Annotated in this window: 175 protein-coding genes, 2 tRNA genes and 1 pseudogene (1 of these 178 only partly in view); 101 read left to right on the plus strand and 77 right to left on the minus strand. The window is 64.3% G+C overall.

All coding sequences use genetic code 11. The annotated features are described in order from the left end of the window. Positions 1-298 precede the first annotated feature (298 nt). The 3 genes from secB to EPB08_RS00740 all read left to right on the plus strand — a co-directional run bounded on the left by secB (position 299) and on the right by EPB08_RS00740 (position 4988). Positions 299-790: a protein-export chaperone SecB gene (secB, locus tag EPB08_RS00730; protein ID WP_130617153.1), complete on the plus strand. Its 492-nt coding sequence runs from the start codon at positions 299-301 to the stop codon at positions 788-790. Between the two features lie 18 nt (positions 791-808). Continuing rightward, a complete protein-coding gene (locus EPB08_RS00735; RefSeq protein ID WP_130617154.1) occupies positions 809-1837 on the plus strand; it encodes an NAD(P)H-dependent glycerol-3-phosphate dehydrogenase in 1029 nt (342 codons plus the stop codon). Between the two features lie 124 nt (positions 1838-1961). Further along, complete coding sequence (locus EPB08_RS00740; RefSeq protein WP_130617155.1) at positions 1962-4988, plus strand: DEAD/DEAH box helicase; 3027 nt, start codon at positions 1962-1964, stop codon at positions 4986-4988. A 632-nt stretch (positions 4989-5620) separates the two neighbouring features. Here the strand turns inward: EPB08_RS00740 and EPB08_RS00745 are convergent. From EPB08_RS00745 to EPB08_RS00755, 3 genes are all read right to left on the minus strand, one after another. Then, the gene (locus EPB08_RS00745; RefSeq protein ID WP_130617156.1) at positions 5621-6325 is read right to left on the minus strand and encodes a hypothetical protein; all 705 of its coding nucleotides are present in this window, start codon (positions 6323-6325) and stop codon (positions 5621-5623) included. A gap of 95 nt (positions 6326-6420) precedes the next feature. Continuing rightward, positions 6421-6753 (minus strand): hypothetical protein, encoded by a 333-nt coding sequence (locus tag EPB08_RS00750; protein WP_130617157.1) that lies wholly within the window; start codon positions 6751-6753, stop codon positions 6421-6423. Positions 6754-6881: 128 nt separating this feature from the next. Then, complete coding sequence (locus tag EPB08_RS00755; RefSeq protein ID WP_130617158.1) at positions 6882-7565, minus strand: HAD family hydrolase; 684 nt, start codon at positions 7563-7565, stop codon at positions 6882-6884. Positions 7566-7802: 237 nt separating this feature from the next. On the opposite strand from EPB08_RS00755, the gene EPB08_RS00760 reads away from it, so the two are divergent. After that, positions 7803-8102 carry a type 1 fimbrial protein gene (locus EPB08_RS00760; protein WP_130617159.1) on the plus strand — a complete coding sequence of 100 codons (300 nt, stop codon included), beginning with the start codon at positions 7803-7805 and terminating at the stop codon, positions 8100-8102. Between the two features lie 25 nt (positions 8103-8127). On the opposite strand, the gene glk is transcribed toward EPB08_RS00760, so the two are convergent. From glk to EPB08_RS00780, 4 genes are all read right to left on the minus strand, one after another. Continuing rightward, positions 8128-9147, minus strand: a complete 1020-nt coding sequence (gene glk / locus EPB08_RS00765; RefSeq protein WP_130617160.1) for a glucokinase — start codon at positions 9145-9147, stop codon at positions 8128-8130. A 219-nt stretch (positions 9148-9366) separates the two neighbouring features. After that, the gene (locus tag EPB08_RS00770) at positions 9367-10761 is read right to left on the minus strand and encodes a c-type cytochrome (protein ID WP_130617161.1); all 1395 of its coding nucleotides are present in this window, start codon (positions 10759-10761) and stop codon (positions 9367-9369) included. Continuing rightward, the gene (locus EPB08_RS00775) at positions 10758-12533 is read right to left on the minus strand and encodes a GMC family oxidoreductase (RefSeq protein WP_130617162.1); all 1776 of its coding nucleotides are present in this window, start codon (positions 12531-12533) and stop codon (positions 10758-10760) included. Before EPB08_RS00775 ends, EPB08_RS00770 begins: the two co-directional genes overlap by 4 nt. Further along, positions 12530-13243, minus strand: a complete 714-nt coding sequence (locus EPB08_RS00780) for a gluconate 2-dehydrogenase subunit 3 family protein (protein WP_130617163.1) — start codon at positions 13241-13243, stop codon at positions 12530-12532. The genes EPB08_RS00775 and EPB08_RS00780 overlap by 4 nt, the downstream gene beginning before the upstream one ends. A 215-nt stretch (positions 13244-13458) precedes the next feature. On the opposite strand from EPB08_RS00780, the gene EPB08_RS00785 reads away from it, so the two are divergent. Beyond that, positions 13459-14361, plus strand: coding sequence for a cation diffusion facilitator family transporter (locus tag EPB08_RS00785; protein WP_130617164.1), 903 nt, complete (start codon positions 13459-13461; stop codon positions 14359-14361). Between the two features lie 352 nt (positions 14362-14713). Here EPB08_RS00785 and EPB08_RS00790 read toward each other — a convergent pair whose 3' ends face one another. Both EPB08_RS00790 and EPB08_RS00795 read right to left on the minus strand, forming a co-directional pair. Next, positions 14714-15562, minus strand: a complete 849-nt coding sequence (locus tag EPB08_RS00790; protein ID WP_229238163.1) for an alpha/beta hydrolase — start codon at positions 15560-15562, stop codon at positions 14714-14716. Between the two features lie 124 nt (positions 15563-15686). Further along, the gene (locus EPB08_RS00795; RefSeq protein ID WP_130617165.1) at positions 15687-17948 is read right to left on the minus strand and encodes a TonB-dependent receptor; all 2262 of its coding nucleotides are present in this window, start codon (positions 17946-17948) and stop codon (positions 15687-15689) included. A gap of 205 nt (positions 17949-18153) precedes the next feature. Between EPB08_RS00795 and EPB08_RS00800 the strand changes: the two genes are divergently transcribed. Beyond that, complete coding sequence (locus EPB08_RS00800) at positions 18154-22752, plus strand: DEAD/DEAH box helicase (protein ID WP_130617166.1); 4599 nt, start codon at positions 18154-18156, stop codon at positions 22750-22752. Between the two features lie 202 nt (positions 22753-22954). Here EPB08_RS00800 and EPB08_RS00805 read toward each other — a convergent pair whose 3' ends face one another. Beyond that, entirely contained in the window at positions 22955-23326 is a 372-nt protein-coding gene (locus EPB08_RS00805; protein WP_130617167.1) for a nuclear transport factor 2 family protein, read from the minus strand. Positions 23327-23495: 169 nt separating this feature from the next. Between EPB08_RS00805 and EPB08_RS00810 the strand changes: the two genes are divergently transcribed. Further along, positions 23496-23571: transfer RNA gene (locus EPB08_RS00810), tRNA-Ile, on the plus strand. Between the two features lie 173 nt (positions 23572-23744). Here EPB08_RS00810 and EPB08_RS00815 read toward each other — a convergent pair. Next, positions 23745-24281 (minus strand): very short patch repair endonuclease, encoded by a 537-nt coding sequence (locus tag EPB08_RS00815; RefSeq protein WP_229238164.1) that lies wholly within the window; start codon positions 24279-24281, stop codon positions 23745-23747. Between EPB08_RS00815 and EPB08_RS00820 the strand changes: the two genes are divergently transcribed. From EPB08_RS00820 to EPB08_RS00860, 9 genes are all read left to right on the plus strand, one after another. Beyond that, positions 24247-25833, plus strand: coding sequence for a DNA cytosine methyltransferase (locus EPB08_RS00820; RefSeq protein WP_130617168.1), 1587 nt, complete (start codon positions 24247-24249; stop codon positions 25831-25833). The two genes, EPB08_RS00815 and EPB08_RS00820, sit on opposite strands and share 35 nt — an antisense overlap. A gap of 5 nt (positions 25834-25838) precedes the next feature. After that, positions 25839-27347 carry an ATP-binding protein gene (locus EPB08_RS00825; RefSeq protein ID WP_165418346.1) on the plus strand — a complete coding sequence of 503 codons (1509 nt, stop codon included), beginning with the start codon at positions 25839-25841 and terminating at the stop codon, positions 27345-27347. Between the two features lie 2 nt (positions 27348-27349). Beyond that, positions 27350-28330 (plus strand): PD-(D/E)XK motif protein, encoded by a 981-nt coding sequence (locus tag EPB08_RS00830; protein WP_130617170.1) that lies wholly within the window; start codon positions 27350-27352, stop codon positions 28328-28330. Beyond that, positions 28323-31268, plus strand: coding sequence for a Z1 domain-containing protein (locus EPB08_RS00835; RefSeq protein WP_205746244.1), 2946 nt, complete (start codon positions 28323-28325; stop codon positions 31266-31268). Before EPB08_RS00830 ends, EPB08_RS00835 begins: the two co-directional genes overlap by 8 nt. Positions 31269-31428: 160 nt before the next feature. Then, positions 31429-32877 (plus strand): restriction endonuclease, encoded by a 1449-nt coding sequence (locus EPB08_RS00840; protein ID WP_130617172.1) that lies wholly within the window; start codon positions 31429-31431, stop codon positions 32875-32877. Between the two features lie 943 nt (positions 32878-33820). Further along, complete coding sequence (locus EPB08_RS00845) at positions 33821-34162, plus strand: HigA family addiction module antitoxin (protein ID WP_130617173.1); 342 nt, start codon at positions 33821-33823, stop codon at positions 34160-34162. 60 nt (positions 34163-34222) lie between these two features. Continuing rightward, on the plus strand, positions 34223-37240 hold the full coding sequence (locus tag EPB08_RS00850; protein ID WP_130617174.1) for a TonB-dependent receptor domain-containing protein: 3018 nt from the start codon (positions 34223-34225) through the stop codon (positions 37238-37240). A gap of 821 nt (positions 37241-38061) precedes the next feature. Continuing rightward, positions 38062-38352 carry a hypothetical protein gene (locus tag EPB08_RS00855; RefSeq protein WP_130617175.1) on the plus strand — a complete coding sequence of 97 codons (291 nt, stop codon included), beginning with the start codon at positions 38062-38064 and terminating at the stop codon, positions 38350-38352. Further along, positions 38349-38654, plus strand: coding sequence for a hypothetical protein (locus EPB08_RS00860; RefSeq protein WP_130617176.1), 306 nt, complete (start codon positions 38349-38351; stop codon positions 38652-38654). The genes EPB08_RS00855 and EPB08_RS00860 overlap by 4 nt, the downstream gene beginning before the upstream one ends. 565 nt (positions 38655-39219) lie before the next feature. Here EPB08_RS00860 and EPB08_RS00870 read toward each other — a convergent pair. The 3 genes from EPB08_RS00870 to EPB08_RS00880 all read right to left on the minus strand — a co-directional run bounded on the left by EPB08_RS00870 (position 39220) and on the right by EPB08_RS00880 (position 42380). Continuing rightward, on the minus strand, positions 39220-39972 hold the full coding sequence (locus EPB08_RS00870; RefSeq protein WP_130617178.1) for a helix-turn-helix domain-containing protein: 753 nt from the start codon (positions 39970-39972) through the stop codon (positions 39220-39222). A 79-nt stretch (positions 39973-40051) separates the two neighbouring features. After that, positions 40052-41539 carry an amidohydrolase family protein gene (locus EPB08_RS00875; RefSeq protein WP_130617179.1) on the minus strand — a complete coding sequence of 496 codons (1488 nt, stop codon included), beginning with the start codon at positions 41537-41539 and terminating at the stop codon, positions 40052-40054. A 364-nt stretch (positions 41540-41903) separates the two neighbouring features. Next, positions 41904-42380, minus strand: coding sequence for an Lrp/AsnC family transcriptional regulator (locus tag EPB08_RS00880; RefSeq protein WP_130617180.1), 477 nt, complete (start codon positions 42378-42380; stop codon positions 41904-41906). Positions 42381-42640: 260 nt separating this feature from the next. Between EPB08_RS00880 and EPB08_RS00885 the strand changes: the two genes are divergently transcribed. The 12 genes from EPB08_RS00885 to EPB08_RS00940 all read left to right on the plus strand — a co-directional run bounded on the left by EPB08_RS00885 (position 42641) and on the right by EPB08_RS00940 (position 58840). Further along, complete coding sequence (locus tag EPB08_RS00885; protein ID WP_205746246.1) at positions 42641-44083, plus strand: MFS transporter; 1443 nt, start codon at positions 42641-42643, stop codon at positions 44081-44083. 139 nt (positions 44084-44222) lie between these two features. Then, positions 44223-45386 carry a pyridoxal phosphate-dependent aminotransferase gene (locus EPB08_RS00890; RefSeq protein WP_165418347.1) on the plus strand — a complete coding sequence of 388 codons (1164 nt, stop codon included), beginning with the start codon at positions 44223-44225 and terminating at the stop codon, positions 45384-45386. A 15-nt stretch (positions 45387-45401) separates the two neighbouring features. Beyond that, on the plus strand, positions 45402-45887 hold the full coding sequence (locus EPB08_RS00895) for a RidA family protein (protein WP_130617183.1): 486 nt from the start codon (positions 45402-45404) through the stop codon (positions 45885-45887). Positions 45888-45931: 44 nt separating this feature from the next. Next, positions 45932-46408: a RidA family protein gene (locus EPB08_RS00900; RefSeq protein ID WP_205746247.1), complete on the plus strand. Its 477-nt coding sequence runs from the start codon at positions 45932-45934 to the stop codon at positions 46406-46408. 41 nt (positions 46409-46449) lie between these two features. Further along, positions 46450-47964, plus strand: coding sequence for a S10 family peptidase (locus EPB08_RS00905; protein WP_205746248.1), 1515 nt, complete (start codon positions 46450-46452; stop codon positions 47962-47964). Positions 47965-48030: 66 nt separating this feature from the next. Then, positions 48031-49542 carry a S10 family peptidase gene (locus EPB08_RS00910; protein WP_165418348.1) on the plus strand — a complete coding sequence of 504 codons (1512 nt, stop codon included), beginning with the start codon at positions 48031-48033 and terminating at the stop codon, positions 49540-49542. A gap of 175 nt (positions 49543-49717) precedes the next feature. After that, complete coding sequence (locus tag EPB08_RS00915) at positions 49718-50974, plus strand: aminotransferase class V-fold PLP-dependent enzyme (protein WP_130617185.1); 1257 nt, start codon at positions 49718-49720, stop codon at positions 50972-50974. Positions 50975-51119: 145 nt separating this feature from the next. Further along, a complete protein-coding gene (locus tag EPB08_RS00920; protein WP_130617186.1) occupies positions 51120-52832 on the plus strand; it encodes a M61 family metallopeptidase in 1713 nt (570 codons plus the stop codon). Positions 52833-53169: 337 nt separating this feature from the next. Further along, a complete protein-coding gene (locus EPB08_RS00925) occupies positions 53170-55482 on the plus strand; it encodes a TonB-dependent receptor (protein ID WP_130617187.1) in 2313 nt (770 codons plus the stop codon). A 211-nt stretch (positions 55483-55693) separates the two neighbouring features. Continuing rightward, positions 55694-57739, plus strand: coding sequence for an amidohydrolase family protein (locus EPB08_RS00930; protein ID WP_130617188.1), 2046 nt, complete (start codon positions 55694-55696; stop codon positions 57737-57739). A 25-nt stretch (positions 57740-57764) separates the two neighbouring features. Then, the gene (locus EPB08_RS00935; protein ID WP_130617189.1) at positions 57765-58235 is read left to right on the plus strand and encodes a hypothetical protein; all 471 of its coding nucleotides are present in this window, start codon (positions 57765-57767) and stop codon (positions 58233-58235) included. A 209-nt stretch (positions 58236-58444) separates the two neighbouring features. After that, positions 58445-58840, plus strand: a complete 396-nt coding sequence (locus EPB08_RS00940; protein WP_130617190.1) for a helix-turn-helix domain-containing protein — start codon at positions 58445-58447, stop codon at positions 58838-58840. Positions 58841-59083: 243 nt separating this feature from the next. Here EPB08_RS00940 and EPB08_RS00945 read toward each other — a convergent pair whose 3' ends face one another. Further along, positions 59084-60004 carry a LysR family transcriptional regulator gene (locus EPB08_RS00945; protein WP_130617191.1) on the minus strand — a complete coding sequence of 307 codons (921 nt, stop codon included), beginning with the start codon at positions 60002-60004 and terminating at the stop codon, positions 59084-59086. 693 nt (positions 60005-60697) lie between these two features. On the opposite strand from EPB08_RS00945, the gene EPB08_RS00950 reads away from it, so the two are divergent. Together EPB08_RS00950 and EPB08_RS00955 are read left to right on the plus strand one after the other, a co-directional pair. Beyond that, positions 60698-61033: a hypothetical protein gene (locus tag EPB08_RS00950; protein ID WP_130617192.1), complete on the plus strand. Its 336-nt coding sequence runs from the start codon at positions 60698-60700 to the stop codon at positions 61031-61033. Between the two features lie 230 nt (positions 61034-61263). Continuing rightward, positions 61264-62196 (plus strand): helix-turn-helix domain-containing protein, encoded by a 933-nt coding sequence (locus EPB08_RS00955; protein ID WP_130617193.1) that lies wholly within the window; start codon positions 61264-61266, stop codon positions 62194-62196. Between the two features lie 50 nt (positions 62197-62246). Here the strand turns inward: EPB08_RS00955 and EPB08_RS00960 are convergent, their stop codons facing one another. From EPB08_RS00960 to dgcN, 7 genes are all read right to left on the minus strand, one after another. Next, a complete protein-coding gene (locus tag EPB08_RS00960; protein ID WP_130617194.1) occupies positions 62247-62474 on the minus strand; it encodes a hypothetical protein in 228 nt (75 codons plus the stop codon). Between the two features lie 428 nt (positions 62475-62902). Further along, positions 62903-63121 carry a hypothetical protein gene (locus EPB08_RS00965; protein WP_130617195.1) on the minus strand — a complete coding sequence of 73 codons (219 nt, stop codon included), beginning with the start codon at positions 63119-63121 and terminating at the stop codon, positions 62903-62905. 179 nt (positions 63122-63300) lie between these two features. Further along, positions 63301-64611, minus strand: coding sequence for a sensor histidine kinase (locus EPB08_RS00970; protein ID WP_130617196.1), 1311 nt, complete (start codon positions 64609-64611; stop codon positions 63301-63303). Positions 64612-65042: 431 nt separating this feature from the next. Further along, positions 65043-66587 (minus strand): tetratricopeptide repeat-containing sulfotransferase family protein, encoded by a 1545-nt coding sequence (locus EPB08_RS00975; protein WP_205746249.1) that lies wholly within the window; start codon positions 66585-66587, stop codon positions 65043-65045. A 167-nt stretch (positions 66588-66754) separates the two neighbouring features. Next, positions 66755-69886, minus strand: a complete 3132-nt coding sequence (locus EPB08_RS00980; protein ID WP_165418349.1) for a TonB-dependent receptor — start codon at positions 69884-69886, stop codon at positions 66755-66757. A gap of 551 nt (positions 69887-70437) precedes the next feature. After that, on the minus strand, positions 70438-71643 hold the full coding sequence (gene gltS, locus EPB08_RS00985) for a sodium/glutamate symporter (RefSeq protein WP_130617199.1): 1206 nt from the start codon (positions 71641-71643) through the stop codon (positions 70438-70440). A gap of 61 nt (positions 71644-71704) precedes the next feature. Further along, complete coding sequence (dgcN, locus tag EPB08_RS00990; RefSeq protein ID WP_130617200.1) at positions 71705-72742, minus strand: N-acetyltransferase DgcN; 1038 nt, start codon at positions 72740-72742, stop codon at positions 71705-71707. Positions 72743-73066: 324 nt separating this feature from the next. Here dgcN and EPB08_RS00995 point away from each other — a divergent pair, with 324 nt between their 5' ends. From EPB08_RS00995 to fdhE, 7 genes are all read left to right on the plus strand, one after another. Continuing rightward, positions 73067-73966, plus strand: coding sequence for a LysR family transcriptional regulator (locus EPB08_RS00995; protein WP_130617201.1), 900 nt, complete (start codon positions 73067-73069; stop codon positions 73964-73966). A gap of 197 nt (positions 73967-74163) precedes the next feature. Further along, positions 74164-74310 carry a hypothetical protein gene (locus EPB08_RS20955; protein ID WP_165418350.1) on the plus strand — a complete coding sequence of 49 codons (147 nt, stop codon included), beginning with the start codon at positions 74164-74166 and terminating at the stop codon, positions 74308-74310. A gap of 322 nt (positions 74311-74632) precedes the next feature. Then, positions 74633-75226, plus strand: a complete 594-nt coding sequence (locus EPB08_RS21435) for a molybdopterin-binding domain-containing protein (RefSeq protein WP_130617202.1) — start codon at positions 74633-74635, stop codon at positions 75224-75226. A gap of 12 nt (positions 75227-75238) precedes the next feature. Further along, on the plus strand, positions 75239-77707 hold the full coding sequence (gene fdnG / locus EPB08_RS01005; protein WP_486598942.1) for a formate dehydrogenase-N subunit alpha: 2469 nt from the start codon (positions 75239-75241) through the stop codon (positions 77705-77707). Positions 77708-77717: 10 nt separating this feature from the next. Then, the gene (fdxH, locus tag EPB08_RS01010; protein WP_130617204.1) at positions 77718-78629 is read left to right on the plus strand and encodes a formate dehydrogenase subunit beta; all 912 of its coding nucleotides are present in this window, start codon (positions 77718-77720) and stop codon (positions 78627-78629) included. Beyond that, positions 78626-79276 (plus strand): formate dehydrogenase subunit gamma, encoded by a 651-nt coding sequence (locus EPB08_RS01015; RefSeq protein ID WP_130617205.1) that lies wholly within the window; start codon positions 78626-78628, stop codon positions 79274-79276. The genes fdxH and EPB08_RS01015 overlap by 4 nt, the downstream gene beginning before the upstream one ends. Then, entirely contained in the window at positions 79273-80223 is a 951-nt protein-coding gene (fdhE, locus tag EPB08_RS01020; RefSeq protein WP_130617206.1) for a formate dehydrogenase accessory protein FdhE, read from the plus strand. The genes EPB08_RS01015 and fdhE overlap by 4 nt, the downstream gene beginning before the upstream one ends. A 9-nt stretch (positions 80224-80232) precedes the next feature. On the opposite strand, the gene EPB08_RS01025 is transcribed toward fdhE, so the two are convergent. Continuing rightward, positions 80233-81285, minus strand: coding sequence for a permease (locus EPB08_RS01025; protein WP_130617207.1), 1053 nt, complete (start codon positions 81283-81285; stop codon positions 80233-80235). A 261-nt stretch (positions 81286-81546) separates the two neighbouring features. Between EPB08_RS01025 and selA the strand changes: the two genes are divergently transcribed. The 3 genes from selA (at position 81547) to EPB08_RS20960 (ending at position 85011) form a co-directional block, all read left to right on the plus strand. Next, on the plus strand, positions 81547-82971 hold the full coding sequence (selA, locus tag EPB08_RS01030; RefSeq protein WP_130617208.1) for an L-seryl-tRNA(Sec) selenium transferase: 1425 nt from the start codon (positions 81547-81549) through the stop codon (positions 82969-82971). After that, positions 82968-84962, plus strand: coding sequence for a selenocysteine-specific translation elongation factor (gene selB, locus EPB08_RS01035; protein WP_130617209.1), 1995 nt, complete (start codon positions 82968-82970; stop codon positions 84960-84962). The genes selA and selB overlap by 4 nt, the downstream gene beginning before the upstream one ends. Further along, positions 84915-85011, plus strand: a tRNA-Sec gene (locus EPB08_RS20960). The genes selB and EPB08_RS20960 overlap by 48 nt, the downstream gene beginning before the upstream one ends. A gap of 17 nt (positions 85012-85028) precedes the next feature. Here EPB08_RS20960 and selD read toward each other — a convergent pair. Then, the gene (gene selD, locus EPB08_RS01040; RefSeq protein ID WP_130617210.1) at positions 85029-86069 is read right to left on the minus strand and encodes a selenide, water dikinase SelD; all 1041 of its coding nucleotides are present in this window, start codon (positions 86067-86069) and stop codon (positions 85029-85031) included. Between the two features lie 183 nt (positions 86070-86252). Here selD and EPB08_RS01045 point away from each other — a divergent pair, with 183 nt between their 5' ends. Both EPB08_RS01045 and EPB08_RS01050 read left to right on the plus strand, forming a co-directional pair. Continuing rightward, positions 86253-87128, plus strand: coding sequence for an EamA family transporter (locus EPB08_RS01045; protein ID WP_130617211.1), 876 nt, complete (start codon positions 86253-86255; stop codon positions 87126-87128). A 275-nt stretch (positions 87129-87403) separates the two neighbouring features. After that, complete coding sequence (locus EPB08_RS01050; RefSeq protein ID WP_130617212.1) at positions 87404-88018, plus strand: peroxiredoxin; 615 nt, start codon at positions 87404-87406, stop codon at positions 88016-88018. A gap of 93 nt (positions 88019-88111) precedes the next feature. On the opposite strand, the gene EPB08_RS01055 is transcribed toward EPB08_RS01050, so the two are convergent. The 4 genes from EPB08_RS01055 to EPB08_RS01070 all read right to left on the minus strand — a co-directional run bounded on the left by EPB08_RS01055 (position 88112) and on the right by EPB08_RS01070 (position 91670). Next, positions 88112-89839, minus strand: coding sequence for a tetratricopeptide repeat-containing diguanylate cyclase (locus EPB08_RS01055; RefSeq protein WP_229238166.1), 1728 nt, complete (start codon positions 89837-89839; stop codon positions 88112-88114). A 62-nt stretch (positions 89840-89901) separates the two neighbouring features. Then, entirely contained in the window at positions 89902-90189 is a 288-nt protein-coding gene (locus tag EPB08_RS01060; protein WP_130617213.1) for a hypothetical protein, read from the minus strand. A 190-nt stretch (positions 90190-90379) separates the two neighbouring features. Then, on the minus strand, positions 90380-91204 hold the full coding sequence (locus tag EPB08_RS01065) for an SAM-dependent methyltransferase (RefSeq protein ID WP_130617214.1): 825 nt from the start codon (positions 91202-91204) through the stop codon (positions 90380-90382). 85 nt (positions 91205-91289) lie between these two features. Further along, positions 91290-91670: a DUF5329 family protein gene (locus EPB08_RS01070; protein ID WP_165418352.1), complete on the minus strand. Its 381-nt coding sequence runs from the start codon at positions 91668-91670 to the stop codon at positions 91290-91292. Positions 91671-92077: 407 nt separating this feature from the next. Here EPB08_RS01070 and EPB08_RS01075 point away from each other — a divergent pair, with 407 nt between their 5' ends. Next, a complete protein-coding gene (locus EPB08_RS01075; protein WP_324615116.1) occupies positions 92078-93535 on the plus strand; it encodes a phospholipase D family protein in 1458 nt (485 codons plus the stop codon). A gap of 27 nt (positions 93536-93562) precedes the next feature. Here the strand turns inward: EPB08_RS01075 and EPB08_RS01080 are convergent, their stop codons facing one another. After that, positions 93563-94369, minus strand: a complete 807-nt coding sequence (locus EPB08_RS01080; RefSeq protein WP_165418353.1) for an SGNH/GDSL hydrolase family protein — start codon at positions 94367-94369, stop codon at positions 93563-93565. A gap of 213 nt (positions 94370-94582) precedes the next feature. Between EPB08_RS01080 and EPB08_RS01085 the strand changes: the two genes are divergently transcribed. The 5 genes from EPB08_RS01085 to EPB08_RS01105 all read left to right on the plus strand — a co-directional run bounded on the left by EPB08_RS01085 (position 94583) and on the right by EPB08_RS01105 (position 102065). Beyond that, positions 94583-95002, plus strand: coding sequence for a hypothetical protein (locus EPB08_RS01085; RefSeq protein ID WP_130617216.1), 420 nt, complete (start codon positions 94583-94585; stop codon positions 95000-95002). Positions 95003-95730: 728 nt separating this feature from the next. After that, entirely contained in the window at positions 95731-98925 is a 3195-nt protein-coding gene (locus tag EPB08_RS01090; protein ID WP_130617217.1) for a TonB-dependent receptor, read from the plus strand. A 67-nt stretch (positions 98926-98992) separates the two neighbouring features. Then, on the plus strand, positions 98993-101362 hold the full coding sequence (locus EPB08_RS01095) for a GH92 family glycosyl hydrolase (RefSeq protein WP_130617218.1): 2370 nt from the start codon (positions 98993-98995) through the stop codon (positions 101360-101362). Between the two features lie 128 nt (positions 101363-101490). Further along, positions 101491-101661, plus strand: coding sequence for a glycosyl transferase family 39 (locus EPB08_RS01100; RefSeq protein ID WP_130617219.1), 171 nt, complete (start codon positions 101491-101493; stop codon positions 101659-101661). 167 nt (positions 101662-101828) lie between these two features. Then, entirely contained in the window at positions 101829-102065 is a 237-nt protein-coding gene (locus tag EPB08_RS01105; protein WP_130617220.1) for a hypothetical protein, read from the plus strand. A gap of 38 nt (positions 102066-102103) precedes the next feature. Here the strand turns inward: EPB08_RS01105 and EPB08_RS01110 are convergent, their stop codons facing one another. The 4 genes from EPB08_RS01110 to EPB08_RS01125 form a co-directional block, all read right to left on the minus strand. Next, the gene (locus tag EPB08_RS01110; protein ID WP_130617221.1) at positions 102104-103846 is read right to left on the minus strand and encodes a M61 family metallopeptidase; all 1743 of its coding nucleotides are present in this window, start codon (positions 103844-103846) and stop codon (positions 102104-102106) included. Positions 103847-103935: 89 nt separating this feature from the next. Continuing rightward, positions 103936-106212 (minus strand): TonB-dependent receptor, encoded by a 2277-nt coding sequence (locus tag EPB08_RS01115; protein ID WP_165418354.1) that lies wholly within the window; start codon positions 106210-106212, stop codon positions 103936-103938. A gap of 175 nt (positions 106213-106387) precedes the next feature. Then, positions 106388-107632 carry an aminotransferase class V-fold PLP-dependent enzyme gene (locus EPB08_RS01120; protein ID WP_130617223.1) on the minus strand — a complete coding sequence of 415 codons (1245 nt, stop codon included), beginning with the start codon at positions 107630-107632 and terminating at the stop codon, positions 106388-106390. Positions 107633-107644: 12 nt separating this feature from the next. Further along, complete coding sequence (locus tag EPB08_RS01125) at positions 107645-108133, minus strand: RidA family protein (RefSeq protein ID WP_130617224.1); 489 nt, start codon at positions 108131-108133, stop codon at positions 107645-107647. Positions 108134-108376: 243 nt separating this feature from the next. Here EPB08_RS01125 and EPB08_RS01130 point away from each other — a divergent pair, with 243 nt between their 5' ends. After that, on the plus strand, positions 108377-109171 hold the full coding sequence (locus EPB08_RS01130) for a helix-turn-helix transcriptional regulator (RefSeq protein ID WP_165418355.1): 795 nt from the start codon (positions 108377-108379) through the stop codon (positions 109169-109171). A 150-nt stretch (positions 109172-109321) separates the two neighbouring features. Next, entirely contained in the window at positions 109322-111415 is a 2094-nt protein-coding gene (locus EPB08_RS01135) for a TonB-dependent receptor family protein (RefSeq protein ID WP_130617856.1), read from the plus strand. Positions 111416-111442: 27 nt separating this feature from the next. Here EPB08_RS01135 and EPB08_RS01140 read toward each other — a convergent pair. Next, a pseudogene (locus EPB08_RS01140) lies at positions 111443-111631 on the minus strand (amidohydrolase); the annotation flags it as partial. A 195-nt stretch (positions 111632-111826) separates the two neighbouring features. Between EPB08_RS01140 and EPB08_RS01145 the strand changes: the two are divergent. Then, the gene (locus EPB08_RS01145; protein ID WP_130617226.1) at positions 111827-113509 is read left to right on the plus strand and encodes an AMP-binding protein; all 1683 of its coding nucleotides are present in this window, start codon (positions 111827-111829) and stop codon (positions 113507-113509) included. 6 nt (positions 113510-113515) lie between these two features. Here the strand turns inward: EPB08_RS01145 and EPB08_RS01150 are convergent, their stop codons facing one another. From EPB08_RS01150 to EPB08_RS01165, 4 genes are all read right to left on the minus strand, one after another. Then, positions 113516-115339 carry a sensor domain-containing phosphodiesterase gene (locus EPB08_RS01150; RefSeq protein ID WP_229238169.1) on the minus strand — a complete coding sequence of 608 codons (1824 nt, stop codon included), beginning with the start codon at positions 115337-115339 and terminating at the stop codon, positions 113516-113518. A gap of 152 nt (positions 115340-115491) precedes the next feature. Continuing rightward, positions 115492-115869 carry a peptidase C13 gene (locus EPB08_RS01155; protein WP_130617228.1) on the minus strand — a complete coding sequence of 126 codons (378 nt, stop codon included), beginning with the start codon at positions 115867-115869 and terminating at the stop codon, positions 115492-115494. Positions 115870-116051: 182 nt separating this feature from the next. After that, a complete protein-coding gene (gene zapE / locus EPB08_RS01160) occupies positions 116052-117173 on the minus strand; it encodes a cell division protein ZapE (protein WP_130617229.1) in 1122 nt (373 codons plus the stop codon). Positions 117174-117236: 63 nt separating this feature from the next. Beyond that, positions 117237-117926 (minus strand): alpha/beta hydrolase, encoded by a 690-nt coding sequence (locus tag EPB08_RS01165; RefSeq protein ID WP_130617230.1) that lies wholly within the window; start codon positions 117924-117926, stop codon positions 117237-117239. 57 nt (positions 117927-117983) lie between these two features. On the opposite strand from EPB08_RS01165, the gene EPB08_RS01170 reads away from it, so the two are divergent. After that, complete coding sequence (locus tag EPB08_RS01170) at positions 117984-118580, plus strand: acyl carrier protein phosphodiesterase (protein ID WP_130617231.1); 597 nt, start codon at positions 117984-117986, stop codon at positions 118578-118580. Between the two features lie 790 nt (positions 118581-119370). Here the strand turns inward: EPB08_RS01170 and EPB08_RS01175 are convergent. Further along, positions 119371-119892, minus strand: a complete 522-nt coding sequence (locus EPB08_RS01175; protein ID WP_130617232.1) for a c-type cytochrome — start codon at positions 119890-119892, stop codon at positions 119371-119373. A gap of 353 nt (positions 119893-120245) precedes the next feature. Between EPB08_RS01175 and EPB08_RS01180 the strand changes: the two genes are divergently transcribed. From EPB08_RS01180 to EPB08_RS01205, 6 genes are all read left to right on the plus strand, one after another. Further along, complete coding sequence (locus EPB08_RS01180) at positions 120246-121502, plus strand: efflux RND transporter periplasmic adaptor subunit (RefSeq protein ID WP_130617233.1); 1257 nt, start codon at positions 120246-120248, stop codon at positions 121500-121502. Positions 121503-121681: 179 nt separating this feature from the next. Beyond that, the gene (locus EPB08_RS01185; protein WP_130617234.1) at positions 121682-124918 is read left to right on the plus strand and encodes an efflux RND transporter permease subunit; all 3237 of its coding nucleotides are present in this window, start codon (positions 121682-121684) and stop codon (positions 124916-124918) included. 369 nt (positions 124919-125287) lie between these two features. Continuing rightward, positions 125288-128413 carry an efflux RND transporter permease subunit gene (locus tag EPB08_RS01190; RefSeq protein ID WP_130617235.1) on the plus strand — a complete coding sequence of 1042 codons (3126 nt, stop codon included), beginning with the start codon at positions 125288-125290 and terminating at the stop codon, positions 128411-128413. Positions 128414-128704: 291 nt separating this feature from the next. Then, positions 128705-130933, plus strand: coding sequence for an NADP-dependent isocitrate dehydrogenase (locus tag EPB08_RS01195; RefSeq protein ID WP_130617857.1), 2229 nt, complete (start codon positions 128705-128707; stop codon positions 130931-130933). A gap of 214 nt (positions 130934-131147) precedes the next feature. After that, on the plus strand, positions 131148-132368 hold the full coding sequence (chrA, locus tag EPB08_RS01200; protein WP_130617236.1) for a chromate efflux transporter: 1221 nt from the start codon (positions 131148-131150) through the stop codon (positions 132366-132368). 77 nt (positions 132369-132445) lie between these two features. Beyond that, a complete protein-coding gene (locus EPB08_RS01205) occupies positions 132446-133522 on the plus strand; it encodes a TraB/GumN family protein (protein WP_130617237.1) in 1077 nt (358 codons plus the stop codon). 90 nt (positions 133523-133612) lie between these two features. On the opposite strand, the gene EPB08_RS01210 is transcribed toward EPB08_RS01205, so the two are convergent. Then, on the minus strand, positions 133613-134557 hold the full coding sequence (locus EPB08_RS01210) for an aldo/keto reductase (RefSeq protein ID WP_130617238.1): 945 nt from the start codon (positions 134555-134557) through the stop codon (positions 133613-133615). A 131-nt stretch (positions 134558-134688) separates the two neighbouring features. Between EPB08_RS01210 and EPB08_RS01215 the strand changes: the two genes are divergently transcribed. Beyond that, positions 134689-136896, plus strand: coding sequence for a beta-glucosidase family protein (locus tag EPB08_RS01215; RefSeq protein WP_130617239.1), 2208 nt, complete (start codon positions 134689-134691; stop codon positions 136894-136896). Positions 136897-136953: 57 nt separating this feature from the next. Here EPB08_RS01215 and EPB08_RS01220 read toward each other — a convergent pair whose 3' ends face one another. After that, positions 136954-137148, minus strand: coding sequence for a hypothetical protein (locus tag EPB08_RS01220; protein WP_130617240.1), 195 nt, complete (start codon positions 137146-137148; stop codon positions 136954-136956). 95 nt (positions 137149-137243) lie between these two features. Between EPB08_RS01220 and EPB08_RS01225 the strand changes: the two genes are divergently transcribed. From EPB08_RS01225 to EPB08_RS01235, 3 genes are all read left to right on the plus strand, one after another. Then, positions 137244-138149 carry a LysR substrate-binding domain-containing protein gene (locus EPB08_RS01225; RefSeq protein WP_130617241.1) on the plus strand — a complete coding sequence of 302 codons (906 nt, stop codon included), beginning with the start codon at positions 137244-137246 and terminating at the stop codon, positions 138147-138149. Positions 138150-138456: 307 nt separating this feature from the next. Next, complete coding sequence (locus EPB08_RS01230) at positions 138457-139344, plus strand: class I SAM-dependent methyltransferase (RefSeq protein WP_130617242.1); 888 nt, start codon at positions 138457-138459, stop codon at positions 139342-139344. 46 nt (positions 139345-139390) lie between these two features. Continuing rightward, the gene (locus EPB08_RS01235) at positions 139391-139924 is read left to right on the plus strand and encodes a pseudouridine synthase (RefSeq protein ID WP_130617243.1); all 534 of its coding nucleotides are present in this window, start codon (positions 139391-139393) and stop codon (positions 139922-139924) included. 141 nt (positions 139925-140065) lie between these two features. On the opposite strand, the gene EPB08_RS01240 is transcribed toward EPB08_RS01235, so the two are convergent. Continuing rightward, on the minus strand, positions 140066-140854 hold the full coding sequence (locus EPB08_RS01240) for a TatD family hydrolase (protein ID WP_130617244.1): 789 nt from the start codon (positions 140852-140854) through the stop codon (positions 140066-140068). Positions 140855-141183: 329 nt separating this feature from the next. On the opposite strand from EPB08_RS01240, the gene gspE reads away from it, so the two are divergent. From gspE to hrpB, 12 genes are all read left to right on the plus strand, one after another. Beyond that, entirely contained in the window at positions 141184-142917 is a 1734-nt protein-coding gene (gene gspE / locus EPB08_RS01245) for a type II secretion system ATPase GspE (RefSeq protein WP_130617245.1), read from the plus strand. A gap of 159 nt (positions 142918-143076) precedes the next feature. Beyond that, positions 143077-144294 carry a type II secretion system inner membrane protein GspF gene (gspF, locus tag EPB08_RS01250; protein WP_130617246.1) on the plus strand — a complete coding sequence of 406 codons (1218 nt, stop codon included), beginning with the start codon at positions 143077-143079 and terminating at the stop codon, positions 144292-144294. A gap of 32 nt (positions 144295-144326) precedes the next feature. Further along, complete coding sequence (gene gspG / locus EPB08_RS01255; protein ID WP_130617247.1) at positions 144327-144752, plus strand: type II secretion system major pseudopilin GspG; 426 nt, start codon at positions 144327-144329, stop codon at positions 144750-144752. A gap of 11 nt (positions 144753-144763) precedes the next feature. Continuing rightward, positions 144764-145261 (plus strand): GspH/FimT family pseudopilin, encoded by a 498-nt coding sequence (locus EPB08_RS01260; protein ID WP_130617248.1) that lies wholly within the window; start codon positions 144764-144766, stop codon positions 145259-145261. Beyond that, entirely contained in the window at positions 145258-145707 is a 450-nt protein-coding gene (locus EPB08_RS01265) for a type IV pilus modification PilV family protein (RefSeq protein ID WP_130617249.1), read from the plus strand. The genes EPB08_RS01260 and EPB08_RS01265 overlap by 4 nt, the downstream gene beginning before the upstream one ends. Further along, entirely contained in the window at positions 145704-146408 is a 705-nt protein-coding gene (locus EPB08_RS01270) for a prepilin-type N-terminal cleavage/methylation domain-containing protein (protein WP_130617250.1), read from the plus strand. The genes EPB08_RS01265 and EPB08_RS01270 overlap by 4 nt, the downstream gene beginning before the upstream one ends. Then, on the plus strand, positions 146405-147268 hold the full coding sequence (locus EPB08_RS01275; RefSeq protein ID WP_130617251.1) for a type II secretion system minor pseudopilin: 864 nt from the start codon (positions 146405-146407) through the stop codon (positions 147266-147268). The genes EPB08_RS01270 and EPB08_RS01275 overlap by 4 nt, the downstream gene beginning before the upstream one ends. Continuing rightward, positions 147265-148425, plus strand: coding sequence for a PilN domain-containing protein (locus EPB08_RS01280; RefSeq protein WP_130617252.1), 1161 nt, complete (start codon positions 147265-147267; stop codon positions 148423-148425). The genes EPB08_RS01275 and EPB08_RS01280 overlap by 4 nt, the downstream gene beginning before the upstream one ends. Further along, positions 148422-149048 (plus strand): type II secretion system protein GspM, encoded by a 627-nt coding sequence (gspM, locus tag EPB08_RS01285; protein WP_130617253.1) that lies wholly within the window; start codon positions 148422-148424, stop codon positions 149046-149048. Before EPB08_RS01280 ends, gspM begins: the two co-directional genes overlap by 4 nt. Beyond that, positions 149045-149764, plus strand: coding sequence for a general secretion pathway protein GspN (locus EPB08_RS01290; RefSeq protein WP_130617254.1), 720 nt, complete (start codon positions 149045-149047; stop codon positions 149762-149764). The genes gspM and EPB08_RS01290 overlap by 4 nt, the downstream gene beginning before the upstream one ends. Before the next feature lie 3 nt (positions 149765-149767). Next, a complete protein-coding gene (gspD, locus tag EPB08_RS01295) occupies positions 149768-152152 on the plus strand; it encodes a type II secretion system secretin GspD (protein WP_130617255.1) in 2385 nt (794 codons plus the stop codon). 85 nt (positions 152153-152237) lie between these two features. After that, positions 152238-154754, plus strand: a complete 2517-nt coding sequence (gene hrpB / locus EPB08_RS01300) for an ATP-dependent helicase HrpB (RefSeq protein WP_130617256.1) — start codon at positions 152238-152240, stop codon at positions 154752-154754. A gap of 97 nt (positions 154755-154851) precedes the next feature. Here hrpB and EPB08_RS01305 read toward each other — a convergent pair whose 3' ends face one another. Then, the gene (locus EPB08_RS01305) at positions 154852-155319 is read right to left on the minus strand and encodes a hypothetical protein (RefSeq protein ID WP_130617257.1); all 468 of its coding nucleotides are present in this window, start codon (positions 155317-155319) and stop codon (positions 154852-154854) included. A 184-nt stretch (positions 155320-155503) separates the two neighbouring features. Between EPB08_RS01305 and EPB08_RS01310 the strand changes: the two genes are divergently transcribed. The 7 genes from EPB08_RS01310 to EPB08_RS01340 all read left to right on the plus strand — a co-directional run bounded on the left by EPB08_RS01310 (position 155504) and on the right by EPB08_RS01340 (position 164576). Then, the gene (locus EPB08_RS01310; RefSeq protein ID WP_130617258.1) at positions 155504-156292 is read left to right on the plus strand and encodes a CPBP family intramembrane glutamic endopeptidase; all 789 of its coding nucleotides are present in this window, start codon (positions 155504-155506) and stop codon (positions 156290-156292) included. A gap of 183 nt (positions 156293-156475) precedes the next feature. After that, the gene (locus EPB08_RS01315) at positions 156476-158458 is read left to right on the plus strand and encodes a serine hydrolase domain-containing protein (protein WP_229238170.1); all 1983 of its coding nucleotides are present in this window, start codon (positions 156476-156478) and stop codon (positions 158456-158458) included. A gap of 2 nt (positions 158459-158460) precedes the next feature. After that, the gene (locus tag EPB08_RS01320; RefSeq protein ID WP_205746251.1) at positions 158461-158835 is read left to right on the plus strand and encodes an MliC family protein; all 375 of its coding nucleotides are present in this window, start codon (positions 158461-158463) and stop codon (positions 158833-158835) included. Positions 158836-159059: 224 nt separating this feature from the next. Next, positions 159060-162032: a TonB-dependent receptor gene (locus tag EPB08_RS01325; RefSeq protein ID WP_130617259.1), complete on the plus strand. Its 2973-nt coding sequence runs from the start codon at positions 159060-159062 to the stop codon at positions 162030-162032. Between the two features lie 26 nt (positions 162033-162058). Continuing rightward, complete coding sequence (locus EPB08_RS01330; RefSeq protein WP_229238171.1) at positions 162059-163078, plus strand: hypothetical protein; 1020 nt, start codon at positions 162059-162061, stop codon at positions 163076-163078. A gap of 63 nt (positions 163079-163141) precedes the next feature. Next, positions 163142-164095 carry a prolyl aminopeptidase gene (pip, locus tag EPB08_RS01335; RefSeq protein WP_130617260.1) on the plus strand — a complete coding sequence of 318 codons (954 nt, stop codon included), beginning with the start codon at positions 163142-163144 and terminating at the stop codon, positions 164093-164095. A gap of 130 nt (positions 164096-164225) precedes the next feature. After that, positions 164226-164576: a UBP-type zinc finger domain-containing protein gene (locus tag EPB08_RS01340; RefSeq protein WP_130617261.1), complete on the plus strand. Its 351-nt coding sequence runs from the start codon at positions 164226-164228 to the stop codon at positions 164574-164576. A gap of 48 nt (positions 164577-164624) precedes the next feature. Here EPB08_RS01340 and EPB08_RS01345 read toward each other — a convergent pair whose 3' ends face one another. From EPB08_RS01345 to EPB08_RS01380, 9 genes are all read right to left on the minus strand, one after another. Further along, positions 164625-165005, minus strand: a complete 381-nt coding sequence (locus EPB08_RS01345; protein WP_130617262.1) for a potassium channel family protein — start codon at positions 165003-165005, stop codon at positions 164625-164627. Positions 165006-165058: 53 nt separating this feature from the next. Next, the gene (locus tag EPB08_RS01350; RefSeq protein WP_205746252.1) at positions 165059-166084 is read right to left on the minus strand and encodes a DUF2955 domain-containing protein; all 1026 of its coding nucleotides are present in this window, start codon (positions 166082-166084) and stop codon (positions 165059-165061) included. A gap of 35 nt (positions 166085-166119) precedes the next feature. Continuing rightward, positions 166120-167244 carry an HlyD family secretion protein gene (locus EPB08_RS01355; RefSeq protein WP_130617264.1) on the minus strand — a complete coding sequence of 375 codons (1125 nt, stop codon included), beginning with the start codon at positions 167242-167244 and terminating at the stop codon, positions 166120-166122. Next, positions 167241-168776 (minus strand): TolC family protein, encoded by a 1536-nt coding sequence (locus EPB08_RS01360; RefSeq protein WP_130617265.1) that lies wholly within the window; start codon positions 168774-168776, stop codon positions 167241-167243. Before EPB08_RS01360 ends, EPB08_RS01355 begins: the two co-directional genes overlap by 4 nt. A 29-nt stretch (positions 168777-168805) precedes the next feature. Then, positions 168806-169912, minus strand: coding sequence for an AI-2E family transporter (locus EPB08_RS01365; RefSeq protein WP_130617266.1), 1107 nt, complete (start codon positions 169910-169912; stop codon positions 168806-168808). 334 nt (positions 169913-170246) lie between these two features. Next, positions 170247-170540 carry an MmyB family transcriptional regulator gene (locus tag EPB08_RS21340; protein ID WP_165418356.1) on the minus strand — a complete coding sequence of 98 codons (294 nt, stop codon included), beginning with the start codon at positions 170538-170540 and terminating at the stop codon, positions 170247-170249. After that, complete coding sequence (locus tag EPB08_RS21345) at positions 170504-170761, minus strand: MmyB family transcriptional regulator (protein WP_267873340.1); 258 nt, start codon at positions 170759-170761, stop codon at positions 170504-170506. The genes EPB08_RS21340 and EPB08_RS21345 overlap by 37 nt, the downstream gene beginning before the upstream one ends. Positions 170762-171133: 372 nt before the next feature. Continuing rightward, positions 171134-171646, minus strand: a complete 513-nt coding sequence (gene msrA / locus EPB08_RS01375; RefSeq protein WP_130617268.1) for a peptide-methionine (S)-S-oxide reductase MsrA — start codon at positions 171644-171646, stop codon at positions 171134-171136. 187 nt (positions 171647-171833) lie between these two features. Then, the gene (locus EPB08_RS01380; protein WP_130617269.1) at positions 171834-172409 is read right to left on the minus strand and encodes a CGNR zinc finger domain-containing protein; all 576 of its coding nucleotides are present in this window, start codon (positions 172407-172409) and stop codon (positions 171834-171836) included. A 65-nt stretch (positions 172410-172474) separates the two neighbouring features. Here EPB08_RS01380 and EPB08_RS01385 point away from each other — a divergent pair, with 65 nt between their 5' ends. The 4 genes from EPB08_RS01385 (at position 172475) to EPB08_RS01400 (ending at position 176573) form a co-directional block, all read left to right on the plus strand. Then, positions 172475-173359, plus strand: a complete 885-nt coding sequence (locus tag EPB08_RS01385) for an EamA family transporter (RefSeq protein ID WP_130617270.1) — start codon at positions 172475-172477, stop codon at positions 173357-173359. 14 nt (positions 173360-173373) lie between these two features. Further along, positions 173374-174345 carry an aldo/keto reductase gene (locus tag EPB08_RS01390; protein WP_130617271.1) on the plus strand — a complete coding sequence of 324 codons (972 nt, stop codon included), beginning with the start codon at positions 173374-173376 and terminating at the stop codon, positions 174343-174345. Positions 174346-174393: 48 nt separating this feature from the next. Then, positions 174394-175071, plus strand: coding sequence for a methyltransferase family protein (locus EPB08_RS01395; protein WP_130617272.1), 678 nt, complete (start codon positions 174394-174396; stop codon positions 175069-175071). A 182-nt stretch (positions 175072-175253) separates the two neighbouring features. Next, positions 175254-176573 (plus strand): OprD family outer membrane porin, encoded by a 1320-nt coding sequence (locus tag EPB08_RS01400; RefSeq protein WP_130617273.1) that lies wholly within the window; start codon positions 175254-175256, stop codon positions 176571-176573. Between the two features lie 51 nt (positions 176574-176624). On the opposite strand, the gene EPB08_RS01405 is transcribed toward EPB08_RS01400, so the two are convergent. Next, positions 176625-177500, minus strand: coding sequence for an AraC family transcriptional regulator (locus EPB08_RS01405; RefSeq protein WP_130617274.1), 876 nt, complete (start codon positions 177498-177500; stop codon positions 176625-176627). Between the two features lie 138 nt (positions 177501-177638). On the opposite strand from EPB08_RS01405, the gene EPB08_RS01410 reads away from it, so the two are divergent. Then, positions 177639-178619 (plus strand): alpha/beta fold hydrolase, encoded by a 981-nt coding sequence (locus tag EPB08_RS01410; protein ID WP_130617275.1) that lies wholly within the window; start codon positions 177639-177641, stop codon positions 178617-178619. Between the two features lie 62 nt (positions 178620-178681). Here EPB08_RS01410 and EPB08_RS01415 read toward each other — a convergent pair whose 3' ends face one another. Continuing rightward, positions 178682-179341, minus strand: a complete 660-nt coding sequence (locus tag EPB08_RS01415) for a MarC family NAAT transporter (protein WP_229238172.1) — start codon at positions 179339-179341, stop codon at positions 178682-178684. A 587-nt stretch (positions 179342-179928) separates the two neighbouring features. Here EPB08_RS01415 and pflB point away from each other — a divergent pair. From pflB to EPB08_RS01430, 3 genes are read left to right on the plus strand one after another with little or no spacing between them, the layout of a single operon-like run. Next, a complete protein-coding gene (gene pflB, locus EPB08_RS01420; RefSeq protein ID WP_130617277.1) occupies positions 179929-182184 on the plus strand; it encodes a formate C-acetyltransferase in 2256 nt (751 codons plus the stop codon). Between the two features lie 9 nt (positions 182185-182193). Continuing rightward, a complete protein-coding gene (pflA, locus tag EPB08_RS01425) occupies positions 182194-183051 on the plus strand; it encodes a pyruvate formate-lyase-activating protein (protein WP_130617278.1) in 858 nt (285 codons plus the stop codon). Between the two features lie 19 nt (positions 183052-183070). Then, entirely contained in the window at positions 183071-184660 is a 1590-nt protein-coding gene (locus EPB08_RS01430) for an aspartate:alanine exchanger family transporter (protein ID WP_130617279.1), read from the plus strand. 54 nt (positions 184661-184714) lie between these two features. Here EPB08_RS01430 and EPB08_RS01435 read toward each other — a convergent pair whose 3' ends face one another. The 12 genes from EPB08_RS01435 to EPB08_RS01490 form a co-directional block, all read right to left on the minus strand. Next, positions 184715-185896, minus strand: a complete 1182-nt coding sequence (locus EPB08_RS01435; protein ID WP_130617280.1) for an acetate/propionate family kinase — start codon at positions 185894-185896, stop codon at positions 184715-184717. Positions 185897-185900: 4 nt separating this feature from the next. Further along, positions 185901-186839 carry a phosphate acetyltransferase gene (locus EPB08_RS01440; protein WP_130617281.1) on the minus strand — a complete coding sequence of 313 codons (939 nt, stop codon included), beginning with the start codon at positions 186837-186839 and terminating at the stop codon, positions 185901-185903. A gap of 123 nt (positions 186840-186962) precedes the next feature. Beyond that, positions 186963-187499 (minus strand): GNAT family N-acetyltransferase, encoded by a 537-nt coding sequence (locus EPB08_RS01445; protein WP_130617282.1) that lies wholly within the window; start codon positions 187497-187499, stop codon positions 186963-186965. Positions 187500-187762: 263 nt separating this feature from the next. Then, entirely contained in the window at positions 187763-189037 is a 1275-nt protein-coding gene (locus EPB08_RS01450) for an MFS transporter (protein ID WP_130617283.1), read from the minus strand. 179 nt (positions 189038-189216) lie between these two features. Continuing rightward, on the minus strand, positions 189217-190020 hold the full coding sequence (locus EPB08_RS01455; RefSeq protein ID WP_130617284.1) for a class I SAM-dependent methyltransferase: 804 nt from the start codon (positions 190018-190020) through the stop codon (positions 189217-189219). A 164-nt stretch (positions 190021-190184) separates the two neighbouring features. Beyond that, positions 190185-190907, minus strand: coding sequence for a c-type cytochrome (locus EPB08_RS01460; protein WP_130617285.1), 723 nt, complete (start codon positions 190905-190907; stop codon positions 190185-190187). Between the two features lie 199 nt (positions 190908-191106). After that, positions 191107-193347 carry a nitric-oxide reductase large subunit gene (locus tag EPB08_RS01465; RefSeq protein ID WP_205746253.1) on the minus strand — a complete coding sequence of 747 codons (2241 nt, stop codon included), beginning with the start codon at positions 193345-193347 and terminating at the stop codon, positions 191107-191109. Between the two features lie 188 nt (positions 193348-193535). Further along, entirely contained in the window at positions 193536-193970 is a 435-nt protein-coding gene (locus tag EPB08_RS01470; protein ID WP_130617287.1) for an RrF2 family transcriptional regulator, read from the minus strand. Positions 193971-194096: 126 nt separating this feature from the next. Continuing rightward, entirely contained in the window at positions 194097-194927 is an 831-nt protein-coding gene (locus EPB08_RS01475) for an alpha/beta fold hydrolase (protein WP_130617288.1), read from the minus strand. Positions 194928-195278: 351 nt separating this feature from the next. Further along, the gene (gene speC / locus EPB08_RS01480) at positions 195279-197531 is read right to left on the minus strand and encodes an ornithine decarboxylase (protein ID WP_130617289.1); all 2253 of its coding nucleotides are present in this window, start codon (positions 197529-197531) and stop codon (positions 195279-195281) included. A gap of 170 nt (positions 197532-197701) precedes the next feature. After that, a complete protein-coding gene (locus EPB08_RS01485) occupies positions 197702-198556 on the minus strand; it encodes a ribonuclease H-like domain-containing protein (protein WP_130617290.1) in 855 nt (284 codons plus the stop codon). Beyond that, positions 198553-200973 carry a DEAD/DEAH box helicase gene (locus EPB08_RS01490; protein WP_130617291.1) on the minus strand — a complete coding sequence of 807 codons (2421 nt, stop codon included), beginning with the start codon at positions 200971-200973 and terminating at the stop codon, positions 198553-198555. The genes EPB08_RS01485 and EPB08_RS01490 overlap by 4 nt, the downstream gene beginning before the upstream one ends. A gap of 365 nt (positions 200974-201338) precedes the next feature. Here EPB08_RS01490 and EPB08_RS01495 point away from each other — a divergent pair, with 365 nt between their 5' ends. The 6 genes from EPB08_RS01495 (at position 201339) to EPB08_RS01520 (ending at position 210699) form a co-directional block, all read left to right on the plus strand. Beyond that, the gene (locus EPB08_RS01495) at positions 201339-202004 is read left to right on the plus strand and encodes a response regulator (protein ID WP_130617292.1); all 666 of its coding nucleotides are present in this window, start codon (positions 201339-201341) and stop codon (positions 202002-202004) included. Next, positions 202001-203398 carry an ATP-binding protein gene (locus EPB08_RS01500; protein ID WP_130617293.1) on the plus strand — a complete coding sequence of 466 codons (1398 nt, stop codon included), beginning with the start codon at positions 202001-202003 and terminating at the stop codon, positions 203396-203398. The genes EPB08_RS01495 and EPB08_RS01500 overlap by 4 nt, the downstream gene beginning before the upstream one ends. A 170-nt stretch (positions 203399-203568) precedes the next feature. After that, a complete protein-coding gene (locus tag EPB08_RS01505) occupies positions 203569-204876 on the plus strand; it encodes a TolC family protein (protein ID WP_130617294.1) in 1308 nt (435 codons plus the stop codon). Next, positions 204873-205919: an efflux RND transporter periplasmic adaptor subunit gene (locus tag EPB08_RS01510; RefSeq protein WP_130617295.1), complete on the plus strand. Its 1047-nt coding sequence runs from the start codon at positions 204873-204875 to the stop codon at positions 205917-205919. The genes EPB08_RS01505 and EPB08_RS01510 overlap by 4 nt, the downstream gene beginning before the upstream one ends. After that, a complete protein-coding gene (locus tag EPB08_RS01515) occupies positions 205916-208981 on the plus strand; it encodes an efflux RND transporter permease subunit (protein WP_130617296.1) in 3066 nt (1021 codons plus the stop codon). Before EPB08_RS01510 ends, EPB08_RS01515 begins: the two co-directional genes overlap by 4 nt. Before the next feature lie 107 nt (positions 208982-209088). Continuing rightward, complete coding sequence (locus EPB08_RS01520; RefSeq protein ID WP_165418357.1) at positions 209089-210699, plus strand: ArnT family glycosyltransferase; 1611 nt, start codon at positions 209089-209091, stop codon at positions 210697-210699. A gap of 39 nt (positions 210700-210738) precedes the next feature. Here the strand turns inward: EPB08_RS01520 and EPB08_RS01525 are convergent, their stop codons facing one another. From EPB08_RS01525 to EPB08_RS01535, 3 genes are all read right to left on the minus strand, one after another. Then, complete coding sequence (locus EPB08_RS01525) at positions 210739-212481, minus strand: GGDEF domain-containing protein (RefSeq protein WP_165418358.1); 1743 nt, start codon at positions 212479-212481, stop codon at positions 210739-210741. 95 nt (positions 212482-212576) lie between these two features. Continuing rightward, positions 212577-212885, minus strand: coding sequence for a hypothetical protein (locus tag EPB08_RS01530; RefSeq protein ID WP_130617299.1), 309 nt, complete (start codon positions 212883-212885; stop codon positions 212577-212579). Between the two features lie 150 nt (positions 212886-213035). Then, positions 213036-213842, minus strand: coding sequence for an SAM-dependent methyltransferase (locus EPB08_RS01535; protein WP_229238173.1), 807 nt, complete (start codon positions 213840-213842; stop codon positions 213036-213038). Positions 213843-214305: 463 nt separating this feature from the next. Here EPB08_RS01535 and EPB08_RS01540 point away from each other — a divergent pair, with 463 nt between their 5' ends. Further along, positions 214306-215163 carry a fumarylacetoacetate hydrolase family protein gene (locus EPB08_RS01540; RefSeq protein WP_130617300.1) on the plus strand — a complete coding sequence of 286 codons (858 nt, stop codon included), beginning with the start codon at positions 214306-214308 and terminating at the stop codon, positions 215161-215163. Between the two features lie 57 nt (positions 215164-215220). Here the strand turns inward: EPB08_RS01540 and EPB08_RS01545 are convergent, their stop codons facing one another. After that, on the minus strand, positions 215221-216786 hold the full coding sequence (locus tag EPB08_RS01545) for a S53 family peptidase (protein WP_130617301.1): 1566 nt from the start codon (positions 216784-216786) through the stop codon (positions 215221-215223). A gap of 185 nt (positions 216787-216971) precedes the next feature. Between EPB08_RS01545 and hemB the strand changes: the two genes are divergently transcribed. Continuing rightward, complete coding sequence (gene hemB / locus EPB08_RS01550) at positions 216972-217964, plus strand: porphobilinogen synthase (RefSeq protein WP_130617302.1); 993 nt, start codon at positions 216972-216974, stop codon at positions 217962-217964. 234 nt (positions 217965-218198) lie between these two features. Here the strand turns inward: hemB and EPB08_RS01555 are convergent, their stop codons facing one another. Further along, entirely contained in the window at positions 218199-218516 is a 318-nt protein-coding gene (locus EPB08_RS01555) for an antibiotic biosynthesis monooxygenase (RefSeq protein ID WP_130617303.1), read from the minus strand. Positions 218517-218587: 71 nt separating this feature from the next. Between EPB08_RS01555 and soxR the strand changes: the two genes are divergently transcribed. Then, complete coding sequence (gene soxR / locus EPB08_RS01560; protein ID WP_425598235.1) at positions 218588-219100, plus strand: redox-sensitive transcriptional activator SoxR; 513 nt, start codon at positions 218588-218590, stop codon at positions 219098-219100. A 92-nt stretch (positions 219101-219192) separates the two neighbouring features. On the opposite strand, the gene EPB08_RS01565 is transcribed toward soxR, so the two are convergent. The 3 genes from EPB08_RS01565 to EPB08_RS01575 are packed head-to-tail and all read right to left on the minus strand — an operon-like array spanning position 219193 to position 220464. After that, positions 219193-219573: a tautomerase family protein gene (locus EPB08_RS01565; RefSeq protein ID WP_130617304.1), complete on the minus strand. Its 381-nt coding sequence runs from the start codon at positions 219571-219573 to the stop codon at positions 219193-219195. 16 nt (positions 219574-219589) lie between these two features. Beyond that, entirely contained in the window at positions 219590-220141 is a 552-nt protein-coding gene (locus tag EPB08_RS01570; RefSeq protein WP_130617305.1) for a DUF4865 family protein, read from the minus strand. Continuing rightward, complete coding sequence (locus EPB08_RS01575; RefSeq protein ID WP_229238174.1) at positions 220138-220464, minus strand: carboxymuconolactone decarboxylase family protein; 327 nt, start codon at positions 220462-220464, stop codon at positions 220138-220140. The genes EPB08_RS01570 and EPB08_RS01575 overlap by 4 nt, the downstream gene beginning before the upstream one ends. Positions 220465-220573: 109 nt before the next feature. Here EPB08_RS01575 and EPB08_RS01580 point away from each other — a divergent pair, with 109 nt between their 5' ends. Both EPB08_RS01580 and EPB08_RS01585 read left to right on the plus strand, forming a co-directional pair. Then, positions 220574-221461 (plus strand): LysR substrate-binding domain-containing protein, encoded by an 888-nt coding sequence (locus EPB08_RS01580; protein WP_130617307.1) that lies wholly within the window; start codon positions 220574-220576, stop codon positions 221459-221461. Positions 221462-221563: 102 nt separating this feature from the next. Further along, positions 221564-223405 carry a monovalent cation:proton antiporter-2 (CPA2) family protein gene (locus tag EPB08_RS01585; RefSeq protein ID WP_130617308.1) on the plus strand — a complete coding sequence of 614 codons (1842 nt, stop codon included), beginning with the start codon at positions 221564-221566 and terminating at the stop codon, positions 223403-223405. 175 nt (positions 223406-223580) lie between these two features. Here EPB08_RS01585 and EPB08_RS01590 read toward each other — a convergent pair whose 3' ends face one another. Further along, entirely contained in the window at positions 223581-227045 is a 3465-nt protein-coding gene (locus tag EPB08_RS01590; RefSeq protein ID WP_130617309.1) for an ankyrin repeat domain-containing protein, read from the minus strand. A gap of 71 nt (positions 227046-227116) precedes the next feature. Beyond that, a complete protein-coding gene (locus EPB08_RS01595; protein ID WP_130617310.1) occupies positions 227117-227407 on the minus strand; it encodes a YcgL domain-containing protein in 291 nt (96 codons plus the stop codon). Between the two features lie 306 nt (positions 227408-227713). Here EPB08_RS01595 and EPB08_RS01600 point away from each other — a divergent pair, with 306 nt between their 5' ends. Beyond that, complete coding sequence (locus EPB08_RS01600) at positions 227714-229153, plus strand: OmpP1/FadL family transporter (RefSeq protein WP_130617311.1); 1440 nt, start codon at positions 227714-227716, stop codon at positions 229151-229153. Positions 229154-229320: 167 nt separating this feature from the next. Here the strand turns inward: EPB08_RS01600 and EPB08_RS01605 are convergent, their stop codons facing one another. Beyond that, positions 229321-230686, minus strand: partial view of a coniferyl aldehyde dehydrogenase gene (locus EPB08_RS01605; protein WP_130617312.1) — the 3' portion only. Its footprint extends 47 nt past the window's final position; 1366 of the gene's 1413 nt are visible here — the last part of the coding sequence; the start codon falls outside the window, past its right edge; the stop codon is at positions 229321-229323.

The raw sequence follows: 230686 nt of genomic DNA on the forward strand, positions 1-230686 counted from the left end.
GCGCCCTGGGGCGCGTTTGCCCCCCGTTAGCCAGGGCGGCATCGGCCCAGCGGCGCAAGCGCCACGCGATGCTGGAGATGGAGCTTTTCGCGTCTGCCGTAAGGCCCGCATCGCGTTGCGGGGGTGCCCGAAGAGTCGGGTCGGCATGGTCGAGCCGCGTATTCTCCCCCAGAAACAGCGCTGTGCGCAAGTTTTGCTCAATCGGGCACCTGTCCGCATGGCGGCCCGCGGGGATGTGTGAAAGAATCAAACTCTTTGCGTTTTCACGTACAGCACACTTTTCGAAGAGGAATACCCCATGGCAGACGTCGCCGCCAACGGCCAGGCCAACGCGCCGCAGCTCGTGCTGCAGAAGATCTATGTGAAGGACGTCTCCTTCGAGGCACCCAACGCGCCGCAGATCTTCCAGGAGGTGGGCGAGACCGAGCAGCAGCCGCAGGTGCAGCTGAACCTCGGCCAGAAGTCGGTGGACCTGGGCAACGACATGTATGAAGTCGTGCTCAGCCTGACCCTGACCTGCACCCTGGGCGAGCGCACGGCTTATCTGGCCGAAGTGCACCAGGCCGGCGTATTCGGCATCGCCGGTTTCGCCGAGGAAGACCTGGCCGGCATCCTCAGCAGCTACTGCCCGAACCTGCTGTTCCCGTATGCGCGCCAGATGCTGTCGTCGCTGGTGCTCGAGGGCGGCTTCCCGCCGTTCCTGCTGCAGCCGATCAATTTCGATGCGCTGTATGCCGAACAGCAGCGCCGCATCCTCAGCGGCAGCGCCGCCCCGACGCTCAACAGCTGATCCGCAAGGGCCAAGCTCATGGTTGAGCGTCCGACCCTTGCCGTCCTGGGTGCCGGCTCGTGGGGCACCGCGCTGGCGGCCTTGGCCGCCCGCAATCAAGTACCGACCCGGCTGTGGGGGCGTGATGCCCCTGCGCTGGCAGCGATGGCGCAAACCCGTCGCAACCAGCGCTACCTGCCCGACGTCGAGCTGCCTTCCGAGCTGACTTACGAGCCTGACCTCGCCGCCGCACTGCGTGGCGCCGAGGTCGTGTTGATCGTGGTGCCCAGCCATGCGTTCGCCTCCATCCTGGAGGAGATCGCCCCGTGGCTGGAGTCCAATGCGCGCATCGCCTGGGCCACCAAGGGCTTCGAGCCGGGCACCGGCCGTTTCCTGCACGAACTGGTGGCCGAACGCTTCCCGGGTCGTGCGGCGGCGGTGGTCACCGGTCCGTCGTTCGCCAAGGAAGTGGCCTCCGGCATGCCGAGCGCCGTCACCGTGCATTCGGACGACGCTGCCTTCGCCCATGAGATGGCCCTGTTGCTGCACGCGCCGAACTTCCGCGCGTATTCCGGCAGCGATGTGCTGGGTGCCGAGCTTGGTGGCGCGATGAAGAACGTGCTGGCGGTCGCCACTGGCGTCGCTGACGGCATGGACCTGGGCCTCAATGCCCGTGCCGGCCTGATCACCCGCGGCATGAACGAGATGCTGCGCCTGGGCGTGGCCCTCGGCGCCCGACCGGAGACCCTGATGGGCCTCGCCGGCCTGGGCGACCTGGTGCTGACCTGTACCGGTGACCTGTCGCGCAACCGTCGCCTGGGTCTCGCACTGGGTCGCGGCAAGGCCATCGATGAGGCAGTGCGCGAGATCGGCCAGGTGGTCGAAAGCGTGCTCACCGCCGATGAAGTGATGCGCCTGGCCACCAAGCACGGCCTGGACCTGCCCATCAGCAGTGGCGTGCGCGCCGTGCTGCATGGCGAGGTCACCCCGGGCGAAGGCCTCAAGATGCTCATGAGCCGCGAGCAGAAGCCGGAATACCCCAAGGGCCTGTTCACGCCCGCCGCGTAAGTTCGGTCCCAACGTGTTGCCCTTCGACTCTGAACGCCCGGTATGAAAAAACCGGGCGTTGAGACGCGCACACGTGCAATAGCCTTGCTAAGCTGAATCTTTTGGTCGCCCTAGCGGACCGCGCATGCAGTCACCGGACGATAAACGGCACGATCGTCAGACCCAGTCACGCAGCGACAGCGGCGATGCGGCGCTGCCCGGTGTCTGGCGGAAGCTGCTCGCCTCGCAGGCAGGCGCGGCGCCGCAGGAACGCGGCGTGCTCGGCTTCTTCCTCGAGGTGGTGCCGGAGGAGGGGGCGTCCTACGCACACGTGGATGTCGCGCCCGTACTGCTGACCGTGGCCGAACAGGGGCGCTTCGTGCGTCCGTCGCCGCTGGACAGCAAGCACCTCGGCCAGCAGCAGCTGGAACCCCACGAGCAGCGCCTGGCCGCCACCGTACTCGGCCTGCCGCAGAGCCTGCGCAAGAGCCGCAGCTATGCGCGGCTCGCCGGCCATGTCGGCGATGCGCTGCTGGCGGAAATCCTCGATACCTCGCCCTGCTTCCTTGGTGGCCTGGCCGGCCTGCGCCTGTCGCGCGGCAAGGGGCACCAGCTCAACTGGCAGTGGCACCTGGAGAATGACGGCAGCCAGCGCCTGCAGCCGTGCCTGCCGACCAACCATCGCGTGCTGCGCATCGATGCCCTGTGGTACCTGGACGCCGAGCGCGCCGAGATGGGTCATCTGGAAGCGCCGCTGGAAGAGACCCAGTGGCTGGACCTGCCGCCGCTGAAGCACGAATACAGCCAGACCCTGCGCACCGCGCTGCCGCAGAGTCGCCTCTCGCACCGCCTGCCGCTGCCGCAGGTGCTCGGCGAGATGCGGCGCGCCGAACTGTCGCCCAAACCCGTGCTCACCCTGCATGCGCTGACCCGTCACGCGCGCCTCGCCGCTGGTACGCCGCCGCTGGCCTATGCGCGCCTCGCCTTCGACTACGCGGGCGAGCGTCTGCCCGGTCGTGGTGGCGAGCCGCTGGTGCGGCGTGTGCGCAATGGCCAGCTGGTGGAGATCACCCGTCGCCGCGCCGAAGAGCTGTCCACCATGGAGCAGCTCGAGCGCGCCGGCCTCACGCCGGGCGTGGATACCGAAGGCCTGCCCTGGGATCTCGCCGACACGCTGCCCGACGACGCCTGGCTGTTTCCGGGCAAGGGCTATGCGGGTGCGCTCGAAGTGAACACGCCGGCGCGCTGGCTCGCGCTGCGTCCGAAGCTCGAGGGCGAAGGCTTCCTGCTCGAATACGCGCCCAGCTTCCCGTTCGAAGTGCTGGAAGGCCCGGTGCGCTGGTACGGCAACGCGGTGGAAGACACCGACGACCATGCCTTCGACCTGGAAATCGGCATCGAACTGGAAGGCAAGCGCCACAACCTGCTGCCCGCCGTGGCGCAGGCGCTGGCCGATCACCAGTTGAACCTGAGCCCGGTGCCGAACGAGCCCGAGGATGCCGTGTGGTACGCCCCGGTGGACGAGCGCCGCCGCGTGCCCGTGCGCCTGAAGGAGCTGCGCGGCCTGCTGGCGCCGCTGGCCGAATACCTCGAACGCCCGCGCCACAAGCTGCACCTGCCGCGCGTGCAGGCCGGCCGACTGGAAGAACTGGTCGAAGCACTGCCCAGCGGTGGCGAACTGGTCGCACCGGAAGCACTGCGTGGTTTCACCGCGCGTCTTCGCGATGCGGCCGAACGCGCCAGCGATGCCGTACCCGAAGGCCTCACTGTCGAATTGCGCCCGTACCAGCGTGAAGGCCTGCGCTGGTTGAATGCGCTCGCGGAGGCCGGTGTCGGCGGCGTGCTGGCCGACGACATGGGCCTGGGCAAGACGCTGCAGCTCATCACGCACCTGCTGGCGCTGAAGGAGCGCGGTGCGCTCACCGAGCCGGCGCTGGTCGTGGTGCCCACCAGCCTGATTCCGAACTGGCAGGCGGAAATCGCACGCTTCGCGCCGTCGCTGCGTGTGCTCGCGCTGCACGGCCCGCAGCGCGGCGGCGATTTCTCCCAGCTGGGCGCACAGGACATTGTGCTCACCAGCTATGCGCTGCTGCCGCGCGACGTGGTGACGCTGCGCAAGCAGCCGTTCGCGCTGATCGTGCTGGACGAAGCGCAGCAGGTGAAGAACCCGCGCACGCAGGCACGTCGTGCCGTGCTGAGCCTGCGCGCACCGCGCTGCGTCTGCCTCACCGGCACGCCGCTGGAAAACCATCTGGGTGAGCTGTGGTCGCAGGTCGACCTCGCCGTGCCCGGGCTGCTCGGTGACGAAGGCGCGTTCCGCCGCCACTACCGCATTCCGATCGAGCGTCATCGCGACACCGATTGCCAGGATCGCCTCAACCGTCGCCTCGCACCGTTCATCCTGCGTCGCACGAAGTCGCAGGTGGCGAACGAGCTGCCGCCCAAGACCGAGATCACGCGCCGCGTGGTGCTGGAAGGTCGCCAACGCGAACTCTACGAAAGCCTGCGCCTGTCGCTGGCGGACGAACTGCGCGAGGTGATCGCGCAGCGCGGCATCGCGCACAGCGGCATCGTGGTGCTCGACGCGCTGCTGAAGCTGCGCCAGGTCTGCTGCGATCCGCGCCTGGTGAAACTGGAAGCGGCCCGTGGCGTGCGCGATTCGGCCAAGTTCGAATTGCTGATGGACATGTTGCCCGCGCTGCTCGCCGAAGGCCGCAAGGTGCTGCTGTTCTCGCAGTTCACCGAAATGCTCAAGCTCATCTCGCACGAGCTGGATCGCCGCCGCATCCGCTACGTCACGCTCACCGGTGAAACGCGCGACCGCGCCGAGCCGGTGCGCCAGTTCCAGGAAGGCGAAGCGCCGCTGTTCCTGCTGTCACTGAAGGCCGGCGGCGTGGGCCTCAACCTCACCGCCGCCGACACCGTCATCCACTACGACCCATGGTGGAACCCCGCCGCCGAAGCGCAGGCTTCCGATCGCGCGCACCGCATCGGCCAGGACAAGCCGGTGTTCGTGTTCCGCCTGATCACCGGCGGCACGGTGGAGGAGCGCATCGAGGAGCTGAAGGCGCGCAAGGCGGAGCTGGCGGAGGCGGTGTTGGAGGGTGGTGGCACGCGGGAGAGGTTGAGCTTTGATCAGGCTGACCTGGATGCGTTGTTGGCGCCGGGTTGAGTCCTGCTTCTCTTCGCCCTTCGGTTCGAGGGACGTTTGGATAAACGTTGCCGCCGCTCCTAAGCCGAACCTACCCCTGTAGGAGCGCACCCAGTGCGCGATAACCCCGCACCTCAGTTTTCATACGTCCACCGCGTTTTTGTGGGAGCGCACCCTGTGCGCGACGGCCTTTCGCCTCGGTCTTGAGGCTCGGTGTTACCGCGAATTGGGGCCTCGGCCTTCGGTTGACGCGCTACCGCCAGGGTGCCGCCTACGCGGCGGGCGTTTCGATCTCCTGCCGGAGCTCGAGTCACTTTTCTTTTGCTGGCCCAAAAGAAAAGTAACCCAAAGAAAATGGCCTTGAGAGCCAGGGCTCATAGCGGTATGTGGGATAGAAGCGTAGGGTGACTGCGGCAAGCCGAATCAGGAACGTGCTACCTCGAAGGGAGCTGCTACACCGCAACGCGCCGTCGCGGAGAGGGCTTAAGACAGTTCGATCGAACACTTGGATATCGCGTCACCACCACACTTCTCCCTCTCCCCCTTGGGGAGAGGGCTGGGGTGAGGGGTCAATCTAGCGATCCGCTCGCATCACTGCCTCACTCAAATCGCTGCCCCGATCGCCAGCGCAATCTCAGACCCGGCTCACCAACTCAGTTGTGTTCGTCGCCAGCAGGCAGTCCGGCCGTCGGCGTCAGTTCGCCCACCATCACCGTGCCATGCAGCCCCTGGAAGTAGTCGTCGGCTTGCTCATGCAATTGCCTGGAAAGCGTGAGGGCCGCCTGGGGCATGGGAGCAAATCCGCTGATATAGGCACTGCCGCCGTGGTTGGTGGCGACGTCGATCTGCTCAACCTCACGGTCAAAGCGCCGCATGGCGCGCTTGCCGGCCACGTGGTCGCCGTACTTGGCGAGCAGTTGCACGTACAGCTCGTTGGCCCGGGCTATCTCGTCCTCGCTGCATTTGGCACGTGCGCGGGTGTAGTCGAGCATGAAGCCCCGGCTTTTGCGCTCGGCGGCCAGTGCCAGCCAGGCGAGGCCCAAGGGCTTGTCGATCGGTGTGCCCTGGAGGTCACCCTGGCTGTAAGCCAGGCCCAGGGAGTGCTGCGCGTCCTTGTTGGCCCAGTAGGAGGCGTGCTCCAGCATGCTGATCGCCTGTTGCGGGTTATTGCGCTGCAGGTGGTAGCGCGCGCGGCAGGCGTAGTAGTCGCCTGGCAGCAGGCGCTCCAGCCCGTCAGGGCAGTAAATGGGCGGTCCCTGGTCGGCGTCCGCCGCCGAGGCGGTGCGGATGCTGGCGAGGCCAGCGGTCGACAGCAGGATCAGCGACAACAGCGCCCAGGCATTCCGATTGCGCATCATCAGGCTACCCCCGTAGTGACAGGGCCAACATAAATGACGCGCAAGCCTGGCGCAAGAAATTGCTGGCGGTGGCTGCTATTGCCCGGGCAGGGGTCTTACATCGCCGGTCGCGTGCGCAGCAGTGAATCCACTGCCTGCTGCCATTGCGGTGATCCCGGCGGCGACTGCGGAGCTTCCTGCCCCAGCTTGCGCTGCACGGCATGGTTCCATTCGGCGGAACCGCGATCCGGCCCGTGACCGTCGTCGTCGGACACATGCAGGCGCTGATCCACCCATGCGTACCATTGGATGGATCCCAACGTGGCGTTGCCAGGTGCGCTGCTGCTTTCCGCGGACTGCGGCTTGGGCGGGTTCTGATCGGGCGGCGGCGATGCCGGCGAGCATGCCGCGAGCAACGCGAGAGGAAGCAGGGCGAGGTATCGACGCATGTCGGCCTCCTGATTGCAGAATCAGTCTCGAGACTAACAACAACCACGTGCGTGGCGATGAATCGCGCCTGACATGCGTGTCACTTTCGTGAATGAAGACGCTGCATCGCTCGCGTTTTTACTTCGCGCTAACGTCGCGCAGCCACTTCGTCGATGTGCTTGAGCAGATCGGCGGGATCTTCGTACACACGGAATGCGCCGGCATCTTCCAGTTCTTCCTGGCCGTAGCCGCCGGACAACAGGCCCACGCCGAGTGCGCGTGCACGCTGTGCCGCGAGCATGTCCCAGATGCTGTCGCCCACCACCAGGCTGTGGTGGATGTCCGCGCCAAGTCGCTGTGCGGCGGTGATGAACAGATCGGGATCGGGCTTGGCATAACGCACCTGGTCGCGCGTCACCACGGGCACCTTCGATGGATCGACACCAAGCGCTTCGAGGTTGTGCGCGGCGGTCTGCATGCGACCGCTGGTGGCGATCGCCCAGGGGATTTCTTCCTCGGTGAGGAACGCCAGCAATTCGCGCGCACCGGGCAGCGGACGCACCGAGCCCTGCGTGGCCTGCCGGTTGTATGCCTCGGCGTGCCAGGTGCGCAGGCGCATCAAGCGGTCTTCGGTGATCTCCATGCCGGTTTCGCGCAGCAGCATGTTGGCGAACAGGCCGCCGCTCATGCCTATCTTGCGGTGGATCCGCCACACCGACAGTTCCACGCCTTCGCGATCCAGCGCTTCCTTCCACGCCAGCACGTGCTGGTAGACGCTGTCGACCAGCGTGCCGTCGAGGTCGAACAGGAAGGCGGTATCACTGCGCGGCATGGCGAATGGGCCCGGTCGAAAAGGGCCCACAGAGTAGCACCCGCGCAGGCACTTCCCCGTCAATGTGATTCGCAGCACATCGCGCTGTAGGCGCATGGTCGAGCTGACAGACAGCGTGATGCGCAAGGCGCACGCTGCATGCGTCGACCGAGCTCATTCGCCGGAAACGACGCATCGCTGACCGCGAACTCGACGAATGGCACGCGCGACACACGATCATTCAGTCGGAGAAAGATCATGGCACGCAAACGTGTATTGGCTTTCGTGGCATTGGCCGCCTGCATCGGCACGGCGGGAGCACAAGGTGCGAGTGGCCGGCTGACGTTCGAGGGCCGCATCGTGCAATCGACCTGCAACGTCGAGCAGCCGCAGCTCGGCAGGGAGCGAGGTGTTGGTTGCGGTCAGGAAGGCGTGCGTTCGATCGACATGGAGCGCATGCTGCCGGCAGCGCAGGCCGCCGACAGCGCCATGCTCGATTACTTCCTCGAGCGCAGCCAAGGTGATGCGAAGTTCGCGCTGACGCGCCAGTACCGGTGACTGGCGCCAGCGGCTGGCGGTGGCGTCAGCCGCCCGGGACCAGCGGCTTGCCGGCGTCGAGCACCGCGAGTGCGGCGGCGCCGAGCAGGCCGGGTTCCGGATGCATCATCGCCACCGTGGGCACCTGTTCCATGGTTTCGCGGAAACGGCCCTTGGCCTCGAAACGCTCGCGGAAACCGCCACGCTTGATCCACGGCAACAGGATGGGCAGCACGCCGCCGGTGAGGTACACGCCGTCCCAGCCACCCAGGCTGAGCACCAGATCACCGGCGACGCTGCCGAAGATGCCGGCCAGCGTTTCCACCGTGCGCACGCACAGCGGATCGGTGCCCGCCTCGGCGCGCGCCGTGATGTCCTCGGGCGAGTATTCCTCGGCCACCTGGCCGGCGATATCGGCGAGCGCGAGGTAGAGGTTCACCAGGCCGTTGCCGCAGATCATGCGTTCGTTGGAGACGCGGCCGAAGCGATCGTTGAGGCGATGCAGGATCTCCACGTCTTCCGCCGTATGCGCGGCGAAGCCGGCGTGACCGCCCTCGGTCTCGAGCACGATCCAGTTGCCTTCGCGGCGCAGCAGGCCCGCCACGCCCAGGCCGGTGCCCGGGCCCATCACCACGAAGGTCTGCGGCTCGCGCTGGCCCAGCGTGGGCATCGCCTGCCCACCCACCGAGGAAAGCTGGTCGTGCGTAAGCAGCGGCACCGCCATCGCCTGCGCGGCGAAATCGTTGACGAGGTGCACCGACTCCATGCCCAGCTCTGCCTGCAGCGAATGCGCCGCGACCAGCCAGGGATTGTTGGTGACCTTGACCGTCTCGCCTTCGCTTACACGGCCAGCGGCCGCGATGACGGCGCGCGACACGGTGTGGCCGGTGTCTTCGAAATACTGGCGGATGGCTTCGGCCAGCGAGGAATGGTCCTTCACGCGGTAACGGCGCACGCTGTCGTCCATCAGCGGCGCGGCGCGACCCGGATCGGCCAGGGCGAATCGCACGTTGGTGCCGCCAAGATCAGCGAGCAGCGTGGCGGCGGCACGGGAAGGCGTTCTCATGGACGATCCTGAAGCGGGGGAGACAGTAAGGGTGACTCCCTTGGGCGGATTCGTCCAGTGGTGCGGTGCAGCGCGCGCCGCTTTTTAACCATTCGATACCGAATGGCACACGGGGCCCATGCATCCACGCCGCCGCTTGGCCGTCTATCAGGCCGCGCAGGCAGCGATCGCCATCGTCACGCAAGGCACCGGCAGCGACGTGCGCCGATGCCCGTTGGGTTATGGCTTGGCAGCGGGCATCGCGGCGCGTGGATCGTAGCCGGTCATCAGCGGATGGCCCGTGGGTGGCAGGTCGCGCAGCCGCGACACATCCGGTGCCCGCACCTCGTCGCCGCGATTGCCCCAGCTGGCGCGCACGAAGGTGAGGATTTCGGCGATCTGCTGATCGCTCAGGCGGTCGCGGAACGCCGGCATGCTGAACTGCGCGGGCGCGTCACGCCCCACCGGCATGGTGCCGCCGTGCAAGACGAGGCGGATGGCCGAATCCGCACTAGGGCCATTGAGCACGGGATTGCCGGCCAGTGCGGGGAATACCTCGCCGTAGCCGTGTCCATCGGTGCGATGGCAGGTGGCGCAGTTGTCGACGTACAGCTGCGCGCCCGTCGCACCGACATTGCCACTCGTCAGCGCCTTGCGGGTGGCCTCGTCATAGGTGATGGCGTTCTCCTGCCGCGCGGGCGGCAGGGTCTTGAGGAAGTGCGCGATGGCGGCGAGATCCTCGTCGCTCATGTGGCGGGTGCTGTGCTCGATCACTTCGCCCATGCCGCCGAATACCGCGCTGCGCTCGCTGCGGCCGTTCTTCAGCAGCGCCACGATGTCTTCCTCGTTGACGCTGCCCAGGCCGCTGGCCAGTTCGCCGCGCAGGCTGGGTGCGACCCAGTTGTCGTTGGCACCGCCGCTGAGATAGTCGGTGCCGTCGGTGGGCGTGAGCGCCTTCTCCTGCAGGGTGAAGGCACGCGGCGTATGGCAGGCACCGCAATGGCCCAGGCCTTCCACCAGGTATTGCCCCCGGGCCAGCGCCGCATCACCGGTCGCTGCGGTTTCCACGGTGGACACCTTTGGGGCAAACAACCAGCGCCAATAGGTGAGCGGCCAGCGCATCGACAGCGGCCACGGGATGCCTTCGGCGTGATTGACCTGCTCCACCGGCGCCACCTTGTGCATCAGGTAGGCGTACAGCGCCTGGATATCCTGGTCACTCGCCTTCGCGTACGAGGGGTAGGGCATCGCCGGATACAGCGTGTGGCCCTCCGCATCGATGCCACGGCGCACGGCGCGCTCGAACTGGCCGTAGGTGTAGTGGCCGATGCCCGTGGTGGGATCGGGCGTGATGTTCGTGCTGTAGATGGTGCCGACCGGCGAGGCGATCGGCAGGCCGCCGGCGAACGGCTTGCCGCCGGGTGCGGTGTGGCAGGCCGCGCAATCGCCGAGGCGGGCGACGTATTCGCCCTGCTTGATCAGGTCGTCATTGGGTGCCGGTGCGCTGGCGGAGGCATTGCCGCCACCGCCGCGAAACACCAGCGTGGCCAGCCACGCCAGTGCGATCAGCACGACGATCACCACGACGGCACGTATCAGGCCGCCACCCTTGCGACGACGCGAGCGGGCGTTCATGCCTGCACCAGGGGGCCGGGATTCTTGAGGTAGGTCTCACGAATGGCCTTGGTCGACATGTACGTCAGGCCGCCGATGAGCCCGGTGGGGTTGTAGCCGAGGTTCTGCGGAAACGCGGACGCGCCGGTGACAAACACGTTGTGCACGTTCCAGCTCTGCTGGAAGCGGTTGAGTGCGCTGGTCTCGGGCGAAGCGCCCTGGATCACGCCGCCGGTGGTGTGCGTGGTCTGGTACTGGCGCACGTCGTAGTGATCGCCAGCCTTGCGGATGGTCTGCGAGGTCTGGCGCGGCTTCATCGCATCGGCGATCTCCTGCGCGCGATCGGTGAGGAAGCGCGTCATCTTGTATTCGTTGTCGTGCCAGTCGAAGGTGAGGCGCAACAGCGGCAGGCCGAAGCTGTCCTTGTAGGTCGGGTCGAGATCGAGATAGCGATCGCGATACGCCATGACCGAGCCGTGCGACTGCACGCCTGTGGTGTGCAGGTAGCTGTCCTTCGCCGCACGCTTCCACTTCTCGCCCCAGCCCGGCGTGCCCGGTGGCAGCAGCAATTGCTGGATCGGACGGCCGCCGGTCTGTCCGCCAAGGATGTAGCCACCGCCGATAAAGCCGTGCGGCCCGTGGTCGAAATGATCGGAATTGAACTCGTCGATGATCTGGTTGCCGCCCGAGCCCGCGCCGATGAAGGGATTGATCGCCACGTCCTTGTCGTAGAAGACGGTGACGTTGCTCATCATCTGGTACGCGTAGTTCTTGCCGATCACGCCCTTGCCGGTGTTCGGGTCATAGGGCGTGCCGATGCCCGACAGCAGCATCAGGCGCACGTTGTGCATCTGGAACGCGGCGACGATCACCAGGTCCGCCGGCTGCTCCACTTGCTGTCCCTGCGCGTCGATATAGGTGACGCCGGTGGCGCGCTTGCCGGTGTTGTCGAGATTGATCCGGGTGACATGGCTCTGCGTGCGCAGCGTGAAGTTCGGCTTGCGCATCAGCACCGGCAGGATCGTGGTCTGTGGCGAAGCCTTCGAGTACATGAAGCAGCCGAAGCGCTCGCAGTAGCCACACAGGTTGCACGGCCCGAGGCGTACGCCGTGCGGGTTGGTGTACGGCCGCGATGCGTTCGACGAGGGCTGCGGAAACGGCTTGTAGCCGCGCGAGCGCGCCGCATCGGCGAACAGCTTGGCGCCGTAGTTGTCGGCCACCGGCGGGTTCGGATACTCGCGCTTGCGCGCGCCTTCGAACGGATTGCCGCCTTCCTTGATCTCGCCATTGAGATTGCCCGCGCGGCCGGAGGTGCCGCACAGGTATTCGAACTGGTCGAGGAAGGGTTCCAGTTCGTCGTAGGTGACGCCGTAGTCCTGGATCTGCATGTCGTCCGGCATGAACTTCGAGCCATAGCGCTGCCGGTTGTGGCTCTCGAACACCAGGTCTTCCGGCGAGGGACGATAGTGCTGGCCGTTCCAATGGATGCCTGCGCCGCCCACGTTGTTGCCGAGCAGGAACGAGCCGTACTGCCGGTAAGGCACGGCCGTTTCGGTGAGCGCGTGGCGGATGGTGATGGTTTCCTTCGCCAGCGGCTGGAACAGGTCACCGCGAATGCCATAGGCCAGTTCGTCCGCATTGTGCGGATAGGTGAAATCGGGCGAGGTGTCGCGATAGGTGCCGCGCTCCAGCGCAAGCACATTGAGGCCGGCTTCGGTGAGTTCCATGCCCATGATCGCGCCGGTCCAGCCGAAGCCGACGATCACCACGTCGACCGGTTTCATGCGGATCATGTCTTGTCTCCCTGGATGGACACGGGGCCAAACGGGTAGACCTTGCCCGGCTGCACGATCCAGTCGGCATAGTCGGCACGCGCACCGGGAAAGCCGATCATCTTCCACGCGCCCATATGCTTGTTGCCGCCGTACATCGGGTCGGCGAAATAGCCTTCCTTGGTATTGGTCAGCAGCTGCGTGAAGAACGCGTTCGCGGGCACTTGGTCCAGCTTGATCTCACCCTTCTCCAGCTGGTGCAGCACGCCGTCGCGTTCTTCCGCCGACAGCGCGGCGAACTTCTTGTTGTGCTGCTTCTGGCACCAGTCGTCGACGGCGGCAATGGCGGTGCGGTAGAGGTCGCGAGGCGTGAAGCGCAGCTGGTAGCCGAGCGTCGGCGCTGCATCGGGCACGAACGGACCCTGCATGTACCAGTAGCCGCCGTGGCCGTAGCTGTCTTCCATCTGGCGGTCGATGAATTCGGGCACGCCTGCTTCCACTGCACCGGGGCCGTCCTCGTTCGGAGGGATCAGCCGGTCCACCGCAGCCTGCAGGAATTCCCACTCCGCCGCATTGAAATACTTTGGCGAGTAGGCCGCGCCTGCAGCTGGTGCCGCACTGCCTTGTGACTGCGCCAGGGCCGAGCCGCCCAGCAAGCTGACGGCTGGCACCGCTACCATCGATTGCCGCAGGAAGTCGCGACGCGACGGCGAGCTAGGCTTGTTCGACATGGCGTTCCCCAGGGCAATCGCGTGGAAGCAAAAGTCATGCTGGCGCGCACCATGGGAGCAAAACGTGAAAAGGGAGCATGGGTCGATGCGTCCACGCATTCACGAAGCATCGACTGCACATCGCCACATATAATCCTCAGGAAAGTCGTCGGGCCATGAGCCACTGTCACGTGGCGCGCCCGCCGCACCGGGGAACCTCCAGGGGCTGGCACTGCATGGACACCACACGCGAACAACGCCAGCTCCGCCTGTCCATCGTCGTCACCTTCGTGGTCGGTGTGGCCTGCGTCGCCGTCGGCCTGCTGATGCGTTCGCAGGCGATTGCGTTCGATGGCTTCTACTCGCTGGTTGACGTGGTGCTGACGGGCGGTTCGTTGCTGGTGTCGCGACTGGTGGCCAGCGAAGGCAGCCGGCGCTTCCAGTTCGGCTACTGGCACCTGGAACCGCTGATGGTGGTGTTCAACGCCACCGTGCTCACCGCCATCTGCAGCTATGCCGCCTTCACCGCGCTGCACGATCTGCTCACCGGCGGCCATGAACTCGCCTTCGGCCTCGGTGCTGCATGGGCGGCCGTCATGGGCGTGGTGAGCATGGGCATGGCGTACCAGATGAATCGCCAGTCGAAGCTGCTGGGTTCGGTGCTGGTGCAGCTCGATGCGCGCGGTTGGTTGATCGGTGGTTGCATCAGCATCGCGGTGTTGATCGGCTTTGCGCTGGCCGCAGTGATCAAGGGCGGCCCGCTCGATCATTGGACCCGCTACATCGACTCCTCGATCCTGTTGTTGCTGGTGATCGTGCTGTTGCCGTTGCCCTTGAGCAGCCTGTGGCAAGCCCTGCTCGAAGTGTTGCAACTCGCGCCCGACGCATTGGACCAGCGCGTACGCGCAGTAATGCAGGCGATGGTGCACGAACGCGGCTACCTCGATTTCTCCAGCTACGTCGCCAAGATGGGCCGCATGCGTTTCATCGACATCCACATCCTGGTCGACCCGACGCGCCCGCTGGGTACCATGGATGCGATTGACGAAGTGCGCAGCGAGATCGCGCATCGCCTCGGTAGTGATATCCGTGTGGAGTGGCTTACCATCGTGTTCACCGGTAAGCGGGAGTGGTTGTAGGGCCCTTCCTCAATCTCCTTGTAGGAGCGCACCCAGTGCGCGATCGCGGCGCCTCGTCGTTACCACTCCGTAGGCTTTTCGCGCACTGGGTGCGCTCCTACAGGGAAAGACAGTGCTGCTCTTGTGGGAGCCCACCCTGTGGGCGACTGCGGGGCCTCGTCGTCACCGCGCCGTAGGTTTGTCGCGCACAGGGTGCGCTCCCACAACGGCGGAAGACTTCCGGCTCCACTAGGGGCTGCCCCGCTCTTGTAGGAGCGCACCCAGTGCGCGATCGCAGAGCCTCGTCGTCACCGCTCCGTAGGCTTTTCGCGCACTGGGTGCGCTCCTACAACAGGCAGAGGGATGAGGGGCCTTACGCCCGCTTCTGCAACCAGTCGCCCATCTGCTTCAACACCTGGCTTCTTGCCGGCTCCGCCTCGTTGAACAGCTCGTGGTACAGCGAGTCGAAGTAGCGGGTGGTGAGGTGGTTGCCGGCCCAGGCGGCGGCGGAGAAATCGCGGCTGCCCGACGGATCCACCAGCTTGTCCGAACCCGCCACCAGCAGCAGGGTGGGCACGGCCAGCCGGGGTGCGTCGCCGATGGTGGTGTCGCCGGTGCGGAAGATGAAATCGGCCAGCCTAGGCGTGATCCAGCCGTGGCGCAGCGGGTCGGCGCGATAGGTCGGTTCCACTTGCGTGTCGTGCGAGAGCTTGTCGAACGGCAGCCCGTTCGGCAGCGGCAGGTTCGGCGTCACCTTGGCCAGTACCCCGGCCAGGCGCTGCATGAACTTCGATTCCCAGGTCCGCAAGGCCGGCGAAGACAGCACCATCGCCGACGGGCGGATGCGTCGGTCCAGCACGGCTCGCGCGGCCACCAGACCGCCCATGCTGTGGCCGAGCAGCAGCGGCGGGCGGGGAAGGGAGGCGGCGTAGCCGTTGTAGACCGTGGCCAGGTCTTCCAGCAGGTCGTCCGGATGGCTCAGGCTGCCGCGGGTGCCGGGCGTCTTGCCATGGCCGCGCTGGTCGTAGCAGCGCACCGAGTAACCGCGGGTATGGAACCACTGGGCCAGCCGCTCGTAGCGGCCGCTGTGCTCGCCCAGCCCGTGGACGATCAGCACCGCGTCATGCGCCCGCGTGTGCGGCCAGTCGCGCACGAACAGCGTCTGGCCATCGGGCATGGTGAGCAGCTGCCCATCGTCGCGGTGGTCGCCCGGGTGGTTCACACGATGGCCTTATCGGGAAAGATCAGGATTCTGCATCAAGCCGGTGCGCCGTGGAGCATGCGGCGCAAAAAAGAAGGGAGCGGCCAGGCCGCTCCCCTCCAGGGATCCTCGTCGCCGGTGCCGCTTAGAAGTCGGCCCGGAACTCCACGCCCAGGATGCGCGGGTCGTTGACGAAGGCGGTGCGGTTGTTGAAGTCGATCGCACCCGTGATGTAGGTCTTGTTGGTGATGTTGCGGCCGTACAGGGCGATTTCGCGCTTGCCGAAATCCCAGTTGTAGCCCACGCGCACGCCACCCTCGAGCATCGGCTTGCCGCGGAACTCTTCCGACTGGTACAGGAAGAAGTTCACCTCGCTGCGGTAGCTCCAGTCGGTGTAGAAGAAGAACTCGCCGCTCTCGCCGTACGGGATGCCGTAGCGCGCCGTCATGTTGCCGATCCACTTGGGCGCGTTGGGCAGCGGGTTGCCGTCCACCAGCGCGTTGCCTTGCGCATTGAGCGGGTCGAGCACCGTGCAGCCGGCGCCGCACACGGCCACGGCCAGGTTCGGGTCCTTCAGCTCGGTGTGGTTGTAGCTGCCGCCGGCGGTGAGCACGAAGTTCGGCGTGACATAGGCTTCGAGGTCGAACTCGGCGCCGTAGCCTTCCGTCTTCTTCGCGTTGATAAGGCGCGTGACATTGATGTCGCCACCCACCGCAGTGAGCTGCTGGTTGTGCATGGTGTAGTCATACACGTCCGCGTTGAAGCGCAGGCGGTTATCCATGCCCGTGGTCTTCACGCCCAGCTCGTACGAGGTGATCGTCTCGGGCTTGGCCTGCGAGATGAAGTCGGCAAACAGCACGCGGCCCTGCACGCTGGGTGCGCGGAAGCCATTGGCGATGCGGCCATACACGTTGACGTTCGGGTTGAGCGTCCACGTACCGGTGAGGTCGCCGCTCCAGCGCGCATCGTGCGGATCGGCGCCCAGCGACAGCGGGCCCGCGCCGATCGGCGACAGGATGCGGTCCACGTGGAAATCGCGCGAGTCGTGCGAGTAACGCGCACCGGCGCGCACGTCGAAGTCGTCCGTCAGGCGATAGTCCACCGAACCGAACCCCGCCCACGCACGCGTGGTTTGGCTCTGCTGCGCATAGCCGTCCATCGCGTGGTTGTTGAGCGTGTTGTAGTCGTAGTTGACGATCGCGATGTCTTCGTAGAAGTAGTACGCGCCCACCTGCCAGTTCAGCTGATCCTGCGGATTGCTGGCGAGGCGGAATTCCTGCGTGATCTGGTTGTCGTGCGGCAGTGCATCGGCCGTCTCGGACGGGAACGGCGTGACGTACTGGTTCTGGCTCGGGTTCAGCGGAATGGCGATGCCGCCGTCCACGTCGCCCAGGCTGTACGTGGTGGCCTTCTCGAAACCGGTGATCGAGGTGAAGGTGTAGTCACCCAGGTTCCAGGTGAGGTGCGCGTTGCTGCCCCACGAGAACAGGTGCTGGCGGTTGCGGCCGTCCTGGTACACCACGTCGCGGTTGAAGCCCGGTACCAGGCTGTCGCTGCCCAGCGGGATCGCGTTCGCGCGGTTCACCATGGCGCTACCGTCCAGCCAGCGCGCGTGCGCGTTGAGCAGCGCGTTGAATCCATCGTTGTCGTACATCGCCTGCAGGCGGATGGCGCGGTCGTTATAGCCACCCAGCGCATCCTTCTCGCCGGTGTAGCCGTTGTCGATCCAGCCGTCGCGATGCTGCGCCAGCGCCGACACGCGGCCCGACCAGTGGCCGCCCAGCGAACCACCGAGCGCGGCCTCAGCATTTGCCGTGCCCTTGCTGCCGTACGACACGCGGGCGTAGCCGCTTGTGTCCTGGCTCGGCTTCACCGAATCGAACTTGATCACGCCGGCCGGCGAGTTGCGGCCGAACATGGTGCCCTGCGGACCGCGCAGCACTTCCACCTGGTTCAGGTCGAACAGCGGGAAGCCCTTGAGGATCGGGTTCTCCTGCACGATGTCGTCGTACACCATCGACACCGGCTGCGACGCATTGAGGTCGAAGTCGCTGTTGCCGAGGCCGCGGATGTAGAAGCGCGGGAACTCACGGCCATACGAGGTTTCGGCGTACACGCTCGGCGCACGGCCGGCGAGCTGCAGCACGGTGTCGCCGGACTGGCCGTAGTTGTCGAGCTGCGCCGGCGTCAGCACCGTCATCGAGATCGGCACCTTCTGCAGATTCTCGACGCGCTTTTCAGCGGTCACGTTCACGGTGGCCAGCTCAACGGGCTTGCTGTTCTTGGCGTTCGTGGTCTGTTGTGCCGTAGCGTCCTGTGCGTTGGCGGAGGAAGCAGCACCCAAGGCAAGGGCACTGGCAATGGAAAGGGCAAGCACGGCGAAGCGCGTCGGGCTGGCGGCGGTCATTGGAATATCCCCGGATAATTGGAAGGCAACGGCAAGCAAAAAAAGGCGCCGCAAAAAACATACTTCGGCGTACGGCGGCGTCACGCCATTGTCATCGAAAAATGGTGCGACGCGAAAGCGAATAATTTCGAACGGTGTTGCCATTTGGGCCCACGGGCCCCATCTCGGGTTACTCTGGACCCGCCTGCCGGTCACGGCTAAACCCATGCCACTGCACGATTTTCATCCCGCCGTTGCGGCCTGGTTCCAAGGCGCGTTCAGCGCGCCCACCGCACCGCAAAAAGCCGCCTGGCCGTCCATTCGAGCCGGCCAGCACACGCTGGTGGCCGCCCCGACAGGTTCAGGCAAGACACTCACCGCCTTTCTCGCCGCCATTGATACGCTGGTGCGCGAAGGCGTGGAAAACGACGGCACGCTGCAGGACATCACCTCGGTCGTCTACGTGTCGCCGCTGAAGGCACTGTCCAACGACATCCGCATCAACCTGGAAGCACCACTCGAAGGCATCCGCGCGCAACTCGCCGCGATGGGCCTGCCCGACGTGGACATTCGGACGGCCGTACGCACTGGCGACACACCGCAAGCCGAACGCAACTGGATGCGCAAGCAACCGCCGCACATCCTGGTGACCACACCCGAGTCGCTGTACATCCTGCTTGGCTCCGAATCGGGTCGGCGCATGTTGTCGGGCACGCGTACGGTGATCGTGGATGAGATTCACGCGCTGGCGTCGAGCAAGCGTGGTGCGCATCTGGCGTTATCGTTGGAGCGGTTGGAGTCGTTGTGTCAGCGGAGGCTGCTGCGCATTGGTTTGTCGGCGACGCAGAAGCCGATTGAAGAAGTCGCCCGCTTTCTAGTCGGGTCACACGCCTCGCTCCCTCTCCCCTCCGGGGAGAGGGCTGGGGTGAGGGGCCAATCTAGCGACACCGGCCGTTCAAAGCGAAACGCCGCTCTTACAACCGAAGCCGCAAGCCCCGCACCCTCATCCGACCCTTCGGGCCACCTTCTCCCAAAGGAGAAGGGGAAGGGCAACGTCAACGTCAACATCATCGACGTAGGCCACACCCGCGAGCGCGACCTCGCCATCGCCGTCCCACCCGTCCCACTCGAATCCGTGATGTCCAACGACTGCTGGGAGTTGGTCTACAACCAACTCGCCCAACTCGTCGAAACCCATCGCACCACACTCGTCTTCGTCAACACGCGCCGCATGGCCGAGCGCGTCTCCCGCCATCTCTCCGAACGCCTCGGGAAGGAAGCCGTCGCCGCCCACCACGGCAGCCTCGCCAAGGAGCAACGCCTCGACGCCGAACAACGCCTCAAGCGCGGCGACCTCAAGGTGCTGGTTGCCACCGCCTCACTGGAACTCGGCATCGACATCGGCGACGTCGACCTGGTCTGCCAACTCGGCTCGCCACGCTCCATCGCCGCCTTCCTGCAACGCGCCGGCCGCTCCGGTCACGCCGTGGATGGCACGCCAAAAGCGCGCCTATTCCCCACCACGCGCGACGACCTCGTCGAATGCACGGCCCTGCTCGACTGCGTTCGCCGCGGCGAACTCGACACCCTGATCCAGCCCCCGCAACCGCTCGACGTACTCGCCCAGCAGATCGTCGCGGAAGTGGCCTGTCAGGAATGGAACGAAGACGCGCTGTTCGACACGCTGCGTCGCGCCTATCCCTATCGCCAACTCACGCGCGAGCAGTTCGACGCCACCGTGCGCATGCTGGCCGATGGCTTCACCACGCGTCGTGGTGCACGTGCCGCGTACATCCATCGCGATGCCGTGCACAAACAACTGCGCGCACGACGCGGCGCACGCCTCACTGCCGTCACCTCCGGCGGCGCCATTCCCGACACGGCCGACTACCTCGTCGTGCTCGAACCGCAGGCCACCATCATCGGCACGGTCAACGAAGACTTCGCCGTGGAAAGCCTGGCCGGCGACGTGTTCCAGCTGGGCAATAGCAGCTACCGCATCCAGCGCGTGGAGCGCGATCGCCTGCGCGTGGAAGACGCGCAAGGCGTGCCGCCGAACATCCCGTTCTGGCTAGGCGAAGCACCCGGCCGCACCGCCGAGCTGTCGCACGGCGTATCGCGCCTGCGCGAAGAGATCGCCACGCGACTCGACGAAGGCGGCGTATCCACCGTCATGCACTGGCTGATGCATACGCTGGGTATGAGCGAGTCGTCCGCGCAGCAGCTTGCCGATTATATGGGCGCCGCCAAGGCCTCGCTCGGCGTGCTGCCCACGCAGGACACCATCGTGTTCGAGCGCTTCTTCGACGAATCCGGCGGCACCCAGCTCATCATCCATACGCCGTGGGGCAGCCGCATCAACCGCGCATGGGGCCTCGCGCTGCGCAAGCGCTTCTGTCGCCAGTTCAACTTCGAACTGCAGGCCGCCGCCACTGAAGACGCCATCGTGCTGTCGCTCTCCACCAGCCATAGCTTCCCGCTGGAAGAAGTGGCGCGTTACCTGCACTCCAATACCGCCGAGCACGTACTGGTGCAGGCGCTGCTCGATGCGCCGCTGTTCCCCGTGCGCTGGCGCTGGAACGCCACCACCGCGCTCGCCTTGCCGCGCTTCCAGGGCGGCCGCAAGGTGCCGCCGCAACTGCAGCGCATGAAGAGCGAAGACCTGCTCGCCACCGTTTTCCCCGACCAGGTGGCGTGCCTGGAAAACATCGTGGGCGAGCGCGAGATTCCCGATCACCCGCTGGTCAACCAGACCCTGCACGACTGCCTGCGCGAAGCGATGGACGTCGACGGCCTGCTGCACATCCTGCGCGGGCTGGAAGAAGGCTCCATCCGCGTCGTCGCGCGCGACCTTGCCGCACCCAGCCCGCTTGCCGGTGAAGTACTCACCGCCGCGCCCTACGCCTACCTCGACGACGCCCCGCTGGAAGAACGCCGCACCCAGGCCGTGCAATCCCGCCGCTGGACCGACGCAGACAGCGCCGACGACCTCGGCCGCCTCGACGAAGACGCCATCGCCTCCGTCCGCGAAGAAGCCTGGCCGCAAGTCCGCAGCGCCGACGAAATGCACGAAGCCCTGGGCATCCTCGGCGGCATCACCCAACAAGAAGCCGACACCAACGAAGGCTGGAACGACTGGCTTAAAACCCTGGCCAAGAACCATCGGGCGACGCGCTTATCTCCCTCTCCCCTCCGGGGAGAGGGCCGGGGTGAGGGGCCACTCTTGCCCCAGTCCAACGTTTGGACCACAGCCGAAAAACTCCCCCAATGGCAATCCCTCCACCCTGACGCCCCCCTGCACCCACCCATCTCCGCCCCAGCCGAATACGCCGCCCAACCCTGGACCCGCGAAGACGCCCTGCTCGAACTCGTCCGCGGCCGCCTGACCGGCCTCGGCCCCGTCACCGTGCCGCAGCTCGCCGCCTCGCTGCAGGTGCCCGCCACCGACATCGACCTCACCCTGCTGCGCCTGCAATCAGAAGGCTATGTGATGCAGGGCCACTTCACGCCCGGCACGCCGGACATCGAATGGTGCGAGCGTCATCTGCTCGCGCGCATCCACCGCTACACCATCGGCCGCCTGCGCCGCGAGATCGAACCGGTCAGCCGGCGCGACCTCATGCGCTTCCTGTTCGAATGGCAGCACGCCGCGCCCGGCGCGCGCCTCACCGGCCCCGATGCACTGCCCGCCGTGCTCACCCAGCTCGAAGGCTACGAAGCCGCGGCCGGCGCCTGGGAAACCGAAGTGCTGCCCGCGCGCATCGACGACTACTCCATCACCTGGCTGGACGACCTGTGCCGCGCCGGCCGCATCAGCTGGAGCCGCCTGCGCAGCGGCAATGGCGGTGGCAGCGGCCCCGTGCGCGCCACGCCCATCGTGCTGCTGCCGCGCCGCAGCGTCCCGGTGTGGGCCAGCACCGCCGCGAACGCAGGCGAAGTGCAGGACACCCCGGTGTCCTCGCGCGCCCAGGCCGTGCTCGACACCCTGCGTGACGAAGGCGCCTTGTTCTTCGACGAACTGATGCACGCCACGCACCTGCTGCGCACCGAACTGGAAGACGCCCTGGGCGAACTCGTCGCCGCCGGCCGCATCACCGCCGACAGCTTCGCCGGCCTCCGCGCCCTGCTGCTCCCCGCCGCCAAACGCGACGCCCACCGCCACCGCCGCCTCCGCCGCCACATGCTCACCGGCGTAGAAGACGCCGGCCGCTGGTCGCTGGTGCGTTCAAGCTCTTCCTTCTCCTCCGGGAGAAGGTGGCCCGAAGGGACGGATGAGGGTGCGGATCTTGCGAAACCCCCAGCCAGCGCCGGCAAACCCGACCCAGAAACCCTAGAGCACATCGCCCGCACCCTCCTACGCCGCTACGGCGTCGTCTTCTGGAAGCTGCTCGAACGCGAAGCCCCCTGGCTCCCCAGCTGGCGCGAACTGCTGCGCGTCTACCACCGCCTGGAAGCCCGCGGCGAAATCCGCGGCGGCCGTTTCGTGGAAGGCCTGGTCGGTGAACAGTTCGCCCTACCCGAAGCCATCGCCCGCCTGCGCGCAGTACGCCAGCAAGACCCGCAAGGCGAACTCGTCTGCCTCAGCGGCTCCGACCCCCTCAACCTGGTCGGCACCGTCCTTGCCGGCAACAAACTCCCCGCCGTCACCGGCACCCGCGTCCTCTACGAAGACGGCGTCCCCGTAGCCGCCCTGGTCGCCAACAAAACCCAATGGCTGATCGACGCCACCACCGCGCAACAGGCCCACTGGCGCAACGCACTCCTACGCCGCGCCGAACCCGATCACCTGATAGCCGACACCCGCTCGGCAGGCCTCAGCCCCTAAGCGGGCGAGGCGCTAAATCCCGCCGTTCCCGCTTTTTGCCCGTCATTCCCGCGAGGCGCTTTTCAACAGCCGTAGGCTGGTCAAGCGGGACTGCGCATAGCGCAGAACGCCCGTAGGGGCGGCCCCGAAGGGGCGAGCGCAGCGAGTCATCCAGTGACTTTGGCTCTAGGCCCGCAAACACACAGGCCCACACCGTGAACCCTCACTCACTGTAATCCCCGATATAAACCAACAACCCATCCCGCGCCCGAAACTCACTGCGCCCATTCAACGTAATCGACTGCCCGGCGCGCACCCCATTGGGCAGGTCCACTGCAAACGTCCCGTCGAACAGGATGTGCGCCGTCGCCGTCCCATCCCGCTCCTCGTAAGCCAGGATCAACTGCCGCCGCGCGGAAAACAGATAACTCGAACTCGACGCCAGGTGCCGCAACTCATCGGCCCCCTGGGTGCGCACGCTCATCACGCCGGCCGTGTAGTTCTCAAACACCACTTCGCGATGCATCGTCGCCAGCATGCCGTCGACGTCCATGCGGTTATAGGCAGCCAGGTACCGCTCAATCAGCTCGCGCATGCCGCACCCTTCATCCACAAGCGCCACCACTCGGCGCGTTGGTGGAAAGTCTACGTCACCCGCGCCACCAAGCCGAAATCCCGGCCCGGCGGCAGCCCCGCCAGGTCGACGCCCACCCCCGCTCCCGCTACCATGACCGCCCCACGCCGGCGCAACGCCGGCAGGCAATGGGCCTATAGCTCAACGGTTAGAGCAGGGGACTCATAATCCCTTGGTTCCAGGTTCGAATCCTGGTGGGCCCACCATATCGGAAAGGTCGTTTGACCCTGATTCGGGCGCAAGAAGGATTTCAAGCGCAGGTGCTGGTGACTCAATAGCAAGGGTGATGACACTTGGTATCATCCTGCGAGACTGGACCAGCTCAGTCTTGGAGCAAAAGACGCCGGGACGCCAAGGGGGAATAGTGGGCGATTGCGATTCACCTACCCGAAACTATCAGTGGCCGGTCTTTAACCTCGGATCCGGCCTCTTCGATCTCGATGCTGTCGTCGCGCATCGTGAGCCAAGTGGCGAGAAGTTCTCCAACGTGATCTGCGTCGCGCCGCAAGGCACATTCCCAGACCACGGCAAGTCGCCAGCCAGCGTCTATCAGTGTCTTCAATGCAGAGGCATCGCGTTCCCGATTGCGCTGAAGCTTTGCGTCCCAGAAGGCTGTGCGGGTTTTGGGAAGTCGGAAATAGCTGCATCCGTTATGGCGATGCCAGAAGCAGCCATGTACGAACACAACTGCTCCCCACTTTGGGAGGACGAGATCTGGTCTTCCAGCGAGTCCCTTGGGATGCAGGCGATATCGGAAACCTTCCCGCCAGAGGCGCTTGCGTACCGCCATCTCAGGCAGCGTGTCCTTTCCTCGGATACGCGACATTAGAGCCGAGCGCTTTTCGGCGCTCATTTTGTCAACCATGATTTGAGTCCAGATCTTGTCTGCAGCCCGCAAATCCAGCTCCAGCTCCATCGGCATCATTGATATTTTCGCAGGCCCGGGCGGTCTCGGCGAAGGCTTCAGTAGCTTCGAGTGCCGCCCAGGCGTTCGTCCGTTCAGCCTCGAAGTCTCTGCCGAGATGGAATCGTCTGCCCACGCTACATTGACCCTGCGTGCATTCTATCGGCTGCTCAGCCAGAGCGAAGGGAGGCTCCCCAAAAAGTACCTGGAGTTTCTTCGCCAGTTTTCTCTTGCCGACAAACTGTCTCCGAGCGCCCATTTTGGCGAGGGCCCTCTTTCCTCGCTGTGGAAGCAGGCAGAGAGTGAAGCACTGAGGTTGACACTCGGTCTTCCCGAGCACAACGCAATTCTGCATCAGCGCGTCGCATCGGCGAAAAGGAAGGGAGGTGCACTCGTCGTCATCGGCGGCCCCCCGTGCCAGGCTTACTCAATCGTCGGCAGAGCAAGAAATGCCAAGGATGAAGCGTTCAAGCTACATGGCGATAAGAAGCACTTCCTTTACAGGGAGTACCTCGAGATATTAGCGAGCTACTCCCCTGACGCTTTCATCATGGAAAACGTGAAGGGAATCTTGTCGTCAACTGTCGGAGGCCGGGATATGTTCCGGCAAATTCATCAGGACCTATCGGATCCGGCCGCGGCGCTGGGGGCTTCGGTTACCAGAAGTTCTGTGCGGCCGGAGTACCTCCTATTGCCAGTGGCCCTCAACAACGGCGACTCGCGCGATTCGTCGGCAGCTGCCAAAGACCCTATGGATTTCGTGATCCGCTGCGAAAACCATGGGGTTCCGCAGGCCCGCCATCGCGTAATTATCATGGGAATACGAGTTGATCATGCGGCTAAGGCACTGACGGCTCCCGGGTTGACGATGCCGAAGGAGCAGATAACAGTCGCCGATGCTCTCGTTGGCCTGCCGCGACTACGTAGCGGATTGAGCGACCAGTTCGACTCTGGAGAGGCGTGGCGCGAAGTTGTCGGACGTCAGTGCAAGCTTGTTAAGCGGGTAATTGGAAAGAGCGATTTGAAGCTGAGGGAAAAGCTGGAATCACTAAGATTGCCTTCGCTGCATCGAAGTTCAACTCAGTACACAGGCAAGGAGCCAGTTCAATTGAAGGGGATTCATGCCAAGAAGCAAGATGTTCTCCTGAACCATGAAACGCGGAGCCACATGGAAAGCGATCTTGCGCGCTACTTATTCAGCTCGGCATTTGCTGCGGTCCATGGCATATCACCTACGAGCGCTGAGTTTCCTCTTGAATTGGCTCCTGATCATGGCAACTGGTTTTCCGGGAGTTTTGCGGATCGATTCCGGACGCAACTGAGAGGGCGCCCGTCCAGTACTGTCACCAGCCATCTCTCCAAGGACGGCCATGCCTTTATCCACTACGATCCATCCCAATGTCGAAGCTTGACTGTCCGCGAAGCGGCTAGGTTGCAAACTTTCCCTGACGACTACCTCTTTTTGGGAAACAGGACGCAGCAGTTCGTGCAGGTTGGAAATGCTGTTCCCCCAATGATTGCTCGACAGATCGCAGCTGTGATCTGGTCCATCTTAGGGAAATGAATCCAATGAAAACCCCTTCTGGCGAAATGGATCGACTGAACGACGGTTCTCTTCCACCAAATGCCGAGCAACTAATCAACGCGCTTCGCCAGATCGGCTACAGCTTCGAACAAGCTGTGGCGGATCTCGTGGACAACTGCATCAACGCAAAAGCCGGTAAGGTCCTCATTCGGATAATCCATGATGACAACACGATCCAGAAAATTCTGATCGTAGACGACGGACATGGCATGGCCGAGTCTCTACTGAGGAAGGCGATGCGTTTCGGCGCACATGAAGATGCCGGTGACCTGTCCCTAGGAAAGTTCGGGATGGGGATGAAGCTCGCATCCTTCAGTCATGCGAAAACTCTTTCGGTCTTCACTAGGTCTGGTGGGGTATCAGCCGGACGACGATGGACTGTTGAAGGTATTTCTAGGAACTGGTCCTTGGAGACGATACCTCCTGTCCAAGTTCAGGCGGCTATGGAGGGTGACTTCCTGAGCTTGGATGTTTCGCGATGCGGAACTTTGATTGAATGGAGCCGCATTGATCGACTCAGCTCGAGCAAGAATGGTGTGAATGCCACAATCAGCCAGCTATTTGCGCGCTTCAAAGTTCATGCAGGTCTACACTTTCATAGATTCATTGAGACCGGCAGATTGGTCATCCAGATGGATTCGCAGCATATTCGCAGCGTCGAGCCAGACCGCGCGATCAACATTCCTGCGCTCAATCCCTTCAAGTACGATGCGAGCGGGTCGGGAGAGTATCCAAAAGCATTTCCTGTTGAGTTACCGCAAATTGGCGCTGTTTCGGCCAGTGCGCACATTTGGCCCCCAAACAACAAGAGTCCTGAATACAAACTGGGTAACCGTGCTGCTTCTAGGCAGGGCTTCTATTTCTATCGCAATGACCGTCTGATTCAGGCCGGGGGTTGGAACGGCGTCGTTGAACACGAGACGGAGCCTCACACATCGCTGGCGCGCGTGGCTATTGATCTGCCTGACTCGATGGACGAGCACTTTGGCCTGAACGTGCAAAAGTCCGTCGTCATCGTGCCACCCACCTTTGTCGACGCAGTGCAGAAGTCCAAATCAGCAGACGGCGCGCTATTTTCGAAGTACAGGACTCAGGCCGAGCGAACGTATCGAAAAAAGGACGCGCGCGCGCAAAGTGATTATCCATTGACTCCGGGCGGCGCCATTGCAAACGATTTGGCTAGGCGTGCGATTGAGGTTCTGGCTGATGGGGGGAAGACCAGGCAAGTGGATATCGTCTGGGGAGACCTTGATGATCCCGGCGCTCTCTTTGAGGTCGACCGGGAGGGGATGCGGTTGCTGCTAGACAAGCGCATGAGAAAGAAGCTGTTGGGTGGTCGGCGTGCATCTTCCACGGATTTACCTGTCTTGAAGCTGCTTCTCTTCTTTCTCCTTGAAGAAGACTTCGATAAGTCGAGGCAATCTGCGTCGCGTCGCAAGCGACTCGTGGCGATATCTGAGTTGCTGTCGGCTGCGCTCAAGCAGGAATCATAAGGGTGGCCGCTACGCAGCTGCTGCTCAGTTGGCCGACACTCAAGGAGATGTACATCTCTAAGGGAGTTCCGTTTGAGCAGTCTGTCTTGGCCGACAAAAAGCTGTCGCTGGTCTTCGACTCCGATCCTGGCCGTCTTGGCATACGTGTCAGCGCCCACAAGGATCGTAAGTCTCCAGAAGTTGGCCCTCTCCGGAACATAGTTATAAGAAAGGTCTTCCTGCATGGGGAGAGCTACGTTGAAGTGCTCACCGAAGTACCAGATCTCTTTCGATCAATCTATGCATTGATATCCGACATGCTGCTTCGGCTCCAAGATGAGGGGGGCGACTGCCTGGAAGCGCTGGCACTCAGCTTGGCTGATTTCGATGCTTTGCTGGAAAGGTCGACCCTTCTCTCGAGAGAAAAGGTTGTAGGACTCTATGGTGAGCTATGGGTATTAGAACTAATCCTTAAGGAAGGTATTTCGAGCGTGGATTGCTGGATTGGTCCACAGAAGCAATCGCATGACTTCCGTCTCGGTAGTCTGGAGCTGGAGGTGAAGACCACTACCTCCAACGTCAGGGTTCACACTATCCACGATTTGAACCAACTAAGACCCTCGCCCGAACATAGGCTGGTCTTGGTCAGTTTGACCTTGGGGTCAGCGGGATCCGGTGTCGGCAGATCGCTCGACGAGCTGATCTCGGACGTCCGATTGATCGTGACAAAGGATGCGGTGTCATCTTCAATGTTTGAGCAGATGCTGAAGACCTCTGGTTATGTGCAGGGTGAGCCGGAATGCACTGCTCGCTATCAGATTTCCGCTGCCCCGATTGGTGTCGAGATATGCGTCGACTTTCCGAGTCTGAGCTATGACGGGCTCGCAAGCGCTCTTGGCAGTGAGGTAGTAGCAAGGCTCAGCGATTTCAGGTTTGCCCTTAACTTGGAAGGTCTGGGTAACCCATTCGATGTTTCCCAACTCATGGCCCAAGGCGATGAATAAATTGGAATCAACTAGAGTCGCGGAAGTACTTGAGGCCGTACTTCAAGGAATGTCCAAACTGGGCCCGGCACCCTTGGAGTCACGTGTCAGATCTGAGTTGGAGGACCGTGAAGTCACAGCAGACGTGGAGGGTGCAATTCGGCATGTCTGGGACGTGGTTTCCGCTGGAGATCCAAATACTCCGATCCACTCCATCATTGCGAGCTACATTCGTCAATGGGATGCAACAGATGACACCGGATGGCCCAGAGACACTCAGCGGCTTACTCCCGAACGCCGAGCTCTCATCTTCGCAAGGTTGAAACTTGGTGAAGCGGAGGTAAGGGCGCTTCTTGAATCGGTGCCGATCGCGAAGAGCTTCAGTGCCGCTGTTCTGATCGCAAATGAGCACAGCCAGTGGTATACCGAAGAGCGGAAGTTACGCACGCGGACCTACTACTGGTCCAGATACGAACGGTATCTGCACGAGCATGGAAACTGGGATGAAGCCGCGACCCAGGCGCTCAATGAATCCACTGACAAGATCCTACAATGTCTTTCCGATCCCGAGCGCCAAGACGCGTTTGCTGTCCGTGGACTGGTGGTTGGCTACGTTCAAAGTGGTAAGACAGCAAATTTCACGGCCGTTATCGCCAAGGCGCTGGACGCTGGTTATCGCTTAGTGATTGTGCTCGCCGGAACCTTGGACAGCCTTCGTTTCCAGACTCAGCGGCGCTTAGACAAAGAACTGGCCGGTCGAGAACAGATTCTTCGAGATCAGGAGGACGGGCAGCCGCATGAGTACAGCGGTGATCAAGACTGGATGTCGTTCACGTTCTATGGATCGTTGCCAAGTGAGCAAGGCGCCTTTGACCTCAAACGCATCACGACTTCTACGTCCGATTACAAGAAGTTGGGGATGGGCCGCGATGTGCTCAGGTTCGAGAAGAAGTATCCGGACAGGCCGTTGAACCATCCGGATAACCTTCGTGCAAGTTCAGCGCGGCTGATCGTGGTCAAAAAGCACCCCGCGGTGATTAAGAAGGTGATATCGGACATCAAGGGTCTGAAGGTGAATCTAGACGAGATTCCGGTACTCGTCATTGATGACGAGTCTGACCAAGCGTCTGTAAACACGGTTAGCCCGCAGAAGTCGAATGGAGCAAAAGCAGAGAAGTCTAGAACCGCGACCAACAAAGCAATCGTTGATTTGCTGGCAATGTTCAAGCGTTCGCAATACGTTGGTTATACGGCGACACCTGCTGCCAATACGCTTATCAATCCCGGCGATACCGAGGACCTATTTCCAAGGGACTTCATCGAGCTTCTCCCTAGACCGACGAACTACATGGGCGTTTCGGATTTCCACGACTTCGATGAGGATTTCAATCCTTTGGACGATGAGGAAATCGAAAAGCTAGGATACCGTTCGAACAAGAAGGCTTTCGTCCGCCAGATTGAAGGGGCTGACGATTCGGATGTTTTCAAGAAGGCACTCGACGGGTTCTTTCTCTCTGGTGCAATGAAGCTCTTCCGAGCGGGCAAGGACCCCAAGTCGGTAGGTGTTCGTCATCACACCATGCTGATACACCGTGCCGTGGCGCAGGATGCGCATGAAGATGACCGTGAGCGCGTATTGCGATTGCTGGAAGAGAACGAGTATCGAAAGCGTGTCGCTTTTCAGCGGCTATGGAAGCTCTGGAAAGAGGATTTTGAGCCGGTCTCGCTTGCTCAGGAGCCAAGTCTCGCGCGTCCGACGGCTTTCGAGGAGCTAGAGCCCTTCATTGCGCAGGCGTTGGAGAGGTTCGAATCGGCTAAGAAGCAAGTGCTTATTGTCAACGGAAAGGATGACCATAAGGACGATATGCCTGACTTCGACAAGGAGTCTGTCTGGAACATCCTGGTTGGTGGCGCAAAGCTTTCCCGAGGGTATACCGTCGAAGGACTGACGATTAGCTATTTTCTCCGCAAGGCTGCAGCAGCTGACACTTTGATGCAGATGGGGCGCTGGTTTGGCTTCCGTCGCGGTTATCGAGACCTCGTAAGGCTGTTCATCGGAACCCAGGTTCCAGCGGGAAGGAAAGCAACTGCAGACTTGTACGAGATGTTCGAATCCATCTGCATGGATGAAGAACGTTTCCGGAAGCGTATTGGCCTCTATTCGAGGGAGAATCCCCCAATTCGGCCAATTCAAGTGCCGCCGCTTGTTCCAATGGGAATGCTGATTCCTACTCAGAAGAACAAGATGTACAACGCCCAGATCCAGATGGAAAACTACGGCGGCAAGACCGCGGAATCCGGAAGGGTGTCCTTTAAAGGTCCGGACCGAGAGGGCAATGTACATGCACTTGAAGCACTCATCGATCAAATCACCGGGTCCGATGAGGATCTCTCTGGGAAAACCGCTGACGGCACGAAGCGTAGCCTGCGAGGCAGGATTTACCAGGTTGACTCGAGTCGCTTTGTAGGTTTCCTTAAGGAATATGTTTGGGGTACAAGCGAAAGCCAGTTCAGCTCGGTTATAAATTTCTTGCTGGGGACGGGTGATGAGTCACCTGGGGTCGACAAGTGGCTGATCGCGCTATTGGGGAAGCCGGCCGCACACGCAAAATGGAAGCTGGGTGCACATGAAGTTGGCGCCTTCAATCGTGGCGTTGTAGACGATCGCTTCAAAGTCTTCTCCGAAGCTCGACACAGGGATATTGCCAGCCATCTGACAGGCAATTCGATATTGTTGGATCCGAGCGAATCGTTGCGAAGATCGACAAGTGGTCGGCAGGGCGTCTGCTTGGTCTATCCGACAGTTCCGAATGATTTCCAGGGAGCACAAGTTACGGACAAGCAGATCAACCTCGGCTTGAGTCTGACTTTTCCAAAGAACAGGATTCCTCAAAGGATCAACTGGCGCGTCAAAGATCCGAAGGTTTCGGTAGCCTTTGTCGAGCGCGATTCGGACTAACGTGAGGGGCTTGTGGCTTGCAAAACCCAGGTCAGGGTGGACTTTCCATGAATGCCTTGGGAGAAGCGCACTCTGACCCCGAGTTTCAGTTCATTGACCCAGTTTGGGAGCGGCAGCGCCAAGCAGCCAAGTCGCTCGCGAACTGACGGCTGAGCATCAAATGAATCCAGAAGCGACAAAGCTCAAGGCCATCGAAGTCTTTCGGAACTGGGAGCCGATACAGGAAGAAACGTTCCTCGACCTTGTCTACGGACAAACCGAAGCTCTAATAAAGATCCCATTGCCTTCGCATGGTCGAACAAATTCGTACCTAGATCTCTGTAGTGATTTGCTCGACGCTTCGTATTTTTGCGAGACGCTAGCCGTAGAGTTCGATTGCGGAAAGCTTGAAAGAAAGTACGATAAGTACGACGACTTCTTTTTGCTGTCAGTTGGGTTTTCTGATGCCAAAAGGTTGGCATCTGCGCTGTGCCGACTGCAATGGGTCTTCAATACCCCAGATGATTCATCGCTCGAAGGGGTGCCCAACATTGTCCGGGAAGCGGTCATCGACTACGAAACCATGCTTACGGAAAAGCCCCTGCGGTATCCTGAGATCGTGGACGCGTATCTTGCCAATCGTATAAACGGCGCGTACTACGAATGCGACAAGACCGATCTCTTTGAGGAATTTACCAAGTATCCAGAGCGGCGCTTTGGATTTTGGAGGTCACCCTACTTCAACGGTGAAGCATCAGCAATTTATGTCTCGTCCGAAGCATGGCTTATCCCCTCAGGGCTAACTGCAAAAGAGGCGTTTGTTCGCTATCAGTACCCGGAAGATGAGTTCTCGCTTCTGCATGCGGACCTGATTTCAGTAGATCAGACGGCAGCTTTCCTATCGGAGCGCATGCTGCTCACGCTTCCACTCCGGAAGCTTGCCGAGGGAATGGCGTGCATGAGATTTGTCGAAGAGGACATTATGCAGACGCTCTGGACCGGAAATACTCGGTTCTTCGTGTCTGAGTTCAAGGACTTCGCGCTAGTTGAGTCAGCTGGCATGGCCGCAGTGTTCTTCAGCTTGACGGAAGCGCGCTTTGAGTCGATTGCCCAAACGGCAACTCAATTATTCGAGAAGCACAGAAGCGAAACTTACTCGGATCCTACGATCAAGATCGACTGGTCTAGCTTTGACGACGAGAAATTTGAAGAGCTGTGCTACGACCTCGTGTATCACGACCCCCGTTTTGACAAAGCGACCATCCGGAAGATGGGCAAGTCTCGTTCACGGGATGGAGGTCGCGACATCGTCGCGATGACTCGTGCCACTGTCGTCGAGGCACCTCGAAAGTTCATATTCCAATGCAAGGCTATCGCCTCACACAGATCACTGACAACGACCAACCTAGGGTCGATGTCAGACGTCATCGATCAATACGGAGCTAGGGGATACGTGGTGATGACCTGCGGCTACATCGATGCAACTGTGATTGACAGGCTCGAAGGAATAGCGTCAACACGTAGCCTCGAAGTCGGGACATGGTCTCGCTTTGAGATAGAGAGATTCCTTGCCCGAAGGCCGTCACTTCTCGCGCGCTACGTAACACCGCAGGCCGCGTCGCGACCCTAGCGAAGTTCGCAGTGCGCTTACAATCCATTCTTGAGAAGTGGAGATGAGGCCGGCTCGTTGTAGATCTGACGACAACTTGGACCCAGATATCCGACAGCAGCTGTAGTGGAGCACCGCGGTGACGGGAGCTCATCTCGTGCGCGGCGGCCACGGCCGCACAGTCCTGTGGCGACAAGGTTTTGCGGGCGCCTCCGGATTCGCATCCCGTATGTGAGTCGATACTGACACGCGGTCCCACCAGTAATGACGCACCCGCCACATTCCGCTTGTCGTACGCCCATCCCGCTCTAGCCTGACAGACGATACGCGTGCCGATCGTTAGCTTCGGATAGTCACTCGCGTCGTCTTTTTGCAGATCCTCGCGAGTGACCATGACGATCAAGTCATGAAGCGCGGGCCGCGAGTGCAGGAACACTCGCGACCCACTGACCATCACCAACTACACCAGAGTTGATCATGGCTAACCGCGATCATACGGTACGCGTTCGCTCGTCAGTTCCCGCTGACGACACCCTCACTGGCTCGCCCGATGACCTTTCTCCTACAGGCGTCGCGTGGCCCGAAACCTTCCGTCGAGGCACCCGTGCAGACATCGCCCTGGCGATACTCGCACTGACACGCATGCGCCATGACAGCGAGCGATGCCGCAAGGCGCAGGCTCGCGGTTTTCCCGTCAGGCCCTTGGTTTGGCCGCTTTCCACCGCAGAAGTCGCCAGTTTCGGCACGGCCATCCAATGCCTGCAGCAGTACGCCAGGCTGCTCGGTCAGGAGCCCTCAGTGAGTCCTCCACTCGTCCAATGATTGCCCCGCGCGGCGCATCGGCCCGCTTGGCGATGCGCCGCGTTTTTGGCGATCACTGACGTTGCCACCGGGCATTCACTGACGCGAATGGTCGTAAGCGCTCGCCCGCCTTCCGGGCGTGTCTGACAGGAAAGGGAAGTCCATGGAACTGATCAAGCTCACGCCAAGCCTTGGCGTGGATCCGTCGCTGCGCCTGCGTTCGCCTGGGGAGGTGCTGTTGCACGACTACATGCGTCCGGATGCATTGAATCCTGCACAGCTCGCGCGCCGTACCGGCATCCAGGCTCGGCATATCAAGGAGTTCCTTCTTGGCTCCCGACGCGTCACGCCGAGGCATGCGATACGGCTTGCCGCGGTGCTGCCCACATCGGCGCTCTATTGGCTGGTGTTGCAGGCGCGGTACGACCTGGCGCGTGAGGAGCGGGGCATCGCCACATCCCGTCGCTCGAACCCGAATGAAGGTGCACCACCCGGCATCGGTTAGCCGCCCTTCGTGGCAGCTCACGCGATTTGCCAACCACCACCTACTGAAAAGGAGTTGATCATGGCTTTGCCGGATCATCAGGCACGCACGTGCCCGTCGTTGACTTCCCGCCAACCCGCGCTGCATCCGTTGCGATATGCATCGGCCCAGTCGGGTGCCGATATTGCCGAACCGGCGCGCCTCTACGAGCGAGCAAAACCACGCTTGTCAGCTGCGTTAGCTCACCGACGTCGCTCCACTTTGGCGATCGCCTTGCTGGGTCTATGTGCGGCGAGCTTGTCGGCGGGCGTCGCTGCCGATCCGCAGGAAGCCGGGCGGAGTACGGAAAGCGACACCCAGGAGGACGATGCCGACCAGAAGCCCGCCGCCAAGCGACTGGAAGCCATAACGGTGACCGGTACATTGATTCCGCAGGTCGAGGTGGAAACGGCGGCGCCGTTGATCATCATCAGCGGCGACGCGCTGCAGGCGCGCGGTTTCGGCACGGTGGCGGAGACGCTCAGGCAGTCATCGGTCGCCACCGGTGGCGTGCAGGGCGCGCAGAGCTCCGCCTCGTTCACCCAGGGCGCGGAGACACTCAGCCTGTTCGGCATGCCGCCGGGCTTTACCAAGTACCTGCTCGATGGCCGGCCGATGGGCAATTTCCCCGCGCTGTACAACGGCCGGGATGTGTTCAACAACCTGTCCGGCATCCCGATGCAGCTGGTCGATCGCATCGAGATCCTGCCGGGTGCGCAATCGTCGCTGTACGGTTCGGATGCCATCGCCGGCGTGATCAACGTGGTGCTGAAGAAGCGCGTCGATGCGCCCGCCCTGGACGCGCGCTACGGCTACTACCAGGAGGGCGGCGGCATCAGCCGGCGGCTGAGTTTCAGCGACGGGTTCCAGCGTGGCCGCTTCAACCTGATGGGCGGCGTGCAATACGAAAACGTCGACCCGATCTGGGGCTACCAGCGGGATCTCACTACCCGACGCAATACCGACGGCACCGGCCCGTCGATCGCCAGCGCGGACTATCTCCTGGTGAGCGGCACCACCGGGCGCTATATCAACGTGGAAAAGGTCGATAGCAGCGCCTGCAGTCGCGTGACGGAGCAGTTCGCCGGCACCACGGGTTATCGCATGCGCTCGCCCAACGGCAGCTACTGCGGCTCGTTCTATTCGCCCGGCTACCGCACGCTCGCCAACGGCACCGAAAACGCCCAGCTGTATACGCACGCCACCTTCGATGCCGGCGAACACCTGCAGTGGTACGGCGACCTGCTCTACAACTACAACGAAACCCGCTACGCCTCGGGCTCCAGCTACACCTGGTGGGGCAGCAGCGCCAAGTACGGCTACTTCTACGACACGAACCTGCGCGACTACGTGCAGATCCAGCGCGCATTCTCGCCGGAGGACGTGGGTGGCTACGACTCCATCATGAACAAGTCGGTGGAGAACGCCTACATGCTGACGCTGGGCGCACAAGGGCGCCTGGGCGAAAGCGCGTGGGACTACGACGTGGGCTTTACGCATTCCGACGACAAGCTGACCCAGCGCGGCTTTCAGCGCTGGTCTGATCCGATCAACGACTACTTCGCCCAGCACGTGTTGGGCCCCGACCTTGGGCCGGACCCGCGAGGCCTGGGCTATCGAAGCTTCGCGCCCGACTACGCGGCGTTCTACACCGTCATGCCGGTCGCCGACTTCCGCAGCTTCACCGGCTACACCACCAGCAACAGCAAGACCTGGGACAACATGCTGCGCGGCCAGCTGACCAACGCCTCGCTGTTTACCTTGCCGGGTGGCGACGCGGGTATCGCCGCGGTACTGGAAGGCGGCAACCAGGGCTGGGACTACACGCCGGATGCGCGCCTGATGGATGGCGGCGTATGGGGTTCCACGGCGGTGCAGGGCGCGGGTCACCGCTCGCGTTACGCGGGCACGCTGGAGTTGCGCGCACCCGTGTGGCGCCAGCTGACCGTCGATGTCTCGGCGCGTTATGACAGCTACAAGGTAGCCGGGGAGCAGGTGGACAAGCCAACCTGGAACCTCGGCCTGGAATATCGCCCGATCGAGACCCTGCTGTTGCGTGGCAAGGTCGGCACCGCCTTCAAGGCGCCGACGTTGTCCGATCAGTTCCAGGGTCTGAGCGGCTTCTACAGCAGCGCAACGGATTACTACAACTGCGCCGCGCTGGGTTACCGGGGCCCCAACATCGTGCAGTGCCCCGCCCGCTACGGCAGTGCGTCGTACTTTGGACAGCAGGCGGGCAACCCGGCACTGAAGCCGATCGAGGCGAAAGCCTGGAGCTACGGCCTGGCGTGGTCGCCTTTGCCCCGCCTGTCCGCCAGCGTCGACTACCTGCATTGGAGCGTGAAAGGTGAAGTGCAGAACCAGAGCGTGGACTCGCTGCTCAACGACGAGATGCTGTGCCGGCTTGGCGAGCGCGACATCAACACGCCGTCCTGCAAGGCCGCGCTGGCACAGATCACCCGCAGTGCCGGTGTCGCCGATGACGGCACCATCGGCAGCATCACGTCGATCTATCGCAGCAAGGTCAACGTCGCGCAGCGTGTTATTGATGCCGTGGTGGCGGATTTCCGCTACGGCTTCGGCATAGGGGCTTATGGCGACCTGAACTTCACCGCGTCCTATACCGACATGCTCAAGCACGACTACCAGCCGTACACCGGAGACCCGATGGTCGACCGGCTGCGCGATCCCACCTGGAGCAACGACTTCAAGACACGCGCCAACGCCTCGGCCAATTGGCGTCGTGGCGACTGGGGCGCCACGCTCTACGTCAACCGCTACGGCAAGTCACCGAACTACCTTGCCGCCAACAACGGCTATGGCTATCCGGGCGCAGGCACGCTGGCACCATGGATTCGCTACAACGCCAGCGTGTCGTACCTGCCAATGCCAAGCCTGCAGGTCGCGCTTCAGGTCAACAATCTGTTCAACGCGATGCCGCCGAGAGATGGTAGTTATCCCGGCACGTCGGGTGCTCCGTACAACGTGAACAACTATGACGTGTATGGGCGGGCGTATTACCTGCAGGCGACGTATCGATTTGGGGCGCGCAACAAGTAGCACTGCTCGGGCGGGTGAGCCTATAGCCTGGCCGTTAGGGTGCCCTGATTGCTTGCTCGTCATTCCCGCGAAGGCGGGAATCCAGCGCCGTTGCTTCCAAAGGCTCAAAGGCACTGGATCCCCGCTTGACCAGCCGACGGCTGTTGAGAAGCGCCTCGCGGGGATGACGGCGGTTAGGCAGGCCATCGCTAGGGGTTGGGCCATCGTGACTGATGGAAGGGAAGCCTTATGTGCCTCATCCAGCTTGATCCGCGGATGGGCTATGAAGCGTCGATGCCTTGTCCAGTCGTCGGCGCTTTGTTTTTGATCGCGATCTCCCGCCCACCGCCATTCCGCTCGGGGACCACGCAATGCGCCGAAAATTGAACTTCATTCTTGGATTTTTCTGATGGAGAGTCACGTGATCCGATACATAGAATCAGATCGCCATTGCATTCAGATCTGCCATCGGATTGGAGACGACCGATGATCTCCGCCGGTGCGCTGAAGATACACGACGAACACCTAGAGAGCGTTATAGAGAGCCATCTTGGCGAAGATGAAGATGTGGATCTCCTAGCTTCATACCCCGCATTACTGACAGGTCTGCGTGACGCAAGAGCGGAGTCATCACGGAGCCTCGTGATTTAGGGCTTTCCCGTTGGGTGTTTGAGTCAAACATTCAGAAACTTGACGATATTGCGGAATCACTTGCTGACTTTAGCTTGATGTTGCGAGGGTTAGCCCGTTGGTAGTTTCTAGCCTGTAGTTCCTTGTTGCCAACCGACACGCGAGTGTTAAGCCGAATGACAACGAGATAGGTAAAATTGTTGGGGCCCCCTGTGGACACTAAGCACCTAAGGTTGCACGCGTTTTCACTGAAAGAAGCGATAGACACTCACAAGGAAGATCATTCCGATGTGAGTTTCCTTTCGAGCTATCGACCTCTACTGGTCGCGATTGACGAAGCCATCAGTGGCCAAATTTGCGAAGCAAGCGACGTGGGTCTTGGCCGGTGGGAGCTTGAATCGAACATCAGAGATGTGCCGGCGGTGGCCGAACTGCTGGCCAAATTTGAGCTTCTTCTCGAAGGATGGGCGCTGCCCTCGGACCAGAGCGAAGAAGACTCTTGACCACGTCGCATAACACGCTTAGCCGAGCCGTGATTGAGTATTCGGGTTACGGGGCGCGCTCGTTCCCGCAAGAAGATGAAGGCCGTCTGAAACTCGCATTTGATGGCCAGGTTTCCGATCAACTACTTGATCAGGTTCGCCAGATTCTCGTGGAGCTTGGGCAACTCAAGCCGGATTGGAGCGCTCACACGCTAGAGTCTGCTGGGATCTGGGCCGTGGCGGAAATGGCGAGGAATCATCCGGATCTTGATAAGCCAGCACTTGACGCCCTCGCCTGGATATTCACTTGGTGGTGGCGTTAGGAGCGACCGCACTGCTTCATTGAAGGCTCAAATGATGGGAATGACTGCCTGGCCCGGCTTTGTCGGCGCTCTTCGTCCTCAATGGGAGTCAAACCCCGTTACGGAGGAATTAACTGCGCTCGTTGATGATCGGGATTTGTGTGTTGCGATATGGGGATGCCTGCGCCGCCAGTCCGTAGATTGGATGTATCGGAACGTGCCTGCGCTGGATGGTCAACGGCCAGTCGATTTAGTCACCAAAGATAACGGTCGGGAGAAAGTTAAATGGGTGCTGATGTCTAATCCATGGTGGTGACGCACACAACTGTAGTGGCTACCTATCGAACAAGTCGGCGCCACGTTCTGGTAGCCAAAATTTGAAACGACGACGGGCCATAGACATTTTCTGCCGACATAGCGGACAGAAATCTGATGATCTATCAGGCCCCTTACGGCGACGACATCGCAACCATCGCCCGATTGGGTACATCGAGCGGCTCGTCTCCCTAAGCTCGGCATGCTTGGCGCACCACGACACATCGTGCGGCGATGGATCAACAGCTGGCTGTGCGTTCTTGATTGCTCGTCATCGCCGATTCGGCAGCCCTGTCGGAGCATTTGAACGGCCGTTCTTCAACGCTTCGAGATAGTTGTAGATCGTAAAGCGGGTTACTCCAAGGGCCTCTGCTGCGCGTTCGACGGCGCCCTTGACGACGAATAGTCCGCGCTGCTGCATGATGCCTACCGCATTGACCTTTTCCCGCTTGGTCATCATGGCGGCCGGTTTGCCAGAGCGGTGGATGGCGCCCGCGATGATTTCCTGCATCAGGGTGTCTACGCCTTCGGCAGGAGCCTGGACTCGCTCAGGAGCGGGTTTCCTGTGGAGCAGCCCTTGCAGCAGGGCTTGCGCCTGGAGCACACCGGACATGTCGGCGTGGATGTAAAGCCGGGCGAATGGCTCTCCTTGGCTGTCGCGAAAGATGAGTTCGCTTGATTGCCGCTCCTGCTCACAGAGAGAGAGAGTCGGGCGCTCGGCCATCAACGAATGGCGCGGGAGATCGCGTTGAGCTGAACCGTGGAAAGTCTGGTCGTCTCGTGCAGCAGGCAGCTGCGCGTCGCCGGCCGGGCCACCCGATAACCGGCCGCAGTTGATCGAGAGCGCGGGCTGCCCGGGCCGGTCGAGGTCATGCAATACGATTTCCACATGGCTGCCCACCACGTCGCCGAACATCCTGAGTACGGGAAGCAGCGCCGCCATGACGGTGCGGCGCTCCGCGGCTACGTGGTCGGCAAGCCCTCGGTTCTCGTCTGAGCGGCGTTGCATTTGCGGGGTTGCCATGCGTCGAGGGCTCGTGGAGAGAGGTGGTTGATCGCGATGCGCTCAACCACCGGAATAGATGCGTCGATCCGTTCGCAACTCAGTGCAGGCCAACGTCCTGCTTCATGGCGTCGAAGATGGCTTGTGTGTTGTAGCCGATGCCATTCTTGAAAACCAAAGGCATGTGCTCGATGGCCGTGGGATCACGCGAGGCATCGCCATCGATGACGAGAATGTCCGAGCGCTTGCCAACGGCCAGCGAACCCACGTCGTCTGCTCGGCCAAGGAATTGTGCGCCGTTGTATGTCGCAATCTTCACGGCCTCGGGAAAGTTGAAGCCCGCGTCTTCGACCAGCAGCTCCACTTCGCGCTTTTCAGCGAAGCCCGGTACGACACCGCCATAACCGGTCGGGTCGGTGCCGGCCAGCAGCTGGCCACCGGCTTCGACGAATTGTTTTTCCAGTCCCGCGAGCTTCTTGTAGTTGCCCACCGATTCGCCGTGGCTCTGGATCTTTTTCCAGGTGGCTTCGTATTGCTCCCGCACGGCGGGTGCCAGCATGTCCAGCGCACCGCTCGGGGCTTCCGGCCTGCCTTGCACGGTGGATTCAAAGACCGGAAGCGTCGACGTGATGGCGACATGGTGGTCGATCAGGTCTTTCAGAAATGCCTTGACCTCTTTCGACTGGACATCGAGGCCGGCCAGGGATTGGCGCAGGTCGCCGGTGGACGGGCAGGTGTCGGGCTTTTTGTCCTTGACGAAGTCCGTCGGCAGGAAGAAGCCGTGCTCGATGTTGTCGATGCCCAGGTCTGCCGCCTCCTGGTAGGTCACCGAGCACAGGTGGCCGGTGACCTTGTGCCCGCGCTTGTGCGCGGTATCGATGGCGGTTTGCAGCTCGGCGTGGGTGATGTTCATGTAGGCCTTGAACGAGGTCGCTCCCTCGTCAGACCAGTAGTTGACGGTGCGCTCTGCGTCATCGGGACCCGTCAGCGTGTGCATCGCCGGAACGAAGATCGGAAGCCCCGCGCCATTCAGATAGGGGCCGGTGACATCCATGTCGGGACCAACGATGTCGCCGCGGGAAATCGCGTCGCGAATATTGAGGTCCGAGTACGGTTCCATCGAGCCGCCCGTGCGCATCGTGGTGACACCACCGGCGAGATACAGCCTTGGAAAGCTGTAGCTCATCTCGCTGTAGGCGCCTTCGCCGACGGGATAGAACATGTGCTGGTGAAGCATCACGAATCCCGGCAGCAGGGTTTTGCCGGTGGCATCGATGACGGTGGCGCCGTCGGGTAGGCGCAGCTTGCCGGTGGGGCCCATGGCGGTGATGCGTCCGTGATCACTGACCAACGTCTGGTCGCGCCGCCGTTTGCCGCCGGTGCCATCGACGATCGTCGCGTGGGTAAAGGCGATCACGGGTTGGGCGTAGGAGACGAACGCCTTGTTGTCCGCGGTCGGCTTCAGTGCCTGAGCTTGCGCGGCCGGCACGCCGGCGAAGGCAGACAACGAGGCCGCGCAAAGCAGCCCGAGCGAGCGACGGTGCGGGGTGACCGGGCAGCCACGGCGATCGGTCTTCAATGAGCTCATTGCTACGTTCTCGTTCAAGGTTCAAAAAAGTGGCCGAGGGCTCACGGAACGCACGGGGCGGACTATCGGAGGCATCGGCGTCCTCACTCTATCGGTGGAGGCGCGGGCAGGCTGTGCAAATCCAGCGAGGATTGCGCCTCTTTTTGAAGAAATTTTGCGGCGATGGCGTCCATGGCAGCGTTATTTTTCGAACGCTGCTGATGAAGCGAAAAATCATCGCGTTACCGCAGCCGCAACCCGGCGTCTTCGCGACTGACTGAAATTCGCATGGCGCGAGCAGGCATGACCCGTGCGACGGACGCACCGCGCAAGGCGGCAGTCGGATGAGTGCGCTGCGTGGTGTTGTTGCCCTGCCGGATGGGCCTTACTGCGGGTAGACGGGCAGGGCCGAGGTTTCCTTCAACTCGTCGACCACGATGATCGACTTGAGTGTGCCGACCAGGTCGATCGATACCAGCTTGCCCAGCAGCTCGCGAAAGTGGGGAATGTCGCGGGTATAGGTCTTGAGCAGGTAGTCGCCGTCGCCGGTGACCATGCTGCATTCCATGATCTCCGGCAGGTCCCTGACGAGCTGATGGAATGCGGACGCTTCCTCGGAGTGCTGCTTGAGCACGACGGTGACGTAGGCCTTCAACTTCAGCCCGAGCTTTTCAGGATCCAGCACGGCCGCGTATCGGCGGATCACTCCCATCTCCTGGAGTTGCTTCACTCGCCGCGAGCATTGCGAGTTGGAGCGGTAGACCCGCTCGGCGAGCTCGGCCATGGTCAGGTCCCCCTGCTCCTGGAGCTCCTGGAGGATCCGGACATCGAAGGAATCAAGTTTGCTCTCGTTCGTATCCATGGCTGTCGCACTGCACCAAAGTGGGGTGAAAAAACTTTACTGTTCTTGGGTACATTTCGTGAAAAAAATACACGTATGGCCCATAGGTGTGCCTGAAATGCACACCCATTACGGGTCTGCACGAATAAATTTGCAAGTGTCGGAATAGCCTCTTGGCCGTTTCACTCTGTCTCCATGTCCCGTGAGATTTGCACTCGGGGCGTGTGCGAAGGGTGGCGTGGTCCGAGCACACTTCCATGCAACAGGGTGGACGATTGTCGGTGGAGCAGATCTTGAAAGCGGGTGGCGAAGTTGCGGCGGCAGTGACCAAGGGGCCGCACGATGCGAGCGCAGTGCACTCTCCGGTGCGTGCGAGCTTGCCGCTGCGCATCAAGGGCGGCTGGGCGCTGGGTGAAATCGGCCTGGCCAGCTACGTGGCGATTCTCGCCATGTATCTCCTGTACTTCATGACGGATGTACTGCACATCTCGGCCGCCTATGCGGGCGTGCTGCTGCTCATCCCGCGCGTCTGGAACATCGTCATCGATCCGATCGTCGGTCAGATATCGGATCGAACCTCGACCCGCTACGGCCGTCGGCGCCCCTTCCTGATCGGTGGCGCCGCGCTGTGGGGTATCGGTTTTGCGCTCATCTTCAGCATGCCGCGTCTGGATGGTGGCTGGCTGTTCGGTCTGGCGTTCCTGGCGGTCTTCCTGATCACCAACACCGGGTTGAGCATCTACCAGGTGCCGTACTGTGCGATGGCCACGGAGATGACCGAGGACTACGCGGAGCGCATTTCGCTGGTCAGCTGGAAGAACGTCGTTGCGCGACTGTCGGTGCTTGGCGGCGTTGCGCTGGCTCCGCGCGTGGTGCAGCTGATGTCGGTGCCCGCGGACGGCTATCGCCTGATGGGCATGGTCTTCGGAAGCGTCATCCTTATCAGTGGCATCGTCGCGTTCTGGGCCACGTCGGGTGCGCGCAGCACGACGTCGCATCGCAAGGAGCCCGCGACGCTTCGCGAGCAGCTTGCGGCCACGCGGGCGAATCGGCCCTTCCTGGTGCTGATCTTTTCCTACGCCATTTATTTCCTTGGCCAGCTGCCGTTCGTTGGCCTCCTCGTCTATTACGTCACGGTCGTGCTGGGGCAGTCCGCTGCACTGGTGGGCGTGCTGTTTCCCATTGCGTCACTGACGTCCGCGATTGTCACGCCCTTGTGGGCCAAGGCCGCCGAGCGCTTCGGCAAGCGGCGCATGTGCATGCTTAGCTGGGGTGGCGCGGGGCTTGCCTGGACCGCGCCACTATTCATTCCCGACAGCATGCACTGGCTGATCTATCCCGCGATGGTGGTGGTCGGCATTTTTCAGGCGGGCGGCGATCTGCTGCCGAGCGCCATGGTCCCCGATGTGGTGGACGTCGACGAACTCGTCAGCGGAGAGCGACGGGAAGGCGCCATCTACGGCTTGTGGGTTTCCCAGCAACAGACCGTGCTTGCCCTGGGTGGATTGGTCACCGGTCTGGCACTGGCGATCATCGGTTACGACGGCCATGTCGAACATGCAGGCCCCGGTATCGGCATGGGGATCCGCATCGCCATGACGCTGCCTTCGTGCGCGCTGGCCTTCCTCGCCGTGGCGTGTCTCACCCGCTACCACTTGCCCGAGGCCGAACTACAGGCCATGCGACAGAAGCAGGTCGCGGTCAGCGGGCGTGAAAACGCGTGACCCCATCGATTTCCCATCAGGCCGGCTCGGTCGAGCCAGGGCGCCCGCGCTCCGATCGTCGGCAGCCTCCCTGGTCCCTGCTCGTTATGTCCACCAGCCAATGCCGAACCCCGTCGCGCGCCGAGACCCCAGTATCTCTATGTTGAAACCTCGCTCGAACGATCCCTCCAAGCCGACGGCTACCTACACCGAGTGGTGTCGCGCCGTCGTGCAGGCTGCCGGGACCGACTCCAGGGTCAATCTGCTGTTCGACAGCACCATCGAAGAGCCTTCAGAGCTACTTCGCGACAAGGTGCGCAACGCCTTCACGGGCGATGCGAATCCGCACTACCGCAGCGTATTCGCGCGGGGAAATCCCGATGTGATCTCGGCCATTGCCGAGCGCTACGGCGTGGAATCGCAGTGGATCACCTGCACGACCGGGTGCAGCAGTGCGCTGTCGATCATCTACCGCGCGTTTCTCGGCGCGGGAACCCATGTGATCGTGGAACGTCCGTATTTCGATCTGTTCCCGGATCTCGGCAAGAACTGCGGAGCACAGATCAGCTACGTCGATCGCACGGGCCCCACGTTCGAACTGGACGTGAGCCGCATCGTGAGCCAGATCCGCGCCGATACGCGCCTGATCGTCGTCACCAACCTGCATAACCCCACGGGGGCTGCACTGAGCGACGCGTCGCTGACCGAGCTTGCCATCGTGGCGGAGCGCGCCGGTGTCACCGTGGTGGTGGATGAGGTCTACGCCGACTTCATTACCGACGGCTCGCGTTCCGGCGCGGCTGCGCGTTTGTCGCCGGCACTGGTGAGCACGGGCAGTCTGTCGAAGGTGTATGGCCTGTTCGCCTTGCGCTGCGGTTGGATCATTGCGCAGAAGGCGGCCCGTGAACGCATCCAGGCGGTCTACGACCGCTATGAGCTGGGCGTGTCGAAGGTCACCCACGCGGTGGCGGCATCGGTCTTCGATGACATGGCGCCATTTGAAAAACACTGGCGCGACATCCTGGCTGCCAATCGCCCGCTCATGCTCGAGCAGGCAGGGATCCTGGAAGCGGAAGAACTTTTGGCCGGTCCCGTGCCGACGTTTGGCTGCATGTACTTCCCGCGTCTGCTGGTGAGTCATGACGACATGGCTGTCGCCCATTTTCTTTGGGAGACGGAACGTCTTGCGGTGGCGCCGGGCAGCTACTTCGGGCGCCCCGGGCATCTGCGCCTGGGTTTTGGCAAGAGCACCGCGCACATCAAGGATGGTCTGGACCGGCTTCGGGCGGGCCTGCTCCGTTACCGCGTTCAACAGTCCGTGTGACCCGGAAGCATTCGTATGAGTCAGATTGAATCGCGCCTGGCCTCGCTCGGCTTGCAACTTCCGCCGGCCATCGTGGCTCCCGGCGGTGTCGCGTTGCCGTTCAAGTTCGCCCATGTGGTTGGCAATCGCGTGCTGTTCTCGGGTCACGGCCCCCAGGGCCCGGATGGCCGCATGGAAGGGCCGCTGGGCAAAGTGGGAACGGACCTTTCCGTGCAGGAGGGTTACCACGCCGCGCGCCTGGTGGCGCTGTCGGTGCTGGGCAGCCTGAAGCGCGCCATCGGTGATCTGGATCGCGTGGAAGCCTGGGGTCGCGTGCTGGGCCTGGTCAATTCCGCGCCGGGCTTCATTCGCCAGCCTGAGGTGATAAACGGATTCTCCGACCTGATTCTCGCGCTGTATGGAAGTGAACGAGGTGCACATGCGCGCAGTGCGGTCGGCATGGCGGAATTGCCCTTCAACATTCCCGTAGAGATCGAAGGCGAGCTCACGCTCAAGTCCTGAGGCCTCCACGGTCGCTGCGTTCCTTCACCCAGGAGACCCATCCCATGTCTCGTCCCAACGTTCGAATGCTGGTTGTCGCCGCCGTCGCCTATGTGTCGATGGGCGCGCTCGAGGTACATGCCGCGCCGGTGCAGGAGGATGTCACGCACTACGTCACGGGCGAGAGCAAGTATCCCTTCTCGCCTGCGGTGCGTGCGGGCAACACGGTGTATCTGTCCGGACAGATCGGCGGCGATGCCTCGGGCCTCGGCAAGGACTTCGAAACGCAGGCACGCATGGCCATGGACAACGTCATGTCGGCCGCCAAGCTCGCAGGCATGGGGCCGCAGAACCTCACCAAGTGCACGGTGATGCTTGCCGACATGAAGAACTGGGACACCTTCAACAAGATCTATCGCAGCTACTTCCAGCCCGGCAAGTTCCCGGCGCGCAGTGCATTCGGTGTCACGGGCCTCGCCCTGGGCGCGCAGCTTGAAGTGGAGTGCATGGGTTACGTGACCACGCCGGTGGCCTCGCACTGATGCATTCCCCATCCATGGATACCTGCACCCGGAACCACACCATGAAGGCTTTGATGCTCGGGGCATTCGTTGCTTGCCTCGGCGTAACTGTTTCGTCCGTGCGCGCAGCGGACGCGCCGGACAGCGGCACGCAGCCCAATGTCACGACCCATCATCGCGGCAAGTTCAACGGCAAGGCCGTGCGTTATGCCGTCGAAGTGGCGCCGACGCATGTGGGCAGCGGTGACAACGGTCCATCCGCCGACCTGGTGTCGGTGTCGTACGTGGCCGAAGGCATCAAGCGCGAGCAGGATCGTCCGGTGATGTTCGTGTTCAACGGCGGCCCGATCACGGCGTCGGTCTACCTGCACATGCTGGGACTCGGCCCGCGCCGGCTGGTCACGCCCAGCGACGTCAATGCGGACATTCCGCCCACGCCGCTGGCCGACAATCCGTCGTCGCCGCTGGATGCCACCGATCTGGTGTTCTTCGATCCGGCAGGCACCGGCTACAGCCGGGTGGCCTCCGGAACCTCGCCCAGCGCCTACTTCTCGGTGGACGCGGACGCGGAACAGTTCACGCAGTTCGTGCAGGCATGGCTGAAGGCGCACGGTCGCGAAGCGTCGCCCGTCTATCTCTACGGTGAGAGCTACGGCACGTTGCGAGCGGCCGCCGCTGCGCAAAAGCTCAGCCACCTGAAGACGCCGGTGCAGTTGAGCGGCGTGTTCCTGCAGGGGCAGGCGCTCAACATCATCGAGATCTCGCAGCGCCACGACAACATCATCAGCTACACCGTGTCGTTGCCCACGCTGGCCGCGCTGGGCTGGTTCCACGGGAAGGTGGACCACACGGGCAAGACCTTCCAGCAGCATCTGGACGAGTCGCGCGACTTCGCGCAGAACGTCTACATGCCGGCGCTGTTCAAGGGCGGCAACCTCGATCCGAAGGAGCGCGATGCCGTCGCCGCGAAGCTGGAAGCCCTGACGGGCCTGCCGGCATCTGTGTTCCTGGCGAATGATTTGAAGGTATCCAAGGTCCAGTACCGCGCACTGCTGTTCAAGGATCAGAACGAGCTGCTGTCCGCCAACGATGGCCGCTACAAGGCGCTCATCACCAAGGACGATCCGCATCCGGACGGCTCGGAAAAGGTCATGAAGGCGGCCGAAGCCGCGTACGCCAAGTACGCCAAAGATGAGCTGGGCGTGCAGACCGGTTACGTCTACCGCAGCCGCGCGGGCGTCGAGAACATGGATCTGTGGGGTTGGGGCGCCAAGAGTCCGTTTGGCGACTGGCCCTACATGGCGATGATCAAGGACGCCATGAAGCTGAAGCCGCAGCTTCGCGTGGTGATCGGCCAGGGCTACTTCGACACGCTCACGACCACCGGTGCGACGGACTACGCCGTTGCGCAGTCCGGCTGGCCGAAGGATCGCGTGCGCGTCGCGTACTACGAGTCGGGCCACATGGCCTACACGGTTCAAAGCAGCCTCGAGCAGATGAGTCGTGATTTGCACGAACTGATTTCGCCGACGTCGTCGGCAACGGGCACCACCCCGCGCGCTGCGACCGCTCCCTGACCCCGCCTGGGGAGCGGTCGCATGCGACGCACGCATTCCATTTCACCCATCAGAAGAAGCCACACGATGAAGCGATCGACCAGCACGGGCTTTTCCATCCCACGTCTTGGTGCCCTCGGCGTTGCCACGCTCCTGGCGTTCGGCACCTCGGCCATCGCATGCGCGGCGAACACGGTGGAGCCCTTGATCGCGCCGGTGACCACGACGCACAAGGTCACCATCGGTGGCGTCAAGGTGCCGTACAAGGCGACGTTTGCCGAACTGCCGCTGGGAGATGACAAGTCGCATCCCCAGGCCACGATGTCAGCGACCACGTACCTGCGGAGCGACGTGCGTGATGCATCGAAGCGGCCCGTGATCTTCGCGTTCAACGGTGGCCCCGGCGCCTCGTCGACACCGCTGCATCTGCATGCCCTGGGTCCGCGGATGGTGATGGATCCGGACAAGACCCATAAAGAGGCGTCGATTGTCGATAACGCCTACAGCGTGCTCGATGCCGCCGATTTGGTCTTCATCGATCCGGTGGGCACGGGCCTCAGTCGGGTGATGCCGGGTGGCGATGGCAAGCCTTACTGGGGGCCGGACAGCGACGCGCAGCTCATCCTTGGCTTCATGCGTGACTGGCTCAAGGAGCATCACCGCGAGCAGTCCCCGGTCTTTGTCGCCGGCGAGAGCTATGGCGGCTATCGCCTGGGCACGATGATGAAGCTGCTGGGCGACCAGCAGGTGGCCGGCGTCATCCTGATCTCGCCCATGCTCGATCGCATCAGCATGGTGGACGCCAAGGGCAACGACCAGCCTTACATCAACGGCTTCCCGACGATGGCGGCTGCTGCATGGTTCCACCAGAAGGTGGATCGTCGCGGCCTCACGCTGGAAGCCTTCGTGGCGGAAGCGCAGGCCTTTGCCTCGAGCGATTACGCGGTGGCCCTGCAGCAGGGCGACAAGCTGCCGGCCACGCAACGCCACGAGCTTGCCCAAAAGATGGCCGGCTATATCGGGCTGCCGGCGGAGCGCATCGAACGCGCCGATCTTCGCGTCAACAGCGAGGACTACCTCAACGAACTGCTCGCCGACCAGGGACTGCGCCTCGGTCGCCTGGACACGCGTGAAACCGGACCGTTGCACGCGGCGGCGCCCAAGGGCGTGCCCACCAACGACCCCTCGCTGCATGTGAGCCAGAAGGTCGGCATCAACGACCGCTACTTCCGCGACGAGCTGCACGTGCCGACCGATCGCCGCTACGTCGGCGTCAACTTCCAGGTCAACGCCATCTGGAACTGGACCGACGACAAGGGTGACCAGCCGGGACCGCGCTTCTACTTCAACTCCGCTCCCTTCATCGGCGACGCGGCAGCGAAGCGGCCCGGCATGAAGATCCTGCTTGCGGGCGGCCTGTTCGACATGGCCACGCCCTGGGGCGCGGCCCGCTATGTGATGGACCATGCAGGCATTCCCGCCGGACGCCTGACGGAAGCCGGCTTCGCATCCGGTCACTCGCCCTACGGCGACCCGGAAACGCTCAAGGCCTTCTCGTCGCAGTTGCACAGCTTCATCAAGAGCACGGCCGCGCCATGACGGCCGCGACGTCCCTGGCCATCACGCCACGCGCGAGCCGACGCGTACCTCGCCAGAAGGCGAGGCCGTCGGGTCGGCCCGTCGATGCCGAGCGGTTGAGGGACGAAGCAGCCGTGGCGCTTGCACTGCGCACCTTCACCCTTTCCTTCGGCCTGCAAAGGAAGAAGTCATGCAAATGAATCGACGGAACTTCCTGGCCGCTGCCGGGCTCGCCGCCACCTCGCCGCTGTATGCACGCGCCGCGGCTCCCGTGGTAGCGGGCGCGGACATGAAGGGCTTGCCCACCATCAAGGGACTCGGCGGCATCGAGTTCTACAAGAGCGATCGCGCGTATCTCGACTCGGGATCGATGCATCCCATCAGCGTGGGATCGCATGCAACGCTTGATGCGTACCTGGCCGACCGCATGGGCGACCCGCGCAGCACGTCGTATCACCAGGATCCCATTCGCGATCGCGTGCTCGGCAACTTCGCGCAGATGATCAACGCCGATCGCTCCGAAGTGACCCTGGTGCAGAGTACGACCGCCGGCGAACAGCTGGTACTTCGTGCACTGGGCCTGCCGGCCGCGGGTGCACATGTCGTCACCGACACCATGCACTTCTTCGGCTCGTTCTACCTGTACGAGGCCATGGCCAAGCTCGGCGTGGATGTCACCTGGGTCCGGCCGAAGAACAATCGCATCGACCTGGACGACATCGAAGCGGCGGTGAAGAAGGGCACGAAGCTCGTGGCCATCTCGGCCGTCTCCACCTTCAACGGTTTCCAGCACGACCTGAAGCGGGTCTGCGAAATCGCGCATGCGAAGGGTGCGCTGGTCTACGCCGACATCATCCATGCGGCAGGTTGCGTGCCGCTGGACGTCAAGGCAACGGGCGTCGATTTCGCTGCCTGTGCCAGCTACAAGTGGCTGATGGGCGACTTCGGGCTGGGCTTCCTGTACGTGCGCAAGGATCGCCTCGCCGAGTTGCAGCATCCCGTGTGGGGCTACTACCAGCTCAACGCGTTCCAGAGCCATGTGTATCCGTACGATCCGCCCGGCGACGACGTGGCTGACTACGGTGTCCCTGAGGACGCCTCCGGCTACTTCATGTGGGGCACGTTTTCGCACATGGGCATCGGGCTGCTCGACTACTCGCTGGACTACATCCAGAAGGTGGGCGTGCCCGCGATCCAGGCCCACGCGAAGCCGCTCACGGACCACCTCAAGACCGAGTTGCCGAAGCGTGGCTTCGAGCTGGTGACGCCGCTGGAGAGCACGGCACCGCTGGTGACCTTCGCTTACAAGGACGCGGCGAATCGCCTGCGTCCGAAGATGAAGGAAGCCAACGTGGACATCACGGTCAGTCGCAATCGCTTCCGCTTTTCGCCATCGGTGTTCAACACGATGGAGGACATCGATCGCGCGATGCATGCCCTGGGCACGGCGTGAGGCACGCCTGACCAGGAACTGCGGTTTGCGCCGGGGCGCGAGCCGCAGGGTGATCAACCAGCGGGTCATCCCCCTCCATGGGCGGGGGTGAGCCCGATTCATTCAAGCGGACCATGTGCCGCAAAGCACGGAGTGGGAGAGAGCGATGAAGCGGTTATCGGTAATGATCGGGGCGGCACTGGCGTGCGCGTGTTCGGGCTTTGCGCCGGCGGCGATGGCAGCCGGGGCGCCGCCGTCGCTGAACGTGGTGTTGAAGCCGCATGTGCCGGCCGGCACCGCAGGCTATATCGACGTGACGATGGCCATCCAGGCGCCGTCGCTCGAGGCGGGTGCGCCGCTGGTGCGTCTGCCGCTGCAACTCGTGGGCATTCCTACTGCCCGTTATGACGGTGATGCGCTGACCGCGCGCGACGACCAGGGTCCGCTGGCGCTCGAGATCTCCGAGGAGAAGCCGCAGCCCGAAGGCGTCTATCGTCGCTGGAGCGTCAAGCGCGCGACCAAGGGCGACGTGGTGGTGAGCTTCCGTGCACCGCCGCGCGTGGTGACCGCCAGCACGAACAACGGTCCGCTGTTCGACCTGCGCGCGGAAAACGGCGGCTTCGAAGGCGCCGGCGTGGGTTTTCTTGCGACGCCCGCTGCCGCAGGTCCGTACAGCGTCGATCTGAAGTGGGACCTGAGCGACATGCCGGCGGGGACACGTGGCGTGTGGTCGTTGGGCGAGGGCGAGGTGAAGGCGGTGGTGCCGTCGGAGGTGCTGTCCTTCAGCTACTACGCCGCCGGCCCGCTCAAGAGCCAGTCGAGTTCCACCGATTCGCGCCTCAACGTGTACTGGCTGAGCGAACCGCCGTTCGACGCGAAGGCGTTCAGCACCTGGGTGTCGAAGTTCTACAACTACACGTCCACCTTCTTCGGCGACACCAAGTCGTCGTACCGCGTGTTCATGCGGCAGAACCCCTATGCGGGTACGGGCGGCACCGCCCTGGCGCACTCCTTCATGTTCGGCTACTACCCGCCGGCCAAGCCGACGGTGGAAGACCTGCGTGATCTGGTGGCGCATGAGATGGCGCACACCTGGCCGATGCTCGAAGGCAGCCATGGCGAGACCGCGTGGTACTCGGAAGGCACGGCGGAGTACTACTCCCTGCTGATGGCCTACCGCGCCGGCCTGCTCACGCTCGACGAATACCTGGCGAGCATCAACCAGCGCGCCGACGGTTACTACGCAAGCCCCAGCCGCAGCATGACGACGGCCGACGCGGCGAAGCTCTTCTGGAAGGATCCGATGATGCAGAAGGATCCGTACGGTCGCGGGTTCCTGTACCTCGTGCAGACCAATGCCGCCATCCTGGCCAAGAGTGGCGGCAAGCACAGTCTCGATGACGTGGTACTGGAAATTTATCGCCGCACCGAGAAGCAGGAACCGCACGGCATCGCCGAGTGGCTGGATCTGGTCGGCAAGGAAATTGGCCCCGCCGAAGCGCAGGCCGCGTTCGACGCCATGAAGTCCGGCAAGACCCTGGTGATTCCGGACAACGCGTTCGCGCCGTGCTTCAAGGTGGTCAGCGAGCCGCGTCATGCGTTCGAGCTGGGCTACGTGCGAAGCAATTCGGGTTCCGACGCCGTGGTCACCGATCTCAAGCCCGATTCGGCTGCCGCCAAGGCGGGCGTGAAGAACGGCGACAAGATCCTGAAGGCGCCGGACGCATCGAAGGCGTGGAAGAGCGAGACGACCGAAGTCACCGGCGTGTTCGAGCGTGACGGCAAGTCGTACACCGTGACCTACCTGCCGCGTGGTGCCGCCGTCGAGGCGTACCACTGGGAGCGCGCGAAGGGCGCAGCGCCGACCTGCAAATTCTGAGGATCGGGCGGCACGGAAGCCGCACTCGACAGAGTGCGGCTTTTCTTTTGGGCGTTCATTGCGTGGCTGGTTTTTCTCCAGTCCATGAGCCAGATCAAGACGTTCTGCGCCGCACCACGACGCAGTGAGCAAAATTTTCGCCGAATGGCTGAAAGATCGATTTTTTTATCGCAAGTGGCGGTTGTGCGCATGAAAGTCGCACGGATATTGCCCACTCGATGAAATAAATTGAATTTGAACAGGGAGGCATCTCCGCGCGCAGAACTTTCGGGCGCGGGTCGCGAGCCAGCCTTCCACAACAGCCAACTAGGCGACCAAGAAGACCTGGGGAGGGTCGATGAACAAGCTGAAGTTGAAGCATCTTGCAGTGGAACTCGGACGCGCCTGTCGCCCCGGTCGCGATCGCGTCATGTTGGCCGTGGGGGCCAGCTTTCTTGTCGGATCGCTGATGTCCTCGACGGTCTACGCGCAGGCGGCCCAGCCGGCCGGCAACGCGTCGGCACAGGATGCCGGCCAGTCGGGTGGCGACAGCAAGAAGGCGACGACCCTGAGCACGGTGACGGTCACGGCGCAGAAGCGATCCGAGGCCTTGCTCGACGTGCCGGTGCCGGTCGCCGTGGTGCAGCCCACCAACCTGGTGATCAACAACACCCTGCAGTTGAGCGACTACTACACCCAGGTACCCGGCCTGAGCTATAGCCGCGGCAACGTGGCGATTCGCGGCATCACGACCGGCACCTTCGGCAACCCGACGGTGGGCGTCACCATCGACGACGTGCCGTTTGGCTCGACCGTCGCCAACGGCACCGGTGGCCGCGTGGTGCCTGATTTCGATCCCTTCGCGCTGCAGCAGATCGAAGTGCTGCGCGGCCCGCAGGGTACGCTCTACGGCGCCGCCAGCATGGGCGGTCTGATCAAGTACGAAACCGTCTCGCCGCAGACCAACAGTTTCGGTGGCCGCGTGGAAGTCGACGGCCAGAACATCGATCACGGTGGCACCGGTTGGGGCGTGCGCGGTTCGGTCAATGTGCCGCTGACGAACAACCTGGCCGTGCTGGTGAGCGCGTTCGAGCGCGATGAGCCGGGCTACATCCAGAACACCCAGAACGACAATGACAAGGGCAGCAAGGGCGCCAACGGCGGCCGTATCAGCGCCTTGTGGCTGCCGGCGGATAACGTCACGGTGCGGGTATCCGCGCTGCAGCAGCACACCTATACCGACAACGTCAGCAACTTCGCCGGCGACATCAACCGTGTCCCGACCTATGGCGATGACTACAGCGGCAAGCAGCTGCCGAACATCTATGACCATCGCGACACGAAGTTCTACGACGCCCATGTCGACGTGGATTTCGGATGGGGCAGCCTCACCTCGCTGACCGGCTACAGCCAGGACAGCTTTACCCACATGGACGACGTTTCACCGATCTTCGGCACGATTGCCGGCATGGTGTTCGGCGTCCCCGGTCTCGGCGCGAACATCTACGAGCCGGGCAAGACCGACAAGTTCTCCCAGGAATTCCGCTTGTCCTCCAACGAGGGCAACAACAGCAAGTGGGACTGGCAGGCCGGTGCGTTCTTCACCCGCGAGAACTCGTTCAGCGCACAGAGCGTCAATCCGCTGGTGCCGTCGACGATGGAGGTGGTGGGCCCCCCGGGTGAGTTCTTCAACAGCTCGGGTCCGTCGACCTACAAGGAATACGCCTTGTACGGTGACGTGTCCTACCACTTCACCGATCGGTTCGACGTACAGGTCGGCGGACGCGTGAGCAGGATCGAGCAGACGTACGAGAGCCTCTCGGGTGGCATCCTCAACGGCGGCGACAGTTCGGTCTCCGGTTCGTCGAGCGACCACAACACCACCTACCTGATCACGCCGCGCTACAAGCTCACCGATGACGTGATGGTCTACGGTCGCGTGGCGACGGGTTATCGTCCGGGTGGTTCCAACGCCGGGGTGATCCAGACGTCCGACGTGCCGCTGACCTATGCGCCGGACAAGACCACCAACTACGAGCTGGGCATCAAGGGCGCGTACTTCGACCACCAGCTGGTGTGGGATGCCTCGGTCTATTACATCGCCTGGAACCACGTGCAGATTCTGGAGACCAGCCTGGTGTCCGGCATGTCGTTCACCGGCAATGCGGGCAAGGCGAAGAGCCAGGGTGTGGAGAACACGCTGACGTTCCAGCCGACGGAAAGCTTCAGCATCACCGGCAACCTCGTGTACAACGATGCCGTGCTCACGCAGGACTTCCCGCTGGAGAGCGCCTATGCGCTCAGCGGCGATCGACTGCCGTACTCCGCGAAGTGGACCGGCTCGCTGTCGTTCGACAAGAACTTCCCGGTCGCTGCCGGCTGGACGGGCTTCACCGGCGCTACGTTCTCCTATGTGGGCGACCGCTACGAGGATTTCCCGTCGCATGAAACGTTCCCGCGCGTGCATGTTCCTTCGTACTCGCAGACGGACATCCATGGTGGCGTGATGAACGGTCCGTGGACGTTCGCGCTCAACGTGCGCAACCTGTTCGACCGCCGTGGCTACCTTGGTGGCGGACCGAAGAACACGCTGAGCCCGGTCGACCCGCGCTACTCGTGGAACATGATCCAGCCGCGCACCATCGGCCTCACCGCCGCGTACAAGTTCTGAGAGACGTAAACCGGTGCGGTCGATTGCCGACCGCACCGGCCCCTTATTCCATGGTCGCTGCCGACGCCGGCACCATTGCCCCGGCGGCAGCGACCACCCCTTTCCCCAGTGGCACGGATGCCGCGGTTTTTTTATCGCACACGGGATCCTCGGGCCATCGACAAGTGTCGGTGAGTGACAAGCCCGAAGCGACCCGCCAGTGGATCGCCCCATGAAATCGACCATCGCCGTCCTCGCTTTCGCCATCGCCTCGGCGATCCACGCGCAGCCTGCCAACACGCAGAAGCTGGTCATCATGGGCAACGGTGAAGCCGTTGGCTCCGTGGTGGCGACCACCAACGGTGAGCGCGTCGCCGTGGACTATTCCGTCAGCAACAACGGACGCGGCCCCAAGCATCACGAAGATCTGGTGCTCAACGACCGTGCGTTGCCCGTGGCCTGGTCGGTCAAAGGCACCTCGCTGATGGGCGGCGCGGTGGACGAGGATTTCCACTGGGCCGACGGACATGCACAGTGGAAGAGCCAGGCGGAACAAGGCGAGTCCACGACGGCGGTGCCGGCGCTCTATGTGTTGAACGACACCAGTCCGTGGGCGTACGGCGTCTATGCGCGGGCACTGCTCAAGGCGCCCAACCAGTCGCTGGACACCTGGCCTTCGGGCAGCATGAAGCTGGAGAAGATGCAGTCGGCGGATCTCACCGCCAATGGCCACACGCTGCATGCGGATGTGTATGCCATCACCGGGATCGATACCAAGCCGCTGTACGTGTTCCTGGACAATAAGCAGCGCCTGGTAGGTACGTTCGACGGGCAGGGCACGGCCATCCTGGAAGGCTATGAAGGCGCCGCCAAGCAGGTCGCCGATGTGGTCGCCAGTCTCGAAGACCAGCGCCTGCGCAGCCTCGGCGCGAAGCTGGCGCACAACTACGATCGACCGGTCCGCATCAAGAACGTCCACGTATTCGACCCCGCCACGGGCAAGGTGGGGCCGCTGCAGACGGTCATCACCTTCGATCACCGCATCACTTATGTCGGCAACGACCCCGACAAGCTGCAGCCTACCGAAGACCAGGTGGTGTTCGACGGCCAGGGTGGGGTGCTGGTACCCGGTCTGCACGACATGCATTCGCATGCCACGTCCGATTCGGGCCTCAACTACATTGCCGCCGGCGTGACCAGCGCGCGCGACATGGGCAATGCCAACGGCTTCCTGCAGAAGCTGAGGACGCGCATCGATGCGGGTGAACTGATCGGTCCGCGCATCGTGCCCAACGGCTTCCTCGAGGGCCGCAGTCCGTATTCCGCGCACACCGGCTTCATCACCGATTCGGTCGAAGACGCGGTGCGCGACGTCGACTGGTACGCCGATCGCGGCTACTTCCAGATCAAGATCTACAATTCGATGAATCCCGACTGGGTCGCCCCCATTGCGGCCGAAGCCCATCGACGGGGCATGCGTGTGACGGGCCATGTGCCCGCCTTCGACACGCCCGATCAGGTCATCCACGACGGTTACGACGAGATCGCCCACATCAACCAGCTGGCGCTGGGTTGGGTGCTCAAGCCGGGTGAAGATACCCGCACGCCGCTGCGGCTTACGGCGCTGGCGCGGCTTGCCAACCTGGATCTCAACGCGCCCAACGTGCGGGCGACCATCGACCTGATGGTGACGCGACACATCGTGCTCGATCCCACGATGTCGATCGTGGAGCGGTTGCTGCTGAGTCGTGCCGGCGAAGTGCCCGAGCCCGAGGCGGCGGTGATCGACCACATGCCCATCACCTACAGCCGCTACCGCAAGCGCACCTTCGTGCCGACGCCGACACCGGAGCTGACGGCGCAGTACAACGGCGCGGTCAAGAAGTCCCTGGACATCCTCAAGCTGCTGCACGACAAGGGCATTCGCCTTATGCCGGGTACGGACGATACGAACGGCTTCTCCGTTCACCGCGAGCTGGAGCTTTACGTCAAGGCCGGCATTCCGCCTGCCGAGGTGCTGCGTATGGCGACATTGGGGCCTGAGGAGTACTTCGGCCGCACCGACCGGCTCGGCACCATCGAGCGCGGAAAGCTGGCTGACTTCTTCCTCGTTGCGCAGGATCCGACGGCCAACATCTCCGCGATCCGCGCTCCCCGGCTCGTGATGAAGGACGGTACGGTGTTCTTCCCGTCGGAAATCTACAGCGCCATTGGAGTGAAGCCTTTTGCCGAGCCGCCGCCGCAAGAGCAGCTCGTGGCCAAGCCGTCTGTTCACTGACCAGCCCTTGGTAACAGGCACGAACATGACGCACGTTCAATCCATCGAACGACTCGACGTTCGCAGCGCATGCCCAACGATTACCTATGGTGTCAGCGCCACCGTCGACGGGCAGCATCCAGGCAGGCGCGCGCTGATCGTCGAGTTTTCCGGGCAGTACCGTGATGGTCCGCTTGGGAACATGGATGCGCACTTCATCAGGGGCGTCATCGAGCTTGTCTCGGAAATGTGGCAGCACAGCAGTCTTGTGATCGATCTGTCCGGGTTGAACTATCAACGCGGCGACATGATCGACTTTTGCCTGGTCTCGCCGCGTGACAAGCCGGTTGCCGTGGTCGTCGGGCCGGGCTGCGACCACTCATTGGGACGCATCTGGTTTGGCGACGTCGATGGACAATGCGAATCGGCGAACGATGGCGTCTTCCATAGCCTCGCCGCTGCGCTGAATCATCTCAGCGGTTCTGAGGCGTGCAGGCCGCGAACACGCGGCCACTAGGCTGCGAACACATCGGTGATGCTCAGGCATCAAGCCCGCCAGGACATTTGCCGTCGCGCGCTGGTCCGGGCGGAAAATCGCATTACGACCACAGGTAACCGTGGGACTACAGGCCGCGCAGGGCAGCGCTGAGTTGTCTCCGGCACATCGAAGATCGTGAGCTGCGCCGATCCAACGTTCCTTTTCGCATCACTCGAAAGGCCTTGCCGATGAAGCAATCCGTGAACCCAGTCCTGCCGGCCGGGCGCCTTTCCAACAAGATGATTGCCGCCTCGGTCCGCAAGAAGCGGGAAGAGATCAACGCATTCATGGCTGACAAGGGCCTCAATCAAGCCAGCCTGGCCAAGCTGGTTGGACTATCGAAACCCAGCATCAGCCGCGCGCTTCACGCCGAGCCACCTACGCTCACGCCGGGGCTTCGCAAGCTGCACGCTTACGTCGTGGCGGCATCCAGTAACAGCCTGGGTGAGGCATTGGTTGTTGCGATGGAGTTGACGCAGGGGCGATCGAAATTTGATGCAGCGATCGCGGCTCGCATCCTGAGGGTCGTTGCTTCTGCCTTGGAATGCAGTGCCTATGTGGAAACAGAATCACCTTCCAACTAGAACTCCAGGAGTTCCCGATTCATCGCGTCATCTCACCGCAGCCAGCGCTGTCTACTGCGAGCATCAGTCCCTGAGGTGACGGCCTAACAGGAGCGGCTCTGGCTGAACCATAGAGCGGGATCGTTGGCCCGCCGATCGTTGCGCCGGGCGCCATCGGATCCGCCGACGGACCCAGGCTTGTGTCTCGGCGTCACGGGAGCGCGCCAGGCGACGGTCACGGAAGTCCGACGGTCTGCACCGTGACTATTGATGGAGCACGACTCCCTCAAGGAAGTCGATGTTGGCCAGCACTTCATCCATCACGGAGAGAAACGTAGCCGCTGCGGGTGAAATGGGCAGGGTCTTTCTCGTGAAGACGAAGATCTCGCGCGCAAGGTTGGGATCATCGATGAGTTTGAATGGCAGCCCGCGCGCGTAGGGGTGGGACGCGGCGAGTGCGGAAACGATGCATACCCCGACGCTTTTTCGAACGAAGCAGAGCTGGAGATCCAGGTTGGTGACCACGAGCTTCTTGTCCAGCTCGCCCCAGAGTTCGGGCATCTGCCGATTCAGCGTGTCGGCAATGCTGGAGTCGTCGCTGTCGGACAGGATCGGCAGCTTGACGAGCTCGTCATGCCCGAGCTTCGTGGGAACTGGATAATCCGGGGGGAACAGCACGCCCAGTCTGGCCGTCAAAATCTTCCTTATGCCCAGCAGGTTTTTTGCGGCGCCGACGTACGAACCAAAGCCAAGATCCATTTCGCCGTCATCGATGAGCTTTACGACACCGCCACTCGTGTTGTCGAGGATGTTGAGACGGATATCGGGATGCCGCGCGTTCAGTACCCTGGCGACTTCGGGGAGAACGGATGATGCGAACGCGAGTCCGCAGGCGATGTTGACCGTGCCCGAGCCGCCGTTGCACCGTTCGCGCAAGTCCAGCATGGACTTGTCAAAATCCTTGACCAGCCTTTCCGCAATGGGGTACAGCGACTGGCCGTGCGTGGTAAGGGACACGCGCCGGGTGGTTCGCTCAAACAGCGCCAGGCTGATGTCGTCCTCCAGCTCGCGGATGGTCTTGGTCAGGGCCGACTGGGTGACGAAAAGTGCCGATGCCGCCCGTGTGAACGAGCCGGTCGTCGCCACCGAAATAAAGGCGCGCAGATGCCTAAGCGAGATATGCATGAGGCGTTTCCCTGGAACAGAACGATGGGATGGCATGCAGGCGGTGCTGGCTTTTCCATCGCCAGATCGCCGAAAAATCAAGTCGCATTCGTGGACGCCCATCCGGGCTGGTCGAAAGGTCTGCGTCTCTCCGTGGATTCATGTATCGGCCCCTGCCACGTTATTGATGAATGTTGTGAATGAATTCATTCGAACATATCAATTGTTATTGTTGCTGCGAATGCAATGATCCCCGCGTAGTGCCATGCAGACGCCAAGGGGGGGATCGATCTGTGTGGACTACGTGGTAGGTGCAAAGCCTCGGCCTGGCAGGGTGATGGGGATTGCCTTGATGCTCGCTTTCTTCCGCCCGGCCGCCTGCGCATTCGCTGCGATGGCGGCCGCGAAGGCCGATGATCTTGCCCGGGTTTGGGATGCCGGATGCTTCGGTTTCCCGTGTCGCTTCTGGTGGTCTTCGTCGCTGGCTGTTCGATAGGCCGATGGTCAGTGCTGATGGAATGGTTCCTGGGCATCTCCATGCCTTGGGCGGTAGCCATTGTGGTGGCGTTGCCTGCCTGAGACCAGAGAGCCCGGTTGGGCAGGCGACCCTGGATCGGCACCTTTGGTGTGCAGACCATGCCTGACGTTCCTCCATCCATGCACTGGGGAGGAGTCATGCAGTCCGAACTCACTCATCCTGTAGCGTATGCGCTCATGGTGGCTCGCGCGCTCAGGGAGCTCGCGAACGATTCCGTGAACGACGGGGTGTTGCCCAAGCCCATGGCGGCGGCCATGTCCGGTGCTGCCGGCAGCGCGGCCATCCGACTTGAACATTTCATCGCGATCAAGCCCGGCGAAATCGCCACGGAACATGCGCGCAGCCTCGAGTTCATCCTGGCCGATCTGGAAGCCATGTGCCATCTGGCGAGGATGATCGTCACCGAGAAGATGAATGCACGGAACGTCGCCTATGTCGCCATGGCCGTCCGCTATACCGCCGATCAAGCGGCGAAGCGACTTCAGCGCCTCGACGAAGACATGGATCTTTAGGCGTCTTTAGCGGTAAAGCGTCGCAGTCTTGGCAGGTTTGCCGAAAAGGTGGGTTTCTACGCAAAGTACGTGGATCGCACCGGCGCCATGGCTGAAGATATGTCACCCCCCCGTGCTTCAGCATGCTACGTCGTCCCAGCTCCTGGATAAGGAGCCACCGCGCTGCAGGTAATCCTGCCGGTGCGATGACAGGGACGTTGTGCGGCTGAATCCTTCGGTGAGATTCGATCATGAAGTACATGCCTCACTTCTACGGGCAGCAGCTGGCGAACAGCCTCATCGCCGTGCCGCTGGCTCCGCACAGGGTCGATATTGATACTGTAACCCGATCGTGCGGACCGCACACGATATACACCCTCGACGTGCGCGCTCCCGTCCGGCGCATCAAGGGGCCGAGAGATCAGCTATGTGTGGTGTACTACCACGATGCTGGCTCCGACCATTGGGTACAGGGCAGGACTTTGGCCACCGGCACCTTGCTTGTCGTTACCGCGACCGATCAGCTGGACTACCTCGTGGGAGATGGATCGAAGCTCTCCGGCGTCTACACGCCGGTGGCTTTACTGCCGCGCACGCCTGCCATGGCGGCGTTGCTCGCGGCCTGCGACGCGAGCGCGGGTCCCCTCATATTGAAGCCGGATCCGGGCTCCGCCATCGGTCCGCTGTTCGAAGATCTGCGATATTCCCTGTTGTTCCCCGATGCCCCGGGAGCGACGACCTGGCATGCGGAAGACGTATTGACGCTGATCGAAACGCACATCGGTGCTGTCTTTGCCGCGCAAGGTGCGTTGCTTGTTCCCTGCAATGATAGCGTGCGGTCGCGCTACCGCGCTTTTCGCGCCGCTGAGACATTCATGCAGCGGAACATCAACAAGGAGATCTATATCGAGCAGCTCTGCTGCGCGGCCTCGGCCAGCGAGCGAACGGTGCGGAACGCCTTCGACGATATGGTGGGCCTGTCGCCGAACCAATACCTGAGCATGCTCCGACTTGCCTTTGCGCAACGCGAACTGGCACAGGCCCATTCGCATCGGGCGTCGGTGGCCTCTATCGCGCTCAAGTACGGCCTGTGGGACTTCTCGCGCTTTTCGGCGAGCTACGCGCGGGTGTACAGCGAGTATCCGAGCGATACCCTTCGTCGCATTGCCTGCGTGGCGGCTTAGGCCAGGCGATCGCACGTTCGGCATCGAGGTTTCGGGTCGCCCTGACGCCTTCAGTCGACGAGCAAACCCCCATCTCGCAGGCGCTGCCGCAGACCATCCAGCTTGTCGCCATACCGCGTGGTACGCGCGGTATCCTTGCGCATCGGCTGGCGCACTTGGGCCGCGCTGGGTGCGCTCGCCACTCTGCGTGAGGTTTTGTGGAACTCGAGGCAGGCGGGATCGAACGGCAGCTTGCAGGAATCCAGCAGGCTCCGGATGGCCGGGGTCGTCTCGGTCACCAGTCTTCGCTGCGATTACGCCAGCGAATACCGAGCCAAGTTAGCAGCGCGAAGGCTAAAAGAGTCCCGCCGATGTAAAACTGCATTCCACCTATATGAGTGCTCAGCATCAAGCAGGCACCCAAGATGTCGATGAGCCATTTCCCGGCCACCGCTTTATCTCGGTCCGCATAGCCGGCTAGCACGATCCGAACCCATAGAGGGCGCAAGTTCGCCTCTTTACTAGGCTTCATTGTTCAATTTTCCGAAAACTGTTGTCAGAGCGGACTTTCGTGGAGAGTTATCAGGAAAGCGGGACTCTGGCCTCCCTCTCAGCGTAGAGCGCCTAGCGCATTTCCGGTCATCGCTCCGAAAGAATGCGAAAGACGCTCGTGTAGGCCAAGGCTGGAAAGGTGGGCGCTGCACGAGTGGCATTGGCTGTAGACGCATCAAAGCGAATGCTTGGCCTCTCTCTTGCGACCGTTTCGCTCCTTCGATCGGAAATAGATGTACGCGATGGCGAACACGAGCACATAGCAAACCGCCAGGATGATAGAAAACGCAGCGTCATGCGTGACGTTATCGAACTGCCCCAGCCAATTTAGAGCGGCGAGTGATAGCAAGAAGACCACGCAGCACGCGAGCCAACTCTTGATCCAGATCGGCATAAGCCATCTCCAAATGTTGGCACCTCTTCTAAGGCAGGAGGTGCCATGTTGTGTGATTGGCGATAGTAGATCTTGCTGAAGCTGCTCTTGACGCGTCACAGCGCTGCCTACGCTTGCCATCCACTCTGCACGGGTTGATACCTTCATTCAGGATGATATCGATGGCCTTAGCCGTGCCATCAGGCCTCCCACACAGGGGCGCCTTTCGACTTAAAGTCGAGCCTGGCTATAGCGCCGTTGGTTCCGATGCGCGGACGCATCGAAACTTGCCAGCCATAGAGGTCGCACAGTCGACGCACAATGGCCAGTCCTAGCCCCGCGCCGCTGCCTCCGGCACCTTCACCACGAACGCCTCGTTGAAATAGGCGCTCGGCATCTTCTGACTTGATCCCAGGGCCGGTATCGATGACTTCGATATGGCTATCGCCGATCTCCACCGTCACTTTGCCTTCCAGCGTGTACTTGACGGCATTCCCAACCAGGTTTGTCAGCGCCACGGACAGCACTGCCGCCGGGGCATTCACACAAAATGGCCGGTCCACGATCATCTCGATGCTGAGCGGCTTGTTGCGCATCTGCGGTCGCTGGCTATCGATAACGTCCGCCACCAACTTTGTCACCTCAGTAACTTCTCCTCGTGCGGGACCGCGACGCTCGGCGCGCGACAGCAGAAGAAGCGCCTCGATCAGTTCACTGGCCTGACGCGATGCGCGTTCAATACGCTTCAAGCGTTCGCGTAGCTTGTTCTTGAGATCCGGTAGCTCTTGCAGAAGCTCGACCGTGCTTGAAACCACAGCGAGAGGCGTGCGCAGTTCATGGCTGACGTCTGAGTTAAATTCGCGATCACGCTTAACCATTGCGGTGAGACGTTGCGCATACTCATCGAGCGCCTGGGCGAGCTCGCCCACCTCATCATTCGCAAACTGCGCAGCAAGTGGTTCCGCCCCCTCGTTCTTACGGAATTCGCGTAAACGTTGAGCCAAGTCGCTAACTGGTTTTAGCACTTTCCGCGAAAGCCAAGCACCTATTAGAAGAGACAGGAGGCTGAAGAAAAATACAGCACTCACGCCCGCGATGAGGAGTTGCCGTCTACCCAGGTCGTCCCGGGAGACGTCGTACCGAAGAAATCCCACAACTCCTTGCTTACGCCGGACAGCCAGCTTGTAGTGGTGCATCTGGCCATCTGGTCCAGCTTCAAAAATATCGTGTACGCCGTTTCCAAGGCCTTGCCATGATATTGGCATCTTGTAGAGCGTGCGTTCGCTCTTTATCCACGCTTCCATGAGATGGGAGTGTGGTGGTTCACTCGGGTTCTGGATGGCTAACTCAACGGATTGGTCTATGTCCTGTTGCAGAGATGAAGAGACCAGTTGGTTTTCAACACGGTAGCGTATGTGCAGCAACGAGGCTGCAAACAGGGCGCTGAGGCCAAAGCCAAACAGGGCGAAAGATAGAGTCAAGCGGAATCTGAGCTTTCGCCTTACTTGCATGTGAGGAAGCGATCCGGCGTCTCGAGAGAACGTAAACCAAAAAAGTAGGCCAACTGGAAGGAGGCCTACGGTTTAGCAATCAGAAGCCGTCAAAGTTGCGTGTTGTGCACAACCTAAGGGCCGCCCTTCAGGGAGCCATGGGCGGGACCTGGAAGTAATCAGACAAGTCCGAAACGTGAAATCGATCATTCAGTGAGCTGTGCAGAGCCGCAGGTGGGCCGCCCAGCCATTCGCAGACATCCTCGAGCCATGAAGTGTGGCAACCGAGGAGTTCTATATGAGTGGCAGGCAATACAGAGAAGAGCTCAAGACCAAAGCGGTCAAGCAGGTGGCCGAGCGACCCACTGAGTGGCCGACGTAGCCGAGAGACGGGGCATCACGACGCACAGTCTTGAGTGCGTGGATGGGCAGGTTCGGCCACCCGGGCGCGCTCACTCCGCCAGCAAGCCACCATCGCGCAGGCGCTTCCGCAAACCATCCAACTTGTCGCCATAGCGCGCACTACGTGCAGTGTCCTTGCGGATCGGCTGGCGCACCTGGGCCGCGCTGGGTGCACTGGCCACGGTGCGTGAGGTCTTGTGGAATTCGAGGCAGGCGGGATCGAACGGCAGGTGGCAGAAATCGAGCAGGTTGCGGATCACCGGTTCGGGCTCGGCCACCAGGGTTTCGTAGGGCAGGTCGAGTACGCGGTCGGGATAGCGTTCCATCCAGTAGCGCGTGAGGCGCATGAAGTCGATGCAGTAGTCGGCCATCTCGTCGAGGTCGCAGGTGAAGCCGGTCTGCTCGGTGAAGCATTGGCGGTAGCACGCCAGGCAGGTTTCCAACGGATCGCGACGCACGATGACCACGCGTGCCGCCGGCAGCATCGCGAGCGCCGCGCCCACCAGGTACCAGGTCACCAGGCTCTTGTCGGTGAAGCGTGGCTTGGTCTTGCGCCACGGTGCGGTGCGCGTGAGGTATTGTTTGCCCAGGCGCTGCCAGTCATCGGCCGTGGCGTCGGTGGCCCATAGCGGGAAGGCCGAGCGGCGACGGCGCGTTTCATCATCGATCACCTGCGACATGTCCTTGATCTCGTTCGCGCCCTCCACGTCCGGATGCGAGGCGAGGATCTGCTCGACGAGCGTGGAGCCGGAGCGCGGGATGCTGACGATGAAGATGACTTCGCGGCCCATCTCCGGATCCAGCGGCGCGGGCATGTCGTTCGCGAAGATGCGCAGGATCGCGTCCACGCGCCGGCGCTCTCCCGCGGCGTCCCACCTCACCCGCTGGCGACGCGAGGCGTTGGCGTGGCGGAACATCTCGAACGCCTCGCCATAGTTGCCCTGGTCTTCCATGGCCTTCGCCAGGGTGAAGCCGAGCAGTTCGCGGTGGCGCGGTGGCAGGTCGTTGCGTGCGAGTGCGCGCTGCAGGGTTGCCGCATCCGCGGCGTCGAAGCGGACGGTGTTGAGATTGGAGAGGCCGAACCATCCTTCGGCATGAGCGGGCTCGCGGCGTACGACGTCCCTGAATCCAGCAATCGCGTCGTCGATCTCGCCCAGGCTCGCCTGTGCCTTGGACAGCGACAGGCGGGCGGGCAGATGCATGGGATCGAGTTCGAGCGCGTGGTTCAAGGCGGTGACGGCTTCGCCGGTGTGCGACGCTCGCGACAGCGCTTCGCCGAGATTGAACCAGGCCGGGGCGGATCGCGGCTGCAGTTCGCAGGCATGGCGCATATGCACCAGGGCCTGGTTCATGTCGCCGCGTTCGAACAGCGCGATGCCGAGGCAGACATGCAGGTCGGAATCGTCGGGCCATACCGCGAGCACGCGCTGGAAGCAGTCGATGGCCTGCGCATGGTTGCCGCGACGCTGGGACACCATGCCGAGCATGCGGGTGGCGGTGGGCTCGTTCGGTGCGAGCGCGAGCACGCTGATCAGGGATCGCTCCGCCGCATCGAAGGCATGCCGAGACCATTCCTCGCGTGCTTTGGCCAGCATGCGTTCGGCGGCTGTCGAAAGCGGTTGAGGCGTGCCCTGCGCGGGCCGGGTTTCTGTCATGTCGTCACCGGCGATGATCGAATAAGCAGACTATACAAGGCGATTCTGGCCTGCAAAAAAAACGCCGGGTGGGGCCCGGCGTGGGGAGAGAGAAAGGTCTGCAGTCCTCAGAAATCGTAGGCGACGGAGAAGCGGACGTAGCGCGGCGAGAGCGTGTCCTGCACCCGGCCGAAGTCGGGATTGGGACTGGACGTGGTGCCGTAGAAGTCGTTGTAGAACACGGGTGTCTGCTGATCGAGCAGGTTGAAGACGGCCAGGTTGAAGTCGAGCTTGTGGTCCGCCCAGCCCGGCTTGTAATCCACGTTGAGGCCGACCTGATGGGTCCATGGCAGGCGTCCCAGCGAGCCCGGCGGAACCGGTTCGCCGCCGCACCAGTAATAGGTATGCGAGCCATGCAGCGCGAGCTGGTTCGGACCGTAGCCGCCGCGGCAGAGCACCGGCGTGCCGGAGGCGAGGTAGAGGTTGGCGCCCACCGTCCAGTCCGGAGCCACCTGATACGCGCCGTAGAGCTTGATCTGGTGCCGGCGATCGTTGGGCAGCACGCCGGAGGAGTACTCCATGCGCTCCGGGAAGTCCCATGCCGTCGTGAGTGATTCGTAGGAGCCGCCCTGTTGCGAGTACGTGCTGACCGGGCCTTCGTCATTACCCCAGGTGCGGGAGAACGTGTAGTTCAACTTGGCGAACCACTTGCCGTCCCACTGGTGCTCCAGTGACAGGTCCAAAGCGTAGTAGCGGCGCGTCGGTCCCTTCGGGAAGCCCTGGTCCTGGGAGGTCAGGGTCACCGGCACGAGTGCGCCGCTGGGTGACCGCATCATCAGGTTGCTGGTTTCGCCCGGATTGATCAGCACCAGGCTCTGCGCCCACTGGCTGCACGTATCGGGCGTCATGTACGCATAGCCCTGCGAACGACCGGCCGCGCATTCGATCTGGATGTCGTCGAAGTCGTCGATGATGCGGTTCATGCGCTGATAGGTGCCGGTGGCGCCGAACACCCACTGCGTTCCCAGCATCTCGAACTGTTGCAGCATGCCGAGCACGTAGTTGTCCGAATACTCGGCCTTGATGTTCCGCGATGCGGAGACGCGCGGATCCTTTGCCTGGCCGTACTCGCTGTCGATCGATACGCCGGACGACGGATTCTGCGGCAGTGGCGTGAACCCGATCGGCGCGCCCGTGGCGGGGTCGATGCCGGTATAGGTGCCGTACACGCCTGCGTTGGTCACTGGCGCGGCGATAGACAGGGCCACCTGTTCCGGCAGCGCGAGGTAGTAGCGGCCGGCGTTGCCGAACACCTTGAGCGATGCGTCGCCGTGCACGTCCCAGCTGAAGCCCAGGCGCGGCGCCCACTGCGGCTTGGTCAGTCGGATGTAGGGCACGCCCGAGGCGTCGTAGTTGGTGAACTGGTCGTTGCGAATGCCGAGGTTCAACAGCAGGTTCGGCGTCACCTGCCAGTTGTCCAATATGTACTGGGCACGCTGCGCGACGCGCACGGAAGCCACGCTGATGTCGGTGTGCTGTTGCACGTAATAGCAGTGCACGGCGCCCGTGCTGTCAGGATGGCACTGCGTCGACGGCGCGACATAGGGCGGAACGTTGGGGTCCACGCCGAACACCGGCGAACCGGGGTCGCTCTGCCCGTAGATCCACTGGTAGCCCGGGCCCGGGTTCACCGAACCGTCGTTGATGTCCCTCGAGTTGATGTTGTCGATACCGACCTGGAAGTCGTGGTCGCCGATCTTGTAGTCGAGATCCAGACGGTAGTTCGTCACCGACTCCTTGTGATTGGGGTCGGAGATCGTCGAGTTGATCTGCGAATTGGAGATGCCGCCGGGCGGTACGAACGCCGGATCCTGCACGGAGCTGCTGGCGACGTGCGGCAGCAATGGATCAAAACCCTCGTAGCCCGGCTGGGCCGTGTAGTACGAGCCGTGCATCTTGCCGACCATCGCGTTGAAGGTCAGGCTGTCGGTGATGTAGGAGGTGTAGTTGGCCGACCACACCTTGAAGGTCGTGCGCTTGATCTGGTCAAGGCTGTTGAAGTCACCCTGCTTCAGGGTGTCGTAGTCGAAGTCGTAGATGGTGCCTTGGGTCTTGTGCGAGTTCTGCAGGTAGCTCGCGCTCAGCACGTTGCTTTCGTTGATGTTCCAGTTGAACTTGGTATAGAACTTCGGATCGTGCTGCGTCCATGTTTCGGTGGTGGCGGTGCTGCTGAACTCCGACGTGCTCCGGTAATGGGCGTCGTCCTGCTCCATGCCGATATAGAAGAACAGCTTGTCCTTGATCAGCGGGCCGCTGATGTAGGCGTCGTAGATCGTTTCGCTGCTGCTGTTGTTGTTGCGGTAGACGGCGAGGTCGCCGGGGCGGTTGCCCTGGCTGGTGACCAGCGGATTGGCGTAGTAGTAGTTGTCCGGATCCGTGCGCAGGCTGCCCGGTTGCCACAGGGCACGCGCACCGAAGTGCCATTCGTTGTCGCCGCTCTTGCCGATCTGGTTGATCACGCCGCCGATGGAGCGGCCATAGCGGGCGTCATAGCCGCTGATGAAGGTCTGCTGCTGTTCGATGGCGCCGTAGGGCAGCGAGACGCCGCCCTGGTTATTGAGCAGCTCGGTGGTGTTCATGCCATCGAGGTAGTAAGCGTTCTCCGCCGTCGATGCGCCGCCGAACACCAGGTTGGGCGTGCCCAGCGGGCCGGTGCCGATTTCGGGGGAACCCAGGTTCACGCCGGGCGCGAGCAGGGCAATGTCCTCGGCGGTGCGCTGCAAGGGCAGTTGCTGCAATTGCTTCGCGGTGATCGTCGTCACCTGGTTGGTGGTGCTCACGTCGATGGGCGGCAGCGAGTTGCCGGTGACGCGGACCGTGCTGAGCGTCTTGGCGTTTGCGGTTGCGCTTGGTGCCGCGAAATCCACGGCCACCGAACCTGCCGCCACGGGGCTCACCCCGCTGCGCGTATCCACCACCTGGCCGTTCTGCAGCAGCGACACGGTGTAGGTACCCACCGGCAACGTCACCGAGTACTTGCCGGATGCTCCCACGTCGATGGTGCGATTGAAGCCCGAGCCGCCGGTAATTTGCACGGATTCGCCGGCTACTGCGGGCGCCGTGCCGTAGATGGTGCCGCTGGTGGCCTGGCCCCATGCGTTGCCGGTGAAGCCCAGGACGATCGAGCTGATGGCAAGCGGCAACGCCTTGCACTTGAAGACATGTTGAGGATGCAATGCGCGCAAAGATCTGCCCTTCATGACCATGTGCACTCCACTCTGTTGAAACGCCCGGTACTTCGCCTTTGCGCCGGGAATGAGTGGTGTTGCGCCATGGCCTCGTGGGCAGGTTCAACACGACATCCGGGCGACCTATCACGCGGAACCCGACAAGAGTCCGCAGCCTGAGCACAGGCATGGCTTGGTAGTGCGCAGCGACAGCGCAACACGAGTGCGGAGCGAGGCCCTCCGATGGACGGACCTTGCGCCAGGCGACGATGCGCTTCGAACGGCTCTCCCCAACCAGCTCATAAGTGCATCTCCGAGCGTAGTCGTCGGTGCGCGTGAGTCGCCAATGAAAAAACATCGGCGCACCATAACTGGGGGTTATGGAGGGCAGGGTTCGGTGGGGTGATGGCGGATCGACGCTTGGAGTCGCTGCTGTTTGCGCAGGTCGATCCTCGGCACGTGGCGCGCAAGGAACCACACGTTGTGCATGGAATTCGTGCAGATCAAACGGAGCGTCGGCTCATGTACCCGCGGCCATCGATATGCACGCTTCCTGCAAGGCCGGTATCCACGTCTACTTCAAGCTACTTCCAGACGTTGACGAACACCGTGATGATCACGGCATTGGTGAAGTCGATGAGGAACGCACCCACGACGGGCGCCACGAGAAACGCGCGCGGCGCGGGACCGAAGCGTTCGGTCAGCGAACTCATGCAGGCCATGGCGTTGGCCGTGGTGCCCAGCATGAAGCCGGTGAAGCCGCTGGCCATGACGGCGGCGTCGTAGTCGCGCCCCATCAATTGCAGCAGTGGCCAGCAACACAGGGCGATGACCAGCACCGTCTGCAGGGCCAGGTTGACCAGCAGCGGCGTAGCCATGCCCGATAGGTCCCACAAATGCAGGTCCATCAGCGCCATGACGAGAAACAGCGAGAGGCTGATGTTGCCGATCTTCTCCATGCTGCACACCGACAAGCCGAACCAGCCGAATTGATCGTCGATGTTGCGGATGATCGCACCCGCGAGCATGGCGCCAATGTAGGCGGGCAAGGTGAGGCCCAGCATGCCGATGCCGGTGCTGATCCATGTACCGATGCCCATGGCGATCAGCATGAACACCAGGCTCTTGAGGCCCGCGTAGGCCGGGTCCACGAAGCGTTGCCTGGTCGATAGCGTGGCCATGGCTGCCGCTGTGTTTGCATCTTCGCGCGGTACGTTCGCGGGATACAGGCCGAGTCGTTCGATCAGCATCGCTGCCAGCGGCGCGCCCAGGATGGAGCCGCACACGATGCCCGCCATGGCATTGGCCAGGGCTACGCTCTTGGCACCCTGTACGCCGGCGCTGGCGAACAGCGGCGCAAATGCCAGCCCGGTAGCCGGGCCGCCGGCCAGCGTGGCCGAGCCGGTGACCACGCCAAACAGCGGCGGAAGTCCAAATGCCTTGGCCATGCCCACGCCAAGCAGGTTCTGGATCACCGCCAGTCCGCTCGCCAGGCCCAGGAACAACAGGATCTGCCGCCCGCCGATCTTCAACAGCGTGGCGCTGGCGTTGAAGCCGATCCCGGTGAAGAACGCGATCATCAAAGGCTGCTCGAATCCGGTGTCGAAGCGGATCGGCGTGACATCCCAGTGCCGGCACACCAGCATCAGCAGCGCCACCAGCAGGCCGCCGATGACCGGCGCCGGTACGCTGAAGCGCGCCAGCAGCGGCACGCGCCGCCGGACGGCATAGCCGATGAGCAGCAGCAGGCCACCACAGGCCAGGGTTTGTATCGAGTCGAGAGTCAGCACGCGTGTGTAGTACCCAAGGTCGACAACGAGGCTGAGTCTATACGGTCGGTTCGCGGAGCTGTCAGATCTCGAAGCTGGCGATGAGATGATCGGTGATGGCTTCGACGCCCATCGCCACCGGGTCCTGGCAGGGCAGGCCGAACAAGGCGCCGACGCGTTCGCAGATGGCCTGCGCCTCGTGCGCGGGCAGGTTCGATGTATTGAGCGCAATGCCCACCGGTTTCACGGCGGGGTTGGTGAGCCGCGCGGCGGTGAGGTTGGCCTCCATGCAGGCCATGAGATCGGGAATCGGGTAATCGGCCAGGCCACGCATGTGGCGCCGCGTCGGCTCATGGCACAGCACCAGCGCATCGGGCTGCGAGCCATGCAGCAGGCCAAGCGATACGCCTGCATAGGAAGGATGGAACAGCGAGCCCTGGCCCTCGATGAGATCCCAGCCGCCGTCATCGCGCGCCGGCGAAATCACCTCCGCCGCGCCCGAAATGAAATCCGCCACCACGGCGTCGACGGGGATGCCCGCACCCGCGATGAGGATGCCGGTTTGCCCCGTGGCCCTGAAATCCGCGCGATGCCCGCGTTGACGCAGCGAGCGCTCCAGTGCCAGCGCGGTGTACATCTTGCCCACCGAACAATCGGTGCCTACCGTCAGCAGCCGTCGTCCCGCACGTGGCTTGCCGGTGCCCACCGGCGTGCCCGGCTGGGCGGCGCGCGCATCGAACAGCGTGCGGCCATGCACGCGTGCGGCAGCCACGATATCCGGATGATCGCGCAGCTTGTGATGCAGGCCCGACACCACGTGCAGGCCGGCCTCCAGCGCGGCGATGGCATCGGCGACCATCTCGGGGCCCATCACGCCGCCGGCATTCGCCGCGCCGATCACCATGGTCTGGGCGCCTTCATTCCGACCCTGCGCCAGCTCGATATCCGGCAAACCCAGCGTGACGGCGCAATCCGCACGACGATGCTGGCCCAGGCACCATTGCGGTCGCCAGTACGCCAGTCCGCGCGCGGTCTTGATCGCCAGGTCATCGGTGGCGCTGCCCAGGTACAGCAGGTAGGGCGGCCCCCACGGGGCGGCTGGTTCGCCTTGTACGGACATCGGCAGTCCTTCCTGTGGGCAGATCGATCCGTGTGTCGTTGCCCCCCGCGCGTGGTGCTGGCGCGACTGCCTCGCCATCATCCGCAGCCGGTGGGGTGGCCGCACCGCGCCTTCGCGCCGGCACGTCCCTGCGGCCGTGGCGAGGATAGTCAGGGGCGGCGGCGCGCAGCCAATGAAAAGTTGGGCACGAGTCATAACCGCCGGTTGTGGATCCCGTGCAGGTCCATGGCATGCCTTCTGGCACCGCCGCATTTGTCCTGCGATACGTAAAGTGCTGCACTGAGAACTTGCGATGGCTGCATCGGACCAGGTGGGGAGCCGGCTATGCGTCTGCGTTACATCGAGCTGTTCCATGCTGTCCTGAGCACGGGCAGCCTGACCGGCGCGGCCAATATGCTGAACGTGTCGCAGCCCGCCGCGAGCAAGGCGCTGCAGCAGGCCGAGAACCACCTGGGCTTTCCTCTGTTCAGCCGCGTGCGCGGGCGCCTGCAACCGACCCAGCAGGCGCTGTTGATGCGCCACCACATCGACCGGGTCATGCGGGACCTGTACGACCTGCGTCGCCTTGCGGCGAACATCACCAGCCCCGAAAGCCACCCGCTGCGTGTGACCTGCACGCCGGCGCTGGCGCAGATCCTGGTGCCCGATGCGGTCGCCCGCTTGGGCAAGACCTATCCGGACACGATGGTCGAGCTGTACACGCAGCACTCGGCCTCGATGTGCGAATCGCTGATGCTGCGCGAAGCCGACATCGGGCTCACCCTGCAGGACATCAGTCACCACGGCCTGCAGCAGGAGCCGCTGTGCGAGGGCAGCGTCATGGTGATCGCGCCACCGGGCTGGTGGCCGGAACGCGAACTCGACCGGCCCTTGCCGATCAAGGAGCTGGCCGGCCAGCCGATGATCGGGATCACGGTGCAGGATGCGCTGGGCGCCATGTTGCAGAACCACCTGGCCACGGTGGACCCAGCACCGCTCACCAGTGTCTGGGTGCAGACCTACCAGCTGGCCTGCTCGCTGGTCGCGCGCGGCGGCGGTCTGGCCCTGGTGGATCCGTTCACCGCGCAATGCAGCCGGGAGCCGGTGCAGAAGCGTGCGTTGAAGTTGCAGATGGATGTCGTGCTGTATGCCGTCTACCGACCCGACAGCCCGCTCAACAGCGTGCAGACACGCTTTCTCGATTACGTGCGCCAGCTGGCGGGGGCGATGTTGTCGAACGCATGAGTATGGGGTTTCACGGCGCGAACCGTCCGTGGACACCCGCACGACTGTCCGGACATCGTCCGCGGACAGTGGTCGGCAACGACGGGCATTTGCCGAAATGGCTTGGTGATGCGGTCTCCCGCGGTTCTTCGAGGTTGGCACGGTGATTGCTCCCTCTACAGCAAGAGAGCAAAACCCACCTATCACGGAGAGCAGTCATGAAATTCGAAAACGCCATTCTGAATAGCCTGTACGTCGCCTGCTTCGCACTCTGCGTGCTGACCGTCGGCGCCATGATTACCGCCACTCCGACCGCACCGACTGCCGTCGCCACGGTTGCCGCCCCGGCAAATTCGCAAGGCTGATCCGTCATGTGCAGCCTCGAGAGGACAGAGGCGTGGGTCGTTGGAACCGCCACCGAATGGCCCACGCCCTGGTTCGCTCGATGATGTGAAACGCGGAGCTCTTTGGATCATGGATGTCTGTCACACGCCGGTGTCATCCCGGCGCGCAAGTGGCCTCCCGGCCAACTCGCCATCACAAAAATGTCACCGATGCCCCAAGGGGCCTGTGCTACATTTTTCAGCAAGCAACGGGCCAGTCCCGTCGCCTTCGGAGATGGTCGAGCAACGTCCACCGCCCACCAGCGGGCGGTATGTCTAGCCAGATGTTCCGGGAGCGCAAGCGATGGCACTCACTCGCCGCGAGTTCATCAAGTTCACGGGCCTGGGCTTGGCAGCATCAAGCCTTGGCATGCTTGGTTTCGGGGCCGCGGGGGAGGCACAAGCCGCCGCCGTGCGACCGTTCAAGCTCACCCACGCGACGGAGACGCGCAACACCTGCACGTACTGTTCCGTCGCCTGCGGCCTGCTGATCTACAGCATGGGCGATCGCGCCAAGAACGCGCGCTCCAACATCATCCATATCGAAGGCGATCCGGATCATCCGGTGAATCGCGGCACGCTGTGTCCGAAGGGCGCGGCGCTGCTCGACGTGGTGCACGCGCCCACGCGCTTGAAAGCGCCGCGTTACCGGCCGCCGGGTGGCACCGACTTCAAGGAAGTCTCCTGGGACTTCGCGCTCGATCGCATCGCCCGCCTGATGAAGGACGATCGCGACAAGAATTTCATCGCCAGGAATGCTGCCGGCACCACGGTGAATCGCTGGACCACCGTAGGCATGCTGGCCGCGTCGGCGTCTTCCAGCGAAACCTCCTACCTCACCTGGAAGGTGGTGCGCTCCCTCGGCATGGTGGTGTTCGATAACCAGGCGCGTGTCTGACACGGACCGACGGTGGCCAGTCTGGCCCCATCATTCGGTCGCGGTGCAATGACCAACACCTGGCAGGACATCAAGAACGCAAACGTCGTCGTCGTGATGGGTGGCAATGCCGCCGAGGCGCATCCGTGCGGCTTCAAGTGGGTGATCGAAGCGAAGATAGAAAACGGCGCCAAGCTCGTCGTGGTCGATCCGCGCTTTACGCGCACGGCCTCGGTGGCCGACTACTACGCGCCGATCCGCCCGGGCACCGACATCGCGTTCCTCAATGGCGTGATCCGCTACCTGCTGGAGAAGGATGCCATCCAGCATCAGTACGTGCGTGCGTATACCAATGCCGGCCTGATCGTGAAGGAAGGCTATAGCTTCCAGGATGGCCTGTTCAGCGGCTACAACGAGGAAAAGCACAGCTACGACAAGTCGAGCTGGGACTACGAGCTCGACGACAAGGGCTTCGCCAAGTCCGACGACACCTGGCAGGACCCGCGTTGCGTGATCAACCTGCTCAAGCAGCACGTGTCGCGCTACACGCCCGAGATGGTGTCGCGCATCTGCGGCACGCCACAGGACAAGTTCCTGCATGTGTGCGAGCTGATGGCCAGCACGTCCGCGCCTGACAAGGCGATGACCAGTCTGTTCGCGCTGGGCTGGACGCAGCATTCGGTCGGTTCGCAGAACATCCGAACGATGGCGATGGTGCAGCTGCTGCTGGGCAATATCGGCGTAGCGGGCGGCGGCATGAATGCGTTGCGGGGCCATTCCAACATCCAGGGCCTCACCGACGTCGGCCTGCTGTCGAACCTGATGCCGGGCTACATGACCCTGCCCAACGACAAGGACACCGACCTCGACACCTACATGTCGACGAAGCTGTTCAAGCCGTTGCGCCCGGGGCAGACCAGCTACTGGCAGAACTATCGGAAGTTCTTCGTGAGCTTCCAGAAGGCGATGTTCGGCGACGCCGCCACGCAGGAGAACAACTGGGCCTACGACTGGCTGCCGAAGCTGGACATCCCGCTGTACGACATCATCAAGGCGTTCGAGATGATGAACAACGGGCAGATGACCGGTTACATCTGCCAGGGTTTCAACCCGCTGCAGGCATTCCCCGATCGTGGACGCACGCGTAGCGGCCTCAGCAAGCTGAAGTTCCTCGTGACGATGGATCCGCTGGACACCGAGACTTCGCGCTTCTGGCAGGACTTTGGTCCGCAGAATCCGGCCAAGTCGGCCGAGATCCAGACCGAGGTGTTCCAGTTGCCGACGACGTGCTTTGCGGAAGAGAACGGTTCGCTGGTGAATTCCGCGCGCTGGCTGCAGTGGCACTGGAAGGCAGCGGATGGTCCGGGCGAGGCCAAGTCCGACATCTGGATCATGACGGGCATCTACAAGCGCCTGCTTGAGCTGTATCGCAAGGAAGGCGGCGCGTTCCCCGATCCGTTGCTCAATGTCACGTGGAAGTACACCAACCCGAGCGATCCCGATCCGGAGGAGCTGGCCAAGGAAATGAACGGCCGCGCGCTCACCGATCTCACCGATGCGGCCACCGGCGCCGTCACGAAGGCGGGCACCTTGCTGGATGGCTTCGCGCAGTTGCGCGACGACGGCACCACCATGTCGGGCTGCTGGATCTTCACGGGTTGCTTCACCGAGAAGGGCAACCAGATGGCGCGTCGTGACGCCACCGATCCACGCGAGCAAGGCATTGCGCCGAACTGGGCGTGGGCGTGGCCGGCCAACCGACGCATCCTCTACAACCGCGCCAGCGCAGACCCGGACGGCAAGCCGTGGAATCCGGCCAAGCCGGTGATCTCGTGGAACGGCACGCGCTGGGTCGGCATCGACACCCCTGACTACGGTCCCACGGTGAAACCGTCCGACGGTGTCGGTCCCTTCATCATGAATGCCGAAGGCATGGGTCGCCTGTTTGCGCGCGACCAGATGGGCGACGGCCCGTTCCCCGAGCACTACGAACCACTGGAATCGCCGGTGGAGAACGTGCTGCATCCGAAGGTGAAGTCGAACCCGATCGCGCGCGTGTTTCCTGACGACCGCGAGAAGTTCGGCGACGCGAAGAGTTTCCCGTACGTGGCCACCACCTATCGCCTCACCGAGCATTTCCACTTCTGGACCAAGCACGCGCTGATCAACGCGATCCTGCAGCCGGAAGAGTTCGTGGAGATCGGCGAGGTGTTGGCGAAGGAGAAGGGCATCACGCAGGGCGGTTGGGTGAAGGTGTCGTCCAAGCGCGGCGAAATCGTGTGCAAAGCGTACGTAACCAAGCGCATCAAGCCGCTCACCGTGGACGGCAAGCCGACCCACGTGATCGGCGTGCCGCTGCACTGGGGCTTCACGGGTCAGGCAAGAAAGGGCTACGGCGCCAACACGTTGACGCCGCCGGTGGGTGATGCGAACACGCAGACGCCCGAGTTCAAGGCGTTCCTGGTCAACGTGGAAAAGACCAGTGCGCCGGTGACGGCCTGAGGAAACGGACATGTCGGATCTGCAATCGCAAGACTACGTGCGCCGTTCCGCCTCGACGATGACGCCGCCGTCGGCGCGCAGTCACGAGGACGAGGTGGCCAAGCTCATCGACGTCAGCCGGTGCATCGGCTGCAAGGCCTGCCAGTCGGCGTGCATGGAGTGGAACGACCTGCGGCAGGAGGTCGGTCACTTCGAAGGCTCGTACCAGAATCCCAACGACCTCAGCCCCAGCGTGTGGACGCTGATGCGGTTTGCCGAGTACGAGAACGAACAGGGCAACCTGGAGTGGCTGATCCGCAAGGACGGCTGCATGCATTGCGAGGATCCGGGATGCCTCAAGGCCTGCCCGGCGCCGGGCGCGATCGTGCAGTACGCCAACGGCATCGTCGATTTCATCAGCGACAAGTGCATCGGCTGCGGCTACTGCGTGAAGGGTTGCCCGTTCGATATCCCGCGCATCAGCAAGACCGACCACAAGTCGTACAAGTGCACGCTGTGCTCTGATCGCGTCACGGTGGGATTGGAGCCTGCCTGTGTGAAGGCCTGCCCGACCGGCGCGATCATGTTCGGCACCAAGGCGGACATGAAGCACCAGGCGGAGGATCGCATCGTCGACCTGAAATCGCGCGGCTTCAACAACGCGGGTCTCTACGATCCACAGGACGTGGGCGGCACCCATGTGATGTATGTGCTGCATCACGCGGACAAGCCGTCGCTGTACTCGGGACTGCCCGACAAGCCGGGCATCAGCATGATGGTCGAGGCGTGGAAGGGCGTGATGAAACCGCTGGCGTTGGCGGGCATTGCCCTGGCAACCGTCGTGGGCTTCTTCCACTACATGATCAAGGGCCCGAACGAGGTGACCGAGGCCGATGAGGCGGAAGGCGCGCGGGTGTTAGACGAAACGGAGAAGACGCCATGAAGACCGTCATTACCCGTTACACCACCGTCAACCGGGTGAACCACTGGCTCACGGCCATCTGTTTCGTGCTGATGGTGCTATCGGGCCTGTCGATGTTCCACCCGATGCTGTTCTGGCTGTCCGAATTGTTTGGCGGAGGCCAGTGGACGCGCGCGGTGCATCCGTGGATCGGCTGCGTCCTTCTCGTGAGTTACATCGGGCTGATCGTGCAGTTCTGGCGTGAAAACCTCTGGCATCGCGAGGATACGCAGTGGGTGAAGTCCATTCGCGAGGTCGTTGAGAACAACGAGGAAAATGCGCCACCGGTCGGCCGCAACAATGCTGGCCAGAAGCTGGTGTTCTGGTCGATGACCCTGCTGATCCCCGTGCTGTTCCTGACCGGGCTGGTGATCTGGGAAGTGTATTTCGGCGAGGCCACGTCGATTCCGGTGCAACGTGCTGCCGCGCTGATCCATAGCCTGGCGGCGGTGGCGGCGATCATCGTGTGGATCGTGCACGTGTATGCCGGCATATGGGTACGCGATTCGGTACGCGCCATGACCCAGGGCTACGTGACGCCGGGCTGGGCGTGGCGCCATCATCGCAAGTGGCTCAAGGAGCTGGGATCCGACCAGCACGGCAAGGACCTGATCAGGAAGCGCCCGTGAGGCAAGCCGAAGCACCGCCCAGCGGCAAGTGGACCGGCCCGAACCATCCGGGCGTCAAGGCCGTCGAACCGATCCTGCTGCCGAATCCGGGCAAGCGTTTCGCCGTCACGGCGCAACGCCTGGACAAGCTGGCCGATGGGCATCCGATGGAGGCGTGGTTGCGCTTCATGTCGGCACTCTCCCAGGCGCAACATGTCGCGGCAACGACCGTGGCCCCGGCGGCTTCGCTCGATGCAGTCAGCGTGACGCAGGCGGTCGAGGCGCGATTGCCGCCGTTGGCGGCGGATGGCCATCCACGCGACGCCTCGTGGCGCGAAGGGCTCGCCGCCTTGCTCGACCATATCGATCGCACCGACCTGCCGGCGGCGGCGCGGGAGGCCATCGATCAATTGCGTCGTAGCGATGCAGCGGCCTTGGAAAAGCTGGCGGAGCAGTTCCTGCGAGGTGGTTTGTCGGCGTCGGATGCGGCAGCGGCCGTGTATGTCGCCGCGGCGCTGCAGGTCTATTTCACGGGTTCGGCGGCACGTCTGAAGGCCGACGACCTGCGGCTGCTGGAAGAGCGCGGACTGTGTCCGTGCTGCGGCTCGCCGTCGGTGACGGGCCTGATCACGGCCACCGGTACCACGCCCGGCACGCGCTTCCTGTACTGCTCGCTGTGTTCCACCGCGTGGAATCACGTGCGTGCCGTCTGCATCACCTGTGGCGGCACGCGCCGGCTGTCGTTGCAGGGCATCGAAGGCGATCCCGGCCTGGTGAAGGCGGAGACCTGTGGCGATTGCCACACCTACGACAAGCTGCTTTACCAGGTGCAGGACACGCAGGTCGATCCGTACGCGGACGACCTCGCCTCGCTGGGCCTGGACATCCTCGTTACCGAGGCCGGCTATGCGCGGCATGCGCCCAACCCGCTGTTGCTGGTGGGCGATGGTGAAGCCGTGACGGAGTAGAAGCCCCGCTCAGTGCATGCCCAGCCAGACGGCGAGCGCACCGCCGAGGATGCCGAAGCCGACCACTGCCGCGGCAATCCCGACCAGGGTGCGCACGGCAAAGGAGCGCCCCAGCATCGCCAGCGAGGGCAGGCTGACGGGCGGCAAGGTCATCAACAGGGCGGCGGCCGGTCCGCCACCCAGTCCCAGGGCCAGCATGGCCTGCACGATCGGCACTTCGCCGGCCGTCGGTATCACGAACAGCATGCCGGCCAGAGCGAGGGCTGCGATCCAGATCCACTCGTTGCCGATAGCGGGGCCGACGTACGGAAACAGCCATGCGCGCGCCGCGCCGAGCAGCAGCACGATCACCACGTATTCGGGAATCAGCCGGGAGGCCATCTGCACGAAGAGGCGCCCCCAGCGTCGCCCCACCTCGGCGAGTGAGTGCGGCTCGGGTTCCAGGGGCGGCAGCTGTACGGCCGGCACATCCGCCCGGGTGGTGCGGTTCACCAGGTAACCCAGTCCGAACACCATCGGCACGCCGAGCGCGATGCGCAGCAGGGTCCAGTGCCAGCCGAGCACGAAGCCGGTGAACACCAGCGTCGCGGGATTGAGCGTGGTATTGCCGAGCCAGAAGGCGACAGCTGCGCCTGGCGCCGCCTGGTGTTTGCGCAGGCCCACCACCACTGGCGCCGCGCAGCACGTGCACATCATGCCGGGGATCGCGAGCAGGCCGCCCGCCACTACGCTGCCGAAGCCGTGGCCGCCGAGTGCGCGCTGTACCCAGTTCACCGGCAACAGCGCCTGGATGCCCGAGCCCAGCAGCAGGCCCAGCAGCATGGCCTGCCAGATGGCCTTGCCGTAGGCCAGCGCATAGCCAAACGCCGCGTCCCACGACGGCGCGGGTGCGCTGGGCGCATCACCCATCAGGATGGAGTGGCCAATGGAATGCTGGCTCGCGGCGACGAAGGCGCGCCCGTAGTACGGATACCACTTCACGTAGAACAGGCCGGCGATGGCCAGCAGCACGAAGACGGACCAGCGAACGGTACGCGCGGACGATGGGGTGGCGGCGGGCATGGTTTCCCCTGCGGGCGGTGCGGGATATCAAGGCCCTACAGGGCACGATATCGCCCACGTGCTGCAGGCCGGATGCACTGCAGAAGGGGCAGGGTTATCTGCCGCGGCAGGTGCCGGGCGCTACATCCAACCATGCGACGGCGTGAAGGCGATGTCTTTCGGGTGCGCTTGCCTTGACCCTTGCTTGGTCGGCAACGCAGCATAGGTGTCACCCTAGCTTTCGTTGCCCGCAGGATGCGGGGATGGACTGGATGGAGCGCCATGGCCGAGTTCGAGGTCAACTTGCTGCGCCAGCTGCCTGCGGTCGCCACCGTACTGGCGACTATGGAGGCTGCGCCGCTGGTGGAGCGCCACGGGCGCGCGGTTACCACCGACGCGATCCGCCAGGTGATCGATGAAGCACGCCAGGTCTTGCGCGTCGCGCCCGTGGCGGCGCCCAGCGCAGCCGACCTGGCGTTGCGGGCCGGCGAGCTGTTGGCGACACGCATGCCGGGGCTGCGGCCGCTGTTCAATCTCACCGGCACGGTGCTGCACACCAATCTCGGCCGCGCCGTGTTTGCCGAGGCGGCGATCGAGGCGGCCGTGGAGGCGATGCGCCATGCGGTGGCGCTGGAGTTCGACCTCACCGATGGCGTGCGCGGCGAACGCGACGATCATGTGCGCGCCTTGCTTTGCGAGCTGACCGGCGCCGAAGACGCCACCGTGGTCAACAACAATGCGGCGGCCGTGCTGCTTTGCCTCAACACTTTTGCGCTCGGACGCGATGCCGTGGTGTCGCGTGGCGAGCTGATCGAGATCGGCGGCGCCTTCCGCATGCCGGACATCATGGCTCGCGCCGGTGCGCGGATGGTGGAGGTCGGCACCACCAACCGCACGCACGCGGCCGACTATCGCAACGCCATGGGCGCGCACACCGGTCTTGTGCTCAAGGTGCATACGTCCAACTACCGCATCCAGGGTTTCACCGCGGAAGTCGGCGCACGCGAACTGGTGGCGATCACGGATGCGGCGGGCGTGCCGCTGTTGAACGACCTGGGTTCCGGCAGCCTGGTGGACCTGTCAGCCTACGGTCTCGTCAAGGAACCGACCGTGCGCGAAGCGGTGGAACAGGGTGCGCGGCTGGTGACGTTCTCCGGCGACAAGCTGCTCGGTGGTCCGCAGGCCGGCTTCATCGTGGGAGATAGCACGCTGATCGAGCAGATCAACCGCAACCCGATGAAGCGTGCGCTGCGCGTGGACAAGGTGCGGCTCGCCGCCATCGAGGCCACCCTCAACCTCTATCGCGATCCCGACCGGCTTGCCGAGCGATTGCCGACGCTGCGTTTCCTTGCACGTGACAGGGCCGCAATCGAAGCGCAGGCGCATCGCCTGCTGCCAGCGGTCGCCGAACGCCTGGGCGAGATTTTCACCGTCGAGGTGGGCGATTGCCTCAGCCAGGTCGGTTCGGGTGCGTTGCCGCTGGATACGCTGGCCAGCGTGGCGCTGGTGGTTCGCCCGCAAGGCAGCCAGCAGGCACTGGAACATCTCGCCGCATCGCTGCGCGCGCTGTCGCGTCCCATCGTCGGGCGCATCGCCGATGGCGTGCTGCGCCTGGATCTGCGCTGCCTGGACGAAGCGGATGAAACGCCGTTCCTCGAGGCGCTGTCGGAGCTCGACCTCGGCGACCTGATCGCGGACAGCCCATGATCGTCGGCACCGCGGGCCACATCGACCATGGCAAGACCTCGCTGGTCAAAGCCCTGACCGGTGTCGATACCGATCGCCTGAAGGAAGAGAAGGCCCGCGGCATCACCATCGATCTTGGCTTCGCCTACCTGCCGATGGACGACGGCTCCGTGGTCGGCTTCGTCGATGTGCCCGGGCATGAGCGCTTCGTGCACACCATGGTGGCCGGTGCCAGCGGCATCGATGTCGCGCTGCTGGTGGTCGCTGCCGACGACGGCGTGATGCCGCAGACACGGGAGCACCTGGCGATCCTCGATCTGCTGCATGTCGGTCGCGGCATCATCGCCTTGACCAAGGCGGATCTGGCGACACCCGAACAACTGGCCGAAGTCACCGCGCAGATTCGCGGCGCCATCGCAGGCACGGTGCTCGAGAACGCCGACATCCTTCCGGTGTCCACGGTCACGGGTGCAGGCATCGAGGCTCTGCGTGATCGGTTGGCCGTCGAGGCGCATACGCTGGGCGAACGCGCGGCAGAAGGACGCTTTCGCCTCGCCATCGATCGCGTGTTCATCCTGGCCGGCATCGGTGTCGTGGTGACCGGCACGGTGTTGTCGGGCATCGTGCGCATGAAGGACCAGGTGGTGATCAGCCCATCGGGCTTGACGGCGCGCGTGCGCTCGCTGCACGCGCAGAACCAGCCGATGGAGATCGGGCGTGCGGGTGACCGCTGCGCACTCAATCTTGTGGGCGAGGGCATCAGCAAGGACGCGATCCATCGTGGCGACATGGTGGTCGATCCTTCCCTGCATGCGCCCACCGATCGCATCGATGCGCGAATGCATCTTCTGGCCGGCGAGTCCAAGCCGATGGGCCAATGGTTCCCCGCACGATTGCATCACGGTGCCACCGAGGTGGGCGTTCGCATCGTATTGCTCGAAGAGGGCCTGCTTCAGCCGGGCCAGATGGCCGATGTTCAACTGGTGCTCGAGCGGCCGATCGCTGCCGCGGTGCTCGACCGTTTCGTGTTGCGCGATGTTTCAGCTCAACGCACCCTGGGAGGCGGCCATTTCATCGACCTGCGTGCACCGTCGCGGCAACGCAGGACGGATGCGCGGCTGGCCCAGCGCGTGGCGCTGGCGATCGACGATCCCCAGCGGGCCTTTGCTGCCTTGCTCGAAGCGTCGCCCTACGCGTGGGACCTTTCGGCATTTGCACGGGATCGCGCGTTGTCCGATGCGTGGATCGATGAAACCGTCGCCGCGCTTTCGCCGATGATGTTCGACGCCGATGGGCAGCGCATCGCCATGTCGCACGCCCATTGGCAACAACTGGTCACCCGGTTGATCGAGTACGTGGATGCATTCCATGTCGCCACCCCGGACCTGCAAGGTGTGGTGCGGGAGAAGCTGCGGCTGGCGCTGCAACCTCGGCTTCCCGCCGAAGCCTTTGCACTGGCCCTGCAACATCCCGACCTTGCCGCACACATCGTCCGCGATGGTGGCTTCGTGCGACTGGCAAGCCATTGCCTGCAGCTGAGCCCGGAACGCGAGGCGCAGTGGCGGCAGCTTTCCCCGCTGCTGGGCGGGGACATCCGCTTTCGTCCGCCACGCGTGCGCGACATCGCCGGTGTATTGAAGCGTCCCGAGCAGGACGTTCGCCAGCTGCTCAAGTTCGCGGCGCGGCTGGGCCTGGTCGACGAGGTGGCGCACGATCATTTTTTCCTGCGCACGACCACGCACGAGATGGTGCTGCTGGCCGCCGACATCGCCGCCCATGCGGCGGACGGGCGGTTCACCGCGGCGCAGTTCCGCGACCGGCTAGACAATGGTCGAAAGGTCGCCATCCAGATACTAGAATTCTTCGACCGACAGGGGGTTACGCTCAATCGGGGTACCTTGCGCAGGGTCCAGGCGCGATACCTCGACGTGTTCGGGCCCGTTCCCGCGGTTGCTGTACCGCATGGAAGAGAATCGTCTCCGGTGGGGCGTCCGGACTTCAAATCCGGGTGAGGCAGGTAAGACTGTCTTGGGTGGGTTCGACTCCCACTCTCTTCCGCCACTCCACGAGTGGCTTGCTCAGATCACTTCGATACCCGGCGTGCCCGTTCCGGCGGTGCCGATGATGCGTGCGCTTGGATAACCCGCGGCTTCGATCATGTCCCGGATTGCTTCGGCGCGTTCGGCCTTGCACGCCACCAGCAGGCCACCCGAAGTCTGCGGATCGGTGAGCAGGGCACGACGCCATTCCGGCAATTCGGCGGGCAGGGTGACGCCGTCGCTGTAGCTGTTCCAGTTCCGTCTGGATGCGCCCGTGATGTAGCCAGCTTGCGCCAACGCTTCCGCCTGCGTGAAGAACGGAAGGCTCGCCTGTTCGATGCGCAATCGCACACCGCTGCCGCGCGCCATTTCCAGTCCATGCCCCAACAGACCGAAGCCGGTGACATCGGTAATGGCGTGGACGTCTTCATCCTGCGCCAGTGCATGGCCGACGCGATTGAGCAGGGTGGTGGAGGCCAGCATCTCGGCATAGGCATCCGCCGGCAGCGCCTGCTTCTTGAATGCGGCCGAGTAGATGCCGACACCGATGCTCTTGGTCAGGATGATCGCGTCGCCAACCTGCGCCGTGGAGTTGCGGCGCAGATCGGAGGGTGCACACAAGCCGATGGCGGCGAGGCCATAGATCGGTTCCGCCGAGTCGATCGAGTGGCCGCCGGCGATGGGAATGCCCGCTTCCGCACAGATCGATTCGCCGCCTTCGAGAATCCTGCGCACCGTGTCCACGTCCAGCTTGTCCAGCGGCATGCCGAGGATGGCCAGGGCCATGATCGGCTTGCCGCCCATGGCGTAGACGTCGGACAGTGCGTTGGTCGCGGCGATGCGGCCGAAGTCGTAGGGGTCGTCCACCACGGGCATGAAAAAGTCGGTGGTGGCGATGACGCAGGTGCGCTCGTCCACCTGCCACACGCCCGCGTCGTCGCCGGTCTCGGTGCCCACCAGCAATGCTGCGAATGGCATCGCCGCCGATCTGTCGGCCAGGAGTTGCTGGAGCACCGAAGGTGCGAGCTTGCAGCCGCAGCCGCCACCATGGGCGAGATCGGTCAAACGAACGGAGGTCATGCGAGCTCCTGCGAAAGTCCCGTTAGCGCAGTGGCCAGGTTTTCCGAGCATAGCGAAAAGTGCCGCAAGGAGAAGTGAGTCCGCGTGTACGTGGCCCGGGCGAGCGTCAGCGGGGTGGCGAAGATAGGTATGGCCTGCACTTGCTGGCATCATGGGCAGCCCCCACCCGGTTATGTCACGTCCATGACGTCACGCTCCAACGCTGCCCAGATTGCGCTCGCGGTTGGCGCGTTGCTGATCGCCATGGTGTCGTACCAGTGCGGTGCGTCGCTGGCCAAACACCTGTTCCCGCAGGTGGGTGCGCAGGGTGCCACGGCGTACCGGTTGGGACTCAGCGCGTTGTTCCTGTTGTTGTGGCGTCGCCCCTGGCGCCGCTGGGGTGGACGGCGGGACCGGCTGGCGTTGTGGGGCTATGGCCTCTCGATGGGCGTGATGAACCTGGTGTTCTACATGTCGCTGCGCACGATTCCCCTTGGCATTGCGGTGGCTCTGGAATTCACCGGGCCGTTGGCGCTGGCCATGTTCAGTTCGCGTCGACTGGTGGATTTCATCTGGATCGCACTGGTGGTGGCAGGCCTCGTGCTGCTGTTGCCGCTGCGGGGCGAGGTGCACGCGCTCGATCCGGTGGGCGTGATGTACGCGCTCGCGGCCGGCGTGGGCTGGGCGTTGTACATCGTGTTCGGCAAGAAGGCTGGCGCCACCTATGGTGCGGACGCGGTGACGCTGGGCACATCGATCGGCGCCCTGGTGGCGATTCCGTTCGGCATTGCGCATGCGGGGGCAACGCTGCTGTCGCCCTCGTTGATGCCCTATGCGCTGGGCGTGGCGCTGCTCAGCTCGGCATTGCCGTATTCGCTGGAGATGGTGTCGCTGACCCGGCTCCCCGCCCGCACATTCAGCACCTTGTTGAGCCTGGAGCCCGCCGTTGCGGCGTTGGCGGGTGTCACCCTGCTCGGCGAGCGGCTCAGCTCGCTGCAATGGCTGGCCATCCTGGCCATCATCATCGCGGCGGCCGGCACGGCCCTGAGCGTAACCAAACCCGCCGCGCCAGCGAACTGAACTCACGAGGTCCGTAGTCGTGCATTGCTTCCGCGCTCGGGGAGGCACATGCTCGGCGAATGGTGTGTCTGCTCTGGCCGGCTTTTGTCATCGGGAGATGCAACCTTTGCTGGCTACGGAAGCACTCACCCTGGATGGGCGGCCCACGCATGGTTCGCCGCCTTGGTGCGTCATTCCCGGCGAGGCCCATGGAGTGGCCTGGCCGGAAGCCTGGATGGCCGACCGGACCGAGCTTTCGCGCAGTTCCTTTCCATAAGCATGTCGAGGGTTATGCAATGAACAAACGTCTTGTGTTGTCGTTGGCGGCAGGTGCCTTGGTGGCCGGCGTATTGGTGGCACCATCCGCGTTCGCTGCACTGAGCCAGGGTACGGCGGCGCCTGCTTTCACCGCGCAGGCCAGCCAGGACGGCAAGGCTTCCGAGCTTTCGCTGGCGGCCGCGCTGAAGAACGGCCCGGTGGTGGTCTACTTCTTCCCGTCCGCCTATACGGGCGGCTGTGATGTCGAGGCGCACGCCTTCGCTACCGAAGTGGCCAAGTTCCAGGCCGCCGGCGCGACGATCATCGGCGTCTCCGCCGACAGCATCCAGCGACTCAACAAGTTCTCGGCCGATCCGAATTTCTGTGCGGGCAAGTTCCCGATCGCGTCCGATCCCGAGGGCAAGATCGCCGCGTCGTATGACCTGAAGATGTCGGCGGCCGTGCCGGGCGCGAAGGACGTGCAGGGTGCGGTGATCGACCACGGCTTCATTTCGCGCACCACCTTCGTGATCGGTCGTGACGGCAAGATTGCGGCGGTGTTCGACTCCGAAGCCGATCACCTGCACCCGCAGGAACACGTTTCCAAGTCGCTCGCCATCGTGCAGCAGATGCAGGGCCAGAAAGCACCCTGAGCGCAACGCGGCGAATTCGATGGCTATCGACTTCAAGTAAGCGCGCCTCATGCCATGCCCATCTCGCGTGGGCATGGCTGGCGCCTTGGGCGATCAGGCCTCGACGAGCCCGTCTTCCTCGGCGTCGGAGATCACGCGATTGCGGCCGGCGCGCTTGGCGCGATAGAGCGCGGCATCCGCTTCCCTGCTCAGGCGTTGCAGGTCATAACCGGAACTGTCGGTGGAGGCGAGGCCGACGCTGGCGGAGAACGTGACGATGCCGGCATCCACTTCGACGATGGCGGTGTCGATCGCGATGCGTATGCGCTCGGCGATCGCGATGCCTTGCTCGCGGGTGCAGTCGAGCAGCAGGATGCCGAATTCTTCGCCGCCCAGGCGGCCGTACAGGTCGCTGGGCCGCAGCTGCTGGCGGCAGATGGTCACGCTACGGCGCAGCACCACATCGCCCATGGCGTGGCCGTGGGTGTCATTGATCTGCTTGAAGTTGTCCAGGTCGATGAAGACCAGGCAGGCGGCGCCGAGCTTTCGCTCCAGCTGCTGCACCGCACGTCCGGCCTCGCTCATGAAGTGCTGGTGGTTGAAGACGCCGGTGAGCCCGTCGATCGAGGACAGCTTCTTGAAGCGCAGCTGCGAGCGCTTGAGCCGGAACAGCCAGAGCGTGGCCGACGCGAGCCCCATCAGCAGCACGATGATGTAGAGGCGGCTTGTCTCGGCCGCCTTCGCATCCAGCGCCTGCTGCAGCAGAAGGATATTGTTCTGCCGGCTCAGCTTTTCAGTCTCGAGCTTCTGCACGATCACGTGCTGCCTGGCCACGGCATAGGCCAGTGCCCTCGCGCTGACGTCGTTGAGGTAGCCGATGTCCTGGGCGACGTAGTGTTCGTAGTAGGTGAGTGCAGCGGGCGAGTTGCCCTGTTTCTTCTCGATGCTGTAGAGCACGTGATAGGCGTCACGCAGCGTCTCGCTGACATCGTTCGGGTCACTGAGGGCCAGCGCCGCCAGCGCGGTCTTGCGCGCGGCGCCATCGTTGCCCTGTTTCAAGTACGCCTGTGCCAGTTCCGTCTGCAGGGCCAGCATGCTGGAGTAGTACTGGTCACGATGGATGCTGGGCGCGATGCGCTGGAGTAGTTCGACCGCTTTCTCCGGCTGGTTTTCATCGAGATGGATACTGGCTTTCACCAGCCAGAGGGTGTTGATGAATACCGATTCGCCTGCGATCTGGCAGGACTCCAGTGCGCGCAGGAGTTCGGGACTGGTGGAAGTCAGCTCGTGCGCGTCATAGAGCGCGGTCAGCTCCAGCGACATCGGTTTGCACGAGGTTTCGCCAGGAGGCAGGTCCTGCGCCATGTCGTGGGCATAGCTTGCCGCCAGGTCGTACTGGCCGGCCGTGCGCAACAGCTGCGACAGGTAGGACAGCGCCACGAAACGCGCGAGTTTGTCCTGCGTGGTCGGCAGCCTGGCTACCAGTTGGTTGGCCAGTTCAAAGGCTTCCTCGTAGCGCTTGTTGCTGCCCCAGTCGCCCATGAGGATGGCCGAGGCCTTGACCGACAGCGCGGGGTCGTCGGCGTGGTCGATGACGTCGCGCAGCCTGGGTTCGGCGTTGGCGTAGTCGCCCTGGAAGGAGGATTCCCACGCTTCGAGATAGCGCAGGTGCCAGCGCTCGCGGGCCGACATGCTGGTGATGTGCAGGCGCAGCGCGTCCAGTTGGCGGAGGAAGCGGGGATGGTCCGCCGTCCGCAGACCCTCGGCCTGATCGAGCTGGGTGGCGAGGCTGGATGCGGACGTGTCGGCAAACGAGGGGCGAATGGTGACGCAAAATGCCATGGCCACAAGGACGGGCCATGGCAGAAAGCGGTGCCACCGACGTGGCATGCCGGGGCGGCCGGTCAGCCGAGCGCGGAGTCGGCGGGGACTTCGCCCGGGCTTTCTTCGCCCGGCTCGCCGTCCGGCGCGTCTTCTTCCTCATGGCCGCCGGTGTGCACGTCGTGATTGACCCGCAGCGGGTGATGGCCGAGTTCGGCGGACAATGCCGCGCTATCGCCGTTCTTCACCGCGGCAAGCAAGGCTTCCGAGGCACCTTCCTTGGCAAGGGCATCCGCAAGCTCCTCGCCAGATGCGTGGCGCAACGCGGCGTTCTTGCCGATGGCTTCCAGCAAATCGATCGTGTTTGACATGTTTTCCCCTGGTCCCTGTGACGTACGAGCATCCCACTGGTGGATGCAATCCCCATGCCAATGTCGGGCGTGTGCGCGACCGCCGATGGCGATGGTGTTGCCTGGAGCGGCGTGATCCCGTTTCACTCGATGGGATCCGCGTATTTCCCCGGCGATCCTGCCGGGGAATCCTGCATGACGTGCGGTTACTTCATGCGAAAGCCTGTTCCTTGTCCAGCGCTTCCAATCGCTTGCGCACGGCGAGGTTCGGCTGCAGCGGCGTCGCGGGCGGCAGGACCACGGTGTCCTCACCCGTCAGTGTTGCGGCCGGGAGGTCGCGCAGCGCAAGGCGTCGTACCCGCGGCTTCTCGATTGGCAGGGTCGGCGCGCGGTAGACGATCACTTCATGGTCGAGCGGATAGTCGGCGCTCAGCACGTCAACCAGCACCTGGCGGTAGGCCGGGCCGGTTTCAAAGCGCGTCAGCGACCAGTCGCCGACCAGCGCCACCTGCCACAGCACCAGATAGCCGGTGGGATCGATGCGGCGCTCATAGAAGAGCAACTGGCTGGCTTCCAGGTGCTGGCAGCCGAAGCGGCCGGGATCGATGCCGAGGTCCGCGTACAGGCAATCCTCGGCGGAAATGCCAGGTTCCAGGTGCGCCTCGAAACCTTCCGCGCGCGCCATTTCGACAGCGGTACGCGGCGACCAGGCGAAGATGCACGGGTGGCCGTAGAAGACGGCGCACACGCGCTTGCCGGCGCGCACCTCGGTCATCATCAGGTCGACCCATTCGCGATAGGTCTTCAGGCGGGACTTGCCTTCCCGGTAGTAGGGCTGGAGGCTGCGCACGTCCGGATGCATGCGCTGCAACCACATCTCGGCCGCACCGTGGGCGAGTGCGGCGAACACGACGTCGGCCTGCTCGATATGGCTGCGCGCCAGTGGCGTCAGGTGGGAGCCCAGGGTCATGCCCAGGCCGACACAGGCCAGGTTGCCGCGGGGTGTGCTGTTCGAAGCCGATGGAGGTGTGCTCATCGGCCGATGGTAGGGCACTTCCCGGTCAGGTGCGTGACGAGGCCCCCGGAAGCCATGCGGCATGGTGGCGGGCTCCGATCGTCGTCTACGGCTGTGCCTCGCGCAGATGGCGAAGTTCCTCTTTCAGCCAATCGGCCGATGGTCGTTGGTTGCCATCGCAGTTCACCAGATAGGGTTTGCCGCTGAGGCTGCTTGCCGTGCCCGCGCGTTCGATGAACTCGTCCGCGTTATTCACCTTGTCCCGCTGCACCAGATAGTTGAGCTTGAACGCGAGATGGCTCTGCGCGTCGGCGGCATCGTAGGACTTGCCGTTGCGGATGAAAGTGCAGTGGCTGTTGCCCACGAAGGCGAGCAGGGCGTCCACCTCGCGTTGGCCTTGCGCATCCAGCCCGGCGTGCGCGACGGTCGTGGCGACCATCAGCGCGAGCAGCATGGCAGTCCTGGCGAAGTGTGGATGGAAGTACACGGTGTCATCCTGAGGGGCTGGGTATATGCAGTGCGATCCATGCACGAGCGGTGCATCGTTATTACACCCGGCGCGATAGCCGGGGCGTCAACGCGATAGCAGGCGCGTATGGTTCGGACGGGAAGCGATCAGCTCTGGCTGAACGCTTTGCGACTGCCGCTTCGACGCGCGATGCAACATCGCTCGACCGCGCTGACAGTCAGCCGGCATAGGGCCTCGCTGTGATACATCAACAAACGAACTGATGCGGGGGATAGTCCACGAGCCGTGGGCTGGCTGGTCCATCCGAGGGTGTCAACATGCGGACAGATCGTAGGGTCGTCGCGTTTGCCTTCACAGTCTTTTGTCTTTTCCTTCAGGCGTGCTCCACGCTTCCGCCGAGCACGGACAAGACACAGACGCATCACTTGCCGCCGGCCACCGATACTCCGTCGGCGAAGTACGCGCATGCGGAAGTGGACAAGCATTCGAACCAGTCCGGCTTCCGGTTGCTGACGTTGAGTACGAACGCGTTGCTCAGCCGTGTCGTGCTTGCCGATCACGCCGCGCACTCGATCGACCTGCAGTACTACATCTTCGCCAACGACATGACCGGGCATCTGATGATGCAGCATCTGCTGGCGGCCGCCGATCGCGGCGTGCGCGTGCGGATGCTGATCGACGACAACAACTTCGACGACAAGGACCATCTGTTCGAGGCGCTGGATACGCATCCCAACATCGAGATCCGGCTATTCAACCCGTTCCAGACACGAAACCCGACGCTGCTGTCGCGCGCCACGCAGTTCATGCTGGAGTGGCGTCGACTCAACCGGCGCATGCACAACAAGTCGTTTATCGTCGACAACAACGTGGCCGTCATCGGCGGGCGCAACATCGGCGATCCGTACTTCGATGCGGGTAGCGATACGCACTTCCGCGATCTGGACGTGGTAGCCATCGGGCCTGTCGTGCAGGAAGCCTCCGATGCGTTTGATGCCTACTGGAACTGCGATGCGGCCTATCCGCTCAACCAACTCAAGAAGACCGACAGCAGCGGCCAGAAGCTGGCCTCTGCCAGGCAGATCCTGCAGAAGGAAGTGAGGAAATTCGCTCAGTCCGACTATGCGCAGGCTGCGCTGGACGAGTTGCCGGACGGGCCGACCGCCGACGCGAGGGGAGCATGGTTCTGGGGCGATGCCCAGCTCGTGGCGGATCAGCCGGAGAAGATCGAGACCGACGGCGACGTGCCGGCGCTGCGCATCGGTCCGCGGCTCAAGGCCATGCTGGATGGCGCGCAGCACGAAGTGCTGGCGACGACACCGTATTTCGTCCCCGGCGAGGCCGGCACCAAGCACCTCGTGTCCGTGGCTCAGAGCGGTATATCCATCAGGATCCTGACGAACTCGCTGGCATCGACCGACGAGCCGGCAGCGCACGCGGGTTACGTGCACTATCGCAAGGCGCTCGCCGAAGGGGGCGTGCAGCTCTACGAACTCAAGCCGACGTCGGGCCAGAGCCAGTCGTCCACCGCGCTGGGTAAGTCGTCAGGCATCAGCCTCCACGCCAAGACCATCGTCGTGGACGATCGCCAGGTGTTCATCGGCTCGTTGAACATGGACCAGCGCTCCAAGCTGCTCAACACCGAGATGGGCGTCATCGTGGATTCGCCGGGGTTGGCCCATGCCATCAGCGACTTCTTCCATACGGCGACACAGCCTTCCAACGCATACCAGGTCAAGGTCGACCCGACGTCACACCAACTCGTCTGGGAGACCGAGGAAGACGGCAAGCCCATGGTCTACAAGAGCGAGCCAGGCGCCACCGCCAAGCGGCGCACCGAGGTGTCGGTGCTACGCCTGCTACCCATCGACAGCCTGCTCTAGCGAGCCTGCGAACGGCACCTGCATCGATCAGTGCGTGGCGACGGCCGATCGCTCCATCGCCTGCTTGATCGCGGTGTCGGTCAGCGGCTCCATCACCTTGTAACCCTTGAGGGTCGGATGGACGCCGTCCACCGACAGGCCGTCCTGCATGCCGCCTCCGGCGGTCCTCATCGCCGAGAAATAGTCGACATAGGTGTAGCCGTGGTGCGCGGCGTAATCCTTGATCCACGCATTCAGCGCCTTGATGGTGGGGCCGATCGTGAGGTTGGGCCGCCAGGGGAATCGCGCGGCGGGTGTCACCGATCCCAGGATCACGCGAATGCCATGCGCATGCGCGAGCTCGGCCATGGAGGCGATGTTGCCCTCGACCTGCGCCAGCGTCACGGGGCCGGTATTGCCGGCGACGTCGTTGGTACCGGCGAGGATGTGCACCGCCTGCGGATGCAGTTCGATCACGTCCTCGCGAAAGCGCAGCAGCATCTGGGACGTGGTCTGCCCGCCGATGCCGCGATCCAGCTTGCCGGCGGTGAAGAAGGCGGGGTCCAGCTTCTGCCACCCTTCGGTGATGGAGTCGCCCATGAACACGACCTGCGGCGGCGCCTTGCCTGGCGCCGTCAGCGACGCATTGTCGGAGCGGTAGCGACATAGCCGTCCAAAGTCGTGCGCGAAGATATACGTCGCCCATTGTTCTCCGGGCAGCTGCTCCGGCGTCTTCTGGTTGGCGCAAGGATCCGCGACGATGCCTACGGGGTCATCCTGGGCCATGGCTGGCGCAACCGCCGTGCCCAGGAGCGACATCGTGAGTGCTGTGCAGATGATCCACTTGAAAGGCATGGGGCGTGTTCTCCCTGGGAGATGGGGCGGTGCGCGAGGTCACACCACGAGTGCGGATCGCAGGTATCTTCACCTGGCGAACGATAGGCTTCATCGAGCAACGATCGATGCTGTTTGCATGATTGGCTCGATCGTCCAGCGGCATTCGATGGTTGCTTCCTTCGATTTCGGCTGGACACTCCGCAGGTTCATCAATAAGACGGCATCGGTGATATGTCAAAGACAGCACGCCTTTTGATCTTCTGCCTCCTGACGTTTTCATTCGTGGCGGCAAGGGCTGCGAATGAAGAACTGCGCGCTGTTTCCTGGCCGCAGTCGCTGGTGGTGTCATCTTCAAACCTGCGCATCAGCGAGATACGCATTGCATTGGCGTGTGGGGAATTCCGGGGCATCAGGTATATCCCGTCCGACTGGAACATCGAGCTCGAGCGTCCGGTGTCGGGGCGTACCAAACTGCATCTCTCCGCCGGTCACGGTGCCAGCGACCTGCCCAATCTCAAGGCGCTGAATGGAGTCATCGTGGTGTCGGGCGCAGCGTCCCGATGCTTCGATGCATCGGCGGTGGTCTATACGGAAACCTCGGAGCATCGACTCACGAAGGCGGACCTTGGACTGGCCAAGAGTTCACGATGAAGTGATCGCTTCCCCCTGCCCATCCAGGCTGCATTCGTAAGCTCATACGAAAGCGGGCGTGGATTTCCGCTGGTCGGAAGTCGCGTTTTTGCGTCGCAGCGTGACAGCTTGAGTATTCGGCGTCTTAATGGCGCCCTAGGGGATTTGGATCGATCCAAGTCATAAGTGGTTCGAGTCATGCTGCCATGGCAGTCGACCGGAATAACTGGGGCTTGGGCCGTGGTGGGAGGGCCAACGGGAGTGCACGAGAGGTGTGCCCGTGATGTAGCGGTTTTCCACCAGATGAGGTTGAGTGATTGGGAAGCTGTCACATGAAGCCAGAAACCGCCCGCATTCCGTTGATCAAAGCAGCCAGCGCCGCCAGGGCGCTCGTATTCGTGGGAGGGCGTGCCGCCGCCGTCTCGCGCGACCACCGCCTGCACCGCGACATAGCTGTCCGCAGCGCCATCTTCACCCGCATGCCCCGCACGTCCCGTGTCGGGAGAAGCGGAACGGAGTCGTTTTCACGACCGCAGATCCGGGCCTTCGCAGCAACGCATCCAGGACCCTGACGCATCCCCTTCCGTGGATCGCGGGCCATTTTTACGTTTGAAATTTAGATCGATCTAATTTGAGAGGGAGAGGAACACCTGCTGCATAAATCGCGCATCCGCAGCAGCGATTGAACGGGGGATCACCGCGCCGCCTTCAGAGGGGGCGCACATCAAAAGTATGGGGAGAGTGGAAAAATGACGTACTTGCCACACGTGTTTACGCGAAAGCCGTTGTACGCCGCGCTTGCCTTGGCGACCCTGTCGCTGGGCGCTGGCCTTGCTGTGCCCAACGTCGCCTTTGCCGCGCAGGCACCCGCATCTGTTGCGACGGCCACGCCGACGGCGGCACCCGCACCGGCACAAACATCCGATAACGCGGATGCGCAAAAGTCCGACAAGGACAAGAAGTCCGACAAGGACAAAGCCGAGGACGCCAAGACCCTCGGGGCCGTTGTCGTCACGAGCTTCCGCCAGTCGGTCGACCAGAACATGGAAGACAAGCGCGACGCGAACTCCATCGTCGAGGTGATCAATGCGCAGAACATCGCGCAGTTCCCTGCGAAGAACATCGCCGACGCGCTCGCTCACGTCCCCGGCGTGGTGATCACCCGTGAGTCCGGCGAAGGCAAGACGGTCAGCATCCGCGGCCTCGCCCCCGAACTGACGCTCACCGAGTTGAACGGCAACTACGTGGCTTCGGCCGATACCTCGGCCGGCCTGTCGCGTTCGTTCAACTACACCCTGATGCCCGCCAACATGTTCTCGGACATCCAGCTCTACAAGAGCCTGGAAGCGCGCCTGGATGAAGGCGGTATCGGCGGCAACGTCGACCTGCGCACGCGCCGTCCGCTTGAAATGGACGCGAACGATGGCTTCGTATCCATCAATTACGCGGGTTCGGACACCAGCAGCAAGATCAAGCCACAAGGCTCGGCGCTGTGGTCCTGGAAGAACAAGGATCAGACCTTCGGCATCCTTGTCGCCGGCTCTTACCAGGAGCGTTCGGAGGTCGATGACACGGCCAATGGGTCGAACTGGTACTGGTGGTCCGACAAGTGTGTCGACAACACGACGTGTACCGCTCCGCCCACGGATGTCCATGGCCACCCGTATGGCGCCAACGTGGCGCCGAACATTGCTTTGTGGGGTAACGGCGTGGTCGACCAGTCGGGCCGCACCTACGAGGGCTACTGGATGCCCCAGCAGTTCTCCACCAGCGAAAACCACCTGGATCTGAAGACCAAGGGCGCCCAGGTCACGATGCAGTTCAAGCCCGTTGACCACCTGTTGCTGACGGGCAACTACTTCCGCTTCGAGCGTGATCAGACCCAGATCACCAATACCCTGGAAACCCCGGAGTGGGGCCTGCCCAACAACAGCAACTTCGCTGACCAGCAGGGTCGCCTGCTTGCTCCCAACGGCCTGACGTTCGATCCGTCGAACACGGTCGTGCAGGGCGCGAAGTATGTCCTTCCGGCTGCGGGTACGGGCTGTAATTCGTCGGTCAACCCCGTCACCGGTGCGCAGCGGCAGCCGGTGGACGTCTGCTCCACGGAAATCCCGTGGGTCACCGGTAATTACTCGGTCGAGAAGGCCACCTCGCAGACCCTCAACCTCGAAGGCGAGTGGGACAGCGGCGGCGCCCTCAGCGGGACGTTCAACTTCGGTCGTACCTGGGCATCCGGTGGTCCGTCGGTGGAGCTGGGCATGGCCGCCAAGCCACGCAACTTCGTCAACGGTCAGTGGGTGGATGGCAGCACCGGCGCCGCGTGGACGCTGAACGGCAAGCCGACCCTCACGGTCTCGCCGGACGTGCTGCAGAACATGCTTGCCGGCGAAGGCCAGGTGGACCTGGGTTCGACCGGTTCCAACATGGTCAACACCACCACCTCGCAGAACTTCGCCCAGCTGGACTTTACCTGGGCCTTCGACGACAGCTGGATGAAGTCGCTGCAGTTTGGCGCCAAGTACCGCGACAACCATGCCGAGCAGCAGGGCAACGAAATGCGCTGGTATTGCAAGGGCACGCAGCTGCAATTCCAGACCTGCGATCCCACCGCTGGCCAGTTGCCGCCGGGCTTCCTCCTGCCGAACTCGCTCAATGGCAACACCGAGGCCTTCAACGACAACCTGTTCCCGGCGATCAATTTCCCGGCGTACTACAACTACCTCAACTCGACCTATGACCGGGTGCTCTACAACCACCCCGAGAACGAATCCACGATCCAGGAAAAGATCTCGGCCGCATACGCCCAGGCCAACTTCGATACCGGCACGCTGCGCGGCAACGTTGGCTTGCGCTTTGTCAGCACCCAGCAGGACCTGAGCGTCGCCGACGAGGTCACCACCAACAACGCGGTCTACTACCACGATGCGGGCGGCAACATCCTGATCTGCCCGGCCACTGGCGTGAATGCCGGCGGCGGTCCTTGCGCACCGGGTGACTTCCAGTACCTGCCGCGCGAGCAGTCGGTGATCCAGACGTTCTCCAAGGCCACCTCCGCCAAGCGCTACAACAAGCTGCTGCCCAGCTTCAACGTCGCGTGGACCTTCGCCGATGACTTCGTGCTGCGCGCCGCCGGTTCGCAGGCGATGGCTCGTGCCAACTACACCGACCTGGCCCAGTTGGGCAGCATCACCGACTACACCCAGGCCTACTACAACGACCGCAAGCAGTTCGGCTCTCCGCTGCCGGGTTGGTACGGTAGCGGCGCAAACCCGGACCTGAAGCCGTTCACGGCAACCCAGTTCGACCTGGCCGGCGAGTGGTACTACGCACCCGAGTCGGTGGTTGGCCTGGACCTGTTCGAGAAGACGGTGAAGAACTTCGTCGTGCCGGTCACCGTCAACAACATCACGGTGAACGTCGGCGGTACCGACCAGAACTTCATGCAGTACAGCACCAATGCCAACGGTCGCTCCGGTACCTCCAAGGGTATCGAGCTGTATACGCAGCACACGTTCGACATGGGCTTTGGCTACATCGCCAACTACACGCTCAACAAGACCAACGAAACGGCGGTTACGCTCGGCGGTACGGATGTCGGTTCTTCCGAGCTGATCGGCAGTGCCAAGTACGCGGCGAACATTTCGTTGTTCTATGAAAAGAACGGCCTGCTGCTGCGCGCCACCAGCAACTGGACCGGCCGCACCATGCAGGGTTTGGCGTCGGGCCTGCCGATCTATACGCAGCCCTACAACCAGATCGACCTGAACGGCGACTACGAGATCACCAAGCACCTGATGGTGACGGCGTCGATCCTCAACCTGACGCGCTCCACGCCTCGCGAATACCTGGGCAGCGATACGACCGATCGCCTGTACCAGCTCGAGTACGCCGGGCGCCAGTACTACGTGGGCGTGACGTACAAGTTCGGAAAAGGTGGTTAAGCGGTAAGACGAGCGGGGCCGGGAGTTTCTCCCGGCCCCGCATGCTTTGGGTCGCAGGAAAAAAATCATGACATTGCTTTGGGCACGCTTTCCTCGTCGTACCGTCCTCGCCGTGACGTTGTTGGTGGCCGCACTTGGCATCATCGGCCTGGGTCATGCCACCAACAGCAAGCCGACGCCGCCTGCGACATCGGCCATCGATGAAGCCAACCCGCTGGTGGGCACCGCGCCGCTGGACCGGCAGGAACTCATCGGCAACTCGCCGCCTCCGGGTGAGCCGCTGTATTCGGGCATGACGTCGCCGGGTGCGAGCCTGCCGCAGAGTTCGACCGAAGCGACGCCGGTCAACCTCAATGTCGACCTCAGCTATCCCTCGGGCGTCGGCATGTCGTACTACTACCCGAACCCGACCATGATCGGTTTCACCGGCGGCGGATCGACCTACGGTGGCGGTGCCTCGCCGATGATCATGCCGGTGGTCGGCGACTGGACCGTTCCGCCCGACTACGCGCAAGCGACCTACGACAAGGCCAGCGAGAAGGCATCGCCCGGCTACTACTCCGTCGATCTCGCCAACTTTCACACCAAGGTCGAACTCACCGCGACGCGACGCACCAGCCTGATGCGTTTCACCTTTCCGGCGAGCCATCGTTCCAACGTCGTGATCAACCTGCGTCGTCCCGGCGGTGACGTGGAAGTGATCGGCGACCGCACCATTCGCGGTATTAACAAGATCGGACATCCTGAGCGCGATGCCGATGGCACCTGGTTCGTTGCCGAGTTCTCACGCCCGTTCGCCGGGTTCGGCACGTTCCGCGCGAATCACGATCACGAAGGCTACGGCATCGGCGACGCGGACGTGCAGCCCCAGCGGCGCGCAGTATCCGGCAGCTACGCAGGCGCCTATGTCACCTTCGATACCAAGGTCGGCGAGCAGGTGCTGGTGAAGATTGCTCACGGACATAGCGCCGAGGAAGCCGAACAGCGGCTGCGCGATGAAGACCCGGATACGGACTTCGAGCGAGTACACACGCAGGCACGTGCGGCCTGGGCGAAACTGTTCGACCGCGTCGAAGTCAGCGGCGGCACGCCGAAGCAGCGCAGTCTGTTCTATTCGACGCTGTACCACTCCTTTGCCAGCCCGCGACTGCTTGCGCGCAAGGGCGAACACTTCACCGGTGCGGACGGCAAGGTGCAGGTGGCCAGCTACGATCGCTACGGCCCCGTACCCTTCTGGGATACCGGCCGCAACCAGATCACACTGCTGATGCTGATCGAGCCGGACGTGGTGCAGGACATCATGCGTTCGGAGCTGGACCGTGCGCGCGAACGTGGCTACATGGATACCTCGTTCCACGGCGATCACGCGGTGTTCCTCTATGACGGCGCGTGGCAGCGTGGCATTCCGTTCGACTACGCCGCGGCTTACGAATACCTGCGCAAGAACGCGACCGATCCCAAGGGGCCGCGCGGTTATCTCGCCGAGTACGAGAAGAACGGCTGGATCTCCGACATCGTTCCGCCGAACAATCCCAGCCCGCCCTATGCCGGTGGCAAGGCGGGCGCCGCCACCACGCTCGAATATGCCTGGGACGATCACGCGCTGGCGGATGTCGCCCAACGACTCGGCAAGACCGAAGACGCGCAGATGTTCCTGCGCCGCGCCGGGAACTACCGCAACGTATTCGACCCTTCCGTGGGCTTCATGCGGGGACGTGCCGAGGACGGCAAGTGGATTTCGCCGTTCGATCCGGGCGAGCCGTACTACAACTTCATGATGAAGGAAGCCTCGGGCTGGTCCACGCTGTGGCTGGTACCCCATGACGTGCAGGGCCTGATGAAGCTGCTCGGCGGGCGTGATGCGTTCAACGCCAAGCTCGACGCGTTCTTCTCCACGCCTTACACCGCCAAGGGCATCTGTCGCGACTGCACGGGCCTGATCGGCCAGTACGTGCAAGGCAACCAGCCCGATCAGCAGGCGGCCTATCTCTATGCTTGGAGTGGCCAGCCGTGGAAGACGCAGGCGCTGGCGCGCCGCATCCTCGACGAGATGTATGGCAGCGATGCCAGCGGCTACGCCTATCCCGGCATGGATGACCAGGGCTCGACCTCGTCGTGGTACGTGCTCAGTGCGATGGGTTTCTACCCGGTCGATCCTTCCAGCCCCGACTACATCCTGGGCAGCCCGATCTTCGACCGTGTTCGCCTGCACATGGGCAACGGCAAGGTCCTGGAGATCGTTGCGCGCAACAACTCCGCGCGGAACATGTACATCCAGTCGGCGACGCTCAACGGCAAGCCGTGGACCAAGCCCTGGTTCAGCCATGCCGACATCGAGAACGGCGCCACCCTGGTACTCACGATGGGGCCCGAGCCCAACAAGCACTGGGGTGCAAACCCGCAGGATGCTCCACGGTCGATGACGCCGATGGAATGACGAACACTGGTTCATCGCGGCGCGGCCTTCACGGGCCGTCCCCCGCCGCGATGATCGGTGTGCCCTAACATTCGCTGAGCATTTCGTGCGCTAGGCTGGTCCCACCTGAAGCAGCGGGAGGTTCCACGATGCGCCAACTGGTCACATTCCTTTTGCTGATCGGCGCGGTCGCCGCCTACACCACGGGCTTCGGTCCGCTGTTCTTTGGTGCCCCGCTCGTCGGCTATGTGCTGGTCGCCATGGGACTGATCCTGGAAGTCGCCGTTTGGCGAAGGGCGTTGCATCCGGTCCGGCGCTGAACACCGCGCACACTTCGGCTCGACCGCCCCTTCATGGGGGCAGCGCCCGCTGCTGGCGCAAACCAAAGGGATGCTTAATGCCCGGTCGTCGATGAGGGCCGATTAAGGTATTCGAAAGTCTCGAAGGCGCATCGTTTGGCGTCAGTCAAACGAACGGTGGATCCGGTATGCGCCTCACGAGAGAGCATCTGGCGGAGCGGTTCAAGCAACTGGATGTGGAGCTTCGCCAGCTCAAGGCATCAGGCTCGGCAGAGGAAGAGCTTTGGTACGCCATCGAGGCGAGCACACACGTGCCTTCAGCCGCGATAGCGGATGCCGATCGGGGCTGGTGGTGGCAGCAGCTCTACGATCTCACCGAACGTCACGGGCTGACTGACCTCAGCAGGCCAGCGGGCAGGGGCTAACCCCTGTCAGCCCGTGAACGGCTTTCGCGCACGTCGCCTCAGTGAGCGGTCGTGCACGACGGGTTGCCGCTGGCCATCCACTGCCAGGTCGGCATCGTCTCTCCACGCGGAAGGTAGGACACATCGAACACCTTGTCGCCGCGGCGGATCTGAAGTTTCAGCCTGGCCGTCTGATCCGCCTGGATGCCGTCCTGCGGAACCGGCTTCAGGATTTCATCGCCATCCTTGAGACCGGCCTCCGCAGCGGCTGATCCGGGCACCAGGCCGCGAATGACGCGCTTGGGCTGAACCAGCACGGTGGGGTCAAAGCCGAGTTCGTACCGGCGCATGGGCTCCTGGGTGCGCTGGAAACAAGGGCCGAACGCATCCGAGTCGAGCACGACGGGTTTGCCGCTCAGCATGTCGTCGAAGTGTTGCTTGCCGGTCGCGCCAAGCTCGTGCATCACGGCATCGACCCACGCAGCCTGCGTGAGGGGCTGCCCTGCGGTGCGGCGCTTCAGGAAGGTCAGCACGAGATCGTCGAGCGAACGCTTGCCGCGGGATGCTTTCACGATCTCCGCATTGAGCTGCGCGAAGTACAGCGCTCCACGGTCGTATGGCAGCACACGCACGCGCGTGTCGGCCCAGAAGCGCGCGGGAATCTGCTCGTTCGGCGTGGTGTTCAGCAGGTCGGTGTAATAGCGCGCCGCCGTGATGTTGATGTCCTGCAGATAGGCATCGCGGCTGATCTGGCCGGCGCGATACGGGAGCAGGCGCTGGTAGTAAACCGCCAGGCCTTCGGAGAACCATGACGCGGCGAGCTCGTCCTTTTCATCCAGCGCACCGACGAAGGTGTGCACCATTTCATGGGCGAGAGTGAGCTTGAACTCCTCCACCGGAGTTCCCTCGTCGAACGTACCCACGAACGAATTCGCCACCTCGACACCGCCGCCGGGATTGACCTTGTTGCGGCGGAGAAAGACGTTGTAGGTCACGCCGCGGTTGTCGAAGAAGGTGAGGTACGAACCGTAGAGTCGGTGCGTCCACTGCATGAGTGCCCGTGCATCGAACGGGGGCTCGCCTTGCCAGGCCGAGAAGAAGCCATCGGCTGCCGGCGCCGACGGTTCGTGGCTGATGTGGCCACCCATGGTGAAGGTGGATTCCAGTTCTTCGGGGGTCTTCGCGGCGCTTGCCTGCGTACCGACACCCAGGGTCGACACGCCGAGTGCATCGCCGCCGAGCGCGGAGAAATCCCACGCCATCTTCAGGCGATAGGTCTTATCGGTGTCCGGAAGCATCACATAGGTGCCCGCGAGCCCGGAGAAACCGCCCGATTCGCTGCGGAGCTCGAGCGGTGGCGCGGCACCCAGGGGATTGAGTGCGTCGGTGATCGGCGCGCGATAGCTGATCGTCAGCGCTCCATGGACGGCACGCGAGGCCTTCCAGTGGCGATATGGCTTGGGACCATCGGGGTCGTCCTGGCTGCTCAGGGTGAGCGGGCCGTCGGCATCGCTGGCCTTAAGGTTCTCGATCGACGAAGCGACCGTTTTCACGTTGCTGCTCACCAGCGGCAAGCGAAGCAGGGGCGAGCCCGCCGCTGCCTCCGGTGTTGCCCTGATGGTGACGTCGACGAAGGGAATCTTGTGGGCCGTGTCCATGGCGGCGGGCCGCAGGGTCACGTCGACGGTGTTGTCGGTCGAGGCCATGGCGTGCGGTGCGACGGACAGAGCCAATGCCGCCGCGAGCGCGCTTAGCGCGAGAGTCCTGCTGCCGAAGGAATAACCCGTCCTGCGTGTCGCCATGGTTGCGGTCGTCCGGTGAGATGAAAAAGCGCCCTGGCATCGGAGGTTCACGGCCGATACCAGGGCGTGGGGTCAAGCGTACGTCGCGCTTAGAAGTTATAGGTAGCGGAAACGCCGATCGTGCGCGGCTGGATCAGCAGCAGGCCATACGAGCTCACGCCGGTGGTGTTGTTCTGCGGGGTGGCGCTCAGGTAACCGCGGGTGTCGGTGAGATTCTTCACGTACAGGCTCACGTTCCAGTCGTTCGACTGTACGCCGGCATGCAGCTCGCCCGTGGTGTAGGAGCGAAGCTCAAAGCGCTGCGCCTCGGCGGATGCGGTGAAGTTGCTTTCGCGGTTGCCCATGTAGGTCACGCCGCCACCCACGTTGCCGTCCCAGCCGCTGCCCAGCGGGAAGGTGTAGTCCGCGGCGAGATTGCCGGACCACTTCGGCGAGTAGGGCAGGCGGTCACCGGACTTGCCATAGGTGCCGTCCGGCGTGTCCTTGGTGAGTACGGCATCGGTGTACGCCGTGTTGGCGACGATGGAGAGGCCGCGCACCGGACGCCAGCTCAGGCTCAGTTCCGCACCCTGGCTCTTGGCGCTGCCGGCGTTCACGAAATAGGTGTTGCCCGAATCCTGCGAGATCTCGCTGAGCTGGATATTGGTCCAGTCGATGTAGAACAGCGCGCCGCTGAGCGTGAGCGTGTGATCGGCGAAGTCGCCCTTGATGCCCCACTCGTAGCTCGTGAGGTTGTCGGACTTGTACTGGGAGGGGAACTTGCCTTCGTCCATAAGCAACAACGAGTTGGCGCCGCCTGCGCGATAGCCCGTGGCCACGCGGAAGTAGGTCATCACGTCGTTGCTGATGTGATAGCGGGGGCTGAAGCTGTAGGTCCAGTTATGGTCGCTGGCCGTGTCGCTGGTGCTCGAGTCGCCGCCGTTGAGCGGGCCGGAGAGCGCGCTGGAGAAGTGCTGGTCCACCGAGCTGAAGCGACCGCCAAGCTGCACGTCGAACGCATCGGTGAAACGGTAGGTCACGTTACCGAACGCGGCGAGTTCCTTGAACGTGGAGGGCGAGGTACCGTCGTACATCGAGCCCAGTCCTTCATCGCCACCCGTGGTGCCGTTCACGGCCAGCACCTGCTGGAAGCCGGTGGTGTGCTCGCGCGTGAAGAAGCCACCGGCGAGCCAGCTGAGCTGGCGACCGTCATCGGGCGACGACAGGCGCAGTTCCTGCGAGAACTTGCCGGTGTCGTTATCGTTGACGATCTTCACGCCCAGGCCGGGGATGCCATAGATCATGTTGGCGATGCCGCCAAAGGTGCCCGAGACGTCCTGCGGGCCGACCAGCGAATACTGGTTGTAGCTGCTGACGGAGGTGAGGTCGGCCCAGCCGAGCTTGCCATCCATCTGCACCGTATACATGCGGATCTTGGTGTCGGACATGTCCGTGCCCGGCAGGCGCGCATGCTCGTAGGGGCCGTACACCGGCGTGTAGCTGTTCTCCTCCATGTCCACGCGGGCCGAGCTGTCGGTATGCGTGTTCTGCGCCATCGCCGAAGCGTGGATGGTGAACGCGTCGGAGACGTTCCACAGGTACGACAGGCGGCCGCCCTTGCCATCGCCGCTGTTGACGTTGTGCTTGTTCTGCAGCGGGTCGTCGACGTAACCGGCATCCTGGCGATCGAACGCGCTCACGCGCACGGCCATGTCAGCACGCAGCGGGATGTTGAGCGATGCACGCATGGCGTACCCCATGCCACCGTGATCGGTGCTGGATACGTCCGACTGCACGTGGCCGTGAACGCTGTCGGTGTCGGGCTCGGCCATCACGAACTTGATCAGGCCGCCCATGCTGCTGGCGCCGTAGAGCGTGCCCTGCGGACCGCGCAGCACTTCGATGTGGTCGATGTCGAACGGGTCGATGTCGGAGATCGAGTAGTCGGTGGTGGACGAACCGAACGGCGCGTCGTCGATGGAGATGCCCACCGTGGGGTTGTCCTCGCTACCCGCGGAAATGCCGCGGAGTACCAGCGTGGAGCGGCCCGAGCCGCGATCGTTCACGCTCAGGCCCGGCACTTTCGCGTAGTAGTCGTCCAGCTGCGACATGCCCGTGTTGAGCATGGTCGCGGCTTCCACCACGGTCATGGAGATCGGCACATTGAGTTCCGATTCCGATTTCTTTTCCGCCGTGACCGTCACGCTCTGCAGCGTCTTGGCCTTCTGGCTGGAGGCGTCCTTGGATGCGTCGGTTTGCGATGCGTCCTGGGCAAACACGGGCTGCGCCAGTGCCAGCAAGGCGAGCGCGGCGGTGCCGAACAGCGCCTTGTGCATCGCGCGGCTCAGGGTGTTTGCCTTCGGTGAATGAATGGTTGGCTTGGTCATGGTTCTCCCCCACGAATGATTCTGGCTGGACTGGGCCGACGGGCATTCCATCGGCTTGTACTTTTCGATCGACAGCAATTCCCTATCCGGAACCGGCCCGGATACCTCTCCGTCACCTGTTGGAAGGCGCAGCAGCGCCGTCAGCCGGGTGGGGCGGCTGTGAAACTCGCGAACATCAACTCAGGGCTTCGAGCAACTTCTCCACATCGCGTTGCGTGTTGTAGATCGACGGCGACACACGCATGCGTCCGCCCTGCACCGATACGTCCACGTTGGCCTTGCGCAGCCTGGCCGTCGTGTTGTCCGGGTCTTTCGTGATGAAGGTGGCTATCGACGACCTCGCATCGGGCGGCGTCATCGAGGCATAGCCGAGCCGCGGCAGCTCGCGTTGCAGCTGCGCGATCAAGGTCTGCGTGTGCTGCTGGATCGCATCCGGGCCCAGGTTGAGGATCTGCGGCAGCGAATAGGACAGCGCGGCGAGCGTGGCGTTGGAATACGTGCCGATCTCGAAATAGCCGGCGGCATCCTCGTGCTGCGACCACGACGCGGGGTACTCGCCCGGCGGATCGCCCGGAAAGGCGTGGTAGTCGAAGCTGTCGAGCTGGCGGTAGCCGTAAACCATGCGCCGAAGGCGCGGTATCAGGCGCTGGTTCACATAGAGAAAGCCCATGCCGAAGTCGCCCATCAGCCACTTGTAGCTGGCGCTGCCCAACGCATCGACGCCGAGCGCACGCACGTCCACCGGCAGCGTGCCGACGGCCTGCACCGCGTCCACGTACACCACGGCACCGCGTGAGTGCGCCAGATCGCACAGCGCCTTCACGTCATGCTGGAAACCGTTGATGAAGGACACCAGCGATACCGCCACCAGGCGCGTCTTGTCGTCGATGACGCGCGCCATGTCCTTCAGGTCGATGCGCCAGTCAGGCGTGGGGCGCACGCAGCGCACGTCCATGCCCTGTTTCTTGAGCGCGCCGTACATGTAGAGCGAACCCTCGAAGTGCAGCGCATCGGTAACGATGTTGCCGCCCTTGTCCGGCAGGCCGAGGCTGCCGACCAGCATGGTTTCGCCGGCCGTGGTGCTGTTGACGTAGGCGACCTCGCGGGCCTCGGCGTTGATCAGTCGCGCGAAGTTCTCGCGGACGGAAGCCTGCAGGCGGTCGATCAGGTCCGGCGGATGCCACACGCCGCGCTCCTTGTACGCCATGTAGGCGTCGACCTGCGCACGCGCACCGCGGCTCATCGGGTGCCAGCGGGCGTTGTCGAGGCAGGTTTCCTCGCGCACGACATCGAAGTCGCTGGCCAGATTCCCGGGTACGAGCGAGGCCCGACGCTGCGACGCGGCCACGGCCGGTCCCACCAGCGTCAGCGCTGGTGCGAGGGCCAGGCCCTTCAGCAGTTGTCGTCGGGAGATCGTCACGTGCGGGCCTCGTCAGTCGCCATCGATCTCGAGCTCGCCTTCGACTTCCACCGGAATGTTGAAGGGAAGCTGCGCCATGCCCACGGCGGAACGCACGTGCGCGCCGCGTTCGGGGCCCCAGAGTGACAGGATCAGGTCGGAGAAGCCGTTGATCACCGCGGGCTGCGCGCAGAACGTCGGCGTCGAATTGACCAGGCCGAGCACCTTCACCCAGCGGGTGATGCGATCGAGGCTGCCGATTTCGCGCTGGATGCTGCCGAGCACCGACAACGCCACCTGGCGCGCGGCCTCGTAACCGTCCTCCACGCCCAGTTCGGCGCCCAGCTTGCCCCGCATCGGATGGATGCCACCATCGGGTGCCTGCGGACCATGGCCGGAGAACAACAGGCGGGAGCCTTGGCGCAGCACGAGCGAGAAGGGCAGGCGCACGCCCGGCAGCATCGGCATGGCCGGTGGCAGCGTCAGCCCCAGGTCCGCAAGTCGGCGTTCGATCTCACCCATTCCCCAATTCCCCGTGCAAAGTCCTGTCGCCGGTCATCCTGGCGCAGGGTGTTCATGGCTACAATTCAACTTGTTGTTGACTTGATCAACAGTTTGTTGAATATCAGTGGCGCGACACGCTGTCAAGCAATCCCGGGGCTGACTTTCGCCACATCCGGGCGCGCTGGCCGAATCGGCAGTCACCACGTAAGGTGCTGCAAGCGCCGCCGCGCACCTCACTCTTGCGATGGGAAACACCGACGTATGGCAGCCAAGTCCTCACGCACCAGCGCCGTCGTAGCGAAGTCGCCGCGCGCAGAGGTTGCGGCCAGCCTGCACGCCGAGCGCGAGGCGATGTTCGCGGCGCTGCGCCCCATCGTCGATGTCGTAGGCAGCTTCGTCGGCGAGAACGTGGAGATCGTGCTGCACGACCTCACGCAGCCGGAGAGTTCGATCGTCAAGATCCTCAACGGCCACGTGTCGGGCCGGTCGGTGGGGGAATCGATCCTGAGCGGTCCCGACGGCGACAAGGGCTTCGTCGAGCTGTTGCGCTCCCTGCAGGAAGGCGCGCAGGACGAGCACTCCGTCATCGCCGACTACCAGACCTTCACGCGTGGCGGCAAGGAACTGCAGTCGTCCACCGTGATCTTCCGCGACAGCGGCGGCACCAACTTCGCCAGCCTTTGCGTCAACGCCGACATGTCGGTGGTGGTGCAGGCCCATGCATTTCTGCAAAGCATGCTGTCGCGCCCAAAGGAGTCGGAGCCGGCGCGCGATGCACCTGCCGGCATCGATGCGCTGATGAAGGAGATCATTGCCGAGGCGGTGCATCGCTTCGGCAAACCGGTGTCCGCGATGGACAAGGACGAAAAGATCCACGCTGTCGAGACCATGATGCAGCGCGGCCTGTTCATCGTGAAAGGCGGCGTCGAACGTGCCGCCACCGCCCTCGGCGTTACCCGCTTCAGCGTCTACAACTACCTCGACGCGCTACGCCAGCGCAGCGCCGATACGTCACTGCTGCCGGAGCGGGTGAAGCGGAAGGCGGGGCGCAAGTAGCGCTGGCGGCGGACTGATGCCGTCACTCTGCATCGCGACCGGAAGACGATCGACCACTTCATGACGATGCGATGTGACCTCGCGACACCTTTGAAGAAGCGATCGCCATCGCGGCGTCTTGGCCGGGTGGCAGGTACGTTGATCGCTTCGATGTTGCCTGGTGCACCACTCTTCGCCCAGCAGGCACCACCGCAGGCAAGCGCCACCACGCTTTCCCCCGTGCAGGTCAACGCCAGCCGCCTGGGAATGCCGCCGCTCGATGTGCCCGCGGCGCTCACTGTGGTGCGCGTGGCGCCATCGGAGTCGGGAGAAGCGGGCGTCAATCTCTCCGAGACACTGATAGGCGTGCCCGGCATCCTGGCGCGCGACCGTCAGAACTATGCGCAGGACGAACAGATCTCGATACGCGGTTTCGGTTCGCGCAGCACCTTCGGCGTGCGTAGCATCCGCCTCTACCTCGATGGCGTGCCGGCGACGTTGCCGGACGGCCAGGGGCAGGTGTCGCACTTCATGCTGGACACGGCCGATCGCGTGGAGGTGCTTCGCGGGCCGTTCTCCGTGCTCTACGGCAATGCCGCCGGCGGCGTGCTGCAGATGTGGAGCGCGCCAGGGACTTCAACACCGCAGACCACGCTGGGCGTATACGGAGGCAGCTACGACAGCTTCCGTTACAGCGCCGACACGCGAGGCACCGTGGGCCTGATGGATTACAACGTTGCCGCTTCGCAGTACCTCTCGGGCGGCTATCGGCAGCACAGTCGTGTGAACCGGCAGTCGGCGCATGCACGACTGGGTTTCGACCTCGGGCAGGGTCAAACGCTGACGGTGGTGGCGAACCACCTGAACCAGCCACGCGCGGAAGACCCGATGGGCCTCACCAAGGCTCAGGTCGAGGCGAATCCACGGCAGGCTTCGCCCGCAGCGTTGCAGTTCGATACGCGCAAGAGCACGCGGCAGGATCAGGTCGGCCTGATCTACGAGCGGCCTTCCGGCGACGACGGCCAATGGCGCGCGATGGTCTATTACGGCGAGCGCGAGATCACGCAGTACCAGTCGATTCCCGTGGTCACCCAGCTCAATCCGCTGCAGCCCGGCGGTGTGGTGGAGCCGGACACCCACTACGGCGGCGCTGATCTGCGCTGGTCGCATCGGGGCCAGCTCGCCGGCGGCGACTACGAGTTCGTGCTGGGTGCGGGCGGTGACTACCAGCGGCAGCATCGCCTGGGCTACGAGAACTTCGTGGGCACGACGCTGGGCGTGAAGGGCAGCCTGCGCCGTGACGAGGATGACAACGTCGACGATGTCGATGCGTACGCGCAGTGGTACTGGCACTTCATGCCTTCGTGGGCCTTGATGCTGGGGCTGCGGCACGACGAGGTACGATTCGACGAGCATGATTACTACATCACGCCGCGCAATCCGGACGACAGCGGCAGCGTCGACTACGCCGCCACCACGCCCGTGCTGGCCGTGCAATACCGCCCCGGCGATGCGTTGCGGCTTTACGCCAGCTACGGCGAGGGCTTCGAGACGCCCAGCTACAACGAACTTGGCTATCGCAGCGACGGGCTGCCTGGGCTTGCCTTCAACCTGAGGCCCGCGCGCAGCCAGAACTACGAGACGGGCCTGAAGTGGCAGCTGGCTCCGACGATGGAGTTCGATGCGGCGCTGTTCCGCGCGGACACGCGCGACGAACTCGCCATCGCCACCAGCGTCAACGGGCGTACCACCTATCGCAACGTGCACGACACGCGCCGGCAGGGCATCGAGCTTTCCTTTGATGGCGAGCTCGCGCCGGACTGGCACCTCATTGCCGGCTACACGCATCTGCAGGCGCAGTTCCGCAGTGGCTTCCTCACCTGCGTGACCACGCCGTGCACCACGCCGACGGTGCCGGTGGCGGCAGGTTCGCGCATGCCGGGTGTGCCCGAGGACTACGGTTCGCTACGCCTGCAGCACGGCAGTGACATCGGCTGGCGCGAAGGGCTCACGCTGAGCGGTGCGGGCATGACCACGGCGAATGACGTCGGCACCGCCACGGCCGCTGGTTACGCGGTACTCGATGCCGATGTCGCCTATACCTTCGTGCTCGGCGAGAAGGAGCGGCTGCAGCTGAGCGCGCGCGTGGACAACCTCGCCGACCGGCAGTACATCGGCTCGGTCATCGTCAACGATGGCAACGGCCGCTATTACGAGCCCGCGCCGGGACGCACCTGGCTCCTCGGCGCGCGCCTCAGCTTCTGAGCCCGGTTCAACTTCGCGGCGCGGCTACTTCAGTTGCGCGGCGACCAGGGCAGAGGTGCGTGTCTCGCGGTTGCTGAGCTCGGGATGCTGATGGATGTCGCGGCGCCAACTGGTGACCTGGGGCAGCTCGTTCTGGACCAGCTGCGTGGTGTCGGCGGCATGGGCGGACCCGATGGCGGCGACGGCAAGGGCGAGGGCAAGCACGGTCTGGCGCATGGACGACCTCCACATGTGGTGAACCGATGCTAGCGCGGTTTCACCGCTTATGTAGGAGCGCACCCAGTGCGCGAAAAACCTACGGAGCGGAGACGCCGTGATCGCGCACAAGGTGCGCTCCTACAAAGGTCGAACGCGCAGTTGGGGCGCAAACCCCGATGCTATGCTCGGCCACCGAACACGAAGGACGCGACCATGCGTGCGCCGAGCTATGTCCAGGGCGTCAGTCGACAGCCTCTGCTGGGCGACACCGTGGGCTCGCTGCTCGATCGCATCGCGGCCAGTCATCCGGAGCGTCCCGCCCTGGTGGTCCGCTCGCAGCAGGTGCGCCTGAGCTACCGGGAGTTCCACGCCGAAGTGGAACGCGTGGCGGCCGGCCTGCTGGCGCTGGGCCTTCAACGCGGAGATCGCATCAGCATCTGGGCGCCCAATCGTGCCGAGTGGGTGGTCCTGCAGTTCGCCGCGCCCAAGGCCGGGCTGATCCTGGTGAACGTCAATCCGGCGTATCGCGTGCACGAGCTGGAGTTCGCGCTCAACAAGGTGAGCTGCAAGGCGCTGGTGTTGCCGCGTCGCTTCAAGGCCTCGCATTACCTGGACATGTTGAACGAGCTGGCTCCCGAACTTGCCGGCAGCCTGCCGGGCGAGCTGGTGGCGGCACGCCTGCCTGCGCTGCGGGAAGTGATCCTGCTCGATGAGTTGCCGGCATCGGGCACGCGGCCATGGAGTAACGTCGTGGCGCTTGGCGACGCGCGGGCCATCGAGCATCTCCGCAGCGTGGAGCGCGAACTTGGCTTCGACGATCCGGTGAACATCCAGTTCACCTCCGGCACCACGGGCGCGCCCAAGGGTGCCACGCTTACCCATCACAACATCATCAACAACGGCTATTTCATCGGCGAGGCGATGCGCCTCACCGAGCAGGACCGCCTGTGCATCCCGGTGCCGTTCTATCACTGCTTCGGCATGGTGCTGGGCAATCTCGCCTGCGTCACGCATGGCGCCTGCATGGTGATACCGGGCGAAGGCTTCGATGCGATCGCCACGCTGGAAGCAGTGCAGGAGGAACGCTGCACCGGGTTGCACGGCGTGCCGACGATGTTCATCGCGGAGCTGGAGCATCCGGAATTCCACCGCTTCGATCTCAGTTCGCTGCGCACCGGCATCATGGCGGGCTCGCCTTGCCCCATCGAGGTGATGCGGCGCGTGGTGAGCGAGATGCACATGAGCGAAGTCACCATCGCCTACGGCATGACCGAGACCAGTCCGGTCAGCTTCCAGACCACGCCGGAAGATCCGCTGGAGCGCCGCGTGGACAGCGTCGGCCGCATCCATCCACACCTCGAAGTGAAGCTGGTGGACGAGCAGGGCCGCACCGTGCCGCGCGGCGCCACGGGCGAGCTGTGTACGCGCGGTTACTCCGTGATGCTCGGCTACTGGGAGGATGACGCACGCACGCGCGAAGCCATCGACACGGCGCGCTGGATGCATACCGGCGACCTCGCGGTCCTCGACGAGGACGGCTACTGCACCATCGTCGGCCGCCTCAAGGACATGATCATCCGTGGCGGCGAGAACGTGTACCCGCGCGAGATCGAGGAGTTCCTCTACACGCACCCGAAGGTGCAGGACGTGCAGGTGTTCGGCGTGCCGGATGCAAAGTTCGGCGAACAGGTGTGCGCGTGGATCCGCCTGCGCGAAGGCTGCGAATCCACCGAGGCGGAGATCCAGAGTTACTGCCGCCATCACCTCGCCTATTTCAAGGTGCCGCACTACGTGCGTTTCGTCGACGCGTTTCCGATGACGGTGACCGGCAAGGTGCAGAAATACCTGATGCGCGACGCGATGGCCGAGGAATTCGCGGCACGTCCCGCCGCGTAAGGCGGCTCAGCCCATCCGGCGCGACGGCATGCCGCGGTGGGAGGCCAGCCAGGGCAGTACGTCCGCACCGGGCAGAGGGCGCGCGATATGGAATCCCTGGGCCTCGTCGCAGGCCATGGCCAGCACGCTGTCATAGAGGTGATGGGTTTCCACGCCTTCCACCACCACGCGGAAACCCATGCTGCGCGCAAGATCCGTCACCGAACGCACGATCGCCTCGTCGTGCCGGCTGGTGCCCATGCCGCGCACGAACGACTGATCGATCTTCAGGCTGGTCGCCGGCATCTGCCGCAGCGCGGACAGGTTGCTGTAGCCGGTGCCGAAATCGTCGATGGCGATGCCGGCGCCGAGCTCGCGTATCGCCGTGAGGTGGCGTCGCGTGGTGGCGCTGTGTTCCATCAGGGTGCTTTCGGTGAACTCCAGTTCCAGCGAATCCAGGCCGACCTTGTAGCGCTCGGCCACCTGCTGCACGCGGCTGACCAGGTCGGCGCCGAGATCGGTGCTGGATACGTTGAAGGACAGCTTGATGTCGTGCCCCTTGCTGCGCCACTTGGCCAGCTGCGCCACGCCGTGCTCGAGCACCCATTGGGTGAGCGTGCGCATGAGGCCGGCGCGTTCGGCGAGGCCGATGAAGCGACTGGGCGGAATCATGCCCAGCGTGGGGTGATGCCAGCGCGCCAGCGCTTCCAGCGCCACGCAGCGACCGCTGTCCAGGTCGACGCGGGGCTGGTAGTGCAGGTCGAGTTCAGTGCGGTCGGTGAGTGCCGCGGCCAGCTCGGTAACCAGGAAGAATTCCTGCTGATGCAGCTCATCCTGGCGGCGGTCATACACCGCCCAACCCCGCACGCTCTGCTGCGCAGCGTACGAGGCGTTCATCACCAGTCGAAGGGGGTCGCCGCCGCGCAGCTCGCTCTCGCCGATCTTCACCAGGCCCACGCCCGGCTGGATGGTGAGCGGAATGCCCAGGCAGTCGAACGGTTCGCGCAGGCGCGCGACGAGATAGTCGAGCCTCGCGGTGTCAGCCTCGACATGACGGTCGGGCAGCACGGCGGCAAAACGCGACGCACCCACCTGGTACAGCCGGGTATCGGGCGGAATCCAGGTCAGCATGCGCTGCGCGACTGCGCGCATCAGTTCATCGCCATACGCGTGGCCCATCGCGCGGATGAAGGCGTTGAGGCGTTGCACCGGCGCCACGTCGATGGCGATAACCCAGGTGTGCGATGCCTCTTCGCGCAGGTGACGGCGCAGGTCGTCGAAGAAGGCGTAGCGGTGCGGCAGCTGGGTGATCGGATCGGTACGGCCCAGATAGCTGCGCAGCACGACGCCGGCGCCGATCAGCGAAGCCGCGTCGCGCAGCGAGGTCTGTTCGTGTTCGGTGAGTTCGTCGCGTGGCGCCTGGTCCATCACACACAACGCGCCGATCTGTTTGCCGGTCAGCGTGTGCACCGGCACGCTGGCAAAGAAACGGATGGGTCCGGCGGTGGCACCGGGTGCCGGTGTGACATCCGCGAAGCGGGCATCGTTGAACGTGTCCAGCACCACCAGCGACTCCAGGCTGCGTGCCGCCTCCAGGTAAAGCGGATGAAGCATGTGCGGTTCATGGGTCGGCAGTGCACTGCCATTGGCGAACCAGTAGGCGGTGCCGCCATTGAGCACCAGCGCCACCAGGGGCACGTTGAGCGAACGCGAGACCAGCCGCACGACCGCGTCAAAGCCGGGTACGGCGAAACCTTCGGGCAATGCTCCGGGAACGGACGTATGGGCGGCTGCACTGTGCGCGCCCGATGGCCCGTCCATGTGCTGCCCCGGGTTGATTCCCGCGGTCATGCGCATCGTAATCTCACCCCTGTGAGGAACGGCGTAATGTCTCCGTCAGTCGAGGCTACTGCAGCCGTGTAACCGACTGCAATGAGACGAATGGAGTGCAGGTCGCGCCTTCTTGCGAGCGCACCCCTTGTACGAAACAACGGCCGGGTGGCCTAGTCCTTGATGCTGAAGTCGATCTCGATGGGGTACGGCGCCGGTGAAGCGGGAGGCGCGGGCAGTATCCAGCTCGCGTATTGGCCGGCCATGCAGGTGGCGACGGACGTTGCCGGCTGAACGGCGATATCCGTCAGACGCCCATCGGTGTTCACGTTGGCCACTAGGGTGAATGGCGACTTGTCCGCTGGCGTGTTGCTGGAGAGGCAGGCCTTGTACGCATCGGTGGTGGGATTGCCGATGCGCTCCCACATTTTCTTCTGGTAGGCAGGGCCGGTGGCTGCGCCTTCGGCCAGCTTGGCCTGGCTCACCCGGGTGTGAAAGTCGGTGCCGATGCCGGGGCTCAGCTGCAGGGCGACGGCGAGCAGGATGGACATGAGGGGCTCCGTGTCTTGGTAGGACGCCACGGTATTGCATCCCTTGTGGGAGCGCACCCTGTGCGCGACGAGCGGAGGGTGCGTGACCGTCAAGGTCATGCACTGGGTTCAGCTTTGAATGCGCCGCTCCGGTCCAGTCGCGCACAGGGTGCGCTCCCACAGGGGCTGGAGGGTGTGTTGCGTCAGGGCAGATGATCGCTCGCCAGGTATTCCTCGCTCTGCATCTCGATCAATCGCGATTCCGTGCGACCGAACTCCGCGCGCAGGCGTTCACCGTCGTACAGCTCCGTGATCGGCGCGGCGGCGGAAAGTACCAGCTTCACGTGGCGGTCGTAGAACTCGTCCACCAGCAACACGAAGCGGCGTGCCGCATCGTCGCTGTAGACGGTGAACTGCGGCACGTTGGAGATGATCACCGCCGGTCCGGCCTTCGCCAGCTCGATGTAGTCGGATACCGCGCGCGGACCTTCGCACAGTGCGGCGAATTCGAACCACAGGATGTTCGCCGCGCGCTTGCGCACCGGAATCGGGCGATCGTTGAGGATGATCTCGCCGCCTTCCTCCACCTGACCCTCCGCCTGGCTGGTGAAGATCCGCGACAGCGCGCGTTCGGCTTCCGGGCCGGGTGGCGTCTGGTACACCGCGGCCTGGGTGAGCGCGCGCAGGCGCCAGTCGTGCGAGGAGATCATCTGCACCACGCGGCAGTGCTTCTCGATCAGCGCGATGGCGGGCAGGAAGCGTGCGCGCTGCAGGCCATCCTTGTAGAGGTTGGCCGGCGCCGTGTTGGAGGTGGTTACCAGGCTCACGCCGCGCTCGAACAGCGCCTGCAGCAACGTGGCCAGGATCATCGCGTCGCCGATGTCGTTGACCAGGAATTCGTCCAGGCACACCACACGGCAGCGCGAGGCGATGTTGGAGGCTACCTCGAGCAGCGGATCCTGCCGCTCGCCGAGCGCGCGCAACTGCTCGTGCACTTCGCCCATGAAGCGGTGGTAGTGACGACGTAACGCCATGCCCGACGGCAGGCTCGCCACGAACAGGTCCATCAGGAAGGTCTTGCCGCGACCCACGCTGCCCCACAGGTACAGGCCCTGCACGCCTTCGCGGTCGTCATTGCCGAGCAGGGCTTTCAGACGTCCGAACAGGCCGCCGCCGTTGGTGGCGGCGATGCTGGCGATGAGTTCCGCGTGCATGCGATCAAATTCGGGCAGCAGCGCCTGCTGGGCCGGGTCGGCTTCCCAGCGATGCGCAGCGACGCCTTCGTGGTAACGCGCACTGGGCGCGAGCTGTGGGGTATCACTCATGGGTACGGCTGATGTGGGGGAGGGTCCACCCGTGGGGAGCGGGCGTGGGGAAGGGGTGCGGCATCAGTCCTGACGCAGCGGCGGCAGCCAGGGCTGCACTTCGTGCTTGATCGCGCCGCGCAGGTCCATCAGGCGGCGGTGGAAGAAATGGCTGGTCTCGGGCATGCGCACCAGTTCGGGCTTTTTCGCCATGCCGTCGATCCAGTCGAACACGGCCTGCGGATCGACCACTTCGTCCTCTTCGCCCTGCACCACCAGCCAGGGACAGCTAGGCAGCTCGAAGCCCTCGAACGGCCAGCGGCCGGCGGGCGGCGCGATGCTGATCAGGGCGTCCGCGTGCAGTCGCACCGCGTTGCGGATGGAAACGTAGCTGCCGAACGAGAATCCGGCCAGCCAGAGTGCGTCGCCCGGGCGTACCCGGCGGGCCCAGGCCACCACGGCCGCGAGGTCATCGCCCTCGCCGTTGCCGTGATCGTAAGTACCTTCGGATTCGCCGGTGCCGCGGAAGTTGAAGCGCACCGTGTCCAGCCCCGATTCGCGCAGTGCGCGCTCCACCATGGTCACCACCTTGTTGTGCATGGTGCCGCCTTGGAGCGGATGCGGATGGCAGATGATGGCGGTGCCGCGGCGGGCCTCTTCGGGCAGGGCCACGTCGCTGATCGTTTCGAGCTTGCCGGCGGGTCCTTCCAGCGCGAAGCTGGCGACCTGCTCGGGAAAGTGGTCGGGTTGGGTGGGGAGCAAGACGGGATTCATGGCCAAGATGATAACCGGCACATGTGTCTGGCGTAGACGCTGCTCGGAGCGAATCGCATGAACCACCTGGCCCATACCCTGTTGGCGGGCGACGACGAACTGCTGCAACTCGGCGGTTTGATGGGGGATTTCGTCCACGGGACACCCGATCCGGCGCTGCCGCCGGGCGTGATCGCCGGCATCCGCCTGCACCGCGCCATCGACGTCTATACCGACAGCCACCCGGAGGTGGCCCAGGCACGCGCACTGCTGCCGGCCCCGTTCCGCCGCTACGGCGGCATCCTGCTGGACATGTGGTTCGATCACCTGATCGCCCGTGAATTTCCCCGCTGGAGCAAGCACCGATTGGACACGTATTCGGCCGGCGTGCGCGACCTGCTGGACCGGCACGAGGCGCTGCTACCCCCCGGCCTGCAACGGTTCCGGCTGTACATGGAAGCCCATGCGCTTCCCGGCGGCTACGCCCGCCCGGAGGAGCTGGCGGCGGCCCTGGATGGCATTTCCTACCGTCTGCGCCGGGCGAATCCGGTGGGCGAGGCCATGCCTATTCTCACCGGACTTGAGCGTCCGCTGCAGGCGCGGTTCGAGGCGTTTTATCCGCAGTTGCAGGATTTTGCGCGGCGTTGGCGGGAGGTGGAGCTGCCGGCGAGGTAGGTGGTGGCACCGGGCCTTATGTCCTGCAAAGTGGCCCTCTCCCGCGAGGGGCGCCGGCACTTCTGCCAGCTCTCCTGTAGGAGCGCACCCAGTGCGCGATCGCCTTTCGCCACGGTCCTTCCTATCCGTCACTCCTGCGAAGGCAGAAGTCCAGTGACTTTCGCCTTGGATCTGGCAATGTCGCCAGCTTGCTCGCCTGCCGCGGGCTTCCGAGCCGCTGCCGCGGCCCGGGTCACTTTCTCTTGCTTGCCCAAGAGAAAGTAACCAAAGAGAAGGGCACCCCGCGTGACGCTGGCAGGGCTACGCCCAGCCAGTCCGTGAGGGGCGGCCGGGCTTTTCGACCGGGCTCCTGCCCGGACGAAAAGTGCCCGACGTCCTGTCGGGCACCCCTGCGGGGCCTGATCGTCCACCCCTCACCGCCACGCAGGGGCCCCTGTGCAGGCTCGTGCCGCTGGGCGGCACATCGCTTTCCGGAGGTGGTGGCCGCCCATTCGTTGTGGGAGCGCACCCTGTGCGCGACCGCAGCGCTACGACGTCACCGCTCCGTTGGCTTTTCGCGCACTGGGTGCGCCCCTACAGGCGAGGGATAGGGGGCGCCGCCGCGAGCACTCATCCCCCTCCCGAGGGGAGAGGGAGCGACAGCTCGCGAACCTGGGAGGTGCGTCTGATCTGCCTGTCGCGCACAGGGTGCGCCCCCACAAAGAGAGAGGGTGCGTCCGGCAGGGCGTCCCACAACGAAAAACGCCGCCCCGAGGGGCGGCGTTTCATCGACATCCTGGCGATCAGCCGATTACTTGGCCTGATCCACAATCCAGTGCACCGCGTTCTTCACCTGCTCATCGGTGAGCGCCGGATTGCCGCCCTTGGCCGGCATCATGTTGCCATCCGGGCCCTTGTAGCCCTCGATTGCATGCTTGACCAGGGTGTCGAGGCCCTCGGCGATGCGCGGACCCCAGTTGGCCTTGTCGCCGAGCTTCGGTGCGCCGGCCACGCCAGCGGTGTGGCAGCTGTGGCAGAGGTTGTCGTAGATGGTCTTGCCGTCGGTGGTGCCACCGTAGGCGACCTGCGAGGCGGCGGCCTTGGCGGCGGCTTCCTGCGCGGCGGCCATGGCGGCGCGGCCCGTGTCACCCGCGTAAACGGCACCCGCCGGCGCAATGCGCTCGGCAACCTGCTTGGAGGTGTCCGGATTGATTTCCTTGGGCTCGTGGTCGTAGATCAACCAGGCGCCACCGATCAGCAGCAGGGTCAGCACGCCCAGGCCCGCGATCAGCAACGAGAAGCTGCGCATGAAGCTCTGGTCGGATTTGGTCATGGAACCGCTCACGCAATCACTCCATCTCTAGGACGGCCTTGCAGCCGAGTTAGGCACAGGTTCAGACAACAAGGATGGGAGTATAGACGAAGCCCGAGCCAAGTTTCAGGGCGGCATGAGCCTCAATTGACGGTTGCCATGCGCGGCGATTTCACGCACTTTTCTCCGTTTTGACGCGATCACGCGGTAAAAACCCTGCCATCGGTCATGGGGCACCCATGTCAACTGGCATTGTCTATTCCCGTTGATCTCACCCTATCCTTTCATCCGACGTACAAGTCAGGCGCAAGGAAGGTGTTCCTGCAGCGCCGGTGAGGTCGGGTGGGCCTGCCGTCTATTTCTGGGAGTTTTTCATGTCGCGTTTTTGGAAGATCGCGCTGGTCGTTGTGGCCGTGATCGTGGTGGGAGCGGTGGGCTTCCGTCTGTTGCACAAGCCGGGCGCCGAGGGTGGCGAGGCGGGTCAGCAGAGCGGTCAGCGTCAGGGACGGGGCCAGGGGCAGGACAAGGATAAGGACACGCCTGTGCCCGTGACCGTCGAGCCGGTGGTCAAGCAGGACGTGCCGGTGTACCTCACCGCGCTGGGCACCGTGCAGGCGCTCAATACCGTCACCATCAACCCGCAGGTCAGCGGGCAGATGCTGAGCATCAATTTCAAGGAAGGCCAGGAAGTGAAGAAGGGCGACCTGCTGGCGCAGATCGATCCGCGCACGTTCCAGGCCGCCTATGACCAGTCCGTCGCCAAGCAGGAGCAGGACGAGGCCCAGCTCGCCACCGCGCAGAGCACGCTCAAGCGCAACGATGCGCTGGTTGCCAAGGGCTACGTGGCCCAGCTGGACATGGACACCTTCCGCAACAACGTGGCCAACCTGACCGCCACCGTGGCCGCCGACAAGGCCGCCGTGCGTTCGGCCAAGGTCAACCTCGATTACACCCGCATCGTCTCGCCGATCGACGGCGTGGCGGGCATCCGCAACGTGGACCCGGGCAACGTGGTGACCACCACCACGGCCGTGGTGACGCTGACGCAGATCCATCCGATCTACGTCACCTTCAACCTGCCGGAGCAGAACCTCGAGATGGTGCGTTCCGCCTCCGGCGGCGGCGACCCGCTGGAAGTGCTGGCGCTGGATCGTGCCGACGCGCACACCATCGCCGCCGACGGCCAGCTCAACGTGGTGGACAACCAGATCGATACCACCACCGGCACCTTCAAGCTGCGTTCGATCTTCCAGAACGCGAAGGGTGACCTGTGGCCGGGCCAGTTCGTCAACGTGCGCCTGAAGGTCCGCACGGTGTCCGGCGGCCTGGTGATCCCGGCGCAGGCGGTGCAGCGCGGTCCGGATGGCGACTACGTGTACCTCGTGCAGCAGGACGAGACGGTCAAGATGAATCCGGTGAAGGTCGCCGGTGAAGTGGGCGACAGCCACGTGATGATCGGTTCGGGCCTGGCGCTCAACGACAAGGTGGTCACCGAGGGCCAGTTCCGCCTCAAGCCGGGCAGCAAGGTCAAGGCGCTCAAGCCGGGCGAAGTGCCGGCCGCGCCGACCCAGGCGGAGATGGACAAGGCCAAGAAGGGCGCGCAGAAGCAGGGCGGTCGCCGCGGCGGCTGACGACGCGAGGCGCGGGATGAGGGATGAATGGCGAGTGCGCGAGAAGCGGACCGATCGTCATTCATCCCGGCGGCAGAGCGGCGCGAGCATGCGCCCTCGCCACCCATCCCTGACCCCTGCAGCAACAACACCAGGCGCCGCGGGACTGGCGCTCGCCACACACATCGACGGCTAACCCCATGGGCTTCTCCACACTCTTCATTCGCCGACCGATCGCCACATCGCTCCTGATGGTGGCGGTGCTGCTGCTCGGTATCCTCGGCTATCGCGAGCTGCCGGTGTCGGCGCTGCCCGAGATCGACGCGCCCAGCCTGGTGGTCACCACGCAGTATCCGGGCGCCAGTGCCTCGACCATGGCGTCGCTGGTCACCACGCCGCTGGAACGCAACTTCGGCCAGATCTCCGGCCTGACCATGATGACCTCCGACTCGTCGGCGGGCCTGTCCACCATCGTGCTGCAGTTCGCGATGGATCGTGACATCGACATCGCGGCGCAGGACGTGCAGGCGGCCATCAACCAGGCGCGCGGCACCTTGCCGGCGACCCTGCCGTATCCGCCGGTGTACAACCGCGTGAACCCGGCCGACGCGCCGATCATCACGCTCAAGCTCACCTCCGAAAGCCTGCCGCTGCGCGACGTGAACAACTACGCCGATTCGATCCTGGCGCAGAAGCTCTCGCAGGTGCAGGGCGTCGGCCTGGTGTCCATCGCCGGCAACGTGCGTCCGGCCGTGCGCGTGCAGGTGAATCCGTCGCAGCTGGCGAACCTCGGCCTCACCATGGAGGACGTGCGCAGCGCGCTCACCGAGGCCAACGTGAACGCGCCCAAGGGCACGCTCAACGGCGCCACGCAGTCCTACAGCATCGGTACCAACGACCAGCTGGTCGATGCGGCCGAATACAAGAACACCATCATCGCCTACAAGAACAACGCGCCGGTACGCCTGTCCGACGTGGCGAGCGTGGTCGATGGAGTCGAGAACGACCAGCTCGCCGCGTGGGCGAACGGCAAGCCCGCCGTGCTGCTCGACATCCGTCGCCAGCCGGGTGCCAACATCGTCCAGACGGTGCAGCAGATCCGCAGCATCCTGCCGCAGCTGCAAGCCGTACTGCCGGCGGACGTCCATCTGGACGTGTTTGCCGACCGCACCATCACCATTCGCGCGTCGGTGGAAGACGTACAGTTCACGCTGATCCTCACCATCTTCCTGGTGGTGGCAGTGATCTTCGTGTTCCTGCGCCGCCTGTGGGCGACGATCATTCCGTCGGTGGCGGTGCCGCTGTCGCTGATGGGCACGTTCGGCGTGATGGCCTTCACCGGCATGTCGCTGGACAACCTCTCGCTGATGGCGCTGACCGTGGCCACCGGTTTCGTGGTGGACGATGCGATCGTGATGATCGAAAACATCGTGCGCTACATCGAACAGGGCAAGGACGGCAAGGAGGCAGCCGAGATCGGCGCGAAGGAAATCGGCTTCACGGTGCTGTCGCTGACCGTCTCGCTGATCGCGGTGTTCCTGCCGCTGCTGCTGATGCCGGGCGTCACCGGCCGCCTGTTCCACGAATTCGCGTGGGTGCTGACCATCGCGGTAGCCATCTCGATGCTGGTGTCGTTGACGCTGACGCCGATGATGTGCGCGTACCTGCTCAGGCCCGACGCGCTGCCGGAAGGCGACGATGCGCACGAGCGCCACGCTGCTGCCGGCAAGAAGACCTGGTGGTCGCGCCTGGTTGGCGTGTACGAGAGCTCGCTTGACTGGGTGCTCGGCCACCAGCGCTTCACCGTGCTGATTGCCGGCGCCACCGTCGCGGTCACCATCTTCCTGTACATCATCATCCCGAAGGGCCTGCTGCCCGAGCAGGACACCGGTCTCATCACCGGCGTCGTGGCAGCAGACCAGAACGTTGCGTTCCCGCAGATGGAGCAGCGCACCAAGGCCGTGGCCGCAGCGCTGCAGCGTGACAAGGCGGTGACCGGCGTGGCGGCCTTCATCGGCGCGGGCTCGATCAACCCGACGCTCAACCAGGGCCAGCTCAGCATCGTGCTGAAGGATCGCGGCGATCGCGACAGCCTCGACGAGGTGGTCAAGCGCCTGCAGCAGGAAGCGGCCGGCATCCCGGGCGTGGCGTTGTACTTGAAGCCGGTGCAGGACGTGACGCTGGACAGCCGCGTGTCGGCCACCGAGTACCAGTACTCGATGTCCGATGTGAGCTCGGAGGAGCTGTCGAAGTACGCCACGCAGATGACGCAGGCGCTGCGCGAGCTGCCGGAACTGGCCGACGTCGACAACAACCTTGCCGACCAGGGCACCTCGCTCAAGCTCACCATCGATCGCGAGAAGGCCAGCCGCCTCGGCGTGCCGGTGCAGACCATCGACGACACGCTGTACGACTCGTTCGGCCAGCGCCAGATCTCGACCATCTTTACCCAGCTCAACCAGTACCGCGTGGTGCTGGAAGTGGCGCCGCAGTTCCGTTCCAGCACCGCCCTGCTTAACCAGCTCACGGTGAAGAGCAATGGCAGTGGCGCGCTCACCGGCAGCAACGCGACCAGCTTTGGCCAGGTGGCGTCGAGCAACTCCTCGACCTCAACCGGCCTCGGTGTGGCCAATACCGGCGTGGTGATCGGCGGTGGCGGCACCATTCCTCTGGCCTCGCTGGCGACCGCCGAAGTGACCAGTGCCCCGTTGGTGGTGAGCCACCAGCAGCAGCTGCCGGCGGTGACGATCTCCTTCAACCTGGCGCCGGGCTATTCGCTGTCCGAAGCGGTGGATGCGATCCACGGCGTCGAGCAGAAGCTCAACTTCCCGCCGCAGGTGCGTGGCCAGTTCATCGGCAAGGCCGCAGAGTTCTCCACCTCGCTGACCAACGAAGTGCTGTTGCTGGTCGCCTCGATCGTGGTGATCTACATCGTGTTGGGCGTGTTGTACGAAAGCTACATCCACCCGCTGACCATCATCTCCACGCTGCCGCCCGCCGGCGTCGGCGCGCTGCTTGCGCTGATCCTGTGCGGCATGAGCCTGTCGGTGGACGGCATCGTGGGTATCGTGCTGCTGATCGGTATCGTGAAGAAGAACGCGATCATGATGATCGACTTCGCGATCGAGGCGCAGCGCGAAGGCATGAAGCCGCGTGATGCGATCCGTCGCGCCTGTCTGCTGCGCTTCCGCCCGATCATGATGACCACCGCGGCGGCCATGCTGGGTGCCCTGCCGCTGGCGCTGGGCAACGGCATCGGCGCGGAGCTGCGCCGTCCGCTGGGTGTGTCGATCGTGGGCGGTCTTCTGCTTTCGCAGCTGGTGACGCTGTACACCACGCCGGTGATCTACCTCTACATGGAACGTTTCTCCGACTGGCTGCGCGAGCGCCGCGAACAGCGCGAACTCGCCAAGGCCCAGACACGGGGAGCGATGTGAGGCAAGCGAACGGGCCCGGGGCAACCCGGGCCCCCGTGAACATCCCCGAAGGGGCGCGGCCGGAACGGCGCGCCCCTTTCGGCGTTTCCGTGATTGGCTCTCCCTGTAGGAGCGCACCCAGTGCGCGAACAGCCGACAAGGCGGTGATGCAGCAACCTCGATGCCCGCGAATGCGTCGCGTTGCGACGTTGCAGCGAGGCTTGATCGCGCACTGGGTGCGCTCCTACCCAAGCGCGCTCGCGGTTCAACCAAACGCACCGTCATGCGTTGTCTAGACGTTGTGCGGTATATACGTCCATATCCTTGTGCCCGTGCGGTGCTTTCCGAACAGCCCCTTGAACGGGGCAACTTCCCTGGCTTGTTGATGGCATGAACATTTCTGGTCCCTTCATCCGTCGCCCCATCGGCACGTCGCTGCTGGCGATGGGTGTCTTCGCGGTAGGCCTGATCTGCTACCTGCTTCTGGGCGTGGCGGCGCTGCCGAACATGCAGTTCCCGGTGATCTTCGTGCAGGCCCAGCAGGCCGGCGCCAGCGCCGGCACCATGGCCTCCACCGTGGCCGCTCCGCTGGAGCGCCATCTCGGCCAGGTGCCGGGCATCGACACGCTGCGCTCGAACAGTTCGTTGGGCAGCACCCAGGTATTCATGATGTTCGAGGCCGGTCGCAACCTCGACTCGGCCGCGCGTGACGTGCAGGCGGCGATCAATGCCGCCCAATCGGACCTGCCGAGCGGACTCAATGCGCCGCCGAGCTACCAGAAAGCCAACCCGAACGACGACCCGATCATTGCCTTCGCGCTGACCTCCGACACGCAATCGGCGCGCGATCTCTACGATGTCGCCGACTCGTTGCTGGCGCAGCACCTGCGCCAGCTCGAAGGTGTTTCCGAAGTCGACATTCTCGGCGCCGCCACACCGGCCATCCGCGTCGACGTCAACCTGCGCCTGCTCAATGCGCTGGGGCTGTCGCCCGACCAGTTGCGCAACGCGCTGACTGCCGCCAATGTCACCTCGCCGGTGGGCTTCCTGAGCAACGGGCAGACCACCATGTCGGTATCCGCGAACGATTCGCTGCATCGCGCCGAGGATTTCGCCAACCTGGTGATCGCCTCGAGCAAGGGCGTGCCGGTGCGCCTGTCGGACGTGGCCAAGGTCTACGATGGCACCCAGGATGCGTACCAGAGGGCCTGGTTCCAGGGTAAGCCGGCGATCCTGATGTATGTCTACCGGCAGTCCAACGCCAACATCATTGGCACGGTGGACCGCGTCAAGGCGGCGGTACCGATGCTGCGCAACTATCTGCAGCCAGGCACCACGCTCACCCCGTACTTCGACGGCACCCCGACCATCCGCGCCTCGCTGCACGAAGTGCAGGCCACGCTGCTGATCAGCCTGGCGATGGTGATGCTGACCATGGCGGTCTTCCTGCGCCGCCTCGCGCCCACCCTGATCGCCACTGCCGCGGTGCCGCTGTCGCTGGCCGGCGCGGCGATCGTGATGTACCTGCTCGGCTTCACGCTCAACAACCTCACCTTGCTGGCGCTGGTGATCGCGATCGGCTTCGTGGTGGACGATGCGATCGTGGTGATCGAGAACATCGTGCGCCACATCGACCAGGGCATGACACGCATGGAGGCCGCGCTGGCTGGCGCGCGCGAGATCGGCTTCACCATCGTCTCCATCACCGCCTCGCTGGTGGCGGTATTCCTGCCGCTGCTGTTCATGAGCGGCATCACCGGCCTGTTCTTCAAGGAATTCACCATCACCCTGGTGGCGGCGATCATCGTATCGGCGCTGGTCTCGCTCACCCTCACCACGTCGCTGTGCGGCCAGTTCCTGAGCAGTCACCAGGAAGACAAGCCGACCACGCGCGTCGGCATCGCGCTGGAGAAATTCCAGGCTGGCATGCTGGCGGTCTATTCGCGTGCGCTGAAGTTCTCCATCAAGCACGCACTCGCCTTCGCGCTGACGCCGCTGGTGCTGATCGGGATCACCATCTTCCTGTTCGGCGTGGTCAAGACCGGCATGTTCCCGCCGCAGGACACCGGCCTCATCCGTGGCCGCGCCACCTCCGGCGCCACGGTGTCTTTCCAGGACTCGGTGGCACGCCAGCAGCGACTGATCGACATGTTGCTGAAGGACCACGACGTGGCCCGCGTAGGTTCACGCCTGGGCACCAGCCGCCAGGGTGCCTCGGGCAGCTTCGATATCGAGCTGAAGACCCATGCGGAAGGGCGCAAGGACGACACCTTTGCCGTGCTGGCCCGGCTGAGCGCGAAGGCTGCGCGCTATCCCGACCTCAATGTGCGCCTGCGGCCGATCCAGGATCTGCCCAGCTTCGGCGGCGGCGGCACCGGTCAGGGTGCGCAGTATCAGGTGTCGCTGCAGGGCGACAGCCCGGAGGAACTGCAGGAGTGGCTGCCCAAGCTGGTCGCGGCGCTGAAGAGCAATCCCAAGCTCAAGGATGTCGGCAGCGACATCGACGACGCCGGCCTGCAGCAGAACATCGTGATCGATCGCGACAAGGCCGCGCGCCTGAACGTGGGTATCGGCACCATTGACGGCGCGCTGTACAACGCCTTCGGCCAGCGCCAGATCAGTACGATCTATTCCGACCTCAACCAGTACAAGGTGGTGGTCAACGCGCTGCCGAACCAGACCGCCACGCCTGCGGCGATCAATGCGATCTACGTGGCCAGTTCCACCGGGCAGATGGTGCCGCTTACGGCGTTCGCGCGGCAGGAGCCGGGTCTGGCGCCGACCCAGATCACCCATGAAAACCAGTACACGCTGATGAGCATGAGCTTCAACCTCGCGCCGGGCGTGAGCATGGGCGAGGCCTTGCAGATCATCCAGCAGACCGGTGCGCAGATGCGCCTGCCGGGCAACATCCGCATCAACATCGGCGGCGATTTCCGCCGGTTCCAGCAGTCGCAGAGCGGCATGCTGTGGCTGCTGCTGGGCGCCGTCGTGGTGGTCTACATCGTGCTGGGCATGCTGTATGAGAGTCTGATCCACCCGGTTACCATCCTCTCGACGCTGCCGGCCGCGGGCGTTGGTGCGTTGCTGGCGTTGTGGATCACCGACACCGAGCTGTCGGTGATCGCACAGATCGCGCTGGTGCTGCTGATTGGCATTGTCAAGAAGAACGCGATCATGATGATCGACTTCGCGCTGGTCGCGCGCCGCGAGCATGGGCTCAACCCGCAGGATGCTGCGTACGAAGCCTGCATGGTGCGCTTCCGCCCGATCATGATGACCACCATGGTGGCCATCCTCGCCGCGGTGCCGATCGCGGTGGGTCTGGGCGAGGGTTCGGACCTGCGTCGTCCGCTGGGTATCGCACTCATTGGCGGCCTGCTGATCTCGCAGAGCCTGACCCTGCTCAGCACGCCCGCGCTCTATGTGATCTTCTCCTGCCTGGCCGACCGCGTTCGCGCGTGGCGCGAGCGTCGGCGCCAGCCCAAGCGGCTGGCGGCCGGCGAGGCGGTCTGAAAGCTTCACTGTAGGAGCGCACCCAGTGCGCGATCGGGGCTTGCGGAGGCGTCGCTTCGTAGGCTTTTCGCGCACTGGGTGCGCTCCTACAGAAAAGCGTAAGGTCCTGAATCTCCATACGTAAGCGCATCGTTGCCCGGCGCGCTTTCCCCGTATGGCTGAAATCGTGACAATGAGGGGCTTTCGTCCCCGGCTTCCGACCCCATGTCGACCGCTCAGGGCGAAATTTTCGTCAGTGCGGGGCGCTTCAGCGCCCGCCATCCAGGTCATGCCAGCGAGGTCATTGCAACCATGTCGAACACGCCGAAGATCATCTACACGCTTACGGACGAAGCGCCGTACCTCGCCACGCAGTCGCTGCTGCCGATCGTCAAAGCCTTCACCGCCACCGCCGGCGTCGCCGTCGAAACGCGCGACATCTCGCTGTCCGGTCGCATCATTGCCCAGTTCCCGGACATCCTCCCCGACGACAAGAAGATCGCCGACGACCTCGCCGAGCTGGGCCAGCTGGCGACCACGCCGGACGCCAACATCATCAAGCTGCCGAACATCAGCGCCTCGATGCCGCAGCTGAAGGCCGCGATCAAGGAACTGCAGTCGCAGGGCTACGCACTGCCGGACTATCCGGAAGATCCGAAGGACGTCAGCGAGTGGAACGTGAAGGCCCGCTACGACAAGGTGAAGGGCAGTGCGGTGAACCCGGTGCTGCGCGAAGGCAACTCCGATCGCCGCGCACCGCTCTCGGTGAAGAACTACGCGCGCAAGCACCCGCACAAGATGGGCGCGTGGAGCAAGGATTCGAAGTCGCACGTCGCCCACATGGACGGCGGTGACTTCTACGGCAGCGAGAAGTCCACCGTCGTTGCCAAGGCCACCAACGTCAAGATCGAGTGGTTCGGCAAGGACGGCACGAGCAAGGTGCTCAAGGAAAAGACCTCCTTGAAGGACGGCGAGATCATCGACGCCGCCGTGATGAGCCGCAAGGCGCTGGCCGCCTTCATCGATGCGCAGATCGAGGACGCCAAAAAGCAGGGCGTGCTGTTCTCGCTGCATCTGAAGGCCACCATGATGAAGGTGTCCGACCCCATCATGTTCGGCATCGTGGTCAACGAGTTCTACAAGGACGTGCTGGCAAAGCACGCCGACGCACTGAAGAGCGTGGGCTTCGAGCCGAACAACGGCATCGGCGATCTCTACGCGCGCCTCGGCTCGCTGCCGCAGGCCACGCAGGATGCGATCCTGGCCGACATCAAGGCCGAGTACACCCAGCGCCCGGCCGTGGCGATGGTGAATTCCGACAAGGGCATCACCAACCTGCACGTGCCCAGCGACGTGATCGTCGATGCGTCGATGCCGGCGATGATTCGCGACTCCGGCTGCATGTGGAACGCCGAGGGCAAGCTGCAGGACACCAAGGCCGTGATCCCCGATCGCAGCTACGCGGGCGTGTACCAGGTGGTGATCGAGGACTGCAAGGCGAACGGTGCGTTCGATCCGTCCACCATGGGCAGCGTGCCCAACGTGGGCCTGATGGCGCAGGCCGCCGAGGAATACGGCTCGCACGACAAGACCTTCCTGATCGCCGCCGACGGCACGGTGAAGGTGATCGACGAGGCCGGCAACGTGCTGCTGGAGCAGCCGGTGGAAGCCGGCGACATCTGGCGCATGTGCCAGACCAAGGACGCGCCAATCCAGGACTGGGTGAAGCTCGCCGTCACCCGTGCACGCCTCAGCAATACGCCGGCGGTGTTCTGGCTCGACACCAACCGTGCGCATGACAAGCAGGTCATCGCCAAGGTCGAGCGCTACCTCAAGGATCACGACCTCACCGGTCTGGACATCCGCATCCTCTCGCCGGTGGATGCCACGCACCACTCGCTGGAGCGTATCCGCAAGGGCCAGGACACGATCTCGGTGACCGGCAACGTGCTGCGTGACTACCTCACCGACCTGTTCCCGATCATGGAGCTGGGCACCAGCGCCAAGATGCTTTCCATCGTGCCGCTGATGGCCGGTGGTGGCCTGTTCGAGACGGGCGCGGGCGGCTCGGCACCCAAGCACGTGCAGCAGTTCCTGGAAGAGGATTGCCTGCGTTGGGATTCACTGGGTGAGTTCCTCGCGCTGGCCGCTTCGCTGGAGCACCTGGCCAACCGTTACGACAACGCTGACGCCCGCGTGCTGGCGAAGACGTTGGACCAGGCCACGGGCAAGTTCCTCGACAACAACAAGTCGCCGGCCCGCAAGGTCGGTGAGCTGGACAACCGCGGCAGCCACTTCTACCTCGCCATGTACTGGGCGCAGGCCCTGGCCGAGCAGAACGACGACGCCAAGCTCAAGGCGAAGTTCGCGTCGCTGGCCAAGGCCTTGACCGACAACGAGGCCAAGATCGTGGGCGAGTTGAACGGTGCCCAGGGCAAGGCCGTCGACATCCAGGGTTACTACCGTCCGAACCTGGAGCTGGTCAGCAAGGCCATGCGCCCGAGCAAGACCTTCAACGACGCGCTGGCGACGCTGGGCTGATTGGCCGGAAGCATCAATGCTGTTTGAAGAAGGCCGCGCAAGCGGCCTTCTTTCTTTCGGGAGGGCCTGATGTCGTTGTGGGAGCGAACCCTGTGCGCGACCGCGGTGCATCAGGGTCACTGTTTCGTGGGGTCGTCGCGCACAGGGTGCGCTCCCACAGTGAAGGCGTCACCGACGCATCCACCTGTCTCATCGCTGCGCTAGGCTCCGCCGCATGAGCGCTACGCCGAGCCCCACTCCTTCCACGCCGGGTCGAGCCAGCGAGGTCTTCCTCGCTTTCCTCTCGCTGGGCCTGTGCTCGTTCGGCGGACCTATCGCCCACTTGGGCTATTTCCGCCGCGCCTTCGTCGAGCAGCGCCGCTGGCTGGACGATGCGCACTACTCGCAGCTGCTCGCGCTTTGCCAGTTCCTGCCCGGGCCGGCAAGCAGCCAGCTCGGCTTCTCCATCGGCTTGCAGCGTGCCGGCTGGCGCGGCGGAATCGCTGCGTTTCTCGGCTTCACCCTGCCATCGGCGCTGTTGATGCTCGCCTTTGCGTGGTGGGCCCCGTACCTGCACGGCGTGTGGGGGCAGTCGCTGTTGCACGGCCTGAAACTGGTGGCCGTGGTGGTGGCGCAGGGCGTGCTCGGCATGTGGCGTTCGCTGGCGCCCGATCTGCCAAGGCGCGTGTTGGCGATCGCGACCGCCGCATTGGTGTTGTGGAAGCCGTCGACGTTGTTGCAGCTGCTCGTGATCGTGATCGCGGCACTGCTGTCGCCATGGGTGGGCCGTGGCGCATTACCTCGGCGTGATTGGGCACCTTCACCGGGATACGGGCGCGGTGCGGCGATGGTGCTGCTGGCCTGCTATGCCTCGCTGCTGGTGCTGACCTTCATGGTCGCGACCCGGCCATCCGGCCATCCGCTATGGCAGATCGGCGCGGCGTTCTATCGAGCCGGTGCCCTGGTGTTCGGTGGTGGTCACGTCGTGCTGCCGTGGTTGCGGCAGGCGCTGGTGGTGCCTGGCTGGATCGATGAGGGCAGCTTCCTCGCCGGTTACGGTGCGGCGCAGGCGATGCCGGGGCCGATGTTCTCGCTGGCGGCGTACCTGGGTGGGCGCATGTTCGGCGGGCAGGCTGGTCTGGCCGGTGCGGCGATTGCGCTGGCATCGATCTTCCTGCCGGGCTTCCTGCTTTTGAGCGGCGTGCTCCCGTTCTGGCAACGGTTGTCGGTGCGCGCGGGCGCGGTGCGCGTGGTGGCGTCCATCAATGCGGCGGTCGTCGGCCTGCTCGCAGCCGCGTTCTACAATCCGGTCTGGACCGGTACCGTGCATGCCCCCGCCGATGTGCTCATCGCCGCCTGCGGCTTCCTCATGCTGGCGGTGGCGCGGCAGCCGGCCTGGGTCGCCGTACTCTGGTGCGTGACCGGCACCATGGCCGGAACCTGGCTTGCCCACTGAACAAGGCGGCGAACTCCATGGAACCGCGTTTCCGCGCGAGCGGTCACAATGCGGCCTCTATCAAGGAACCCGATGCGATGAACCCGACCGTCGTCCGTCCGTTGCGATCCCGGCCCGTGCTGTGGGCGATGCTGGCGCTTGCCCTCGGTCTGCCGGTTCATGCGCAGAACGCACCTGCGCCGGCAACGACAGCGCCGGGACAGGTGACCAACCTCGAAGCGGTCACGGTCAGCGGCGAACAGCCGGGGCCTGGACTGTGGCGGGTGAGCAAGGGCGATCACGTGATGTGGATATTGGGTACCTTGTCGCCGTTGCCCGACCGCATGCAGTGGAAGACGGACGATGTGGAGCAGACCATCGCCAGCTCCCAGGAGGTGCTCGGGCCGCCGTCCATCGCACTGAAGCCCAAGACCAATTTCTTCGGCAAGCTGTTCCTGCTGCCGTCGTTGATCGGCGCGCGCAAGAACCCCGACGGGCAGAAACTACAGCAGGTGGTGCCGGCCCCCGATTACGCCCGCTGGCTCACGCTCAAGCAGCAATACCTCGGCAACGATCGCAGCATCGAGGACTGGCGACCGATCTTCGCGGCGGTCGAGTTGTACGACAAGGCCATCAAGCGCCACGGCATGACACCTTCCGGTGGCGTGAAGGACGCCGTGCGCGATCTCGCCAAGAAGCACAACGTGAAGTTCGTGACCGCGCGCTACACCATGCTGGTGGAGCAGCCGCGCGATGCGGTGAAGACGTTCAAGTCCTCGCCGATGGATGACCGCGAATGCTTCGGCCGCACGCTGGATACGGTGGAGCGCGACCTGGGACGCATCACCGAACGCGCCAATGCCTGGGCTACCGGCGACATCGACCTGCTGCGCAGCCTGCCGATGAATGACCAGCGCGAAGCCTGTATTGCGGCCGTGACGGAGGCGGGCTTTGCCAAGCAACTAGGCTTCAGCGACGTGAAGCAGAAGGCCGACGGCATCTGGATGGAGGCCGCCGAGCAGGCGTTGAACAGCAATGCGCAGACGTTCGCGATGCTGCCGATGGAAGAGCTGCTGTCGCCACGCGGGCTGATCGCGCGCCTGAAGGCGAAGGGTTATCAGGTCGAAGCGCCGGACGGCAGTGACGCGGAAGGTGTTGCGCCGGTGCAGCCTTGAGGGGCTGATCGCGCACTGGGTGCGCTCCTACAAAAAACCTCCCTGTAGGAGCGCACCCAGTGCGCGATCCAACCCGCCTCAACATCTCACTCAGGCACTCGCCTGATCCAGCAACGCAATCTCATCCCTGCCCAGCGTCAAGTCGACCGCCCCCAACAGCTCCTTGAGCTGCGGAATGCTCGTCGCGCTCGCAATCGGCGCCGTTACGCTCGGCCGGGCGATCAGCCACGCGAGCGCCACCTGCGCGGGTGTTGCGTTACGCGCCTTGGCCACCGTATCGAGCGCCGCCAACACGCCCAGGCCCTGCGCATTGAGGTATTTACGCACTGATCCACCTCGTGCCGCGCTCTTGGCGAGATCGTCCTCGCTGCGGTACTTGCCGCTGAGGAAACCGCTGGCCAGCGCGTAGTAGTTGATGACGCCGATGTTCTCGGCAATCGCCAGCGGCTCCAGTTCCTTTTCGTAAGCCTTGCGGCTCACCAGGTTGTATTCGGGCTGCAGCGTCTCGTAGCGCGGCAAGCCATGCTCGGCCGACACCTTCAGTGCTTCGGCAAAGCGATCGGCGACGTAATTGGAGGCACCGATTACGCGCACCTTGCCCTGTTCGATCAGCTTGCCGAACGCACCCAGCGTCTCGTGCAGCGGCACGCTCGCATCGTCCTCATGCGCCTGGTAGAGATCGATGTAGTCGGTTTGCAGGCGCTTGAGCGAACCTTCCACCGCCTGGTTGATATTCATGGGCGACAGGCCGGGGTGCTCGCCCCACTTGGCCACCTTGGTGGCGATCACCACCTTGTCGCGCTTGCCGCTTTGCTTGAGCCATTTGCCGATGATGGTTTCCGACTCGCCGCCGCGATTGCCCGGTACCCATGCCGAATAGACGTCCGCGGTATCGATGAGGTTGAAGCCGGCGTCGACAAAGGCGTCGAGCAGCTCGAACGAGCACTGCTCATCGACACTCCAGCCGAACACGTTGCCGCCGAAGGCGATCGGTGCGACGGAAAGTGACGAGCGACCGAGGGGGCGAAGATTCATGAATGTGCTCCGTATGCGGTGAATGGGCAGCGGGCTTCGTGCATACTCGAAAGCTCGAGACGCCGAAGTATACGCGCCGCCCCGTGATGCCCAGGCGAGCGCGCGGCAATGCCAACAGCGGAGGAACGCGGATGAAAGGCAAGGCTATGAGTGCATTGCGGTGCGCGATCGTGATGAGTCTGTGTACATGGATGGGTGCTGCAGCCGCACAGCAGGGCAATGCAAGACCGTGGAGCGACGCCACGCTGTCGCCCGACGCGCGCGCCAAGCTGCTCGTGACGCAACTGACGCAGGACGAGAAGTTCCAGCTGATCCGCAGCTATTACGCCGGCCCGGATCGTCCATCTGACAAACCGTTCCCGAAGGGCGCCATTGCGTCGGCAGGTTACGTGCCGCCGATCGAGCGCCTGGGCATTCCGGCGCTGGAGGAGAGCGACGCGGGCCTGGGCGTGGCGAGTTCCGACCGCATGCGCCCCGGCGACAGCGCCACGCCGTTGCCGGCCGGCCCTGTGACGGCGGCGAGCTGGGACCCCAGCGTGGCCTATCGCGGCGGCGCAATGATCGGCAACGAAGCGCACAACAAGGGTTTCAACGTACTGCTGGCCGGCGGCGTCAACCTGATGCGCGATCCGCGCAACGGGCGCAACTTCGAATACGCGGGTGAAGATCCGCTGCTCGCCGGCACCATCGTGGGCGAGGCGATCCGCGGTATCGAGAGCCAGCACGTCATTTCCACCATCAAGCATTTCGCCTTGAACGACCAGGAAACCGCGCGCAACACGATCAACGTGCAGATCGGCGAAAAGGCGATGCGCGAGTCCGACCTGCTCGCGTTCGAGATTGCCATCGAGCGTGGCAAGCCCGGTTCGGTGATGTGTTCGTACAACAAGCTCAACGGCGACTGGGCCTGCGAGAACGACTACCTGATGAACCAGTTGCTCAAGCGCGACTGGAAGTACCCCGGCTTCGTGATGTCCGACTGGGGCGGCGCGCATAGCGCGGCGAAGGCGGTGAATGCCGGCCTCGACCAGGAGTCGGCGGGCGAAGTGTTCGACAAGGAAGTGTATTTCGATGCGCCGCTGCGCCAGGCCCTGGCCAAGGGCGAGGTGAAGCAGGCGCGTATCGACGACATGGTCCAGCGCATCCTGCGCAGCATGTTCGCCGCGGGTGTGTTCGAGCATCCGGCAAAGAAGGCACCGATCGACAGCAAGGCGAATCTCGCCGTGGCGCGCGAAACGCTGGAAGCGGGCGCGGTGCTGTTGCGCAACGAGAACAACCTGCTGCCGCTCGATCTCACCAAGCTGGAATCGGTGGCGGTGATCGGTGCGCACGCGGACAAGGGCGTGCTGGCAGGCGGCGGCTCCTCGCTGGTGACGGCGATGGGCGGCAATGCCGTGCCTGGCCTCGCGCCCACCACCTGGCCGGGTCCGGTGATGTATCACCCGTACCCGCCGCTGAAGGCGATCCACACGATGGCGCCGAAGGCGAACGTGCAGTACGCCGACGGCAATGACGTCGCTGCGGCTGCGGCGCTCGCTGCGAAGTCGCAGGTGGCGGTGGTGTTCGTGCAGAAGTGGGCAGCCGAATCGGTCGACGCGGCCGATCTCACGCTGCCCGACGGGCAGGACGCACTGGTGGAGGCCGTCGCCAAGGCCAATCCGCGCACCGTCGTGGTGCTGGAGAACAACGGGCCGGTGCAGTTGCCCTGGCTTGACCACGTCGGTGCCGTGCTCGAGGTCTGGTATCCCGGTGGCGATGCAGGCAACGGCATTGCGAACCTGCTGTCGGGCAAGGTGAACCCCTCGGGCCGCCTGCCGATGAGCTGGGTGCGCGATGCCTCGCAGTTGCCGCGCGCGGAAATTCCCGGAGCAACAGGCGGCACGCCGCCGGAATCGGTCGACTACAACATCGAAGGCGCGGACGTCGGCTATCGCTGGTTCCAGGCGCGCGGCATCAAGCCGCTGTTCCCCTTCGGTTACGGCCTCTCCTACACCACGTTCGAGCATGGTTCGCTGAAGGTCGCCTCACGCGACGGCCAGTTGCATGCGTCGGTGACCGTGCGCAACACGGGCTCGCGCGCCGGTGCCGATGTGGCTCAGGTGTACGTGCAGGTGCCTGGCGCGAAGGCAAGGCGCCTCGCCGGCTACGCCAAGGTGTCGCTGAAGCCGGGTGAGCAGCGTCAACTTGATATCCCGCTGGAGAAGCGACTGCTGGCCGACTTCGATCCCGCCACGCATGCCTGGGTGATCAAGGGCGGCGACTACGGCGTGGTCGAGGGACGTTCGTCCGAAGACCTGGGTACCCCGGTCAGCGTGCAGCTGCCAGCCGGACAACCCTGACCGTTGCCGGCGCCGCCGCCATGCGGTCGGCGCCGGTCGGTACCGCGGGGACATTTCTCAGGCGCATCCGCCCTGGGCCAGCGGGCCGGGCGATGCGACCTTGCCCTGTGCGCCGCTTGCCGTGGCCTTGCTCCGCTGCCGCTTGCCGCTGGGGCGCGAGGATGCTTTCGGGGTTTCGGCCAGGCGACGGGCCAGTGCCGGGTCGGTGATATGGCCGTGCATGAACAACAGATTCGTCCACAGCGAGCTCATGGCGTCCTCCCTCGTCTCGTGAGGCGCTCAAGATAGGCGCCTCCCAGCTGGCGAAAAAGCGATATATTCGCAAGCCAGCCTTGAGGAAAATTCAAATGGGCCGTGTCTCGCTGGATCTCCTCCAACAGTTTGTGCAGGTGGCCCGGCTGGGTAACCTGTCGCGCGCCGCCGAACAGGCCAACCTCACGGTGAGCGCACTCAGCCACCAGGTACGGCAGCTGGAACAGCGGCTTGAGCGCCGCCTTTTCGAGCGCGGCCCGCGCGGCGTGCAACTCACGGCCGAAGGGCGTCGGCTGATGGAAGCGGTGGGCCACCACTTCGAAGGCATTGATCGCGCGATGGCCGGTTTCCGTTGCCGGCGCGAGAACGCGCTGACGCTGAGCGCGATCCCCGGCGTGATGTCGAGCTGGCTGGTGCCGCGACTGGCGCGACTGGTCGCCGCGCATCCGGAGCTGGAACTCAACCTGCAGTCGAGCGTGGAGCTGGTGAACTTCGAGCGTGACCCGGTGGACGCGGCCATGCGCTACGGGCGCGGGCCGTGGCCTGGCCTGGTCACCGAGCGGCTGTTCGGCGAATGGATCGCACCGGTGGCGTCGCCGGCTTTGCTGGAGCGCATGGGCGATGCCGATCCCAACGACCTCGCGCAGTGGCCGTTGCTGGGCGATCCGGGTGATCGCTGGCCCGATTGGTTCGCTGCCACGGGCGGTCAGCCCCCGGGCCGCTACGTCGCGCATTTCGACAACACCGATGCGCTGCAGCGCGGTGCGCTCGAAGGCATGGGCGTGGCGCTGGGGCGCATGGTGATGGCCCGTCCGCTGGTCGAGGCCGGCCTGCTCAAGGTGCTGGGCGATCGCTACCAGCAGATTCCGGAAGCCTATTTCCTCGTCTATCCCGAACACGCGCGGGATCACGCAGGCCTGCGCATCTTCCGCGAATGGCTGCTGAGCGAGGCAGGCAAGTATTCCGAAACGATGTCGCTGGCTGCCCGCGCCACGGCCTAGCCGCACGACGCCATTTTGCTTTTTTGTAGGAGCGCACCCAGTGCGCGATCGCGGCGTCATGACATCCCTCGCCCGACGCATGTCGTGATCGGAGTCAACGCTTCGTAGGCTTTTCGCGCACTGGGTGCGCTCCTACAACGAGAAGAGCGTATTCGCGCGAGAAAGCCCGCCTCCAGCTTTCCATGCTTTGCTCGCCAGGAATGGACGAGGGACGATTGTCCATCCACCATTTGTATACGTAGTGGCCGGCAAGCTGGGGCCACTATGCTCTACACGCCATTTTGACGTTTTCTTCTAGGGGTAATCGATGAAAAGCCGTGTGATCCTGGGGCTGGCAGCGGTGCTGCTGGCATCGTGCAGCAGCGGTTCCGCCCCGGCCAGTGCGCAGGCGCAGGACCAGCCCGCCGGAGGTCTGGTACCCCCGACCACGGCCAGCGACTTCACCGCGACCCGGCTCGACCAGGTGCTGGCGGGCGACTGGCGCTCGCCGGAGCATAAGGCGCGCGATGTCTACCGCCATCCCAAGGCGACGCTGCAGTTCTTCGGTGTTCGTCCCGACCAGACCGTCGTCGAAATCACTCCGGGCGGCGGCTGGTACTCCGAGGTGCTTGCACCGTTGTTGCACGACAACGGTCATTACATCGCCGCCATCGCCAAGCCTTCGGGCGAAGGCGAGGCCAGTCGTGACAAATCGGGGCTGAAGGCCAAGTTCGCCGCCGATGCGGCGCATTACGGCAACGCGCAGATCCTGGAATTCGATCCGAAGGCGCCGGTGTTCGGCGCGCCGGGTTCGGCGGACGTGGTGCTGACCTTCCGCAACGTGCACAACTGGGTGGAGGCCGACACCGCGCCGCAGATGTTCAAGGCATTCTTCGCCGCCCTGCGCCCGGGCGGCGTGCTGGGCGTGGTCGATCATCGCGCCGCGGACAACGCCACCCTTGAGGCGGTCAAGGACAGCGGCTACCTGCCCACCAACTACGTGGTGAAGCTGGCGACCGATGCGGGCTTCAAGCTCGAGGAACAGAGCGAGATCAACGCCAACCCGAAGGACACCAAGGACTACGCCAAGGGTGTCTGGACCTTGCCGCCCACGCTGACCCTGGGTGATCAGGACAAGGCGAAGTACCTGGCCATCGGCGAATCGGACCGCATGACGCTGCGCTTCGTGAAGCCTGCCGCGCCGACCTCGCCGTAATTTCAATGCAAGACCGCGCGCCGCCTGGCGCGCGGATGGCCTACGCATGCTTATCGCGCTCAACAAACCCTTCGGCGTGCTCTGCCAGTTCCGCGACCCGGACGGGCGACCCACGCTGGCCGAATACGTCCGGTACAAGGACGTCTATGCCGCCGGCAGGCTCGATCACGACAGTGAAGGCCTGTTGCTGCTCACCGACGATGGCGCGCTTGCGCACAAGCTCACCGATCCCCGCCACAAGCAGCCCAAGACCTATCTCGTGCAGGTCGACGGCCAGATCACCGATGAAGCCGTCGCCGCGATGCGCCGTGGCGTGATGCTCAACGACGGCCCGACGCTGCCGGCCGGCGCGGAGCATGCGTCGGAACCGGCGTGGTTGTGGCCGCGCGATCCGCCCGTGCGTTTCCGCAAGCTCATCCCCACCAGCTGGGTACGCATCACCCTGCGCGAAGGCCGCAACCGGCAGGTGCGGCGCATGACGGCGGCGGTGGGTTTCCCCACGCTGCGCCTGATCCGCGAGCGGATCGGGCCGTATGCGCTGGACGGGCTGGAGCCCGGCGAGACGCGCGTGGTCGGGTGATGCCCCGTTGCCCCCTGTAGGAGCGCACCCAGTGCGCGAAAAGCCTACGAAGCGCTGAAGCCGATCACGACACACGTCGGGCGAGGGAAGTCATGGCGCCGCGGTCGCGAACTGGGTGCGCTCCTACAGAAGAAGAGGGACTCAGGCGAGGCCGAAGAACGCCGTCGCCGTCGCCGTACTGTTCGCCGCGGTCACTTCCACGGGTTCGCCGCGGTCGCGTGCGATCTCCTCGCAGATGTGCCTGAGGTACATCGGCTCATTGCGTCGGTGCGACGGCTGCGGGCGCACGGTGCGTGGCAGCAGATACGGTGCGTCGGTTTCGATCATCAAGCGATTGGCGGGAATCTCCTTCACCAGCTCGCGTAGATGCGTGCCGCGCCGCTCATCGCAGATCCAGCCGGTGATGCCGATGTGGCAATCGAGCGCCAGGTAATCGCGCATAGCCTCGCCGGTTTCGGTGAAGCAGTGCACGACGGCACCAGGAATCTTGTCGCGATAGCGGCGCAGAAGCGCAATGAAATCGTGGTGCGCATCGCGCTGGTGCAGGAACAGCGGCTTCTGCACATCCACTGCGATCTGCAACTGCCGCTCGAACACTGCTAGCTGCACATCCCGCGGCGAGTAGTTGCGGTTGTAGTCCAGCCCCGTCTCGCCCACCGCGCGCACTTCTTCGTGCGTGGCCAGCTCGCGCAACAGCGCGTCGGTGGCATCGTCGTAGTCGATCGCATGGTGCGGATGCACGCCGGCCGTCGCATAAAGCACGCCAGGATGTTTTTGCGCGAGTGCGAGCGCATGCGTGCTGCCGTCGCTCGAGGCGCCGGTGACCATCAGGCGCGCTACGCCATGCGCATGGGCACGCGCCAGCACGTCGTCGAAATCGTGGTGGAACGATTCATGGGTGAGGTTGGCGCCGATGTCGATCAGTTGCATGGGTCGGGGTAGGCCGGGCAAAGAAGGCATTTTCCCAGCCACTGGATTGGTGGCAACCCCTGAGTCAAAAATAACGCAAGATATCGCGGGGCTTGGGAAGTCCGGGAGGCCTTCGGCCGAATGTACTATCGCGCCGCAAGCGAACCGTCATGCGGTTTGCCTACCCTCGGGCGGAATTGAACGTGACGTCTTGCACACGGTCTGAAAATAGGTCATCTGGTGAGAAACCGTGCTCGCGCAGCGTGCGACGGGTGTGCTACCAATGACGCCCTCAATGCCGTTGGGGGCGGCCTTGGTGGCGGTGTACTGGATCAGAAGCGGGGTGAAGCATGTCGGCAGTCGCAAACCCGGCAGCCAATGTGGAGAGTGCGGCGATGGATGGCCGCGAGGCGGCGGTCTGTGCGCTGCTGGTTTCCCGTGGGCGGCTGAAGGATACGGATCTTGCCCGTGCGCGCCGGCTCCATGAGGAGTCGCCCGAGGGGACGCTCACCGCGCTGATGGCCCGCCTGGGCCTGGTCTCCGAGCGCGACCTCGCCGAGGCCTGGTCGGAACTGCTGCAAACGCCGCTGCTGGTCGCTCGCGAGGCGCCGGAGCTGCCGCCCAGCGAACTCGACATCTCCGTGCGCTTCCTCAAGCAGCAGCACGTGGTGCCGGTGCGCGTGGACGAAGACGACCTGGCGCTGGCGATGGCCGACCCGGCCGATCCCTATCCCTTGCAGGCGATCCAGCTCGCGGCGGGCCGACCGGTGTCGCTGCGCATCGGCCTGCGTTCGGAGATCGACGATCTGATCGAGCGCTACTACGGCACGGGTCGTTCCGCGATGGGCACCATCGTGGAGAACCTCGACGGCAGCGCCGCGGTGGAAGACGACGTGGAGCACCTGCGCGACCTTGCCTCCGAGGCGCCGGTGATCCGCCTGGTGAACCTGATCCTGCAGCGCGCGGTGGAACAGCGCGCTTCCGACGTGCACATCGAGCCGTTCGAGAACCGCCTGAAGGTGCGCTATCGCATCGACGGCGTGCTGCATGAAGTCGAAGCGCCGCCGGCCAGTTCCACCGCCGCGGTGATCTCGCGCGTCAAGATCATGGCCAAGCTCAACATCGCCGAGCGCCGCCTGCCGCAGGATGGCCGCATCCAGCTGCGCGTGCAGGGCAAGGAGCTGGACCTTCGCGTCTCCACTGTGCCCACCAGCTTCGGTGAATCGGTGGTGATGCGTATCCTCGATCGCGAATCGGTGGTGTTCGATTTCGCCTCGCTGGGTTTCACCGGCAGCTTCCAGCAGCGCTTCGTCGACGTGCTGGAGCGTCCCAACGGCATCCTGCTGGTCACCGGCCCCACCGGCTCGGGCAAGACCACCACGCTGTACACGGCACTGTCGAAGATCAACACGCCGGACGTGAAGATCATCACCGTCGAAGACCCGGTCGAATACCAGATCGAAGGCATCAACCAGATCCAGGTGAAGCCGCAGATCGGGCTGGATTTCGCCGGTGCGCTGCGTTCCATCGTGCGCCAGGATCCCGACGTGATCATGATCGGCGAAATGCGCGACCTGGAAACCTGCCGGATCGCCATCCAGTCCGCGCTCACCGGCCACCTGGTGCTGTCCACGCTGCACACCAACAGTGCGGCGGGCGGCATCACGCGCCTGCTCGACATGGGCGTGGAGGACTACCTGCTGGGTTCCACCGTCAACGGCATCCTGGCGCAACGACTGGTGCGCCGCCTCGATCCGGAAACGGCGATCCCGTATGAAGCGCTGCCCGAAGTGATCGAGCAGTTCGAGCTGCACAAGTACACCGACGAGCGCCCGATCCGCCTGTGGAAGCCGGGCAGCAGCGCCGCCAACCCCAGTGGGTACCGTGGTCGCCAGGCGATCATGGAGTTCCTGGTGATGAGCGATCCGCTGCGCCGCATGGTGATGCAGCGCGCGGATGCGGGCGAGATCGAACGCCTTGCGCGCGCCGAAGGCATGCGCACCATGTACGAGGACGGCATCGCCAAGGCCGTGGCAGGCATCACCACCATCGAGGAGGTGTTGCGTGTCTCGCAGGAAGGCTGACGCTGTAACTCCCTCTCCCCTTTGGGGAGAGGGCTGGGGTGAGGGGCGGGTGCTCGCGAGAGCGTGTAACCGTGAGAGCTCGCCCGTCGCCACGTTCCCGCAAGCCCGTCCCCCTCACCTCAGTCCTCTCCCCGAAGGGGAGAGGAAGATGAGCGCGCCATGACCCAGTTCCGCTATCGCGCGGTCACCGCCTCGGGCGAAGTGCTGCAGGGCCGGATGGAAGCGGCCAGCCTGGACGAAGTGGTCAGCCGCCTGCAGGACCAGGGTCACACGCCGCTCGACGCTCGCGCGGCCGATGCCGAGGCGGGCGGAAGTGGCCTGGCGGCGATGTTTCGCCGCGGCCCGTTCACCGGCGACCAGCTGGCGCAGTTCACGCACCAGCTCGCCACGCTGCTGGGTGCGGGGCAGCCGCTGGACCGCGCACTCGGCATCCTGATGGACCTGCCCGAGGGTGAACGGGCAAAACAGTTGATCGAACGCGTGCGCGATCGCGTGCGCGGCGGCACGCCGCTGTCGCAGGCGCTGGATGATGAGCACGGCGTGTTCCCCAAGCTCTACATCAGCCTCGTGCGCGCGGGTGAAGCCGGCGGTTCGCTGGAAGACACGCTGCGCCGCCTTGCCGACTACCTCGAACGCTCGCAGCAACTGCGCGGCAGCATCATCAACGCGCTGATCTACCCGGCGTTCCTGATGGTGGGCGTGCTGGGCTCGCTGCTGTTGCTGCTCGCCTACGTGGTGCCGCAGTTCGTGCCGATCTTCGAGGACATGCAGGTGCCGATCCCGTGGATCACGCAGGCCGTGCTCGCCGTCGGCAGCGTGCTGCAGACGTGGTGGTGGGCATTGCTGATCCTGCTCGTGCTCGGCGTGCTGATTGCCCGTGCGCGGCTGCGCGATCCGGCAACGCAGCTGGCCTGGCATGCGCGCATGCTCACCATGCGCGTAGTCGGCCCGCTCCTGCTGAAGATCCAGACGGCGCGTATCGCGCGCACGCTCGGCACCTTGCTCAAGAATGGCGTGCCCTTGCTCTCCGCGCTCGGCATCGCACGCCAGGTCACCGCCAACAAGGCGCTCGACCAGGCGCTGGAGCAGGCTTCCGAACAGGTGAAGGGCGGTACCGGGCTCAGCCTGGCGCTGGCGCAGTCGCAACGATTCCCGCGCCTGGCACTGCAGATGGTGCAGGTGGGCGAGGAGGCGGGACAACTCGACACCATGTTGCTCAAGGTGGCCGACACCTTCGAACTGGAAAGCCGCCGCGCGATCGATCGCCTGCTCGCCGCGCTGGTGCCCGCGCTGACCATCGTGATGACCGTGCTGGTGGCGATCATCATGGCCGCGATCCTGCTGCCGCTGCTCAGCCTGACCAGCAACATCCAGTAACACCCCTACATCGAACGACCAAGAGGTACGCCATGCGAAAACGGACACTCCGCCTTCATCACGCCAACCGCGGCTTTACCCTGCTGGAAATGCTGGCGGTGATCGTGCTGATCGGCATCATCGGCGCGGTGGTGGTGACCCAGGTCGGCAAGAACGTGGACAAGGGCAAGTACGGCGCCGGCAAGGCGCAGCTCACCACGCTCAGCCAGAAGATCGAGAACTACGCACTGGACAATGGTTCGCCGCCGCAGCAGCTGCAGGACCTGATGACCAAGCCCGCCAACGCGCGCAACTGGCAAGGCCCGTACGCGAAGGAATCGGAGCTGCACGATCCGTGGGGCCATGACTTTGGCTACAAGTACCCGGGCGACCACGGCAACTTCGATCTGATCTTCTATGGCCAGGACGGCAAGCCCGGCGGCGATGGCTACAGCGCCGACGTGGGCAACTGGCAGTAAGCATGCGGGCGATGAAGCCGCGCGCGCCGTTCTGGCCTGCCCGAGGCATCCGGGCGGGAGCGCGCACGCGTGGCTTCACCTTGCTGGAAATGCTCGCCGTGATCCTGTTGATCGGCATCGCGGCGGCAGCCGTCGCGGTATCGGTGACGCAAGGCCTGGCGAGCGCACGCGTCGCCGCGGCCAGCGGTGAACTCGCGGCGGCACTGCGCGCCACGCGCACGCAGGCCATCGTGCACGGCAACGAGCACACCTTCGACGTCGACACCCGCGCCAACACCTATCGCGCCGATGACGGCAAGGTAGTACGCCTGCCTTCGGGCATGCGCATCGGCATCACCAGCGCGAAAGAAGATCAGGTCAACGCCACCACCGGGCGTATCCGCTTCTTTCCGGATGGGAGTTCCACTGGCGGACACATCACGCTGCAGCGCGAGCGGCGCCAGTGGCGGGTCAATGTTTCGTGGCTGACCGGTGCGGTCAGCGTGGCCGATGTGAGCGGGCATCGATGAAGGCTCGCGCGCGGGGTTTCAGCCTGCTGGAAGTGATCGCGGCAACCTTGTTGCTGGCGATTGCCTTCACTGCGCTGTTGAAGGTGGCGGGCGGGTCGATCGCGCTGACACGCAATGCCGACGATCACAGCCAGGCGGCACTGTGGGCGCGCAGCCTACTCGATACCGTGGACATCACCACGCCGTTGCGCGCTGGCTCCAGCGAGGGACGCTTCGACGATCACTATCGATGGCGCCTGGTGGTAACGCCATGGAATCCGCCGCCAACGCCCGGACAGGCACCCGCGCAAGGACCGGTGCCGGGGCAGGCGCCGGAAACGGGCGCGCCGCCGATGCGCATGATGAAGCTCGACCTGGACGTGTTCTGGGGTGCCCGCGTGCACGAACGCTCCGCGCACTTCAGCACGCTGCGGCTGCTGGGCCCACCGGCGACGGGAACCCCATGACGAGTCGTCGCGTCCACGGTATCCGTCCACGACCCGCCGCGGCGGTCGACGGCTTCACCTTGCTCGAGGTGCTCGGCGCACTCGCCTTGTTCGCGTTGCTGTTGTTGGGCGTGTATTCGGGCGTGCGCACCGCGACGCATGCCGTGCGTTCCGGCGAAACGTCGATCGAGCGCCTCGACCAGGTGCGCTCCGCGCAGCAGTTCCTGCGACGCGAACTGGCGCAGGCGCGTGCGGTAGCGATCTCGCATACGGACAAGGGCGACCCGCAATTTTTCAGCGGCGACGCGCACGAATTGCGCTTCGTGGCACCACTGCCCGGTTATCTCGGCAAGCTCGGTCCCCAGCTGCAGCAGTTCAAGCTGGTATCGAACGGCAAGGGCGGTTCGCGACTGGAGGCGAGCTTTGCCTTGATGCCGCCCGATGGCAGCGCACCGCGTCCGCTGGGTGAACCCGAAGTGCTGGTGGACAACATCCGCAGCGGAAGCTTCAGCTATCGCGCGCCCGATACGCAGCAAGCGCAGGGTACCTGGCAGGATCACTGGGACGGTACCCGCGCGATGCCACGCATCGTCCGCATCGCGCTGGTGCTCGATGGCACGACCAACTGGCCTCAACTCGATGCGCCGCTGCGCGTGGATGCGGCCGCAATGCAGGGCCAGACCGACCTGCTGCAGGGCCTGCAACGCCGGACGGTCCCATGAGCGGGGCCGCAAAGCACGGACAACGTGGCGTCGCCCTGCTGGTGGTGCTGTGGGCGTGCACGCTGCTGGCGATCATGGTGGGCGGCTACGCCATGCTGGCGCGTACCGAAGGCCTGCAGGCCCGCTACCAGTTTGCACAGACCCAGGCGCATTACGCGGCCGAGGCGGGTCTCATGCGTGCCATCTATGCCTTGCAGGATCCGCAGCTGCAACAGCGATGGATGCCCGACGGACGCATCTATCCGCTCGACTTCGACGGTGCCAAGGTCAACATCAGCATCATCAGCGAGAACGGCAAGGTCGATCTCAATGCGGCTTCGCCAGACGTGCTGCAGAACCTGTTCAAGGCGGCCGGCATGTCCGACGGCGACGCCCAGTCGCTGGCGCGCAACGTGGTCGACTGGCGCACCTTCAGCGCGACGATGCCGAGCAACGTGCCCAACGCCGGTTATGCGCAGGCCGGACGTGACTACAGTCCCCGGCACGGCCCGTTCGCCACCGTGGAGGAGCTGCAGATGGTGCTGGGCATGCAGCCGGCGCTGTACCGCACGCTGGCGTCGCAGGTCACGCTATGGTCGGGCAGGCAGAGCCCCGACCCATCCATTGCACCACCGCTCGCCTTGGCCGCCGTACCCGGCATGACGCCGCAACAGGCCCAGGCCCTGGTAGCCGCCCGTTCGGCGGGTCCGCCGCAGGTCGCGCTGGCTGCCATGCAGGGAGTAACGCATAGTATTCGCGCAGAGGCCACGCTGGCCGACGGTACGCGCGCGATACTGCGCGCCACAGTGCGACTGCAGGGCATGCGCCCTGGCGCATTACCTTACGTCGTGTTGCGTTGGCAGGAGGGAGACGGGGAATGAATTCGGCCGCGCAGCCGTTGCAATTGCAGCTCGACCGGGTGCGCCGTGCATGGCGCGCCTCGCCCGTGCCGCGCTTTCTGGCGTGGTGGAACGGCGAGCTCGTCGCCCTTTTGCCGGCCCGCTGGCGCACGCGTTTCGGCGGCGGCCTGGCCTGGCACCTGCTCCAGCGGGACGGAGAGGAATGGACGTTGCGCCGTGCGGGCGAGCTGTACCCGCTGTCGCGCTGGAGCAGCCAGCTCGACCCGGGCAGCCAGCAGGTGGCCATGGGCGACGCGTTGCGCGGCGTCGATCGTGAAGACTTGCGTATTGCGCTGTGCCTCGATGCGGTCGAGGTGTTGCGTCCGCGCCTGAACCTGCCGCTGGCGGCGCATGACAACCTGCAGCAGATCGGTGCCTTCGAGATGGATCGGCAGACCCCGTTCCGTGTCGATCAGGTGCGTTATGACGTGCGCGAGCTGCGCGCATCCGCACCTGCAGGCCGATTCGCGGCCGAGCTGGTGGTAGTGCCGCGTTCGACGCTCGATCCGCTGCTCGCGCGCCTGAGCGCATCGGGCCTGCAGGTCGACGCGGTGGACGTGGCCAATGGCAATGACCGCCTCGGCGTCAACCTGTTGCCCGCCGAGCTGGTGCTGCGTCGCCAGCATCCGCGGCAACGGCTCAATCTTGCGCTGGGCGTCGCCGCGATCGTGCTGTTGCTGCTTTCCCTGTTGCAGTTCCTGCACAACCGCGAGGGCGCGCTGGAACAGATGCGCAGCGACGTCGAGGGCATGCGCACCGAGGCGCAGCAGGTCGCGACGCTGCGCCAGCAGTTGCAGGACAACGCAGGCGCCGCCGGTTTCCTGGCCCAGCGCAAGGCGCACACGGTATCCGCGCTGGCGGTGCTGCAGGACATCAGCCAACGCCTGCCCACCAATGCCTGGCTCGAGCGCCTGAGCATCGACAACAGCGGCCAGGTCGGCTTCCAGGGCCAGAGCCCTCAGGCGGCGCGGCTGGTCGATGCGCTGAAGGGCTCGCCTGTCATCACCGACGCCAATTTCCAGGGCACCATCCAGGTGGATCCCTCGACGGGCAAGGAACGCTTCTACATGGTGGCGCAACTGCGCAAGCCTGCCGAAAGCAAGCCCAAGACGGCCTCCCCGGCGGAAGGCAAGCCATGAAGATGACTGCGCTCAAGCCGCGCGAAAGCCGCATCGCGGCCGTGCTGCTTTTGCTGGCCGTGCTGGTAATCGCGTACTTCGTGCTGCTGCACTGGTGGTTCGTGGCGCCACTGCGATCCATCCATGCCGAGATGGACGACCTGCGTGACACGCATGCGCGCTTCGCTGCGGCCATTGCCGACAAGCCGCAGCTGCAACAGCGTATCGCTGCGATGGGAGCGGGGCAGGCGGCGAGCCATGCGTTTTTGCCTGAAGACGATCCCAATGCCGCCGCCGCGGGCCTCATGCAGCGCGTGGTCGACGCCGTGGCCGCCCATCCGGGCGGTGCCTGCGACGTGACCCAGAAGATGCCCGTGCCCAATCCGCCGGCGGCAGCCGATGAGCCGTACCGCAAGGTGGCGGTGAGCATCAGCCTGCGTTGCGACGTGCAGCCGCTGGCCGAGACGCTGCACGACCTGGAGCAGGGCACGCCGTACCTGTTCGTGGACGACCTCAGCATCTACCGCAACCCGGTCGCTGCGATGCAACCGGGAGGCGCGCCGCTGGAAGTGCAGTTCACCTTGTCCGGCTATGTTCGCCAGCCGCGCTCCTCGGGCGGTGACGCCAACCAGGAGGCGCCATGAACGCCGCCGCTCAGCGTCGCCTCACGCCCGTGCTCGGTGGCGTCGCCGCCGTATTCGGCGTCGTCCTGCTGTTGTTCCTGGGCGGTCTGGGCCGTGGCGTGAGCTGGGGTGCTCCACGCCCCGCGACGCCGCTGCCCGAAACGCATGACCAGGGCCTGCCGCCACCCATTCCGCTCGCGCAGTTCTCCGCCGTGTGGCAGCAGCCGCTGTTCAATCCGGATCGCAAGGCGAACCTGCGCACCGCCAGCGGCGGAGCCAGCCTCGGTGACATGCAGCTCACCGGCATCATCGTCACGCCCGGGCTGCACATGGCCTTGCTGCACGACAAGAGCGGCGACCACGAAGTGCGCGTGCGCGAAGGCGATACCCTGCCCGACGGCAGCTGGCGCCTGGTCGAGCTCAAGCCGCGCGCAGCGGTATTCGAATCGTCCAGCGGACGCACCGAACTGGAACTGCCCGCCGGTGCGCCGATCGACATGCCCAAGAACGCACCGGGGCAGCCTGCGCCTCCGCAGACCGGCACCAACGGCCAGGCGCCATCCGGCGGCATGCAGATGATGATCGCTCCGGCACAGCCGCAAGGTACGCCGCCCGGCGCCAACAGCGCCCCTGATCAGCCCAACAGCACGCAGGCGGATCGCCTTCGCGCGCTGAGGGAAGCCATTCAAAAACGTCGCGCCCAACAGCAGGCAGCGAATCCCGAGGGAGCACACTGAGCCATGACCATCCACCGCACACCGCGGGTTCACCGCATCGGTACGCTTGCCATGGCGATGTGGCTGGCCGGCTGCCAGGCCTTGCCGCCCCAGCACGATGACGGGGCGCTGCAGCGCGAGGCCATGGCCGGAACAGAGAACCCCGTGCCCAAGCCCTTGCCGCTCAATGACGGCAAGAACGCGGAAAACATCGTGGTGCCTCGCCCCGACGTCAACAGCGGGAGCGGCCAGTTCATCCGCACCACCGGCCTCGCGCAGCCGCGCAAGGCCGCCAGCGGCGATGGCGCGGTCACCTTCAACTTCGAAAACCAGCCGGTGCAGGCGGTGGTGAAGGCGATCCTCGGTGATCTGCTCAAGCAGAACTACACCATCGTGCCGGGCGTGCAGGGCAACATCTCCTTCTCGACCGCCGAGCCGGTGGACAGCAGCCAGGCCATTCCCATCCTCGAGACGCTGCTGTCCTGGACCAACAATGCGCTGGTCCTGCAGAACGGCCGCTATGTGGTGATGCCCGCCAAGGACGCCGTGCCGGGCAACCTGGTGCCCAGCCTCAATGCGGTGGCGCCGCAGGGTGGCCTGCAGGCGCGCCTTTTCTCGCTGCGCTACATCTCGGCGAACGAGATGCAGAAACTGATCAAGCCGTTTGCCCGTGCCGATTCCGTGCTGCTGGTGGATCCGTCGCGCAACCTGATCGTGCTCTCCGGCACGCCATCTGAACTCGACAACTACCAGCGCACCGTACACACCTTCGACGTGGACTGGTTGCGCGGCATGTCGGTGGGCGTGTTCAGCCTGCAGCACGCCAACGTCGCCGAACTGATGCCGCAGCTCGACCAGATCTTCGGGCCGAAGGGCGACACGCCGCTGGCCGGCATGCTGCGCTTCATCCCGATCGAGCGCACCAACGCCCTGGTGGTGATCAGCACCCAGCCCAACTACCTGCAGGAAGTGGGTGAGTGGGTCGCCAAGATCGATCGGGGTGGCGGCAACGAGCCCAACCTGTTCGTGTACGACGTGCGAAACATCAAGGCGTCGGAACTGGCGCAGTACCTCGCGCAGATCTACACCAATGGCGGCGGTGGCGGCGGCGCCAACAATGGAAAGGTCGGTCCCGGCCTCACCAGCAATACGCTGGGCGCCAGCGACAACGCCAATGGCTCGGCCAGTGGCATGGGCAGCACGGCTGGCAGCTTCGGAAGCAGCACCAGCGTCAACGGCGTGGGTGGTGGCTTCGGTACCGCGGGCGGCCTGGGTAGCACCAGCGGCACGGGCACGGGTACCGGCAGTGCCTTCGGCAACTCCGGCAGCGGCTTTGGCAGCAACAGCGGCGGCGCGGCGGGCGCGTTCGGCAATGCCAACAGCGCCAACGGCAGCAACGGCAATAGCGCGGGCGCGCAGTACACCTCCGATGACGGCAGCATCCGCATCAGTTCGGTGGACTCGAACAACCAGCTGCTGGTCCGTGCACGGCCGTCGCAGTGGGCGGAGATCGAGCAGGCGATCAAGCGCCTGGACAATGTGCCGCTGCAGGTGCAGATCGAGATGCGCATTCTCGAGGTGGATCTCACCGGGCAGTTGGAGTTCGGCGTGCAGTGGTATCTGCAGGGCCTCGCCAACAGCACGCCAAAATACGACAGCAACGGCAACATCAACGGCGCCGAATCGGTCTATCCCGGCATGCTCCATCAAGGCGCGCTGGGCGGCGGCGGCAACCAGTACGGTGGCGAACCGTTCTTCTATTCGTTCCTGAGTGGCAACAGCAAGCTACAGGTGGCGGTGCGCGCGCTGGAAACCAACGGCAACACCAAGACGCTGTCGGCGCCGTCGCTGGTGGTGCTGAACAACCAGGTGGCGCATATCCAGGTCGGCGACCAGGTGCCGATCAACCAGACCTCGATCGTGACCGGCCTTGGCGCCACCACCGCCGGCTCTACCGCGAGCAGCGTGAGCTATGTGCCGACCGGCGTGATCCTCGACGTGCAGCCGCGCGTGAATCCGGGCGGCCTGGTGTACCTCAATGTGCAGCAGCAGGTGAGCAACACCACCGGTGCGGCCAACTCGCAGGGCAACTTCACCATCCAGCAGCGCGCGGTGGGCACGCAGATCGCCGTGCAGAGCGGACAGACCGTGCTGCTCGGTGGTTTGATCCAGCAGAACGAGAACAACACCGATACCGGCGTTCCCGGCCTCAACCGCGTGCCGGTGCTCGGCCGCCTGTTCGGCACCACCAACCACAACCGCAATCGCACCGAGCTGATCGTGCTGATCACGCCGCGGGTCATCACCAGCAGCGAGGAAGCCAAGCAGGTGACGGACGAATACCAGCGCAAGTTCGAGTCGCTGGCGCCGCTGCGCGCGGCCAGCAGTCCCGCGCCGGCAGGTCAGTAACTCCCTTCCCAGGCATAGGCATCCCGGCACGCGCCGGGCTGCCCTCAGCCTTCGGTCTCGCCGTCGCACCGTTATCATGTGCGCGATGAGTGCTTCGCCTTCCTTCCCCATTACGCCGCTGCTCCCCGAGATCGGCGCTTCGCTCGCCGCGCATCCACGCCTCGTGCTGGAGGCGCCTCCGGGTGCCGGCAAGACCACGCAGATGCCGCTCGCCTTGCTGGGGCAGCCGTGGCTGGGCGATGGCAAGATTCTGGTGCTCGAGCCGCGGCGTATCGCGGCGCGCGCCGCCGCGCAATTCATGGCGCAGCAGCGGGGCGAGGAGATCGGGCAGACGGTCGGCTATCGCATCCGCTTCGAAGCGAAGGTGAGCAAGGCCACGCGCATCGAAGTGGTGACCGAAGGCATCCTCACCCGCCTCATCCAGGACGATCCCGAACTCAGCGGCATCGGTGCGATCCTGTTCGACGAATTCCACGAGCGGCATCTTGCCGGAGATCTCGGTGCTGCGCTCGCGCTCGACGTCCAGGGCACCCTGCGCCCGGACCTGCGCATCGTGGTGATGTCCGCCACGCTCGATGGCGAGCGCATCGCGCAATGGCTCGATGCGCCGCGTATCAGCAGTCCCGGCCGCAGCTTTCCCGTGCAGGTGGAATACCCACCCGCGCGCGTGCAGGAAAGCATCGAACATCACCTCGCGCGCATCGCGCGGCAGGCATTGCAGGACAACGCCGGCGATGTGCTCGCCTTCCTGCCGGGGCGTCGCGAGATCGCGCGGGCGCAGGCCGTGCTCGAATCCTCGCTCGACGACCACGTGGAAGTGGTCGCCCTGCATGGCGAGCTGTCGCTTGCCGAGCAGCAGGCCGCGTTGAGTCCGGCCGAACCGGGCATGCGGCGCGTGGTGCTCGCCACCAATGTCGCCGAGTCCAGCGTGACCTTGCCTGGCATTCGTGCGGTGGTGGACAGCGGACTCGCACGCGAGCCCCGCTTCGATCCCAATTCGGGCTTCACGCGGCTGGAAACGGTGAACATCTCGCAGGCTTCCGCCGACCAGCGCGCCGGTCGAGCCGGCCGCGTCGCCGAAGGCACCGCGTACCGGTTGTGGGCGCAAAGCAAACGGCTGGATCCATCGCGTACCGCGGAGATCGTCCAGGCCGAACTCTCCGGCCTCGCGCTTGAGCTCGCCGCCTGGGGCATCACGGCCGGCAGTGGCAGTGATTTGCCGTGGCTGGATGCGCCTCCCGCTGGCGCGATGGCGCAGGCGCGCGATCTGCTGACGCAACTCGGCGCGCTGGCTGCCGATGGACGCATCACCGCGCTGGGGCGCGAGATGCTGGAACTGGGAGCGACGCCGCGCCTCGGCGCTGCGGCATTGCGTGCCGCAGCCGAGTTGCGCGCCCTGGTGGCCGATCTGCTTGCCCTGATGGAGGCGCGCTCGCCGCTGCGTGGCGAGCACGCGCGCAGCGATGATTTCCGCGCGCGCGTCAACGCGCTCCATGCGTGGCGTGATCGCCACACGGCCGGTGCGCGCACCGGTGCCGATGCGGGCGCGCTGGCGGCGATCGAGCAGGCCAGCAAAGGGTGGCGCCGCCGTCTCGACGTGCGCAGCGCCGCCAGCGGCGTGCCCGACAGTCACGCGGTGGGCGATCTGTTGCTGCATGCATTTCCCGATCGCGTGGCTCGCCGCGACGACAACAACCCGCTGCGCTATACGCTTGCCAACGGTCGCGGCGCGCGGTTGCACGAGAGCACGGCATTGCTGGGCGAGCCGTGGCTCGTGGCGCTGGATCTGCGCTTCGAAGCGCGCGACAGCCTGATCCTGGCTGCCGCTCCGCTCGATCTCCGCGTGCTGGAGCGCGACTATCCCGCGCAGTTCCGGCGCGAGCGGGTATTGCGCTGGAACGACGAGCGCAATGCAGTGGAAGCCTTCGAGGAGCAGCGCTACGCCGCCATCGTGCTCGAACGGCGCAGCGTCCCGGTGAAGCCGGAAGACGCCTTGCCCGCGCTGCTTGCCGCCGTGCGTGCGAAGGGCATCGATGCCCTTCCATGGAGTGAGAACGCGCGGCGCCTGCGCGCGCGCATGCAAGCGCTGCGTGCGTGGGTGCCGGAGCTTGGTTTGCCCGATGTATCCGACGCTGCGCTACTCGCAACACTCGATGAGTGGCTCGCGCCGTATCTCAATGGCAAGCGCAGCCTTGCGGCGCTTGCCGCGGATGAACTCTCGCAGGCGTTGGGCAGCCTGTTCGACTATGAGCAGCGCCGCCAACTCGATGCCCAGGTGCCGGAAAGCCTCACCGTGCCCAGCGGCATGAGCCGCCGGCTGGAATACGCGGAGGGCGAACCACCGGTGCTCGCGGTGAAGCTGCAGGAGCTGTTTGGCCTGGCCGATACGCCACGCGTCGCCCATGGCCGTATTCCCGTCACGCTGCACCTGCTGTCACCGGCAGGGCGTCCCATCCAGGTCACGCAGGACCTGAAGGGTTTCTGGGAGCGCACGTATCCCGAAGTGAAGAAGGAACTGAAGGGTCGCTACCCGCGCCATCCGTGGCCGGATGATCCCTGGACGGCGGCGCCCACCCATCGTGCCAAGCCGCGCGGTACCTGAGCGTCATCCCACGAGGGCCGCCGCGTTTCAAAGAAGAAAGCCCGGCGGATGCCGGGCTTTTCGCTCTTGTCGCGATGTATTGAGTCGATCTGCGCGATCAATCTCCATCATCGTCGCGATCACCACCATAAGGCGAGCCATAGACGACGGTGCGCGGCTCGACCGGCGCGCTTTCATAGACCACCGTCCGAGGCTGCTCGTATACCACCGTGGTCGGTTGGCGATAGACCACCGGCGGATCCTGGTAGACCACGGTCGCTTGCTGCGCGTAGTACGTCGGCGCCGTGGCGGCCTGCACCAGCCCGATCACCGCACCCGCCACGACGGCACCGGCGATCCACTTGCCACCACTCCAGTGTCCGTCGTGATGCCCGTAGTCACCGTGCCAGCCACCACGGTCGCCATGCCAGCCGCCGCGGTCGTGGTAACCGCCGTGATCCCAGCCGCGGCGGTTGCCGTCGTCGTGCCCCCAGCCATCATGGGCCGACGCGACCATGGGTGCCGCCAGCATGGCGGTGACCGCAAGACCCATCAGTACTCGACCGCCCATCACGCACTTGCTCATGACACGTACCTCCGTTGGTTCGGTGCCGATGCTCGACGTGCGGCGCTTAATGCGTACTGAAAGAAATCCGACTCGTCGTGACTCCAGTTACATCGCAGCAAGCTGTCCCATGACGGGCTAAGGCGATGCTAAGGTGAGCTGTCCGGCAAGCAGGTCATCGACCACGATCCAGGGAGGAGCAAGCATGCGGGAACACCATCGTCTTCTGGCTGCGGGCAAGGCTGTTCTGGTGTTGCTGGTATTGATGGCGGCGTTGTCCGTGCGTGACATCGGCGCTGCAGTCGGCATTCGGATTCCTGGACTGCCGTTGTCGTCCTTTGGCGGTTCGAGCATGGACAACTTGCTGGCCGTGCTGCTCGCGGTGCTGGCTGCTCTCGCACTAAGGCCCAGGGATGGTCGAATCCGTCTTGCAGGCTTGCTCGGGTTGGGCGCACCCGGCTGGCGCGCGCCATGCCTCGTGTTGCTGAGCACGGCGCCCTTCTGGATCAGCAGCGCGATCTCGGGAAGGATTTCCGCCGACCTCGACCTGCGAGCGCTGCTGTTTACCGCGTTGCTGTTTCCCCTGGCCGAAGAGCTGGTTTTCCGCGGTTTCGGTTTCATCTTTCCACGTCGTGCCTTGGGATGGTCCGTGCTGCCGGCCTGCCTGGTCCAGGCGTTCTGTTTCGGCGCGATCCACTGGCTGGGGCTGCGTGGCAGTGACGAGGCGATCACGGTGTTCTGCATGACGTTCCTCGGCGGCATCGTCTTTGCCATGCTCGATGCGCTGAATGGCTACACGTTGTGGTGCGGCCTGGCGTTCCACTGTTCGCTCAATGCCGCGTGGAGCGTGTTCGATCTCTCCGGCGCAAGCGGCGGCTGGGGCTGGATCAACAACCTGCTGCGCTTCGCATGTGCCATCGTCGCCGTGCTGGTGCTCTGGCGTACCAAGGCAAAGCGGGAGGCGGTGCAGATGGGGCGAGCCGAGGCTGCCTGACCGGATCATTGCAGCGGGCGTTGCAACCTTTCTGTCATCCGGAGCATCACAGTTGGCGCACTGGCAAGTCGTTTCAACGCGTGTAGACTCCCTTGATCACCAGCGTCACCGGCTTCGCCGCGAGCGTTTCTGGTTCGCGTGCACAGTCGACACCGAGCGTTCCCTCTCACAGCGAGGTGCTCCATGTTGCTGCGATGTGTTGCATTCCTGGCCCTGTTCGCATGGGCCATGCCGGGAGCGGCGCTGACGCCTGCCTCCACGACTGAAGGCACTGCCGTCAAAGCGGATACGCCGAAAACCACGTCTGCCGGCACGCAGTTCGTCGTGCCTTCCGAGTGGACGATGCATGCCAGCGGCAACAAGGTCATCCTCGAGCCACCGGAATCAGGCTCGCGGGCGGTGCTGGTGGACGTGCAGGCCCCCGATGCGGATGCGGCCATCGCCCAGGCGTGGAAAGCCTATGCGCCTGCAAAGTCGTGGCCACTCGAGGTGGCCACCGATAGCGCGCCGCGCGACAACTGGGATCAGGTGCGCGTCTACAGCTATGAGACCTCGGCGAACGACAAGCGCTTCGTCACGGCCATCGCTTTCCGGCACGACAAGCAGTTCACCGTGCTGATCTACGACATGGCCATTGCCGTGGGCGAAAAGCGCGGCTCGCAGCTACGCGCCATTTCGGACCGCCTGCTGCCCAAGGGCTACAAGCGCGAGAGCTTCGCAGGCAGGAAGGCCCATCCACTCGATGCCGAGCGCATCGAGACCCTGAAGACCTTCGTCGACAACGCACGCAAGGCCTATGACGTGCCTGGCGTGGCCCTCGGCCTGATCGATCACGGCAAGGTGGTGTTCTCCGGCGGGTTGGGTGTGCGCGAGATCGGCAGACCCGAGCCGATCGACAGCGACACGCTGTTCATGATCGCCTCCAACACCAAGGCGCTGACCACGCTGATGCTCGCGCGGCTGGTGGACCAGAAGAAGTTCGACTGGGACACGCCGGTGGTGCAGGTGATGCCCTCCTTCAAGCTGGGCGATGCCGAGACGACCAGGCAGGTGCTGATCCGCCATCTGATCTGCGCATGCACCGGCATGCCCCGGCAGGACATGGAGTGGGTGCTCAATAGCCGCAACGCGTCACCGGAGACCGTGATGAAGTCGCTCGCCGGCATGCAGCCCACGAGCAAGTTCGGCCAACTGTTCCAGTACTCCAACCTGATGGCTGCGGCCGCCGGTTACATGGGCGCCCATGTGCTCTATCCCGACATGGAGCTGGGTGCGGCCTACGACCTGGCGATGCAGAAGCAGGTGTTCGATCCGCTCGACATGCGCCAGACCACCTTCGACTACGATCGCGCGCTGCTCGGCAACCACGCCACGCCACATGGCCTGGATGTGGACGGCCATACGGCGGTGGCCGGCATGGGCATCAACGACTCCATCCGTCCGGCACGGCCGGCAGGCGCAGCATGGAGCGCGGTGAGCGACATGCTGCGTTACGTGCAGATGGAACTGGCCGAAGGCCTGCTTCCCGACGGCTCGCGCTACGTATCGAAGGAAGCCTTGCTGGAACGCCGCAAGCCGAACGTCGCGCTGGGCACCACGGCGACTTACGGCATGGGCCTGATCGTCGACAACACCTGGGGCGTGCCGGTAGTACATCACGGGGGCGACCTTGCCGGCTTCCATTCCGACATGATCTGGCTGCCGCAGCAGGGCGTGGGTGCGGTTATCCTCACCAATGCGGATGCCGGCGCCAGTATCCGCGGGCCGTTCCAGCGACGCCTGCTCGAGGTGCTGTTCGATGGCAAGCCCCTGGCGCAGGGGGATATCGATGCCGGCGTGAAACGGCTCAAGGCCGAGGTGGCAGTCGAGCGCAAGCGCCTCACCGTACCGGCGGATGCCGCAACCGCATCGCAACTGGCCGCCAACTATCGCAATCCCGCCGTCGGCAGCATCCAGGTGTCGCATGACGGCAAGGCGACGATATTCAACTTCGGTGCGTGGCATAGCGAGATGGCATCGCGCAAGAACGACGATGGCTCGCTGTCCTTTGTCACCATCTCGCCCGGATCGGACGGGTTCGAGTTCGTGGTGTCGGGCACGCCGGACAACCGCAAGCTGGTCCTGCGCGATGGCCAGCATGAATACGTCTACGACGAGGTGAAGTGACCATGTTTCCGTTGGCAAGCATCGATCGCCGCACGATGGTGGGCCTGATGGCGTTGTCCCTGTTGAGCGCATGCGCGACAGCCGACACGTTCCATGCACCCGGCGTCGAGGTGGCATCCACCTCGACGCACACCTACCAGTGCGAGGGCGGCAAATCGCTTACCGTCACCTACTGGAACAGCCAGGCGGGACAGAGCTTCGCCCTGCTTCCCGTGGACGGAAAGCCGATGCTGTTCGTCGACACGATCGCCGCCTCGGGCGTGAAGTACATGGCAGGGCGCTATACGTGGTGGACCAAGGGCGAGCGCGGCGATTTGTACGACGCCATGGCCGGAGCAAATGCCGCACCTGTCACGGCAGCGTGCACGGCGAAGTAGGCAAATGCGGCGTTTGATACGTGATGCAGGTTGTCGATGCATCTTCACCATCGTGAATGATGCTGCGTCGCATGATGACGCGGCAATTTCTCTCGATCATTCTTTGCGCGCACTCAGGAACCGATGACTTCGAGCTGGCCGCTTACTGGCTGGCGTAAGATCTTGCGTTTCGTGCCCAGCTGCGCGGGGGCGCAGCTTCCAATACAAACAATATGGGGAAGGGAATGAGCTACCGTCGCTTACCGCAGGTGCGGATTTTGCGTTCCGATCTTGGCCGCCGCCGCCCGTTGTCCGTTGCCTGTGCCGCTCTGTTCGCGCTCACCACGATGAGCATGGTCCACGCCCAGGACGCGCAGAACCCGACCACCAGCAATCCGCAGGAAGCCAAACCGGCTACCAACAAGAAGCCAGCCGCGAACAACAAGCCCGCGGCCAACGATCAGCAGGCGGCGCCCGCCTCCAAGCGATCGGAAGACAATGCGCAGAACCTCGACGCGATCGTGGTCACCGGCATCGCCGGAAGCATCCAGAATTCGCTGAAGACCAAAGAGAGTTCGGACGACATCGTCGAGGCGATTTCCGCCGAGGACATCGGCAAGCTGCCGGACGCGAGCATCGCTGAAAGCCTCTCGCGCCTGCCCGGCCTGGCGACGCAGCGCGCGGATGGCCGTGCGAACCTCATCTCCATTCGCGGTTTGTCGCCTGACTTCGCGGGCACCACGTTGAATGGTCGCGAACAGGCTACCGTGGGTGAAAACCGCGGCGTGGAATACGACCAGTACCCGGCCGAGCTGATGACCGGTGCCGTGGTCTACAAGACGCCGGATGCGAGCCTGATCGGCCAGGGCCTGTCGGGCACGGTCGACCTGCACACCATCAAGCCGCTGGACCTGCCCGGTCGTGCGATGGCCGCCAACGTGCGTGGCGAGTACAACACCAACGGCAAGCTCAATCCGGGCAGTGGTGTCGGTGACATGGGGCACCGTGTCAGCTTCTCGTACATCGACCAGTTCTTTGATCACACGCTGGGTCTTGCCGTGGGCTTTGCACAGCTCGATTCGCCGATCCAGGAGAAGCAGTACCAGGCCTGGTGGTGGAGCCTCGACAACGGCCCGGGCAGCATCGAGGACGCGTGGGGCGGCCCGCATACGCCGGGCATGCCCAATGGCGTGCTCTCGCAGCAGGGCATGCAGCTGCGTGCGCAGTCCGAAAGCCAGTTGCGCAACGGCTTGATGGCCGTGCTGGAGTGGGCGCCGAACGATGCCTATCACTCCACGCTGGACATGTACTACTCCACGTTCAACCAGGAGAAGTACACCAACGGCGCGCAGTGGGCCAGCGGTCCGTATGACAACGCCGGCCCCGCCGTTTACAGCAACGTGGGCTACGTGCCGTCGCAGCCGTACCCCGTCGTCACTACCGGCACCATGAGCAACATCGTCCCGATCCTCGAGAACGACTACAACAAGGAAAAGGACAAGCTGTTCTCGGTGGGCTGGAACAACCAGTACGACTTCGGCAGCGGCTGGCAGGGCATGGCCGACCTTTCGTACTCGACGGCGAAGGTGAATCTGCACGACGCCTATCTGTTCAGCGGTCTCGCCAATGGCGCCACCACCACGGTGAATTTCGCCACGCCGCTCAACTTCGGCTTCCCGAACTTCAGGACGGATGCGAGTCTCTCCGATCCTGCCTCGGTCGTATTCACCGATCCGGACAACTACGGCTACAACGGCCGCGAGGAATACGACAAGCAGAAGGACACCATCAAGGCCATCCGCCTGCAGATATCCCACCCGGTCGGATGGATCTTCAGCACGTTCGACCTGGGCATGGACTACTCCGACCGCAAGAAGGTCAAGTCGGCGGATGTTTATTTCGCGTGGCTCAACGGCAACGGCTCGGATGCGGGTACGTACGACCACACGATGGGCGTGCCGGTAAATCCGGCGTTCCTGCAGGGTCCGACCGACCTGGGCTACGGCGGCCTCGGCGGCATCCTCAACTACAACGTGCTCGCTGCGCTGTCGAACCAGTTCTATCTTACGCAGCGCAATGGTCAGTCCGACTGGAGTCGCAACTACTCTGTCGAAGAGAAGGTGCCGGTTGGCTACGTGAAGTTCAACATCGACACCGCGCTGGGCGATGTGCCGCTGCGCGGTAACGTGGGCGTGCAGTTCGTACACACCGACCAGTCGTCCGATGCCTACCAGACCAACGGCGACACGCTGGTGGGTACGCTCACCGGCGGCACCACCTACAACAACGTACTACCCAGCCTCAACCTGATCGCTGACCTCGGTGACCGCCAGTACCTGCGTTTTGGCCTCGCCAAGACCATGGCCCGTGGTCGTATCGATGACGAAAAGGTAGCCAGTTCTGCCGGCGTGTCCGAGGTGACCTCGGGTCCTGCCGCCGGACAGGTGCTGTGGTCCGGCAGCGGCGGCAACCCGCAGCTGAAGCCCTATGTCGCCGTGGGTGTCGACCTGTCGTGGGAAAAATACTTCGGCCAGTCCAGCTACGTATCCGCTGCGGTGTTCGGCAAGAACCTGCTCAACTACATCTATAACAAGACCGTGCTCGACTTCAATTTCGAGCAGGCCGGTTATATCAACGACAATCCGACGCTCACCCCAACCAGCCCCATCGGTGCATTCACCCGACCGGAGAACGGTACCGGTGGCAAGATGCAGGGCCTGGAACTGTCCGGTGCGATTGAAGGTGGCCTGCTTGCGCACGCACTCGAGGGCTTCGGTGCACAGGCCAACTTCTCGATCACCAACAGCAGCATTCCGGTGAGTTCGATTTCCTCCGTTCCGGGCGGTCCGGCCACGCTGCCGGGTCTCTCGCGCAAGGTGGCGAACCTGGCGTTGTACTACGAGAGGAACGGCTGGTCGGCACGTATCGCCGAGCGTTACCGCTCCTCCTACACCGGCGAGGCCATCGCGCTGTTCGACCAGCTCGGCTACATCCAGATCCTTCCGGAACTGGTCACCGACTTCCAGGCTGGCTATGCGTTCGCTGACGACGGCAAGTGGAAGGGCCTGTCGGTGCTGTTCCAGGTGAGCAACCTCAACAACGAGGCAGCCAAGACGAGGCAGATCTCCGGTCTTCCCAATAACGTGGAAGTGGGCAGTCCGCTCGACTACAACACCTGGGGCCGCACGGTATTGTTCGGGGTGAACTACAAGCTCTGAGTGCAATCCGGCGATAGGGACAAGGAATGAAAAGACAGGAAGTCGTCATGGCGATGGTGCTGGCGGGCGTGGTGTCGTCCGCCAGCGCGGAAACCAGGCAGCTGGTACCGACGGTCTACGAGGCCGGGCATTTCTACGCGACGCCGACGCTGCTTACAGGCCAGCGTCTGCGCCTGGTCGTCGATACCGGCGGAGGCGGTAGCCACGGCTGGTTCCTGCTTACGCGCAAGGCCGCTGCGCGCGTGGGTCTTGATGCTGACCGTTGCCGCTTGGGTGAAAGCGAGCTTGATGTCGTCAAGTCGATGACGTTTCGCAGCGGACAGGGCCTGCCGCGCTCGGAAGCAACGCCGTGCGATTCGATGGCGCTGTTGATTCCTGGCGGTGGGGCCATCGATGGAGAGGACGGCCAGCTGGGGGCAGGCTATCTGCCGGGCCACGTATGGACCTTTGACTATCCCGCCCGGAAGCTCTGGCTGGAGCCCGTGGACTGGAAGCCGGCGCATGGCCTGCATGCGGCGAGCCTGGGCTTTCCCCGCGATGAGCAAGGTCATCTGCAGATTGGATTTGCCCGCATCGCGTTGAACATTGCCGGGGAATCAATGGATTTCCTGCTCGATACCGGGGCGACGGCGCATCCGACCGAGGCCGGCAAGGTGTCCGCCGCGTCTGTGACCGAGCGAGGTGTCGGCGTAACGTCCTACGTCACCACCAAGGTATTCGACGGCTGGCACAGCGCGCATCCTGCATGGCGTGTCATCGAGCACGGCGACAGCCTGCCTGGCACCAAGCTCGACAGCCGACTCATCGAAGTGCCCGAGGTCGAGATGGCCGGCTGGCGCGTGGGCCCGGTGTGGTTCACGGAGCGCCCGGACGCCAACTTCTCCGAGCAGCCTGGCGGCATGTCGAGCTATATGGATCAGCCGGTGGTCGGTGCAGTGGGCGGCAATGTCTTCATGCACTTCACGATGACGATCGATTATCCGGATGCCAAGGCCTGGTTTGCGTGTGGCATGGGTTGCCGGCCAGCGGGTACGGCGGCGAAGTAATCGCCCTTTCACCCCGTGCGCGGACATGGGTATGCTCGGCCAAACCTTCCGAGGAGTTGGACCGTGCGCGAGCTGTATCCCGAAATCGAGCCCTATGCCACGCATCGACTCAAGGTCGATGACCTCCACGAGCTGCACATCGAGGAATGCGGCAACCCCGACGGTCTGCCGGTGGTGTTCCTGCACGGTGGCCCGGGTGCGGGCGTGTCGCCGTACCATCGGCGGTTCTTCGACCCTGCGCGATACCGCATCGTGCTGTTCGACCAGCGGGGCGCCGGACGCTCCACGCCGCACGCCGAGCTGCGCGACAACACCACGTGGCACCTGGTGTCCGACATCGAGGCGATCCGCGAACATTTCGGCATCGAGCGCTGGGTGGTGTTCGGTGGTTCGTGGGGTTCGACGCTGGCCCTGGCGTATGCGGAGACGCATCCTGAGCGCGTGCTTGGCCTCGTGCTGCGCGGCATCTTCCTCGGGCGCGACTACGAGCTTCGCTGGTTCAACGAGCGTGACGGTGGCGCGCAGTGGATCTTTCCGGAGCGGTGGGAGCGTTACCTCGCGTACATCCCCGAGAACGAACGCGACAACATGGTCGAGGCGTACTGGCGACGGCTCGACAGCGACGACGAGGCCGTGCGCTTCGCCGCCGCGATGGCATGGGGCAACTGGGAGGGAGGCAGCACCACGCTGGTCCACGATCCCGATGAGCCGGGCAACTTCGAGAATCCGCAGGCGGCGATCAGCGTGGCGCGCGCCGAAGCGCACTATTTCCGCCATGGCATTTTCCTGGAGCCGGACCAGCTGATGCGCGACCTCAGGCGCGTCCGCCATATCCCAGCCACCATCGTGCATGGCCGCTATGACATCATCTGTCCGGTGAAGTCGGCCTGCGACCTCGCGCGTGCCTGGCCCGAAGCGCATTTCCACATCGTGCTTGCCGGGCATAGCGCCGCCGATCCGGCGATCGTCGACCAGCTGGTGAGTGCGACGGACAACCTGGCAGACAGGTATTGCTGAGCGATTATCCGCGCGCGTTTCTTCACGAAGCGCGCGCGGGCGATTCGGTAAGACAGGCGGGTCGGCTCAGGGCAATCCCTGTCGCCGCCGCATTCGCCGTTCGGACCGGAATAGCACGAGGAGGCATGGCATGACCCACCGTGATGAGGGCATCGATACCGATGCCGCTCCGAGTGGTACGGGGTGCGCCGAATGCGTGAGCGCAGACGGATGGTGGCTGCATCTGCGTCGCTGCGCCCAGTGCGGCCATATCGGTTGCTGCGACAACTCTCCGCATCAGCACGCCACCAAGCATTTCCATGCCACCGGCCACGCCGTGATCCGCAGTTTCGAGCCGGGTGAAGACTGGTTCTACGATTTCCGCTCACGCCAGTTTTTTGATGGACCGGCGCTGCGCGCACCGCTCTCCCATCCGCTGGATCAACCGGTGCCTGGGCCGAAGGGCAAGGTGCCCGAGGACTGGCAGGATCTGCTGATGTAGCAGGCGCTGCCTGCGGCTCGGGTGATGTTGGCTGGTGTGCTGTCGGGCTTAGTCGTGCTCACTCCGGCTGCGCGTGGCCTCCTGTACGCCGCGTACGGCGGCGGCAATGACCAGGCCAGTCATCAGCAGTCCCACCAGCCCGAGCAGCAGCGCATCAATGCGTCCGAACGTCGTGGTGGGCACGACATCACCGTAACCGATAGTGAGCGCCGTAATGGCGCAGAAGTAAAACGTCTCGCCGGGTGGCGAAGCGGAGCGATCCGAGGTTTCGACCGGACCGCCGAAGTAGTACATGGCCGTAGAGAGGACGATGAACAACAAGACCTGCCCCAGCATGATCGCGCGCAGGTACCACAGCGTTCGTGCGAACTCCTCGAGCACATCGGCGGCCCTCAGATGAGTTCGAGCAGCTCTCGAAATCAGTGCCATGGCGGAAGTCTCCGGGTGAGGTGTGGCCTGTGGGGACGATATGAGAACGGCGATCACGAGGGCGGCGGTGCCTGTCCCGCCGTCGTCGTGCCTTGCCGCATGCGTGGGCGCACGTCGAGCAGCTGGACCATCAGGCAGGCATAGAGGGTGACGGCCACGAAGAGCCCCATGCGCACCGCGAATGCCGTGTAGACATCCTTGCCGGCGACGCTGTCCTGCACCGACTGGCCGAGCAGGATGATGAGGGTGACCAGCGTGTTGAGCCAGAAGCTGGGCGAGTATCGCGTATGGCTCAAGCCATACAGCTTGCGCGCCACCAGCAGGCCGAACAGCAGCATCCACAGGAAAAACATCCACAGGTGCACGAACCATTTCAGCGCGAACCAGAACGCGATCGCCAGCGCACCACCGAGCAGGGTGGAGCCGAGCAGCTCGCGTGCCGCGCCACGGGCGGTGGTCGTGCAGCTCTGCCTGCCGAGGCTGACCGACTTCATGATGATCGGCATGTAGCTGGAAGGATCGGCCAGGGCGAGCAGGAACACCGGCATCACCACCAGGGTGGCGCGTAGCGCGAGGTGGGTCGCGTCGTCATTCGGCAAGCCTGGCTTGGAGGGCGGCTTCTGTGGGCTGGGCGGTTCAGGAAACAGCCAGTGACTGACACCCAAAGCCACCACGGCGAGCAGCAGACCTTTTGCCAATGCCCCCACGACCGTCATCGCCAGTTGCAGATCGGCAGTGCCTGCCGCGGAGATCATCGTCACGCCGGCGACGAGGAAGGTCGACACCAGGTTGTTGCCGCCACGCAGCCCGTAACGAAACGCCAGGAACAGGCACAGGCCGACCAGCAGTACGCCACTCATGAAGTAGTACTGCAGCAGCGGAACCAGCAGCAGTCCGCTACCCGTCGTCATGGCGACCACCATCACGAGGCCGAGCGCCGCCTTCAGGGGCATGGGGCGATTGACCGAGGCCAGCAGAAACACCGCGAACACCGGCGCCACAATGGGAATGGACAGGTCCATGCCGAAACTGATGGCGAGGCACAGTGCCGTGCCGAAGGCCAGGCGAAGTGCGCGCAAGCCCAGTCGTTCGCGTTGGATGGCTATGGCGGTCATCAGTAGAGATAGGAAAGCCAGCTCATCACGCGCAGGAACACGCGGCCCAACGGGTTGAGCGGATTGCCCTGGGTGGGAAAGGCCATCACCTCGGCCTGCCCGCCGATGCGGATGTCGCGCGCCGGTACGTTTTCTCCCGCTGCGAATTCGACGATCACCGGAAACCGCTGGGCGGGCCGCAACCAGTCACGGCTGTTCTGCACGGTGGGCAGGGTGCCCGGCGGAGAGCTCTGCCCGACGCTGACACCATAACCGATGCTGCGGATGCGCCCTTTGAACAGTTCGCCCGGGCGCGAATCCAGCGCGATGGCCACGACGGTGCCCGGTTCCAGATGTCCCAGGTTGTTCTCCGTCATGTCGGCGCTCACCCAGACATCGTGGTTCGCGATCAGCGTCATGACCGGGTTGCCCATGGCCGCGAACTGGCCGACATCGGTGCGCAGGTCCGTGATCAGACCGTCCGATTGGGCGTGCACCTTGGTGTTGGCGAGATCCAGCTCGGCCTTCTCCACCGCAGCCGCGGCGCTGCGCAACTGCGCGTTCTCCGCTTCGCCGCCGCCTTGTTGTTCCTTGGCGCGCTCGACCTCGGCACGGGCGGCACTGACCTGGCTGATCGCCTGTTCGTGCGTGGCACGCGCTACTTCCAGGCGGCGCAGCGACACGGTGCCCTGGTCTTCGCGGTAGAGGCGTTCCAGGCGGTCACTGTCCTGTTGTGCCTTCACCTCGTTGGCGATCGCGGCGCGCAACGAGGCGCTGGCCGAATCGATACCCGCCGTACTCGCGCCGAGCTGCCGGCGCGTCGTCTCGAGATTGGCCCGCGCACTCACCAGCGCGATTCGGTAGGGCTCCGCGTCTATTTCGAACAACACCTCGCCGACCTTGACCTGCTGGTTGTTGTGCACGAAGACGCGGGTTACCCGGCCTGCAGCCTCGGCCGCGACCGGAATCACGAAGGCCTGTATCCGCGCCTGTTGCGTGTACGGCGTGTAGCGGTCGGCGAGCAGGTACCAAACGAGGCTCAGGCCGATCAGTATGAGCACCCATTTCACGCCCTTGCTGGACGGCTCGGCGGCCGGCGGTGAGGCCGGTGTTGCGGCGGGAGGGGATGACGTCGTATCGCTCATCGAGTCGGGCCTGCAGGTGTACGGCTTCGGGCGGACGGAGCCTCGGGCTCATCGAACAGGTCGCCCCAATCGGTGCGTTGCTGCATCTGCTCGCGCGTCGCCGGATCGACCAGCGGCTGGTCCGTGTGCCAGCCGCCGCCGACCGCCCTGTAGAGCGCAATCAGGCTGCCGACGGCGTTGCTGCGATTGACGACGTACGCATCCTGTTCGGAGGACAGCGCACGTTGCGCATCGAGCACGCGCTGGAAGTCCGAATAGCCTTCGCGGTAGACCGTGTTGGCCAGCGTCAGCGAACGTCGCGCGGAGGTCTCCGCATCGCGCAGGATGCTGTCGCGCTGCAAGGCCGAGATCAGGCTGGTGGCGGCATCGTCGGCTTCGCGCGCTGCTTCACGGACCGTGCCCTGGTAGGTGACCACCAGCTCCTGCAGTCGCGCATCCTGCACGCGCACGTTGTTGGTGATCCTGCCGTGGTCGAAGATGTTCCAGGTGACACTCGGGCCGATGGCCAGCGCAGTCGTACTCGGCGATCCGGACAGCGAGCTGGCGCTCCAGCTCAGCGTGCCGAGCAAGCTCACGGAGGGATACAAGTCGGCTTTCGCCACGCCGATGAGTGCCGACTGCGCTGCCATCTGGTACTCGGCGGCCTGCACGTCCGGACGGCGCAGCAGCAGGTTGGCCGGTACGTCCTGCAGCACGGCACGGTCGACCAGTGGAATGAAACCTTGCTTGTCGGGCCGCTCATCCAGCTCCGGCAGCGGGCCCGGCGGTCGCCCGATCAGCACGGCGAGAGCGTGGCGAGCGAGCTGGATCTGGCTTTCGAAGTCGGGGATGCTGCTCAGCGTGCTCAGGTATTGCGTCTTGGCCTGCTGGAAATCCAGTTCGTCGCTCTCGCCGCTCTTGAACAGGCGCTCGGTGATTTCGAAGCTGCGCTTCTGCAGATCGGCATTCTCGCGCGCGATGCGCAGCCGCGCCTCGGCCGTGCGCATCGTGTAGTAGGTGTCGGCCACCTGGGCGTGCAGCAACACAATGACCGCCTCGCGATTGGCTTGCGAGGCGAAATAGGCGGCATCCGCCGATTCGATCGCGCGCTTGAAGCGCCCCCAGAAGTCCAGTTCCCATCCGATGCTGAAGCCCGCGCCGTACTGCCAGGAGCCGGGAATGCTGGGTGTGGGCTCCTTGTGATTCCGGGTCTTCACATAAGCCGCGTCGGCGCCAAGCTGCTGTACCTGTGGATAGCGGCCGCTGAGCGCGATGCCCAGCTGGGCGCGCGCTTCCAGCACCCGCAGGCCAGCCACCTTCAGGTCGGTGTTGTGCGCGTCGGCTTCACCGATCAGTCGTTCCAGGCTCGGATCGGCGAACACCTGCCACCACTGGCTGGCGTCAGGTTGCTGCTGCTGCGAGGTGGCCTGCTGGATGGCCGGGCTGCTCCAGTGCTCGGGCCATGTTTCGTGTTGCGGCTGGAAATCCGGGCCGACCGTCGTGCAACCGCCGAGGCACACCACGCCCGCCAGCAGCATTTGCTTCGGACGCATCGGGCACGACACGATCGCCGTCCGGTGCGTCAGGGTAGCTTCGGTTCGCTGGGCTGCTCGACCGCCTGCGGTTGGTCGTCGACCCAGCGCCAGAACAGCTGATATCCGACGGCCAGCACCACCGGTCCGATGAACAGGCCGATCACGCCACCGGTCACCATGCCGCCGAGCGCACCGATCAGTATCACCGGCATCGGCACGTCGACGCCGCGCCCGAGGAGGAGCGGCTTGAGCACGTTGTCCGCCAGACCGGCGACGAAGACATAAATGGCGAAAATGATCGCGCCCACGGTGAAGCCTTCCTTGGCGAACACGAAGATGATCACCGGGATGGTGATCAACGTGGCAGGCAGCTGCATGATGCCGAGCAGTAGTACGGCGAGCGCGAGCAGGCCCGCGCCCGGGATGCCCTTGATCACGAAGGCGACGCCGACCAGCAGCATCTGGATGAAGGCAATACCGACCACGCCCTGGGCCACCGCGCGGACGGTGGCGGCGCACAGTTCGGTGATCTTGGGTCCACCTTCCTGGCCGAACAGGCGCGAGGCAATCCGTACGGCACTACGACGCGATTCTTCACCGTAGGCCATGAAGATGCCCGCGATGATCAGCGCGAAGATGAAGATCATCAGGCCCGACGCGACGCCCGTGGCGACGCCGAGCAGCATGGTGCCGATGCCCTTGAGCTGCGGCGTGAACTTCTGGACCAGGCCAGTGAGATCGGTGGAAGCCTGCGACCAGAACGCATACACCTTGCCACCCACCAGTGGCCAGCTGGCGACCGACTCCGACGGTGGCGGGATGCGAAGGTCACCGCCCTTGGCGACTTCCATCGCGTGCTCCACGGAGTCCACCAGTGCGATGCCTAGAAGGTACGCGGGCACCGTGATGATGATGAGTGCGATGAGCACGATGAGCGTGGCCGTCATCCCGTCCTTGTTCCCAAGTTTGGGTCGCAGCTTCAGGTGCAGCGGATACAGCGTGATCGCCAGGATAAGCGACCACACCAGCAGGCTGCCGAAGGGATAGAAAATGCGAAAGCAGACAATCGCGAGCACCGCGATCAGGCCGGCTCGAATCAAGACGTCGAGCATGCCGCGCGACCATGCTTTCTCGGAAATAGGCGTGGACAGCATCGATGATCTCCTTGCAGATTGCAGTAGAGATTCGCGAGCGGTTGGCCAAACGTTCTGGTTTCCCCTGCCGGCCGGCGCCCCTGCCGCGGCCTGTTGATGCTCCGCCAGACTGTGTGTTTTTTCCGAGAAAGTTTGTGCGGTTTTGGGTGGCCATTTCGCAAAGACTGCACGTCGAATAGCGATCGCCATCGCACAAGTGCGTGCAGTAAGTAGAATTACTTAGCGCGACTTGTTCGCTCTTCGAAAGGATCCGCCTCAAGGGTAATTCAGCGTCACCCGCCGCCATGGGCAGAAGTTTGCGCACCGCTTTCTCTGGTTGCTGCGCGATCTGCGATCAGATGCGCTTGGCCGCTTTCCTCGCATCGACAAGCTCCCGTACGCGCAGCGCATCACTCGCGGTCACCGGGTTGTAGACGACCAGGCTGAGGCCGGTGCGTCCGTCGACAGCGAGCTGCGATTGCTCCAGCGCGATTTCACCCGGCACGGGGTGTCGAAGGTGCTTCACGTGGTCGCCGTAGTGGCGCACTTCGTGATTGCGCCAAAGTTGATCGAAGTCAGCGCTGTGCTGGCATGGCTCATCGACCAGTGCCTTCACTTCATGGCTGGCGCCCGCGCACGACGTCGGCACGGAACGCGGCGACCACCGAACTGCGTCACGCTCTCCCGTTCCTGCTGCACCTGTTTGGCGCGCGCATCGGAGAACAGCAACCTGAGGATGTTGTGCTCGTGTGGTTCGAGCACACTGAAGTGCGCGAGAACGACCGCCGCCGTGTTCCAGGCGAACACATCCCGGGTTGCGGTGCGTACCATCGCAGGGCTGTAGGGAAGGCAGTCGAGTACCCGCTGCAGGCGCGGCGCGGCGCGACCGGGTCGGCGCCACGCTAGCGGGTACCCGGTAGTCGGCCGAGCGCCGGCATGTGCACGTGCTCACGCTGGATGTCGCTGAGCATCAGTGCGCGGGCTCGCAGTGGTTCCGCGTCATGTGCGCATGCCTTGCCGCCCGGCAGGAGAAGTGCAGGTGTCGTAGCAGCGCCGGAGCGTGGGACGATGGTTGCACGGAGGCATAACAGCCCCTCGTCGGGATGCCGCCTCACTCTGCCTGCACGAAAGTCAAAGCGTTGCGATGCGTTGCAGCATGCGTCTTCGCCCCGTCATCTGCGCTTCGCGCGTTGGATGAAACCGGTTGAGCGCCAACGGTTCACGCCGTTGGCGCTCTTGCCGTTACGCCTGCCTGCGCTGGGGCAGCTTCCAGTCCGGACGGATGAAGTGGCAGGTGTAGCCGTTGGGGTAGCGCTCCAGGTAATCCTGGTGCTCGGGCTCCGCCTCCCAGAACGGGCCTGCCGCCGCGATCTCGGTCACCACCTTGCCGGGCCACAGGCCCGAGGCATCGGCGTCGGCGATGGTGTCCTCGGCCACCTGCTTCTGCACATCGTCGAGATAGAAGATGGCAGAGCGATAGCTCATGCCCAGGTCGTTGCCCTGGCGGTTCTTCGTGGTCGGATCGTGGATCTGGAAGAAGAACTCGAGGATCTGCCGATAGCTGATGCGGCTCGGGTCGAACACGATCTCGATGCCTTCGGCGTGCGTGCCGTGGTTGCGGTAGGTGGCGTTGGGCACATCGCCGCCCGTGTAGCCCACGCGCGTGGACAGCACGCCCGGGTAGCGCCGCAGCAAGTCCTGCATGCCCCAGAAGCATCCACCCGCCAGGATGGCCGTCTCGGTCTTGGTCGTCATGGATTCATCCTTTCATTGAAGGTGAGGGTGCGCCGCCGTTGCGGCATGCCATCCAAGGTGGTGGCTTGGCCCGCCTGCACAAGTGGGGCGCCTGCGCATGAATTCGCTGCAGGGCGCGGAAGGGTTACATGCGCCGAGTATCGGGCTGCCCAGGGGAACGCCACGTTACGGGCGAAGACTTCCCGGTTCAGGCCTTGCTGCGCTGGTAATAGCGCCGTGCCTTGTCGCGGCTTCCGCAATCGGCCATGTCGCACCAGCGGCGCTGCCCGTTGCGGGTCTGGTCTTCGAACAGCCAGTCGCAGGACGGGCAGTAGCGCAGGCGCTCGTGATTGCCCGCGGTAATCAGGTCGGCGGCATCGAGCAGAATGGGAAACAGCGCGTCGGCCGCGCTTTGCGGCGCGGTCCACTGCCAGGCCAGCGACTCGGGATCGATCGCGCGACTCTGGTAAGCGCGCGCGACCGCCTTGCTGAACTCGCCCACGGCAGGTGCGGGCGCCTGCTCGCCATGCGCGAGCGGTCGCAGCACGCGGGCAAGCAGCTGCCGCGTCTTGTGCAGGGCAGGCAGGTCCACGGGCTTGCCGCGCGCGAAGGGCAGGTCGATGGCGCTGAACCAGCGCTTCACGTTGTCGGGCGACGACAGCCAGTCGTGTTCGCGTTCCGTCTCAGGCCAGCTGATCGTGTTGACGAAATCCAGGCAGGGCCGGCCGCCGACCAGCTTGTAGGTGCCGGTGTAGCCATCGGGATGGAGGTCGAGTGCGTCCATGGATTCATCTTACCAGCTATTTACGTTTGACAGGTGAGCCATGCGGGGCTATAAGTCTCACCATCATGAGTGCATTAGACGGTAAGACAGGCTCGGGGTCGTTGCCGCTGGTGGAGCGGGTTCCGCCGCACGCGTTCTTCGTCGGCAGCGCGATCTTTCATTACCTGGGCCCCTCGTTTGCGGTGCTGCTGTTCGCGCGCGTGCCGGTGGCCGGTGTCGCCTGGCTGCGCATCGTGTCGGCTGCGCTGGTGTTTGCGCTGTGGCGGCGGCCGTGGCGTGCGTTCCTTGCCGCGGAACGCCCGGCGCAATGGACCATGCTGGCGCTCGGTGGCGTGTTTGCCACCATGAATTACTGCTTCTACCGCGCCATCGCCGAACTGCCCCTGGGAACGGTGGCGGCCATCGAGTTCGCCGGACCCGTGGCGCTGGCACTGGCCGGGGCGCGGTCGCGGCGTAACCTGGCCGCTTTGCTGCTCACGGTCGGCGGCGTGTACCTGCTGACGGAAGTGCGCTTCGGCGGCGCACCGCACGCCTTCCTGTGGGCGTTCGCCAACGCGGTGCTGTTCACCTTTTACATCGTGCTCGCGCACGCGGTGTCCCGAGCCGACCCGTCCACCAGTCCGATCGATCGACTGGGTGCTTCCATGATCATCGCGGGAGTGGCGATCTCCCCATTGGGTTTCAGCGCCGCCGCGCCGGCTTTGCTGGACCCGGTGGCGCTGGGGGCCGGCGTGGTAGTGGGCATCAGCTCCTCGGTCATTCCCTATGTGTTCGACCAGCTCGCCATGCGTCGATTGCCACGATCGACCTACGCCTTGTTCGTCGCCCTGCTGCCGGCCACCGCGGTCATCATCGGCGTCATCGTGCTGCGCCAGGTGCCATCAGCGCTGGAGTCGGTGGGTGTGTTGCTGGTCGCCATCGGCGTGGCGCTGCATCGGCCGCCGGCCTGATCACGGAGTTCATCATGCAATACGTCAACATGGGGCATTGCGGCCTGAAGGTTTCGCGCCTCTGCCTGGGTGCCATGAGTTACGGCAGTCCTGATGCCAAAGCCTGGATCCTCCGCGAGGAGGATGGGCGGCCGATCATTCGCCGCGCGTTGGAACTCGGGATCAACTTCTTCGATACCGCGGACATGTACTCGGGTGGCGAAAGCGAGCGCGTACTGGGTCGTGCGCTGCGCGATTTTGCGCGGCGCGAAGAAGTGGTGGTCGCCACCAAGGCGTTCTATCCGATGGGACCGGGACCCAACCAGCGCGGCCTGTCGCGCAAGCACCTGCTGTCGGCCATCGATGCCTCGTTGACGCGGCTTGGCATGGATTACGTCGACCTCTACCAGATCCATCGCTGGGACGACGAAACGCCACTGGAGGAAACGCTGGAGGCGCTCAACGACATCGTGCGAGCCGGCAAGGCGCGCTACATCGGCGCGTCCAGCATGTACGCATGGCAGTTCCAGAAGGCGCTGATGACGGCCGAGAAGCATGGCTGGGCGCGTTTCGTCACCATGCAAAACCACTACAACCTCGCCTATCGCGAAGAGGAACGCGAAATGCTTCCGCTGTGTCGCGCCGAAGGCGTGGCGGTCCTGCCCTGGAGCCCGCTGGCGAGGGGTTTCCTCACGCGGTCACGCCACAAGGCGGCGACCTTGCGCTCCGACAGCGATGCGTTCGGTCATGAGCTCTACTACACCGAGGACGACTATCGGGTGGTTGATGCGGTGACGGAGCTGGCCCAGCATCGTGGCGTATCACAGGCGCAGGTCGCGTTGTCATGGCTGTTGCACCAGCACGGCGTGACCGCGCCGATTGTGGGCGCTACGCGCATGTCGCATCTCGAGCAGGCCGTGCAGGCGCTCGACGTGATGCTTGCCGACGAGGAATGCGCGTTGCTGGAAAGCCCTTATCGCCCGCATCGCGTGCTCGGGCATGCCTAGGCGCTGGCGTTCCGTAGGGACCGTCGATCAACGACTGAGAGAGAGCCCATGACGACGCTTTCGTTGCAGGCATGGCGCAATAACTTGCGCTCCGTGCTTTTCCTTGGCGTGCTGCTGTTCGCCTGTGCCTGGACGCTGCGCTACTGGCAGGCATGGCTCTATGTGGGCATCTACGGCATGGCCGTGTGCTTCAACACCGCCTGTTTCCTCAAGCGCGATCCGTCGCTGGTGGAGCGCCGGTTGCAGGCAGGGCCGGGCGCGGAAACAACGCCCAACCAGCGCCGCATCCAGGCAGCAGCGGCGATCTGCCTACTCGGCATCTTCGTGCTGGCTGGGTTGGATCACCGATGGAGCTGGTCCAGCGTGCCGCCCTCCGTTGTGCTCGCAGGCGATGGCCTGCTGGTAGAAGGCCTGGTGCTGGTCTTCGTCACGTTCCGGCACAACAGCTATGCGGCGAGCACGGTTGAGGTAGTGCAGAAGCAGACCGTCGCGGCCGATGGGCCTTATGCATGGGTGCGCCATCCCATGTACCTGGGCAGTGGCGTGGCCTTCCTGGCGACGCCGGCGGCGCTGGGTTCGACCTGGGCGTGGCTTGCCGCGGTGCCGGCGACATTGACCCTGGCCGTTCGGCTGGTCGATGAGGAGCGCCTGCTGCTGCAGCAGCTTCCCGGCTACGCGACGTACTGCATGCAGGTTCGCTTTCGCTTGATCCCGCTCATCTGGTAGCTGCGCGTTGACATCGCGTGCACATTTGTCGCGTTCCTCAGCATCTTGCGACATGGTGTTATGACCAACCGTCATGAGGTTGCGCATGGCGTTTTGGTTACAATCCGCCCCCGGAAGCGGCCTCCGATATGGGGAGTTTGGGCCGTCTAAAAGCCGATTGAACGGATACGGGGAGAGTTTGCATGCGACACCAGCTGGCCGCCGCGGTGGCACTGGCACTTTGCGCCACCGCCGCACATGCCGATAACGGGAGCTTCAACGACTTCTTCGACCAGGGTCATATCGACGGCGAGTTGAGGCTGTACAACTTCAACCGTCTCTACGACACGCCCAATACACCCGACGCCAAGGCGCTGTCGCTCGCAGCATTGGTCAACCTGCAATCGGGAAGCGTGTGGGGCGGCTTTGGTGCGGGGCTATCGTTCGCCACAGCCAACGCGCTGGGCACGAACTCCGACGAGATCGCCAAGGTCGACACCTCGCTGATGGGCCCCAACAGCTCCATCGGCGCGTTCACCCAGGCTTACCTGCAATACAAGCACGACTGGTTCCTGGTGCGCGGCGGCTACCAGTACCTCAACACACCGTGGATGGGTAACAACGATTCGCGCGTGGTGCCTTCCTCGTACAACGCGGCGATGGTGGATATCACGCCGATCAAGGACTGGAACATCTACGCCATTCGCACCTTCGAATGGAAGAGCCGCACGTCCACCGGCATGTACTCGGACAACCTGTATTACCCGTCCCGCTATGACGGCGACTCCATGTATGGCAACAACGGTTCGCTGCCGTCGACGGCACCGCAGGCCGATGGCACGTGGGCGGCGGGTACGACCTACACGCACGACGCCATCAAGGCACAGGCGTGGTACTACAACTTCATCGACTTCGCGCGCATGGGGTATGCGGACGGCACCTATACGCTGAAGACCGATTCGCCCTTCAACCCGTTCCTCTCGCTGCAGTACCTCAACGAGACCAGCGGCAACGGCAACATCCTGGTCGATACGCACACCAAGCTGTTCGGCGAGGCGGGCACGCGTGTGCGTGCCGAGGTGTGGGGTGCGGACCTTGGCACGTCGATCTATGACGGTCGCATCGACGTGGCCTACAACAAGGTGGAAAACCAGTCCGGTGCCGTGGGCCAGGGCGCGATCATTTCGCCCTATACGACCAACTACGCCACCGACCCGCTGTTCACTACCTCCATGATCCGCGGCCTGGTGGAGCAGGGCCCGGGATCCGCGTGGAAGGCGCGTGCGCAGTACTACTTCCTCGACAAGAAGCTGCAGCTCGTGGCGGCCTATGCCAAGTACACCACCGACTTGCGTGGCAACAGCCACAACCTTTACTTCGACATCATCTACAACCTGGATGGCGTGCTGAAGGGCCTGACGTTGCGCGACCGCTGGGAGCGTTCCACCGGCGGCACCAACAACCTCAACCCGGGCAACGAGGCGTTTGTCTACAACCGCCTGATGATCACCTACAAGTTCTGATGCACGCGGAAGCGGCAGGCATTGCCCTGCCGCTTCGTTATCCGTGGTGCGTCAGCGATCGCGCCCGGCGATCTGCGAAGGACTCACGCCAAGCACCTGCCGCATGCAACGCGCCATATGGCTTGCATGCGCGAAGCCGGCTTCGATCGCCACCTCCGTGATGCTGCCGCGAGCTTCCTGCAGCAGCCATCGCGCACGTTCCACGCGACGTTCCAGCACGAACCGGTGCGCCGGCTTGCCGACGGCCTCGCGGAACAGCGGCTTGAAGTGGGACACGCTGAAGCCCGCCACGGCCGCCAGCTCGGCGAGCGTCAGGTCCTGGTCGAGATGGGCCTCGATGTATTCGATGACCTGGTTGAGCCGCCACGTGGGAAGCGCGCGGGGTACGGGCGCCTGTGGGCGACGGTGCTGTGATTGCAGGGCCAGCAGGCGCGCAGCCAGTGCGGCGGCGAGGCTGTCGGTGAACAGGCGGCCACTCGGGTACGCATCGCGATCCTCGGCCTGCATCATCCAGCCGATGTGCTCGATCTGCGGGTCGCGGATATGGATCGATGGCACCAGCGCCGCATGGTGTTCGCCCAGTCCCATGGCTTCGCCCGTGTCGCGCAACAGCGACGGCGACAACCTCAGCAGCAGGGAGCGCGCCGGATGGGACATCGTCCACAGCGTGCTGGAACCCGCCGGCACCACGCAGAACTGGCCATGCAACCGCACGCCTTGCCGTTCGACGCGGCCCGCCCGGTACGACACGGGCACGGGCTCGCCCAGGTGAAGGCAGAGCACGTGGCGGTGGTCCACCGGCGAGGGAAACATCCCGGCCGGAACGGGCGAGGTCAGGACATCGAGGAAGGGCGGCGGGGCATGGGCGCTGCCCGACGACAGCGTGTCGGGAGGCGCGGGGTAGCACGAGGGCCGGTCGTTGCTCACGGGGCCTTTGTACCGGTAGCCGGTCACCGGGTCATGTGCCGGAATTCATCCGTCTGTGCTGGCGGCCGTCCGATCGTGCGCGCCATCTGGCGACGTGGACGCGATGCTGGCCACATCACAGCCCCATGGAGTATCGAGATGAAGCGTAGGCAATTCCTGCAGTGGAGCGCCGCCGGCCTGGCTGCGGGTGTACTTGGCTCACAGGTACTCCGGGCCGCCGCACTCCCCCTGCCCAAGGCGGGCGAAGCGTCGGCGTCGTCGGATGCGGCATGGTTTCGTGCCTCACGCCGTTACGCGAACCTCCCCTTCGGGCGCATCGCCTATGTCGAGCGCGGTGCCGGCGAGGCGGCGGTGTTCCTGCATGGCGCGCCGTTGAACAGTTTCCAGTGGCGCGGCGCGCTGGCCCGCCTGTCGTCGCACCGGAGATGCATTGCGCCGGACTTCATGGGGTTGGGTTATACGGAGGCGCGCGAACACCAGTCATTGGCCGCCGATGCCCAGGTCGCCATGCTGGCGGCGCTGCTGGACAGTCTTGGTGCGGGGCGTGTCGACATCGTCGCCAGCGACTCCGGCTGTGCCGTGGCGCAGCTCTTCCTCGTGCGATACCCATCGCGCGTGAACTCGATGCTGCTCACCAATGGCGATGTCGAGCCCGACAGCCCGCCAGCGGGAGCGAAACCCGCGATCGATATGGCGAAGGCCGGGACGCTGGCCGACGCCACTGCCAAGTGGCTGACCGATACCGCATTGGCGCGATCCACCTTTGGCGCGGCGGTGTACGCCCATCCGGAGAAACTCACTGCCGAGACGATCGCCTACTACGTGACGCCGATGGTCAGCTCGCCGCTTCGACGCACCCAGTACCACGACTTCCACATCGCGATGGAGCCGAATCCACTGGCGGGCATCGAGGCTTCGCTGAAGAAGAGCGACGTGCCGGTGCGCGTCGTCTGGGGTGCCAGTGACACCATCTTCAAGGCATCGGATGCCGACTACCTGACCGGTATATTTCCCAACTCCCGTGGCGTACGCCGGGTGCCGGAAGGCAAGCTGTTTTTCCAGGAAGAGTTCCCGGACGTGATCGCCGAAGAGGCGCGGAAGTTGTGGGGCCTGGCCTGACACACGTTGCGATGGTTACCGATGCCCACACGGTCCCGCGCTAGTGCGCTGGACCGCGCCGGTCAGGTCGCGATCATGCCCCAGGACTCCAGCAGGTCGTGGATGCCATTGATGGCGAACTGCACGCCGATGCAGACCAGCAGGAAGCCCATCACGCGGGCCATGGCATCCACGCCTTTTTCCCCGAGCAGCTTGAGGATCGGGCTGGCACCCCGCATGCACAGCCAGAACACCAGCGCGAACAGCAATGCGATGGTGATGACGGCAAAGTTGACGTTGTAGGTGTAGCCGCGCTCGGGAATCGTCGCGGCCGCGCTGATGATGAAGGCGATGGTGCCGGGACCCGTCGTGCACGGCATGGTCAACGGAATGAAGGCGACGTCGGGCAACTGCGTTGCCTGATCCTCGGCCGCCATTTCAGCCTGGGCTTCGTCTTCGCCCACCCGCGCGGGTGGAAACAGCATGCCGAAGCCGATATACGAAACGATCAGTCCGCCGGCGAGGCGCAGCCCGGGCAGCGAGATGCCGAACACGTTCATGACGGCCTTGCCCGCATAAAAGCAGATCAACAGAACGATCGTCACGTAGATGGTGGCGCGGAAAATCTGCCGGTTACGCTCTTCCGGCGGATAACGGCCGGTAAGCGCCAACAACACCGTGGCACTCGTGACGGGATTGGCGATGGTCGTCAGGCCAAGCAATCCCACGACGACGTCGTTCACAAAGCCGTGCATAGCCATCCAAACCAAGGCGAAGGGCGGGTCGAGGGGCGTGTTATCTGACGAAGGGGATGACTAAATCGTGATTTCATGACTCAGCTCCAAGAAAGCTTTCGACAGCGAGCGTCGCGATTGCCGTCAATCGATGACGACATCAACCAACGACGACATCGAAGTCTCTCGATTGAAACCGCGAGGACATGCGTTGCGTAAAAGTACTTAACGCAAGGGTCAATCCTTTCATCGCGTGAAAGAAGACAACGATGGCGTTGGTGGCGTGCATTGTTCTCCCTTCATCGAAATCCAGTGCAGCCGCAGCGAAAATTACGAACAACGTGCGTTTTCCCTTCACAGGTCTTTTAGGCATGTGAGCGCACGCTAGCTCGCCAAGCGAAGACGCATGTGGCGAGCGTGTTGGTGTGTTCATTCAAGGGCTGACGGTGTCGGAACCCGGCTCTTGAATGTTCCCAACGTGGTTCTCGATCGTCGATCTTGCGCCCTCGATAGGGATCGAAACCATATAAAGCCCCAGCCAAGGGGTTCCGGGAGAGTCATCGATCACCCTGGCAGATCGCCAGTAGGGGGACGGGATGGCCGCGGCAGCATTTGATCTCAGTGGGCTCAATGAATCCGCCTGGCGGAGCTTCGTTCCAGGTGCGTGGCAGGAGCGGGTCAACGTCCGCGAATTCATCCAGCGCAATTACACGCCATACGAGGGTGACGCCAGCTTCCTGAGCGGCGCGACCGACCGTACGCGGGGCATGTGGGAAACACTGCAGCCCTTGCTCGCGCAAGAGCGCGAAAAAGGCATCCTCGATGTGTCGCAGGTGCCGTCAGGCATCCTGGCGCACGATGCGGGATATATCGACAAGGACAACGAGATCATTGTCGGCCTGCAGACGGACGCGCCGCTCAAGCGAGCCATCATGCCGTTCGGTGGGTGGCGCGTGGTGGCTGCCAGTCTTGAATCCTATGGGCACACCCCGGATCCGGCGGTGGGCGAGATCTTCACCAAGTATCGAAAGACACACAACGATGGCGTCTTCGATGCCTATACATCGGACATCAGGAAGGCGCGCTCTTCCGGTGTCGTGACAGGACTTCCGGACGCTTATGGCCGGGGGCGCATCATCGGCGACTATCGCCGGGTGGCACTCTATGGTGTCGACTTCCTGATTACGGACAAGCAGCGCGAGAAGCGCGAGCTGGACGATCGCCACTCCACCGAAGAGGTGATTCGTCTGCGCGAGGAGCTGGCCGAGCAGATCCGCTCGTTGAAAGAGCTGAAGGAAATGGCCACTCGTTATGGCTATGACATTTCCGGGCCTGCCGCCAACGCAAGGGAAGCGGTCCAGTGGACCTATTTCGGCTATCTGGCGGCCATCAAGCAGCAGAATGGCGCAGCGATGTCGGCGGGTCGCCTTTCGACGTTCCTGGATATCTACTTCGAACGCGATCTTCGCGAGGGAACGCTTACCGAGTCGCAAGCGCAGGAGATCATCGACGACCTGGTGATCAAGTGGCGCATCGTGCGTTTCCTGCGAGCCCCGGAGTACAACCAGTTGTTCTCGGGCGACCCGGTGTGGGTTACCGAAGTGCTCGGCGGTAACGGCGAAGACGGCCGAACGCTGGTCACCAAGACCGCGTTCCGCATGCTCAATACGCTCTATAACCTTGGTCCGGCGCCTGAGCCCAATCTCACGGTGTTCTGGTCGCCGCGCCTGCCGGACGGCTTCAAGCGCTTTGCCATCAAGGCATCCATCGACACCAGTTCGATCCAGTACGAATCGGACGATCTGATGCGGCCCAAGTGGGGCGACGACTGCGCCATTGCCTGCTGTGTCTCCGCCATGCGCGTGGGCAAGCAGATGCAGTTCTTCGGCGCGCGCGTGAACCTGCCAAAGACCATGCTCTACGCACTCAATGGCGGCCGTGACGAGGTGACCGGTGATCAGGTCGGTCCCAATCTTGCCCCCATCACCGGGGATGTCCTCAAGTACGAAGAGGTCATGGAACGGCTGGATCCCATGATGGACTGGCTGGCCAAGACCTATGTGAATGCGCTCAACATCATTCACTACATGCACGACAAGTATGCGTACGAGTCGATCGAAATGGCGCTGCATGATCGCGACGTACTGCGCACGCTGGCGTGCGGCATTGCGGGGCTATCCCATGCCGCCGACAGCCTGTCGGCCATCAAGTACGCAAAGGTGACGGCGATAAGGGACGAGCGCGGTCTCATCACGGATTTCAAGATTGACGGCACGTTCCCGTGCTTTGGCAATAACGACGATCGCGTGGACAACATCGCGAAGATGCTTGTCTCGATGATGATGAACAAGATCCGCATGTTCCCGAGCTATCGCGGGTCAACCCATACGCAGTCCGTGCTCACCATCACGTCCAACGTCGTCTATGGCAAGGCGACGGGAAATACGCCGGATGGAAGGAAAATGGGTGAGCCATTCGCACCCGGCGCAAATCCGGCCAATGGAAAGGATACGCATGGCGCGCTGGCCGCCCTGATGTCGGTCGCCAAGATACCTTACGACGATGCCGAGGATGGCATCTCGCTGACCCTGTCCGTGGTGCCGTCGGCGCTCGGCCAGGAGGAGGACCGCATCACCCGCGGCGTCGATGCACTGGATGCGTATTTCTCCAGTGGTGGCTTCCACGTCAACATCAATGTGTTGAACCGGGAAACGCTGAAGGACGCGATGGAGCATCCGGAGAAGTACCCGCAGCTGACGGTCAGGGTGTCTGGCTACGCGGTGAATTTCGTGAGGCTCACGCGGGAGCAGCAGATGGACGTCATCAGTCGCACGTTCCATGGCTCCATGTAGGTGGAAGCCATGAGCGAGCCACGGGTCGGCAGCCGCTACGAGCTCAATGTCGACAGCGAGGGAGCGAAAGAATCGGCCGTCGCGCACGACTACTTTTCGGTGCATCCAGGCGATGTCGAGGACATTCCGGACCAGGATGACCTCGTCGGCTACGTGCATTCCTACGAGGTGGGAAGCACGGTCGATGGGCCGGGCATCCGCTTCGTGGCGTTTCTCACTGGCTGCCTGCTCAGGTGCCAGTACTGTCACAACCCCGATACCTGGCATAAGCGCAACGGCTACCCCGTGACGGTATCGCGCGCCATGAGCGAGATTTCCAAGTACGCCCATGTGCTCAAGGCATGCCGCGGCGGCATCACGCTTTCGGGAGGCGAGCCCATGGTCCAGCGCCCCTTCGTGCTGCGCATCTTCCGGCGTTGCAAGGAACTGGGACTGCATACCTGCATGGATACGGCGGGGCGACTGGGTGATCGCTTCACCGATCAGGACCTGATGGACATCGACCTGCACCTGCTCGACATCAAGTCCGGTGACCCCGACATCTATGAGAAGGTCACGCGGCAGCCGCTGCAGCCGACGCTCGATTACGCCTATCGGCTTTCGGCGCTGGGTCGGCCGATGTGGATCCGCTTCGTACTCGTGCCGGGGCTTACGGACGGATATGACAACGTCGAGAGAGTCGCGGATATTTGCGCGAGCCTGAGCTCCGTCGAGCGTGTCGAAGTGTTGCGCTTCCACCAGATGGGAAGTGACAAGTGGGAATCGCTGGGTCTTGATTACACGCTGAAAGATTGCGAGGCGCCGGACGTCGCGTTGTCGGAGCGCGTACGGGGACAGTTTCGCAGTAGGGGATTGACGGTCTACTGACGCCATAAGGAGAAGGACCGTGGATGTCATCAAGACGCTGCTCGAGCAGCAACCGATGATGGCGCTGTTCCTCACCATCGCCATCGGCTATCTCGTTGGCGAGATCAATATCAAGGGCTTCTCGCTGGGCGTGGGCGCCGTGCTCTTTGTCGCGCTCGCCATGGGCTGGTTCGCGCCGAAGGCCGTGCCTTCTCCCATGGTCGGCACGCTGGGCCTGGCACTCTTCCTGTATACGGTGGGCGTCCAGTACGGCAAGCAGTTCTTCATCGGCCTCACGAGCGCATCGGGGCGGCGAGCCAACCTGATGGCGCTGATCGGCGTGGCGCTCTCCGGTGTGGTCAGTCTGCTTTTCACCAAGTTCATCGATCTGAAACTGGGTTATTCACTCGGTTTGTTCGCCGGCTCAGGCACCAGCACGCCGACCTTGCAGGCCGCCATTGCCACCATGGGCAATGACGATCCCGCGGTGGGCTATTCGGTTTCGTACCCGTTTGGCGTTGCCGGCCCCATCCTGTTCCTGTATTTCGCGTTCATGATGCTCAAGCCCAAGGTCCAGCCGACGACGGCGGCGGGGCTCCAGTTTGTCGAGATCGCGGTGCGCAATGCGGCGGCCCTGGGCAGGACCGTCAGCGAAATCGCCAGCAAGCTTCCTGCGGATGTACAGATCGTTGCGCTGCGCACGGCGCACCGCAGTCGCCCTGCGTCACCTGAACTGGTCGTGGTGGAGAACGATGTCGTCTTCGTGGTGGGCCCGAGTCTCGAAGGTCTGCAGCAGGCCAGCAGTTACCTGGGCGAAGTGGCACCGGGCCAGATACTGGGAGACCGCAGCCATATCGACTATGTGCGCATCTTCGCGTCGCGTCCCGCCGTGGTGGGACGCACGCTCAGCGAGCTGACCCTGCCAGGGCAGGAAGCCAATATCGTTGTGCAGGTTCGACGTGGCGATGCGGATATCACCCCGCGCCCCGATCTCGTGCTCGAGTTTGGCGATCGCGTTGGCGTGCTGGCGAATCGAGCCGACTTCGGCTTGCTGCGCAAATTCTTCGGCGACTCCATCAAGGGGACGGCCGAATTCAGCTACATCTCCATCGGCATCGGCATGGCGCTTGGCTTCCTTCTCGGCGCCATCCAGTTCCCGTTGCCTGGTGTCGGCAAGCTGGCCATCGGCTTGTGCGGCGTACTAATCGTGGCGCTGGTGCTTGGCCGGTTCCGTCGCACGGTAGGCATCAACTGGACCATTCCGCTGTCGGCGAGCCTGGTGCTGCGCAACCTCGGCCTCACCCTGTTTCTCGCGCAGGTTGGCATGTCGTCCGGACCTAAATTCGCGGCCACCGTGACGGAAACTGGCCTGGAAATGCTCGGCCTGGGTGCCGTCGTGCTGATCGTGCTCGTGCTGCCCATCCTCATTCTCGGGCTCTGGGTCTACAAGATGCCGTACGACGAGGTGGCCGGCATTGTCGCCGGCGCCTGCGGCAACCCGGCCATCCTCGCTTATGCAAACAAGCTCACGCCCACCGATCGCCCGGATCTCGGCTACGCCATGATCTTTCCCGGCATGACGATCGTGAAGATTCTCTTCGTCAACATCATTCCCGCGTTCTTCTCGTGACAGCCGAGACGAGTGCGTAGTGCGTGCATGCCAGGCCGGGGCATCGTCCCGGCCTTATGCCGCCGCCAGAAGATTCCTCGTATGCCGGGCAATCATCAACTCTTCGTTGGTGGGAATGGCCCAGACCGAGACGCTGCTTGATGGTGAACTGATGCGCGGGCCGCCCGACCGGTTGGCGTCCGCATCGAGGGTAATGCCCAACCATCGTGCGTGTTCGCAGGCGCGCTGGCGAATGTCGGGGGAGTTTTCCCCGATGCCTGCGGTGAACACGAACGCATCAATGCCGCCACTGGCCGCCGCCAGGGAGCCGAGTTCGCGCCCGATGCGATAGGCGAACAGATCGATGGCGAAGGCGGCGCGCGCATCGGTACTGCCAAGCAAGCTGCGCATGTCGCTCGACAGGCCGGAGACGCCCAGCAATCCCGACTGCTTGTACACGAGGTTCTCGATCGCCTTGGCGTCCATCTTGAGCTCGTTCAGCAGATAGAGGATGACACCTGGGTCGAGATTTCCGCAACGCGTTCCCATCGGCAGTCCGTCGACCGCCGTGAAACCCATGGTGCTCGCTGCGCTGCGGCCGTTGACCATTGCGCACATGCTGCTGCCATTGCCAAGGTGCGCCACCACCGTGCGGCCTTCGGCGGCTTTCCGGTCGAAGTCGGGCAGGACGCTGGCGATGTATTCGTAGGAGAGGCCGTGGAATCCGTATCTGCGTACGCCCTGATCGGTGATGGATGCGGGGAGGGCGAACGCCTGGGCCACCTCGGCCTGCGTGCGATGAAAGGCGGTGTCGAAGCAGGCGACCTGTGGCAGATCGGGACGGATCTTCGTGACGATGTCGACCGCCTTGAGGTTGTGCGGCTGGTGCAGTGGGGCGAGTGGTGTCAGCTTCTGGAGTGCCGCCATGACACGGCTGTCGATGAGGGTCGCACGACTGAAATGCATGCCGCCGTGGACGATGCGATGGCCCACGGCTACCAGCCGGTGATCTCCGCGTTGCGACCGCAGCAGGGCCACCAGATACGCGATGGCCTCTTCATGGCCAAAGCCTGCGTCGCTCCAGGTCTTCGATTCGATCTCGGTACCTGCATCGTTCTTGGCGATCGACTTGGGCGACGTGTACAGGCCCTCGACCTGGCCGCGCAGGATCAGCGGCAGATCGGCGTGACCGCCGTCGAACGCACTGAACTTGATGCTGGACGATCCAGCATTGAGGACGAGCACGACATCGGCCATGGTGTCACCCCAGGATCTTTGCGCCTTCGCGGCGGGCGGCGGCGACCATGCTCGCGATGGCGCAGGACGCCAGCCGGCTCATGACCGAGTCGGCACGGCTGGTCAGGATGATGGGTACACGTGCACCGAGCACGATGCCCGCGGCATCGGCCCCGGCAAGAAAAGTGAGGCTCTTGGCCAGCATGTTGCCGGCTTCCAGGTCAGGCACCAGCAGGATGTTCGCGCGGCCGGCCACCGGCGAGTCGATCTTCTTGATCTTCGCCGCCTCGAGATTGATCGCGTTGTCGAGTGCGAGTGGACCATCGACCACCGCACCGGTGATCTGGTGGCGATCGACCATCTTGCACAAGGCGGCGGCCTCCACGGTGGAAGGCACTTTGGGATTCACGGTTTCCATGGCGGAGAGAATGGCCGCACGCACCTCGGGAGCCTTCAGGGCATGGGCGAGGTCGATCGCGTTCTGCAGGATGTCCACTTTTTCCTCGAGCGTCGGCGCAATGTTCACGGCCGCGTCGGTGATGATCAGGGCGTCCTCATGGCCTGGTACGTCCATCACGAAGCAATGGCTGACGCGCCGTGCTGTGCGCAGGCCGGTTTCGCGCTTTACCACGGCGCCCATCAACTCGTCGGTGTGCAGGCTTCCCTTCATCAGCGCTTCGGCCTTGCCTTCGCGCACCAGCGCAACCGCTGTCGCCGCGGAGGCCGTGCTGTGCGGCGCATCGACCAAGGGCACGCCGGTCAAGTCGACACCACTCTCGGAGGCGACGGCCTTGATGCGCTCCAGGGGGCCGACCAGGATGGGAGCGATCAAGCCGAGCTTGGCCGCTTCCATGGCTCCCGTGAGTGAGGATGCGTCGCAGGGGTGCGCCACGGCCGTTGGCGTGGGTGGCATGGCTTGGCAGCGATCAATGAGGCGCTGGTACTTCGCGTGGCTTGCATCCATGGGGATGACCTCGTGGCCTGACGCATGGTGTACAGCTGGACGATTCAAGGGGCCTGCGGCCCGGCAAGCTTCCGCCTTGTGCCGTGAAGTCCGCGCAAATCGATTTGGACTTCCGTATGGTGATTACAAATCCAGGACGACCGATCGCAGCGAGTAGTCGCCCGGGTAGGGCGCGTCCCTGAAGCCGAGCCGGGTAGCCAACGCGCGCATGCCCGTATTCGTCGATAGCACGGTGCCCTCCATGCGTCGCACATGCCGGTCGCGCGCTATGTCGATCAGGCAGCCCATAAGCTGCCGCGCCATGCCGCGGCCGCACCAGTCATCGGCTACCGTGACCGCAAATTCGCAGGTCTCGCCCGTGACGTCGGTGATGTAGCGAGCGCCGCCGACCATGGTTTCCTCCGGGCCGTCTCCACTCAGGGCGACCAGTGCCACCACGTGCCCATGAGGTCCTGGCGCCCTGGGTTGAAGGATGTCCGCGGGCACGGAGCGCACCACCGTAAAGAAGCGCGAGTAGCGGGCTTCCTTGCAGAGCCGGTCAAAGGCGTCATCCAGCATCGCCTTGTCTTCGGGTTGTATCGAACGCACGACGACGCTCCGGCCATCCCGCAAGGTCAGTGTCTGCGGAGGAGCGCGATCGTTGAGATCGTCGTGCGACATTCCCGCCTCGGTGAGTGCCTGATGAGGCCTGAGGGCATGAACTCGGTTTTCGACAGGCCGTCGTGGCGGCAGCAGCGGTCCAGAGACACCAGAGCTTGCACAATCCGGAGCCGCTGGCGCGACCGTATTTCTACTGATCGACGACGCGTAGTTTTACCCGGTGGTTGGAGCAGCCGGAAGCAACTTCCTTGAAGGCGAAAGCGGAGGACCACCGACGCATCCTTCCCGCAGCATCGCGATGCTCCGGGCTCTCCCATGCCGGACTACGAACGGCCTACTTCGCCAGCGGCATCTTCGACGCGACGTCGTCTGGATGGCGTGGGCCGGCTCAGACCATGAACCGCAAGAGCGAGCAGCACCAAGGCCGCGCCCAGTCCTGCAACGGGCTCCCAACCTCCCTGCTGCCAGGCGATCACGGCACCCGATGAGCCCATCGCGCCTCCGACAAACATGCCGCCCATGAAGATCGTATTGACCCGGCTGCGAGCTTCCGGTCGCAAGGCATAGATCACGTGCTGATTGCAGATCAGAGCCATCTGTTCGCCGAGATCGAGCAGGATGACGCCCGCAACCAATCCGGGCACGCTGGCCCACACAGCGAACACCAGCCACGACAGCAACATCACGGCGGCACCGATGCCTATGATCAGGTGGGCTCCCCTGCGATCCGCCACCTTGCCTGCCAGGGGCGCCGCCAGCACGCCAACCGCACCGATGATGCCAAAGGCACCCGCCACCTCGGCACCGAGCTTGAAGTGCGCTTCCAGCCTAAGGGCCAGGATGCTCCAGAACGCGATGAACGATCCGAACAGCAATGCCTGGATGACCGTGGCCCGTAACAGCGTGGGTTCGTCCAGGATGAGGGTGCCCAGCGAGCGCATGAGCCTGCCGTAGCTTTCGGTGGTATGGGGTGCGTGCCCGGGCAGCGTTGCCCAGAGCAGGCCTGCCGTCCCGGCCGACAGCAACGCGCCACACCAGAACGTGGCGCGCCATCCGTATTGCTGCCCGATATACCCGCCCAGGGCGCGGCTGAAAAGAATGCCGCACAGCAATCCAGCCATGACCGTGCCGACGACGCTCCCGCGCTGTTTGGGATCGGCGAGTTCTGCCGCAAACGGCACGATCTGCTGTGCAACGGAAGCGGCGATGCCAACCAGCGTCGAGGCCGCGACCAGTACCAGTGCATCAGGCGACAAAGCAAGAATGACGAGCGACAGCGTCAGACAGAGCGTCTGCGCAATGATCAGCGGCCGACGCGCGATCCGGTCACCCAACGGCACGAGACAGACCAGGCCGATGGCGTATCCGAGTTGGGTTGCCGTGGGCACCCAGTCGACGATGGCGGCCTGGTGGTCAAACGCGGTCTGCAGCAATCCCAGCAGCGGCTGGTTGTAATAGATGTTTGCCACGCAGGCCCCGCAGGATGCCGCCATCACCCACGTCAGGGCCCGCCCGATCGAAGGGGACGAAGTCGATCCAGGTGAATTCACCGTGCGGAGCGGGCCCGGCGGCTCCAAGGAAGCGTTCTGTTCGCTCATGCCGCACCTCGGAAAGAGATGACTGGAAGAGGAGAGATCACCAGGCTGGCGGTTTGCCGTGGAACGCTTCCATAGCTCCATGCCACCCCGCTCGTGTAGGTTCGAGGTGGCATGGCGGCATGCGAACGGGAAGCGGCAAGGGATTCATCGCCATCCACGTTCGCGCGAAACGATCCTGGCTAGGGTTTGACGAACTTCAGCGTCATGCGGTCGGATTCGCCGATCGCCTTCATCTTCTCGTGCTCTTCTTCTGGCCCGGAAAGATCGGGCGGCAGGCGATGGACATTGATGTCCTCGGGATCGTTGGGATTGGCATTGATCTGCGAGACCCCGGCGAGGCGGAAGCCGGTCTTCAGTCCCAACCCGATCATGTAGTCCTCGGAGATGCGATGGAGTGCGCCGGCAGTGACGTGTGGGTCGCCGAATGGCTTGGCGCGATGTTCCTCGATGCCGAGCACGCCGCCGGGCTTGAGCACGGCGAAGGCGGACTTGAACACGGCGTCCAGCGTATCGGGGCTGTCAATCAGCCAGTCATGCGCATTGCGGAAGGTGAGCACCATGTCCGCTGAATCGGGTGGGCCCAGATCCACCTGTTTGGGCGGCGCGAACGGAATGATCTTGGTGATGCGGCCGTAAGTGGCCGGGTCGGCCTTCAGCTTGGCCATGAACTTGTCGCCCTTGGGCGAGGCGGCCTCCACCAGATGTCCGTGCGGTGCGAGGTAGGGCGCGAGTATCTCGGTGTACCAGCCGCCACCCGGCGACAATTCGATCACGGTCATGTCGGGCCGCAGGCCGAAGAACTCGAGTGTTTCGACCGGGTGCCGGTAGACGTTGCGTGCCTTGTTGGCATCGGAACGCCAACTGCCATTGGCGGCATCCTGCAGGGTCACTTCACCCGAAGGTGGCGTGGCAGCGTGGGCGACGGTCACGCCCAGCAACGCGATGGAAAGCAGGGCAAGCAGCTTGCAGGTGCGGTGGAACATGGTTCAACCCTCCTGGCGTGGAATCCCAAGCGTACGCCGAAACGTCCGGTTCGGCATGAAGACGCCATGCATTCATGCATCGCTGGCGGCTGGCCGGGCGCAAGGATTCATGGGTGCAACGCAGTACACGATGGCACGGCGGAGGCTGCATTCAGCGCGGCTTCTTACGGCGTGATGCCGGCAGTATCCAGTACGCACCATTCCGGCAAGGGCGGCTCGTCCGCGTGGGAAGCATCTCCGGTGATCACATCTGCCGGCGTCCGCCCGGCAAGCCACATCGCGGCGGCCTGGACATCGGCTTCGCTCATGCGATTGGCCACCACGCTCATGCAGTAGGGGCGGTCGGCGGCGCGCGAGTGGGATCGCCATTGCACCATCTGCGCGCGCAGGTATTCGTAGGAGAGACCGGTGAGGCCGGGGATCTGCGGTGCGCGCCCCGTCAGCCGGCTTCCGTGGCAGCTGGCGCAGGAAGGGACGCCACGACTCGTATCGCCCAGCAGCACCACCTGTTCGCCCCTGCGCATCACGTCATCCGTGGGAGCAGACGATGTTCTGGGGCGATAGGTCATGCTCTGGCCGGCAAAGTACTCGGCGATCTCCCTGGCGTAAGCGGGTGTCAGTGGTTGGGTGATGTATTCCATCGCGTCGTTCTTGCGCTGGCCGCTCTGGAAGTACTTCAGCTGCAGCATCAGGTAGTCGGCCGGTTGGCCCGCGAGCCGAGGGGCCGCATTGGCGTCCGGGCCGCCCAGGCCCTTGTCGCCATGACAGGACGTGCAGGCGACGACGCGTTGCTCGATGGTGTCGGGGATGGCTGCTCGCGCGATTTCCGCCAGCTGCGCGGCATGGGCGGACAGCACGCATGCGCCGTAGATGGCCGCACTCGTCATCGCACGAAACGGAAGTGCGCGAACCCACCGACGAAACGGAGATGAGTGATTCATGGCGTGCCAGGCGCTTGGGTCGCGGTGCCGGCAGTGCGCCGGCGCCGCAGGGGTCTATTGTGCTCCCCGCAGGCGCGGGAAGCTCGGAGAAAACGCAAAACGGCTGGCGATGTTGCGCCAGCCGTTCTGCGTGGGGGAGGCAGCCTCAGGCCTCGGAGCGGGCGGCCTTCGTGGCGATCGCCGGAGCCGGCGCCTTGTTGCGGGCCAGCAGTTTCCAGGCGAAGGCGGCGAGGCAAGCAATGCCCATGGAGAAGACCACGTCGCCGGGAACGCGCAGCCACACCATCGCCTGCATGAAGGCCGAGTGGACCACTTCAGGCGAACGTGCGTACCACAGGCCGTACTCGACGCTGGTCCAGGCCTGGTAGATGCCTGCCGGCACCAGCGAGATGAAGACCATCATCGCGAGGCCGATGTTGAGCAGCCAGAACATCGACTTCAGCATCGAGTCTGACCAGTTCGCACGCGGCGCCAGGCCACGCAGGCAGAACAGCATCAGGCCGATGCCGAGCATGCCGTACACACCGAACAATGCTGCGTGACCGTGTGCCGGGGTCAGGTTGAGGCCCTGCACGTAGTACAGCGAGATCGGCGGGTTGATGGCAAAGCCGAGCAGGCCCGCGCCGACGGTGTTCCAGAAGCCCACGGCGATGAAGCAGAGGATGATCCACTTGTAGTTGGCCACCCAGGGCGCGGCCTTGCTGCGCTGGTAGTTGCGGTAGCCCTCGAAGCCGATCATGGCCAGCGGCACCACTTCCAGCGCGGAGAACATCGCACCCACGGCAATGACCGAGGTCGGCGTGCCGGTGAAGTACAGGTGGTGCAGCGTGCCCAGGATGCCGCCGAACAGGAACACGATGGTCTCGAGCACGATGGCGGCGTTGGCGGTCGAGGCGCGGATCAGGCCCAGGCGGGAGAAGATCAGCGCGATGACGGCGGTGGCGAACACTTCGAAGAAGCCTTCCACCCACAGGTGGACCAGCCACCAGCGCCAGTATTCGATCATCGAATAGTGGGTGTGCTGACCCCACATGAGCGACGTGGCGTAGAACAGGCCGATGCAGGTGGCGGCGATGAACACCATCGCGATGAGCCCACGGCTTTCGGAGGGACGCATCAGTGCCGGCCACAGGGCACGGCCCATCAGCAGCAGCCAGAACATCAGGCCGACGAACAGCAGGATCTGCCAGATGCGGCCCATGCTGGTGTATTCCAGACCCTGGTTGCCGATCCAGAAGCCGTAGTCGAAGCCCAGCTTCTGCATGGTGCCGAGCCAGCCGCAGACCAGCGAGCCGACGACGACCACCACCAGCGCCACCAGCAACGCGTTGACGCCCAGCTTCTGATATTTCGGTTCCGTACCCGACAACGCAGGTCCGATGTACAGGCCGGTGGCAAGCCACGCGGTGGCGATCCACAGCACGGCCAGTTGCGTATGGATCGTGCGGCTGGCCACGAACGGCAGGACGGTCGCGAGGGGGATGCCGAAGAAGCTGTTGCCTTCGACGGAGTAGTGGGCCGTGATGACGCCCATGATCACCTGCAAGGCCATCAGCCCGATCACCACGTAGAAGTACTTCATCGTGGCGCGCATCGACGGTGTCGGGGTCAGGTTGAACAGCGGATCCGACTTGGGAGCAACCGGGTCGCCTTCCTCGTGGTTCGCAGCGTGGAACCACACCATGGCCGCGATGGCGGCGATCAGGCCGATGAAGCTGGCGATCGACCACATGCCGTTGGCGGCAGTCGGCACGTTGTCGATCAGCGGCTCATGCGGCCAGTTGCTGGTATAGGACAGGTGCGTCTCGCCGGGGCGGTCGGTAGCGGCAGCCCACGACGACCAGAAGAAGAATGCCGGCAGCGCGGTCAGGTCCTGCTTGTCCGGCAGCGAGCCCGGCATCATGGCGTACTGTTCGCGCAGCTTATCCAGCGCGGGGTCGGTGCCGAACAGTGACATGTAGTGGTCGGCGACCTGCTGGATCACTTCTGCGCGGTCGGAGTCGATGGTGAGGGTACCGGTGGCGGCGTCATACGTATTGCCGCGCATGGTGGACTTCATCAGCGCGTCAGCCGAGCCTTTGCCGGCGGCATCGAGATTCGCGTAGGGACGCCCGTAGTGCGTCTGCGCCACGAGATCGCGGTAGGCCACGGCTTCGCGGTGCAGCCAGTCGGCCGACCAGTCGGGAGCGACGTAGCTGCCATGTCCCCATACGGTGCCCAGCTGCTGGCCACCGGCTTGCAGCCATGCTTCCTGGCCGCGCTGGATCTGCTCGCCCGTGAAGATCACCCGGCCGTCGGTGGTGACCACCTGCTTCGGGATGGGCGGGGCGGCCAGATAGATCTCATGCCCCAGCCACCCTAAGACAGCGAAGGACGCGAGAAACATGATGGCGAGCCAGCGCCATAGTTTCCGTGTTGATTGCATCAGTGTGCTCCGGTAAGCGGGGCGCATGGCTCCGCATGAAAAGGCATACGCATAGGACTTGGGGCTAAACATACATCCGATATGCATGTTTAGCCTTGAGCTGCGTCAATGCGCCCGGGGCGTGGGATGGAGGCGGGGGACGCGGCGGATCAGGCGATATGAAGCAGGTTGGCCAGCGGCCTTGGCTTCACGATCAGGTCGGCGAGGGTATAGCGGTCAAGCGTCGCATACATCGCCTCCATGGCCTCGGCGAGGATGCCCTTGAGCCGGCAGGAGGGAGTGATGCGACAATTGCGATTACCGGGTTCGAAACACTCCACCAGCGGGGTGGAACACTCGCTGGCGCGTACCAGCTCACCGATGCTGATATCGGCGGCCGCATGGGCGAGCCGCATGCCGCCGCCCTTGCCGCGCACGGTTTCGATGTAGCCCTGGCGCGCCAGCCAGTTCACCACCTTCATCAGGTGGTTGTCCGATACGCCATAGGCGGCCGCGATATCCGCGCGCGTCGCCAGCTCCTCGGTGTTCAGGCCGAGGTACATCAGGGTGCGCAGGCAGTAGTCGGTGAACGTGTTCAGGCGCATGGCATGGACTCTAAACATGTATGTGCAATGCGCATTATAGGCGGATCGTCGCAGGCGCCACCACGAAGTGCCCAGCGCTCACGCCAGGGCTGCGCCCCGCCCATGTCAGGGTGGGGCGCGTCATCGCTACTTGCGAATGAACTCGAGCAGGTCGGCGTTGATCACCTCGGCGTGGGTGGTCAGGGCGCCGTGCGGGTACTCGGGGTAGATCTTGAGCGTGGCGTTCTTGAGCATCTCGGCCGAGCGCACGCCAGAGTCCTTGTAGGGAACCACCTGGTCATCGTCGCCGTGCATGATCAAGGCGGGCTTGTCGATCTTCTTCAGATCGTCGGTGAAGTCCGTTTCGGAGAAGGCCTTGATGCAGTCGTAATGGGCTTTGGATCCGCCCATCATGCCCTGGCGCCACCAGTTCCAGATGGTGCCCTGCGACACCTTGGCACCAGGACGGTTGAAGCCGTAGAACGGCCCGGTCGGGATGTCCAGGTAGAACTGGGCACGGTTGGCGAGCAGCGCCTTGCGGAACTCGTCGAATACTTCGATGGGCGTGCCGTCCGGATTGTTCCTGGACTTGACCATCACGGGTGGCACGGCGCTGATCAGCACGATCTTCGCCGTCCGCTTCATGCCGTACTGCGCCACGTAGTGAACCACCTCGCCGCCGCCGGTGGAGTGACCCACATGGATCGCGTCGTGCAGATCCAGCGCTTCGGTGAGCGCGGCAAGGTCCGCCGCGTAATGATCCATGTCGTTGCCGTCGTCGGTCTGGGTGGAGCGACCGTGGCCTCGGCGGTCATGGGCGATCACACGGTAGCCCTGCGCGAGGAAGAAGTTCATCTGCGCGTCCCAGTCGTCGGACGACAGCGGCCATCCATGGCTGAAGACGATGGGCTGGCCCTTGCCCCAATCCTTGTAGAAGATCTCGACGCCATCTTTGGTGGTGATGTGGTTGCTTCCCATGGAGTGACCTGCACGAGTTGGAGTGGGCTGGGTGACGGGCGCCACGGTGGCGACTCGTCGTCGGACTAAGCGCAAGGTGGAACAGCAAGACAACAAGCGCGCACCGGCCGATGTGCGCTTGTCTCGGCGCACATCGGGGTGGTGTCGCGTGGATGGGATGACGTGGCGAAATGGCTACGCCAAGATCGGCGTCGAGACGGATCTGTCATGCCATCGGCAGCGATGCGCTACGACGTACGGCCGTCCAGGACCGACCTCGCCGGATGCTGCCTTTCGAACGGTGAAGTGAGCGTCAAGCACGAATCGCGTGGACACACGCACGGGCGGATGTCCACGGCTCATGGAGCGCGCTCAGTCCTCCTTGACCACGTAGGTATAGAACCGCACCTTGTCGCCCTCGGGCACCTGGTAGACACCCTGCACCTCATAGGAGAACCCCGGGAATCGATTGCAGCTTTCCTCGAAGGCGAGGAAGTAGTCGATCATCGGCTGGGCGTGGTCGTCGTAGCGCTCGCCCGGCACCACGATGCCGATGCCGGGCGGATAGATCAGTGCGAGCGTTGCCGCTACCCGTCCCTGCACCTGATCCATCGGCACAAAGTCGACGCGGCCGCTGACCAGGGCTTCGTTGGCGTCGCGTCCGGACATGGCCTGCTCCGGAAACGACTCGTAGCGGAAGCTGAGCCGCTGCAGTTCCTTGACGTTCTTGGAAGCGTAGAAGTCGTGCATCTCCTGCGCGATCTGGCGTACGGTGTAGCCGCGATAGCGCGCCTCGTACTTGCGGTAGAGGTTGGGCAGCACCTGGTCGAGCGGACTGTCCTCGTCGTAGTGGTCGCGGAAACGCTCCAGCGCCGCCAGCAGCATCGCCATCTTTCCTTCGCCGACCGCGGGCGTCATCAGGAACAGGATGCTGTTGAGATCGTTCTTCTCGGGGATGACATGGTTCTCGCGCAGGTAATTGGCGACGATCGTGGCGGGTATGCCGGTGCTGGCATAGGCGCCCGTCCGTGGATCGATGCCGGGCGTGGTGAGCATGAGCTTGGTCGGATCCACCATCGCGGCGTCCGGCCCGAGGTGCCGGTAGCCATGCCACTTCTCGTTCGGATCGAGCTGCCAGAACTGTTGTTCGCTGGCCAGGGCGTCGGTGGGCACGTCCTCCCACTTGATGCGCTCGCCCTGGTATTTCACGGTGTCCGGCACGAACGGGTTGAGGAAACCTGAAAAGCGCTTGCGTATCGCCTTCCGCGCTTCGATGCCCAGTCGCACCATGTCGTCCCACAGCACGCGTCCGGCCTTGTCGGCGTGCATCTGTGCGTTGACGTCCAGGCTTGAGAACAGCGGATAGAACGGCGAGGTGGATGCCTGCAGCATGAACATCTCGTTGAACCGCTTATGGTTCAAACGGAACGGCTGCTGGCGGATGTGTGCATCACGCACGTGGATCTGCGAAGCCTGCGAAAAGCCGGCCAGCTGCTTGTGCGTGGACTGCGTGGCGATGATGCCCGGGTCCTTGTCGGTGAGCGACAGGCTCATGCCGAAGTGGTCCTTCATCAGCGGATGGAAGGCGCCGAAGCCGGCCCATGCCTCGTCGAAATGGATGTACTCGCACAGGTGACCGATCTTCTCCAGCACCTTCTTCGCGTTGTACACGGTGCCGTCATAGGTGCACTGCTCGATGATGGCAACGCGGATCGGGCGCTCGCGCTTCCATGCGTCGGTGCCCTTGAGGCGTGGATGGTTCTTGATCTTCTCGCGGATCGAGGCCTCGTCGAAGGCTGACCAATCGATCGGACCTACCATGCCGAAGCCGTTGCGGTCTGCCTCGAGATAGACGGGTATCGCGCCCGCGAAGACCAGCGCGCCGTGGTGGTTGGATTTGTGGTTGTTGCGGTCGAACAGCACGATGTCCCGGCTGGTCAGCAGGGCCGTGTTGACCACCTTGTTGGAGGCCGAAGTGCCATTGAGCACGAAATAGGTGCGGTCAGCCTGGAACACGCGCGCGGCGGCCTGCTGCGCGGCCAGCGCAGGACCTTCGTGGATCAGCAGGTCGCCCAGCGACACCATTGCGTTGCAGATGTCGTCGCGGAACACGTTCTCGCCCATGTGCTCGTAGAACAGGCGGCCTGCGGGGTGGCGCATGAACATCTGCCCGCCCTGGTGGCCGGGGCAGGCCCAGGTGCGGTTGGCGTCAAAGTCGTACTGCATCAGCGTGCCGAAGAACGGCGTGAGAAGGCTGGACACGTATTGCTCCACCGAAGCCACCAGGCGCTTCTCGTAGAAGTCGCGGCTTTCCAGGTCGGCAATCACGATGCCGTCCAGTGATTTCAGGAACGTATCGGAGAGCGTCTCGTCGTGGCGATCGCTGATCATGAAGATGGGCATGCGCAGGCCACGTTCGTCGCGCACGGCAATCGTCGCTGGCGCGAGTGCGCGGGACACCACGATCGCCCCCAGGTCCGCGCCGGATCGGATCGCTTCCTCGATGCCGGACGGCGGAACCACCACGACCCGGAAATGCAGGTCCTGCTCGATGATGCTGGCGACTTCCTCGCTGCGTTCACCGGCCACGAGGATGCGGAAATAGTGGATGAAGGGGATGCTCATCGTTACCACTCCCATGAGAGGGCGGCATGCGCCGATGTTGGCCGGTGGCGATCAGGATCCCCTGGTGACTCGAAGGGGCGTCCTAGCCCGGGCAGTGCCGGCGATTCTGGGCGCGATGGCGTGAATCGGCTGCGAAAGCCGGCCTGTCACATGGGTGACACGCATGGGCGTCAAGCGTTGATGAGCGGCACGTCCTGCGGTGAGGCGAACTGGTGAAGGATACCGCCGAGGCTGCGCAGGTCCTGGCTGTTGTGGTGGGCGACGCGGTGCAGTGGTGCGGCAGAGCCACCGCGCAGGAAGCCGAGCCACGCGGCAGGGGCTTCCGAGCCGGGCAGGTCGTCTTCACGCACCACATGCAGCAGCTGGCGCTCCGCCGTGGCGAGACGGCAGTTTTCCCAGGCGCCGCGCCACCGCCGCCGCACGGGATGCAGCAGGTCGATATGCATCAGGCCGTCGAGTGGGCTGGCGCGGCGTTGCAGGCGAAAGCGTGTTTTGAGCAGGGGCGCGTCGTAAGACTTGCCGTTGTAGCTGACGAGCACGCTGTCGGGCCTCAGCCACGAGGCGAAGCAGTCGAGCATGGCCGCTTCGCCGGCGAGCGTAGTGATCAGCAACTGGCGTTCGCGGAACTGGCCTTCGTGCCAGTCGGCCATGCCGATCATGAAGGCACGCGTGCCGGTGCCACCGGCGAGACCGGTGGTTTCGGTATCGAACAGCACGAGCCGTTCGGGCTCGATCCATGCATCAAGCTTGGCGAACTGCGCATGGAACAGCGGAGGTGCGGGCGGCCACGCAACGATCGCCTCGCATAGCTGCAGGCCGGGCGCGATGGTGCGTCCCGGTAGCGTCGCTGGCGCCGCCATGACTTTGCGCGGCGCGGCTGCTGTATGTCGCCGCACGCCGAGCAGGGCACGAATGTTGTCGGGCAATGGTTCGGAACGCCTCATCGGCACGGGCTCGGGCACGGCGAGCACCGACACGCCAGCCTGTCGGCGCAGCCCTCGCAGTTTGTCAGCGAGCGCGCTCACAGGGCCACGATCAGGTCGAGCACGCGCGTGGCGAGTGATTTGAGCGAGCGTTCCTGCTGTTCGTCCGCGGCCAGCACCGGGCCGACGCAGGCCGGGCAGCCGGCATGGCAATCGCAGCGGTGCACCAGTTCGCGGGCCAGGCGTACGAGGTCTTCGCGTCGCTCATACAGGGGCGCACTGAGGCCCACACCGCCGGGGAACGCGTCGTACAGGTATAGCGTGGGCACGAACGGGCCCTGCAGCACGGCTTCGTCTTCGCCGAAGCCGGCGCGCATCTGCGCGCGGCCGTTGGCGTCAGGCGTGGCGAACCACGCACCGTCGCCGCTGCCCACGGCTTTCTGCAGGTCACGCGCCTCGGCCATCACGGCGACGGTGGCGACGATATGCAGCGCGTGCGCCGCGGCCAGGAAACCATCAAGCGCTTCCTGGCGATGATCGAAGGCCTGTTCCAGCACACGCTGCGGCAGTTGCCACCACACGGCGGTGGTGTGCAGCTCCAGGTCGGGCAGGTTCACCGGGCCGTAGCCGATGTTCTCGTGGGTGTAGTAGCGGATCTTCTTGTAGCCGGCGACGCGTCGCGCCACATGCACTTCGCCGTGATGCGCGCTGCCACGCCCCGCCGGCGAGCCGTCGAATGCTTCCAGCACCTTGAGCTTGGTGTAGTCGATCGCGTCGGTGTAGTAATCGACCTGCGTGCGCGTGACGTAGGCCTTGCGGCCGGTCCAGTCCAGCTTCTCGACCTGATAGGGCACTGACTGGATCATGTGGATCGCACCCTCGTACAGCGTGAGCGAGGCGGCGCTGAAATCTACTTCCGCCACGATGGTCTGCCGGCCTTCGGTGCGATCGACCACCACGAAGTTGCCATCTGCGACCGAGCGCAGCGACACCGCGTTGGCCGGATAGCTGTCGGCGATCCATTCGAAACGTTCGCCTTCCTGATGCAGCACGCCTTCCTCGCCCAGCACCTGCAGCCACGGTGTGGCGTCCTGCGGGCCATACAGTTCGCCGTTGCGAAACGGCAGTTCAAAAGCGGCGCAGCGGATGTGGTCGAGCAGGATCAGCGGCTGATCGGGCGCGATGCGCGCATGTTCCGGCGGTGCACCCTGGAAGAATTCGGGATGGCGCACGAGGTACTGATCCAGCGGATCGCTGCTGGCGACCAGCACGCCCAGCGACGCCTGCTGGCGACGACCCGCGCGACCGAAGCGCTGCCATGTGGCGGCGACGCTGCCGGGATAGCCGTTGAGCACCACCACATCCAGCGCGCCGATATCGACACCGAGTTCCAGCGCCGACGTGCTGACGATGCCGTCCACCTGTCCCGCACGCATCTCGCGCTCGGCGGCGCGGCGCTCGGTCGGCAGGTAGCCGCCGCGATAGGCGCGGATGCGCGGCGGCTTGCGCGGGTCGCTGTCGAACACGTCCTTCAGGTATTTGGTGAGCACTTCCACCATCAGACGCGACTGCGCGAAGACCAGGGTCTTCAATCCGGCACGGATCGCTGTGCGCGCGATGCGGTTGGATTGCGAACGCGCCGAGGCACGCAGGCCAAGGTCCGGGTTCACCACCGGTGGGTTCCACAGCAGCACGTGCTTCTCGCCCACCGGTGCGCCGCTTTCGGTGATGGCGGTGACCGGTTGTTCGATCAGCGCACTGGCGTGTTCGGCGGGGTTGCCGATGGTGGCCGAGCACAGAATGAATTGCGGCGACACGCCATAGAACGCGCATATGCGTTGCAGGCGGCGCAGCACGTTGGCGACGTGCGAGCCGAACACGCCACGATAGGTATGCACTTCGTCGATCACCACATAGCGCAGGTTCTCGAAGAACTGAGCCCACTTGGTGTGATGCGGCAGGATCGCCTGGTGCAGCATGTCCGGATTGCTCACCACGATGTCGCCATGCAGGCGGATCGCCTGTCGCGCATCGCCGGGTGTGTCGCCGTCGAAGGTGAAGGCCTTCACGCCCAGTCCGCCGGCCTGGTTGAGCTCCAGCAGCTCGGCCACCTGGTCCTGCGCCAGCGCCTTGGTGGGAAACAGGAACAGCGCCTTGGCGCGCTGGCGGATCGCCGCGCTGATCACCGGCAGCGTGTAGCACAGCGACTTGCCCGACGCGGTGGGCGTGGCGATCACCACGTGCTTGCCGGCCGCGGTGGCATCCCAGGCCTGCGCCTGGTGATCGTAGAGCTGCTCGATGCCACGGGAGCGCAGCGCCTGCGCCAGCGCGGGCGGCATGTCGCCGGGCAGCGGTGCGAAACGACCCTCGCGCGCGGGCTGCACGAACGAGCCGGTGATGCGGTCGCCGTAGCGTTTGGTCAGCCGGCTCGCCAACTGGTCGCCCCCGAGCACGGGCGCAGCCAGCGCGCCGTCCTGGCGTACCGCGCGCCGGGCGAAGGGATTGGGCAGGGCATTCATCGGCGCATTCCGTCCGGCAGGGGAGTGCATTGCAGCGTCGGACCGTCTCAGTTCGTGAGATTGGGAGAGCCTTGAGCCCCTCTCCCTTCGGGAGAGGGGTTGGGGAGAGGGTGCGGGCTTGCCGCGACTTTGATGGTTTCGCTCCACCGTGAAGGTGGCAATGCCGCCCGCACCCTCATCCGCTGCGACCAACGGAAGTCCCCGTGGGACCGGCAGCTTCTCCCGGGGGGAGAAGGGCTCCACCTCGCAGGCTTGGTCGATCCCCCCGGAGGGAAAAGGCTTCGACCTCATGCCCTTAAGCGATTCATAAGCGTTACACCCCATAATGGTCCCGCAATTGCCGGAATCGCTGGAGCCACCGTTTCGTGCACATCCTTCTGGTCGAAGACGACGCGCAGCTCGGCGCCGCCATCCAGCGCGCGCTGGAGCGCCTGAGTTACACGGTGTCGTGGCTGCGCGACGGACGCTCGGCGTTGAACGCCATCCGCGACCGCTCGGCGGACCTGATCCTGCTCGATCTTGGCCTGCCGGGCCGTGATGGCATTGAGGTACTGGTGGAGGCGCGCCGCGCGCGCATCGAAACGCCGGTGCTGGTGATGACCGCGCGCGACGGCCTGTCGGCCCGCGTCGACGGCCTCGATGCCGGCGCGGACGACTACCTCACCAAACCGTTCCATGTGGAAGAGCTGGCCGCGCGCATCCGCTCGCTCAGCCGGCGCATGCGCGGGCTGGCGGTCAATCGCATCGACGTGGGTGCGGTGAGCCTGGACGTCGGTACGTCCGAAGTGTCCTTCCGCGGCGAGCCGGTGGATCTGACGCGTCGCGAATTCGCGCTGCTGCAGGCGCTGCTGGAAAACGCCGGCAAGCTGGTGCGACGCGAGAGCCTGGAGAATTCGCTGTACGGCCTGGACCACGTGGTCGGCAACAATGCGCTGGAAGTGCTGGTGCATTCGCTGCGTCGCAAGCTCAGTTTCGAGACGATCCGCAACGTGCGCGGCTTCGGTTACATGATCCCGCGGGACCCCAAGTGAAGCCCGGCAGCCTGCGTTCCCGCCTGCGCTGGTTGATTCTCGGCGTGATCGCCGTGGTGCTGTTGCCGCTGGGCGTATTCAGCATCAAGCGCACCATCCACGAAGTGGCCGAGCTGTCCGATGGGCGACTGGCGCAGTCGGCGCGCACGCTGCAGGTGATGATCGGCAATGTCGGCCTCGAGGCCATCCAGCATCATGCGGGGGAGGGCGGGGTGGTGGTGCCGATCACCACCAAGTCCACGCAGGAGCTGGTGCTGCATGGGCATACCTACGAATCCGAAGTCGGCTTCCAGGTCTTCGACAGCCAGGGTCATCCGTTGATGGTGACGGGCAATATCGCCGACCTGCCGCCGCTGACCATGAGCCATGTCGGCTTCCAGGACGTGCGGTTGGGCCGGTATCGCTGGCGCCTGTTCACGTTGCCGCCCACGCCCGAAGGCGTGGTCGTCCGCGCGGCCGAACGCTATGACAGTCGACGCGACATCACGCGGGCGCTATGGATGGAATACGCACTGCCGCCGTTGATCGCGCTGCCCGTGCTGGCGCTGTTGGTGGGCTGGGCGGTGCGACGTGGCCTGCGGCCGCTGGATGCGCTGGCTGCGCTGCTCGCCTCACGCAAGCCCGGCAGCCGCGAGACGCTCAAGGTGGCCGATGCGCCGCGCGAACTCGAGCCGGTGCTTTCCGCCCTCAACGATCAGTTCGCACGACTGGAGGAAGCGCTCGAGCGCGAGCGGCGCTTCAGTGCGGATGTCGCGCACGAACTGCGCACGCCGCTCGCCTCCACCATGATCAACCTGGAGAATGCCGAGGCCAGTCGCGACACCCGCGAAGCGGACGTGGCGCTGGCGGGTGCGCGCGAGAGCCTTGCCGGATTGGCCCGACGCGTGGAGCAACTATTGTCGCTGGCGCGCCTGGAAGCCAGTTTCCGCGACGGCGAGCGCAGCGTCGTGGAGTTGTCGGCGGTGGCGCGCTCGGTGATCGAGGAACTGTCGCCGCTGATCGCCGAGAGCGATGTCGAGCTCGACGTGGAACTGACGGACGATCCGGTGCGCGTGCATGGCCACGAGGTGGCCTTGGCCGCACTCATGCGCAATCTGCTGGAGAACGCGTTGCGCCATGTGCCAGGTGGCGGTCGCGTGCAGTTCGTGGTCAGTCGTGATGAAGGCAAGGCGGTGATCGACGTGATCGACAACGGCGAGGGCATTCCACCCGAGCGCCGTGACGCCGTGTTCACCCGCTTCCATCGGGAGGCCGGTAGTCGTGGCGAGGGCTACGGCCTGGGCCTTTCCATCGTGCAGCGTGCCGCGCAATTGCACGATGCTTCCATCGAGCTGCTCGACTCGCCGTTTGGTCGCGGCTTGCGCGTCAGCGTGCGGCTGCCGCTGGCGTGCTGAGGCCTTTTGCTGCTTTGGCCGGGCCAGACTTGGAAGATCGCTGCCCCGGCTGCAACGCAACAAAGAGAAAGCTAAGGTAATGCCATTAGGGTGTTTGCTCCCCCGCCGCGTACGGATAGTCGGTGCGATTGCCATTCACTCAAGCGCTTCTCAAGACCCCCGTCAGGGCCATGGCCGTGCTGGCCGGTGCCTGTCTGGTCGGATGCGCCACCTACCAGGCCAAGCCATTGCCCGAACAGGCGGCCTCCGCCTCGTCGCTGTCACAATTGCGCGGCTACGACGCCGCGACGCAGCCCTACGACGCGGCCGCCATCGAGCGCCTGGTGTTGCTCAACAACCCGGATCTCAAGAGCGCGCGAGCACGCCATCAGGCGGCGCAGGCGCAGCGCCAGCAGGACAGCGTGCTGCCCAATCCCGTGGTCGGCGGCAATATCGGCTATTTGCTTTCCGGTGCCGGTGACGCCACCGCCTGGACTGCTTCGATCAGCCAGGACATCACGTCGCTGATCACGCTCAAGCCCCGTCGCGAAGCGGCCAAGGCGAACGCGGATGAAGTGGACGCGAGCCTGCTATGGGAAGAATGGCAGACCCTGGGCAAGGCACGGCTGCTGGTGATCGACATTGTCGAAGGACAGCGGCAGGTCGAGCTGCAGCAACAGGCGCTCGATCTGCTCGCGCAGCGCGAGTCGCGCATCACGCAGGCGATCGGCACGGGCAATGTCGACCGGGTAACGGTGGCCTCGGATCTTTCCGCGGCGGCCGATGCGCGTACGACACTGCATGACCGGCAACGCCGCCAGCTGGACCAGCAACAACAGCTCGCCGCGTTGCTGGGCTTGAAGCCCGACGTATCTGTACCGCTCGCCGGGCCGCTGGCACTCGCCGACCTCGATGCAGGGTCGATTCGCCGGGAAGCGGACAGCATCAGTCGTCGTCGTCCCGACCTGGTTGCCCTGCAGCTCGGCTACCACGCGCAGGAGGCGACGTTGCGCGCCGCGGTGCTCGCACAGTTCCCGCCATTGTCCATCGGTTACGACGCATCGCAGGACAACAGCCGCGTGCGTAACGGCGGACCGGCGGTGTCGTTCGCGCTGCCGATCTTCGATCACAACCAGGGCAACGTGGCCATTGCCAAGGCCACGCGTGAGCAGCTGCACCAGGAATACACCGTGCGCATGGCGACCTCGCGCGACGAGGTCGATGCGCTGCTCGACCAGTACACCCAGCTGCAACAGCAGCGGCAGTCGCTGGCGCCCGCACTCGCCGATGCCACGCGCGCATCCGCACAGGCAAGACGTGCCTGGCAGGACGGCCTGCTGGACATGCGCAACTACGTCGATCTCGAAGTGGCCGCCCTCAATCGCCAGATCGCGTTGACGGCCGACGAACAGGCCATGCTCGACCAGCAGGCTGCGCTGGAACTGTTGGTAGGCCGCGGCATGCCGACTTCACTCGAACAGGATGTGATCGCCCCATGATGTTTCGTCAGCCATGGTTTGTACCCGCGCTTGCCGCGTTGATGCTGGCCGCCTGTTCCAGTGGCGAAGCACCGGAGGAAACCGCCGTCAGCGCCGCCGTGACGACGGTGCCCGTGCACCAGGGCAGCCTGCCCGAACTGGTGGTGGCGTATGGCACCGCGGGCCCTTCGGCCGACGCCGCGCACGTGATGAACGTGCAGGCCGCCGGCCATGTGGCGAAGTGGGACGTGACGGCCGGACTGCCGGTGAAGCGTGGGCAGCCGCTGCTTACCTTTGCGCTCGCGCCTTCCTCGGTAGCTGCTTACCAGCAGGCGCTGTCCGCCCAGAAGGTGGCGGCGGAAGCACGCGCGCATACCAATGAACTGTTCGCACAGCAGCTCGCCACGCGCGACCAGAAGGAGCAGGCGGACAAGGCCTTGCAGGATGCCCAGAGCAATCTCGACGCGCTGGTGCAGCAGCAGGGCCGCAATCCGACGATGGAAGTCGTCGCACCGTTCGACGGCACCGTGGTGAGCGTCGATGCCGCGCAAGGCGATTTGCTGCAACCAGGCGCACCGCTGCTGACGATCCAGCGCGGCGATGGGCTGGTGGTGACGGTCGGCATGGAGCGGGATGCGATGGAACGCGTGCAGTCGGGCGCCGGCGTCACGCTGACGCCGCTGGATGCCGCCGAGCCGATGCATGGCACCGTGCGCCGCGTGGCGCGTGCCTTGAATCCGCACACGCACCAGCTCGACGTCGAAGTGGTGCCTGACGGCGCGCTGGTGAATGGCGAAAGCTTCCGCGCCGACATCACGGTGGGCCAGTGGCAGGGTTGGCTGGTGCCGCGCGACGCGTTGCAGGGAGACGAGACGGATCGCTACGTGTTCCAGGTAGCCGACGGCAAGGCCGCCCAGGTGCCGGTGAAGGTGCTGGGCGAATCCGACAGCGAAAGCGTGGTCAGCGGCGCGGTCGATGCACACCGGCCGCTGGTGACCATCGGCGCCACCCAGCTCGATGACGGCATGACCGTGCGCACGCCGGCGGCGGACGCCAAGCCATGAGCATGCCGTCGTTTCTCGCCAGGCACGCGCGTGCCATCGTCATCGTGGCTTTTGCGCTGGCCCTGGCAGGCCTTGCGAGCTCCTTCACCTTGCCGGTGGGCTTGTTTCCGCAGGTGTCGTTTCCTCGCGTGGTGGTCGATCTCGATGCGGGCGACCGCCCTGCAGACCAGACCGCGCTGCTGTTGACGCGACCGGTGGAGGAGGCGATCCGCACGGTGCCCGGCGTGGCGAACGTGCGCTCGGAAACCACGCGCGGTTCGGCACAGATTTCGGTCGATTTTGGCTGGGGGCGCGACATGATCGCGTCCACCCTGCAGGTGGACGCCGCGATCGCACGCGTGCTGCCCAGCCTGCCGCCGGGCGCCACGTACAACGTGCGCCGCATGGACCCCACGGTATTCCCGATCATCTCGTATGCGCTGCAGTCGGATACGTTGTCGCCGGTGGCGCTGCACGATCTCGCGCAGTATCAGATCGTTCCGTTGCTGGCGTCCGTCGACGGACTGTCACGCGTGGACGTGCAGGGCGGCGAGACGGCCGAGCTGCAGGTGGATGCCGATCCGCGCAAGCTCGCCCAGTACGGTCTGGGGCTCGATGACCTGGTGTCGGCGCTTTCCGGCGCCAACCAGCTGGAAGCCGTGGGCCGACTGCAGGATCGCAACCAGTTGTACCTGGTGGTGGCCGATCATTCGCTGCAGCACATCGAGGCACTGCGCAAGATCGTGGTGAAGAACGATCAGCACGGCTGGGTGCGCCTCGGCGATGTCGCCAACATCCACGCAGGCTACGTGCCGCAGTGGGTGAAGGTGAGCGAGGACGGCAAGCCCGCCGTGCTGTTCAACGTCTATGAGCAGCCGGACGGCAACGCCGTGCAGATCGCGGCCGCGGTGCGGCAGAAGCTGGCGGAGTTCCGCCTGCCTACCGGCGTCAAGCTGAAGAACTGGTACGACCAGAGCGAACTGGTGGTGGAGTCCGCGCACAGCGTGCGCGATGCGGTGCTGATCGGCCTGCTGCTCGCGGCTGCGGTGCTGCTGCTGTTCCTGCGCAACCTGCGCGTCACGCTGATCGCCATGGTGGTGGTGCCGTTGACCCTCGCGGTCACCGTGCTGCTTCTGCAGGTGTTCGGCATGAGCTTCAACATCATGACGCTCGGCGGCATTGCGGCTGCCGTGGGTCTGGTGATCGACGATGTCATCGTGATGGTGGAGCACGTGGCGCGTCGCGCCGGTGCCGCCGAAGGTGGTGGCAGGGAAGCGGTGCTGCCGGCCGCGCGCGAATTCCTCGCGCCGCTCACCGGTTCGAGTCTCGCCACGCTGATCGTGTTCATACCGCTGGGCCTGTTGAGCGGCGTGACCGGTTCGTTCTCCAAGGCGCTCTCGCTCACCATGGCCGCGGCGCTGGCCGTGTCGTGGCTCGCCAGCGCATGGGTGGTGCCACCGTTGCTGCGCTGGCTGGTGGATTTCCAGCGCTGGCACGATCCCGGCTTCACGCACGAGCAGTGGCTGTCGCGTTGGCATGCGCGCCTCTATGACGGCCTTGCCCGTCGGCCCGTCTGGCTGCTGGCCATCGTGCTTCCGCTGTTGTTGATCGGCGGCATCGCCTACACCCACGTTGCCACCGGCTTCATGCCCGCCGTCGACGAAAGCGGCTTCGTGATGGACTACTACACCAAGCCCGGCACGTCCCTGCCCGAGACGGCACGGCAGATCGGGCAGGTGGAAGACATTCTGCGCAGCATGCCGGAAGTGGATACGTTCTCGCGTCGCCTGGGCACGGGGCTCGGTGGCGACCTGGGGCAGTCCTATCACGGCGACTTCTTCGTGCGGCTGAAGCCCGATCACGCACGTTCGACCGAAGACGTGATGACCGACGTACGCCAGCACGTGGAGGGCGACGTGCCCGGCGTGCAGGTCGAACTAGCACAGTTGATGGAAGACCTGATCGGCGACCTCACTGCGGTGCCGCAGCCGATCGAGATCAAGCTGTATGCCGCTGATCCCGCGCAGCTGGTGCCGCAGGCGCAGAAGATCGCCAAGGCGCTGGCCGATATCCCGGGCGTGGTGGAGATCAAGGATGGCGTGCAGCTCGCCGGCGATGCCCTGAACGTGCAGGTCGATGCGGACAAGGCCACCGTCGAAGGCATGACGGTAGGCGCAGTCACCCAGGCAGTGAACACCGCGCTCACCGGTGTCGTCGCCACCCAGTTGCCGCAGGCGACCAAGAGCGTGGGCGTGCGCGTACGCATGCCTGATGCGATGCAGTGGCGCTCGCCGCAATTGTTGGCACTGCCGATCCGTGCGCCGGACGGTCACGTGTTTCCGCTCAGCCGCGTCGCCAGCATCGTGACCGAGAATGGCCAGCCGCAGATCTCGCGCGAGAACCTCCAGCAGATGGTGGCCGTCACTGCGCGTATCGAAGGCCGCGGGATGGGCGCTGCGGTGACGGACGTGAAAAAGCTGCTGGCGCAGCCCGGCATGCTTGACGCCGACATGCGCTACGAGCTGGGCGGCTTGTATCAGCAACAGCAGATCGCGTTCCTAGGCCTCACCAAGGTGTTCCTGATGGCGCTGGTGGCGGAGTTCGTGCTGCTGCTGTTCCTCTACGGCAGGCCGGGGCTGGCCGTGATCGTGATGGCGTGCTCGCTGTTTTCGGCCACGGCGGTGTTCATCGCGCTGTGGCTGTGCGGCGTCGACCTCAACATCACCGCGATGATGGGCATGACGATGATCATCGGCATGGGCACGGAGATGGCCATTTTCTACGTGTCCGAATACGTGACGCTGGCCCGTACCCTGCCGCTGCACGAGGCCTTGCGCATCGCGAGCCGCGATCGCCTGCGCCCGATCACCATGACCACGCTGGCGGCCATTCTCACCTTGCTGCCGCTGGCGCTTGCACTGGGCGCGGGCGCGGGCATCCAGCAGCCGCTGGCGATTGCGATCATCGCCGGTCTCGCACTGCAGTATCCGTTGGTGTTGCTGGTGCTGCCGACGCTGATCGGACTGATATCGAGGCATTCACATCAGCCTGACGAGGGGCAGGTGACAAAGGCGCTGCCGTAAGGGGCTTAATGTCGTCGTCAGCGCATCGCGCGGCCATCCGGTCGCGCGATGCGCAATCGACATCTGTCACTAAGAATTCCGTAAGCAACGCTACGCAAGATGTCGGCATGAACTTCAGGTTTGGTCGTGACGGTCAGCTGCGGATTCCACCGGCGCTCTGGCTGCTCCTGCTGCTGCCACTGCTGGCGGTGTTACCCCCGGTACCCATCGATGAAACGCGTTACCTGAGCATTGCTTGGGAGATGCGCCAGACCGGAAGCTGGGTCACGCTGCATCTCAACGGTTCGCCGTACTTCGACAAGCCACCGCTGCTGTTCTGGTTGTTGAACCTGGGCTGGAGCGCACTGGGCGTTTCGTTATGGTCTTCGCGCGCCCTCGTCGTGCTGTGCGGCGTCGGCTGTGTTGCCCTGTGCCAGCGGCTGGAAAAGCGGCTGTCGCCCGATGCTTCCGGGCAGGCGCCGTGGCTGTTGTTGGGGCTCATCTTCCTGGCGCTGTTCACCGGCGTGGTGATGTTCGACGTGCTGCTGTGCCTGTGCGTGCTGCTCGGATTCGTCGCCATCGCGGACTACGCGCAGGAAGGGCGCACCGGTGCGCTGTGGTGGCTGTTCATGGCCAGCGCGTTCGGCCTGCTCGCGAAAGGCCCCGTGATGCTGCTGCATCTCGCTGGTCCGATTCTTATTGCGCCATGGTGGACGGCCAGCGGCCCACGCGCTTCCTGGCGTCGCGTGTTGACGATGCTGCTGGTGGCGCTGCTCGGCGGGTTGCCGGTACTGGGGTGGGCATGGGCTGCCGTCCATCACCTCAGCACAGCGGATGCCGACAATCTCCTGCTTCGCCAGACGGCGGGACGCGTGGTGCAGAGCTTCGCGCACAATCGCCCGATCTGGTGGTACCTGCCGTGGACACTGGTGTTGCTGCTGCCGTGGCCGCTGTTGCTTCGCTGGCGCCGTCTGGCGAGTGCCGTGCGTGGTTCGCGTCTGTCCCGTGCAGCACGCTTCGGTCTGTGCGCTTCCGTGCCAGGGCTGATCGCGTTCTGCGTGGTCAGCGGCAAGCAACTGCACTATCTGCTGCCCCTGCTGCCGGGCGCGACCATCCTGCTTGGCGCGTGGTTGAGGGGCGAGCCCACCCTGCTGGACATTCGACGGATGTGGGTGCTGATTGCTGCGGTTGCCGGCGTACTGGCCTGGGCGATGTTCGGCCACGAACCCCTCGGGCGCGGCATCCTCGAGCGCCCCACGGTGATATGGCTCTATCTGCTGGCGGCAGGACTGCTGGTCTTGAGCATCATTGGCATGCTCGTGGGCAGGCGTCTTCGCGTCGAACAGCAGGCGGCGATCGTGGCCTTGCTGCTGGCGCTCGCCCTGTTGCCACTGGTGCGGCTGCAGGTGCTGGGTGCCCTGGATACACGCGACGTGGCGCGCCGCGTGACGGCGCTGCAGGCGCAGGGGGTGCTGGTGGCTCGTGTGCCGAACGACCCCGGCTTGATCACCTTCCTCGCGCGTCTGCCTGCGCCGCTACCCGAAGCGAGCGAACCCTCGGACTGGGCCAGGGAGCATCCCAACGGCATCCTGCTGGCTTATGAGGGACGCGGTGCGGCGCCCGACGGCACGCAGAACGCGGTACGGCTGGCGAACGGCTGGGTGGGGTTGATGCCGTCGTCGGTGGCCCTGTCTAACGCATCGGTGCTCGATCGCGCAGCACCTCCCCCGGGGGATTGAGGGTCAGCGCATGCCGTGGCGAACGGCATGAGCGATCCGTCAGTGGGGAAGGTCGGCGAGCCGCTCGCTGTGTATGGCCTCGTGCGTGACGGCTTCGCCGGTAGCGGCGTCCATGTCATCGCCGTAAACCACGCGATTGCGGCCGTCGCGCTTGGCTTGATAGAGCGCGTTGTCGGCGTCGATCATCAGCTGGCGCAGTTCGTAGCCGCTGCGATCGGTGCAGGCGATACCGAAGCTGGCGGAAATCACCACGTGACGGGTTTCGCCCCATAGCGGCGTCGCGGCAATGGCCTGGCGGATCCGGTCCGCGCGATCCAGTGCCTGTCGGGCACTGCAGTCGGGGAACAGGATGGCAAACTCCTCGCCACCGAGGCGACCAAAGATGTCGTTGCTATGCAGGTGCTGCTGGCATGCCGCCACGGCGCGCTTGAGCACCAGATCGCCAATGACGTGGCCGTGCGTATCGTTGACCAGCTTGAAGTGGTCCAGGTCCATCAACACCAGGCACGCGCTGCGCGTGCCTCGCGCAGCCTGCCGCAGGATTTGTTCCGCTTCATCCACGAAATGCTGGCGGCTGCAGATGTGGGTGAGACTGTCCTGCGTGGCCAGTCGCTTGAAGCGCATTTGCGAGCGCTTGATGCGCAGCAGCCAGAAGGCAATCGATGCAAGCACGGTCAGCAGCAGGGCGATATACAGCCGGCTGGTTTCCATGGCCTTGTGGTCAAGCTGGCGCTGCAGCTGCAGGATCTGGTTCTGGCGATTAAGCGTGTCTACCTGCGTTCTCTTGGCAAGGACCTGCTGCTTGATGGACTCGTAGGCCAGCGCACTGGCATTCACGTCGTTGAGATAGCCTTTGTCCACCTCCATGTATTTCTCATGGTAGGTCAGAGCTTCGCGCGCATGGCCAAGGCGATTCTCGATCCGGTACAGCAGCTCATAAGCCTGCCGCAGTGGTTCGCTGTAAGCGTCCTCGACCTTCCCCTCGATAGTGGCCAAAGCGAACTTGCGCGCCTTGGGCATGTCGCCTTGAGCAAAATAGCCATTGGCCAGAAGTACGTTGAAGTACTGCATCAGGCCGGGGAACTTGAAGCCCTGAACTTCGGCGTAGTGCTCTTCAAGAAGATGGATGGCGTCTTCGGCGTGGCCTTTCTGGAGGTGGAGCGTGGCCAGATCGGTGCGCAGGGCATTGGCGTAGACGGCATCACCGCCCGCTATGCAAAGGTCGACACCTTGCTGGAGCTGTACGGGCGTCAACTGCGTGCTGCCGCTCTGAAAGAGTGCGTGTAGCTTGAAATACGTCGCGTGGCAGGCGTTCTTGTCTGGCGGAACGTTCTGCAGCATCTCATTGGCGGCTTCGATGGCCTGCTCGTAATGATGCGAGATCACCAGGAACTGGGCGGCCTCGCCGATGGCGGCGTAGCGAGCATCTACGTCCGAAACCTGTGGGAGCAGCTCAGTCATGCGATTGAGCTGGATAAACCCTTCCTCGTAACGATGCGCAAAGCCGGAAATATTGACCATGGTGGCCAATGCGCGCAGGCGCAACGCAGGATCGGGCGCCTGATCGGCAATGGTCCGCAATGCGGAAAAGGCTTTGGATTCGCTCCCGTCGAAAGCGGCCTGCCACGCCTCGAGATAGCGCAGCGCCCACTGTTCGTCGACGGGTAGGTTGTCGGCTACCTGGTGGAGCTGCGCGACGATCCTGAGAAATTCGTCGTGGTTCGTCGTCTTGATGCTGATGGCGCGTTGCAGGAGTTGCCCAGGCGGTTCCTGCGTGGGCATGGCATGCACAGCCATACCCACGCAGATGCCCGTGAAAGCGATAACGCTTCCCAAGAGCTGCCGGCACGTTCTGCCTTGCCAGGGCATGATGTAGCTCAGGCCAGCGCGATGCGTGCGCGGCTGACGACGGAAGCAGCAAGCGCATCCTTGCTTTCTCCGCCTTCCTCTTCGCCTTCCTCTTCTTCTTCCTCTTCCTCGCGGCCTGGATTCTCGAGGACATGGAACATCGGCTGCTGTTGATCCAGCAGCGCGTAAAGATCGGAAGTGCTTCTAGCAATGATCGCAGCCCCGACAGCAGAGTCGACCTGCGACTCCACAAGCGCCTGTGCAATATCTTCCTGCGAAGCATGACGCAGCTGCGCGTCTGCCCCAAGGCGCTCAAGAAACTCGATAACGCTCGACATGGCTTAGTTTTCCCCTGATGGTCGTTTAAAGCGACACACCCCCCTGACTTGCCGTTCCCCTCTCCCCGGGGAGTACTGGGAGAAGGCGATCATATCGCCCTTTTTTGCCGAAAGTGTCTACGTGACACTTTCGCTCCGCAGCTGGCCTGCTCAGTCCAGCGCCGGCGCCAGGTCCAGCGCGCTCAGCCGCATCTGGATCTCTGGATCGATCTGAAGCTCGCGCCCAGGCGGCACCGCGAGGGTATCGGACATGGTGAGATCGGCCTCGGGCAACCGGGAAATGGTCAGGCGCTCCATGCGTGGAGCTTGCAGTGGCAGGGTGACGGCCCGGTAGATGGTCACTTCGTGGTCGGCGGGGTAATCACGCAACAGCACATCCACCAGCACCTGGCGATAGGCGGGGCCGGTAGCGAAGCGGCGCCCCGTCTGTTCGCCCGCCAGCCCGACCTGCCACAGGATCAGCCATGCACTGGGGTCCACGTTTCGCCGGAACAGCATGAACTGGGTCGTATCGAAATGCTGGCAACCCACCTTGCCGGGGTCGATGCCCAGGTCGGCATACAGGCAGTCCTCGGAGGAAATGCCCGGTTCCATGTGAGCGGCATAGCCCTCTTCACGTGCCACCTTGATCGCACGGTGGGGTGCCCAGGCGAACACGCCCGGATGACCGTAGAACACGCCGCACACGCGCTTGCCTGCACGCACCTCCGTCATCATGGCTTCCACCATCTCGCGGTAGGTCTGCGGGCGTGGCTTGCCCTCGGCGTAGTAGGGCTGGAGGCTGCGCACGTCCGGGTTCATTTCCTTGAGCCAGAGCTCGACGATGCCGTCGGAAACGGCGGTGAAGACCACCTCCGCTTTCTCGATATGGCTGCGCGCCAGCGGGCTGATGTGCGAGCCCAGGGTGATGCCGATGCCCACGCAGGCGAGGCTTCCGTTCGGGGAGGTGCTGGTCACTGCCTTGTGCTCCGTGGTTGCGATGGGCCGTCGCTGGTTGCGCTCGGCTATCTCACCAGCATAAGGGCTGGGCTTTGCAACTCGCCAGATGGACGAATGGAAGGCTGCGAGTCCGGAGCATTGCCGACACCGTTCGTGTGGCCGGGGGCCGCGCTGCCATACCGCTTCGGTTATAAGGAAACCCGGTCCATGGACAGGATTCGCCGCAGATGAAACACCGCATCGTGCTCCGTCTGGACATGGCTGTCGCTGGTCTCGCGATGCTGCCTGTCTACGTCCAGCAAGAACGTGCGCCACTGGCACCCTCGCCGATCACGGCAGGTGCAGGGCAGGCACGGGCCACCTCCGCGACGCGCCAGGAGCCGCTGGCCTGCGCGGCTCGCGGCGCTAAAGGCGTAGTAAGCTCGTTGACCTCGAAACCATGCCGTGCGCCCTCTGCGCGCGGATAACGTGGAGTGCCGAAATGCGATTTTTGCGTTTTCAGCAGGGCAAGCGCCTGGGCCTCGCGGTGGATACCGGTGAGGGCTTCCGCGCCCGCTTCGAAGGAGAGCCCGAGCATCCGGGTGACGTCTCCGCCATCGCGCGGATGTCCGAGGCACAACGCGCGAGTACCGTCGATGGCTTGCGTGGCGGCGTGCGGGTCGACCCTGATGCCGTCACCCATCTTCCGCCGTGCGCGCACCCGGGCAAGATCATCTGCCTCGGACTCAACTATCGCGATCACGCCCACGAGTTCGACTCCAAGCCGCCAAGCTACCCGGCTGTGTTCGCGCGCTACGCATCGAGTTTGATCGGACACGGACAATCGTTGGTGCGGCCGCGTGCCTCCAGCAAGTTCGACTACGAAGGCGAGTTGGCCGTGATCCTCGGCAGCGGTGGGCGCCACATCGACGAAAGCGAGGCGCTCGATCATGTGTTCGGCTATGCCGTGTTCAACGACAGCTCCATCCGCGATTACCAGATGCGCACGACGCAGTGGACCGTCGGCAAGAACTTCGACGGCACGGGAGCATTCGGCCCGTGGGTGGTGACGGCGGACGAACTGCCGCCGGGCGGTGTGGGCCTGATGCTGGAAACGAAGCTCAATGGCGTGTCGATGCAACGCGCCCCCACCGATGGCATGATCTTCGGCGTGGCACAGACGATCGCCTTGCTCAGTGAAGCCATGACGCTGGATGCCGGCGACGTGCTCGTGATGGGCACGCCCTCCGGCGTGGGCTACGCGCGCCGGCCGCCGGTGTACATGAAGGTGGGCGATGTCTGCGAGGTCACCATCGAGCGCATCGGTACCTTGCGCAACCCGGTAGTGGACGAAGCCTGAGCCTCTCGCGTCCGGGGAGCGCACGATCCATGCGCTCCTCGACGCTACGCGTGAGTGTCAGGAGGTGCCGGTCGGTGTCCCGCTTCCCGTCTTCATCGCCGCCAGAGCGGTCAGCAGCGCCTGTCCCTTCGGGCTGCCCAGGCCGGTACATGCATCCCAGCCCTTGCCTGCCTTGAAGCTGCCGTTGTTGCCGCTGGTGATGTCGTGGAACGCGGCAGCACCGATGGTGTAGAGCGCCTCATGCGGATCGCCCAGGCTTTGCCCGAGTTGCTGGTTGCAGCGCGCGATCAGTGCAGCCCACAACGGTGCGACGGCACTGGTGCCACCGATCACTTCATTCTGTCCGTCCACGCGCACCTGATAGCCGGTGACGGGATCGGCATCGCCCGCGACATCGGGCACGCCGCGTCCAACGAAACCGTTGGTGCCTGCGGGAACCTTGGATGAGGCCTGCCATGCGGGCAGGGCGAAGCTCGCGCTGACGCCGCCGCCGGTGGCACCCTCGTTGCTGGCCTGCTCGTTCCACACTGTTTCGCTCTTGATGGACGTGCCGCTCGCGGTGAGCTTGGTGCCGCCGCATGCCAGCACGAAGGGACTGGAGGCGGGGAAATCCACGTGCGGCTGGCCGTCGGTGTCGCCATCCGTCGAACCGCTGTCGCCACTGGCCGCCGTCACCGTGACACCCAGCGCCACGGCATCCGCCAGCGCACTCTGCATGGCGGCGAGCGACGAGGCCGACCAGCTGTCCTCGGGCCCGCCCCAGCTGATGGAGATGACGGAGGGATGCCGCGTCGCGTCGTGCGCGGCCTGCGAGATCGCTTCGTAGAAGCCCTGGTCGGTGTTGGGTGCGAAATACACGGCGATGGATGCGCCGCTGGCCAGCGAACCGATCACTTCCACATCGAGCATCACCTCGCCATCGGCATCGCCGCCCGGTTGGCTGGTGCCGCCGGCCACCGACACCACGTCGACGGTGGGAACCTTGGTGATGCCCAGCGTCTGCATGTACTGGGTGAAGTCCGCCGGCGTATAGCCACCGCCCAGTTCAAGGATGGCAACGGTCTGGCCCGTGCCATCGGTGCCATCCGGGAAGGCATAGAACTGCCCGACCTGCGGTGGCGTGTAAGAGACGCCGCTCGCAGACGCGGCCAGCCGACGGAAATGCGGGCGGGCCACCGGGCGCTGGTCCAGGCCCAGCACGGCGATCACCGACGAAGAAATGTCCGACGGCAGCGCCGGCTTGTCGTGGCAGCCGATCATCGTCGGGCCCGCATCGCCCATCTGGTAGCTGCCCAGCTGCACGCCGAACGCCTGCTGCAGCTGCTGCGGCGTGCCGCGCAGGTGCATCACGCGCCGATGCAGTTCGCAGCCGGTTTCGGTGAGGCCGTGGCTCTGCGCGAAACTGCGCAGCTTCTCGGCGTCAGCGGGATCGGCGCCCCATTGCGCACCGAAATCCTCGCGCTTGCTGGCGGGCCGGTGCGGCCAGGCCGCAGGCGTGGGGTGATCGCCGCGGCGGCGCATCACCAGGGTGACATCGATGGGTTCGTTGCCTTGGTGGGGTCCCAGGTAGCGGGCTTCGGCAGCGAGTGGCCAATGGCTGGGTCGGGCGGTGGACTTGCTCATGGCGAACTCCTTCGGGGGAAGCGAAAGGAAGACTGCACCGACAAATGTGTCGAAGATGCCTTCGCAATTTGGTGCGTTCATGCATGATGCGGGTGGTTGGTCTCATCCGCCGCGTCAATGCGCTCCGCCGGCAAACCGGCGATGAGGCGCTAAAATGACCAGATGTCTTGCCTGAGAGTCCGCTGATGAGCTTCCCTGCCGTCCGTATGCGCCGTATGCGTCGCGATGCCTTCTCCCGCGCACTGATGCGCGAAAACACGCTGCTGCCCACCGACCTGATCATGGTGGCCTTCGTGATCGAGGGCGAGGGCCAGCGCGAGCCGGTGCCGTCCATGCCGGGCGTGGAACGCGTCTCCATCGACGAACTGCTGAAGCTCGCCGGCGAGTGCGTGCGGCTGGGCATTCCCGCGCTGGCGCTGTTCCCGTCGCCTGGCGCCACGGTGAAGACCGAGGATGCGCGCGAAGCGTGGAATCCCCAGGGCCTGATGCAGCGTGCCACCCGTGCGCTCAAGGCGAAGTATCCGGAGCTGGGCCTGATCGGCGATGTGGCGCTGGATCCGTATACCACGCACGGCCAGGACGGCCTGATCGACGAGCACGGCTACGTGATGAACGAGCCGACGATCGAGGCACTGATCAAGATGTCGCTGGCGCAGGCCGAGGCCGGCATGGATTTCGTGGCGCCGTCGGACATGATGGACGGCCGCATTGGCGCGATCCGCGAAGCACTGGAAGAGGCCGGCCACATCCACACGCGCATCCTCGCGTATTCGGCCAAGTACGCCTCGGCGTTCTACGGTCCGTTCCGTGACGCGGTGGGCTCCGCCGGCAATCTCGGCAAGGGCAACAAGCACACCTACCAGATGGATGTGGGCAACAGCGACGAAGCCTTGCGCGAGATCGAGCTGGACATCCACGAGGGCGCGGATGCGGTGATGGTGAAGCCCGGCATGCCTTATCTCGACGTGCTGCGTCGCGTCAAGGATGCCTTCGGCATGCCCACCTTCGTGTACCAAGTGAGCGGCGAGTACGCGATGCTGAAGGCCGCCGCGCAAAACGGCTGGCTGGATGAAAAGGCCGTAGTGCTTGAATCGCTTACCGCGTTCAAGCGTGCCGGCGCCGATGCCATCCTGACCTACTTCGCCATCGATGCCGCGCGGTGGTTGCGCGGAGAGTGATGGCGGCCCGCAGTCGCCGCTGAGCGCCTGCGCTGGCGCTCAGCGGCGTTGCTAGGCTCCTTGCCTGCCTCTGTGGGAGCGCACCCTGTGCGCGACGGGCGCTTCAGGCGTCTCCGCTTAGGTGGCGCGAGCGATAGCGCCCTCTCCCTCCGGCGACCCGAAGGTAGTCCCTGTGGGAGAGAGAGCGGGTGCTCTCGCAGGTGCTGAATGATTGCGCGCTGCCACGCGCGTACGTCACGCGTGGCGATACAGCCCGAGATCCGCCTTTACGCCGAGCCCCTGCATGAAGGCGGCGGGATCGAAACGTTCCTCCGCGTAGCGTTGCTGTATCAGCGCCTTGGCGGCGGCGAGATGTGTTTCGTCGCTCCACTCGACCACGGTCATCACGTTGAACTCGCCGGCCAGGTCTGGCTGCGTCAGCACCAGGTTCTGGCGACAGCCGGGCAACTCGTCGAGAGTGCGCTGGGTTTGGCGCACGCGTTCCATGAAGGCAGGCAGGGCGCGAGCCGGCACGTTGAAACGGTCGATGCGATAGATTGCTTGGGCGGACATGGTTGGGCCTCCGGAGGAATGTTTCGTGGCACTCTAGGACCTCAACTTAACTTGAGGTCAAGGGGTTCCTCGTGGACAAGTTGCCTGGTCCAGTGGGTGTGCCGCAGGTACTCACGGTCGGTGAGCTCGCACGCCGCAGTGGCGTGGCGGTTTCCACGCTGCATTTCTACGAAGCCAAGGGGTTGATCCGCAGTGAGCGTTCGGTGGGCAATCAGCGCCGCTATGCGCGCGCGGCGCTGCGGCGCGTGTCCTTCATCCGCGTTGCGCAGCGCGTGGGCATTTCGCTGGCGGATATCGCTGCGGCCCTCGCCAGCCTGCCCGCCACCGCGGCACCGGGCAGGGAAGACTGGGCTCGCCTCTCCGCGGCATGGCGTAGCGAACTCGACGAACGCATCGCGCAACTGAAGAAACTGCGCGACACGCTCGACGATTGCATCGGTTGCGGCTGTCTCTCGATCGATCGCTGCCGCCTGCGCAACCCCGGCGACAAGCTGGCCGAGGAAGGTGCAGGTCCGCGACGCCTGTTGGTGAAACCATCTGTTGTAGGAGCGCACCCAGTGCGCGACAAGCCAACAAGGCGTTGAAGCGGGGTGGCAGTCATTGCCGATCTCAACCTAGATCCATCGCCGCGGTCGCGCACTGGGTGCGCTCCTACAGTCGAAGGGGGCGGCATTGCTCACGCGTATTGCGCGATGCCGTTGCCGAACGACCAGTTTTCCTTCGCGGTCTCCAGCAGGTTGATGAACACATCCTCCGGCCTTAGCCCCGGTTCCTTGCTGAGCAGCTCGGCGGTGCGCCGATAGAACGCCTGCTTCTGCTCCACGGTGCGGGTGTTGTTGCAGGCAACCTGGATGATCACCAAGTCGTCGCTGCGCGCGATGTCCAGGTAGTTCGGGTCGTAGTCGAATTCATCGGCGTCGTGCTGGTGCACGAGGATGAAGCGGTCGTTCTGCGGCACGTTGAAGCTTTCGGTCATCGCGCGATAGATGCTGTTGCGGATCGCGGCGATGTGCTGGGCGGGCTTGCCGCGGCGTAGCGAGATGCGAACGAGGGGCATGATGGGCTCCGGGGACTCAGGGTTGGGAGATATGGCCGACGTCGTACCACTGGCGTGCATCGGCATGAGAAAGGGAAGGCGCTTCGCGGAAGAGCCGGAAGCTCACCCAGCTCCAGGTAGTGGGCTCGAACGCGGTGACGGCTGCGAGCGCGCCGATTTCTACATCTTGCCGCAACGCCCCGCGTGCTTCATCGCGTAATGCATCCAGCGCGGTGTATGGCGCAACGGATCGGATTTCGCGGGAAGCGAAGTGCGCCTCGCGGGCCTGCGGTGACAGATGGGCATCCCACACCTGCCAGCAGCGTATCGATGGCCAGCCGAAGGCCTGGGTAAGTACGGCAAAGCCCGGGCTGCCGAGGAAGCGCTGCATCGCTTCGCTGTCGCGCCAGACGTAGAAGGGCGCATACAGGTTTTCGCTCGACCGCTCGCCCCGCGTGGCATGCAGATAAGCCTTCAGGCGCAGGCCGTCGAAGTGGTCCAGGCTGTGGCCCTTTTCGGCGATGCGGCGCCGGACGATCGCCATGTCGTAGTCGGCCGGCAGGGTAAAGCTGTATTGCATGGCGATCATGGCCGCGACTCCGTGACCACTTCGCGCAGCCGCGTGACAGCGGAGGACGCTGCGGGCCAGCCGGCATAGAAGGCCAGATGGGTGATCAGCGCGGCGAGTTCGTCTTGGGTAAGGCCGTTGTCGAGCGCTCGCCGCAGATGAAACGGCAGCTGCTCGACACGTCCGAGGGCGATCAGCGTGGAAACCGTGGCGAGGCTGCGGTCGCGCGGCGACAGGGCCGGGTCCTGCCAGACACCGTCGAACAGCACGCGATCGGTGAGTTCAGCCAGTTGGGGAGCGATGTCGCCAAAACTGCGCTGGCCTTGGTCGGAACGGGTAGTCACGGGAGGTCTCCGGGATCGGGAGTTGACGGTGGCCAGACTAGAGCGGACAGTACTGTGCTGAAAATCGGAAAATATTGAACAGATAGTCCACAAAAACGGGATGATCGCCATGCGACGAGTGAACTTCGACCTCGACGTGCTGCGTACCTTTGTCACCGGCATCGAGCTGGGCAGTTTTGCCAAGGCGGCGGACCGGCTTGGCCGTTCCACCTCAGCCGTGAGTGCGCAGCTGAAGAAGCTGGAAGAACAGGCGGGTACGCCCGTGCTGCGCAAGTCCGGGCGCGGCATGGTGCTGACCGAAGCGGGCGAGACCATGCTGGCCTACGCGCGGCGCCTGCTCGAACTGAACGACGAGGCGGCGACGGCCCTGCATGGCGCCGAGCTGGAAGGCTGGGTGCGGCTGGGCCTGCAGGAGGATTTCGGCGAGAGCCTGCTCACCGACGTGCTGGGGCGATTCGCGCGCGCCCATCCGCGCGTGCGGGTGGAAGTGCGCATCGCGCGGAATAGCGAATTGCTCGAGCGTGTTTCTTCCGGCCGGCTCGATCTGGCGCTGGCGTGGGACGCCGGCGTTGCCACCCCGCATGCGGAACGACTGGGCGAAGTGCCATTGCGCTGGATCGCCGCCGCCGGCAGCGAGGCATTGCGGCCATGGCGTGACGAACCTCTTCCTCTGGTGATGCTCGAAGCCCCCTGTGTGATGCGCAGCGCCGCCACGGCGGCGCTCGATCGCGCCAACATCCCGTGGCGCATTGCTTTTACGAGCGCCAGCCTCGCGGGCACCTGGGCTGCGGTGGCCGCGGGCCTGGGTGTGTCACTGCGCACGCCACTGGGCCTGCCGTCGACCGTGCAGGCACTCGCGCCGCACGACACGTCGCTCCCCGCGCTTGGCTCGCTGGGCTTGTGCCTGCATCGGGCGGAAGCCGAATCATCGCCATCGGTGCAAAGGCTCGCCAGTCTGCTGGCGCAGCCATGGCAGGGCATGCCGCTGGCTGCTTGATGCGTGGTTGATGTGATGCCCGTCAGCGTTCGTGGCGCGAAGCCGTCGGGCCACCGCGGTGCTCGCGTGGAATAATGGTCAATCCCCGAATGGAGTGTGCGAGTGGATAGCCACCATTTTCTGGAGACGGCGCTGGTATTCCTGGTGGCAACAGTCATCGCGGTGCCGCTTACCAAGCGTTTCAAGCTGGGCTCGGTACTGGGCTATCTGCTTGCGGGCATCATCATCGGGCCGAAGGAACTGGGCCTGATCAATGACACCGCAGGTGTCAGCACCATCTCCGAATTCGGCATCGTGTTGATGTTGTTCGTGATCGGCCTGGAGCTGTCACCGCAGCGTTTGTGGGTGATGCGCCGCCAGGTGTTCGGCACCGGCCTGCTGCAGGTGTTGGCGACCAGCCTGGTGATCGGCGCGGCGGGCTACTACCTGTTCGGATTGACGGTGAACGCGGCCACCATCGTCGGTGGCAGTCTCGCGTTGTCGTCCACCGCGTTCGGTCTGCAGATCCTCGCCGAACGCAAGGAGGCCGGCTCGCCCTATGGGCGCCAGGCCTTCGCCATCCTGTTGTTCCAGGATCTCGCCGCGATCCCGCTGATTGCCGCCGTGCCGCTGCTCGCCACCGCATCGGGCAAGCATGGCTTCGATTTGTATGCGGTGCTGCGCACGGGTGGCGCCATTGTGGCGGTGATGGTCGGCGGCCGTTATCTGTTGCGTCCCGTATTCCGCTTCGTTGCACGTACCGACAGCGTGGAAGTTTCCACCGCCACGGCCTTGCTGGTGGTGATGGGTACGGCATGGTTGATGGAGTTGGTGGGTCTGTCGGCCACGCTGGGCGCTTTCCTCGCCGGCGTGCTGCTCGCGGATTCCGAATACCGGCACGAGCTGGAATCGCATATCGAGCCGTTCAAGGGCCTGCTGCTCGGCCTGTTCTTCATCAGCGTCGGCATGTCGATGGACATCACGCTGCTGTTCGACCAGCCGCAGAAGGTGCTGATGCTGGTGTTGTGCCTGCTGCTGATCAAGGGCGCGCTGCTGTGGCCGCTGGGTCGCGTGGTGGGCGCCCTGGATCGCCGTGATGCGCTACGCCTGGCCGTACTGATTGCCTGCGGAGGCGAATTCGCCTTCGTGGTGCTGAAGCTCGCGCGCGAGCAGGATCTCATCACCAGCGAACAGCATGGCCTGCAGGTGCTGGCCATCACGCTGTCGATGGCGCTGACGCCGCTGCTGGTGACGCTGGTCGCGCGTGTGCTGGGCACCAAGCCGAAGAAGACGCGCGAGTTCGATACCATCGTGGCCGATTCGCCGCGCGTCATCATCGCCGGCTACGGACGCATGGGTCAGATCGTGGCGCGTGTGCTGCGCGCGCAGGGTGTCTCGTTCGTGGCGCTCGATCATTCGGTGGAGCAGATCGATCTGGTGCAGCGTTTCGGCAATCAAAGCAACATCTTCTACGGCGATCCGGCGCGACCGGAACTGCTGCGTGCTGCGCAGGCCGACCAGGCCGAAGTCTTCGTGCTGGCGGTGGACGACGCCGAGGCGAGCCTGCGGACGGCGCGCGTGGTGCGCCGCCTCTATCCGAACCTGAAGATCATCGCGCGTGCACGCAACCGCCAGCACGTGTGGCGACTGATGGACCTGGGCATCGACATGCCGGTGCGCGAGACGCTGTATTCCAGCCTGAAGATGACGCGCCAGACGCTGGAGGCGATCGGCCTGTCGCCCGAGCTCGCGGCCGACCGGGTGGAGCGCTTCCGTCGCCAGGACGCCGAGCTGCTCAAGCGGCAGTACCTCGTGTACGACGACGATGCCCGCATCGTGCAGACCACGCGCGAAGCGCTGGCCGACCTGGACCAGCTGTTCCAGGCGGATGCATCGCCCGAGGCCGAACGTGAGCGCGAGAAGCCGACGAACGTGACGCCGGACGATGAGGATGTGACGCGCTGAGAGACACGCTTGATGTAGGAGCGCACCCAGTGCGCGATCGTCACCTCCAATGAATCGACACGTCGCGAGGATGATTAGCGCACCGCCGCTTCGCGGCGGATCGCGCGCTGGGTGCGCTCCTACAGTTGGGGAGCCTTGCGCATGAAAAAGGCCCGCTTGCGCGGGCCTTTTCGTTTCACTCAGCCGGCTGTGCGGGCTGCCGGAGCATCTGCCGCACGCTCGGAATCGCGCCGGTGCTGCGTGCCGCCAGCTCATGGGCAATGTCGACGTAACCGATCGTGCGGGCCACGTCCGCCGCGGTGCGGCCGAACGCGTCGGCCGCCTGACGGTCGGCGCCACGTGCGAGCAGGACGCGGGCCGGCGCCAGCAAGGCGTGCATCGCACAGGCATGCAGCGCGGTGACGCCACGCTGGTCGGCATGTTCGAGGGCGGCGCCCGCGTCGAGCAGCACCGGCACCAGGGCGCCGATATGCGTGGGATCGCATTCGCTGCCGGGACGCAGATGCGCGCCCAGCAGCAACAGCAGCGGTGTCTTGCCTTCCTTGTCGGCCAGGCTCACATCGGCGCCACGCTTGAGCAGGGCATCGAACAGGCGGCGCGCGCGCAGGCTGTCGTTGTGGTCGAAGCCGTACTGCGCAGCGGCATGAAGCGCGGCGTGGCCGCGCGCATCCGCGGCGTTGACGTCGGCACCGCCGTCGAGCAGCTGTTCCACGACTTCCGGATAACCCATCGCGGCCGCGATCATCAATACGGTGGCTTCGCCGGGCAGGCGCTGGTCCACGGCAACGCCGTGTTGCAGCAGCAAGGTGACCAGCGCTTCGCGCCGCGCACTGACGGCCGCCGCGAGCGGCGTGATGCCGTTGTTGGCGGCAAGCGTGGCGTCGGCGCCCTTTTCCAGCAGCAGGGCCGCCACGTCGCGATGACCGGCACCGCAGGCGTGCAGCAAGGCGGTGGCACCCTGGTGGTCGCGCGTATCCACGGCAAAGCCGAGTTCCAGCAGGCGATCCACGGCGGTAAGTGCGCCAGCGGCGGCAGCTTGCGGAAGATCCTCAGCGCGCACCGGGCGGGTCGGGCGCTTCCACTCGCCCCAGTTCAACCAGCGTTCGACGGCATCGTGTTCCAGCGCGAGACCCAGCGGCGTCTCCCCGTTGGCGTCGATCGCCTCCGGGTCGGCGCCATGCGACACCAGCGCGCGCACCAGCGGCAGGGCGAGTTCGCCATGTTCCAGCGCGGCAAACAGCGGCGTACGGCCACTGGTGTCACGGGTGTTGGGATCGCAACCGCGCGAGAGCAGCGCCTGCAGCAGGGCGACGTGACCGAAGGTGGCGGCCAGGTGCACCGGCGTGCGTTCGCGCGCATCGGCACCGAACGGATCGGCGCCGCGTTCGAGCATCACCAGCGGCAGCGCCGCGCCTTGCACGCTGTCTTCCAGGCGCAGCAGCGCCTGCGTCAGCAGGCCCGCACCGGCAGGCGTGGCGCCAGCATGCAGAAGGTCATCCACCGCTTCGGTGGCCGTGGGCAGCTGTTGCAGCAGAGCGTCGAACAGGCGGCGACCCAGCGGCGGCAGCTGGGCTTCGCGCGGTTCATCGACGTCGGCGTCATCCACCAGTTGAGGCTGCAGGCGGGACTCGGGCTCAAGCGCGTGATCCAGCAACCAGCGTCGCGCCGCACCCAGGCCAGGCGTGGCGAGGTCCAGGTAAAGCTGGGCGAGCTGCGATTGCGGCCACTCGCGCACGCGGGTGGTGAAGGTGGAGACGATGGCCCAGTGGCCAAAGCGCAGCGCGTCGAGCAGATGGGCCGGCGTGTCGGCGCCGTCAGGCAATGCGTCGAGGCTCAGGCTGGCAGGCAGCGGCGTTTCCGGATCCAGCAGCGCGACCAGGTCCCAGCGGCCCGATGCGGCGGCGTGGTCCAGCGCACTGCGGCCATCGCTGCCCACGGTCTTGGGCTCGGCACCCAGGGAGAGCAGGGCGCGGATCATTTCGGCATGCGCGCGGGGCGACTGGCAGGCCAGGGTAAGCGCATCACGGCCGTGGCTGTCGCGCGCACGCGCGTCGGGCTGGGCTTCGGCCAACAGCTTCACGATGCCGACGGCGCCGGCACGTGCGGCTTCCATCAGTGCCGTGCTGCCGTGGCGATCGGCGAGGTTCACGTCGGCGCCGGCGGCGCGCAAGGCGCGGGCAATCTGTTCGTGCCCCTCGGACGCGGCAGCCATCAGGGCGCTGCGGTGACGCGCGTCCACGGCGTTGACCGATGCGCGATGCTTGAGCAGCAGCTTGACGCCTTCCACATCGTCGTCGGCGATGCCAGCGGCGGCCACCAGGGCGGGCTCGCCATCGGCAGGGGTGGGTTTGGCGCCGCGTTCGAGCAGGAACTTCGCCACCGGCCAGTTGGCCGCGCGGCAGGCAACGGTGAGCGGGCTGAGGCGCGCCTTGTTGAGCGCGTTGATGGGGGCACCCGCATCCAGCAGCATCGCCGCCACGATGGGTTCTTCGCTCAGCACGGCGCCGTGCAGCGGCGTGTTGCCATCGGCGTCGGTGGCCAAGGCGTTGGCGCCGTTGGCGAGCAGGGTCATCACGGCTTCCGCCCGCCCGTGCCAGCTGTCGCGCGTGGCGGCCAGCAGCGGGGTGAGGCCGCCGCTGGCGCGGTTCACGTCGGCGCCCTTGGCGATCAGCGCGCGCAGCAGGCGCGTATCGGGGGGCAGGGCGGCGAGCATCAGTACCGGACGCTGGTCGCGATCGCCGGTGATCGGTGCGGTGTTGGGGTTGGCGCCGGCTTCGACCAATGCCAGCGCGCGTTCGATGTCGCCGTCACGGATGGCCGCCAGCAGTGCTTGTGCCTGCTCGGGCGTTCCGGCGGTGCGTTCCTGCTCGCTCAGTTGCGGAGCAGGCTTGGGCTTCGGGATGGGGGCCGGCTCGACGACACCCGCGGCAGGCTGGCGCGCCGGGCGACGGGTTTCGCACAGCAGGGCGCGCAGCGTGCGATTGGCGATCACCAGGCAGCCCAGCGGCATCAGCAGGACGCCATAAATGGCCAGGGCGGCGGTACGCAGCTCGGACGGCATCACGCCGTACAGGCCGGTCAGCGCGATGCCGACGAAGGCCAGCACCAGCAGTGCGAACGCGGCCGGCAGGAAGTGGGTGAAGAAGCGTTCCTCGCGGGACAGGTGGCGACCGAACGCCAGGCTCCGCGCGGTGGCGGTGAAGATCCACGAGCCGTCGCTCTGCGGCGGATAGGCGTCATCCCACACATAGACCAATCCGAACGCGGGCCATACGCGCCACAGCGCCGCCAGGGCCACCACCAGGGCACCGGCCAGCAGCAGCGCCGCGCTCAGGCTGGGTGCCTGGTTGAGCTTGAGCATGGGCCAGGCCACCAGCGCGAACACCAGCACCACATAGCCGGTGAACATCACCAGGTAAGCGGCGCCCCGGCGCAGCACGGTGCGGCCGAAGTGCGGTTCCGGATCGAATCCGATCGCGTGGCATACCGCCGCCATGGTCAGCGCATTGGCGACCAGCAGCGGGATCAGCGCAAGCGGGTGCGCTCCCAATGCCGCGATCGCGGTGGCGACGAGGCCGGGAAGGAACCAGGCGAGGGCTTGCAGGAACGGAGGCGGGCGACGCGTTTTTGAATAGGCCATGGGCGCGAAGTATAGGAATCGTTACGGCGCCAGACGGTAATCCCGTGTTAACGGCGGCCCGGAAGACACGATCACGAGTGGCGATCGTGCGGCTTGCTCTTGTACTCGGGGTGGTTGGACGAGGCCAACGTTTCCTGGGGAGGGAGCTGCAGGTGCCAGCCCTGATCCTCGAGATGCTCGAGCACGACCTTGGCGTCTTCATAGGGCAGCTTGCGCTGTCCGGTGAGTTCGACCTCGAGGGCGAGGCGCAGGTCGCCCAGCATCAGCGCGAGCGGGGCGGGGATGCAGGCGAAGCCATCGCGCTCCCGCAGCCAGAGGTAGCTGTCGGGCTTGCGCTGGCTGGCATAGACGTAACAGTGCATGGCGGCACCCTGTCGGCGGCGTTCGGAGGAAGGGGCGCTCGAGAAACGGCGCAGGGGACCGTAAGGGTACCAGTCCGGGATGTCTCAGTCCCGTCTGGATTACGCGTCGATCTTCGTCATTCGTCATCGATCGTCATGGAATCGTCCGGCGAGATGTGAAATTTTTGCTGCGGCTGCACTTGCAAGCCCTGCATCGAGTGGGCACAGTTCCGCCCAGGGGACTCAAACGCGCGTATGAAAATCAAGCGCCATAGTCAACCCCCGCGCTATCCCGAGCCAGACCTAACGATAAGCAGGAGCATGCAGATGCAGATGTCTTTCCGCCCATTTTCCCGTACGGGCCGTCCGCTCGCGCTCGCCGCGCTGAGTCTGGCGATCCTCGGTTCGTTTGCTGCACCGCAGAGCGCCCATGCAAGCGCGTTCCAGCTGCATGAGGACAGTGCCGCCGCCATGGGTCGCGCCTATGCCGGTTCGGCCACCGCTGGTGGCGACGTGTCGGTGGTGGCGAACAACCCGGCCGCCATGTCGGACCTGAAGGGCACCTATTTCCAGGCTGACGTGACCGCCATCAATTTCGGCACCACCTTCAGCGGTAGCGCCCACGATGCCCTGGGTCGCCCGATCAGCGGCGGCAACGGCGGCGACGCTGGCACCACCATGCCGGTTCCGGCGCTGTTCTTCGCCACCCAGTTTGCCGACAAGTGGCACGTGGGCGCGGCCTTCACCGTGCCGTTCGGCTTCCAGACCGAGTACGACTCGAACTGGATCGGCCGTTACAACGCCATCAAGTCGAAGTTCGAATCGCTGGACGGCACGCTGTCCCTGTCCTATGACGTCACCGATACCTTCTCGCTGGGCGTCAGCGGCATTGCGCAGAAGACCTCGGCCGAGCTGACCTCCGCCGTCAACTACAACGCCGTGGGCCTGGGCCTCGTGCAGCAGGCCGTGGGCGCTGGCGCGCTGCCGCCGGCCGCCGGTGCCGCACTGGCCGGTCAGGTGAACACCATCGTGCCGCCGGGTTCGGACGGTCTGGCCCGCATCAAGGGCGATGACTGGGCCTACGGTTACCAGGTCGGCATGTTCTGGAAGATCACCCCGCAGGACAAGTTCGCGCTGGCCTATCGCTCGAAGATCTCGCACACGCTGGAAGGCACCGCCAACTTCACCGTGCCGGCCAATGTGCAGGCTCTGCTGTCCAACCCGACCGTGGCCGCGCTGCTCGCGGGTGCAGGCGGCGTGCCGTTCACGCACACCGATGGCACCGCGCCGTTCACCACCCCGGCCGTGGCGACCGCCAGCTACTGGCACCAGGAAGAGAAGTTCGGCCTGGGCTTCGATGCGGCATGGACCAAGTGGGACGTGTTCAAGAACTTGAACGTGTACTACTCCAACCCGGCGCAGCCGACCACGACCGAAGCCTTCAACTGGCGCAACAGCTGGTACGTGTCCCTGGGTGGCGAGTACTACGTCAACGACAAGCTGACCCTGCGCGGCGGTCTCGCGCTCGACACCACGCCGACCCAGACGGCGACCCGCGATCCGCGCGTGCCTGACAGCACCCGCCAGCTGGTCAGCTTCGGCGTCGGCTACAAGGCCAGCGAGCACTTCGTGATCAACGCTTCGTACGCGCACATCTTCGTGAACAGCGCGCGCATGAACGCGACCAGCTCCACCGCCGATGTGATCACCGGCAGCTCCGACGATTACGGCAACCTGCTGAGCCTGTCGGCCCAGTACAAGTTCTAATCGCATAGCGACGCGGCAAACAAAAAGCCACCCCGCGAGGGGTGGCTTTTTTCTTGGCCGTCTTTTCGTGTAGGAGCGCACCCAGTGCGCGAAAAGCCTACGAAGCAGTGGTGATTGCGCCTAGCGCCCGCGCACAGGTGAGCTCCTGCATGACGAGCGGGCGCACCTCAGCCAAAACGCATCAACAGCTTCAGCATCCGCTTGAACTGAGCGCCGTAAGGCGGGTTGAACATGCCGGCACCGTTGAAACGTGCCTGATGGAATACCGGCTTCATGTGCGAGAACGTGCGGAAGCCCGCTTCACCGTGATAGCCGCCGATGCCCGACGGCCCCACGCCGCCAAACGGCAGCCCATGCTGGGCGATGTGGTAAATCGTGTCGTTGACGGTGACGCCGCCGGCATGGGTGCGCGACAGCACGCGATCGATGGTGGCGCGATCCTGTTCGAACAGGTACAGCGCGAGCGGCTGCGGATGCGAGGCCACGTACGCGATCGCCTCGTCCAGCGAGTCGTACGGCAGCACCGGCAGCAGCGGGCCGAAGATCTCCTCCTGCATCACCGCCATGTCATCGTTTACGCCGGTCAGCATGAGCGGAGCGAGCAGGCGCTTTGAAGACACGTCCTGGGCATCGCTCAGCGCGACGGTGTGCGCACCCGCGGCAAGGGCGCCGTCACGCAGCTTCGCCAGGCGTTCGTACTGCCGGTCGGAAATGATCGAGGCGTATTGTCCCTGCTTGCCGATCGCCGGATACAGGCGCGAGGCGGTGGCGCGGGCAGTGTCGATGAATTCGCCCATGCGGCCACGGGGGACCAGCACATAGTCGGGCGCGATGCAGGTCTGTCCCGCATTGACCAGCTTGCCGAGCAAGATGCGTTCGGCCGCGTTGTCCAGGCGTGCGCCAGGACCGACGATGGCCGGGGATTTGCCGCCCAGTTCAAGCGTTACCGGCGTGAGATTGGCGGCTGCGGCACGCATGACGTGGTGACCCACCGCCGTGGAGCCGGTGAACAGGAGATGGTCGAACGGAAGTGCGGAGAACGCCTGCGCGACCTCCGCATCGCCGGTGACGACCACCACCTCATCGGGCTGGAAGTAACGCGCCACCTGCTCGGCGAACAGCGCCGAGAAGCGTGGCGTGTACTCGCTCATCTTCAGCATCACGCGGTTGCCCGCGGTAAGCGCATCGATCAGCGGACCCACCGCGAGGAACAGCGGGTAGTTCCACGGCACGATGATGCCCACCACGCCGCGTGGCTGCGGCATCAGGGTGGTGCGAGCGGGCAGGAACGCCAGGTTGGCCAGTCCCCCCTTTGCACGCATCCAGCGCCTGCCGTGCTTCAGCGAGTGGCGGAGATTCGAGATGCTGGGATACAGCTCCAGCAGCTCGGTCTCCTCCACCGGCCGATGGCCGAAGTCGGCGCTGATCGCTTCGGCGAATGCCCCTCGTTGCTCCGTAAGCAGCTTCTCCAGCGAACGCAGCCGCGTGGCGCGCGTTTCCCAGCTTGTCATGGGGTCGCGGGCCTGCGCTTCG

This window comes from Dyella amyloliquefaciens (assembly GCF_004296575.1).
GTDB classification, from domain to species: Bacteria; Pseudomonadota; Gammaproteobacteria; order Xanthomonadales; family Rhodanobacteraceae; genus Dyella; species Dyella amyloliquefaciens.

What these genes read in the sequence shown, in the direction of transcription:
- EPB08_RS00775 (WP_130617162.1), bottom strand. Translation starts at nt 12,533, where the DNA reads ATGATCCGCATGAAACCGGTCGACGTGGTGATCGTCGGCTTCGGCTGG.
- EPB08_RS01190 (WP_130617235.1), top strand. Translation starts at nt 125,288, where the DNA reads ATGAACATTTCTGGTCCCTTCATCCGTCGCCCCATCGGCACGTCGCTG.
- EPB08_RS01445 (WP_130617282.1), bottom strand. Translation starts at nt 187,499, where the DNA reads ATGTCGCACGACGATCTCAACGATCGCGCTCCTCCGCAGACACTGACC.
- gspG (WP_130617247.1), top strand. Translation starts at nt 144,327, where the DNA reads ATGCGAAAACGGACACTCCGCCTTCATCACGCCAACCGCGGCTTTACC.
- hrpB (WP_130617256.1), top strand. Translation starts at nt 152,238, where the DNA reads ATGAGTGCTTCGCCTTCCTTCCCCATTACGCCGCTGCTCCCCGAGATC.
- gspF (WP_130617246.1), top strand. Translation starts at nt 143,077, where the DNA reads ATGACCCAGTTCCGCTATCGCGCGGTCACCGCCTCGGGCGAAGTGCTG.
- pflB (WP_130617277.1), top strand. Translation starts at nt 179,929, where the DNA reads ATGGCCGCGGCAGCATTTGATCTCAGTGGGCTCAATGAATCCGCCTGG.
- secB (WP_130617153.1), top strand. Translation starts at nt 299, where the DNA reads ATGGCAGACGTCGCCGCCAACGGCCAGGCCAACGCGCCGCAGCTCGTG.
- EPB08_RS01125 (WP_130617224.1), bottom strand. Translation starts at nt 108,133, where the DNA reads ATGGGTGAGATCGAACGCCGACTTGCGGACCTGGGGCTGACGCTGCCA.
- EPB08_RS01390 (WP_130617271.1), top strand. Translation starts at nt 173,374, where the DNA reads ATGCAATACGTCAACATGGGGCATTGCGGCCTGAAGGTTTCGCGCCTC.
- EPB08_RS01280 (WP_130617252.1), top strand. Translation starts at nt 147,265, where the DNA reads ATGAATTCGGCCGCGCAGCCGTTGCAATTGCAGCTCGACCGGGTGCGC.
- pflA (WP_130617278.1), top strand. Translation starts at nt 182,194, where the DNA reads ATGAGCGAGCCACGGGTCGGCAGCCGCTACGAGCTCAATGTCGACAGC.
- msrA (WP_130617268.1), bottom strand. Translation starts at nt 171,646, where the DNA reads ATGACGACCAAGACCGAGACGGCCATCCTGGCGGGTGGATGCTTCTGG.
- EPB08_RS01110 (WP_130617221.1), bottom strand. Translation starts at nt 103,846, where the DNA reads ATGGCGACACGCAGGACGGGTTATTCCTTCGGCAGCAGGACTCTCGCG.
- EPB08_RS00950 (WP_130617192.1), top strand. Translation starts at nt 60,698, where the DNA reads ATGGTGGCTCGCGCGCTCAGGGAGCTCGCGAACGATTCCGTGAACGAC.
- EPB08_RS00895 (WP_130617183.1), top strand. Translation starts at nt 45,402, where the DNA reads ATGAGTCAGATTGAATCGCGCCTGGCCTCGCTCGGCTTGCAACTTCCG.
- EPB08_RS01380 (WP_130617269.1), bottom strand. Translation starts at nt 172,409, where the DNA reads ATGGACGCACTCGACCTCCATCCCGATGGCTACACCGGCACCTACAAG.
- EPB08_RS01065 (WP_130617214.1), bottom strand. Translation starts at nt 91,204, where the DNA reads ATGAGCACACCTCCATCGGCTTCGAACAGCACACCCCGCGGCAACCTG.
- EPB08_RS01135 (WP_130617856.1), top strand. Translation starts at nt 109,322, where the DNA reads ATGTTGCCTGGTGCACCACTCTTCGCCCAGCAGGCACCACCGCAGGCA.
- EPB08_RS00920 (WP_130617186.1), top strand. Translation starts at nt 51,120, where the DNA reads ATGAAGCGGTTATCGGTAATGATCGGGGCGGCACTGGCGTGCGCGTGT.
- EPB08_RS00870 (WP_130617178.1), bottom strand. Translation starts at nt 39,972, where the DNA reads ATGGCAACCCCGCAAATGCAACGCCGCTCAGACGAGAACCGAGGGCTT.
- EPB08_RS01345 (WP_130617262.1), bottom strand. Translation starts at nt 165,005, where the DNA reads ATGGCACTGATTTCGAGAGCTGCTCGAACTCATCTGAGGGCCGCCGAT.
- EPB08_RS00735 (WP_130617154.1), top strand. Translation starts at nt 809, where the DNA reads ATGGTTGAGCGTCCGACCCTTGCCGTCCTGGGTGCCGGCTCGTGGGGC.
- EPB08_RS01440 (WP_130617281.1), bottom strand. Translation starts at nt 186,839, where the DNA reads ATGGATGCAAGCCACGCGAAGTACCAGCGCCTCATTGATCGCTGCCAA.
- EPB08_RS01270 (WP_130617250.1), top strand. Translation starts at nt 145,704, where the DNA reads ATGACGAGTCGTCGCGTCCACGGTATCCGTCCACGACCCGCCGCGGCG.
- EPB08_RS01095 (WP_130617218.1), top strand. Translation starts at nt 98,993, where the DNA reads ATGACATTGCTTTGGGCACGCTTTCCTCGTCGTACCGTCCTCGCCGTG.
- EPB08_RS00795 (WP_130617165.1), bottom strand. Translation starts at nt 17,948, where the DNA reads ATGACCGCCGCCAGCCCGACGCGCTTCGCCGTGCTTGCCCTTTCCATT.
- EPB08_RS00880 (WP_130617180.1), bottom strand. Translation starts at nt 42,380, where the DNA reads ATGGATACGAACGAGAGCAAACTTGATTCCTTCGATGTCCGGATCCTC.
- EPB08_RS01150 (WP_229238169.1), bottom strand. Translation starts at nt 115,339, where the DNA reads ATGACCGCGGGAATCAACCCGGGGCAGCACATGGACGGGCCATCGGGC.
- EPB08_RS01540 (WP_130617300.1), top strand. Translation starts at nt 214,306, where the DNA reads ATGCGATTTTTGCGTTTTCAGCAGGGCAAGCGCCTGGGCCTCGCGGTG.
- EPB08_RS01570 (WP_130617305.1), bottom strand. Translation starts at nt 220,141, where the DNA reads ATGATCGCCATGCAATACAGCTTTACCCTGCCGGCCGACTACGACATG.
- EPB08_RS01465 (WP_205746253.1), bottom strand. Translation starts at nt 193,347, where the DNA reads ATGTTTCTCGCGTCCTTCGCTGTCTTAGGGTGGCTGGGGCATGAGATC.
- EPB08_RS01215 (WP_130617239.1), top strand. Translation starts at nt 134,689, where the DNA reads ATGAAAGGCAAGGCTATGAGTGCATTGCGGTGCGCGATCGTGATGAGT.
- EPB08_RS01225 (WP_130617241.1), top strand. Translation starts at nt 137,244, where the DNA reads ATGGGCCGTGTCTCGCTGGATCTCCTCCAACAGTTTGTGCAGGTGGCC.
- EPB08_RS01365 (WP_130617266.1), bottom strand. Translation starts at nt 169,912, where the DNA reads ATGCTGTCCACGCCTATTTCCGAGAAAGCATGGTCGCGCGGCATGCTC.
- EPB08_RS00825 (WP_165418346.1), top strand. Translation starts at nt 25,839, where the DNA reads ATGAAAACCCCTTCTGGCGAAATGGATCGACTGAACGACGGTTCTCTT.
- EPB08_RS00930 (WP_130617188.1), top strand. Translation starts at nt 55,694, where the DNA reads ATGAAATCGACCATCGCCGTCCTCGCTTTCGCCATCGCCTCGGCGATC.
- EPB08_RS01290 (WP_130617254.1), top strand. Translation starts at nt 149,045, where the DNA reads ATGAACGCCGCCGCTCAGCGTCGCCTCACGCCCGTGCTCGGTGGCGTC.
- EPB08_RS01165 (WP_130617230.1), bottom strand. Translation starts at nt 117,926, where the DNA reads ATGAATCCCGTCTTGCTCCCCACCCAACCCGACCACTTTCCCGAGCAG.
- EPB08_RS01085 (WP_130617216.1), top strand. Translation starts at nt 94,583, where the DNA reads ATGTCAAAGACAGCACGCCTTTTGATCTTCTGCCTCCTGACGTTTTCA.
- EPB08_RS01555 (WP_130617303.1), bottom strand. Translation starts at nt 218,516, where the DNA reads ATGTCCGCCCAAGCAATCTATCGCATCGACCGTTTCAACGTGCCGGCT.
- EPB08_RS01490 (WP_130617291.1), bottom strand. Translation starts at nt 200,973, where the DNA reads ATGAATGCCCTGCCCAATCCCTTCGCCCGGCGCGCGGTACGCCAGGAC.
- EPB08_RS00910 (WP_165418348.1), top strand. Translation starts at nt 48,031, where the DNA reads ATGAAGCGATCGACCAGCACGGGCTTTTCCATCCCACGTCTTGGTGCC.
- EPB08_RS00845 (WP_130617173.1), top strand. Translation starts at nt 33,821, where the DNA reads ATGGAACTGATCAAGCTCACGCCAAGCCTTGGCGTGGATCCGTCGCTG.
- EPB08_RS01265 (WP_130617249.1), top strand. Translation starts at nt 145,258, where the DNA reads ATGAAGGCTCGCGCGCGGGGTTTCAGCCTGCTGGAAGTGATCGCGGCA.
- EPB08_RS00835 (WP_205746244.1), top strand. Translation starts at nt 28,323, where the DNA reads ATGAATAAATTGGAATCAACTAGAGTCGCGGAAGTACTTGAGGCCGTA.
- EPB08_RS01060 (WP_130617213.1), bottom strand. Translation starts at nt 90,189, where the DNA reads ATGTCAAACACGATCGATTTGCTGGAAGCCATCGGCAAGAACGCCGCG.
- EPB08_RS01360 (WP_130617265.1), bottom strand. Translation starts at nt 168,776, where the DNA reads ATGCGTCCGAAGCAAATGCTGCTGGCGGGCGTGGTGTGCCTCGGCGGT.
- EPB08_RS01545 (WP_130617301.1), bottom strand. Translation starts at nt 216,786, where the DNA reads ATGAGCAAGTCCACCGCCCGACCCAGCCATTGGCCACTCGCTGCCGAA.
- EPB08_RS01510 (WP_130617295.1), top strand. Translation starts at nt 204,873, where the DNA reads ATGATGTTTCGTCAGCCATGGTTTGTACCCGCGCTTGCCGCGTTGATG.
- hemB (WP_130617302.1), top strand. Translation starts at nt 216,972, where the DNA reads ATGAGCTTCCCTGCCGTCCGTATGCGCCGTATGCGTCGCGATGCCTTC.
- EPB08_RS00840 (WP_130617172.1), top strand. Translation starts at nt 31,429, where the DNA reads ATGAATCCAGAAGCGACAAAGCTCAAGGCCATCGAAGTCTTTCGGAAC.
- EPB08_RS01210 (WP_130617238.1), bottom strand. Translation starts at nt 134,557, where the DNA reads ATGAATCTTCGCCCCCTCGGTCGCTCGTCACTTTCCGTCGCACCGATC.
- EPB08_RS01505 (WP_130617294.1), top strand. Translation starts at nt 203,569, where the DNA reads ATGGCCGTGCTGGCCGGTGCCTGTCTGGTCGGATGCGCCACCTACCAG.
- EPB08_RS01260 (WP_130617248.1), top strand. Translation starts at nt 144,764, where the DNA reads ATGAAGCCGCGCGCGCCGTTCTGGCCTGCCCGAGGCATCCGGGCGGGA.
- EPB08_RS01205 (WP_130617237.1), top strand. Translation starts at nt 132,446, where the DNA reads ATGAACCCGACCGTCGTCCGTCCGTTGCGATCCCGGCCCGTGCTGTGG.
- EPB08_RS00905 (WP_205746248.1), top strand. Translation starts at nt 46,450, where the DNA reads ATGAAGGCTTTGATGCTCGGGGCATTCGTTGCTTGCCTCGGCGTAACT.
- EPB08_RS01325 (WP_130617259.1), top strand. Translation starts at nt 159,060, where the DNA reads ATGAGCTACCGTCGCTTACCGCAGGTGCGGATTTTGCGTTCCGATCTT.
- EPB08_RS01185 (WP_130617234.1), top strand. Translation starts at nt 121,682, where the DNA reads ATGGGCTTCTCCACACTCTTCATTCGCCGACCGATCGCCACATCGCTC.
- EPB08_RS01275 (WP_130617251.1), top strand. Translation starts at nt 146,405, where the DNA reads ATGAGCGGGGCCGCAAAGCACGGACAACGTGGCGTCGCCCTGCTGGTG.
- EPB08_RS01455 (WP_130617284.1), bottom strand. Translation starts at nt 190,020, where the DNA reads ATGTTCCACCGCACCTGCAAGCTGCTTGCCCTGCTTTCCATCGCGTTG.
- EPB08_RS01055 (WP_229238166.1), bottom strand. Translation starts at nt 89,839, where the DNA reads ATGGCATTTTGCGTCACCATTCGCCCCTCGTTTGCCGACACGTCCGCA.
- EPB08_RS01115 (WP_165418354.1), bottom strand. Translation starts at nt 106,212, where the DNA reads ATGACCAAGCCAACCATTCATTCACCGAAGGCAAACACCCTGAGCCGC.
- gspM (WP_130617253.1), top strand. Translation starts at nt 148,422, where the DNA reads ATGAAGATGACTGCGCTCAAGCCGCGCGAAAGCCGCATCGCGGCCGTG.
- EPB08_RS00740 (WP_130617155.1), top strand. Translation starts at nt 1,962, where the DNA reads ATGCAGTCACCGGACGATAAACGGCACGATCGTCAGACCCAGTCACGC.
- EPB08_RS01320 (WP_205746251.1), top strand. Translation starts at nt 158,461, where the DNA reads ATGTTTCCGTTGGCAAGCATCGATCGCCGCACGATGGTGGGCCTGATG.
- fdxH (WP_130617204.1), top strand. Translation starts at nt 77,718, where the DNA reads ATGTCGGATCTGCAATCGCAAGACTACGTGCGCCGTTCCGCCTCGACG.
- EPB08_RS00940 (WP_130617190.1), top strand. Translation starts at nt 58,445, where the DNA reads ATGAAGCAATCCGTGAACCCAGTCCTGCCGGCCGGGCGCCTTTCCAAC.
- dgcN (WP_130617200.1), bottom strand. Translation starts at nt 72,742, where the DNA reads ATGTCCGTACAAGGCGAACCAGCCGCCCCGTGGGGGCCGCCCTACCTG.
- EPB08_RS00970 (WP_130617196.1), bottom strand. Translation starts at nt 64,611, where the DNA reads ATGCAAGTAAGGCGAAAGCTCAGATTCCGCTTGACTCTATCTTTCGCC.
- EPB08_RS00770 (WP_130617161.1), bottom strand. Translation starts at nt 10,761, where the DNA reads ATGAACGCCCGCTCGCGTCGTCGCAAGGGTGGCGGCCTGATACGTGCC.
- EPB08_RS00760 (WP_130617159.1), top strand. Translation starts at nt 7,803, where the DNA reads ATGGCACGCAAACGTGTATTGGCTTTCGTGGCATTGGCCGCCTGCATC.
- EPB08_RS01080 (WP_165418353.1), bottom strand. Translation starts at nt 94,369, where the DNA reads ATGCCTTTCAAGTGGATCATCTGCACAGCACTCACGATGTCGCTCCTG.
- EPB08_RS00995 (WP_130617201.1), top strand. Translation starts at nt 73,067, where the DNA reads ATGCGTCTGCGTTACATCGAGCTGTTCCATGCTGTCCTGAGCACGGGC.
- EPB08_RS01180 (WP_130617233.1), top strand. Translation starts at nt 120,246, where the DNA reads ATGTCGCGTTTTTGGAAGATCGCGCTGGTCGTTGTGGCCGTGATCGTG.
- EPB08_RS01520 (WP_165418357.1), top strand. Translation starts at nt 209,089, where the DNA reads ATGAACTTCAGGTTTGGTCGTGACGGTCAGCTGCGGATTCCACCGGCG.
- selD (WP_130617210.1), bottom strand. Translation starts at nt 86,069, where the DNA reads ATGACCTCCGTTCGTTTGACCGATCTCGCCCATGGTGGCGGCTGCGGC.
- EPB08_RS00875 (WP_130617179.1), bottom strand. Translation starts at nt 41,539, where the DNA reads ATGAGCTCATTGAAGACCGATCGCCGTGGCTGCCCGGTCACCCCGCAC.
- EPB08_RS00890 (WP_165418347.1), top strand. Translation starts at nt 44,223, where the DNA reads ATGTTGAAACCTCGCTCGAACGATCCCTCCAAGCCGACGGCTACCTAC.
- EPB08_RS01310 (WP_130617258.1), top strand. Translation starts at nt 155,504, where the DNA reads ATGCGGGAACACCATCGTCTTCTGGCTGCGGGCAAGGCTGTTCTGGTG.
- EPB08_RS01195 (WP_130617857.1), top strand. Translation starts at nt 128,705, where the DNA reads ATGTCGAACACGCCGAAGATCATCTACACGCTTACGGACGAAGCGCCG.
- EPB08_RS00935 (WP_130617189.1), top strand. Translation starts at nt 57,765, where the DNA reads ATGACGCACGTTCAATCCATCGAACGACTCGACGTTCGCAGCGCATGC.
- EPB08_RS01590 (WP_130617309.1), bottom strand. Translation starts at nt 227,045, where the DNA reads ATGGCCTATTCAAAAACGCGTCGCCCGCCTCCGTTCCTGCAAGCCCTC.
- EPB08_RS00815 (WP_229238164.1), bottom strand. Translation starts at nt 24,281, where the DNA reads ATGGAGCTGGAGCTGGATTTGCGGGCTGCAGACAAGATCTGGACTCAA.
- EPB08_RS01525 (WP_165418358.1), bottom strand. Translation starts at nt 212,481, where the DNA reads ATGCCCACGCAGGAACCGCCTGGGCAACTCCTGCAACGCGCCATCAGC.
- EPB08_RS01400 (WP_130617273.1), top strand. Translation starts at nt 175,254, where the DNA reads ATGCGACACCAGCTGGCCGCCGCGGTGGCACTGGCACTTTGCGCCACC.
- EPB08_RS01045 (WP_130617211.1), top strand. Translation starts at nt 86,253, where the DNA reads ATGACGTCACGCTCCAACGCTGCCCAGATTGCGCTCGCGGTTGGCGCG.
- EPB08_RS01435 (WP_130617280.1), bottom strand. Translation starts at nt 185,896, where the DNA reads ATGGCCGATGTCGTGCTCGTCCTCAATGCTGGATCGTCCAGCATCAAG.
- EPB08_RS00900 (WP_205746247.1), top strand. Translation starts at nt 45,932, where the DNA reads ATGTCTCGTCCCAACGTTCGAATGCTGGTTGTCGCCGCCGTCGCCTAT.
- EPB08_RS01385 (WP_130617270.1), top strand. Translation starts at nt 172,475, where the DNA reads ATGAGTGCATTAGACGGTAAGACAGGCTCGGGGTCGTTGCCGCTGGTG.
- EPB08_RS00850 (WP_130617174.1), top strand. Translation starts at nt 34,223, where the DNA reads ATGGCTTTGCCGGATCATCAGGCACGCACGTGCCCGTCGTTGACTTCC.
- EPB08_RS00755 (WP_130617158.1), bottom strand. Translation starts at nt 7,565, where the DNA reads ATGCCGCGCAGTGATACCGCCTTCCTGTTCGACCTCGACGGCACGCTG.
- chrA (WP_130617236.1), top strand. Translation starts at nt 131,148, where the DNA reads ATGAGCGCTACGCCGAGCCCCACTCCTTCCACGCCGGGTCGAGCCAGC.
- EPB08_RS01170 (WP_130617231.1), top strand. Translation starts at nt 117,984, where the DNA reads ATGAACCACCTGGCCCATACCCTGTTGGCGGGCGACGACGAACTGCTG.
- EPB08_RS00915 (WP_130617185.1), top strand. Translation starts at nt 49,718, where the DNA reads ATGAATCGACGGAACTTCCTGGCCGCTGCCGGGCTCGCCGCCACCTCG.
- EPB08_RS01475 (WP_130617288.1), bottom strand. Translation starts at nt 194,927, where the DNA reads ATGGGAAGCAACCACATCACCACCAAAGATGGCGTCGAGATCTTCTAC.
- EPB08_RS01130 (WP_165418355.1), top strand. Translation starts at nt 108,377, where the DNA reads ATGGCAGCCAAGTCCTCACGCACCAGCGCCGTCGTAGCGAAGTCGCCG.
- EPB08_RS00750 (WP_130617157.1), bottom strand. Translation starts at nt 6,753, where the DNA reads ATGCGTCGATACCTCGCCCTGCTTCCTCTCGCGTTGCTCGCGGCATGC.
- gspE (WP_130617245.1), top strand. Translation starts at nt 141,184, where the DNA reads ATGTCGGCAGTCGCAAACCCGGCAGCCAATGTGGAGAGTGCGGCGATG.
- EPB08_RS01145 (WP_130617226.1), top strand. Translation starts at nt 111,827, where the DNA reads ATGCGTGCGCCGAGCTATGTCCAGGGCGTCAGTCGACAGCCTCTGCTG.
- EPB08_RS01100 (WP_130617219.1), top strand. Translation starts at nt 101,491, where the DNA reads ATGCGCCAACTGGTCACATTCCTTTTGCTGATCGGCGCGGTCGCCGCC.
- EPB08_RS01580 (WP_130617307.1), top strand. Translation starts at nt 220,574, where the DNA reads ATGCGACGAGTGAACTTCGACCTCGACGTGCTGCGTACCTTTGTCACC.
- EPB08_RS01460 (WP_130617285.1), bottom strand. Translation starts at nt 190,907, where the DNA reads ATGACGAGTGCGGCCATCTACGGCGCATGCGTGCTGTCCGCCCATGCC.
- EPB08_RS01410 (WP_130617275.1), top strand. Translation starts at nt 177,639, where the DNA reads ATGAAGCGTAGGCAATTCCTGCAGTGGAGCGCCGCCGGCCTGGCTGCG.
- EPB08_RS01015 (WP_130617205.1), top strand. Translation starts at nt 78,626, where the DNA reads ATGAAGACCGTCATTACCCGTTACACCACCGTCAACCGGGTGAACCAC.
- EPB08_RS01175 (WP_130617232.1), bottom strand. Translation starts at nt 119,892, where the DNA reads ATGACCAAATCCGACCAGAGCTTCATGCGCAGCTTCTCGTTGCTGATC.
- zapE (WP_130617229.1), bottom strand. Translation starts at nt 117,173, where the DNA reads ATGAGTGATACCCCACAGCTCGCGCCCAGTGCGCGTTACCACGAAGGC.
- EPB08_RS01330 (WP_229238171.1), top strand. Translation starts at nt 162,059, where the DNA reads ATGAAAAGACAGGAAGTCGTCATGGCGATGGTGCTGGCGGGCGTGGTG.
- EPB08_RS01315 (WP_229238170.1), top strand. Translation starts at nt 156,476, where the DNA reads ATGTTGCTGCGATGTGTTGCATTCCTGGCCCTGTTCGCATGGGCCATG.
- EPB08_RS01155 (WP_130617228.1), bottom strand. Translation starts at nt 115,869, where the DNA reads ATGTCCATCCTGCTCGCCGTCGCCCTGCAGCTGAGCCCCGGCATCGGC.
- EPB08_RS01220 (WP_130617240.1), bottom strand. Translation starts at nt 137,148, where the DNA reads ATGAGCTCGCTGTGGACGAATCTGTTGTTCATGCACGGCCATATCACC.
- EPB08_RS01230 (WP_130617242.1), top strand. Translation starts at nt 138,457, where the DNA reads ATGAAAAGCCGTGTGATCCTGGGGCTGGCAGCGGTGCTGCTGGCATCG.
- EPB08_RS00925 (WP_130617187.1), top strand. Translation starts at nt 53,170, where the DNA reads ATGAACAAGCTGAAGTTGAAGCATCTTGCAGTGGAACTCGGACGCGCC.
- EPB08_RS01305 (WP_130617257.1), bottom strand. Translation starts at nt 155,319, where the DNA reads ATGAGCAAGTGCGTGATGGGCGGTCGAGTACTGATGGGTCTTGCGGTC.
- EPB08_RS00780 (WP_130617163.1), bottom strand. Translation starts at nt 13,243, where the DNA reads ATGTCGAACAAGCCTAGCTCGCCGTCGCGTCGCGACTTCCTGCGGCAA.
- EPB08_RS01340 (WP_130617261.1), top strand. Translation starts at nt 164,226, where the DNA reads ATGACCCACCGTGATGAGGGCATCGATACCGATGCCGCTCCGAGTGGT.
- EPB08_RS00805 (WP_130617167.1), bottom strand. Translation starts at nt 23,326, where the DNA reads ATGCGCGAGCTGATTGAGCGGTACCTGGCTGCCTATAACCGCATGGAC.
- EPB08_RS00745 (WP_130617156.1), bottom strand. Translation starts at nt 6,325, where the DNA reads ATGATGCGCAATCGGAATGCCTGGGCGCTGTTGTCGCTGATCCTGCTG.
- EPB08_RS01515 (WP_130617296.1), top strand. Translation starts at nt 205,916, where the DNA reads ATGAGCATGCCGTCGTTTCTCGCCAGGCACGCGCGTGCCATCGTCATC.
- EPB08_RS20955 (WP_165418350.1), top strand. Translation starts at nt 74,164, where the DNA reads ATGAAATTCGAAAACGCCATTCTGAATAGCCTGTACGTCGCCTGCTTC.
- EPB08_RS01235 (WP_130617243.1), top strand. Translation starts at nt 139,391, where the DNA reads ATGCTTATCGCGCTCAACAAACCCTTCGGCGTGCTCTGCCAGTTCCGC.
- gspD (WP_130617255.1), top strand. Translation starts at nt 149,768, where the DNA reads ATGACCATCCACCGCACACCGCGGGTTCACCGCATCGGTACGCTTGCC.
- EPB08_RS00955 (WP_130617193.1), top strand. Translation starts at nt 61,264, where the DNA reads ATGAAGTACATGCCTCACTTCTACGGGCAGCAGCTGGCGAACAGCCTC.
- EPB08_RS01090 (WP_130617217.1), top strand. Translation starts at nt 95,731, where the DNA reads ATGACGTACTTGCCACACGTGTTTACGCGAAAGCCGTTGTACGCCGCG.
- EPB08_RS01355 (WP_130617264.1), bottom strand. Translation starts at nt 167,244, where the DNA reads ATGAGCGATACGACGTCATCCCCTCCCGCCGCAACACCGGCCTCACCG.
- EPB08_RS01600 (WP_130617311.1), top strand. Translation starts at nt 227,714, where the DNA reads ATGCAGATGTCTTTCCGCCCATTTTCCCGTACGGGCCGTCCGCTCGCG.
- EPB08_RS01450 (WP_130617283.1), bottom strand. Translation starts at nt 189,037, where the DNA reads ATGAGCGAACAGAACGCTTCCTTGGAGCCGCCGGGCCCGCTCCGCACG.
- EPB08_RS01470 (WP_130617287.1), bottom strand. Translation starts at nt 193,970, where the DNA reads ATGCGCCTGAACACGTTCACCGACTACTGCCTGCGCACCCTGATGTAC.
- EPB08_RS01565 (WP_130617304.1), bottom strand. Translation starts at nt 219,573, where the DNA reads ATGCCCCTCGTTCGCATCTCGCTACGCCGCGGCAAGCCCGCCCAGCAC.
- EPB08_RS01025 (WP_130617207.1), bottom strand. Translation starts at nt 81,285, where the DNA reads ATGCCCGCCGCCACCCCATCGTCCGCGCGTACCGTTCGCTGGTCCGTC.
- selA (WP_130617208.1), top strand. Translation starts at nt 81,547, where the DNA reads ATGGCCGAGTTCGAGGTCAACTTGCTGCGCCAGCTGCCTGCGGTCGCC.
- EPB08_RS01595 (WP_130617310.1), bottom strand. Translation starts at nt 227,407, where the DNA reads ATGCACTGTTACGTCTATGCCAGCCAGCGCAAGCCCGACAGCTACCTC.
- EPB08_RS01240 (WP_130617244.1), bottom strand. Translation starts at nt 140,854, where the DNA reads ATGCAACTGATCGACATCGGCGCCAACCTCACCCATGAATCGTTCCAC.
- EPB08_RS01395 (WP_130617272.1), top strand. Translation starts at nt 174,394, where the DNA reads ATGACGACGCTTTCGTTGCAGGCATGGCGCAATAACTTGCGCTCCGTG.
- EPB08_RS00800 (WP_130617166.1), top strand. Translation starts at nt 18,154, where the DNA reads ATGCCACTGCACGATTTTCATCCCGCCGTTGCGGCCTGGTTCCAAGGC.
- glk (WP_130617160.1), bottom strand. Translation starts at nt 9,147, where the DNA reads ATGAGAACGCCTTCCCGTGCCGCCGCCACGCTGCTCGCTGATCTTGGC.
- EPB08_RS01105 (WP_130617220.1), top strand. Translation starts at nt 101,829, where the DNA reads ATGCGCCTCACGAGAGAGCATCTGGCGGAGCGGTTCAAGCAACTGGAT.
- EPB08_RS00975 (WP_205746249.1), bottom strand. Translation starts at nt 66,587, where the DNA reads ATGCTGGCCAAAGCACGCGAGGAATGGTCTCGGCATGCCTTCGATGCG.
- EPB08_RS00945 (WP_130617191.1), bottom strand. Translation starts at nt 60,004, where the DNA reads ATGCATATCTCGCTTAGGCATCTGCGCGCCTTTATTTCGGTGGCGACG.
- selB (WP_130617209.1), top strand. Translation starts at nt 82,968, where the DNA reads ATGATCGTCGGCACCGCGGGCCACATCGACCATGGCAAGACCTCGCTG.
- EPB08_RS00965 (WP_130617195.1), bottom strand. Translation starts at nt 63,121, where the DNA reads ATGCCGATCTGGATCAAGAGTTGGCTCGCGTGCTGCGTGGTCTTCTTG.
- EPB08_RS21435 (WP_130617202.1), top strand. Translation starts at nt 74,633, where the DNA reads ATGGCACTCACTCGCCGCGAGTTCATCAAGTTCACGGGCCTGGGCTTG.
- speC (WP_130617289.1), bottom strand. Translation starts at nt 197,531, where the DNA reads ATGAGCATCCCCTTCATCCACTATTTCCGCATCCTCGTGGCCGGTGAA.
- EPB08_RS01530 (WP_130617299.1), bottom strand. Translation starts at nt 212,885, where the DNA reads ATGTCGAGCGTTATCGAGTTTCTTGAGCGCCTTGGGGCAGACGCGCAG.
- EPB08_RS01050 (WP_130617212.1), top strand. Translation starts at nt 87,404, where the DNA reads ATGAACAAACGTCTTGTGTTGTCGTTGGCGGCAGGTGCCTTGGTGGCC.
- EPB08_RS00785 (WP_130617164.1), top strand. Translation starts at nt 13,459, where the DNA reads ATGGACACCACACGCGAACAACGCCAGCTCCGCCTGTCCATCGTCGTC.
- EPB08_RS00980 (WP_165418349.1), bottom strand. Translation starts at nt 69,886, where the DNA reads ATGAAGGGCAGATCTTTGCGCGCATTGCATCCTCAACATGTCTTCAAG.